The organism is Ochrobactrum sp. SFR4, from assembly GCF_019730395.1.
Classification (GTDB): Bacteria; Pseudomonadota; Alphaproteobacteria; order Rhizobiales; family Rhizobiaceae; genus Pseudochrobactrum.
Genome location: NZ_JAAPBB010000001.1, coordinates 230,685 through 461,370, shown reverse-complemented (window position 1 = coordinate 461,370; position 230,686 = coordinate 230,685). Strand labels below are relative to the sequence as shown.

General features: G+C 52.1%; 191 protein-coding genes, 2 tRNA genes, 2 pseudogenes and 1 riboswitch (2 of these 196 only partly in view). Of the genes and pseudogenes, 111 read left to right on the top strand and 84 right to left on the bottom strand.

Annotated elements, in window-relative coordinates:
• Positions 1-679, bottom strand: partial view of a carbohydrate kinase family protein gene (locus HBA93_RS01945; protein WP_221722195.1) — the 5' portion only. It extends 257 nt beyond the left edge of the window; only the first 679 of its 936 coding nucleotides appear in the window; it begins with the start codon at positions 677-679; the stop codon falls past the left edge of the window.
• Positions 680-689: 10 nt separating this feature from the next.
• Positions 690-1,436 carry an SDR family NAD(P)-dependent oxidoreductase gene (locus HBA93_RS01940; RefSeq protein WP_121992001.1) on the bottom strand — a complete coding sequence of 249 codons (747 nt, stop codon included), beginning with the start codon at positions 1,434-1,436 and terminating at the stop codon, positions 690-692.
• 238 nt (positions 1,437-1,674) lie between these two features.
• Between HBA93_RS01940 and glpK the strand changes: the two genes are divergently transcribed.
• Positions 1,675-3,171, top strand: a complete 1,497-nt coding sequence (gene glpK, locus HBA93_RS01935) for a glycerol kinase GlpK (protein WP_221722137.1) — start codon at positions 1,675-1,677, stop codon at positions 3,169-3,171.
• Positions 3,158-3,637 carry a GNAT family N-acetyltransferase gene (locus tag HBA93_RS01930; RefSeq protein ID WP_221722136.1) on the top strand — a complete coding sequence of 160 codons (480 nt, stop codon included), beginning with the start codon at positions 3,158-3,160 and terminating at the stop codon, positions 3,635-3,637. The genes glpK and HBA93_RS01930 overlap by 14 nt, the downstream gene beginning before the upstream one ends.
• Here HBA93_RS01930 and HBA93_RS01925 read toward each other — a convergent pair whose 3' ends face one another.
• Positions 3,638-6,067 carry a PBP1A family penicillin-binding protein gene (locus tag HBA93_RS01925; protein ID WP_221722135.1) on the bottom strand — a complete coding sequence of 810 codons (2,430 nt, stop codon included), beginning with the start codon at positions 6,065-6,067 and terminating at the stop codon, positions 3,638-3,640.
• Between the two features lie 342 nt (positions 6,068-6,409).
• On the opposite strand from HBA93_RS01925, the gene HBA93_RS01920 reads away from it, so the two are divergent.
• Positions 6,410-7,498, top strand: a complete 1,089-nt coding sequence (locus HBA93_RS01920; RefSeq protein WP_353619304.1) for an acyltransferase family protein — start codon at positions 6,410-6,412, stop codon at positions 7,496-7,498.
• Between the two features lie 42 nt (positions 7,499-7,540).
• Here the strand turns inward: HBA93_RS01920 and HBA93_RS01915 are convergent, their stop codons facing one another.
• The gene (locus tag HBA93_RS01915; protein WP_121991997.1) at positions 7,541-8,161 is read right to left on the bottom strand and encodes a ribonuclease D; all 621 of its coding nucleotides are present in this window, start codon (positions 8,159-8,161) and stop codon (positions 7,541-7,543) included.
• A gap of 16 nt (positions 8,162-8,177) precedes the next feature.
• Positions 8,178-9,569, bottom strand: coding sequence for a dipeptidase (locus HBA93_RS01910; RefSeq protein ID WP_121991996.1), 1,392 nt, complete (start codon positions 9,567-9,569; stop codon positions 8,178-8,180).
• Between the two features lie 497 nt (positions 9,570-10,066).
• Here HBA93_RS01910 and polA point away from each other — a divergent pair, with 497 nt between their 5' ends.
• From polA to HBA93_RS01875, 7 genes are all read left to right on the top strand, one after another.
• Positions 10,067-13,009: a DNA polymerase I gene (gene polA / locus HBA93_RS01905; RefSeq protein WP_221722134.1), complete on the top strand. Its 2,943-nt coding sequence runs from the start codon at positions 10,067-10,069 to the stop codon at positions 13,007-13,009.
• Between the two features lie 349 nt (positions 13,010-13,358).
• A complete protein-coding gene (locus HBA93_RS01900; RefSeq protein WP_221722133.1) occupies positions 13,359-15,197 on the top strand; it encodes a DEAD/DEAH box helicase in 1,839 nt (612 codons plus the stop codon).
• 147 nt (positions 15,198-15,344) lie between these two features.
• Positions 15,345-16,355, top strand: a complete 1,011-nt coding sequence (locus HBA93_RS01895; protein ID WP_221722132.1) for an Ldh family oxidoreductase — start codon at positions 15,345-15,347, stop codon at positions 16,353-16,355.
• 105 nt (positions 16,356-16,460) lie between these two features.
• A riboswitch (cobalamin riboswitch) is annotated at positions 16,461-16,659 on the top strand.
• A gap of 126 nt (positions 16,660-16,785) precedes the next feature.
• On the top strand, positions 16,786-18,789 hold the full coding sequence (locus tag HBA93_RS01890) for a TonB-dependent receptor (RefSeq protein WP_221722131.1): 2,004 nt from the start codon (positions 16,786-16,788) through the stop codon (positions 18,787-18,789).
• 101 nt (positions 18,790-18,890) lie between these two features.
• Entirely contained in the window at positions 18,891-19,742 is an 852-nt protein-coding gene (locus tag HBA93_RS01885) for an ABC transporter substrate-binding protein (RefSeq protein WP_221722130.1), read from the top strand.
• A 25-nt stretch (positions 19,743-19,767) separates the two neighbouring features.
• Positions 19,768-20,772, top strand: a complete 1,005-nt coding sequence (locus tag HBA93_RS01880; protein WP_122093452.1) for a FecCD family ABC transporter permease — start codon at positions 19,768-19,770, stop codon at positions 20,770-20,772.
• Complete coding sequence (locus tag HBA93_RS01875; RefSeq protein ID WP_221722129.1) at positions 20,769-21,542, top strand: ABC transporter ATP-binding protein; 774 nt, start codon at positions 20,769-20,771, stop codon at positions 21,540-21,542. The genes HBA93_RS01880 and HBA93_RS01875 overlap by 4 nt, the downstream gene beginning before the upstream one ends.
• Before the next feature lie 49 nt (positions 21,543-21,591).
• Here HBA93_RS01875 and gyrB read toward each other — a convergent pair whose 3' ends face one another.
• Together gyrB and HBA93_RS01865 are read right to left on the bottom strand one after the other, a co-directional pair.
• On the bottom strand, positions 21,592-24,063 hold the full coding sequence (gene gyrB / locus HBA93_RS01870) for a DNA topoisomerase (ATP-hydrolyzing) subunit B (RefSeq protein WP_221722128.1): 2,472 nt from the start codon (positions 24,061-24,063) through the stop codon (positions 21,592-21,594).
• A gap of 240 nt (positions 24,064-24,303) precedes the next feature.
• Positions 24,304-25,173, bottom strand: a complete 870-nt coding sequence (locus HBA93_RS01865; protein WP_221722127.1) for an AraC family transcriptional regulator — start codon at positions 25,171-25,173, stop codon at positions 24,304-24,306.
• A 228-nt stretch (positions 25,174-25,401) separates the two neighbouring features.
• Between HBA93_RS01865 and HBA93_RS01860 the strand changes: the two genes are divergently transcribed.
• Positions 25,402-26,922, top strand: a complete 1,521-nt coding sequence (locus tag HBA93_RS01860) for an amidohydrolase family protein (protein ID WP_221722126.1) — start codon at positions 25,402-25,404, stop codon at positions 26,920-26,922.
• Between the two features lie 118 nt (positions 26,923-27,040).
• A complete protein-coding gene (locus HBA93_RS01855) occupies positions 27,041-28,543 on the top strand; it encodes an amidohydrolase family protein (protein WP_221722125.1) in 1,503 nt (500 codons plus the stop codon).
• 63 nt (positions 28,544-28,606) lie between these two features.
• Here HBA93_RS01855 and cueO read toward each other — a convergent pair whose 3' ends face one another.
• Both cueO and HBA93_RS01845 read right to left on the bottom strand, forming a co-directional pair.
• On the bottom strand, positions 28,607-30,301 hold the full coding sequence (gene cueO / locus HBA93_RS01850; protein ID WP_221722124.1) for a multicopper oxidase CueO: 1,695 nt from the start codon (positions 30,299-30,301) through the stop codon (positions 28,607-28,609).
• Positions 30,302-30,373: 72 nt separating this feature from the next.
• Positions 30,374-30,670, bottom strand: coding sequence for a hypothetical protein (locus tag HBA93_RS01845; RefSeq protein ID WP_221722123.1), 297 nt, complete (start codon positions 30,668-30,670; stop codon positions 30,374-30,376).
• Positions 30,671-31,091: 421 nt separating this feature from the next.
• On the opposite strand from HBA93_RS01845, the gene HBA93_RS01840 reads away from it, so the two are divergent.
• Entirely contained in the window at positions 31,092-32,519 is a 1,428-nt protein-coding gene (locus HBA93_RS01840) for a cytochrome P450 (RefSeq protein WP_221722122.1), read from the top strand.
• A 154-nt stretch (positions 32,520-32,673) separates the two neighbouring features.
• On the opposite strand, the gene fghA is transcribed toward HBA93_RS01840, so the two are convergent.
• From fghA to HBA93_RS01815, 5 genes are read right to left on the bottom strand one after another with little or no spacing between them, the layout of a single operon-like run.
• Positions 32,674-33,504, bottom strand: a complete 831-nt coding sequence (gene fghA, locus HBA93_RS01835) for an S-formylglutathione hydrolase (RefSeq protein WP_221722121.1) — start codon at positions 33,502-33,504, stop codon at positions 32,674-32,676.
• A gap of 3 nt (positions 33,505-33,507) precedes the next feature.
• On the bottom strand, positions 33,508-34,170 hold the full coding sequence (locus HBA93_RS01830) for a DUF1345 domain-containing protein (RefSeq protein ID WP_221722120.1): 663 nt from the start codon (positions 34,168-34,170) through the stop codon (positions 33,508-33,510).
• Positions 34,167-34,634: a GNAT family N-acetyltransferase gene (locus HBA93_RS01825; protein ID WP_221722119.1), complete on the bottom strand. Its 468-nt coding sequence runs from the start codon at positions 34,632-34,634 to the stop codon at positions 34,167-34,169. Before HBA93_RS01825 ends, HBA93_RS01830 begins: the two co-directional genes overlap by 4 nt.
• On the bottom strand, positions 34,634-35,746 hold the full coding sequence (locus HBA93_RS01820; protein WP_221722118.1) for an S-(hydroxymethyl)glutathione dehydrogenase/class III alcohol dehydrogenase: 1,113 nt from the start codon (positions 35,744-35,746) through the stop codon (positions 34,634-34,636). The genes HBA93_RS01825 and HBA93_RS01820 overlap by 1 nt, the downstream gene beginning before the upstream one ends.
• Before the next feature lie 29 nt (positions 35,747-35,775).
• Complete coding sequence (locus HBA93_RS01815; protein ID WP_121991978.1) at positions 35,776-36,057, bottom strand: metal/formaldehyde-sensitive transcriptional repressor; 282 nt, start codon at positions 36,055-36,057, stop codon at positions 35,776-35,778.
• Positions 36,058-36,207: 150 nt separating this feature from the next.
• Here HBA93_RS01815 and hrpB point away from each other — a divergent pair, with 150 nt between their 5' ends.
• The 3 genes from hrpB (at position 36,208) to HBA93_RS01800 (ending at position 41,008) form a co-directional block, all read left to right on the top strand.
• Entirely contained in the window at positions 36,208-38,685 is a 2,478-nt protein-coding gene (gene hrpB / locus HBA93_RS01810; RefSeq protein ID WP_221722117.1) for an ATP-dependent helicase HrpB, read from the top strand.
• A 239-nt stretch (positions 38,686-38,924) separates the two neighbouring features.
• Positions 38,925-40,229, top strand: coding sequence for an ActS/PrrB/RegB family redox-sensitive histidine kinase (locus tag HBA93_RS01805; protein ID WP_221722116.1), 1,305 nt, complete (start codon positions 38,925-38,927; stop codon positions 40,227-40,229).
• A 215-nt stretch (positions 40,230-40,444) separates the two neighbouring features.
• On the top strand, positions 40,445-41,008 hold the full coding sequence (locus HBA93_RS01800) for an ActR/PrrA/RegA family redox response regulator transcription factor (RefSeq protein ID WP_162994448.1): 564 nt from the start codon (positions 40,445-40,447) through the stop codon (positions 41,006-41,008).
• 4 nt (positions 41,009-41,012) lie between these two features.
• Here HBA93_RS01800 and HBA93_RS01795 read toward each other — a convergent pair whose 3' ends face one another.
• Complete coding sequence (locus tag HBA93_RS01795; RefSeq protein ID WP_122094065.1) at positions 41,013-41,519, bottom strand: MmcB family DNA repair protein; 507 nt, start codon at positions 41,517-41,519, stop codon at positions 41,013-41,015.
• 142 nt (positions 41,520-41,661) lie between these two features.
• On the opposite strand from HBA93_RS01795, the gene HBA93_RS01790 reads away from it, so the two are divergent.
• Complete coding sequence (locus HBA93_RS01790) at positions 41,662-42,282, top strand: L,D-transpeptidase (protein ID WP_221722115.1); 621 nt, start codon at positions 41,662-41,664, stop codon at positions 42,280-42,282.
• 75 nt (positions 42,283-42,357) lie between these two features.
• Here the strand turns inward: HBA93_RS01790 and HBA93_RS01785 are convergent, their stop codons facing one another.
• Together HBA93_RS01785 and HBA93_RS01780 are read right to left on the bottom strand one after the other, a co-directional pair.
• On the bottom strand, positions 42,358-42,924 hold the full coding sequence (locus tag HBA93_RS01785) for a NifU family protein (RefSeq protein ID WP_121991973.1): 567 nt from the start codon (positions 42,922-42,924) through the stop codon (positions 42,358-42,360).
• A gap of 88 nt (positions 42,925-43,012) precedes the next feature.
• Complete coding sequence (locus HBA93_RS01780) at positions 43,013-43,504, bottom strand: universal stress protein (protein WP_121992271.1); 492 nt, start codon at positions 43,502-43,504, stop codon at positions 43,013-43,015.
• 298 nt (positions 43,505-43,802) lie between these two features.
• On the opposite strand from HBA93_RS01780, the gene HBA93_RS01775 reads away from it, so the two are divergent.
• The gene (locus HBA93_RS01775; RefSeq protein WP_221722113.1) at positions 43,803-44,549 is read left to right on the top strand and encodes a class I SAM-dependent methyltransferase; all 747 of its coding nucleotides are present in this window, start codon (positions 43,803-43,805) and stop codon (positions 44,547-44,549) included.
• Positions 44,550-44,610: 61 nt separating this feature from the next.
• On the opposite strand, the gene trpS is transcribed toward HBA93_RS01775, so the two are convergent.
• The 4 genes from trpS to HBA93_RS01755 all read right to left on the bottom strand — a co-directional run bounded on the left by trpS (position 44,611) and on the right by HBA93_RS01755 (position 52,872).
• A complete protein-coding gene (gene trpS, locus HBA93_RS01770; RefSeq protein ID WP_221722112.1) occupies positions 44,611-45,678 on the bottom strand; it encodes a tryptophan--tRNA ligase in 1,068 nt (355 codons plus the stop codon).
• 234 nt (positions 45,679-45,912) lie between these two features.
• The gene (gene murJ, locus HBA93_RS01765; protein ID WP_221722111.1) at positions 45,913-47,502 is read right to left on the bottom strand and encodes a murein biosynthesis integral membrane protein MurJ; all 1,590 of its coding nucleotides are present in this window, start codon (positions 47,500-47,502) and stop codon (positions 45,913-45,915) included.
• Positions 47,503-47,611: 109 nt separating this feature from the next.
• Positions 47,612-50,431 carry a [protein-PII] uridylyltransferase gene (locus HBA93_RS01760; protein ID WP_221722110.1) on the bottom strand — a complete coding sequence of 940 codons (2,820 nt, stop codon included), beginning with the start codon at positions 50,429-50,431 and terminating at the stop codon, positions 47,612-47,614.
• A 143-nt stretch (positions 50,432-50,574) separates the two neighbouring features.
• Positions 50,575-52,872: an NADP-dependent malic enzyme gene (locus HBA93_RS01755; protein WP_121991969.1), complete on the bottom strand. Its 2,298-nt coding sequence runs from the start codon at positions 52,870-52,872 to the stop codon at positions 50,575-50,577.
• Positions 52,873-53,347: 475 nt separating this feature from the next.
• Between HBA93_RS01755 and mutS the strand changes: the two are divergent.
• Positions 53,348-56,014 (top strand): annotated as a pseudogene (mutS, locus tag HBA93_RS01750) (DNA mismatch repair protein MutS); the annotation flags it as partial.
• A 20-nt stretch (positions 56,015-56,034) separates the two neighbouring features.
• Entirely contained in the window at positions 56,035-56,400 is a 366-nt protein-coding gene (locus HBA93_RS01745; protein WP_221722108.1) for a VOC family protein, read from the top strand.
• Between the two features lie 38 nt (positions 56,401-56,438).
• On the opposite strand, the gene olsB is transcribed toward HBA93_RS01745, so the two are convergent.
• From olsB to sppA, 8 genes are all read right to left on the bottom strand, one after another.
• Positions 56,439-57,308, bottom strand: a complete 870-nt coding sequence (gene olsB, locus HBA93_RS01740) for a l-ornithine N(alpha)-acyltransferase (protein ID WP_121992269.1) — start codon at positions 57,306-57,308, stop codon at positions 56,439-56,441.
• Positions 57,309-57,649: 341 nt separating this feature from the next.
• Positions 57,650-58,132: a signal peptidase II gene (gene lspA, locus HBA93_RS01735; protein ID WP_022710695.1), complete on the bottom strand. Its 483-nt coding sequence runs from the start codon at positions 58,130-58,132 to the stop codon at positions 57,650-57,652.
• 131 nt (positions 58,133-58,263) lie between these two features.
• On the bottom strand, positions 58,264-59,127 hold the full coding sequence (locus HBA93_RS01730; RefSeq protein ID WP_221722107.1) for a TrmH family RNA methyltransferase: 864 nt from the start codon (positions 59,125-59,127) through the stop codon (positions 58,264-58,266).
• Positions 59,124-60,299 (bottom strand): RsmD family RNA methyltransferase, encoded by a 1,176-nt coding sequence (locus HBA93_RS01725; protein ID WP_221722106.1) that lies wholly within the window; start codon positions 60,297-60,299, stop codon positions 59,124-59,126. Before HBA93_RS01725 ends, HBA93_RS01730 begins: the two co-directional genes overlap by 4 nt.
• A gap of 184 nt (positions 60,300-60,483) precedes the next feature.
• Positions 60,484-61,458 carry a bifunctional Delta(1)-pyrroline-2-carboxylate/Delta(1)-piperideine-2-carboxylate reductase gene (lhpI, locus tag HBA93_RS01720; RefSeq protein WP_122094057.1) on the bottom strand — a complete coding sequence of 325 codons (975 nt, stop codon included), beginning with the start codon at positions 61,456-61,458 and terminating at the stop codon, positions 60,484-60,486.
• A gap of 318 nt (positions 61,459-61,776) precedes the next feature.
• Entirely contained in the window at positions 61,777-62,103 is a 327-nt protein-coding gene (locus HBA93_RS01715) for a lipopolysaccharide assembly protein LapA domain-containing protein (protein ID WP_121991961.1), read from the bottom strand.
• Positions 62,104-62,426: 323 nt separating this feature from the next.
• Positions 62,427-62,714: an integration host factor subunit beta gene (locus HBA93_RS01710; protein WP_033315997.1), complete on the bottom strand. Its 288-nt coding sequence runs from the start codon at positions 62,712-62,714 to the stop codon at positions 62,427-62,429.
• Between the two features lie 377 nt (positions 62,715-63,091).
• Positions 63,092-64,069, bottom strand: coding sequence for a signal peptide peptidase SppA (gene sppA, locus HBA93_RS01705; RefSeq protein WP_122094056.1), 978 nt, complete (start codon positions 64,067-64,069; stop codon positions 63,092-63,094).
• Positions 64,070-64,473: 404 nt separating this feature from the next.
• On the opposite strand from sppA, the gene lptC reads away from it, so the two are divergent.
• The 6 genes from lptC to HBA93_RS01675 all read left to right on the top strand — a co-directional run bounded on the left by lptC (position 64,474) and on the right by HBA93_RS01675 (position 69,424).
• Complete coding sequence (lptC, locus tag HBA93_RS01700; protein WP_286201693.1) at positions 64,474-65,064, top strand: LPS export ABC transporter periplasmic protein LptC; 591 nt, start codon at positions 64,474-64,476, stop codon at positions 65,062-65,064.
• A gap of 324 nt (positions 65,065-65,388) precedes the next feature.
• Entirely contained in the window at positions 65,389-65,973 is a 585-nt protein-coding gene (locus HBA93_RS01695) for an LptA/OstA family protein (RefSeq protein WP_502910011.1), read from the top strand.
• A 167-nt stretch (positions 65,974-66,140) separates the two neighbouring features.
• Positions 66,141-66,923: an LPS export ABC transporter ATP-binding protein gene (lptB, locus tag HBA93_RS01690; protein ID WP_121992267.1), complete on the top strand. Its 783-nt coding sequence runs from the start codon at positions 66,141-66,143 to the stop codon at positions 66,921-66,923.
• Positions 66,924-67,205: 282 nt separating this feature from the next.
• The gene (hpf, locus tag HBA93_RS01685; protein WP_022710703.1) at positions 67,206-67,796 is read left to right on the top strand and encodes a ribosome hibernation-promoting factor, HPF/YfiA family; all 591 of its coding nucleotides are present in this window, start codon (positions 67,206-67,208) and stop codon (positions 67,794-67,796) included.
• A 592-nt stretch (positions 67,797-68,388) separates the two neighbouring features.
• Positions 68,389-68,853 (top strand): PTS IIA-like nitrogen regulatory protein PtsN, encoded by a 465-nt coding sequence (ptsN, locus tag HBA93_RS01680; RefSeq protein WP_028233579.1) that lies wholly within the window; start codon positions 68,389-68,391, stop codon positions 68,851-68,853.
• A gap of 130 nt (positions 68,854-68,983) precedes the next feature.
• The gene (locus HBA93_RS01675) at positions 68,984-69,424 is read left to right on the top strand and encodes an NUDIX hydrolase (RefSeq protein WP_221722105.1); all 441 of its coding nucleotides are present in this window, start codon (positions 68,984-68,986) and stop codon (positions 69,422-69,424) included.
• 76 nt (positions 69,425-69,500) lie between these two features.
• Here the strand turns inward: HBA93_RS01675 and HBA93_RS01670 are convergent, their stop codons facing one another.
• Both HBA93_RS01670 and HBA93_RS01665 read right to left on the bottom strand, forming a co-directional pair.
• Entirely contained in the window at positions 69,501-69,752 is a 252-nt protein-coding gene (locus tag HBA93_RS01670; RefSeq protein ID WP_075654091.1) for a BQ00720 family protein, read from the bottom strand.
• Positions 69,753-69,896: 144 nt separating this feature from the next.
• Complete coding sequence (locus HBA93_RS01665) at positions 69,897-70,337, bottom strand: Hsp20 family protein (RefSeq protein WP_022710706.1); 441 nt, start codon at positions 70,335-70,337, stop codon at positions 69,897-69,899.
• A 222-nt stretch (positions 70,338-70,559) separates the two neighbouring features.
• On the opposite strand from HBA93_RS01665, the gene HBA93_RS01660 reads away from it, so the two are divergent.
• Positions 70,560-71,495, top strand: a complete 936-nt coding sequence (locus HBA93_RS01660; RefSeq protein ID WP_121992266.1) for a nucleoside hydrolase — start codon at positions 70,560-70,562, stop codon at positions 71,493-71,495.
• Between the two features lie 46 nt (positions 71,496-71,541).
• Here the strand turns inward: HBA93_RS01660 and HBA93_RS01655 are convergent, their stop codons facing one another.
• Positions 71,542-72,423 carry a ribokinase gene (locus HBA93_RS01655; RefSeq protein WP_221722104.1) on the bottom strand — a complete coding sequence of 294 codons (882 nt, stop codon included), beginning with the start codon at positions 72,421-72,423 and terminating at the stop codon, positions 71,542-71,544.
• Positions 72,424-72,449: 26 nt separating this feature from the next.
• Complete coding sequence (locus HBA93_RS01650; protein ID WP_221722103.1) at positions 72,450-72,956, bottom strand: DUF2244 domain-containing protein; 507 nt, start codon at positions 72,954-72,956, stop codon at positions 72,450-72,452.
• 152 nt (positions 72,957-73,108) lie between these two features.
• Between HBA93_RS01650 and nth the strand changes: the two genes are divergently transcribed.
• Positions 73,109-73,834, top strand: coding sequence for an endonuclease III (gene nth, locus HBA93_RS01645; protein WP_221722192.1), 726 nt, complete (start codon positions 73,109-73,111; stop codon positions 73,832-73,834).
• Here the strand turns inward: nth and HBA93_RS01640 are convergent.
• Positions 73,831-74,469 (bottom strand): aspartate/glutamate racemase family protein, encoded by a 639-nt coding sequence (locus tag HBA93_RS01640; RefSeq protein ID WP_221722102.1) that lies wholly within the window; start codon positions 74,467-74,469, stop codon positions 73,831-73,833. The genes nth and HBA93_RS01640 overlap by 4 nt on opposite strands.
• An 11-nt stretch (positions 74,470-74,480) precedes the next feature.
• The gene (locus HBA93_RS01635; protein WP_221722101.1) at positions 74,481-75,200 is read right to left on the bottom strand and encodes a sulfate transporter family protein; all 720 of its coding nucleotides are present in this window, start codon (positions 75,198-75,200) and stop codon (positions 74,481-74,483) included.
• 99 nt (positions 75,201-75,299) lie between these two features.
• Between HBA93_RS01635 and HBA93_RS01630 the strand changes: the two genes are divergently transcribed.
• Positions 75,300-75,458 (top strand): hypothetical protein, encoded by a 159-nt coding sequence (locus tag HBA93_RS01630; RefSeq protein WP_156831414.1) that lies wholly within the window; start codon positions 75,300-75,302, stop codon positions 75,456-75,458.
• Entirely contained in the window at positions 75,449-76,471 is a 1,023-nt protein-coding gene (locus tag HBA93_RS01625; RefSeq protein WP_022710714.1) for an adenosine kinase, read from the top strand. The genes HBA93_RS01630 and HBA93_RS01625 overlap by 10 nt, the downstream gene beginning before the upstream one ends.
• A gap of 42 nt (positions 76,472-76,513) precedes the next feature.
• Here the strand turns inward: HBA93_RS01625 and HBA93_RS01620 are convergent, their stop codons facing one another.
• The 3 genes from HBA93_RS01620 to hrcA form a co-directional block, all read right to left on the bottom strand.
• Positions 76,514-77,173, bottom strand: a complete 660-nt coding sequence (locus tag HBA93_RS01620; RefSeq protein WP_122094049.1) for a trimeric intracellular cation channel family protein — start codon at positions 77,171-77,173, stop codon at positions 76,514-76,516.
• Between the two features lie 170 nt (positions 77,174-77,343).
• Entirely contained in the window at positions 77,344-77,991 is a 648-nt protein-coding gene (gene grpE, locus HBA93_RS01615; RefSeq protein WP_122094048.1) for a nucleotide exchange factor GrpE, read from the bottom strand.
• 106 nt (positions 77,992-78,097) lie between these two features.
• Positions 78,098-79,183: a heat-inducible transcriptional repressor HrcA gene (gene hrcA, locus HBA93_RS01610; protein WP_221722100.1), complete on the bottom strand. Its 1,086-nt coding sequence runs from the start codon at positions 79,181-79,183 to the stop codon at positions 78,098-78,100.
• A 345-nt stretch (positions 79,184-79,528) separates the two neighbouring features.
• On the opposite strand from hrcA, the gene rph reads away from it, so the two are divergent.
• The 14 genes from rph to HBA93_RS01540 all read left to right on the top strand — a co-directional run bounded on the left by rph (position 79,529) and on the right by HBA93_RS01540 (position 90,334).
• A complete protein-coding gene (gene rph, locus HBA93_RS01605; protein ID WP_221722099.1) occupies positions 79,529-80,245 on the top strand; it encodes a ribonuclease PH in 717 nt (238 codons plus the stop codon).
• A 163-nt stretch (positions 80,246-80,408) separates the two neighbouring features.
• On the top strand, positions 80,409-80,819 hold the full coding sequence (locus HBA93_RS01600) for a VOC family protein (protein ID WP_221722191.1): 411 nt from the start codon (positions 80,409-80,411) through the stop codon (positions 80,817-80,819).
• A 4-nt stretch (positions 80,820-80,823) separates the two neighbouring features.
• Entirely contained in the window at positions 80,824-81,477 is a 654-nt protein-coding gene (rdgB, locus tag HBA93_RS01595; protein ID WP_221722098.1) for an RdgB/HAM1 family non-canonical purine NTP pyrophosphatase, read from the top strand.
• A complete protein-coding gene (hemW, locus tag HBA93_RS01590; protein WP_221722097.1) occupies positions 81,477-82,688 on the top strand; it encodes a radical SAM family heme chaperone HemW in 1,212 nt (403 codons plus the stop codon). The genes rdgB and hemW overlap by 1 nt, the downstream gene beginning before the upstream one ends.
• A 20-nt stretch (positions 82,689-82,708) precedes the next feature.
• Positions 82,709-83,614, top strand: coding sequence for a 16S rRNA (cytidine(1402)-2'-O)-methyltransferase (gene rsmI, locus HBA93_RS01585; RefSeq protein ID WP_221722096.1), 906 nt, complete (start codon positions 82,709-82,711; stop codon positions 83,612-83,614).
• Between the two features lie 58 nt (positions 83,615-83,672).
• Positions 83,673-84,044: a YraN family protein gene (locus tag HBA93_RS01580; RefSeq protein ID WP_221722095.1), complete on the top strand. Its 372-nt coding sequence runs from the start codon at positions 83,673-83,675 to the stop codon at positions 84,042-84,044.
• A gap of 125 nt (positions 84,045-84,169) precedes the next feature.
• Entirely contained in the window at positions 84,170-85,648 is a 1,479-nt protein-coding gene (gene cysG / locus HBA93_RS01575) for a siroheme synthase CysG (RefSeq protein WP_221722094.1), read from the top strand.
• On the top strand, positions 85,648-85,947 hold the full coding sequence (locus tag HBA93_RS01570) for a DUF2849 domain-containing protein (RefSeq protein ID WP_221722093.1): 300 nt from the start codon (positions 85,648-85,650) through the stop codon (positions 85,945-85,947). Before cysG ends, HBA93_RS01570 begins: the two co-directional genes overlap by 1 nt.
• A gap of 28 nt (positions 85,948-85,975) precedes the next feature.
• Positions 85,976-87,646, top strand: a complete 1,671-nt coding sequence (locus HBA93_RS01565; protein WP_221722092.1) for a nitrite/sulfite reductase — start codon at positions 85,976-85,978, stop codon at positions 87,644-87,646.
• The gene (locus HBA93_RS01560) at positions 87,636-88,385 is read left to right on the top strand and encodes a phosphoadenylyl-sulfate reductase (RefSeq protein ID WP_221722091.1); all 750 of its coding nucleotides are present in this window, start codon (positions 87,636-87,638) and stop codon (positions 88,383-88,385) included. The genes HBA93_RS01565 and HBA93_RS01560 overlap by 11 nt, the downstream gene beginning before the upstream one ends.
• On the top strand, positions 88,382-88,924 hold the full coding sequence (locus HBA93_RS01555) for a DUF934 domain-containing protein (protein WP_221722090.1): 543 nt from the start codon (positions 88,382-88,384) through the stop codon (positions 88,922-88,924). The genes HBA93_RS01560 and HBA93_RS01555 overlap by 4 nt, the downstream gene beginning before the upstream one ends.
• Before the next feature lie 254 nt (positions 88,925-89,178).
• Complete coding sequence (locus tag HBA93_RS01550) at positions 89,179-89,526, top strand: 2Fe-2S iron-sulfur cluster-binding protein (protein ID WP_121991944.1); 348 nt, start codon at positions 89,179-89,181, stop codon at positions 89,524-89,526.
• A 94-nt stretch (positions 89,527-89,620) separates the two neighbouring features.
• Positions 89,621-89,914 (top strand): Dabb family protein, encoded by a 294-nt coding sequence (locus HBA93_RS01545; protein WP_121991943.1) that lies wholly within the window; start codon positions 89,621-89,623, stop codon positions 89,912-89,914.
• A gap of 174 nt (positions 89,915-90,088) precedes the next feature.
• Entirely contained in the window at positions 90,089-90,334 is a 246-nt protein-coding gene (locus HBA93_RS01540; protein ID WP_022710731.1) for a hypothetical protein, read from the top strand.
• Positions 90,335-90,461: 127 nt separating this feature from the next.
• On the opposite strand, the gene HBA93_RS01535 is transcribed toward HBA93_RS01540, so the two are convergent.
• Positions 90,462-90,944, bottom strand: coding sequence for a BA14K family protein (locus HBA93_RS01535; RefSeq protein ID WP_121991942.1), 483 nt, complete (start codon positions 90,942-90,944; stop codon positions 90,462-90,464).
• Between the two features lie 334 nt (positions 90,945-91,278).
• Between HBA93_RS01535 and metH the strand changes: the two genes are divergently transcribed.
• Both metH and HBA93_RS01525 read left to right on the top strand, forming a co-directional pair.
• Entirely contained in the window at positions 91,279-95,031 is a 3,753-nt protein-coding gene (metH, locus tag HBA93_RS01530; RefSeq protein ID WP_221722089.1) for a methionine synthase, read from the top strand.
• A gap of 169 nt (positions 95,032-95,200) precedes the next feature.
• Positions 95,201-95,413 (top strand): hypothetical protein, encoded by a 213-nt coding sequence (locus HBA93_RS01525; RefSeq protein ID WP_221722088.1) that lies wholly within the window; start codon positions 95,201-95,203, stop codon positions 95,411-95,413.
• A gap of 91 nt (positions 95,414-95,504) precedes the next feature.
• On the opposite strand, the gene HBA93_RS01520 is transcribed toward HBA93_RS01525, so the two are convergent.
• Positions 95,505-96,632 (bottom strand): NAD(P)/FAD-dependent oxidoreductase, encoded by a 1,128-nt coding sequence (locus HBA93_RS01520; RefSeq protein ID WP_221722087.1) that lies wholly within the window; start codon positions 96,630-96,632, stop codon positions 95,505-95,507.
• Between the two features lie 361 nt (positions 96,633-96,993).
• On the opposite strand from HBA93_RS01520, the gene cysD reads away from it, so the two are divergent.
• The 3 genes from cysD to cysQ all read left to right on the top strand — a co-directional run bounded on the left by cysD (position 96,994) and on the right by cysQ (position 100,840).
• Positions 96,994-97,896 (top strand): sulfate adenylyltransferase subunit CysD, encoded by a 903-nt coding sequence (gene cysD / locus HBA93_RS01515; protein ID WP_353619308.1) that lies wholly within the window; start codon positions 96,994-96,996, stop codon positions 97,894-97,896.
• Positions 97,896-99,845 (top strand): sulfate adenylyltransferase subunit CysN, encoded by a 1,950-nt coding sequence (gene cysN, locus HBA93_RS01510; protein WP_221722085.1) that lies wholly within the window; start codon positions 97,896-97,898, stop codon positions 99,843-99,845. The genes cysD and cysN overlap by 1 nt, the downstream gene beginning before the upstream one ends.
• Positions 99,846-100,021: 176 nt before the next feature.
• Entirely contained in the window at positions 100,022-100,840 is an 819-nt protein-coding gene (gene cysQ, locus HBA93_RS01505) for a 3'(2'),5'-bisphosphate nucleotidase CysQ (protein WP_221722084.1), read from the top strand.
• A 192-nt stretch (positions 100,841-101,032) separates the two neighbouring features.
• Here the strand turns inward: cysQ and HBA93_RS01500 are convergent, their stop codons facing one another.
• Together HBA93_RS01500 and HBA93_RS01495 are read right to left on the bottom strand one after the other, a co-directional pair.
• Positions 101,033-101,611, bottom strand: coding sequence for a transglycosylase SLT domain-containing protein (locus HBA93_RS01500; protein ID WP_122094032.1), 579 nt, complete (start codon positions 101,609-101,611; stop codon positions 101,033-101,035).
• 299 nt (positions 101,612-101,910) lie between these two features.
• Positions 101,911-101,987 (bottom strand) — tRNA-Pro (locus HBA93_RS01495).
• A gap of 409 nt (positions 101,988-102,396) precedes the next feature.
• Here HBA93_RS01495 and HBA93_RS01490 point away from each other — a divergent pair.
• The 8 genes from HBA93_RS01490 (at position 102,397) to HBA93_RS01455 (ending at position 113,827) form a co-directional block, all read left to right on the top strand.
• Entirely contained in the window at positions 102,397-103,938 is a 1,542-nt protein-coding gene (locus HBA93_RS01490) for a phosphomannomutase/phosphoglucomutase (protein ID WP_221722083.1), read from the top strand.
• A gap of 34 nt (positions 103,939-103,972) precedes the next feature.
• A complete protein-coding gene (locus HBA93_RS01485) occupies positions 103,973-106,318 on the top strand; it encodes an AGE family epimerase/isomerase (RefSeq protein WP_221722082.1) in 2,346 nt (781 codons plus the stop codon).
• A 228-nt stretch (positions 106,319-106,546) separates the two neighbouring features.
• On the top strand, positions 106,547-107,314 hold the full coding sequence (locus HBA93_RS01480) for a DeoR/GlpR family DNA-binding transcription regulator (RefSeq protein WP_121992262.1): 768 nt from the start codon (positions 106,547-106,549) through the stop codon (positions 107,312-107,314).
• Between the two features lie 238 nt (positions 107,315-107,552).
• Positions 107,553-109,079, top strand: coding sequence for a glycerol-3-phosphate dehydrogenase (gene glpD, locus HBA93_RS01475; RefSeq protein WP_353619303.1), 1,527 nt, complete (start codon positions 107,553-107,555; stop codon positions 109,077-109,079).
• Between the two features lie 333 nt (positions 109,080-109,412).
• Positions 109,413-110,414 (top strand): GAF domain-containing protein, encoded by a 1,002-nt coding sequence (locus tag HBA93_RS01470; RefSeq protein WP_221722080.1) that lies wholly within the window; start codon positions 109,413-109,415, stop codon positions 110,412-110,414.
• 269 nt (positions 110,415-110,683) lie between these two features.
• Positions 110,684-112,201 (top strand): aldehyde dehydrogenase, encoded by a 1,518-nt coding sequence (gene adh / locus HBA93_RS01465; protein WP_121991931.1) that lies wholly within the window; start codon positions 110,684-110,686, stop codon positions 112,199-112,201.
• 106 nt (positions 112,202-112,307) lie between these two features.
• Entirely contained in the window at positions 112,308-113,342 is a 1,035-nt protein-coding gene (locus tag HBA93_RS01460) for a zinc-dependent alcohol dehydrogenase (RefSeq protein ID WP_221722079.1), read from the top strand.
• Between the two features lie 119 nt (positions 113,343-113,461).
• On the top strand, positions 113,462-113,827 hold the full coding sequence (locus HBA93_RS01455; protein ID WP_221722078.1) for a DUF779 domain-containing protein: 366 nt from the start codon (positions 113,462-113,464) through the stop codon (positions 113,825-113,827).
• 83 nt (positions 113,828-113,910) lie between these two features.
• Here the strand turns inward: HBA93_RS01455 and HBA93_RS01450 are convergent, their stop codons facing one another.
• The 3 genes from HBA93_RS01450 to HBA93_RS01440 form a co-directional block, all read right to left on the bottom strand.
• Positions 113,911-116,268: a glucose/quinate/shikimate family membrane-bound PQQ-dependent dehydrogenase gene (locus HBA93_RS01450; RefSeq protein WP_221722077.1), complete on the bottom strand. Its 2,358-nt coding sequence runs from the start codon at positions 116,266-116,268 to the stop codon at positions 113,911-113,913.
• Between the two features lie 244 nt (positions 116,269-116,512).
• Entirely contained in the window at positions 116,513-116,665 is a 153-nt protein-coding gene (locus tag HBA93_RS01445) for a hypothetical protein (RefSeq protein WP_221722076.1), read from the bottom strand.
• 174 nt (positions 116,666-116,839) lie between these two features.
• Positions 116,840-118,939, bottom strand: a complete 2,100-nt coding sequence (locus tag HBA93_RS01440) for a putative bifunctional diguanylate cyclase/phosphodiesterase (RefSeq protein WP_121991928.1) — start codon at positions 118,937-118,939, stop codon at positions 116,840-116,842.
• 489 nt (positions 118,940-119,428) lie between these two features.
• Between HBA93_RS01440 and HBA93_RS01435 the strand changes: the two genes are divergently transcribed.
• Together HBA93_RS01435 and HBA93_RS01430 are read left to right on the top strand one after the other, a co-directional pair.
• Entirely contained in the window at positions 119,429-121,522 is a 2,094-nt protein-coding gene (locus HBA93_RS01435) for an LTA synthase family protein (protein ID WP_286201692.1), read from the top strand.
• A gap of 265 nt (positions 121,523-121,787) precedes the next feature.
• Entirely contained in the window at positions 121,788-123,815 is a 2,028-nt protein-coding gene (locus HBA93_RS01430; protein WP_221722075.1) for a sensor histidine kinase, read from the top strand.
• 39 nt (positions 123,816-123,854) lie between these two features.
• On the opposite strand, the gene cueR is transcribed toward HBA93_RS01430, so the two are convergent.
• Entirely contained in the window at positions 123,855-124,310 is a 456-nt protein-coding gene (gene cueR, locus HBA93_RS01425) for a Cu(I)-responsive transcriptional regulator (RefSeq protein WP_121991926.1), read from the bottom strand.
• A gap of 377 nt (positions 124,311-124,687) precedes the next feature.
• Between cueR and HBA93_RS01420 the strand changes: the two genes are divergently transcribed.
• The gene (locus HBA93_RS01420) at positions 124,688-126,124 is read left to right on the top strand and encodes an aldehyde dehydrogenase family protein (protein ID WP_121991925.1); all 1,437 of its coding nucleotides are present in this window, start codon (positions 124,688-124,690) and stop codon (positions 126,122-126,124) included.
• A 258-nt stretch (positions 126,125-126,382) separates the two neighbouring features.
• On the opposite strand, the gene HBA93_RS01415 is transcribed toward HBA93_RS01420, so the two are convergent.
• Positions 126,383-127,336: a VOC family protein gene (locus HBA93_RS01415; RefSeq protein ID WP_221722188.1), complete on the bottom strand. Its 954-nt coding sequence runs from the start codon at positions 127,334-127,336 to the stop codon at positions 126,383-126,385.
• A gap of 223 nt (positions 127,337-127,559) precedes the next feature.
• Between HBA93_RS01415 and HBA93_RS01410 the strand changes: the two genes are divergently transcribed.
• Positions 127,560-128,279, top strand: a complete 720-nt coding sequence (locus HBA93_RS01410; protein WP_121991923.1) for an MgtC/SapB family protein — start codon at positions 127,560-127,562, stop codon at positions 128,277-128,279.
• Between the two features lie 66 nt (positions 128,280-128,345).
• On the opposite strand, the gene HBA93_RS01405 is transcribed toward HBA93_RS01410, so the two are convergent.
• The 3 genes from HBA93_RS01405 to HBA93_RS01395 all read right to left on the bottom strand — a co-directional run bounded on the left by HBA93_RS01405 (position 128,346) and on the right by HBA93_RS01395 (position 132,546).
• Entirely contained in the window at positions 128,346-130,145 is a 1,800-nt protein-coding gene (locus HBA93_RS01405; protein WP_221722074.1) for a right-handed parallel beta-helix repeat-containing protein, read from the bottom strand.
• A gap of 438 nt (positions 130,146-130,583) precedes the next feature.
• Positions 130,584-130,660: transfer RNA gene (locus HBA93_RS01400), tRNA-Arg, on the bottom strand.
• A 188-nt stretch (positions 130,661-130,848) separates the two neighbouring features.
• Positions 130,849-132,546 (bottom strand): sensor histidine kinase, encoded by a 1,698-nt coding sequence (locus tag HBA93_RS01395; RefSeq protein WP_221722073.1) that lies wholly within the window; start codon positions 132,544-132,546, stop codon positions 130,849-130,851.
• 347 nt (positions 132,547-132,893) lie between these two features.
• On the opposite strand from HBA93_RS01395, the gene HBA93_RS01390 reads away from it, so the two are divergent.
• The 4 genes from HBA93_RS01390 to HBA93_RS01375 all read left to right on the top strand — a co-directional run bounded on the left by HBA93_RS01390 (position 132,894) and on the right by HBA93_RS01375 (position 139,671).
• Entirely contained in the window at positions 132,894-134,057 is a 1,164-nt protein-coding gene (locus HBA93_RS01390) for a PfkB family carbohydrate kinase (RefSeq protein ID WP_286201691.1), read from the top strand.
• 40 nt (positions 134,058-134,097) lie between these two features.
• Entirely contained in the window at positions 134,098-135,015 is a 918-nt protein-coding gene (locus HBA93_RS01385; RefSeq protein ID WP_121991920.1) for a pseudouridine-5'-phosphate glycosidase, read from the top strand.
• A 292-nt stretch (positions 135,016-135,307) separates the two neighbouring features.
• Entirely contained in the window at positions 135,308-136,447 is a 1,140-nt protein-coding gene (locus HBA93_RS01380; protein ID WP_221722072.1) for an efflux RND transporter periplasmic adaptor subunit, read from the top strand.
• Positions 136,444-139,671, top strand: coding sequence for an efflux RND transporter permease subunit (locus tag HBA93_RS01375; protein WP_502910002.1), 3,228 nt, complete (start codon positions 136,444-136,446; stop codon positions 139,669-139,671). The genes HBA93_RS01380 and HBA93_RS01375 overlap by 4 nt, the downstream gene beginning before the upstream one ends.
• A 59-nt stretch (positions 139,672-139,730) precedes the next feature.
• Here the strand turns inward: HBA93_RS01375 and hydA are convergent, their stop codons facing one another.
• The gene (gene hydA / locus HBA93_RS01370) at positions 139,731-141,227 is read right to left on the bottom strand and encodes a dihydropyrimidinase (protein WP_221722071.1); all 1,497 of its coding nucleotides are present in this window, start codon (positions 141,225-141,227) and stop codon (positions 139,731-139,733) included.
• A 95-nt stretch (positions 141,228-141,322) separates the two neighbouring features.
• A complete protein-coding gene (locus HBA93_RS01365) occupies positions 141,323-142,573 on the bottom strand; it encodes a Zn-dependent hydrolase (RefSeq protein WP_221722070.1) in 1,251 nt (416 codons plus the stop codon).
• A 330-nt stretch (positions 142,574-142,903) separates the two neighbouring features.
• On the opposite strand from HBA93_RS01365, the gene HBA93_RS01360 reads away from it, so the two are divergent.
• On the top strand, positions 142,904-143,572 hold the full coding sequence (locus HBA93_RS01360) for a TetR family transcriptional regulator C-terminal domain-containing protein (protein ID WP_502910001.1): 669 nt from the start codon (positions 142,904-142,906) through the stop codon (positions 143,570-143,572).
• A gap of 102 nt (positions 143,573-143,674) precedes the next feature.
• On the opposite strand, the gene preA is transcribed toward HBA93_RS01360, so the two are convergent.
• The 3 genes from preA to HBA93_RS01345 form a co-directional block, all read right to left on the bottom strand.
• Positions 143,675-144,988, bottom strand: a complete 1,314-nt coding sequence (gene preA / locus HBA93_RS01355; RefSeq protein WP_121991916.1) for an NAD-dependent dihydropyrimidine dehydrogenase subunit PreA — start codon at positions 144,986-144,988, stop codon at positions 143,675-143,677.
• A 1-nt stretch (position 144,989) separates the two neighbouring features.
• Complete coding sequence (locus tag HBA93_RS01350) at positions 144,990-146,474, bottom strand: NAD(P)-dependent oxidoreductase (protein WP_221722069.1); 1,485 nt, start codon at positions 146,472-146,474, stop codon at positions 144,990-144,992.
• A gap of 401 nt (positions 146,475-146,875) precedes the next feature.
• On the bottom strand, positions 146,876-147,340 hold the full coding sequence (locus HBA93_RS01345) for an SRPBCC family protein (RefSeq protein ID WP_121991914.1): 465 nt from the start codon (positions 147,338-147,340) through the stop codon (positions 146,876-146,878).
• A gap of 287 nt (positions 147,341-147,627) precedes the next feature.
• On the opposite strand from HBA93_RS01345, the gene pgi reads away from it, so the two are divergent.
• The 3 genes from pgi to HBA93_RS01330 all read left to right on the top strand — a co-directional run bounded on the left by pgi (position 147,628) and on the right by HBA93_RS01330 (position 151,228).
• Entirely contained in the window at positions 147,628-149,280 is a 1,653-nt protein-coding gene (pgi, locus tag HBA93_RS01340) for a glucose-6-phosphate isomerase (RefSeq protein WP_221722068.1), read from the top strand.
• Between the two features lie 146 nt (positions 149,281-149,426).
• On the top strand, positions 149,427-150,488 hold the full coding sequence (locus HBA93_RS01335; RefSeq protein ID WP_121991912.1) for a succinylglutamate desuccinylase/aspartoacylase family protein: 1,062 nt from the start codon (positions 149,427-149,429) through the stop codon (positions 150,486-150,488).
• Entirely contained in the window at positions 150,488-151,228 is a 741-nt protein-coding gene (locus HBA93_RS01330) for an HAD family hydrolase (RefSeq protein ID WP_221722067.1), read from the top strand. The genes HBA93_RS01335 and HBA93_RS01330 overlap by 1 nt, the downstream gene beginning before the upstream one ends.
• A gap of 41 nt (positions 151,229-151,269) precedes the next feature.
• Here HBA93_RS01330 and HBA93_RS01325 read toward each other — a convergent pair whose 3' ends face one another.
• The 3 genes from HBA93_RS01325 to HBA93_RS01315 form a co-directional block, all read right to left on the bottom strand.
• Positions 151,270-151,731: a hypothetical protein gene (locus HBA93_RS01325; RefSeq protein WP_122094008.1), complete on the bottom strand. Its 462-nt coding sequence runs from the start codon at positions 151,729-151,731 to the stop codon at positions 151,270-151,272.
• Entirely contained in the window at positions 151,728-153,800 is a 2,073-nt protein-coding gene (locus HBA93_RS01320) for a DUF4344 domain-containing metallopeptidase (RefSeq protein ID WP_221722066.1), read from the bottom strand. Before HBA93_RS01320 ends, HBA93_RS01325 begins: the two co-directional genes overlap by 4 nt.
• A 229-nt stretch (positions 153,801-154,029) precedes the next feature.
• Positions 154,030-155,994 (bottom strand): long-chain-fatty-acid--CoA ligase, encoded by a 1,965-nt coding sequence (locus tag HBA93_RS01315; protein WP_502910010.1) that lies wholly within the window; start codon positions 155,992-155,994, stop codon positions 154,030-154,032.
• Between the two features lie 786 nt (positions 155,995-156,780).
• On the opposite strand from HBA93_RS01315, the gene HBA93_RS01310 reads away from it, so the two are divergent.
• The gene (locus tag HBA93_RS01310) at positions 156,781-158,184 is read left to right on the top strand and encodes a pyridoxal-phosphate dependent enzyme (RefSeq protein WP_221722064.1); all 1,404 of its coding nucleotides are present in this window, start codon (positions 156,781-156,783) and stop codon (positions 158,182-158,184) included.
• 197 nt (positions 158,185-158,381) lie between these two features.
• Here HBA93_RS01310 and HBA93_RS01305 read toward each other — a convergent pair whose 3' ends face one another.
• Positions 158,382-158,549 carry a hypothetical protein gene (locus tag HBA93_RS01305; protein ID WP_163026221.1) on the bottom strand — a complete coding sequence of 56 codons (168 nt, stop codon included), beginning with the start codon at positions 158,547-158,549 and terminating at the stop codon, positions 158,382-158,384.
• Between the two features lie 853 nt (positions 158,550-159,402).
• On the opposite strand from HBA93_RS01305, the gene HBA93_RS01300 reads away from it, so the two are divergent.
• Complete coding sequence (locus HBA93_RS01300) at positions 159,403-160,074, top strand: HAD-IA family hydrolase (protein ID WP_353619302.1); 672 nt, start codon at positions 159,403-159,405, stop codon at positions 160,072-160,074.
• 10 nt (positions 160,075-160,084) lie between these two features.
• Here HBA93_RS01300 and HBA93_RS01295 read toward each other — a convergent pair whose 3' ends face one another.
• Together HBA93_RS01295 and HBA93_RS01290 are read right to left on the bottom strand one after the other, a co-directional pair.
• Positions 160,085-161,032 (bottom strand): XdhC family protein, encoded by a 948-nt coding sequence (locus HBA93_RS01295; protein ID WP_221722063.1) that lies wholly within the window; start codon positions 161,030-161,032, stop codon positions 160,085-160,087.
• A gap of 40 nt (positions 161,033-161,072) precedes the next feature.
• The gene (locus tag HBA93_RS01290; protein ID WP_113943942.1) at positions 161,073-161,510 is read right to left on the bottom strand and encodes an Lrp/AsnC family transcriptional regulator; all 438 of its coding nucleotides are present in this window, start codon (positions 161,508-161,510) and stop codon (positions 161,073-161,075) included.
• Between the two features lie 195 nt (positions 161,511-161,705).
• On the opposite strand from HBA93_RS01290, the gene HBA93_RS01285 reads away from it, so the two are divergent.
• Positions 161,706-164,747 (top strand): aminotransferase class III-fold pyridoxal phosphate-dependent enzyme, encoded by a 3,042-nt coding sequence (locus HBA93_RS01285; protein ID WP_221722062.1) that lies wholly within the window; start codon positions 161,706-161,708, stop codon positions 164,745-164,747.
• Between the two features lie 139 nt (positions 164,748-164,886).
• Here the strand turns inward: HBA93_RS01285 and HBA93_RS01280 are convergent, their stop codons facing one another.
• Together HBA93_RS01280 and HBA93_RS01275 are read right to left on the bottom strand one after the other, a co-directional pair.
• Positions 164,887-165,270 (bottom strand): c-type cytochrome, encoded by a 384-nt coding sequence (locus tag HBA93_RS01280; RefSeq protein ID WP_221722185.1) that lies wholly within the window; start codon positions 165,268-165,270, stop codon positions 164,887-164,889.
• A 146-nt stretch (positions 165,271-165,416) separates the two neighbouring features.
• Entirely contained in the window at positions 165,417-165,812 is a 396-nt protein-coding gene (locus tag HBA93_RS01275; protein ID WP_121993999.1) for a VOC family protein, read from the bottom strand.
• A gap of 348 nt (positions 165,813-166,160) precedes the next feature.
• On the opposite strand from HBA93_RS01275, the gene ydiJ reads away from it, so the two are divergent.
• From ydiJ to HBA93_RS01255, 4 genes are all read left to right on the top strand, one after another.
• Positions 166,161-169,208 (top strand): D-2-hydroxyglutarate dehydrogenase YdiJ, encoded by a 3,048-nt coding sequence (gene ydiJ / locus HBA93_RS01270; RefSeq protein WP_221722061.1) that lies wholly within the window; start codon positions 166,161-166,163, stop codon positions 169,206-169,208.
• A 22-nt stretch (positions 169,209-169,230) separates the two neighbouring features.
• Complete coding sequence (locus HBA93_RS01265; RefSeq protein ID WP_221722060.1) at positions 169,231-169,791, top strand: L,D-transpeptidase family protein; 561 nt, start codon at positions 169,231-169,233, stop codon at positions 169,789-169,791.
• Positions 169,792-170,209: 418 nt separating this feature from the next.
• On the top strand, positions 170,210-171,298 hold the full coding sequence (locus HBA93_RS01260; RefSeq protein WP_022710316.1) for a DUF475 domain-containing protein: 1,089 nt from the start codon (positions 170,210-170,212) through the stop codon (positions 171,296-171,298).
• A 136-nt stretch (positions 171,299-171,434) separates the two neighbouring features.
• Positions 171,435-172,850 carry an MATE family efflux transporter gene (locus HBA93_RS01255; RefSeq protein WP_286201690.1) on the top strand — a complete coding sequence of 472 codons (1,416 nt, stop codon included), beginning with the start codon at positions 171,435-171,437 and terminating at the stop codon, positions 172,848-172,850.
• A 133-nt stretch (positions 172,851-172,983) separates the two neighbouring features.
• On the opposite strand, the gene HBA93_RS01250 is transcribed toward HBA93_RS01255, so the two are convergent.
• The 6 genes from HBA93_RS01250 to HBA93_RS01225 all read right to left on the bottom strand — a co-directional run bounded on the left by HBA93_RS01250 (position 172,984) and on the right by HBA93_RS01225 (position 178,847).
• Positions 172,984-173,805, bottom strand: a complete 822-nt coding sequence (locus HBA93_RS01250; RefSeq protein WP_221722059.1) for a M55 family metallopeptidase — start codon at positions 173,803-173,805, stop codon at positions 172,984-172,986.
• A gap of 220 nt (positions 173,806-174,025) precedes the next feature.
• A complete protein-coding gene (locus HBA93_RS01245) occupies positions 174,026-174,181 on the bottom strand; it encodes a hypothetical protein (RefSeq protein WP_162994568.1) in 156 nt (51 codons plus the stop codon).
• 204 nt (positions 174,182-174,385) lie between these two features.
• Positions 174,386-175,903 (bottom strand): tripartite tricarboxylate transporter permease, encoded by a 1,518-nt coding sequence (locus HBA93_RS01240; RefSeq protein WP_122092435.1) that lies wholly within the window; start codon positions 175,901-175,903, stop codon positions 174,386-174,388.
• Positions 175,904-175,980: 77 nt separating this feature from the next.
• The gene (locus HBA93_RS01235; RefSeq protein WP_121993802.1) at positions 175,981-176,466 is read right to left on the bottom strand and encodes a tripartite tricarboxylate transporter TctB family protein; all 486 of its coding nucleotides are present in this window, start codon (positions 176,464-176,466) and stop codon (positions 175,981-175,983) included.
• Complete coding sequence (locus HBA93_RS01230) at positions 176,463-177,407, bottom strand: Bug family tripartite tricarboxylate transporter substrate binding protein (protein WP_221722058.1); 945 nt, start codon at positions 177,405-177,407, stop codon at positions 176,463-176,465. Before HBA93_RS01230 ends, HBA93_RS01235 begins: the two co-directional genes overlap by 4 nt.
• A 387-nt stretch (positions 177,408-177,794) precedes the next feature.
• Positions 177,795-178,847: an ABC transporter substrate-binding protein gene (locus HBA93_RS01225; RefSeq protein WP_502910009.1), complete on the bottom strand. Its 1,053-nt coding sequence runs from the start codon at positions 178,845-178,847 to the stop codon at positions 177,795-177,797.
• A gap of 187 nt (positions 178,848-179,034) precedes the next feature.
• Here HBA93_RS01225 and HBA93_RS01220 point away from each other — a divergent pair, with 187 nt between their 5' ends.
• The 3 genes from HBA93_RS01220 to HBA93_RS01210 all read left to right on the top strand — a co-directional run bounded on the left by HBA93_RS01220 (position 179,035) and on the right by HBA93_RS01210 (position 183,059).
• Positions 179,035-179,760, top strand: coding sequence for a response regulator transcription factor (locus HBA93_RS01220; protein ID WP_122092434.1), 726 nt, complete (start codon positions 179,035-179,037; stop codon positions 179,758-179,760).
• Positions 179,757-181,157, top strand: coding sequence for a sensor histidine kinase (locus HBA93_RS01215; protein WP_221722057.1), 1,401 nt, complete (start codon positions 179,757-179,759; stop codon positions 181,155-181,157). Before HBA93_RS01220 ends, HBA93_RS01215 begins: the two co-directional genes overlap by 4 nt.
• Before the next feature lie 168 nt (positions 181,158-181,325).
• Positions 181,326-183,059 (top strand): ABC transporter ATP-binding protein, encoded by a 1,734-nt coding sequence (locus tag HBA93_RS01210; RefSeq protein WP_221722056.1) that lies wholly within the window; start codon positions 181,326-181,328, stop codon positions 183,057-183,059.
• Between the two features lie 59 nt (positions 183,060-183,118).
• Here the strand turns inward: HBA93_RS01210 and HBA93_RS01205 are convergent, their stop codons facing one another.
• Positions 183,119-184,228, bottom strand: coding sequence for a porin (locus HBA93_RS01205; protein ID WP_221722055.1), 1,110 nt, complete (start codon positions 184,226-184,228; stop codon positions 183,119-183,121).
• 190 nt (positions 184,229-184,418) lie between these two features.
• Here HBA93_RS01205 and HBA93_RS01200 point away from each other — a divergent pair, with 190 nt between their 5' ends.
• The 3 genes from HBA93_RS01200 to HBA93_RS01190 are packed head-to-tail and all read left to right on the top strand — an operon-like array spanning position 184,419 to position 186,396.
• Complete coding sequence (locus HBA93_RS01200) at positions 184,419-185,333, top strand: DMT family transporter (protein WP_221722054.1); 915 nt, start codon at positions 184,419-184,421, stop codon at positions 185,331-185,333.
• Entirely contained in the window at positions 185,330-185,977 is a 648-nt protein-coding gene (locus tag HBA93_RS01195; protein WP_221722053.1) for a TetR/AcrR family transcriptional regulator, read from the top strand. Before HBA93_RS01200 ends, HBA93_RS01195 begins: the two co-directional genes overlap by 4 nt.
• Positions 185,974-186,396 carry a DoxX family protein gene (locus tag HBA93_RS01190; RefSeq protein ID WP_221722052.1) on the top strand — a complete coding sequence of 141 codons (423 nt, stop codon included), beginning with the start codon at positions 185,974-185,976 and terminating at the stop codon, positions 186,394-186,396. The genes HBA93_RS01195 and HBA93_RS01190 overlap by 4 nt, the downstream gene beginning before the upstream one ends.
• A 3-nt stretch (positions 186,397-186,399) precedes the next feature.
• On the opposite strand, the gene HBA93_RS01185 is transcribed toward HBA93_RS01190, so the two are convergent.
• Positions 186,400-186,759: a winged helix-turn-helix domain-containing protein gene (locus tag HBA93_RS01185; protein ID WP_121993811.1), complete on the bottom strand. Its 360-nt coding sequence runs from the start codon at positions 186,757-186,759 to the stop codon at positions 186,400-186,402.
• 36 nt (positions 186,760-186,795) lie between these two features.
• On the bottom strand, positions 186,796-187,350 hold the full coding sequence (locus HBA93_RS01180) for a cupin domain-containing protein (protein WP_121993812.1): 555 nt from the start codon (positions 187,348-187,350) through the stop codon (positions 186,796-186,798).
• A 191-nt stretch (positions 187,351-187,541) separates the two neighbouring features.
• Here HBA93_RS01180 and aptA point away from each other — a divergent pair, with 191 nt between their 5' ends.
• Complete coding sequence (gene aptA, locus HBA93_RS01175) at positions 187,542-188,873, top strand: omega-aminotransferase AptA (RefSeq protein WP_221722051.1); 1,332 nt, start codon at positions 187,542-187,544, stop codon at positions 188,871-188,873.
• Between the two features lie 64 nt (positions 188,874-188,937).
• Here the strand turns inward: aptA and HBA93_RS01170 are convergent.
• Positions 188,938-190,007, bottom strand: a pseudogene (locus HBA93_RS01170) (purine-nucleoside phosphorylase).
• A gap of 346 nt (positions 190,008-190,353) precedes the next feature.
• Between HBA93_RS01170 and ppaT the strand changes: the two are divergent.
• Genes ppaT through HBA93_RS01140 form a run of 6 tightly spaced genes read left to right on the top strand, consistent with a single transcriptional unit; the run spans position 190,354 to position 196,499 of the window.
• The gene (ppaT, locus tag HBA93_RS01165; protein WP_286201689.1) at positions 190,354-191,463 is read left to right on the top strand and encodes a pyridoxamine--pyruvate transaminase; all 1,110 of its coding nucleotides are present in this window, start codon (positions 190,354-190,356) and stop codon (positions 191,461-191,463) included.
• Between the two features lie 24 nt (positions 191,464-191,487).
• A complete protein-coding gene (locus HBA93_RS01160) occupies positions 191,488-193,137 on the top strand; it encodes an ABC transporter substrate-binding protein (protein ID WP_221722050.1) in 1,650 nt (549 codons plus the stop codon).
• Between the two features lie 6 nt (positions 193,138-193,143).
• Entirely contained in the window at positions 193,144-194,115 is a 972-nt protein-coding gene (locus HBA93_RS01155) for an ABC transporter permease (protein WP_221722049.1), read from the top strand.
• A complete protein-coding gene (locus HBA93_RS01150; RefSeq protein ID WP_221722048.1) occupies positions 194,112-194,942 on the top strand; it encodes an ABC transporter permease in 831 nt (276 codons plus the stop codon). Before HBA93_RS01155 ends, HBA93_RS01150 begins: the two co-directional genes overlap by 4 nt.
• Complete coding sequence (locus HBA93_RS01145; RefSeq protein ID WP_221722047.1) at positions 194,935-195,729, top strand: ABC transporter ATP-binding protein; 795 nt, start codon at positions 194,935-194,937, stop codon at positions 195,727-195,729. Before HBA93_RS01150 ends, HBA93_RS01145 begins: the two co-directional genes overlap by 8 nt.
• A complete protein-coding gene (locus HBA93_RS01140) occupies positions 195,726-196,499 on the top strand; it encodes an ABC transporter ATP-binding protein (protein ID WP_221722046.1) in 774 nt (257 codons plus the stop codon). The genes HBA93_RS01145 and HBA93_RS01140 overlap by 4 nt, the downstream gene beginning before the upstream one ends.
• Here the strand turns inward: HBA93_RS01140 and HBA93_RS01135 are convergent.
• Positions 196,474-197,373: a LysR family transcriptional regulator gene (locus tag HBA93_RS01135; RefSeq protein WP_221722045.1), complete on the bottom strand. Its 900-nt coding sequence runs from the start codon at positions 197,371-197,373 to the stop codon at positions 196,474-196,476. The genes HBA93_RS01140 and HBA93_RS01135 overlap by 26 nt on opposite strands.
• A 107-nt stretch (positions 197,374-197,480) precedes the next feature.
• Between HBA93_RS01135 and HBA93_RS01130 the strand changes: the two genes are divergently transcribed.
• On the top strand, positions 197,481-198,701 hold the full coding sequence (locus HBA93_RS01130; protein ID WP_221722044.1) for a multidrug effflux MFS transporter: 1,221 nt from the start codon (positions 197,481-197,483) through the stop codon (positions 198,699-198,701).
• Here the strand turns inward: HBA93_RS01130 and xylB are convergent.
• Complete coding sequence (gene xylB / locus HBA93_RS01125; protein ID WP_221722043.1) at positions 198,668-200,134, bottom strand: xylulokinase; 1,467 nt, start codon at positions 200,132-200,134, stop codon at positions 198,668-198,670. The two genes, HBA93_RS01130 and xylB, sit on opposite strands and share 34 nt — an antisense overlap.
• 72 nt (positions 200,135-200,206) lie before the next feature.
• Positions 200,207-200,965, bottom strand: a complete 759-nt coding sequence (gene phnF, locus HBA93_RS01120) for a phosphonate metabolism transcriptional regulator PhnF (protein ID WP_221722042.1) — start codon at positions 200,963-200,965, stop codon at positions 200,207-200,209.
• Between the two features lie 111 nt (positions 200,966-201,076).
• Here phnF and phnG point away from each other — a divergent pair, with 111 nt between their 5' ends.
• The 14 genes from phnG to phnN all read left to right on the top strand — a co-directional run bounded on the left by phnG (position 201,077) and on the right by phnN (position 213,092).
• Complete coding sequence (phnG, locus tag HBA93_RS01115) at positions 201,077-201,577, top strand: phosphonate C-P lyase system protein PhnG (RefSeq protein WP_221722041.1); 501 nt, start codon at positions 201,077-201,079, stop codon at positions 201,575-201,577.
• Positions 201,577-202,188 carry a phosphonate C-P lyase system protein PhnH gene (phnH, locus tag HBA93_RS01110; protein WP_221722040.1) on the top strand — a complete coding sequence of 204 codons (612 nt, stop codon included), beginning with the start codon at positions 201,577-201,579 and terminating at the stop codon, positions 202,186-202,188. The genes phnG and phnH overlap by 1 nt, the downstream gene beginning before the upstream one ends.
• A gap of 3 nt (positions 202,189-202,191) precedes the next feature.
• Complete coding sequence (locus tag HBA93_RS01105) at positions 202,192-203,307, top strand: carbon-phosphorus lyase complex subunit (RefSeq protein ID WP_221722039.1); 1,116 nt, start codon at positions 202,192-202,194, stop codon at positions 203,305-203,307.
• Complete coding sequence (gene fosX / locus HBA93_RS01100; protein ID WP_221722038.1) at positions 203,304-203,717, top strand: FosX/FosE/FosI family fosfomycin resistance hydrolase; 414 nt, start codon at positions 203,304-203,306, stop codon at positions 203,715-203,717. Before HBA93_RS01105 ends, fosX begins: the two co-directional genes overlap by 4 nt.
• 3 nt (positions 203,718-203,720) lie before the next feature.
• Positions 203,721-204,629, top strand: coding sequence for an alpha-D-ribose 1-methylphosphonate 5-phosphate C-P-lyase PhnJ (locus tag HBA93_RS01095; protein ID WP_221722037.1), 909 nt, complete (start codon positions 203,721-203,723; stop codon positions 204,627-204,629).
• Complete coding sequence (gene phnK / locus HBA93_RS01090; RefSeq protein ID WP_022710285.1) at positions 204,626-205,414, top strand: phosphonate C-P lyase system protein PhnK; 789 nt, start codon at positions 204,626-204,628, stop codon at positions 205,412-205,414. Before HBA93_RS01095 ends, phnK begins: the two co-directional genes overlap by 4 nt.
• A 2-nt stretch (positions 205,415-205,416) precedes the next feature.
• A complete protein-coding gene (gene phnL / locus HBA93_RS01085; RefSeq protein ID WP_122005204.1) occupies positions 205,417-206,136 on the top strand; it encodes a phosphonate C-P lyase system protein PhnL in 720 nt (239 codons plus the stop codon).
• A complete protein-coding gene (locus tag HBA93_RS01080; protein WP_221722036.1) occupies positions 206,133-206,747 on the top strand; it encodes an LbetaH domain-containing protein in 615 nt (204 codons plus the stop codon). The genes phnL and HBA93_RS01080 overlap by 4 nt, the downstream gene beginning before the upstream one ends.
• Positions 206,748-206,910: 163 nt before the next feature.
• Entirely contained in the window at positions 206,911-207,765 is an 855-nt protein-coding gene (phnC, locus tag HBA93_RS01075) for a phosphonate ABC transporter ATP-binding protein (RefSeq protein WP_121993827.1), read from the top strand.
• A 49-nt stretch (positions 207,766-207,814) separates the two neighbouring features.
• Entirely contained in the window at positions 207,815-208,732 is a 918-nt protein-coding gene (gene phnD, locus HBA93_RS01070; RefSeq protein WP_221722035.1) for a phosphonate ABC transporter substrate-binding protein, read from the top strand.
• A 172-nt stretch (positions 208,733-208,904) separates the two neighbouring features.
• The gene (gene phnE / locus HBA93_RS01065) at positions 208,905-209,870 is read left to right on the top strand and encodes a phosphonate ABC transporter, permease protein PhnE (protein WP_221719267.1); all 966 of its coding nucleotides are present in this window, start codon (positions 208,905-208,907) and stop codon (positions 209,868-209,870) included.
• Between the two features lie 3 nt (positions 209,871-209,873).
• Positions 209,874-211,241, top strand: coding sequence for a phosphonate ABC transporter, permease protein PhnE (phnE, locus tag HBA93_RS01060; RefSeq protein ID WP_221722034.1), 1,368 nt, complete (start codon positions 209,874-209,876; stop codon positions 211,239-211,241).
• Positions 211,242-211,355: 114 nt separating this feature from the next.
• Positions 211,356-212,510, top strand: coding sequence for an alpha-D-ribose 1-methylphosphonate 5-triphosphate diphosphatase (locus tag HBA93_RS01055; protein ID WP_221722033.1), 1,155 nt, complete (start codon positions 211,356-211,358; stop codon positions 212,508-212,510).
• A gap of 30 nt (positions 212,511-212,540) precedes the next feature.
• Positions 212,541-213,092, top strand: a complete 552-nt coding sequence (gene phnN / locus HBA93_RS01050) for a phosphonate metabolism protein/1,5-bisphosphokinase (PRPP-forming) PhnN (RefSeq protein ID WP_286201688.1) — start codon at positions 212,541-212,543, stop codon at positions 213,090-213,092.
• Between the two features lie 59 nt (positions 213,093-213,151).
• On the opposite strand, the gene ccoS is transcribed toward phnN, so the two are convergent.
• The 8 genes from ccoS to ccoN all read right to left on the bottom strand — a co-directional run bounded on the left by ccoS (position 213,152) and on the right by ccoN (position 221,441).
• Positions 213,152-213,319, bottom strand: a complete 168-nt coding sequence (gene ccoS / locus HBA93_RS01045) for a cbb3-type cytochrome oxidase assembly protein CcoS (RefSeq protein ID WP_113943452.1) — start codon at positions 213,317-213,319, stop codon at positions 213,152-213,154.
• Between the two features lie 4 nt (positions 213,320-213,323).
• Positions 213,324-215,570 carry a cation-translocating P-type ATPase gene (locus HBA93_RS01040; RefSeq protein ID WP_221722031.1) on the bottom strand — a complete coding sequence of 749 codons (2,247 nt, stop codon included), beginning with the start codon at positions 215,568-215,570 and terminating at the stop codon, positions 213,324-213,326.
• The gene (locus HBA93_RS01035; RefSeq protein WP_221722030.1) at positions 215,567-216,118 is read right to left on the bottom strand and encodes a FixH family protein; all 552 of its coding nucleotides are present in this window, start codon (positions 216,116-216,118) and stop codon (positions 215,567-215,569) included. The genes HBA93_RS01040 and HBA93_RS01035 overlap by 4 nt, the downstream gene beginning before the upstream one ends.
• Positions 216,119-216,133: 15 nt before the next feature.
• On the bottom strand, positions 216,134-217,690 hold the full coding sequence (gene ccoG, locus HBA93_RS01030; RefSeq protein WP_221722029.1) for a cytochrome c oxidase accessory protein CcoG: 1,557 nt from the start codon (positions 217,688-217,690) through the stop codon (positions 216,134-216,136).
• A gap of 341 nt (positions 217,691-218,031) precedes the next feature.
• Positions 218,032-218,895 (bottom strand): cytochrome-c oxidase, cbb3-type subunit III, encoded by an 864-nt coding sequence (gene ccoP, locus HBA93_RS01025; protein ID WP_022710273.1) that lies wholly within the window; start codon positions 218,893-218,895, stop codon positions 218,032-218,034.
• Positions 218,888-219,046: a CcoQ/FixQ family Cbb3-type cytochrome c oxidase assembly chaperone gene (locus tag HBA93_RS01020; protein ID WP_022710272.1), complete on the bottom strand. Its 159-nt coding sequence runs from the start codon at positions 219,044-219,046 to the stop codon at positions 218,888-218,890. Before HBA93_RS01020 ends, ccoP begins: the two co-directional genes overlap by 8 nt.
• Before the next feature lie 11 nt (positions 219,047-219,057).
• Entirely contained in the window at positions 219,058-219,789 is a 732-nt protein-coding gene (ccoO, locus tag HBA93_RS01015; protein ID WP_221722028.1) for a cytochrome-c oxidase, cbb3-type subunit II, read from the bottom strand.
• Between the two features lie 14 nt (positions 219,790-219,803).
• Positions 219,804-221,441, bottom strand: coding sequence for a cytochrome-c oxidase, cbb3-type subunit I (gene ccoN / locus HBA93_RS01010; RefSeq protein WP_121993835.1), 1,638 nt, complete (start codon positions 221,439-221,441; stop codon positions 219,804-219,806).
• A 945-nt stretch (positions 221,442-222,386) separates the two neighbouring features.
• On the opposite strand from ccoN, the gene HBA93_RS01005 reads away from it, so the two are divergent.
• The 7 genes from HBA93_RS01005 to HBA93_RS00975 form a co-directional block, all read left to right on the top strand.
• Positions 222,387-224,012, top strand: a complete 1,626-nt coding sequence (locus tag HBA93_RS01005) for an amidohydrolase (RefSeq protein WP_221722027.1) — start codon at positions 222,387-222,389, stop codon at positions 224,010-224,012.
• A gap of 59 nt (positions 224,013-224,071) precedes the next feature.
• Positions 224,072-225,013, top strand: a complete 942-nt coding sequence (locus HBA93_RS01000) for an ABC transporter permease (protein ID WP_121993838.1) — start codon at positions 224,072-224,074, stop codon at positions 225,011-225,013.
• Complete coding sequence (locus HBA93_RS00995; RefSeq protein ID WP_221722026.1) at positions 225,010-225,912, top strand: ABC transporter permease; 903 nt, start codon at positions 225,010-225,012, stop codon at positions 225,910-225,912. The genes HBA93_RS01000 and HBA93_RS00995 overlap by 4 nt, the downstream gene beginning before the upstream one ends.
• A gap of 58 nt (positions 225,913-225,970) precedes the next feature.
• Entirely contained in the window at positions 225,971-227,563 is a 1,593-nt protein-coding gene (locus HBA93_RS00990) for an ABC transporter substrate-binding protein (RefSeq protein WP_221722025.1), read from the top strand.
• Positions 227,564-227,639: 76 nt separating this feature from the next.
• Positions 227,640-229,076, top strand: a complete 1,437-nt coding sequence (locus HBA93_RS00985; RefSeq protein ID WP_353619301.1) for an amidohydrolase family protein — start codon at positions 227,640-227,642, stop codon at positions 229,074-229,076.
• A 57-nt stretch (positions 229,077-229,133) separates the two neighbouring features.
• The gene (locus HBA93_RS00980) at positions 229,134-230,114 is read left to right on the top strand and encodes an ABC transporter ATP-binding protein (RefSeq protein WP_221722024.1); all 981 of its coding nucleotides are present in this window, start codon (positions 229,134-229,136) and stop codon (positions 230,112-230,114) included.
• A protein-coding gene (locus HBA93_RS00975) for an ABC transporter ATP-binding protein (RefSeq protein ID WP_221722023.1) crosses the window boundary here: on the top strand, positions 230,111-230,686 show its 5' portion. 504 nt of this gene lie beyond the right edge of the window; only the first 576 of its 1,080 coding nucleotides appear in the window; the start codon lies at positions 230,111-230,113; its stop codon lies beyond the right edge, outside the window. The genes HBA93_RS00980 and HBA93_RS00975 overlap by 4 nt, the downstream gene beginning before the upstream one ends.

Below are 230,686 nucleotides of genomic sequence, written 5' to 3'. Positions count from 1 at the left end.
CACCATCTGCACCTTTGGTGACGATGATGATTTTAGGTCCGCCCTGCCCGTTTGCGGCCAGCCAGCTGCGGATAATCATATCGTGATCCGTGCCTTCATCAAACCATTGCAGGTCTTCATCTGACACTTTGACAATATCAGCCAATGCAATCATCCGCTTGATCCGTGCCAGATGGGCGGCTTTGTCAGGAATGAAATTCGGGCGGATATTCGGGTCGAGCATTGTCACGCGGTTTGGCGCTTCCCGCCGCATCAACGCTTCATAAGTACTGCCGCAAGGTTCCGGAATGAGGCTGATACCGCCAAACATCAGAGCGCTGATATTATCACCCAGTTCCGGCAGCTGAACTTCACCGAGCAGACGACCGGCAGTATTTTCATCATAGAAATTATAGCTCGCCTGACCATTCTTCAGCCGCACAAAGGCAAGCGTTGTCGGTTGATCCGAGATCGCACAAAACCGCGTATCAACGCGGGATTTTTCCAGTGTATCACGCAGGATTTGCCCGAGAAAATCTGATGAAAGGCCGGAGAAAAATCCGGCCTTTGCACCCAACCGGCCAATGGCAATGGCGGTGTTGAAGACTGAACCACCGGCATGGGGCACAAATCCGGTTTCGCCGCTTGTCGTTTCACGCGGCAGCATATCAATCAGCGCTTCTCCGCAGGAGAGGATCATGCTTTCACCCTTAAACGTGTTGACCGCCATTGATATGGATTTCCGAGCCGGTCACATAGGATGAGGCTTCAGTGCACAGATAATAGATGGTCTCTGCCACTTCCGAAGTTTGGCCAAGACGACGCAGTGGCAATTGCTCTACCAGCTTTTCAGTGCCCGGAGACAGGATCGATGTTTCAATCTCACCCGGAGCGATTGCATTCACGCGGATACCATGCGGGCCGAAATCCGAGGCCATTTCACGGGTCAGACCTGCAAGTGCTGCTTTTGAGGTCGCATAAGCGGTACCTGCAAAAGGATGCACACGGCTACCGGCAATAGACGTGACATTCACCACGGAACCTTGCGCCGCTTCCAGTTCTTTGAACAATCCGCGCGCTAGCATGATCGGTGCAAAGAAGTTCACTTGAAACACATCGCGCCAAGTGGCCATTTGCGTTTCAATGGAGTTCAGGCGGCTTCCGCCTGTGCCTTTTGGTGAGATGCCGGCATTGTTGACCAGTGCATTAAGCTGACCGCCATTGTCTTCCAGACGACGGCGGATTTCTGAAATTGCACGGCCGATATCTTCGGGATCGGCCAAATCAACCTTGATATGATCTTCAGGTCCTGCAGGCCACGGGCAGTTGTCGGAAAAATCCTGCCGTGAACAGGTGATGACACGCCAGCCCGCCCGTGAAAAACGCTTCACGGTTGCATGGCCGATACCGCGGCTTGCGCCGGTCAGTACGATGGTTTTTTTAGGCGTATCAGTCATTTTAATCGGCCTTTGTCACTAATTTTAAGTGGACACTATCACTATAGATTTTACAATTTGCAAGGCGTGTTTAAATTTGGCACTGAAACATTTAGCGTATCCTGAAAAGTGTGCAGCGCCTCCGCGGGGAAATCATTTCACTGGATTGATTTCCTATCCCACTCCGGTCGGAATAAGATACGCGGACAAGCAAATACACATAATTTCAGAAATTTGTTTTTGGGAATCGGAGATATTTATGTCGAAACTGATTTTGGCAATTGATCAGGGTACAACATCCAGCAGAGCCATCTGTTTCGATCAAAATCATAAGATCACCGGTCTCGGACAAAAGGAATTTACGCAGCATTATCCTAAATCCGGCTGGGTCGAACATGATCCGGAGGAAATCTGGCAAAGCGTTGTTACGACCTGCAAACAGGCAGTTGAAAATGCTAAGGCCAATATGGAAGATGTGGCCGCAATCGGCATCACCAATCAGCGTGAAACGGTGGTGGTCTGGGATAAGACAACCGGCAAGCCGGTTTATAATGCGATTGTCTGGCAGGATCGTCGCACGCAAAAAGACTGCATGAAACTGAAGAAGCAGGGTATTGAGCCGCGTATCCGCCGCAAGACCGGACTGCTGCTTGATCCGTACTTCTCTGCGACCAAACTGGCATGGATTTTGAACAAAGTGTCCGGTGCGCGTAAAAAAGCGGAGAAGGGCGAGTTGCTGTTTGGCACAATTGACAGCTTTCTGATCTGGCGGCTGACCGGCGGACAGGTTCACGCCACCGATGCCACCAATGCTTCCCGCACATTGCTGTTCAATATTGCCAGGAATGAGTGGGATGAAGAACTGCTGAAACTGTTCAACATTCCGCGTAGCATGTTGCCGGAAGTGAAAGACTGCGCCGATGATTTCGGCGTGACGAAAGCTGATGTGCTGGGCGCGGAAATTCCGATCCTCGGTGTGGCGGGCGACCAGCATGCGGCAATGATCGGTCAGGCCTGTTTTGCCAAAGGCATGTTGAAGGCGACTTTCGGTACCGGTTGTTTCGCTCTGCTCAATACCGGCAAGGATAAAGTTCTGTCGCGCAATCGTTTGTTGACAACTATTGCCTATCGCCTGAATGGTGAAGTGACTTATGCGCTGGAAGGTTCGATTTTTGTTGCCGGAGCCGCGGTGCAATGGCTGCGCGACGGTTTGAAAATCATCAAAAATGCAGCGGAGTCCGGTGAACTGGCGCTCAAAGCCGATGAGACACAGGATGTTTATCTGGTGCCGGCTTTTGTGGGCTTGGGCGCACCGCATTGGGATGCAGAAGCGCGTGGCGCGATTTACGGGCTGACCCGCAATTCGGGGCCAGCCGAAATCTCCAAAGCCGCATTGGAATCTGTTGCCTATCAGGCGCATGATCTGCTTGAAGCGATGCATAAAGACTGGAAAACGGATACCAGCGATATTGTTCTGCGGGTTGATGGCGGCATGGTTGCCTCCGACTGGACGATGCAAAATCTGTCGGACATTCTCAATGCGCCGGTGGATCGTCCGGTTATTCTGGAAACCACTGCATTGGGAGCAGCGTGGCTTGCAGGTATGAAGGCTGGTCTCTGGGGCGATATGCAGGCTTTTGCCAAAGACTGGCAGCAACAGCAGCGTTTTGAGCCGCTGATGGAGCCAGCTTTGCGCAAACGTAAAATCAATGGCTGGCATAAGTCTGTACGCAGCACACTCCGTGCGAAACAATAAAATGCTGATAAGGGCGGCGACAGCGGAAGATGCTGCAGAGATTTGCACGGTTCTGCACCGCTCAATCACGGAGCTTTGTGTTGCGGATCATCAGAATAACCCGCAGATTTTGAATCCATGGCTTGCCAATAAAACGCCGGATAATTTGTGGGAATGGATTGCACGCGAGGGGCAGGTCTATCTTGTCGCCGAGATTGACGGGCAAATTACTGGTATTGCTGCTGTCTCGGCAACGGACGGTATTTTGCTCAATTATGTTTCACCGGATTATCAGCGTCGCGGTGTCAGCAAGGCTTTGATGGCAGCTCTGGAGAGCTGGTTAAAGGAGCAGGGGCGGGTTGTGTGTCACCTTATCAGCACGGCGACCGCCAGACAGTTTTACGAGACGCTTGGTTATTCGCCGGATGGAGAGCCGGTCATGAGAAGGTCTGGCATGTTGACCTTCCCGATGAAGAAATTGCTATAATTATTCCCCGTTGCCCATAATCACGTCCAGCAATGTGGTGTTTTTGCGCACGGGCTGTCCGCCGACATCACCTTGCGGGCGCGGGCCGTCATAGGCCGGATCTCCGGCCACCGGCGGCGGTGCATTATTGCCCTGCGGTGTCTGTACCGGATAGCCGGAATTGTCAGGCAGAGGTGTCGGATAGCCCGAATTATCCTGAACCGGTGGCACTGTATTTCCAACCGGTGCAGGGTTTTCCTGCACGGAGATCGGCGGTTGTGCAGGCTGATTTTGCTGAGACGGCAATTGTGCACCGTCAGGCTGGCGCGGCGCACCGGGAGCCGGTGGCCAGTAAGTCTCATCATTTTCCGGCAAGGCAGGGTAGCCGCTATTGTCTGATGCTGGCGGCTGCTGGCCGATACTGGCCGTTGCATCCGGCAGCTCGTCGCTACCGCCCGGCAGCACATTCTGAATTTCATAGGTGCTCGGCAGGTCGGCAACAGGTACGCCTTTATGAGCGGCAGTCATGAAGGTTTTCCACGCCATCGCAGGCAGACCGCCACCGGTGACTTTCTTGGTCGGCTTGCCGTCATCATTACCGAACCATACGCCGGTCGTCAGATTGGCCGTATAGCCGATGAACCACGCATCGCGGGAGCTTTGGCTGGTACCGGTTTTGCCCGCAGCAGGCCAGTTGCCGAATTTGGCACGTTTTGCCGTGCCGTCTTCAACGGTACGGCGCAGCATGGCATTCATCATGCCAAGTACCTGCTCGGTGATGATGCGCTGCTGCTGTTCAGCCGGATAGTCATAGAGCACCTTGTCATCATTACCGGTGATTTTGGTAATCATATGCACCGGTGCACGATAACCGCCATTGGCAAAAGGCACGAATGCATCCGTCAGTTCCATCAGGGTAACTTCCGATGTGCCAAGCGCCAGTGAGGCATTGGAGGTGAGAGCGGACTGAATACCGAAACGATGGGCGGTATCGACCACGGCCTGCGGACCGACTTCCATTACCAGCTGCGCGGCAACCGAATTGAGCGAGTGGGACAGAGCTGTTGCCAGTGTCACTTCGCCGAAATATTTGCCGTTATAATTGCTTGGCGTCCATTTGCCGATGCGTACCGGCGCATCATTACGCACGGAATCCGGTGTGCGCCCCTGTTCAAGAGCAGTCAGATATACGAACGGCTTGAAAGTGGAGCCGGGCTGGCGGCGGGCTTCCGTTGCGCGGTCAAACTGACTATTGGCATAATCATAGCCGCCGATCATCGCCCGCACCGCACCGGTACCATCAATCGAGACGAGGGCACCCTGACTGACATCCATTTTCTTACCGTTTTGCGAAATCAGATCGCGGATGGCCTCTTCACCAACTTTCTGCAAATCCAGATCAACAGTGGTGTGAATGGTTACGTCGCTTTTGGTCTCGCCGATCAGCTTTGGCAGTTCCGACAATACAGCATCTGCAACATAATTTTCCGACCCTGACCAGTAAGCAGCTGCACGTGTCGGCGGTTCGCTTTCGGCAATGGCTTGTTCTTTGAGACCGATCATGCCCTGATCCCGCATTGCTGCCAGCACCAGTTTGGCACGATCATTGGCAGCTTTCGGGTCGCGGGCAGGCGAGAGGCGTGACGGTGCTTTCAACAGACCTGCCAGTGTGGCGGCTTCGGTGAGGTTCACATCCTTGGCGGATTTATCAAAATAGCGCCGTGAGGCGGCATCCACACCATAGGCGCCGGAGCCGAGATAAACACGGTTGAGATACATCTCTAAAATCTGGTCTTTGGTGTAAGTATGCTCCAGCCACAAAGCGAGCATGACTTCCTGCACCTTACGTTCCAGTGTTCTGTCCGGTGACAGAAACAGGTTCTTGGCCAGCTGCTGGGTGATTGTAGAGCCGCCCTGTACCGCACGGCCTTTAGTAATATTGGTAAAGACTGCACGGCCGAGACCAATCGGATCAACACCGTAATGGGAATAGAAACGCCGGTCCTCAATGGCTATAACCGCTTGCGGAATGAAAGGCGACATTTCCCGCAAACCGATGGCCTCGCCACCGGTCGTGCCGCGATTGGCGATCAGCTTGCCGTTCACATCAAGGATTTTGACATTCGGCGGACGATCCGGAATGGCCCAGTCGCTGGTCGGCGGCATTTTGGCAGCGATATAGATCACCACACCGGCAACGGCGATGCCGCCCCATAGCATCAGGACAAATGACCAGTAGAACAGGCGGCGCAGCCAGCGGAAAGAACCGGAGGCTTGCTCGTGCTTTTTTGATTTTCGGGAGGCGCGTTCAGCGCGTGATGCACGTTTTTTGGACGCGCTGCCATTTACGCGATCACCCTCATCAATGCGCATTTCATCTTTATTGGCAGGCGTCTCTGGCTTTCCGAAGGACGGTTCTATGCGTCGGTCTTTTGAATCTCTGGAAGCCATATGCGTTGGTAAACCTGCTTAAAAAATTGAATAGCTGTGCTTTGCACCGTAATTGAGGCAGTTTAAAGAGCAGTAAAGTTTTGCTAACAGTATAATGCTGTCATCAGGGTTTTGAAATTATGCTTTGTATTCAAGAATGTACTTAAGAGCGCATTCCGAAAAACGTGCAGCGGATTTCGGTGAAAGATGCGCGTAATAGCAAATGGATAGAGCATTTCTAATATTCAAATGAAATTGAAGATGCTCCAACTCATTTGATGCAGGCTGTACACGAAAATACTATTCAGCTTTTGTGATATTTTATTATAGAAAACAGGTTAAACTGGTTCAGATAGGTATAGCGTGACACAACGGATTGACTGGGTCGATATCGCCAAAGGGATATGCATCATTTTTGTTGTGATGATGCATTCAACGCTGGGCGTGGAAGAGGCCGCCGGTCAGACCGGCTGGATGCATTATGTTGTCGCCTTTGCCAAACCATTCCGTATGCCTGACTTTTTTCTGATTTCCGGCCTGTTTCTGAGTGCTGTGATTGACCGGCCGTGGCTGCGCTATCTTGACCGCAAAGTCGTGCATTTCCTGTATTTCTATGTGCTGTGGCTGACTATTCAGTTTGTTTTTAAAGCGCCGGGTATCATGGCTGAGGGCGGTGCTTCCGGTGTTGTCAGTGCTTATCTGATGGCTTTTATCGAGCCTTTCGGCACGTTGTGGTTTATTTATATTCTGCCGTTTTTCTTTCTGGCAACGCGTTTTATGCGTGACGTGCCACATTGGCTGGTATTGACCATGCTGGCCATTCTGGAAATCCTGCCGATCCATACCGGCTGGATTATGATTGATGAATTCTGCTCACGCTTTGTCTATTTCTATGCCGGTTATGCACTGGCACCCCAGATTTTCCGTATGGCCGAATGGGTAGCGCGCAACAAAATGATTGCCGTAACCGGTCTGTTGCTCTGGGCTTTTGTTGAATATCAGATGGTGTTCACACCTGTGCCGGAATTCGGCAAATCGCTGCTGAGCGGACAGGCATGGCAGGCCGGTGGTCTGGGCGGTTATAGTGAGTTGCCACTGGTCTCGCTGTTCCTCGGCTTCCTCGGCGCTTTGGCGATTATCAGCATATCATCGCTGCTCGCCTGTTTAAGCTCAGCGAATATTGCGCATCGGGTGCTAGGTTATCTCGGCGCACATTCCATTGTTGTGTATCTGGCATTCTTCCTGCCAATGGCTGTCACCCGCACGGTACTGCTGAAGACGGGCATCGTCACCGATATAGGTACGATTTCGCTGCTGACCATGCTGATGGGCGTGATCCTGCCGGTTATTCTCTATGTGCTGATTGAGAAAACCGGTTACGGACGTTTCCTGTTTGTGCGCCCGCAATGGGCTATCATTGATCGCAGCGGGACTGTTCCGGTGCGTGTATAAAACAGATCATAAAAAAGCCCGCTTAAAGCGGGCTTTAAATTTTTAAGCGTGGGCAAAGATGTCCTGCTCGTCCCAACCCATCAGATCAAGCTCTGCGCGGGTTGGCAGGAATTTAAAGCAGGCTTCAGCCTGTTTCTCACGACCATCGCGCTCCAGACGATATTCCAGAACCTTTTTCAGGCGGTGCAGATAAAGAACATCTGAAGCAGCATATTCAAGCTGCGCCTGAGACAGAGTTTCCGCTGCCCAGTCGGATGATTGCTGCTGTTTGGAAATCGAAACTTCCAGAAGCTCCGAGCAGATTTCTTTCAGACCGTGGCGATCCGTATAGGTACGGGTCAGTTTTGAAGCGATCTTGGTGCAGAAAACCGGCTGCGGCATCACGCCGAATGTATGTGCCAGAACGGCCAGATCAAAGCGGCCGAAATGGAAGATTTTGGTGATTGAGCGGTCTTTGAGCAGTTTGACCAGATTAGGGGCTTTTTTCAGCCCCTTCTCGATCTGAATAATATCCGCGGTGCCATCGCCCGGTGAAATCTGCACAACACACAGACGGTCACGCAGAGGATTGAGCCCCAGCGTTTCCGTATCAATAGCGACGGAATCTACCTGATAATTATCAAGATCAGGCAGATCGTTTTTATGAACGCGGATAGTAGTCATTGAAGGTTCCGTTATCTTATTTCTGAGAAAGAGCCGCAATAATGCGAGCCCAAGAGCGCTGGCCTTTATGGAAGGAGGACAGCTCGTATTTTTCATTCGGAGAATGGATGCGGTCATCCTCAAGGCCGAAACCGACCAGCAGGGAATCCATGCCGAGGAATTTGTCGAAGTCACCGACAATCGGAATAGAACCGCCCATGGCAATCAGTACAGCAGGGTTCGGCCATTCATCAGACAAAGCCTGCTTAGCCTGTGTGACCAGTGGTGAATCATAGGAAAGCTGGATAGCCGGTGAACCGCCATGCGGGTGGAATTCTACGCGGCAATCAGCAGGCAGACGGGCTTCAACGAATTTGCGGAAATTGGCGCGGACTTTATCCGGATCCTGCTTATGTACGAGGCGGAAGGAAACTTTGGCCGAGGCTTCCGCAGCAATCACGGTCTTGAAACCTTCACCGGTATAGCCGCCAATCATGCCGTTGACTTCGGCAGTCGGGCGCGCCCATGTCTGTTCCAGCACGCTGCGACCCTGTTCGCCCGATGGTACAGACAGGCCGATAGGGCCGAGGAAGTTTTCAGGGGTACGGCCAAGACCTTCCCAGGACTTCAAAATCTGGCTTGGGGTTTCTTCCACGCCTTCATAGAAATCTTCTACAGTTACACGGCCGGTTTCATCATGCAGGTCAGCGAGAATTTTTGACAGCACATGCAGCGGATTGGCGGCGGCACCACCAAAGAAGCCGGAATGCAGGTCGCGGTCAGCGGCTTTAATGGTTATCTGTTCGCCTACCAGACCACGCAGACCAACGCAGATCGCCGGTGTATCACGGTTCCACATCGAGGTGTCGCAAACCAAAGCAACGTCGGCTTTGAGTTCTTCTTTGTGACTGTCGAGGAATGGTTTGAGCGATGGTGAACCGGATTCTTCTTCACCTTCAAACAAGATGGTTACTTTGACCGGCAGCTGACCATGTACGGCTTTATAAGCGCGGCAGGCTTCGACAAAAGTCATCAGCTGACCTTTGTCATCGGATGTGCCACGACCGGTCAGGATTTTACGACCGGCTTCAATTTCTTTAACGGCAGGATCAAACGGGTCATTTTCCCAGAGATTCAGCGGGTCAACCGGTTGTACGTCGTAATGACCGTAGAACAGCACATGCGGTGCATCTGCCGTTGCGCCTTCATGATGGGCAACAACCATCGGGTGACCCGGTGTGTCGCGCACACTTGCATCAAAACCAATGCTCTTCAGATCTTCTACCAGCCATTCCGCAGCTTTGCGGCAGTCGGCTTTAAAAGCCGGATCTGTGGAAATGGATTTAATGCGCAGAAGATCAAACAGATGATCGACACTGTGGTCGAGGTTCTGATCGAGGTGCTGAAGAACAGGTTCAAGTGCTGACATGTTACCCTCATGAAAAAGCATACTTCGACTCGCAAAGCATGAATGTGTTTTTAAAGTCCGGATGGTTTTAGCGTAAATGGCCGGAGACTGTACAGGGAAGATGTCGGGCATTTCCTGCAAAAGTAGAAACAGGTTTTACCTTGGCACAATGCGTAGCAGTAAATGGTCGCGCTTGTCTTTATCCGGAAAAGCAAAAGCCGTTACGGTGAGGGGAACCGTAACGGCTTGTAATAAATGGTGGCAGCCAGAGGGGGGGGAGGCTACCACCCCGGTTTTCCGGCGGGGGACATGCCGAAAAACGGAAACCGACAATGTTGTCGATAGGGCTAATGTGGCCAGAAAAAGTGGCAATACAAGGGCTGAAACGGGGCGTGTCAGTCACAAAAAAGTTATTGCTTATAGAGCGCCGGACAGGGTGAAAGATAAGCGAGGATTATTTCGTGACGAGCGGTATGGCGTGATTTCTTTTTTCGCGCTTATGCTTTACATCTTTTACCATGAAAAAAGGTGATCATCTCTTCCTCGTCGACGGCTCCGGCTATATTTTTCGCGCATATCATGCTTTGCCGCCGCTCACCCGCAAATCAGACGGTTTGCCGGTTGGTGCGGTGTCCGGTTTCTGCAACATGCTGTGGAAGCTTTTGAAAGATGCGCGCAATACGGATGTCGGCGTGGTGCCGACCCATTTTGCGGTTATCTTTGATTATTCTTCGCAGACTTTCCGTAAGGAAATCTATCCGGAATATAAGGCTAACCGTACCGCGCCGCCGGAAGATCTGATCCCGCAATTCGGCCTGATCCGTCAGGCAACACATGCTTTCAACCTGCCTTGCATTGAAAAGGAAGGGTATGAGGCCGATGATATTATCGCCACCTATGCGCGCCTTGCGGAAGAAGCCGGTGCGACTGTCACCATCGTCTCATCAGACAAAGACCTTATGCAGCTGGTGACAAATCAGGTCTCTATGTATGACGGCATGAAGGACAAACAGATTTCAATCCCTGAAGTGATTGAAAAATGGGGTGTGCCACCGGAGAAAATGATCGACCTGCAATCGCTGACCGGCGATTCAACCGATAATGTGCCTGGCATTCCGGGTATCGGGCCAAAGACGGCTGCACAATTGCTGGAAGAGTTCGGCGATCTGGATACGCTGCTTGCCCGCGCTTCCGAGATTAAACAGAATAAACGCCGCGAGAATATTATCGCTTTTGCGGATCAGACCCGCATTTCGCGTCAGCTTGTGACATTGAAGAATGATGTACCTCTGGAGATTGATCTTGACGGGCTGATGCTGGAGCCGCAGGACGGGCCGAAGCTGATCGGCTTCCTGAAGGCGATGGAACTGACCACGCTGACCCGCCGTGTGGCAGAGGCCACAGATACGGTTGCTGCCGAGATTGAGCCGGTCACTGTTGAAACAGAATGGGGTGCGGAAGCACGCGGTCCTGATCTTGATCGCGGCACGGATATTGCTGAAGCTTCGGCACCGGAAAAAGCAGTTGCGACTGTAACTGCAGAACACAGCGGCCAGCTGATGCGGCCGCAGGCTCTGGTGGAAGCCCGCAAAGCGCAAGGCATATCAGCTAAAATCGATCATTCTGCTTATGTTGGTATTGCCGATATTGCGGTGCTGAAAGACTGGGTCGATCAGGCGATTGATCAGGGTTTTGTCGCTTTTGACACCGAGACAACCTCGCTTGATCCGATGCAGGCGGAACTGGTTGGTTTCTCACTGGCCTTGGCAGCAGGCAAGGCCTGTTATGTCCCGCTGATACATAAATCCGGTCAGGGCGATCTGCTCGGCGGCGGACTGATCGAAGGGCAGATTCCGCTGGATACAGCTCTTGCAGAACTGAAGCGGCTGCTGGAAGACCCGTCAGTGCTGATCATTGCCCAGAATATGAAATATGACTGGCTGGTCATGCATCGTCTCGGCATTAATATTGCGCGTTTTGACGACACGATGTTGCTGTCCTATGCGCTGGATGCCGGTACCGGCACCCATGGTATGGATGTGCTTGCAGAACGCTGGCTTGGTCACACAACCATTCCTTATAAGGAGGTGGCTGGCAGCGGGAAGTCGGCAGTGACTTTTGACATGGTGCCGATTGATCGCGCCATCGCCTATGGTGCGGAAGATGCCGATGTCACATTGCGCCTGTGGCAGGTGCTGAAACCGCGTTTGGCGGCAGATGGTATGGCCTCAGTTTATGAGCGGCTGGAACGCCCGCTGGTTGAAGTGCTGGCGCGGATGGAAGAGCGCGGTGTCAGCGTTGATCGCCAAATTCTCTCCCGTCTTTCCGGTGATCTGGCGCAATCGGCTGCGGCTATTGAAGATGAGATTTATACGCTTGCCGGTGAAAAGATGAATATCGGCTCACCGAAGCAGCTTGGCGATATTCTGTTTGGCAAACTCGGCTTGCCGGGTGGTTCAAAAACCAAAACCGGCCAGTGGTCGACCTCTGCGCAGGTGCTGGAAGATCTGGCGGCGGAAGGCCATGAGCTGCCGCGCAAGATCGTTGACTGGCGCCAGCTCACCAAGCTTAAATCCACCTATACGGATGCACTGCCCGGCTATATTCATCCTGAAACAAAGCGGGTGCATACCTCTTATTCTATGGCGGTAACGACCACAGGACGTCTGTCTTCGTCAGAACCGAACCTGCAGAATATTCCGGTGCGCACCGCAGAAGGCCGTAAAATCCGCACAGCCTTTGTGGCGCCGCAGGGTAAAAAGCTGATCTCTGCCGACTATAGCCAGATTGAACTGCGTGTACTCGCGCATGTGGCGGATATTGCCCAGCTGAAAAAAGCCTTTGATGACGGTATCGACATTCACGCGATGACAGCATCTGAAATGTTCGGCGTACCGGTAGAAGGCATGCCGTCCGAAGTGCGCCGCCGCGCCAAGGCAATCAATTTCGGTATTATTTACGGTATTTCGGCCTTTGGCCTTGCCAATCAGCTGTCCATTCCGCGTGAAGAGGCAAGCTCATATATCCGTACTTATTTTGAGCGCTTCCCCGGCATCAAGGATTATATGGAAACGACCAAGGCTGCCGCGCGTGAACAAGGCTATGTCGAAACTATTTTCGGCCGCCGTATTCATTATCCGGAGATCAAAGCCAGTAATCCGCAGGTGCGGGCGTTTAATGAACGGGCTGCGATTAATGCGCCTATTCAGGGTTCGGCAGCGGATATTATTCGTCGCGCGATGATCCGCATGGAACCGGCACTGGCAGACGCGAAGCTCGATGCGCAAATGCTGTTGCAGGTGCATGACGAACTGATCTTCGAGGTTGAAGATGCGCAGGTTGAGCATACTATTGAGGTGGTGCGTGAGGTTATGATCAATGCGGCAATGCCTGCAGTTTCAATGACAGTACCGTTACAGGTTGATGCTCGGGCTGCACAAAACTGGGATGAGGCGCATTGATCTTATACAGTTAATGCAGTAAGAGGCACCAGAACATGTTGCAAAACTCCGGTTTTGCAACATAAGCGCCTTAAAAGGTGAAAGACTGGTCTGCTGCGCGGAATAGATTGTAACAATCGCCCGTTGCAGGTTGACCTCAATGTCATTCGCCTTTACGTAGCGCAGCATCATCACTTATTGTTGTTTGCTTATTTACGTTACCGGTCACGGATGTGTGAAAGCATGGTATACGGCTTTTTGCCGTTTCATCATGAATGAAGCCAGGGATGGGACATTTGCTTCTGAAACTTCAGAGCAAATAATGTCGGGGCCAGTTGATGCGTGGGTGAGCCATTGCTGAAAGTCATTCATGACCTTGCCTTCTACTATTGCACCTGCCCTTGCCGGTGCGCTCAAAGCTCGTGGCTATGAGGAACTGACCTCCGTTCAGGAGGCTATGCTGACGCCTGACAATGACGGTCGCGATCTGCTGGTTTCCGCTCAGACCGGCTCCGGTAAAACTGTTGCTTTTGGTATTGCCATGGCAGCTGATCTGCTCGAACAGGGCGATCGTCTGGAAGCCCCGCGTGCACCATTGGCTCTGATTATTGCGCCGACACGCGAACTGGCTTTGCAGGTTGCCCGCGAGCTGGAATGGCTCTACGCACCAACCGGTGCCCGTATCACCACTTGTGTTGGTGGTATGGATATCCGTACCGAACGCCGCAATCTGGAGCGCGGTGCACATATTATCGTGGGTACACCGGGTCGTCTGCGCGATCATATCACACGCCGTGCGCTGAATATGTCTGATCTGCGCGCTGTTGTGCTTGATGAAGCTGATGAGATGCTTGATCTCGGCTTCCGCGAAGATCTGGAATTCATTCTCGGTGAAGCACCGGAAGATCGTCGTACACTGATGTTCTCGGCAACGGTTTCCAAATCCATTGCGTTGCTTGCCAAGCGTTTCCAGAAAGATGCATTGCGCATTACTGCAACCGCCAGCCATGAAAAACACGCTGATATTACCTATCAGGCAATGATTGTGCCGCCGCATGAGCGCGAAAACGCGATCATCAACACGCTGCTTTATTATGATAATGTCAACACCATTATCTTTGCTTCCACCCGTGAAGGTGTGAAACATCTGGCAAGCCGTCTGAGCAATCGTGGTTTCTCGGTTGTGGCGCTGTCCGGTGAATTGTCACAGGCTGAGCGTACCAATGCGCTGCAATCCATGCGCGATGGCCGTGCCCGTGTTTGCGTAGCAACAGACGTTGCTGCACGCGGTATTGATCTGCCAAATCTTGATCTGGTTATTCATGCCGATCTGCCGAATAACGGTGAAACACTGCTGCACCGCTCCGGTCGTACCGGTCGCGCTGGTCGTAAAGGCACCTGTATTCTGGTGGTTCCTTTCTCCCGCCGTCGTTCGGCTGAGCGTCTGCTGCAAATGACACGTCTGGATGCCAAGAGCATTGCAGCGCCGACTATTAATGCGGTTCAGGAAAAGGTTCGTGAGGTTATCCTTAGCAACGAACGTCTCAGCGATGAGATTCCTGAAGACATGCAGGAGCTGATGCGCGAATTGCAGGCGCGTTATACGCCTGAACAGATCGCAGCTGCTTATTTACGCCGTGAAATTGAAAGCCGTCCGGCACCGGAAGATGTTTCTGAAGGTCCTGTACGCGCTTTGGGCGCACCGGCACGCGAGCGCGGTGAACGTGGTGAGCGCTCGGAGCGCGCTCCGCGTGAAGATCGTTCCTCCTTCAATGGCGGTGCATGGTTTACACTGTCTGCCGGTCGTAAACATCGTGCTGATCCGAAATGGATTCTGCCTTTGATCTGTAAAGCCGGTCAGGTTTCCAAGGGCGATGTTGGTGCAATCCGTATTCTTGAAAACGAAACCCGTTTCGAGATTAACAGCGAAAAAGCCAAGGAATATTTCGCGACTGTTGAAGAACAGGGTACAGGCGAAAAAGGTCTGGTGATCCGCACTTCAACTGCGCCTGAGCAGGAAGGCCGTGGCCCGCGTTCTGATCGCGGTGGCGAACGCCGCTTTGACAAGCGCGGTGGTGATGACAAGCCGGGCTGGGGCGCGCCGAAAGGCAAGTCCCGCTTTAAAGGCGGTGAAGGCAAGCCTTACGGCGATAAGCCAAAAGGCCCGCGCAAGCCGCGTGAAGGCGGCGACCGCAAATTCTCCCGCTGATATCTAAGCTTTGAAGAACCCGCTCTCTGAGCGGGTTTTTTATTTTAATAAGGTAATAACTTGCTGTTTTGTAATGGCTGGGTTAGGTATCTGATATATTAGACTGTTTTTAAAGCAGGCTTTATACGCAGGGAGGATACCGCAGCCATGACCGCCACCATTACCATCACACTGGATGAAGCTTACAATCTTGCGGAAAAGACCTTTATCAAGCTTGGTCTTTCTCAGGAACATGCGCAGGCCAATGCGCGTTTGCTGCAAAGCTGCCAGCGTGATGAATGCGATTCACACGGGCTTTATCGGGTGCTGAGTTGTGCTCAGACCATTAAAACCGGTGCTGTTGTGCTGGATGCTGAGCCGGAGGTGGAAGACCGTGCAGGCGGTATTGTTGCGGTGGATGCCAGAGGTGGTTATTCTCTGCTGGCACTGGAAAAAGGCCTGCCGATGCTGGTGGAGAAAACCCGCAAGCTTGGTATTGCCGCGATGGCCATCAATCATTGTGTGCATTTCTCGGCTCTGTGGCCGGAAGTGGAAATGCTGGCAGAGCATGGTCTGGTATCGCTGACAATGGTGCCAAGCCATTCATGGGTTGCGCCTGCCGGTGGCAAGACCGGTGTGTTCGGCACCAATCCGATTGCTTTCGGCTGGCCGCGTGCCGGTAAATATCCGTTTGTTTTTGATTTTGCCACCAGTGCTGCGGCGCGTGGTGAGATCGAATTGCATCGCCGTGCAGGCAAACCGATACCGGAAGGCTGGGCGGTTGATAAAAACGGTGAGCCGACGACTGATGCAAAGACTGCATTGGAAGGCGCAATGCTGACCTTTGGCGGTTATAAAGGATCAGCGCTTTCTGCCATGGTAGAGTTGCTTGCGGGGCCATTGATCGGCGATATGCTGAGCCTTGAATCTCAGCAATGGGATAATGGCCGTGGGGCAACGCCGAAACACGGGGAAATCGTGATTGCCTTGAATCCGGAGAGTTTCCTCGGCGCAGCAATGGCTGAACATATGGCGCGGGCGGAGAAAATGTTCTCGGCGATTACAGATCAGGGCGCACGGCTGCCGTCGCAGCGCCGCTATGAAGCTCGTGAACGCAGTCTGGCCAATGGTACGGTGACAATTCCGCAAAAACTCTTTGATGATATCCGTGCGCTGTAACGGATAAAGCGGCTATCTTTTTGAAACTGCGGCACAAGTATCACGCCCCGTTGAAAAACGCAGTTCATAATTGCTTAAGAATTGACCGTGAAGCGGTGCATTGTTATCGCTTTACACGGAAAAGGTTTTGTCTGAGCATTATTGCTTCAGACAAATGAAAAGGGAACACGGTGTCCAATCCGTGACTGCCCCCGCAACTGTAACGGTGAGCGGCCTCCGGTAAGCCACTGTCCCCGAGGACGGGAAGGCGGAGCGTTCGTGATGACCCGCAAGTCAGGAGACCTGCCTTTTCCGGTCACCAGCCGGTGCACGAGGGGTGCGCAGGCGCGGACGTCCGTGACGGTGACATTGTTAAAATGTTGCCGCATGCGGATATGCCTGTTGTTTTCAGCCTGTCTCAAATGCGGTTTGTATCATTCAGGACAATGCAATGCTGAAGAAGCGTGCATTGTCTGATCTATGGCGGGACAGCATGACACGCAATTTGTTGCAGCATAAAAAATCAGTTTTGGTACTCGGAACGGTTTTGACAGTTTTCAGCCTTGGCAATGCGCTGGCGCAAGAGAAAAAGCAGGAACCGGTACAGCTTAAAGAAATCCTCGTAACAGCCGGTCGCACGCCGATTGAAGAAGGCAAGACCGGCCGTGCTGTAACTGTGATTACCGGCAAGCAGCTTGAGCAAAATCAGGTGCGTTATGTGGCCGATGCGCTGCGTATGGTGCCGGGTTTTGCCGTATCACGTTCAGGCTCCAAAGGCGGTATGACCAATATTCGTGTGCGCGGTGCTGAAGCAAACCATCTTCTTGTAATGGTTGACGGCGTTGAAATGAATGCTGCTTCCGGCGATGCCTATGATTTCGGCGCTTTGCAGGCGGAAGATATTGACCGGATTGAAATTCTGCGCGGCCCTCAGAGCGCATTCTGGGGCTCAAATGCACTGGCTGGCGTTGTGAATATTATCACAAAAGGCGGCAAGCGCGATGGTTTCAAAATCAGCGGTACAACGGAAGCCGGCAGCCAGAATTCATGGCTCGGTGGCGTGCTGTTGCAGGGCGGTGCTGAAAATTATGATATGGCGCTGGCCGCCTCCTACCGCCGCACTAAAGGTTTCAATATTTCCAATGTCGGCGATGAAAAAGACGGCGATGAAAATCTGACGCTGAATGGTAAGGTCAATATTGATCTGTCGGATACAGCCAAACTCGACGCGACTTTGCGTTATGTGAAGAACCGCACTGATCTTGATAATATGACATCCCTTAACCCGCTGGATTCAATCGGTCTGGAAGGTAAGACGAATGAGCTTCTGGGAAGTGTTGGTCTGACATGGACAGCATTGGATGATGCGCTGACGCAGAAATTGCGTTTCACCGGCAGTGACCGCAAATATGAATATATTGCACCGGACTATCCTGCTGAAAATAAAGGTAGCCGCTATACGGCCTCCTATCAGGCAACCTATGCTTTTGATACGCCGAGTTTTGCGGATGCACATCACAAAATTACCGGCGGTATAGAGTGGCAGCAGGAGCGTTTCCGTCAGGTGGCGACGGAGAATGATTTGTCCAATCCGTGGATGGATCCGACCCAGTTTGAGCATCACAAGCGTTCAATGTATTCCTTTGTCGGCGAATATAATGGTGAGTTTGCGGATCAGTTCTTCGTCAATCTTGGTTTGCGCCATGATGTGAATAAAGATTTTGACGACGCCACAACTTTCTCTCTGAGCGGTGCATGGGCAATTCCTGATACAAATGCCCGTCTGCACAGTTCCGTTGGTACCGGTGTGACCAATCCGACTTTCTTCGAGCAGTTTGGTTATACGCCGAGCACTTTTGTCGGCAATCCGAATTTGAAGCCTGAGAAAAGCCTTGGCTGGGATATCGGGCTGGAATATGCTTTCTTTGATGGTCTTTTGGTTACGGATGTAACCTATTTCAATCAGGATCTGCAGGATGAGATCGTGACCGTCTATAATCCGGACTGGACATCAACTGTGAAAAACCTCGACGGAAAAAGCCGTCGTCATGGTGTGGAACTGGCTGCAACGCTGAACCTGTTCCATGGCTTCACAGCAGGCGGCAGCTATACTTACACATCTTCGAAAGGGGCTGATGATTTAGATGCTGTACGTCGTCCGCGGCATTCCGGTTCTGTGAATGTGGCCTATACATTCTATGAAGATCGCGCGCGTCTGTTCGGTGAAGCAGTATTCAATGGCAAGATGGAAGATGTTGCCTTCATAGGTGGTGCATCATCCCGCGTTAATCTGAGCAGCTATACCGTCGTTAACATCGGCGGCAGCTATAAATTCACAGATAAACTTGAAGGTTATGCCCGTATCGAAAACCTGTTCGATAAAAAATATCAGGAAGTCTACGGCTATAATACACCGGGTCGCGGTGCATTTGCCGGTTTGAAAGCCTCTTTCTGAGAATGGTGCGTTTAATCGCCTTTATTCGTCATAGTAAAAGGCAGGCCGTTCTCGCGGCCTGTCTTTTGTGCTTCTGTGCCTTACCGTTGCAGGCGCAGATATTGCCGAAGCGGGTGGTTTCGCTCAATCTTTGTACGGATATTCTGGCACTATCTCTGGCTGAACCGTCTCAGATTGTCTCGGTCAGCCATATTGCGGCAGATCCGGTTTCTTCGCCGGTCGCAAAACAGGCCGGAAATTATCATCTCAACCGTTCCGGTCTTGAGGAAATACTGGCGCTGAAGCCCGGTCTGGTTTTGGCCTCGGTCTACACAGCGCCGGACAAGCTTGCAGTTCTGGAGCGGGAAGGTGTCAGGATTGAGCGTTTCGGCTATGCGCAGAGCTTTGCTGATATCCGCCAACAGATCGCGCAAATGGGGCAGGTTCTCGGACAGCAGGAAAAAGCACAGGCACAAATTGCTGAAATTGACCGGACATTTGGCACTTTGCAGAAGAATGCACAGCCGGTAACTGCACTGCTTTATGAACCCAATGGCTATACATCGGGTGCGGGAACGCTGTCTGATGAAATCATGAGAATGCTGGATATTACTAATCTTGGTGCCAGTGACAGCAGACTGGCAGCAGGGCGCGTATCGCTGGAAGATCTCATTCGTCTGAAGCCGGATATGATCATTGAGCCTGAATTTTATGAGAAACCGGCACTGGCCTATCAGAATTACCGGCATCCGGTTATGAAAGCTTTGGTAAGTGATCAGGGGCGTAAAACACAGCATGTGGCTGTGCCTGCGCGCAGCTGGTCGTGCGGTTCAGTCTATACGCTGGAAGCAGTGAGAATTTTGCAGCGTGCCAGACAGGCAAACGGAGAGCGATACAGCATGTCTCCCAAAAGTGGATACCGGTTTTGGGACAAAGACATGCGTAAAACAAAAAAGATAGAGCATTTTGAATGAGAAAACTTAAGTGGGAAATGCTCTAATGGATCAGAACCGGCGCTATTATGGTCTGTTGCTTGTGCTTGGCGTGGTGCTGATCGCCCTGTTTGCTATCTCGCTGCTGACCGGCCCGTCTTCCATCAGTCTTATGCAAGGGCTGTCCGGTCTGTTCGGAGCGGGGGATAGCGATACAGTGCTGATCATGCAGCAATTGCGGCTTCCCCGTGCCTTGTTGGGGCTAATGATCGGGTTGACATTAGGTTTGTCCGGTGCGGCTTTGCAAGGTTATTTGCGCAATCCCTTAGCCGAGCCCGGGTTGTTGGGGGTGAGTTCTTCCGCCTCACTTGGCGCGGTTCTGGCGCTTTATAGCGGTTTGTCTTTGCTGTTTCCTTTAAGCCTCCCGCTGATGGCACTGGGTTTTGCATTTATAGCTGTAATCTTGGTGCAGTTTCTGGCAGGCGGCAGCGGCTCTACTATTACGGTTATTCTGGCCGGTGTTGCAGTCTCGGCCTTTGCCGGTGCGCTGACGTCACTGGCACTGAGCCTTGCGCCCAATCCTTTTGCCCTGATGGAAATTGTCTTCTGGATGCTCGGTTCCTTAAATGATCGTTCCATGAGCCATGTCTGGCTGGTGTTGCCGTTTATGAGCCTTGGCTGGATCATGCTGATCCTGTCCGGCCGTTCACTGGATGCGCTGACTTTGGGGCAGGAGACAGCAGCGAGCATGGGTGTCGATCTGCGTAAAGTGCAATTTCTGGTGGTTGCAGGCACGGCGATGAGTGTCGGCGCGGCAACGGCTGTGGCAGGAGCAATTGGCTTTATCGGGCTGGTGGTGCCGCATGTCTTGCGCCCGCTAGTTGGTTCCCGCCCGTCGCGCCTGCTACCGGCTTCGGCAATAGGCGGGGCAGTCATGCTGCTGGCAGCTGATATTTTTGTACGTCTTATTCTGCCGGAGAAGGACCTGAAGCTCGGTGTACTAACAGCCTTGATTGGTGCCCCATTCTTCCTGCATCTGGTGTGGAGATTGCGCAAAGGAGCAGAAATTTGAGCCTGTTACGCGTTGAAAATCTCTCGGTTTCCCGCCAGAAACGTATCATAATCGGCGGAGTTTCTTTCACCATAGGTGAAGGCGAGTTTGTCGGTCTGATCGGCCCGAATGGTGCAGGAAAGTCCACGTTGTTGCGTGCTCTGCTGGCGCAACTGCCTTATCAGGGTTTAGTCACCTTAAACGGGCAGGAAACTGCGCAGCTTAAAAGCGTAAAGCGTGCGCAGCTTCTGTCTTATATTGCGCAGGATCGGGAGATCAGCTGGAATATGCGCGTTGAGACTGTAGTGCAGCTCGGCCGTCTTGCCCGTCTGCCGCAATTCTCCGGCCTGAGCAGAGAAGATCAGTACCAGATTACATCTGCCATAGAAGCGCTGGAGATTACTCATCTGCGCGATAAACCGGCGCGGGAATTATCCGGTGGTGAACAGGCACGGGTACTGATTGCCCGCGCCATTGCGCAGGATACGCCTTTGATGCTGGCCGATGAGCCGGTGGCAGGGCTTGATCCGGCACATCAGCTTGGCCTGATGCAGATTTTTCGTGAGCTTTCCGCGAGCGGTCGCGGCATTATCTGCACATTGCATGATCTGGGGCTGGCTGCACGCTGGTGTACCCGCCTGCTTTTGCTGAAAGACGGTTGTCTGGTGGCTGATGGCGCACCAGCGGATATTCTGAGGGAAGACGTGATCCGCGATCTCTATGGTGTAGGAGTGTATCGTGCGCAAACACCGGACGGTCTCATTATCCAGCCGACACATATTGTAAGATAAATAAAAAACGCCGGAATTTCCGGCGTTTTTTGTGATTATGCAAAATGGATTAAACGTCCAGATTGGCAACGCTAAGCGCATTGTCCTGAATGAACTCGCGGCGTGGTTCCACTTCGTCACCCATCAGGCGCGAGAACAGAGCATCGGCGCTGGTTGCATCGGTCACTTTTACCTGCAGCAGCGAGCGTGCATTCGGATCCAGTGTCGTTTCCCAAAGCTGCTCGGCATTCATTTCGCCAAGACCTTTATAGCGCTGCAGCGACAGGCCTTTGCGACCGGTTGCGAAAACTGCTTCCAGAAGCTGAAGCGCACCGGAAATGGTTTCGCTCTTATCTTTGCGGCGCAGAGCCGGCGGCGTGGAATAAACCTCATGCAGACGTTCGCTGAAACGATCCAGCTGACGGGCATCGGCAGAACCAAGCAGCGCCATGTCGATAATCGCGGTATCTTTTACGCCGCGCAACATGCGTTCAAAGCGGAAACCTTCTTCCGGTGAATAGGTGCCGCTCCAGCCGCGTTCCATATCCTCGGCGATCATGTCGAGGCGTTTGGCGACAGCATCGGCCAGAGCCTGTGCTTTCGCCGGATCGTTGGACGCTTCCACATTCATCGCACCGGCAATCACAGCCTGTTCGATCACTGCACGGTCATAGCGTGTATGCAGACCGTTCAGCACTGTACGCAGATTGCGGGCATCATTGATGATCGACAGCAGATCGGCACTGGCACGGACTTCACCATTGCCGAGTTCCAGAGTTGCTTCTTCGAGGCCGGTTTCAATGAGGAAGTCCTCAAAGGCAGCTTCGTTCTTGATATATTGCGAAGACTTACCGCGTGTCACTTTGTAGAGCGGCGGCTGCGCAATATAGATGTGGCCGCGCTCAATCAGCTCCGGCATCTGACGGAAGAAGAATGTGAGCAGCAATGTGCGAATGTGAGCGCCGTCGACGTCAGCATCCGTCATGATAATGATTTTGTGGTAGCGCAGCTTTTCCGGATTGAAACCGCTGGTCTCGTCCTTGCCGATCGAGGTGCCGAGCGCAGTGATCAGCGTACCGATCTGGTCGGAGGAGAGCATACGGTCAAAACGGGCGCGCTCCACATTGAGGATCTTACCGCGCAACGGCAGAATAGCCTGATTTTGACGCGAACGTCCGCCCTTGGCAGAGCCGCCAGCGGAGTCACCCTCAACGATGAAGATTTCAGATTTGGCCGGATCACGTTCCTGACAGTCTGCCAGCTTGCCCGGCAGGGAGGTGATGTCGAGCGCACCTTTACGACGGGTCAGATCGCGGGCTTTACGCGCTGCTTCACGCGCAGCCGCCGCTTCCACAACTTTGGACATCAGCACCTTGGCTTCACTTGGATGTTCTTCCAGCCATGTTGCCAGCGCTTCATTGACGAGGCTTTCCACAACAGGACGAACTTCCGAAGACACCAGCTTGTCTTTGGTCTGGGATGAGAATTTCGGATCCGGTACTTTAACGGAAAGCACCGCTGTCAGACCTTCACGGCAATCATCGCCTGTCAGATTGACTTTCTCTTTTTTGGTCGTACCCGAGCTTTCCGCATAACCGGTCATCTGACGTGTCAGTGCCCCGCGGAAACCGGCAAGATGCGTGCCGCCGTCGCGCTGCGGAATATTGTTGGTAAAGCACAGCACGCGCTCATGATAGGTGTCGTTCCACCACATGGCGACTTCCACAGTCATGCCGTCTTTTTCGCTGATAATATAGATCGGGTCTTCCAGCAGTGCTTTTTTAGACTGGTCGAGATATTTGACAAATTCCTGCAGACCACCGTCATAATGCAGAACCTGCTCAATCACATCCGCATGGCGTTTATCGGCCAGCTTGATGCGCACGCCGGAATTCAGGAAAGCCAGTTCGCGCAGACGACGTTCCAGTGTTTCATAGCTGAATTCAACCATGGTGAAAGTGTCCGGCGATGGCAGGAAGCTCACTTCCGTACCGGTTTCATCGCCCGCATTACCGGTTTCCACCAGCGGTGCATCAGCCACACCATGGGTAAAGCTCATTTCATGAATTTTACCGGCGCGACGGATTTTAAGCTTCAGCCAGATGGAAAGCGCGTTCACCACGGAGACGCCCACACCGTGCAGACCACCGGAAACCTTATAGGAGTTCTGGTCGAATTTACCGCCTGCGTGCAGCTGGGTCATGATAACCTCAGCGGCAGAAACGCCTTCCTCTTTATGGATATCAGTCGGAATACCGCGGCCGTTATCGGTTACGGTGCAGGAACCGTCGGCATTCAATGTTACGGTAACCAGTGTCGCATGACCGGCCAGCGCTTCGTCAATCGCGTTATCCACCACCTCGTAAACCATGTGGTGCAGGCCGGAGCCGTCATCCGTATCGCCGATATACATGCCCGGGCGCTTGCGCACCGCATCAAGCCCTTTCAGAACGCGGATGGAATCCGCGCCATATTCAGGATTAGTCGCATTGATATCTGCGGAAAGGTTCTCGCCGTGAGGATTTTCAGTGGTCTCGCTCATGAAAGACTTTCGTTAGCGTTGCCGTAGGGCTTATGCCGTCCGGTAAAAAATTTGGCTGATTATATATTTCGGCTTACCGGAACAGGCCGGAAAGTGCTGAAACGAATCAGGCTAAAATGGTATCTTTAATATAGTCGCTGAGAGCCGATTTACCAAATTTTACCGCGAAAAATCGGCATAATTACCAGCTTTTGTGATGAAAACCTGCTTTTAGGGGCGGGAGAAAATAAGAGTAAAAAATTAAACGCCCGCGGTCTTTTTCTGCCAGCGTTTGTCGTTACCGGTTTGCGGCTCGGCCACGGGTCTTGTAATCCACTCAAATGGCGGCAGATCAGCAAAAATCGTATCATTGGGGTTCTTGATACGCTCTTGTTTTAAGCGCTGCTGAAAGCGTTTCATCATATTCGAGAAAGCACTGGGCGTATAACCAAGATCAGCGGCCACGATTTTTGCCGCAGTGCCGCGCTCCAGTTGTGCGCAGGCATAATTAAACCGTACTGTTTCCAGCCAGTGACGATAACTCATGCCGAGTTCGCTCTGAAACTGGCGGGCGATGGTACGTGGTGTACTGGCAGCTTTGTCTGCAAGCTGGGCGAGAGAAAGAGTTTGTGACAAATCATGCATGATTTCTTTGCACAGCAGGGTCAGTTTATCACCGGAAGGCATAGGCACAGTACAGGAGACGCGTTGTGCTGCGGCAATTTCCCCGCGCAACAATTGCAGGATTGCCTGCTCGCGTTTGATGTTGCGCTGTGCCTGATTAAAGCCCAGCGTTTCTACCAGCAAAGCACGCATGAGAGCCGGCATTTCAATGACGCGGCAATCCAGAGTTTCGAGTTCGGCATCACTTTGCAAAAGCAGGGATGTAATATTGACGTCGGTCAGCATTCTGACCTCATGGGCGCAATAGGGAGGCAGCCACATGGCGCGATGGGACGGAATAATGAAATTGCCGTGTCTGGTGATAACGCTGACTATGCCGGAATTTGCATAGAGCAATTGCCCGAACGGATGCATATGATCTTCAATCACCAAACCGCGGCTGAAATTACGCACAAGCGGCGCAAAACATATAGCATCGCCCGCCGCAACATTATCCGTTGTCTGCAAGGCCCTTCTCCCGTTTTATTCGCTGTTCCCGATAGGGTGAGTGTTTTTTATGTGTCCTGTTAGCGCAATCGAATGTCCGTTTCGCAATAGCAGAACAACTCGCTTCATTCCCTCATATCGTCAGATAGTACACCGCGATGACCGCGGACAACAATAAACTCCGTCAGGATTTTTACATATATGCGTTGTGCTGCGGTCTTTTCTGAATGATCGGGAGGACTATAAGGGATGACGATAACCCGTAAAGAGCTGTTCCGGCTCGGTATAGCCGGTCTGGCAACAGCTGCTGCCACCGGTGGCAGCGCTGCTGCATCACCGGCAAAACCTGCTGAAGCAAAAAAGACGCATAATCCGCAACCGTCACGCGCCACATTAATCCGCAATGCGGATATTCTGACAATGGACACGAAGCTTGGTGAATTGACCGGCATGGATGTTCTTATCAAAGACGGTAAAATCGCCGCCATTGCCAAAGGCATGAAAGTTGATGATGCCGAAGTCATTGATGCGACCGGAAAAATTCTGATGCCTGGCATGATCGACGGACATCGTCATGTCTGGCAAATCATGAATGCGGGCATGCTGGTGAAAACCCATGCGGCTAAATATGATCATTATCAGACATGGAAAGAGCGTACGGTTGTTTGCATGACGCCGGAAGATTTCCATCTGGCGGGTTATGTAGGTGGCCTGCTGGCGATTGATTCCGGTGTGACCAGTGTGGTGGATTATGCGCATGGACAGCATAATCGTGAAAAAGCATTTGCCGGTGCACGCGGGCTGATCGAATCCGGTGTCGGTGGTGTTTTTTGTTACCAGATCGCCCATTCTACGACCTATGGGCCCGGTGATACAATCTCGCTTGCGGAAGCGTCTGCACAGCGCCTCGCACCGCCGACGGAAGAGCATTATGAAACGGCCAGAATGCTGCGCGATGAGCTATTTTCTTCCAGCGATAGTCTGATCCGTTTCGGTATTGCATCCAGCAACGGGCTGGGGCGCCATACAATGCGGCAGACGAAAACGGAATTTGACCGTGCCCGTGCGCTGGAACCTTTCCTGATTGCTTTGCATATTCACAAGCAAAATCCGGTGCCGCCGGAGGGGATTTATCGCAATATTTCGGATTTGTATAAAGCCGGTTTGCTCGGGCCCGAGATTCATGTGTCCCACGGTGTGCAGATGACGGATGAAGAGATCATCATGCTGCGCGATACAGGCGGTATGTTATGCGCCACGGTGATGGGGGAGTTCCCCTATGTGGAGCCGGCCATACATGGGAAAGCCCGTAAAATGGGGCTGCCGTCCGGTATTGGCATCGATGTCAATCTGGCACTGACACAGGATTATTTCGAGCATGTGCGCGCTGCTTTGTGGAATATGCAGCGTTCAGAGGAATATGCCCGCATTGCCCGTGAATATGAACCAACAGACTTGCTGGATTTTGCCACCAATTCCGGTGCTAAAGCTATTCGTATGGGCGATACGACCGGCACAATCAGTGTTGGAAAACAGGCTGATCTCGTTTTGCTGAGCACCAGCCGTTACGGTTTAGCCCTTGCCGGAACTCTGGCAGATCGTGTGTTCAGTTTTGCCAATTTGTCGGATGTCGACAGTGTGTGGGTACGCGGCACATTGCGTAAGCAAAACGGCAAAATGCTGAATGTGGACTGGGACAAGCTGAAGAAAGACATGCGTGAGGCACAGGCGCGGATCGTGCGCGATGCCGCCACTATTAATTTTACCTGAAATCTTCGGAATTGAATGCAATCCGTCATTTTCGGCCGGTCGCGCTCATGCCTGCATCAGATGTTTCATCATTGCGCAGATGCGGTGTCAGGCTTACCGGAACAAGGGGAACCCGTTTATGGAACTAACACGCAAAGAGTTTCTCAAACTCAGTGCAGCCGGTGCAGCAGTTGCTGCCAGCGGTCTGCCTTTGCAGGCGGCGCAAAGTGTTGCTGCCAGTGCAAAATCTGTCACGCCGACATTGATTAAAGGTGCAGATATTCTGACAATGGACGCAAAACTTGGCGAATTAACAGCCACGGATGTGTTGATTGCCGACGGAAAAATCATCGCCATTGATAAGGATATCAAGCACGATAATGCCGAGGTTGTTGATGCCGCCGGTATGATCCTGATGCCGGGTATGGTCGACGGGCATCGCCATGTCTGGCAAACGGCTGAAGCCGGTCAGATTGTCAAAGGCTCAAAGCTTTACCGCCATTATGACCGCGAGAATAACCTGAAATACGGTTTGTGTTTTACGCCGGAGGATATGTATTTCTCCTGCTATATCGGCGGGCTTGTCTGTCTGGATTCCGGCGTTACCACGGTGCTGGATCATATGCATGCCACCAATGGCAATGAGATTGAGGATGCGGCAGCGCGTGGGCTGAAAGATTCCGGTGTCGGTGGCTATTTCTGTTATCAGATGCGGCAGTCACCGCATTACGGCCCCGGCGATACCTATCCGCTGGCACAGGCACGCGCTGATCGTGACGGGCCGCCGGACGAGCGTCATTATAAACAAGCGGAGCTGCTGCGTGACCGGTATTTCTCCGATCCAGACGGAGTATTGCGGTTTGGTATCGGCCTGACCGGATCTGTCGGTACGCAGAGTGTTGCGCAGGCGGCTGAGGAGTTTAAACGCTGCCGCGAATTGCAGGCTGCCATTCTGACACAACATATGAACCAGACTTTTCCGGAGCCTAAACCACCGGTTTTGCGCGGTATACGCGATCTTCATGAGGCGGGCTTGCTGGGGCCGGATTATCATATTTCACATGGTAATGATGTGACAGATGAAGAACTGCTGATGATGAAGGCAGCCGGTTCAAAACTCTGCTCAACGACACTGGGTGAATTTACCTATGATACGCCAAGCCTGCATGGTCGTGCGCGTGCGCACGGGGTGGATACCGGTATCGGGCTGGATGCAGCGATTGCCATGTTGCAGGATTATTTTGAACATGCCCGATCAGCCTTCTGGATTCTATATAAGACAGAAGACGGCTCAGCCATTGCGAATAATTACACGTCAACCGATGTGCTGGAATTTGCAACAATTAGTGGCGCAAGGTCGCTTGGATTGGGAGATGTGACCGGCTCTGTCACTGTGGGTAAGCGGGCAGATCTGGTATTGTTGCGCACAGACCGGATGGGCTTTGCCAATCTTGGCACACTGGCGGATCGCGTGCTCAATTTTGCAGCTATGCAGGATATCGATAGTGTGTGGGCAGCAGGTCGTGCAGTGAAGCGCAATGGTATTATGGCGGGTGTGGACTGGGTGGCAGCACAGAGACAAACCGCTGAAGTTCAGCAGCGCGTTTTCTCATTGGCACAGACGATTAATCTGACTGAATAAAATAAAACCTCCCCGCAAGAGTAATGTTTTGCGGGGAGGCCATATTGATCAGGTCATCACAGGTCAGACAGTCACAAACTGTCCCATCATGCCGACATCTTCATGTTCCAGCACATGGCAGTGGAACATGAACGGATGTGAGCGTTTACCTTCTGCTTTGAAGTGAACCAGCAGTTCGGCTTCTCCGTCGACCAGCACAGTATCTTTCCAGCCTTGCTGATAATCCGGTGCTGCCTGACCGTTCTTGGAGAGCACACGGAAATTCGCACCGTGAATATGGAACGGATGCCCCATTTCAACGGCCTTCAGTTTCCAGATTTCCATAGAGCCGAGTTTGGCTTCCACATCCACGCGGCTCATGTCAAAAGGCTTGTCGGCAATCGACATGGTAATGCCGGAGGTGGCGGCTGTCAGGGATGGTCCCATCTGGTCAGCCGAACGTGCAGAATGTTCGCCATGATCCATCGCACCGGACATCATTTCCTGCATTTTAGATGGTTGAGGCATTTGCATCTGCCCCATCTGGCTGTGATCCATTTTACTATGGTCCATCTGTCCCATTGGGGAACTTTCGCCGCCCATCATTTTCTTGCGCATCATGGCCATATTGCCGGCCATGTTTTCATCAAAGACGAAAGAACGGGTTTTGACAGACTTGGCCGGATCGGCGGCAGCCGGTTCTTCCAATGCGGAAACAAGTTTCATCACATCGGCCTTCAGACCATCACTCACTTCAAAGCGCATCAGATGTTCAAGGCTTTGTGCATCACTCAGTTTCGGTGTTCTGCCGGAGCCGTCATCAGGCAGGCTGGTAAAGTCCGCCGTCAGACCATTGGAGAAATCGACCAGCACTTCATAACGTTCCCCCGGTGCAATGGTCAGAATATCCACGGCTACAGGTTTGGCGAGGAAGCCGCCATCGGAAGCGATCGCGTGCATCATCCGGCCATCGCTGAAACGGAAGTGATAATTGCGCGAATTGGAAGCATTGAGCAGACGCAGACGCACAATGCTCTGCGGCACAGTTGCGATTGGTGCAATGGCACCGTTCACAGTCAGATATTGGCCGCGGAAACCATGCATCAAATCCATAAAGTCCGGCGCATAGACATTGTCACCGTCAATGACGCGGCGATCCTGAAATACCAGAAACAGATCGTCAGTGCCGAATGTATCCGGCAGGCCGCGTTCACGGTCACCACCATCGCTGACATGCAATAGACCGGCTGCCCCCATATGTGCCTGACGGGCAGTTTCCATATGCGTATGCGGATGAAACCAGTTGAATGATGCCGGTTGATTGATGTCAAATTCCGGCTGCCATACAGCGCCCGCATTAATCACATTATGCGGGCCACCATCCATATCAGACGGGATCATCAGCCCGTGCCAATGCAGGGTTGTCACTTCATCCATGGCATTTTCAACGGCAAAGCGCACATGCGATTTATTCTGCAGGCGTACAACCGGCCCGAAATAATTGCCGTTAATACCGGCGGAAGCGGCACTGCTGCCTGCCTGAAAACTATGACGGCCTTTAGCGATCTTCAGCTTAACCAGACCGTTATTATCCGGCTGTAAAAGGGCAGGATGGGGCAGTTTTACACCTGTAGCCTTATTGGCTGAGACAGGTGCCATGTTGTGCATGTCATGTGCGCCTTGTGCACTGGCGCGATTGAGGTGCAAAGCTGGCAGCGCAACAGCAGACATACCGCCGAGGCCGAACATTAAAGCTTGACGACGATTGATGATTTTCATCGGAATACTCCATTTATGTCAGAAAATAGCTGTCCTCCGCACGAATGATTTGTGCGTCAGGAAATTTGATTTTCAGGCAAAAACAGAGATCGGAGGGCGATCGGAAAGAGCAGGTGGCAGTCCATGCAGAGCCTGCATATAGGGCGCACTGAGTGTGCGCGGAAAGGCATCAATTTGTGCCATAACCGGTGCCACCGGAACAGGCACAACACAGCCGCTGACCGCGCAGGCCATGCCTTTGGTGCTGTGATGCTGACCGGATTCCGACGCTTTATTGTGCTGCCCGTGATCCGTTGTTTCATGCGTCGGCGCAACATGCGTAATATCGGCTGCAAGCGGCATAACAGGTGTGTAAGCCTGTGCAGACATCTGAAAGGCACAGAACTGCAGCATCATAAATGCAAGCAAAAACAGCATAAGCCGGTAAGGCAGCCTGATGATGTTAATTGCGGATGACACGGAAGCGGGCTTTCATATTTCTCTGGAGTTAACAGCACATATAGGCAGGCGGAACAGCCTTGACCAGTGCGCCTTTTAAATTTCATGTCAGATAATTACGGCAAAATTTAACAAGTCGCTGTTTTGCCTTATTGTCTTTCCTATATCTGTTTGGGGTAGTCGCTGTTTCCGGTGCCACCAGAGCCTTTGTATTCTATTTGCTATGTCCGCTCTGGATTCTTGAGTGACGCATGTTCTCGGACGTTAAATAAAAATATTTAACTGTGACATGCGTTTGGGGGCACAAGACTGATACCAGAACAGCATGATGAAACATTTTCAGGATGGCATCATGACTGAATTACTACAATCTTCATTTTCAAATACCGGTGCAATTCCGGCAAAGCATCCCTTTGTGCCACCGGCACCGGTTCCGCGTAAAGATCCGGTCGGGCGGCTGGAGCTGATGCGGATTGTCTATCGCAATCCTTTAGAGCTTTGGGGCGAGCCGTCCTATAATGAACCGTGGGTTGAGGTAAACTGGCTTGGTATGCATACGATTATCGCCAATGATCCGGCGCTGATCCGTCATGTTTTGGTGGAAAATCCGCAAAATTATCCGATGGGCACCATCCGTCAGCGCGTGTTGCGCCCTATCCTGCGTGACGGATTGCTGACCGCCGAAGGCTCCACATGGCGGCGTTCACGCAAGGCTATGGCGCCGGTTTTCACGCCGCGCCATATTCATGGTTTTGCCAATGCCATGCTGAAAAGCGTACAGGACTTTACCACGCGCTATCAGATTGCCGGAACTGTAACGGATGTATCACGGGATATGACCCTGCTGACCTATGATATTCTGGCAGAGACATTGTTTTCCGGCGAGATTGCCGGTGATCCGAAGGAGTTCGCCCGACAGACAGACCGCCTGTTTGAAACGATGGGGCGGGTTGATCCGTTTGACCTGCTTGGTGCGCCGGACTGGCTGCCCCGCCTGACACAATTGCGTGGCCGCCGTTCCCTCGGCTTTTTCCGCTCGATAGTTGCGCAGACCATTCAGCTGCGCAAAGAGCGGATGGATCGCGGTGAAGCCGTGCCAAGTGATTTCCTGACGCTGTTATTGCAGGCAGAAACCTCACCCGACAAACCTGATGGTCTGTCGCGGGATGAGATTGAGGATAATCTGATTACCTTTATCGGTGCAGGGCATGAAACAACCGCACGGGCACTGGGCTGGACGCTTTATTTGCTGGCGCAGGATGCGCAGGAACGGGCTGTTGTTGAGGCAGAAATTGATGCATTCATGAATGATAGAGGCAAGGATTTGCCGCCGCATCAATGGCTGGAAAAACTGCCGCTGACACGCGCCGCTTTCGAGGAAGCGATGCGGCTTTATCCGCCTGCACCTTCAATCAATCGGGAGGCACTTGCGGATGATCAGTTTGGTGATCTGAAAATTCCGTCCGGTACAGCAGTCATTGTGATGCCGTGGACAATCCACCGGCACCGGAAATACTGGGACAATCCGGAGGCTTTTATTTCGGCGCGGTTCCATCCGCAAAACCGCGATAAAATCGACCGTTTTCAGTATCTGCCATTCGGTGCGGGGCCGCGTGTCTGTATCGGCGGCAGTTTTGCCATGCAGGAGGCGGTGATTGCTCTCGCGGTTCTGTTGTCCCAACATCGTTTTGACATGGTGGGCGATGCAAAACCATGGCCGGTACAGAAACTGACCACTCAGCCTAAAAACGGCCTGCTGATGAAGGTGACGCCGCGCTGAGTTTCAGCGCCGCATACATTATAGCATTTCCAGCAAAAGTGGGAACCGATTTTGCGTCGGATAATGCGTAAAAACAAATAGTTACAGCGGTTCCAACGATTCAGTCTTAACTGGGACCGCTGTAAGGCTTTTGCAGCCCGTCAAACCCGAAACATCACAGGCGGGCGGCGTGCCAGCGCAGGTGCTCATCTATAAAGGTTGAGATGAAATAATAGGAATGGTCATAGCCTTCCCGCATATTCAGCGTCAGTGGGATGGCGGCCTTGGCGCAGGCCTCTTCCAGCAACCACGGGCGCAGACCATCATCAAGAAAACTGTCCGAAGTCCCCTGATCAATCAGCAGGCTCTCAATCCGGTGGCCGTCTTCAATCAGCGCAGTTGTATCATAAGCGCGCCATGCGCTCTGATTGTTTCCGAGATATTTCTCAAAGGCTGGCTTTGACCATCCGGCAGTGGAGGGCTGGGCAATCGGTGCAAAGGCCGAAACAGATTTGAAGCGTTCAGGATTTTTCAGCGCAATGGTGATCGCGCCATGACCGCCCATGGAGTGACCGGTGATCGCCTGACGGGACATATCCAGCGGAAATTCTTTAGCCACCAGTTCGGTCAGTTCTTCCGTAATATAACTGTACATCTGATAGTTTTTGGCAAAGGGTGCTTCTGTGGCATCGAGATAGAAACCGGCACCTTTACCAAACTGCCAGTTATCCGGTTCGTCCGGCACATCATCACCGCGCGGGCTGGTATCAGGGCAGAGAATAGCAATGCCAAGCTCGGCAGCAAGGCGGCGATATTCGCCTTTATCCATCACATTCTGATGCGTGCAGGTCAGGCCGGAGAGATACCAGAGAACAGGTACGGGCGCGTGTTCTGCCTGCGGCGGCAGAAACAAAGCAAAAGTCATATCGCACTGGCAGGCCTCACTTTTATGACGATAGACGCCCTGAGTGCCGCCGAAGACTTTTGCTTTTGAAATGATTTCCATGAACTAACTCCCCAGAGCCACAGCGACATTGACCGCCGCAGCCACAAGTACGGTATTGAAGAAAAAGGAGACGATACTGTGCAGCAGAACGACCTTGCGCATGGCCGGTGTCGTGACGCTGGTATCGGAGGTTTGTGCGGTCATGCCTATTACGTAAGCGAAATAGGCAAAGTCATAACCGGAGGGCTCCGGCGTGTTCGGAAATTCAAATCCGCCTTTATGGGGTCGCCCTGAGTTCCCGCTATTGGATTTATCCTGATCCGGCTCCCAGTACAGATGGGCATAATGCAGCGCTGTCATCATATGAATGGTAAACCAGCCAAGCGGCACCGCGGCCAGTGTCGCAGCAAATGTGAACAGATCATGCTGTTGCTGCTGCTGATTTATCAGGATGAACAGCGAGGTGATGGAGGAAACCACAGTCGCAAAAGTGACCAGAAAAATAATCCAGACCGGCTCGTCAGTGCTTGCAGCATGTTTCTTCAAATAAGCTGCACTTAAATGCGGCAATGCCCTGAAAGTCATCAGCAGATAGAGAATGAAGAAACAATTGACCGCAATTACCGGTGCCGGTGAAAGGGAGAAAGTCCGGCAGATCAGAAAGACTGCTGCGCCGCATACTGCTGCAATATAAAAGGACATATGACGGCGCAGCAGAAAATTCATGTGCCAGCTCCGTTTGCCGGTTCCAGACGCATATCAATATGCGGAATACCGTCTTCCAGATATTCTTCGGAAATGGCTATAAAACCAAAAGAACCGTAGAATTTCTGCAAATGGCTTTGTCCGCCAAGCTCAATCGGCTGGTCAGGAAAACGTGCTTGCGCAAAATCAACAGCTTCCTGCATCAGACGCTGACCGAGTTTGTAGCCCCGATAGTTTGGCGCCACCACAACGCGGCCGATCTTCACTGCTTCATTCTCTTCCGGTGGAAGAACCCGCAGCGTCGCCGCGAGCTCCTCACCATCAAGAATGCTTAAGTGAAATGCGCCGATATCCTTGCCGTCAATTTCTGCAAAAGCGCAATTCTGCTCGACGATGAACACATCCATGCGCAGTTTCAGCATCGCATAGAGTGCGCGCGGTGTCAGATCGTCGATTTCGTTCCAGCGGGAAGCAAATTGTGTCATCAGAATGTAATCACCGAGCGGATCGACTTGCCTTCATGCATCAGATCAAAAGCGGTGTTGATCTCATCAAGCGGCATTTTATGGGTGATCAGATCATCAATATTGATCTTGCCGTCCATGTACCAGTCAACGATTTTTGGCACATCGGTGCGGCCGCGTGCGCCGCCGAATGCTGTACCTTTCCAGACGCGGCCGGTGACCAGCTGGAACGGACGGGTGGCGATTTCTTTGCCAGCTTCGGCCACGCCGATAATGATGCTTTCGCCCCAGCCACGATGGGTGCATTCCAGTGCCTGACGCATCACATCCGTATTGCCGGTAGCATCAAAGGAATAGTCGGCACCGCCGTCAGTCAGGTCCTGAATGGCTTGCACCACTTTGTCATTGCCGATTTCACGCGGATTGATGAAGTCGGTCATACCGAATTTTTTCGCCATTTCCGCTTTGGCCGGATTGATATCAACGCCGATAATCTTATCTGCGCCAACCATGCGGGCACCCTGAATAACATTGAGACCAATACCGCCGAGGCCGAACACCACAACATTGGAGCCTGGACGCACTTTTGCGGTATAGATCACAGCGCCGATGCCGGTGGTGACACCGCAGCCGATGTAGCAGATCTTGTCGAAAGGAGCATCTTCACGCACTTTGGCCAGCGCGATTTCCGGCAGAACGGTGAAGTTTGAGAAGGTCGAGCAGCCCATATAATGAAAGATTTCTCCACCGTCACAGGAGAAGCGCGAGGTACGGTCCGGCATCAAACCCTGACCCTGCGTTGCGCGGATCGAGGTGCAGAGATTGGAGCGCTGCGACAGACAGGTTTTGCACGAACGGCATTCCGGTGTGTAAAGCGGGATCACATGGTCGCCCGGACGCAGCGTGGTGACGCCTGCGCCGACTTCGCGCACAATGCCTGCGCCTTCATGGCCGAGAATGGCCGGAAACTTGCCTTCGGAATCAAGGCCGGACAGCGTATAGGCGTCGGTGTGGCATACACCCGTTGCCATGATTTCCACCAGCACTTCACCTGGCTTCGGACCACCGATTTCGATTGTTTCAATAGTGAGGGGCTTATTGGCCTCCCAGGCAACGGCTGCGCGCGATTTCATGGCTTTGTTCCTCTTAAGTCAGTAGTCTTTTATTTCAGATAAGAGCGGATGATCCGCATAAGCTGGTCGATTTCTGTATCCATTTCAGCCGGTGTCAGAGCTTTCTGCGGCTGTTGGAAGGTCTCTTTTAAATGGCTTTCCAGCACTTCAGCCATCAGGCCGGTAGCGGCGCCGCGCATGGCGGCAAGCTGCTGTAAAAGCGCACCGCATTCCGTACCTTCCTCAACGGCGCGTTCAAGTGCCTCCGCCTGACCTTTGATGCGGCGCAGGCGTGTCATGACGCGTTTCTTGGCTTCCGGTGAGTGGGGCATGGTTTTCTACCGATGAATATGGTGGTGAAAATATATACTATGGGGGAGTATGTCAATTGATGTGCCATCTCTGCTCCTCAAGAATAGTAAAGCAGATTGCGGCTGTTTATAGTTCGCAGCAATCAGAATCATTTATCAGGTGCGTTGTCTTTGCCTCAGCAGTCCGTTTCATCCCTTCCGCTTTTGCCTGTCCGTGAGGCGCTGCCGCAACTGGATCATGCCTTGCAGGCTGGTGGCTCTGCCGTTCTGGTTGCGCCGCCCGGTGCGGGTAAGACGACTTTAGTGCCGTTGCATTTGTTGCATGCAGACTGGCGGAAGGACGGGCGGATTATTGTGCTGGAACCGCGCAGACTGGCAGCACGTGCCGCAGCCACACAAATGGCACGTCTGTTGAGCGAAGAGGTTGGTAAAACGGTCGGTTACCGGATGCGCCTCGACAGTCGCTATAATGCACAGACGCAAATTCTGGTGGTGACAGAAGGCGTGTTCGCCCGCATGATCCTCGATGATCCGGAATTGTCCGGTATCAGTGCGGTGCTGTTTGACGAATTTCATGAGCGCAGTCTGGATGCTGATTTTGGATTGGCACTGGCGCTGGATGTGCAGGGAGCCTTGCGTCCCGATCTCAAAATTCTGGTGATGTCGGCAACACTTGACGGTGCGCGGGTAGCGGAACTGCTCGATAATGCGCCGGTTGTGGAGAGTGAAGGCCGCAGTTTTCCGGTTGAAATCCGTTATCAGGAGCGCAAAACCGATGAGCGGATTGAAGATGCTATGGCGCGGACAATCCGCGCCGTTCTGGCGGATGAACAGGGCAGTTTGCTGTGTTTTTTGCCCGGTCAGGGCGAGATTGAGCGCACAGTCCGCGCTCTTGAGGGGCGTGTCGGCGAGCATGTGATGCTCTGCCCGTTATATGGCGCAATGGACGGGCGCGATCAGGATGCGGCGATCAAACCTGCTCGGCAAGGCACGCGCAAAGTGGTGCTGGCGACTTCGATTGCCGAAACCTCGATTACTATTGATGGTGTGCGGGTGGTGATCGACAGCGGTCTGTCGCGTCAGCCGCGTTTTGAACCGGCAACCGGTCTGACGCGGCTGGAAACCGTGCGCGTATCACAGGCGGCGATTACCCAGCGAGCAGGTCGTGCGGGACGAACTCAATCGGGTATAGCGATCCGGCTCTGGCATGAGGGGCAAACTTCCTCGCTGCCGCGCTTTACCGGGCCGGAAATTCTGGAAGCTGATTTGTCGTCGCTGCTGCTCGATTGTGCGGCATGGGGCGTGCAAAATGTCAGCGATTTGCGGCTGCTGGATCAGCCCTCAGCAGCCAGTCTGAAAGAAGCGGCTACCTTGCTGAAACGGCTGGGCGCACTGGATGATGACGGACGGCTGACGGCTTCCGGTGAGCAGATTAGGAAGCTGGCTTTGCCGGTGCGGCTTGCGCATATGGTGGCAGAGGCGGCTAATCGTGGCGAGGCTTTGCAGGCGGCAGAGCTTGCCGTGCTGATGACCGAGCGGGGGCTTGGCGGCAATGAGGTTGATCTCGATGCGCGGCTTTCCCGCTTTCGCCGTGATCGCGGTGACCGTGCACAAAAGGCACGGGGACTGGCACGCTCACTGATTAAAGATTTACCGGCAGCCAATGCGCAAAGCAAAGAAGATGCCCATGCTGGCCGCCTGCTGCTGGATGCCTATCCGGACCGCGTGGCCAAAGCGCGTGGCAATGGCGGTCAGTTTATTCTGGCCAATGGGCGTGGTGGTGAGCTGGATGCCAGCCAGCATTTGTCGCGTGTATCGTGGCTGGTGGTGGCTGATCTGACCGGACGGGCAGGGGCGCAGCGTATTCTCTCTGCCGCTGAGGTCAGTGAGGAGGATATCCGCGAAAGTCTGGCAAGCCAGATCGAAAGGGGACAGCAGGTTATTTACGACCCTGAACGCAAAGCTTTGCGTGCCCGTGAGGCGGTGCGACTGGGGGCAATAACCCTGTCGGAGAAAAATCTGGCGGCACCATCAGGAGAGGCCGCCGATCTGGGCGTTGTTCAGGCGGTGGGCCAATATGGTTTGGATACTCTGCCTTGGGACAAGTCAGCTTTGACGCTGCGCCGCCGTCTTGGCTGGCTTTATCGCGGGCTTGGTGAGCCATGGCCGTCTATGGATGACGAGCACCTGCTGGTAACATTGGAAGACTGGTTACTGCCGTTCCTGACCGGTGAGGCACGGCTCGATAAGATCAGCCAGTCTGCCCTGATGAATGGCCTGCGCTCTCTCGTGCCGTTTGATCTGCAACGGCAGATTGATACTTTGGCACCAACACATTTTACGGTGCCGACCGGCTCCAATATCGCGATTAATTATGAGGGTGATGAACCGGTAATCGCCGTGAGGGTGCAGGAATTGTTCGGTTTAACGACGCATCCTTCTATTGCCCGCGATACGGTGCCGCTGCTGCTGGAATTGTTGTCTCCGGCACACAGGCCAATCCAGATCACCCGCGACCTGCCGAATTTCTGGAAAGGTTCATGGGCAGATGTGCGCACTGATATGCGCGGCCGTTATCCGCGCCATGTCTGGCCGGAAAATCCCGCCGAGGCTGATCCAACTCGGCGTGCCAAACCACGGGGCACGTGAGATATTTCGGCTTTGGCGGGCTGCAAATGGCACTCTTCTCCGCTTCCGGTGCTCATGTACCTAAATGTACATTCCGCTCCGGTTCTCGCAGAGCACCATTTTCGACTCGCCATAACCAAAATATGACGTAGGCGATATGCTGATTTAACCTGCGGCAGGATGGCGCAGATTAACTTGCGTGTGCTGTGATTTTGCCGCATAAGGCATTTTATGCGCGATAATTTACGGGGAAAGACTGAATGGCAAATGGTGATCTGATTAACCGGGCCTCGTCGCTTTCCCGTCGCCTGCGTCTGACAACATTGGTGCGTGTGCGCTGGTTTGCCATTACCGGCCAGACCGCAGCCGTTTTGTTCGTTTCTCTGTCTCTGAAATTTGTTTTTCCGCTCGGAATCAGTTTTGCGCTGATTGCCGTATCAGCATGGCTCAATCTGTTTCTGTCTTTCCGTTATCAGCTCAATCATCGTCTGGATTTGCGTACGGTTTTGCTGGTCTTGGCCTTTGATATTCTGCAGCTCACCGGCCTGCTATATCTGACCGGTGGTTTGCAAAATCCGTTTGCCGTGCTCTTGGTCGTGCCGGTGATTATTGCTGCAACTGCATTGTCGGTGCGTAGCATCTTGTTACTTGGTTTGATGACCATTGCTTGCGCCAGTGTTCTGGTGGTGTGGCACTTGCCTCTGCCTTGGTATAGTGGTGTGACCCTGGAATTACCGCTGATGTTTGTCATCGGCGTCTGGTGTGCCATCGCGTCTACACTGATTTTCAGTGGTATCTATGTCTATCGTATCGCTGAAGAAGCGCGTCAGCTGGGTGATGCTTTGAGCGCTACCGAACTGGTGTTGCAGCGCGAACAGCATTTGTCAGCGCTGGATGGTCTTGCCGCCGCTGCCGCCCATGAGCTGGGTACGCCGCTGGCGACCATCACACTGGTGGTGAAAGAGATGCAGCGCGCTCTGAAAAATGATGACCGTTATGCAGAAGATATCCAGCTGTTGTCTTCGCAGGCACAGCGTTGCCGCGAAATTTTGCAACGCCTCACCAGCCTGTCTTCAGAAGGCGAAGAGCATATGTCAAAGCTGGCATTGTCTTCACTGATTGAAGAGGTGATCGCGCCACACCGCAATTTTGGTATTCAGATTGATGTTGAGAAAAAGCCTGACCCTAAAGCACTGGTTACCGAGCCGGTTGTCCGACGCAATCCGGGGGTAATTTATGGTCTGGGCAATCTGATCGAGAATGCCGTGGATTTTGCCAAAACCGAGACACAGGTGATCTGGGGTTGGGACGAGAATTCAGTGCGCATCACGATCCGTGATGACGGCAAAGGCTTTTCAGTGGATATGCTGGACAGGATCGGTGAACCTTATATGTCGCGCCGCAGCGATGAGCGCAATGGTGGCGGATTGGGGTTGGGGCTGTTCATTGCCAAAACATTGCTGGAGCGTTCCGGTGCGCATATCTCCTTTGCCAACCGTCCTGAACCCGGTCAAAGCGGTGCAGAAATTACGATTGTCTGGTCGCGGCAGGCACTGACAGCATAAATCCGATTCTTCTTAGAACGAAGCAGAGTGTCTGAGACTGAAAGATTCGTTTTTCAGTATTTGAAACTGTGGTCTTCACAGCCATATTTTGAATAAAATCTTTGTGAAATGCTATGAATTTGGTCGTTTTACATGAATAGTTACATTGCATATTTGACTTTTTGACGCAGGCGCAGCAATAAGTAAAAAGACAAAAGACGAGTAAGGAATACCTGATGGATGATATGAATCAGGATGATCACCTTGCCATCGGCAGTGATCCTTCGCTTCTTCTGGTTGATGACGACAAACCGTTTTTGCAACGGCTTGCGCGTGCTATGGAAAGCCGTGGTTTTACAGTAACAACAGCAGACTCCGTTGAGGAGGGCATTGCTGCGGTGAGGCTGGCAGCTCCGGCCTATGCCGTTGTTGATATGCGCCTCGGAGACGGTAACGGTCTGGACATTATTGAGGCGATCCGTGCCAAGCGTGAAGATACCCGCGCCATTGTGCTGACCGGTTACGGAAATATTGCCACGGCTGTGAATGCCGTTAAAATCGGTGCGATTGATTATCTTTCCAAGCCTGCGGATGCGGATGAAGTCTTTGCAGCGCTTACACGTCGTGACGGTGAGAAGATTGCACCGCCGGAAAATCCGATGTCGGCAGATCGTGTGCGCTGGGAACATATTCAGCGTGTTTATGAAATGTGCGAGCGCAATGTTTCTGAAACCGCACGTCGTTTGAATATGCATCGCCGTACTTTGCAGCGCATTCTGGCCAAGCGCGCTCCGCGCTAATTTGTTATGATACCGTGCCGGCTGGTTCATCAGTCGGCATCGAGACGCCTGCCATTTCCGCGAGCGTCAGCCGGTTAGCGCCAATCCGTGCCAGCTGTAATGTCAGAGCCTTTCGTGTGGCCGGTGCCAGTTTGTGCTCCGGTGCATCGCGCAGAATTTCCCCGCCATAGCCGTCCGAGAGTATAAAACCGCAATCTTCCGGAAAGATTTCGCGCGGCACCTGTGCATGGGTAGCAAAAAATAACCGGTCGCAATAATTGCGGTAATCCGGCCATTTCTGATCGGCTTTCCAGTCCTCGACGGAAGATTTGATTTCAATAATCCAGATTTCACCTTTGCGTGTCAGTCCGATCAGGTCGGCCCGTCTGCCGGAACGTAAGGAGACTTCCGGCAAAACATGAATATTCAGATCAAGGCACAGGCGCTGTACACCGCGCCGCACCAGTAATGCCAGTTCAGACTGACGGCCGTCACTGAGTGGATGTTGTTGAAAAGGTGAGATGATTGGCATGTTTCTCTGTCAGTATAAGTTCCGGTTTATCTTGGCTAACGTATTTTATAAAAGATAATCATGGTTAATGGTTGATTAAGAATCAGCGGTTAACTTATTCCCAACAAATGTTGACTGTCATTACGGTTTTCTGAGGGGAAAAATGGTATACAGAAATGCACTCTCTGCCACGGGTTTTGTTTTGACAATGGCGCTGGCCGGTTGTTCGACAACCTCACCTTTTCAGACCAGTACGGCATCCTATTCCAGTGTTGCAGATGCAGCCTATGTGCTGCCGACTGTCCCTGTTCAGAAAATCGCACCGGAATATCGCCGCCAGCAGGTTAAATATGAAACGACAGAAGCGCCCGGTACAATTGTCGTCGATACGCAAAACAAGTTTTTATACCATGTCGAGCCGGATGGTAAAGCGATGCGTTATGGTATCGGTGTTGGCCGTGAGGGCTTTCAGTGGAAGGGCAATGCCAAGGTTGCCATGAAGCGTGAATGGCCGACATGGACACCGCCGGCGCCAATGATTAAGCGCCAGCCGGAACTGGCAAAATATGCCGGTGGTATGCAGCCTGGTTTGAATAATCCGCTGGGCGCCCGTGCGCTGTATTTGTATAAAGGCGGACGCGACAGCGGCTATCGTCTCCATGGTACGCCGGAATGGTGGTCCATCGGCAAGAACGTGTCTTCCGGCTGCATCCGTCTGATTAATCAGGATATTATGGATTTGTATGACCGTGCCGGCGTTGGTGCCAAGGTTGTTGTGCTGTAATCTGGCATGGCAGAGATAATAAAAAAACGCGGCTTTTAAGCCGCGTTTTTTTATTTGATGAAGACATTTAAAATATCAAATTGCTTCGACCTGCAGGACTTCCGGAACGAAATGTTTCAGCAGATTCTGAATACCGTGTTTCAATGTTGCTGTTGAAGACGGGCAGCCGGAGCATGCGCCCTTCATATGCAAATAAACAACACCGTGTTCAAAACCACGGAATGTGATGTCGCCGCCGTCTTGTGCCACAGCTGGGCGCACGCGGGTTTCAATCAGTTCTTTGATGGTTTCAACGATTTCCGCATCAGCGTCAGCGAAGAATTCACCTTCTGTATGATCGTGACCTTTGGACTGTTCTGATGCCATGACCGGTGCACCGGACATCATATGTTCCATGATCGTACCGAGGATGGCCGGTTTGAGATGCTGCCATTCCGCACCGTCTTTGCTGACAGTGATGAAATCATAACCGAAGAATACGCCATTCACGCCCGGAACTGCAAAGAGTTTAGCGGCGAGAGGCGAGGTACTGGCGGCGCTGTCCGCATCGCGGAAATCAGCAGTGCCTTCCGGCATAACCACTTTACCCGGCAGGAATTTCAGGGTCGCCGGATTAGGTGTGGCTTCAGTCTGGATGAACATTGAAGTTCTCCCGTGTTAAATGAGGGCTGTAAAGAAAATACGGCAACCATGACCACAGAGTTGCGTGATTGCTCTTAATATAGTTGTTTCAGGCGACCGCATCAATGTCATCATCAGAAAGATCTGACGGAATGACCGTAACCGGAACAGGGAAGGATGCGCCGCGTCCTGCAATGGACTGTACCAGCGGTCCCGGACCTTCTTTGCCCGAACCGGCAGCCAGTACCAGAATGGCAATATCCTGATCCTCTTCAATCAGACCGTGAATTTCTTCTGCAGTCTGCCCTTCACGCACAATCAGCTCAGGCTCAATGCCGTATTGTTCACGTAATTGCGTCGCATATTTATTCAGTGCTGTCTGTGCCCGTTCCAGTGCCTCGGCGCGCATAATATTACCAACACCTAGAAATTGCTGGAAATCTGACGGGTCGATGACGAACAGCAGCACCAATGCGCCGCCGGTATTGCGTACACGGCGTGAGGCATAGGCAACCGCACGCCCGCATTCGGGCGTTTCATCGATTGAAACAAGAAATTTACGGCGGTGGCCGGCTTCCCGGCTAAGACGTTTTGAAACCATGCGCGGGAATTTGCCACTCAATGCACGAGACTGCAAGATGACAATTTTGTGGCGACGGGAAAAATTAGCACATTGGCCGGAGTTAAATATCCGTTCTGATCCGGAGAAATAAGAAGGGAAAGATATAGAAACTGCTTTTGCCTTGTTTTTAAAGGTGTTTCGTGTTTGAAAAGAAAAGCTATCGTCCTGCATTTTTTGCCGTTTCACATTGCTGTGTAACGGAATGATTTTTTATGTGCGGCAGAGTTTGCGGCTTCAAAGCCGGTCTATGCTCGCTACGGACAAGGCAAAATTCAAAATGACGAAGACTTATGGCAAGCTGGCCTCGCGTGTTTACGAGCTGGACAAACCGGTCGGGCGCTCTTTCGGTGACGTGGAATTCTATCTCGAACGCCTGAAAACCGTCACAGGGCCGGTGCTGGAACCGGCAACCGGCAATGGCCGTATACTGGTGCCGCTGGCACAGGCAGGGCACAACGTCAGCGGTTTTGATCTGTCTCCTGAAATGCTTGCTTTATGCAAAGCGAATTGCACGCAACATGGTGTGGAAGCTGAACTGAGTGAGCAGGGTTTTACGACATTCCGTTATGCGGAGAAATTCGCGGCTATTGTGCTGCCAGCCGGTTCTTTTCAGCTGTTGACCGATGTTGTTGATGCAATGAGTTTCCTGCGACGCAGCAAAGAGGCGCTGGCACCAAACGGCAAATTGCTACTGGATATTTCTGTTACAGGTGGTTTTATGGACCATGCACCGCGTGCGCGTCACTGGCAGGATGGCGAGGATTTGCTGACCTTGCAGGAAATGCGCACCGCAACGGACTACGTCAAACAGGTTGTAACATCGCAGCTGCGCTATGAACTGTGGCGCGATACGCAACAGGTGACAACAGAGATGGAATTATTCAGCTTGCGCTGGTGGGGGATGTTCGAGCTGGAACTGGCACTGCGTGAAGCAGGCTTTACGCAAATCAAAATCTTTGGTGACTATCAATCGGGCGCAGCTGTCACCGCTTCTGCCGATACGCTGACTTTTGAAGCACAATAGATAGAAGACAACAAAAAAGGCAGGAAATTCCCTGCCTTTTTAATTTTCGGTTTAGGCTCTGTTACTTCTGCAGAAAGCCGACAATATCACGCACATTGTGCATGGTTTCTTCCGCGATCACGGCAGCGCGTTCGCCGCCATCACGCAGAACACTGTCAATATAAGCCGGATCGGCTACTAAGCGACGCATTTCATGTGTGATTGGTGAAAGCTGCGAGACTGCGAGTTCTGCAAGCGATGCTTTGAACTCAGAGAACTGCTTGCCGCCGAAATCACGCAATACGGCTGCTTTATCCGTGTTGGTCAGAGCCGCGAAGATACCGATCAGATTATCTGCTTCCGGACGACCTTCCAGCCCTTCAACTTCTGAAGGAATGGCATCGGCATCCGTTTTAGCTTTGCGGATCTTCTTGGTGATGGTTTCTTCATCATCAATCAGATTGATACGTGACAGATCCGACGGATCGGATTTCGACATTTTCTTGGTGCCGTCACGCAGCGACATGATGCGCATTGCAGGGCCGGAAATCAGCGGCTCTGTGATCGGGAAAAAGCCCGATACAGTTTCATCACCAACGGCCATTTCCACGCCGATGCCGAGCGAGGCAATGCGGTCGGAATAGTCATTGTTGAATTTCTGCGCAATGTCGCGTGTCAGTTCGAGATGCTGTTTCTGGTCATCGCCAACCGGCACGGCGGTGGCACGGTAGAGCAGAATGTCAGCAGCCATCAGGCTCGGATAGGCCAGCAGACCGAGCGAGGCATTTTCGCGATCCTTACCGGCTTTGTCCTTGAACTGCGTCATACGGTTCATCCAGCCGATACGTGCAATACAGTTGAACACCCATGCAAGTTCCGCATGCTGCATCACACGGCTCTGATTAAAGACAATGCTCTTTTTCGGATCAAGACCGGCAGCCAGATAGGCGGCGGTGATTTCACGCGTGGAATTTAAAAGTTCCACAGGATCCGGATTGATTGTCAGCGCATGCATATCAACGACGCAATAGATGCAATCCTTATTGTCCTGCAAGGCGACCCAGCGCTTCAATGCGCCAAGATAATTGCCGAGGTGAAGATTGCCGGTTGGTTGTGCGCCGGAGAAAATGCGTTCTTTGAAGGTGTTCATTCTTGGTAAATCCTGAAGCTGGTGGAGAGCCGGTCGAGCGTGATTATCGTCAGATCGTAAGGTTTGATAATCAGAGTGCTCTGGGGTTGCTTTTAAGGCTGGCATATGTGGTTTGGACGCATGCTGCCAGTCTTGGCTAAAAGTCTCATAAAAAATATCCGGAAGGCAGGCGTGTAATCCTGTCTTCCGGACGTGTCATTACTGCCAGAGTGCTGAAAAGCAATCAAGTGCAATTTATTGATCTGTTTTAGCCGTAACGGCTTTTTTACGGCGGCGCATATTACCTTTCAGGGCGGAGAGGCTGGCACCGCCAATGGCAAAAACCGTAGCAAAATAAACCAGCATACTGCCGGTTACGAGCAGGCCGAGCGTTGTTGCCTGCACCAGTAATCCGGCCTGTCTGCTCAAATAGGTTTCAAAATACTGGGAAGCAAAATATAAGGCTGCAGCCATGATGCTTGCTGCGATAATCAGGCGCGGAATACGGCGGATGAGACCGGCATCATAATCCCAATGTTTGCGCCAGATCAGCACGGACAGCAGCAGAATGGCATTGACCCAGCCCGCTGTTATTTCCGCCGTGGCAATGCCTGTGGGACCGAGACGCGGGAACAATGTCAGTGCCAGTGTCACATTCACCACCACCGAAATACCGGCGAAAATCATCGGCGTGCGGGTATCTTCGCGGGCAAAAAAGCCCGGAATAAAGGCTTTAATCAGCACAAAGGCTGGCAGGCCGAGACCATACACTGCGAGAATTTGCGAAACAATCAATGTGGATTCAGGGCCGAATTTTCCACGCTCAAAGAGCAGGCGCACAAGCGGTTCGGAGAAAACCAGCAGAGCGGCAGCTGCAGGCAGGGTCAGAAATAATGTGAATTCAACTGAGCGGTTTTGCAGATTTCCGGCTTCCTGCATATTACCGCCGCGTAAGGCACGCGACAATTCCGGCAGCAGAACGGTTGCAACAGCAATGCCGACCACACCGAGCGGTAACTGATAGAAGCGGTCAGCATAGACGAGGGAAGACACCGCACCGTCCGAGCTGGACGCAATGTTGGTATTGATCAGCAGATTGATCTGGGTGATGCCGCCGGTAATTGCGGCGGGAAGCGCCAGCACGAGCAGGCGGCGGACGTTGGGCGTCAATTTGGGGCGGCGGAAGCCGATTTTAATACCGGCACGGCGCACGGCAAACCAGACAATGCCCAGTTGCACTATACCCGCCGCCATCACACCCCAGGACAAGGCATAGCCGATCTGCAGCGGGTCGTAATTTTGTACCCATGCCAGCAACAGCGCACCGATCAGAATGAAATTCAGGAAAACCGGTGCGATGGCTGCTGCAAAATATTTATGCAGACTGTTGAGCATACCGCCCATCATTGCCGCCAGCGACATACAGGCGAGATAGGGAAACATGATCATCGCTAGGTTGACCGTATTCTCAAACTTGACCGGATCACTGGTGAAGCCCGGTGCAATCACGGTGCTGACCAGAAACGGCATGGAAAGCTCCATAGCAATGGTCAGGCCGAGAAGAATAGTGAACAACACGCCGAAAACTTCTTCAGAAAAGCGCTTGGCACCATCCATACCATTTTGCTCGATCTCTTTGGCAAAGAGCGGCACGAAGGCAGCATTGAATGCACCTTCAGCAAACAATCGGCGGAAGGTATTCGGGAAGCGGAAGGCGGTGTTGAAAGCATCCGCAACAGGGCCGGTACCGAGAAAAGCTGCCATCAGCATTTCACGGGTAAAGCCGAAGATTCTGCTCATCAGCGTGCCGGAAGCAACAGTTGCGAATTTTTTCAGCAGGCTCATGAATTCATCTCGTTGATAGGGAGTGACAGACAGATATAGCGGAAAATCTTAAAAAAGACGCAAGCCGGACTAGAGCGCCGTGTGCCAGACTTGGCACACAAAGGTCGCTCTAACCTGCCGTTTCGCGCAATTTTTTCAGATCGCCGTTTTTATTATCTGACGCTCTGCTATCACTCCCGCTCTTGTCAAACAAGCTGAGGAGGCGTTTCTGGATATTTGCCTGTTTGGTCGTACTCGTGATTTTTTGTCCGTCGAGACCGGTAACATAGAAAGTATCAATCACCTTCTCCCCGAATGTCGTAATATGAGCCGAAGCAATATTGAGCGAAAGATCGGAAATTGCATTGGTAATTTCTGACAGCAGGCCGGTACGATCGAGACCTTTGACCTCAATCACAGTGAATTTTTCCGAAAGTGTATTATTGATATGCACGCGTGGCGTGACATGGAAGGCACGGGCGGAGCGGCGTGCTTTTGCCCGTCTTGCCAGCACCTCAGGCAAGTGGGTTTTGCCGGTCAGCACATCTTCAATCAACTGGCCGACACGTGCAGCGCGGCGCATTTCATCATCATTGGTATCAAATTCGCGGCTGATCAGGATGATGTCCAGTGCCCGCCCGTCGGTGGTGGTGAAAATTTGCGCATCAACAATATTGGCACCGGCGGCCGCACAGGCACCGGCAATAATTGACAGCAGGCGCGGATGGTCGGGCGACAGAATTGTCAGTTCGGTTACAGCTTCAAATTCATGTGGTCGTGCCAGAACATTGAGGATTTTACCTGCTTCATCGCTGGCACGGATGAAATCGGCATGGCGCTTCTGATCTTCCTGCGGCACGGTCAGCATGTAATTATCATAATGCAGGGACAGCACGGATCTCCGCTTGTCTTCCGGCCAGTCACCGAGCTGTTCAGCCAGTTGGGCGCGCGCCTGATTGCTGCGCTCGGTCTGGCTCACTTCCGAGAAACCGCCGGTCAGCAGTAATTCTGTTTCATGATAAAGTGTGCGCAGCAACTGGCCTTTCCAGCCGTTCCAGACACCGGGGCCGACCGCTTTAATATCGCAGATAGTGATCAGCAACAACAGCTTCAGCCGCTCGGTCGTCTGCACAATAGCGGCAAAATCGGCAATAGTTTTGCGGTCATTGAGATCGCGCGATTGCGCAACCTTGCTCATGGTCAGATGTTCCTGCACCAGCCATGCCACCAGTTCTGTCTCTGACGGATTAAGCCCGAAACGCGGGCATAATTTACGGGCGATTTTGGCTCCGGCGATGGAGTGATCCTCCGGCCTGCCTTTGGCGATATCGTGCAACAGCAAGGTCACATAGAGCAGATGCCGGTCATTTTTCAGTGTCGGCAACAGGCTGTGAGCAAGCGGATGCTCGTTCTTCAGCGTCTCATGTTCAATCTCAGACATGATGGCAATGCAGCGCAGCAAATGTTCATCAACCGTATAATGATGATACATATTGAACTGCATCATCGCGACGATCTTGCCAAAATCAGGAATGAACTGCCCGAGCACACCGGATTCATTCATTCGGCGTAATGTGCGTTCGGGTGTGCGGGGCGACGCAACAATTTCCAGAAACAGCCTGTTGGCCTCCTTGTCATTGCGCACATCGCTTTTGATCAGTTTCAGTGAGCGGCTGACACGCTGAATGACATGCGGGTGATATTGCAGCCCGTGTTTATCTGCCAGATAAAACAGCCGGATCAGATTAACCGGATCGCGCTGAAACACCTCATCATCGGCAATATTGATGCGGTTATGGTCGAGAATAAAATCTGTGCTGCCGGTAATTTTGCGCTTTTTCCGCGTCAGCGTGGAATAGATCTGGCCGGTGCCCGGTGTTTCTTTGAATTGCTCTTCTTCCAGTGCGGCACTGATAATGCGGGTCAGATCACCTACATCCTTGGCCACCAGAAAATAATGCTTCATGAAGCGTTCAACACCGGTCTGTCCCGGATGATCCGTGTAGCCGAGGCGGGTGGCGATCTCGCGCTGAATATCGAAGGACAGGCGCTCTTCCGCCTTGCCATAGAGAAAATGCATATGGCAGCGCACCGCCCAGAGAAAATCATCGGCTTTGCTGAACAGTTTTGCTTCGCTGCGGGAGAAAACGCCACGCTTGATCAGCTCTTCCGTAGAATGAACACGGTAGATATATTTGGCAATCCAGAACAGGGTTTGCAGGTCGCGCTGACCACCTTTGCTCTCTTTAACATTCGGTTCGACCAGATAGCGCGTTGAACCCGCTTTTTTGTGGCGGATATCGCGCTCAATCAGCTTGGCCTGCACAAACTCCGCACCACTGTCGGCGACGATCTCCTGATCAAAACGGGCGGTAAGTTCGTTGAAAAGCGCATGGCTGCCGGTTAGAAACCGCGCCTCCAGTAATGAGGTGCGGATGGTCATATCCTCGCGCGACAGGCGGATAGCATCATCAATATTGCGCGTGGAGTGCCCGACTTTCAGCCCCATATCCCAGAGCATATAGAGCACATATTCCACGACCTGCTCGCCCCATGGCGTCTGCTTATAGGGCAGCAGAAACAGCAAATCGATATCAGAACCCGGTGCCAGACCGCCGCGTCCGTATCCGCCAACCGCTATAATGGCAAGGTTTTCCGCTTTTGACGGGTTAATTGCCGGATAGATATGCTCAACAGTGAAGTCATGGAGCGCGATAATCAGCTGATCCATCAGACCGCTGAGCCGTCGGGCGCAGGCAATGCCGCCGCCGTCTTCCAGTAGCATGATTTCGGCGCGGGCTTTACCGTCTTTCCATGCGTTTTTAAGCGTTTTCAGAACCTGATTGCGTGTCTGATCTTTGCTTGCATCTGCATTGACGATCTCTGTGAGAGCGGCGGCAAGCGCCTGCCTGTCAATGATGCGGTCAAGATGAAGATCGGACAAGCGCATGGATCATGGTTCCGTAATGGCAAAGTTACAATGCAGAAAATTGAGCATGGTTTACAGGTGAGCGCAACCGTAACCACAGATTATGCCGGAAACAAGAAAGGCCGGAGATTGCTCCGGCCTTTTGAGTTCGGGTGCTGAAATAATCAGTTGGTTGCTCCATAGGCGGCAAAGGCTGCCATATTGGCAATATCAGAATCCTTGGCGCTTAGCGGCACGATCTGTACGGCTTTGTCCAGACCGGTCAGAAGCGGGCCGATCAGTGTGGCTCCGCCCAGTTCCTGCAACATATCAGCGGCAATGGAAGCCGCATGATAATCCGGCATCACCAGCACATTGGCAGGGCCTGTCAGGCGGGTGAACGGATAGGATTCCATCAGCTTGCCGTTAAGAGCAACATCGGCACTCATCTCACCGTCAAATTCAAAGTCAACATGGCGTTTTTCGAGAATACGCACGGCTTCCTGAATATTCTCCGAGCGTGCGCCGGACATATGGCCGAAGGTGGAATAAGCCAGCATGGCAACGCGCGGCACATAGCCCATGCGGCGTGCTACATTGGCGGCTTCCACGGCAATATCCGCCAGCTCTTCCGCTGTCGGCTGCTCATGCACCGCGGTATCGGCGATGAAAACGGTACGGCCGCGGCACAGTGCGAGCGACACACCGATCATACGGTGACCCGGTTTCACATCAATCACACGACGCACATCTTCAATGCTGGTGGCATAATTGCGGGTTACGCCGGTAACCATGCCATCCGCATCGCCCATTGCGACCATGCAGGCGGCAAAATGATTGCGGTCATTGTTGATCATGCGCTGGCAGTCGCGGAACAAATAGCCTTTACGCTGCAGCTTCTCATAAAGATAATCGGCATATTCCGAGGTACGCTTTGACAGGCGGGCATTGGTGATTTCGATGCCCAGTTTGCCAAGGTCGATACCGGCCTGTTCAGCTGTCTCACGAATGCGGTCTTCGCGGCCGAGCAGAATGGCTTTGCCCAAACCCTGAGATGTGAAGGAAACGGCTGCACGGATGATTTGCGGCTCTTCACCTTCGGCAAAAATCACACGTTTGGTATGACGGCGGATACGGTCATAAATGCCGGTCATGGCCGAGGCGATCGGATCGCGGCGGGCAGCCAGCGAGCGTGCATAGGCATCCAGATCTTCAATCGGCTTACCGGCAACACCGCTGTCCATTGCGGCTTTGGCAACGGCTACCGGAATTGTGGAGAGCAGACGCGGATCAAACGGCACCGGAATGATGTAATTCGGACCGAAGCGCGGACGGTTGCCCTGATAGGCGGCAGCCACATCATCCGGTACATCGGTACGTGCCAGTTCTGCCAGCGCATTGGCCGCAGCAACTTTCATCGCATCATTGATGGTTGTGGCGCGAACATCGAGCGCACCGCGGAAAATATACGGGAAACCGAGGACGTTGTTGACCTGGTTCGGATAGTCAGAGCGACCGGTGGCAACAATCGCATCGGAGCGGATGGCTGCCACTTCTTCCGGTGTAATTTCCGGATCAGGATTAGCCATAGCAAAGATAATCGGGTTATCTGCCATGGAGCGAACCATATCTTCTGTCAGTGCGCCTTTGGCAGAAACACCGAAGAAAATATCCGCGCCTTCCATGGCTTCCGCCAGTGTGCGCTTGTCAGTCTTGACCGCATGGGCGGATTTCCACTGGTTCATACCCTCAGTACGACCCTGCCAGACCACGCCTTTCGTGTCGCACAGCGTTACATTTTCTGACGCAAAGCCCATGGCTTTGACCAGTTCGATACAGGCAATACCCGCAGCACCAGCACCGTTGCAAACCATTTTCGTGGCCTTCAGGTCGCGGCCGGTAAGGTGCAGGGCATTGAGCATACCGGCAGCGGCAATGATTGCAGTGCCGTGCTGATCATCGTGGAAAACCGGAATATTCATCAGTTCGCGCAGGCGGCTTTCGATGACAAAGCACTCAGGCGCCTTGATGTCTTCCAGATTGATGCCGCCGAAGCTCGGGCCGAGATAACGGACGGAATTGATGAATTCTTCCACATCTGTGGTATCGACTTCCAGATCAATGGAATCCACGTCGGCAAAGCGCTTGAACAGCACGGATTTGCCTTCCATCACCGGCTTGGAGGCCAGTGCACCGAGATTGCCGAGACCCAGAATGGCGGTGCCGTTGGAGATCACCGCAACCATATTACCCTTCGATGTATAGTCATAGGCTTTGGCCGGATCTTCCGCGATTGCTTTCACCGGTACAGCCACACCCGGAGAATAAGCCAGCGACAGATCGCGTTGTGTTGCCATTGGTTTGGTCGGGGTAATTTCCAGTTTGCCCGGACGTCCGCGGGAATGGAAATCCAGCGCTTCCTGTTCAGTCAGGGACGGGCCCTTTCCTGTATGCGGCTTCTGGGCGGTCTTATCGCTGGTCATTGACCTCTCCGATCTTACTGCGGGGCGGTTATCAGCTTCTGCAAGCGTAAACGGCCATAATATATTGAAACATCCTTTCGGATGGTTGGGCAGTGTGTTTATCTCAAGTCACTCTGTTTGGGTAGCGCAATATTTGAAAAGATTCCGATGTTTAAAGACAATATTCGTATAATCTCTGCATTCCGGTGAAAATCACGGGGATATAAGCAACTGGCTGCTTCACAGGGCTTTGCACAAGGTTCTAAACTGAAGCGTACGCGTAAAAGTGCGAAGCGGTTTTCGGAACAAGATATGCGGAAAACAAAATGGCAGAGCATTTCCTATTGGTTTAATCAAAACCGGAAATGCTCGCGCAGAATATTGAAAAATTATTTCAGGAACGTGTGTATTCCCTATGACGCAGCATGAAAAAGCCCCGACGACATCTGAACTCGCTGATGAGCCACAGAGCACCTATGATGCAGGGCTAAATGCGCGTCCGACACCGATGATGGAACAATATATCGAGATCAAGGCTGCCTATCCCGACAGCCTGTTGTTCTATCGTATGGGCGATTTTTACGAGCTGTTTTTCAATGATGCGATTGAGGCATCAGAGGCTCTGGGGATCACGCTGACAAAACGCGGCAAACATCTGGGTGAAGATATTCCGATGTGTGGTGTTCCGGTGCATACTGCCGATGATTATCTGCAGCGTCTGATCGGTAAGGGCTTTCGTGTTGCGGTTTGTGAACAGGTGGAAGATCCGGCGGAAGCGAAAAAGCGTGGCTCCAAATCGGTGGTCAAACGTGATGTGATCCGTCTGGTCACACCCGGCACGATTACGGAAGAAAAGCTGCTCGATCCGGCACGAGCTAACTTCCTGATGATCCTCGGCCGTGTGCGTGGTGCGGAAGAGGGCAGGCTGGCACTGGCATGGATTGATATTTCCACCGGTCAGTTCCGTATGACGGAAACCGCACCGGAAAAACTCTATGCCGATATTATGCGCGTTGATCCGAGCGAACTGATTGTGCCGGAGACAGCTTTTCAGGACCCGCACATCCGTCCGGTGCTGGATCTGCTCGGGCGTGTGGTGATGCCGCAGCATCCGAGCCTGTTTGAAAGTTCGACCGCAGAAGAACGCATCAAGCGCTATTATGGTGTGGCAACTTTGGATGGTTTCGGCGAATTCAACCGCACTGAACTTTCAGCCATTTCCGGTGCTATTGCCTATCTTGAGAAAACCCAGATTGCTGAACGCCCGCCGCTGATGCGTCCTGAACGTGAGACGGATGGTTCGTCGCTGTTTATTGATCCGGCAACCCGCGCCAATCTGGAACTGATGCGCACACTTTCCGGCAATCGTGAAGGCTCGCTGCTCAAGGCCGTTGACCGCACAGTCACCGGTGCCGGTGCACGTTTGCTGGCCGAGCGACTGACAGCCCCGCTGACCGATCCGGAACAGATTGCTGCAAGGCAGGATTCCGTTGCGTTTTTCCTAAGTGAAACATCGCTGGCACAGGGGCTGCGTGCCGCTTTGCGCGGAGTGCCGGATATGCCGCGTGCTTTGTCTCGCCTTGCCGTGGGGCGCGGTGGCCCGCGTGATCTTGGTGCATTGCATGCCGGTTTTCAGGCGGCACATCTGGTGCGTCAGCTGTTTCAAGGCAAAGATTTGCCGGCGGAACTGGCGCAGGCCTGCCACGCTATTCTCACTTTGCCGGAAGATTATGCGCAATTGTTGGATCAGACTTTGGCGGAAGAACTGCCATTGCTGAAACGTGACGGCGGTTTTATCCGCACGGGCTATCATGCAGAGCTGGATGAAATGCGTAGTCTGCGCGATCAGTCGCGCCGCGTTATCGCCGGACTTCAGGCTGATTACATGGAGGAGACGGGCGTTAAATCGCTTAAGATCAAGCATAATAATGTGCTTGGTTATTTCATCGAAGTGACTGCCAATAATGCCGGTGCACTGACGGATACAGATGAAGCCAAAGCACGGTTTATCCATCGTCAGACTATGGCAAGCGCCATGCGCTTTACCACCACGGAACTGGCGGAACTTGAAACCAAAATTGCCAATGCCGCTGATCGTGCGCTGTCGATTGAACTGGCGATTTTCGAAGAACTGATCCGTCACACAGTGGAAAATGCTGATGCTATCCGCGCCGGTGCTGCAGCTCTTGGTGTTATGGACGTGTCGGCAGCACTGAGTGTGTTGGCGGATGACCAGGGCTATTGCCGCCCGAAAGTCGATAATAGTCTGAATTTTGCCATTGATGGCGGCCGTCATCCTGTGGTTGAGCAGGCATTGAAAAAGCAGGCCGCTAATCCGTTTGTGGCCAATGATTGCGATTTGTCACCAGAAGGCGATCAGAAATTTGGCGCGATCTGGCTTTTGACCGGTCCGAATATGGGCGGTAAATCGACCTTCCTGCGCCAGAATGCATTGATTGCCATTCTCGCTCAGATGGGCTCCTATGTTCCGGCGACATCTGCGCATATCGGGATTGTTGATCGTCTGTTCAGCCGTGTCGGTGCATCGGATGATCTGGCGCGCGGCCGTTCCACTTTCATGGTGGAAATGGTTGAAACCGCCGCTATTCTCAATCTCGCCGGTGAGCGCTCATTGGTTATTCTCGATGAGATTGGCCGTGGTACTGCAACCTTTGACGGCCTGTCGATTGCCTGGGCGAGTGTGGAATATCTGCATGAGAAAAACCGCTGTCGCGCATTATTCGCCACGCATTTCCATGAAATGACCGCTTTGTCAGAGAAACTGGCACGGTTGGGTAATGTCACTATGCGGGTGAAAGAATGGGAAGGCGATGTCGTGTTCCTGCATGAGGTGGCCAAAGGCGCTGCTGATCGCTCCTATGGTGTGCAGGTTGCCCGTCTTGCCGGTCTGCCGGATGCGGTGGTTGAGCGGGCGCGTGATGTGCTGCATCGCTTAGAGGAGGGGGAAACCTCAGGTAAAGCTGAAAAGATCATTGATGATCTGCCGCTTTTCGCTGTTGTAGCCAAACCGCGCGAGGTAGCAAAGCCCGTACAGGACAATGCATTGCTGAATGCAGTACAGGACATTAACCCTGATGATCTGACGCCGCGTGAGGCACTGGAAGCGTTGTATCGCCTGAAACAATTGTCGGTTAAAAGTTAAACTTTGGCAGGAGAGTTTATATGGCAGTTCTGAGGATCGTGGCTAATCTGGCAGGCTCTGATCTTCAGGCTGCGCGGATCTTTTATGAGGAATTGCTGGGGCTGGATGTGATTATGGATCACGGCTGGATAGTGACGCTGGCTGCCGGAGCAACCGCAGAAAACAGGCCTGTTCAGCAACTCAGTTTAGCGACAGAGGGCGGCGGCGGAACGGACGTGCCCCGTCTGTCCATTGAGGTCGATAATCTGGATGAAGTTTATCATCGTGCACAGGCAGCAGGATATGAGATTACCTATCCGCTTACAGAAGAACCGTGGGGCGTGCAGCGTTTTTATGTTCGCGACCCGCTCGGATATGTCATAAATATCTTATCGCATCAGGCATAAAAAAGACCGGTATTACCGGTCTTTTTGTTTTTATCTGATCACACGAAACGGTCCGCTTCAGCACCGTAATAATTGATGTAGCGACTGGAAATGCGCTCGACCGGCAGAATAATCAGCACATCGGTTGTGCCAAACTGATGGTCAACTACGGCACCATCACCGATCATTGCACCAAGGCGCAAATAGCCTTTGATCAGTGGCGGCATGGAAAACAGCGCCACTTTCGGATTAATGGCTTCCTGCGGAACAATGTCCATTGAGCGGTAATGCTGCTCAAGCGCACGCACATCCCATTCCGCATCGGCGCGGCAATTGTGCTGCAGGAAGGACAGCGGCACAGCATGCGCTTCCGGCACTGTGCCGTGGAAAGAGGCGCAGCCGAACATCACTTCAATTCTGTGCTGACGGCAATAGGACCAGATGCCTTGCCACAAGAGTTCAACCGTACGTTTGGAGCGGTATTCCGGCTTGACGCAGGAGCGGCCGAGCTCAAGAAATTGCAAATGCGGTTTACGTGCGGTCAGCCTGGTGATTTCATATTCACCGGCAGAATAGAATGAGCGGCCTTCTGTGATCATATCACTGCGCATCAGGCGGTATGTACCGACAAGCTGCTCTGCCTCACCACCGGAAATTGATGTATCATAAACTACCAGATGATCACAGATCGCATCATAATGGTCGCTGTCGCGCTCTTCGAGGATGGTATTCTGAGATTTTTGCGCACCGAGTTCGGTGTAAAAAACGTCGTAGCGTAATTTTTGCGCAATGCGGATCGTGTCCGGATTGTCTGCAATCCGCACAATAAGACTGCCCATACGCCCCAGTATTTGGCCGGTCAGTGAAGAAAAACCGGCATCAGCTAAAATGGCGCCTATTTCAAGCGTATCTGGTGGTGTCTGCTTCATACCTGCATCATGCGCGGTTTGTGAAAAAATTCCAAGAGCCTGTGGCAAGATATATCCTCCGCCGGATTCGACTGTCTCAGTACTGTTCGCGAATGTTTTGTCTGCTTAGCCACGTTTCTGAGTTGCGGTATTTATAGAGGATGTCTGCGTCAGGCATGTGACATATGCCTTTTAGATTGTCTTGTCAGGCCGGTGAAACTGACAGGTATAAGAATAGCAGCATGTGAAAAAGCCGCCGGCAAATCCGTTTAAATTGATTTGCCGGAGATTTTGTCAGGGAAATGACCGGATTTGATGAGAATTTTGAGCTGTTTCAGCCCGCAGAGCGGGGCATTTTCCTCTCAACCCGCAGAGCGGGACTTTCTCCATTGCACAAGTTCATCGAGAATAATCAGTCCGGCACCGGTAGAGATGTAAACATCGGCCATATTGAAGACAGCGAATGACCAGCTTGGCAGATGGAACAGGATGTAATCTACCACATAGCCGAGCAGACTGCGGTCGATGAGATTGCCCAATGCGCCGCCGATAATCAGCGCAAAGCCGATACGACTGATGACCCGTTCCGGCGCAGTAGTCCACCACAGATAGGAGACAAAGCCGATGACAGCAACGGTCATGGCTATCAGGCCGCCGTCATGCAGCCACGACAGCATGGAGAAAGCGATGCCCTCATTATGGGTGCGGTAAAGCGCCAGAAACGGCAGCAGATCAATCTGCTGATTATAGTCCATGCCGCTCTCTACCAGAAACTTGATATACTGGTCTGAGGTGACAGCAAAAACGATAATCAGAACAGACCAGAGAGTGGCACGTTGGGACATAGGGGCTTAAACTCCTGCAGCCATTATTTAGAGCGTGTCTCGCTAAAGTGTATGCGTAGCGCTCGCTCTAAACTCTTTTTATTGTCGCATGTTCGCTAACGCTAAATGAATCCATTTAGCTGCGACATGCTTTAGCGATCATCCAGAACCAGAGCGTCACGGCGGATTTCGTAAAGCATGACGCCTGTGGCAATGGCAAGATTAAGCGAATCCGCACGGCCAGCCTGAGGAATACGTGCCAAATGTGTGCAAATTTGAGCAAGATCATCAGGCAATCCCTGCTGCTCATTGCCCATCATCAGTACAACCGGCTGTTTGTTGTAAGGAATTGTACGATAATCAACTGCGCCTTTGAGATGTGTACCGACCAGCACGCCTTTATAGGATTTACGCCAGTTGATAAATTCCTCGTGGCGGGCACGGTAGAGCGGCACGGCAAAAACCGACCCCATGGTCGCGCGTACGGTTTCCATCGAATAAGGGTCGGTGCAGTCACCGATCAGAATAATACCTTTGGCACCAACCGCATCAGCGGTACGGATGATGGTGCCGAGATTGCCGGGATCGCGCACACGATCAAGAGCAATATAGGTGTCGTTACCCTGCGGGCGCAGATGATCCAGTGTTTCAAAACGCTGATCAAAAACACCGGCAACCATTTGCGGATTGTCTTTGCGGGTGATCGCCGCAATCACTTTTTCTGAAGCTTCAAGAACCAGACCGCCACCGGCTTTGGTGCGGGCTGCCACTTTTTCTACCAGCGGGTTGCCTTTACCGGCTTTGGAAAACACCAGAGTGCGGATGCGCCAGCCCTGATCAATCGCATCAATAACCAGTTTCAGACCTTCAGCCAGAAACACGCCCTGCTGATCGCGGAACTTCTTCATCGACAAAGCACGCAGGTCTTTGACGATCGGATTGGTCAGGCTGGTAACTTCTTTGACGCTACCGGTGCGCGGAGTATCTTTGCGGGAAAAATCATTATTCTGGGTCATGAATTGGCAATCCAGCGGGAGAACATGGAAGTGGAAAGTGCGCGTTCGGCAGAGCGTTCACGCAGGATCAGCTCGCCTGATTCAATCACGCCGCCGCGACCGGTAAAGCGGTCGCGCATCAGTTCGTGAATGGCAAAGAACGAAGCACGGATCGAATAGGCGGTCAGCACAACGCTGAGAGCATCCGGTGAGAGAATGGCGCGGCACATATCAACCATCTGCGGCAGATTATCAAAAAGCTGCCAGACTTCGCCATTCGGACCGCGGCCATAGGCGGGCGGGTCGAGCAGAATGATGTCATAAGTATTGCCACGACGCTCTTCACGCGCCACAAATTTGGTTGCGTCTTCACAGATCCAGCGGATCGGCTTGTCTTCCAGACCGGCCAGCGCCTGATTTTCACGCGCCCAGTTGATGGCTTTTTTGGAAGCATCGACATGGGTCACTTCAGCACCGGCATGGGCGGCAATCAGCGAGGCAACGCCGGTATAGCCGAACAGGTTGAGGACGCGCACGGAACGGTTGATCTGTTTTTTACGGGCATCGCGCACCTGTTGCGCCATGAAAGCCCAATGGGCTGCCTGCTCCGGAAACACGCCGACATGACGGAATGAGGTGAAGCGGCCGAAAAAGCGCACATCCTGTAGTGACATCGGCCAGGTTTCACCCAGCTGCTGTTTCGGAAAATGCCAGCGTCCCATACCTTCTTCATCGGTATTGCCGGTGAAGATCGCATCGGCTTTATCCCAATCGCTCTGCGGCCATGCAGGCTGCCAGATTGCCTGCGCCTCAGGGCGGATGATGCGGTAAGGGCCGTATTGTTCAAGTTTGAGACTGTTGCCGCTATCGAGCAGAGCGTAATCTTCACTCGGGCTGGTCTCAAGAATAACCGGCAGGTTCTGCCGTGGTCGTTCGCCTGTCAGTTTCAACAGCGGGCGCTGGGCAACAGCCGGTTCAGCCGTTACTTTTTTCGGTGCAGCCGGTGCGGGATTTTCAAAAACCGCAGCATTCTGTTCGGTTTTAGCAAATTTCGGGCGCGGTTTTTTAAAACCCTGCGAAGGTGCAGCCGATACCGCTTTACGGTTGTCGCGTGACTGTGCGGCCGGTTTGCCCGCAGATCGCGCTGATGAACCATTATGAGATTTGGCGGCTTTTCCTTTTGGAGGTTTCACCCTGTTTGCTCCGAAACTGTTAAACTCAAAATACTATACCATCAGATGGTGCAATATTTTCTGTTTCGTAGAGCATGGCAGCCTTTTGGGAAAGCTGAATTTAAGCGTAAATATCTTATAAATGCATCTTTGCCCCGAAAAGCCGCCATATCCGAGGTTCTTCAGGGCAAAATAACGGGCAGGATCAGCCTTGTTGTTTCTGGCTCTTTTCATAGACCATAATGCCGGCGGCAAGGTCTTCCATGGCTGCGCCAACGGATTTAAACAATGTAATATCCTGATCGCTTACGCGGCCTTTGACTGTTCCGCGTGCCAGATCAAACAGATCACCGAGAATATGATCCGGTTTGATAATGCCGTCACGCAAAGGCTGGGTAATGTCGCCGCCTTCTTTCAGAGCGCCGTCTTTGGTGTCGACAAAAACACGGGAGCGCAACACGGCTTCGTCATCACTTTCACGCATATCCGGCGTGAAAGCTCCAACCAGATCCACATGGGTGCCGGGACGCAAATGTTTCCCGTGAATCAGTGGCTCGGTTGCCAGAGTACCGGCGGCAACAATATCCGCCTGCTGAATGGCTGCGATATGATCTTCAGCAATATAGGCATTATAGCCTTCATCACGCAGTTCTTTGATTGTTGCTTCGGCCCGTTTCGGATTGCGCACGCAGAATGCAATATCGGTAATCGGACGCACAGAACTATGGGCACGGACGAGATTGGAAGAAACCGCTCCGGCCCCCATAATGACAAGACGCGATGCATCTTCCCGTGCCAGATAGCGGGCGGCAAGGGCGGAGGCTGCGGCCGTGCGCCAGCGGGTCAGGCTCTGGCCGTCAATCAGGGCTTTCGGTTCGCCGGTAATGCCGTCAAGCAGCAGGTACACACCCATAACCGCAGGCTTGTCGATCAGACCGTTGTCCGGTGACACGGTGACAATTTTGACGCCCATATAGCCTTGCGACTGATGCTCAAGTTTATGGAAATCTGACCATGCAGGCATCAGCAGCAACATGGACGGGCTGCCCTCAGGGCGTTCAACCGGATGGTGATGGCGCACAGGTTGGATCATGCCGTTACGGAAGGCGTTGTCCAGTGCATCGACCAGTTCCGGCCAGGTCATCAGATCATCAACGGCAGCAGCGGAAATATGAAGCATTATTTGTCAGGCCTTTTATGATGCCGCCCATTGTCTCCTGCAATGCGCGGACATTTATTTCCATTAGAGTGTAGCGCATTTAATTCTATCCACGACGCCCGCTCTATCTCCTTGTTTTTACGCATGTCGTAAGCGGAAAACCGGTGCCCGTTTTTCCGCGACATGCTTTAGAGCGCCTTGCGCCAGATCGGGCGCAAAAACTCGCTCTTACAACAACAGATTGTTCCCATGCCTGAGGGTGGGAGACAAGCGTCGATCTGTATGAAGTTGATGAAAAAACCTGATAATATAGGTCTGTCTTTAAGGGCGTGTATGCAATCAGGACAGGGAGGATGCGGATGGCAGGTTTTTGGCTTCTGCCTGTTTGGCACGGGTCAGGAGTGCGTCGGCTTCTGCTTTGCGCTTGCGTGCCAGCTTGCGGTGCCGTCCCTGTGTGAACCAGATCAGCAGGCCGCCGGTAACAATACCAACAAGAAAAGCCCCCAGCACCCAGAGAAACAATGGCGCTGTATAGGTCAGAGCAGGATTGCCGGGATTGAACGGATCAAGCGTCAAGCTGACTGCACTGCGATTGGCGACCGACAGTACAATTAAAATCACTGCAAGCGGCAAGGCAATGACAAGTGTCAGAAAACGGTTGGTCATGTTTAATATCCGTAATTCTCGGGCTGCACTGCACAAAATATAAGCGCTATCAGGCATAAATATGCCCGATAGCAAAAGTGCTGATTTTGGCGCTGCATCCGGAAAATTTCCACTTTTGGAATCCGTTTCAGGTACCTGTGGCCGATGCAGCTTTTAAGGATCAGAGTGCCGCGCACCCATCGGGCGCACAAACGCGCTCTGACACTTTAAACTATGCTCTAGAGCGGTTTACGTCCATATTGGATCATAGCGCTCGCTCTGGAGTCTTTATTTGGTCGCATTATCACGGGCGTCAAGTTGATCCAACTTGACTGTGAAATGCTCTAGTCGTGGCCGTTATTGAGGCGATCACGCAGTTCTTTGCCGGTTTTGAAGAACGGAACCCATTTTTCCTCAACATCGACCGATTCGCCCGTGCGCGGGTTGCGTCCGTTACGGGCAGGGCGGTTTTTCACGGAAAAAGCGCCGAAGCCACGGAGCTCTACGCGGTTTCCTTCCGCCAGAGCTTCAGTAATTTCATCGAAAACTGCACCGACAATATTTTCCACGTCGCGCTGGAAAAGATGCGGATTGCGGCTGGCGATGATCTGCACGAGTTCAGATTTAATCACTGCGTTCGACCTCTCTGCAATATTAGCGCTTCATCCGGCCGTTAGTAACTGGCCGCTGCGCTTCCGGTTTTGATATACTGCGCATCTGACCCGCACCTTAAATAAGGATCGGGGAATGCGCCCTAAAGGAATACTTTCAGAACCTGTATGCGGGCTGCCCCCGTCGGAACAGAGGCAGCTTAGTATGAATAATATGTCTATGCTATTAATATTTCATAGCATAACTATCTGAAAACACGCATTATCTTTAACGTTAAGCGCATTTTGCGGGTCTTGGAGCGGTTCCGGTTCTGACTGAAACGTTGAAACAGCTCTCATTATTTGTTTTTACGCATTATCCTTATGCAAAACCGGTTTCGACTTTTGCCGGAAATGCTTTATTGCGGTTTTTCTCCGTTGCTACCGTGCCAAACTGAAAGCATGCCGTCAAGGAAGATACGCTGACCGATCTGTTCGTCAAATAGTGCACCGGCTTGATCGGACAAGCCCATGTTCCGCAACAATAATTTCATAGCAGCAGAGGAAAGCAGGTCATTATAGGATGAGCTTTCAGCTTTCCATTCGATAACCGGCAGTTCTTTGTCGACGCCTTTGGTCTCAAGCCACGCAACAGAGGTTTCCTCATCGCCGATCGCGTCAATCAGCTTGTGCTGCAATGCCTGACGGCCGGTATAGACAGAGCCGTTGGTCAAAGCAGGGAGTTTGTCGGCTGTTATCATCGGGCGGCGTTCTTTAACCAGACCGACAAACCAGTCATAAGTGTCTTTGACGGTGTTATCGATCATGGCCTTGGCTTCTTCGCTGGCCGGAGAGAAGAAATTCGGCTCGGCCTTCAGCGGACTGGATTTGATTGTTTCAAATTTTACACCGACTTTGTCCAGCAAACCGCTGATATCAGGATACTGAAACAGCACGCCAATTGAGCCGATCATTGAAGTCTTGTGGGCAATCACATGATCAGAGGCGATAGCAATCATATATCCTGCTGATGCTGCCAGTGTGCCGACCTGTGAGACGACTGGTTTCTTATCTGCGATTTTGCGCACGGCATCATAAATCACTTCGCCGCCGGTCGTGGTACCACCGGGGGAGCTGATATCCAGAATGACGCCTTTCACCATATCGCTCTCTGCGACATCTTTGAGACGTTTCAAAAGCTCTTCATTGTTATAAATGGTGCCGGTGATGGAAATTTTTGCAATGTGAGGCACATTGCGGGAAGACTTGCTGCCGTTGATGTAAAGCGCGGCGAAGAGTATCATGGCCGCGACAAGCAGCAAAGTGACGGCGCGCCAGAAAGTCAGCTTACGGCGAATTCGACGACGTTCAAGCACTGCATCGGCAGTATAAGTCATGAGATATGTCCGTTCTTGGGCTTATATGAAGTCTCTATATGTCGCATAAACAGAGTGTACTTTGGAAGCGGGGATAATATCCGGGAAAGACCTGAGCATGGTATTATCAGGTTTTTTAACGTCATTTCATTTAAAAGTGATCTGAATTAAACCTCCGGAACGAACAACTGCAGCAATGCAGCTTGTTTTGGACGCGGTATCATCCCATTTATACCACAATAAAAAGCGATTTGAGCGCACTGTACAGAATAGTCGTGCATTTCACTGATAAATATTAATACCTTACGTGTAGGCAGCTGGCAAATTGCCGGTTTCAGGAGTTTTGGACTGTGTCAGACCATAAGATGGTTTTCGGAGCGTCACATAAAAGTACCGCTGTGTTTCACGCTGCGAAGAGACACAGCATGCGCGTGCGCGTTTTGAAAACCGCCTTACCGGTTGTTGCTCTCGCCGTCGCGGCTGTTTTCTCATGGTACACATTTCTGGCAGCACCTGCTTCAACTGTGAAAGTTGAGCTTGATCCGTCTGAAAGCGGCAAGCTGGTGATGACCGGCCCGCAGCTTAAAGGATATACCAAGGATAACCGTGCTTTTTCCATGGTTGCTGTGCGTGCCGTGCAGGATGCCAAACAGAGTGGTGTGGTGGCGCTGGAGGGAATCAAAGCGCAATTACCCATGGGTGATAAAGACAGTGCCGAGATTGATGCTTCGTCGGGTGTTTATGACAGCAATAACGGCCATTTGCAGTTTGATAATGCTTTCACAGTGAAGACAACCGATGGCATGGAAGCCAAGCTGGGGTCTGCTAATGTGAATGTATCAAATGGTGAGATGTCGACGGACAAGCCGGTTGATATCCGCACAAAAAATGCACATATCCGCGCGAATAAAATGCTGGTTCAGGAAAGCGGCAAGGTTATGGTTTTTGAGGATCGGGTGCAGCTGACAATCGAGCCTGTTAAGGAAACCGCTTCCTCAGCGAAAAAGGGCAGCTGATTGCAGCATCGCTTAGTTGCTCTTATTCGCATAAAGCAGTCTTTGTTTCGCTGTTGAACAGAGTGTGGTAGTGATTTACACCAATAAGTAATACGCCTGTTATAAATATGATGGCAACCTGCGTATATTCCGGCCGGACATATGATCCTGCGACAAGAATATATTCAGAAGTTTGTTGTTTAATTCTCAAACTTGCGATTTATAACAAGGGTGATTTTCGAGGGAATGAATATGATGCGGCAACAGGCAGGCAGCGAGCTGAAAACAAGCTCACAGAATACAGTTTCGGGCAAGTCTGCGCTGCGCCTGACAGGCGTGAAGCAAATGGCCGCTCTTCTCATGTCCGGCTTGCTGATATTGCCTTTGAGTCTTTCAGTTGCTCAGGCTCAGCAAGGCGTTCCTCTTGACGGATTAAAATTATCTGACAGCAAAGATCCTGTGTCGATTGATGCCGGTAAAATGGAAGTGCGCGATAAAGAGGGCATTATCATTCTCACCGGCAATGTGTCGGTCAAGCAGGGCGACATTCTTCTGCGCGCCGGTCGTATGCAGGTTTATACCGGTAAGACAAAAGACGGCGGCGATAAAGCCGGTGCTGATAAAGCTAAAGGCGGTATTGGCGGTCTGAGCGGTGCTGGTCTGGATGCCGGCGGCATTGAGAAGATTGAAGTGGACGGAAAAGTCTATCTGAAATCCGGAACACAGGTCGCAACCGGTGATGCAGGTACTTATGATGCTAAAGCACAAACAATGGTACTGACCGGACAGAAAGTTGTATTGTCTGACGGTGATAATATTGCCTCCGGTTGCAAGCTGACTGCCAATACCCAGACAGGCAAAGCCTATCTGGAAAGCTGTAAAGGACAGTCCGGCCGCGTCTCTATTATCCTGTCTCCAAAAGCTGAATAAAAGTTCGCAGGTCGGGCCTGACCTGCATCTGAGCTGATAAATTTAATTTTGCTTGTGCTTTAAATGCAGGCACCGGCATTGATAACTGGTCTGGATTCCTATTGTCCTCTTTAAACGCCAACACTGATCATGCTCCCGATAATGCCGTTGCCGATGCTGCGGGCAATTTGCAGGCGCAGTCTGCAGGTGCGGAAGGACAACGTCCGCCTCAGGAATTATCACGGCTTAAAGGAACGCTGGTTGCCAGAGGCATCAGCAAGAGTTATCGCGGCCGTCAGGTTGTGAATGGTGTGTCCTTTGGTGTGCGTGCCGGCGAGGCTGTCGGCATTCTTGGCCCGAACGGTGCCGGTAAAACCACCTGTTTCTATATGGTGACCGGTCTGGTGCCGGTCGACAGCGGTACGATTGAGATTGACGGTTTTGATGTGACATCCATGCCGATGTATCGCCGTTCACGCCTTGGTATCGGTTATCTGCCGCAGGAAGCTTCGATTTTTCGCGGTCTTTCCGTAGAGGATAATATCAAGGCTGTGCTGGAAGTGGTCGAAAAAGACCGCAAAAAGCGCGCTGTTGAGCTGGATGCACTGCTGGAAGAATTCCATATCACGCATCTGCGCAAGGCACAGGCGATTTCACTGTCGGGTGGTGAGCGCCGTCGTCTCGAAATTGCCCGTGCGCTGGCATCCCGCCCGAATTTTATGCTGCTGGATGAACCTTTTGCCGGTGTGGATCCGATTGCGGTTGCGGATATTCAGCAGCTTGTGCGCCACCTGACTAGTCGCGGCATCGGTGTTTTGATTACCGACCACAATGTACGTGAAACACTCGGCCTGATTGACCGCGCTTATATTATTCACGCGGGACAGGTGCTCACCCATGGCCGCCCGAAAGAAATTGTCGCCAATCCTGACGTACGCAGATTGTATCTGGGTGATCAGTTTACTCTGTAAGTTCAGAATTTTACGCTAAGAGCTACAGGTCAGCGAATCCAGGGAGCAGTTTCTGCTCCCGAATTTATTTGAAAACATTGATGATTTTGATTGCGGGCATCTATTTCGCCTGAATTTTCGGCAGACGCTTATATAGTGACTGATTGTGTCAATCAAAGAGCTGTCCGCATATTCTTTTGGTACATGCAAAGTTTATTTTATTTTATGTCAGTTCGCTTTGCGCAATGCCTTCGCTTGTGGTTAGATTGAGGTGTTCGAATATAGACAGCGAGGTACTGCCACATGAGTCTCCGCGTTTCGGGTAAACATATGGACATCGGTGATGCTTTCCGCATCAGAATTGAAGACCGTGTCCGTGATGCTGTTAGCAAATATTACGAAGGTGGCTTTTCCGGTACAATTACAGTCGTTAAATCAGGTTCCCGTTTTACTACGGATTGCACTTTGCATTTGGATACCGGAGCGACTCTGCAGTCTTCTGCAGAAGCGCAGGATCCGCAATTTTCTTTTGACGCAGCGGCTGAAAAGCTGGAGACACGGATGCGCCGCTATATGCGCCGCCTCAAGTCCCGTTCTCTGGTTCAGTCAGCGCGCAATAATCATCAGAATATCGCCTATAGCGTGATGGAACCGGCTCCCGACGAAGATCATGATCTTCCTGAGGATTATGCGCCGACGATCGTCGCGGAATCATCCGTTTCCCTGCGCACGCTGAGTGTTGCATCTGCTGTTGTTGAGCTTGATCTGACAGAGCATCCTGTATTGGTCTTCCGTAATGCAGGAAGTGAAGAAGTCAACATTGTCTACCGTCGTCCGGATGGCAATATTGGCTGGATTGATCCGTCCAGAGTCGCACAGGCAGCCCGGATATAAGGCTGAACTGAACAAGCCCCGCTATTTGCGAATCTGCAGATGGCGGGGTTTTACTTTTCCGGAACAGGTTATTGAAGTGGCGATTTGGTTGCCTCTTTTCATTTTCAGGCAGGTTTATGCGCTGACCAGAGCATTTCGCAATCAAACTGATTCAATTGGGCTGCTTTGAGAATGCGACCAGTAAAGAATCTGAGGCGAGCGCTGAGATTCAATCTGAATGTAAGCCGCTCCAGAAAAACTTGAAATTTTTCTCATATTTTAACTCACTGAAATAACATATAAAAAAGCAATTAATATTTTCTGCTCTGACTTCTGCGAGTTTGCAGCTGTTATTCACGATATCTAGAGATAGGAATTTTTGTGTTACTGGTGTACCTTGAGCGGAATGCCGCAAAGCAGGCGTCAGTGAATGCGTATTGTAATCTTTTTTTAATTTTTATTTATGATTGAAATCAATGCGTTACGGAGTTGATGCGTGAAAAGTGTGAGTAGAATCGCGAATTTGACTTGAGTATCTGTTGAATGGGCAGTAGATCACTGCACCTCCCGGTTACGGAGATGATTACTCCGCATGAGAGAAGGAATGGAGAAAATGGATCTTAGCGATCTGATTCAGCCAGGGGCGATTATCCCTTCGCTGAAGGCAAGCTCCAAGAAGCAATTATTGCAGATCTTGGCTGAGAAGGCTGCTGAACTCACAGGTCTTTCTGAGCGAGAAGTTTTTGAAACTGTGACTCAGCGTGAGCGTCTGGGGTCTACCGGTGTTGGCAACGGCATCGCGATACCGCATGGCAAACTGCCGAATATCAGTAAAATTACCGGTGTTTTTGCGCGTCTTGAGCAGCCGGTGGATTTTGAAGCATTGGATGATCAGCCGGTTGATCTGGTATTTCTGTTGCTTGCACCGGAAAATGCAGGTGCAGATCATCTGAAGGCGCTGTCCCGTATTGCGCGTTTGCTGCGCGATCCGGATATGGTTGCTAAATTGCGCGGCACCGTTGATGCGCAGGCACTGCATTCATTTTTGATTGCGCCACCTGCATCCAATGCTGCCTGAAAAGCTGACAGTCCTGTTGATTAAGCAGGGTTGAGTTGAATTTAAAATGCCGTGTTTGCCCTGTGCAGCACGGTATTTTTCATTTTAAAGCATATTCATTTTTGTTTGTTTTTTAAAAAGGCATGTTGCTATGGCTGTTTTTTCAAAACCTGTTCTGAAAGCAATGATTTATGTGACCAGTCCTCAAGGTGTACTGGTTTTTGAAGAGCCTGCTTCCTTGCATATCGGGCTGCAGGTGCCGGGCGGGACAATTGAGCTGGGTGAGGATCCGCTGATTGCTGCCGGCCGCGAACTCCATGAAGAAACTGGTTTGACGGCGGATAAACCATTAGCGTTTCTGGGAACAATTGATTTTCGTCTGAAGGAGGGCGATGAAGAATATACTATGCGTCGCTATTATTATCATGCGGCTTTTCAGGGAACCTATCCGGAAAGCTGGGAACATCATGAGCTACATGCTTGCGATGGCAGTGGACCAATTCTGTTTCGGTTGTTTTGGTTGCCGTATGAATCGGCACGACAGCGTCTCGGCCATGGTATGGCGGAACTGCTGCACCATATACGGCTCTGATCATCATAAACAAAACCCGCCTGTAAGACAGGCGGGTTGTAATGTGTTTAACCGGTTTCATTTGTCAGGATGTGCTTTAATGCAGCATCACAGTGTGGAGTTCATGTTCCTGTGCTCCGGCCAATGCTGTGGCGCGCATATCGGAAAGCATGATCGGGGTTCCGCTGGCGCCGAAGAGAGCCCAGAGTTCCATGCCCGGCGCCATTGGTGGTAATGCAGGGAAGCGCCGTGACAAATCTTCGGAGCGAACTTTGCGCAAATAGGCGATTTCACCTTCGCCGAGATGGGCAAATTCGAATTCTGTAAAAATGTGTTTGTCAGCAGTCATTTTAGGCCTCCTGTCCTGGCAGCTCAAAATTGACGCTGCCTTTCGAGAGCATTTGCAGTTGCATTTATCAGCCGATAAAACTGCAACCACGGAGCTGATTATAACAATGAACCCTTTACAGTTCTTTTATAATCCTGAGAACGGTCACTCTTTCACGTTTATACTAATACGCTTGACGAGGCGTTCTGGTTCCGGTCTGTCGAGATCAATCGACAATAATCCGTTTTTTAGTTCCGCGTTGACCACGCGCATACCGTCTGCCAGCACAAAAACACGCTGAAACTGACGTGCAGCAATGCCGCGATGCAGATATTCCCGCTCAGATTCATCAGTCTGCCGTCCGCGGATAACCAGTTGGTTATCTTCAGTCGTAACTTCCAGATCGTCGTCAGAAAAACCGGCAACAGCAAGCGTGATGCGCAATTTCTCAGGAACCGGTTGTTCCTGATCCTGCGCAGAGCTGCGCAGTCTTTCGATATTATATGGCGGATAGCCGTCACCGGATTTAGCAATCCGTTCCAGCGTTTTTTCCATCGTATCGAAACCCAGCAGCAGCGGGCTGGAGAAAGGTGTAAGTCTGGTCATTGTTCAGTCCTTAAGAGCGACCGTTTGGGGAAAACCCGTAGCGGCGTTTTCCTGTTCTTTATATGGCTTGAGAAAAGCTCCACTTCAAGAGCAACAGCTGATATGTGCGTTATCGTTCAAGATTCGTGCTGAAAATAATTTCACTGCATTTATAGTGCGCCTGAAAGTTCATGGGTTCACATGACACCATGCGCAGATTTTTTGATGAAAGGGATGGCTTTGATGGCCCGCAAAATTATTATCGACACAGATCCGGGGCAGGATGATGCATTGGCAATTCTGCTGGCACTGGCAAGTCCGGAGCTGGATGTGCTGGGTATTGTTGCTGTGGCCGGTAATGTGCCTTTGCCGCTGACGCAGAATAATTCTCTGAAAATTGCCGAGCTGGCAGGCAAGCCGCAGACAAAGGTTTTTGCAGGCGCGTCCAAGCCGCTGGTTCGCCCGCTGGTCACTGCAGAGGAAGTCCATGGCCGCACCGGTCTCGATGGTCCTGATCTGCCTGAGCCGGTCATGAAACTGCACAAGCAACATGGTGTGGATTTCATCATTGAAACTTTGTTGCATGAAGCTGCGGGCACAGTCACGCTTTGTGTTCTCGGACCTTTGACCAATATTGCACTGGCGCTGAATAAGGCTCCTGAAATTGCCTCGCGCATTCAGGAAATCGTGCTGATGGGCGGCGGTTTCTTTGAAGGCGGCAATATTACGCCGACCGCTGAGTTCAACTTCTATGTGGATCCGGAAGCGGCGAAAGTCGTCTATGCCTCCGGTGTGCCGATTGTAATGATGCCGCTGGATGTAACCCATAAGGCGCTGACAACCGCAAAACGTATTGAGGCTTTCCGCTCGCTTGGTAACAAGGTGGGTGATGCCTGCGTGGCAATGCTGGAGTTTTTCGAACGCTTTGATGAGGAAAAATACGGCACAGACGGCGGACCGTTGCATGATCCGAATGTGATTGCCTATTTGCTGAAGCCGGAACTCTATTCAGGCCGTCATTGCAATGTTGAGATCGAAACGGCGTCCGAACTTTGCCTCGGTATGTCGGTAATCGATTGGTGGGGTGTTACCAAACGCCCGAAAAATGCAATTGTGATGCGTGATGTTGACCATGAAGGTTTCTTCACATTGCTGACCGAGCGTATCGCAACGCTTTAAATATAGAGACGATAAAAAAGGCCGGAGAAATCTCCGGCCTTTTATTTTATTGGACTTCTGCCACGTAAGGAATGGAAGGCTGAGCGCCGGCTTTCAGGCAGGCGAGCGATGCGGCTTTTGCAGCGCGCTGGCAGGCATCACGCAAAGACAGGCCACTGTCGAGACCGGCTGCGAGATAGCCGCAGAATGTATCACCGGCACCAACTGTATCCACCGGTTTGATTTCCAGTGCAGGCAGGCTGTAATGCTCGTCCGGCGTTGCAACCATAATGCCCTGCGCGCCCAGCGTCACAATGATGGTGCGGCCATAATGTTCGGCAAAATCGATCATTCTGGCTTGACGGTCGTCACCGGACAATTCGAGCTGGACACTGGCCAGATCAAATTCCGTTTCATTGGCAACAATAATATCGGCGCGCGGCAGCAGGCTTGCGGCATCATCGCGCCAGGGTGCGGTATTGAGAATGCAGGTTGTGTCACTGGTTTCGGATGCGGCGATGGCTTTTTCCAGCGTCGGCAGCGGAATTTCCATTTGCAGCAGCAGATAGCCGCCATCCAGATCGGCAGTGTTCACATCGTCTTGCGTAACCAGACCATTGGCGCCCGGAATAACGATAATGGTATTTTCACCGCTGTCTTCAACAGTGATGAGCGCAATACCGGTGGCATCGCCGCGTGTAGCGACACGGGACAGATCAACACCATCAGCGCGCAGCAGAGCAACAGCCTGTGAAGCAAAGGCATCATCGCCAACAGCACCGACCATGCGTACGGATGCGCCGGCACGTGCAGCAGCGAGTGCCTGATTGGCACCTTTGCCGCCGGCGGCTGTTGAGAAGTTTCTGCCTGTGAGCGTTTCACCGGGCTCCGGCAGTTTCGGACTGCGGGCAATGAGGTCAAAATTAATCGAGCCGATAATCGTAATCATAAAACATCCGGTATTTAACCCGATCGTCAGCGGCGGCTGCGTGTCAGGGCGTTGGAAAAAGCACTTGCAAAGCTCTCGCGGTCATCGGGCGGCAAAAACCTGCCGATATCCAACGTTCTGCCGTCACTATGCAGCTGCATCTGGATAATGCCGATATCATCTTTGCGGGTAATGTGAAACCGTGTGCGGAAAGGATTAAACTGATATGCGCGAATACGGCCTGAAGCGGAGACTTGTCTGATGAGCAGCTGTTCGCGTGACACCGTAATTTCTTCCCGTTGTCTGGCGGCATAATAATTAAGCCGGAAAGCCAGATAGATCAGGGCAATGTCCAATCCGAACAGTCCGACCACCGGCCATGCGCCGATCTGCATGAAGACCATGCCGATACAGGCCCAGAGCAGCAGCAAGCTTAGAATCATAATCTGAAAACCGCGCGGTGAAAGCGAGCGGTAGGGAAGCAGGGTCGCGTTGAAAAACTGTGCGCCATAGGCGTCCGGATCAGCACCGTCCGGATGGTAGGGGGCATTCATGGCAATAACTCTCGGGGTCGCATATCGTTGATAAAAGCTCGTCGGCATAAAATGCTAGAGCAACCTTTGTACGCCCGAAAAAGAGCGCGGCACTCCAGCCTGCGGCAAGCTTGCAGATAGGCTTCTTGCTTATAGCTTACTATATAAATGCCATGCAGAACAACCAGACCCAGATTCCCGCAAAATCTCAGCGTCGTGTCAGCGGCACGCTTTACACACCGGCAGAAATCCATGAGATTTTCCGGCGTTTCTCTGTGCAACGTCCGGAGCCGAAAGGTGAGCTTGAGCACGTCAACACTTTCACGCTGCTGGTGGCGGTGATGCTGTCGGCGCAGGCAACCGATGCGGGCGTGAATAAAGCAACACGGGCATTGTTTGCCATTGCCGACACACCGCAAAAAATGGTCGATCTGGGTGAAGAGGTCGTTGGTGAGTATATCCGCACGATTGGCCTGTGGCGTAATAAGGCGAAGAACGCAATTTTACTGTCTCAGGCGCTGATTGATAATTTCGGCGGTGAAGTGCCGGGTGACCGTGATGCGCTGGTGACTTTGCCGGGAGTGGGGCGCAAAACCGCGAATGTGGTGCTCAATATGGCTTTTGGCCAGCCGACAATGGCGGTGGATACGCACATTCTGCGAATAGGCAACCGGATCGGCCTTGCGCCTTATAAAACACCGGATGAGATCGAAGCCAAGCTGGTGAAGATCATTCCGGCAGAATTTATGATGCATGCCCATCACTGGCTGATCCTGCATGGCCGCTATGTCTGCAAGGCCCGTACACCGGATTGCGCCAATTGCGTGATCGCCGATATTTGTAAATCGGCACAGAAAACCAATACTATTCCTGCGCCGCTGAAACGGATCGACGATTAAACACGGTGCAGAAGCTGGCGCAGGGCGGCAGTTGGTGCATCAAGCACGTGTGTCTTGTGACGGATAAGTGCAGCGGCATTTGCCATAGAGGTTTGCGCCAGAACCACCAGCTGGCTGCCCGCATCATGAGCGGCGTTCGCAGCATCTGCGATTGCTCTTTCATAGGCTTTGATCTCACCGGCACGGAATAAATCCCATGCGCCGTCAATCAGCCTGATATCGGGTGTGACCTGCGCATTGGCAAAGACCTGACGGAATAATTCTGTCGTCGGCTCCAGTGTTGTCGGGGCAGTGCACAGAACACTCACAGATAAACCGCTCTCCAGAGCCTGCTCTGCCAGAGCACGATCTGTGCGCAGAACCGGTTTGGCAAAACCGGCGCGGGCATTGTCAGCTATCGCGCCAAGGGTTGAACAGGTCACAAGAATTGCATCGGTTTCGGTCATGAGGCTTTGAATGATATGTAGCGTTGCCGTTTCAATGGCTGGCGTAATGCCTCCCTGCTGTTCTGTCGCTTCCAGCAACTCACTGTGAACCGCATGGCTGATATCTCCGGCATCAAGCTGCAAGGCTGCGGCAGTTTTCCCGAAAATTTCAATATTACTGGCGGCCGTATGCAGGCAGGCAATGCGCATCTGTTTCTCTGTCAGTTTCGGTTGTTTGTGACCGGTTTCTTACCGCTCAGGGCTTTATGCAGATGCACCATCATAGCGGCGGCAAAGAGCGGTGTCAGCAAATTGAGAAGCGGTATCGCCATAAATCCGGCAATCACCAGACCACCGAGAAAAACTGTAATCCGGTTTTCTTCACGGAAGGCTTTGGCACCATCCTTACCGCGATAGCGCATGGCTGCAAATTCAAAAAACTCACGACCGAGAAGATAGCCGTTGACGATGAAAAAGGCGATCAGATTAACGCCCGGTATCAGCAACATCAGCAGTGCGAATAAGTTGCCGAGGATGACCACTACCAGAAATTTGAGCGAATAGACGAGGGAACGGCCAACCGGCATCGGTGTGCCGGCCGGTTCATTGCTGTAATCTTCGCGCTCGATAATCTCTGCCACATCATCAAGAAACATACCTGCAATCAATGCAGTAACCGGTGCGATCAAAAAGGCGAGCAACAGCGCCAACACAAAACCGGCGGCAATCGCGGCCAACAGGCCGAGCCAGCTTGTCCAGTCCGGCATGGCAGGCAGCATATTTTCAAACCACGGCCACGCTAGCCAGAAAAAGAATTGCCGTGCCAGTGCCCATAATGCGATCAGCGCCAGCAGGGTCAGGCCGAGCGATTTCCACAGGACTGAGCGGAACTCCGGTGAGGGCAGGCGGTAGAGGGCATTAAGCGCGGCGGTGAGGATCATCGGGGCTCCGTCTTTTTTGTCTGGCGCGCATCTTATCCGAAAACCGCTTTACACTTTTCGGGATGCGCTCTTTTTCCGATAGATAGGGAGCCTGTACAGGTGCAACAAGATGAGCTTTTACAGATCGCCCGCTGTATTGATGAAAACGAAAACGCTTTTCTGCACTGGCAAAAAACACATTCCATAGATAGAACTGGTGCCGCAATGGATGCGAGGGCTGAGTTCCGGCCATCCGCAGCGAAGTTTTTATGGGAGTAAAAGCCATTTCTGCCGCCAAATATGACGTGTTATGCATCGGGAATGCAATTGTTGATATTATTTCCCGCACCGAAGATGATTTTCTGGTCAATAACGGCATTATCAAAGGTGCTATGAATTTGATCGACAGCGAAAGAGCCGAGCTGCTTTACAGCCGCAAAGGCCCTGCGATTGAAGCATCGGGCGGCAGCGCAGGCAATACTGCGGCAGGTGTGGCCAGTCTGGGCGGTCGCTCTGCCTATTTTGGCAAAGTTGCGATGGATCAGCTCGGCACGATTTTTACACATGATATTCGTAGTCAGGGTGTGGCGTTTGATACGGCACCATTGCAGGAAGGGGTACCAACCGCCCGTTCCATGATTTTTGTGACGCCCGATGGCGAGCGTTCCATGAATACTTATCTCGGTGCCTGCGTGGAGCTTGGTATTGAAGATATTGAAAGCTCTAAAGTCAGCACATCCAAACTGGTTTATTTTGAAGGTTATTTGTGGGATCCGCCACGCGCCAAAGAAGCAATTTTGCTGGCGGCGAAAATCGCCCATGAGCATGGCCGCGAAGTGGCTATGACCCTATCCGATCCGTTCTGTGTGGATCGTTACCGTGATGAGTTTCTGGATCTGATGCGCTCCGGTACTGTCGATATTGTTTTCGCCAATGAGGCGGAGGTTAAATCGCTCTATCAGACCTCATCTTTTGAGAGTGCGCTCGAAGCCTTGCGTGCCGATTGCAAACTGGCTGCAGTGACCCGCTCCGAACAGGGCTCGATCATTCTGCGTGGTGATGAAACAGTGGAAGTGCAGGCGATCGAAATTGACGCACTGGTCGATACAACCGGTGCAGGCGATCTTTATGCCGCCGGTTTCCTCTATGGCTATACCAATGATTATCAGCTGAAAGAATGCGGTGCGTTCGGCTCATTGGCTGCCGGTATTGTTATCCAGCAAATCGGCCCGCGTCCGCAGAATAATCTGAAAGATATTGCTGCGCAGGCGGGTCTTATAAAAGCCAGCTAAAGACATAAAACGAAACGGGGAGGGAGATATTACTTCCCGTTTTCATTCGTCGCGCACAATGCCGTCGCGTTTGAGTTCTTCTTCTGTGCGTCCGCGCCGCGCTTTGTGTGCAGGCAGTACCCAGCCGTAATACAAGGCACCGCCGCGGATCAGAAAGGCGATGCCGGTACCGGCCAGCACAGAGAATGTAATCGGTGCATTGAGCGCGCTCAGCGCCACGAACGTACAGGCACCGGCAAGCGCTGCGGAAATATAGATTTCACGACGCATCAATACGGACGGTTGTCCTGCCACCACATCGCGTAAGACGCCGCCCATTGTTGCGGTGAAAATACCGGCAACGATGGCCACCCATGCATTGAAACCGAGATGCAGTGCCTTTTCTGCGCCCATCACGCTGAACATCGCCATACCTATGGCATCAAGCCAGAGCAAAATACGATAACGCGATTCAACACGATGCGCGGTGAAATAGACCAGAATCGCAGCACTGGTGCCGATCAGCAGATAGAGCGGCTCGCGCACCCAGTTAACCGGTGTATTGCCCAGCATCAGATCACGCAGAGCGCCACCGCCGACGGCGGTCATATTGGCAAGAAAGATGAAGCCGATAATATCAAGACGGCAGCGCGAGGCAGCTAGCGCACCGGTTGCGGCAAAGACAAAGACACCGGCATAGTCGATAAAATCGATAAATGTCATGTCTTGTCCTCCTTTTATTAAGCAAATCGTACCGGGTTGCTTATGCTTGTGTAGCGCAATTTTATGAAAATTCAGTCCAATAAAAAGCGGACGCAAGGAAAGCCCTGCGCCCGTTTTTGTCTTTACACTGAGCGACTGAAACAGATGTTAAGCCGCAATGTCAGAATATTTTATTCTTTAGGACCGCCGCGTGAAACGCCGACCATGGCCGGACGCAGAACGCGGTCTCCAATGGCATAGCCGGTTTGCATAACCTGAACGACCGTATTATTCGGCACATCGGTATTAGGCACTTCAAAAATCGCCTGATGGAAATTCGGATCGAATTTTTGACCTTCCGGCGACAGCTGGGTCACGCCATGACGTTCCAGCGCATTGATCATTGCGCGTTCAGTCATTTCCACGCCTTCAGCCAATGCTTTCAGACCTGTGTCTTCAGCAAGTGCATCTGTCGGAATAGCATCCAGCGCGCGGCGCAGATTGTCGGAAACCGAAAGCATATCGCGGGCAAAATTGGTCACCGCATAGGCTTTCGCGTCCTGCATTTCGCGGGCAGTGCGTTTACGCAGATTTTCCATATCGGCAGCCAGACGCATCATCTGGTCTTTCAGCGCATTATTTTCCACCTGCAATTCGGCAAGCGGGTTGATGGCATCTTCCGCGGCAGCATCATCTTCTGCGGCTTCAGCAACTGCTTCATCCTTGCGCGCTTTCAGAAAATCATCAGCGGCACGCTTCAGAGCATCGCGGTCACGCGGATTATTCAGGTCGCGTTGTCCAAGATCTGGGGTTTCGCCGTTTTTCTTTTCGTCAGCCATTATTCTCTTCCGTCTTGAATCATATTGTCTGGGATATCGATGTTTGTGTGCTGAAAATCAAGGCCATCGCTCTGTGGCGCGGCAAATTAACAGGGTGAAACCGGTTTTAACCCCGCAACAGACGGGAAACCAGCGAGGCCGTATAATCCACCATCGGTACGATACGGGCATAATTGAGTCTTGTGGGGCCGATCACACCAAGCGCGCCGATGACCCGTTGTTCGGAGTCGCGATAGGGGGCAACCACCAATGAGGAACCAGACAGAGAGAATAGTTTATTCTCCGAACCAATGAAAATCCGCACACCGGAACCGGATTCGGCCAGATCCAGCAGCTGGATCATTCCCTCTTTGGTTTCCAGATCGTCAAATAGCAGGCGCAACCGCTCCAGATTATCCTGTGCGGAGATGTTTTCCAAAAGATTGGAACGTCCGCGCACGATCAGTCTGGTTTGCTGATCGCTGGCCGCGCCGCTCCACACTGCCAGCCCCTGTTCCACCAGATGCTGAGACAGGCTGTCGAGTGCCTGACGGGTTTCTTCCCGTAAGATTGCAATCTGTGCACGGGCTTCGGCAAGGGTTTTGCCGTGAATATGGGCATTAAGGAAATTAGAGGCCTCGATCAGCTGCGAAGAGGTGACACCTGCAGGCAGATCAATAACACGGTTTTCCACATCACCGCTCTGGGTAACCATCACAGCTAAAGCGCGGGTTGGTTCAAGGCGTACAAATTCAATATGTTTGAGTGCGCCTTCGGCCTTGGTGGCCAGCACCAGACCGGCGCCGCGTGACAGGCCGGAGAGAATCTGGCTGGCTTCAGTCAGGACATGTTCAACAGAATTATTATGTCCGGCAGCACGCACCTGATGTTCGATACTGCTGCGCTCATCGGCAGGCAGGTCGCTGACCTCCATAAAGGCATCGACAAAAAACCGTAAGCCCAACTGGGTCGGCATGCGTCCAGCAGAAATATGCGGCGAATATACCAGTCCCAGATGTTCCAGATCGCTCATTACATTGCGGATGGTAGCAGGAGATAAAGACAGGGGCAGCAGACGTGACAAATTACGTGACCCGACCGGCTCACCGTCATTCAGATAGCTCTCAACAATGCGCTGGAAAATATCGCGCGACCGCTGATCCAGCACTTGTAAAGGGGCATGCAGATTATCGGCACGCTCTGATCTGATCATTCGTCAATTTGCTCCGTTTATGAGCAATATATAGGCTATTGTCATGCGCGGGCAAAGGGCAGGATCAGTTGTTTGCATGATTAGTCGCCGATTTTCCTTTAAATTTGGTCACTTCGGTACAGAGCGGTTCATTTTGAAACCACTTCGCCTCTTTACCTGACGCAGTTTCGGACGGGTCGTAGCGGGGTAGGGAAATAGTCCGGCGAACTATTTTCCCCGCGAAGGCGGTTCCACTTTTCCTGAAACTGCTCTAGAAGCAAAACAAATGCCTTTCAAAGGTGTTATCAGATTATAATCAGGCTGCTGTCTTATTTTTATGCAGCATTGTTTTTAAAAGGAAAATCCATGCGTCCATCCAAACGCACTCCGGACGAAATGCGTGCAATCTCTTTTGAACGCGGTATTTCCAAACATGCGGAAGGCTCCTGCCTCGTCAAATTCGGCGACACTCATGTGCTATGCACCGCAAGCCTTGAAGAAAAGGTTCCGGGCTGGATGCGCAACAGCGGTAAAGGCTGGGTCACGGCGGAATATGGCATGCTGCCGCGCTCAACCGGCGATCGTATGCGTCGTGAAGCCGCCAGCGGTAAACAGGGTGGTCGCACACAGGAGATTCAGCGTCTGATCGGCCGTTCATTGCGCGCTGTTGTGGATATGCAGGCTCTGGGTGAATATCAGATCACTGTTGACTGCGATGTTATTCAGGCTGATGGCGGCACCCGTACTGCGGCGATTACCGGCGGCTGGGTTGCGTTGCATGATTGCCTGCGCTGGATGGAAGCCCGCCAGATGGTGAAGGTCGACAAGGTTCTCAAAGACCATGTTGCTGCTATTTCCTGCGGTATTTATGAAGGTGTGCCGGTGATCGATCTGGATTATCCGGAAGATTCATCCGCACAAGCTGATGCGAATTTCGTAATGACCGGTCGCGGCGGTATTGTTGAAGTGCAGGGTACTGCCGAAGGTGAGCCATTCACGGATGATGAGTTTGCGGCGCTGATGGTGCTGGCACGCAACGGTATCAAGCGTCTGGTTGACCTGCAGAAAATGGCTGTTTCTTAATTCGGAAACAGGCTGCTCTGAATGCATTCTGAATTATCCAATAATTTAATTGGATAATTCACCCGATCGTGAGCGGAGGTCAAACCGGAACCTGTTATAAACAGGCCGGAGTATTTCCGTAACAATGATGACCGGCAGGAGATTCATAATGCAAAACGAGCAGCTGAAACCGAAACATATTCTTGAAACTGCGCTCTATGTGCGTGATATCGAAGAGGCGGTGCAGTTCTACCGCGATATTCTGGGGCTGGAACTGGCATTGCCCTATAATCATCGCAATGCATTTTTTCGCTGCGGTACAGGAGTTTTGCTGATTTTTGATGCAAAAGAGACTGTAAAACCGGCGCCGGAAGGTGCGCTACCGATCCCGACCCACGGTACGACCGGCGCAGGTCATATGTGTTTTGCCGCCAGCCGCGAGGACATCGCGGATTGGAGGCAGCATTTTGAGAAGCATGGCATAGAGATTGAGCGTGAATTTGATTGGCCGAATGGCGCGCGCTCCCTTTACATCCGCGACCCTTCAGGTAATTCACTGGAATTCGCTGAACCCAAATTATGGAATAATGGATAAACTGATGAGAGAGCTGAGCAAAGGCAAACTGGTTGTTGCAAGTCACAATGCAGGCAAGCTGAAAGAGTTTGCGGATCTGATCGGGCCATTCGGTTTTGATACCCAGTCCGCCGGTCAGCTTGGTCTGCCTGAGCCGGATGAAAACGGTACAACCTTTGAACAGAATGCTTACATTAAAGCTTTTGCTGCGGCTGAAGCTACCGGTCTGCCGGCTCTCTCGGATGATTCCGGTATGATGGTTGATGCGCTGGGCGGTGAGCCTGGTGTTTACACAGCCAATTGGGCAGAACTACCGGATGGCAGCCGCGATTTCAATATGGCGATGGGCAAAGTCATCGATAAGCTTGAAGCCGCAGGCTCATTGCAGCCGGAACAGCGTAAAGGCCGCTTTGTTTCCGTGATCTGCCTGTGCTGGCCGGATGGTCATGCAGAATATTACCGCGGTGAAGTGGAAGGCCAGATTGTTACGCCACGCGGCAATGACGGCTTTGGTTTCGATCCGTTGTTCCTGCCGGATGGTTATGACAAGACATTCGGTGAAATGACCGCGACGGAAAAACATGGCTGGAAACCGGGTGATGCGCATGCCTTGTCGCATCGTGCACGCGCATTCAAATTGTTTGCCGAAGCAAAATTTGCCATGGCGGATGTTAAATAATGCAGTCCCTGTCTGCTGTCGCTAATGCAAATAGTGTGAACCCGCTGCCCATCTTGCAGGCAGACGGGGATCATGCTTTCGGCATTTATCTGCATTGGCCGTTCTGCATGGCCAAATGTCCTTATTGCGATTTTAACTCGCATGTGCGGCATCAGCCGGTGGATCAGCCGCGTTTTGCGCAGAGCTTTCTGCGTGAAATGGCGACTTTGCGCGAGCGGACAGGACCACGCACTGTTACCAGTATCTTTCTTGGTGGCGGCACACCATCGCTGATGCAGCCGCAAACCGTCGGCGCTTTGCTGGACGGTATCGCCAAATACTGGTCCGTTGCCGAGAATATTGAAGTATCGCTGGAGGCCAATCCGACCAGTGTGGAGGCCGACCGTTTTCGTGGCTACCGCGCTGCCGGTGTCAATCGTGTATCGCTCGGTGTACAGGCGCTGAATGACCGCGATCTCAAGCGTCTCGGGCGGTTGCATTCTGTTGCCGAGGCAAAAGTGGCGATTGGTCTGGCACGTGAGATTTTCCCGCGCTTGTCTTTTGATCTGATTTATGCCCGTCCTGACCAGACAATTGCTGACTGGAATGCGGAATTGCGCGAGGCTGTAGCCCTCGCAGCCGATCATTTGTCGCTCTATCAGTTGACAATTGAAGAAGGCACGCAGTTCTATAATCTTTGGAAGGCTGGCAAGCTGACCACGCCGGAGCCGGATCATGCCGCCGCACTTTATGAAGAAACCCAGCGCGTGACGGCAGAACTGGGGCTTCCGGCCTATGAGATTTCCAACCATGCGGTTGCAGGGCGCGAGTCCCAGCATAATCTGGTCTATTGGCGCTATGGCGAATATGTCGGCGTCGGCCCTGGTGCGCATGGACGTTTCCGTGAGAACGGCACACGCACGGTGACCATTACCGAGAAACATCCGGAAACATGGGTGGATAAGGTTGAAGCCTCCGGTCACGGTATTATTGAAGAAGAATATCTGACAGCAGAACAGGAAGGCGATGAGTTTCTGATGATGGGGCTGCGTCTGAAAGAGGGCGTTGATCTTAACCGCTATCAGAAACTGACCGGCCATGGTCTGAAACCGCAGCGGCTTGCTCAGTTGCAGGAACAGAATTTTCTGGAGCTGCTGGATGGTAGTTACCTGCGCGCCACGCCGGATGGTGCTTTGCTGCTCAATACGCTGGTCGCTGAACTGACTGCGTAAATCTTAGACAAGGATATGTTGTGGAAGACAATTTACAGGAAACGCGCAGCTATGTGGTCGGGGAGCAGACTTTCCGCGCCCGCCCGATTGAGCCTGCGCTCTATATTGTCGCCACGCCGATCGGTAATCTCGGTGATATAACCTTGCGGGCGCTGGAAGTGTTGGCTTCCGCCAATGTGCTGGCCTGCGAGGATACACGCGTCACCCGTGTTTTGCTCAACCGTTTTGCGATTGCCCGTCGTCCTATTGCCTATCACGAGCATAATGCTGCTGAAGCCGGTCCGAAAATTCTGGAGGCACTGGCATCCGGTAAAAGCGTGGCACTGGTTTCCGATGCCGGTACACCGTTGGTGTCTGATCCGGGCTATCGTCTGGTCGAGGAAGCCCGCAATGCCGGTTATAAAGTGGTGCCGGTGCCTGGTGCTTCTGCGGTGATGGCGGCTTTGATGGCCTCCGGTCTGCCGACTGACAGTTTCATGTTTTGCGGATTTTTGCCTTCTAAACAGGGGCAGCGCCGCAACAAGCTTGAAACCTACAAGATCATTGATACGACGTTGATCTTTTTTGAATCACCCAACCGTGCTTCGGATACTTTGCAGGATATGGCAGCCGTTTTCGGCGCGGATCGCCCTGCCGCTTTGTGCCGTGAACTGACCAAAGCCTATGAGACTTTCTCAACCTCGACTTTGGGTGAGCTGTGCGAGCAATATGACGGTGAAGACCGTATTCGCGGTGAAGTGGTTTTGCTGGTCGGTGCGCCATTGCAAAACTCCGTACCGGTGACCGAGCAGGATATTGATGCTCTGTTGCTCTCGCTTGCACAGGAGCTTTCACCGTCTAAAGCTGCGGGTGAAGCCTCCCGTATGACCGGTAAACAAAAAGGCGAGCTGTATCAGCGTTTGATGATATTGAAGGCGAATAACTGATGCGTCAAACCCGCCGCGCATGTCTCCCAAAAGTGTGAAGCGGTTTTGGGGAGAAGACATGCGCAAAAACAAAGCGAAGCAGCAGGCATTTTCTCGCGGAATACGGGCGGAGCGGCTGGCCGCTTTTGCTCTGATGCTTAAAGGTTTTCGTATTGTCGAGCGGCGCTATAAAACCCGCTTTGGCGAGATTGATCTGATTGCCAGACGTGGCACTCTTGTACTGATCGTTGAGGTTAAAGCGCGTACTTCCGTTGAAGCGGCAATGGAAGCTGTCAGTACTATGAATCTGTACCGGATTGAATCCGCTGCCGATCATTGGCTTGCCCGTCAGCCGGATTATGACAGGCTTTCTCTGCGCTTTGATCTTATCGCGGTGCTGCCGCGCCGCTGGCCGGTGCATATTCCGGCGGCTGTCAGTTTCCGGAACTAAATTTCACGAAATTTGCAAAACGCGAAAAAGCGATGCGGCGCAGCGGGCAAGCGCACAAGCCTGTTGCTTATAAGTGGTCGCAGAATACGCGATACTCGGCACAATCTTTAACCACCCTTTGAAAGGTGCTGATTGTGACGGCTCACCCAACCAGATTAACGGCTTTTCCGGCTTTCTTCCGTGTGGACAGCGCGGCAGTGCTGATTGTCGGCGGTGGGGAAGAAGCGCTGAACAAGGCACGCCTGATTGCTGAAACCACAGCTCAAATCCGCATTGTTGTGCCGGAAGGTGAGACGCCGGAGCCTGATCTGGTGCAGTTCGTGCTGGATGGTGGCTATCATTTACGTACCGGTATTTTGCAGGACAATGATTTCTCTCAGGTGAAACTGGCTTTTGTGGCGACGGGTGATGCCGCACAGGACGCAAAAATCGCTGATGAGATAAGAGCGCGGCATATTCCGGTCAATGTGGTCGACAGGCCGCATCTCTGCGATTTTTTCACACCGGCACTGGTGGCACATGCGCCGGTGGCCGTAGCAATCGGCACGGAAGGCGCAGGACCGGTATTGGCGCAGAAACTGCGTCGCGAAATCGGTGCCGCTTTATCTCCGCAAACCGGAGCGCTGGCACAACTGGCAGCTGACTATCGCCACAAGGTGGAAAGCACGCTGCCTAAAGGCGTCACGCGACGCCAGTTTTGGGATGTGTTCTTCAATGGTGCAGTGGCACGAGCAGTTGAGCGCGGTGATCTGAACCTTGCGCGGGAACTGGCTGATCAGGCTCTGACTGAGGTGAATATCCCTTCCGGTTATGTCTGGCTGGTCGGGGCAGGGCCAGGGGCTGAAGACCTATTGACCTTGCGTGCCCAGCGTGTGCTGATGCAGGCAGATGTGATCCTCTACGATGCGCTGGTGCCGGAGAGCGTGGTTGCCATGGGCAGGCGCGATGCGGTGCGTGTTCCGGTGGGAAAACGCAAAGGCTGCCACAGCAAAAGTCAGGATGAAATCAACCAGTTGCTTGTTGAGCTTGCTCAAGACGGGCAGCGCGTGGTGCGGCTCAAATCCGGTGATCCGCTGGTTTTTGGCCGTGCCGGTGAAGAAATGGCGGCGTTGCGTGCAGCCGGTGTCAGTTTCGAGATTGTGCCCGGTATTACCTCAGCTATTGCAGCTGCCGCTGATATGCAGTTGCCTTTGACATTGCGTGGTGTTGCATCCTCCCTGATTTTCACCACCGGTCACGATATGACGGGGGACATCCTGCCGGATTGGGCGCGGCTTGCGCTCAGCGGCGCGACCATTGCCGTTTATATGGGCGCAAGCGTTGCTGCATCGGTTGCAAGTCGCCTGATCGCTGCCGGTCTGCATGAGGATACGGCGGTCGCCGTGGTGGAAAATGCCGGACGCATAGAGCGCGTAATGCTGCATGGCCTCTTAAAAGATCTGGCTCAACTGGAAAATCATAATGAGCTGCAAGGACCGGTGATGGTGATCATCGGTGATGCGGTCGCCGGTGCCTCGCTTGAAGGTGCCCGCCCGTTTGCGCAGCAACTGATAAGCACATCGGAGCTGCATATCTTGCAGGCCGGTGAAAAGGAGAAAGCATAATGACAGTCAAAGTCCTGAGTGCCAATCGTCTGAGCGACGGTGTTTCGGTCTGGCTTGCTGCGGACGGCCACTGGGCCAGCTCCATACGCGGTGCATTGCTGGCACGTCATCCCGAGGCGGTTGCGGCACTGGAAGCTGCCGGTCAGCTGGCCAGCCGTTTTGATGAGGTGGTGGATATCAATCTGATTGAGGTCGAGGAGCGTGGTGTCGAACTGTTTCCGGTTCGTCTGCGCGAGCGCATCCGCCTGTCAGGCCCCACGATCACCCCTGTGGTACGGCTGCATTCGGTCGCCGGTTGAGTTTTAATGCGCGTTGGGAGAGGGTTAAATGTACCGGTATGATGAGTTTGACCGCGAATTTGTTTTCGCCCGTGTGGAGCAGTTTCGCGATCAGGTGGCACGTCGTTTAAGCGGCGAGCTGAGCGAAGATCACTTCAAGCCGCTGCGGCTGATGAACGGCGTCTATCTGCAACTCCATGCCTATATGCTGCGTATTGCTATTCCTTACGGCACTTTATCCTCGCGTCAGATGCGTAAGCTGGCGCATATTGCCCGTGTCTATGACCGTGGTTACGGGCATTTCACAACGCGGCAGAACTTGCAGTTCAACTGGCCGAAGCTCACCGATATTCCTGCCATTCTGGAAGAACTGGCCGAGGTGGAGATGCATGCCATCCAGACCTCCGGCAATTGCATCCGCAATGTGACAGCCGATCATTTTGCCGGAGCGGCACGGGATGAAGTGGCCGATCCGCGCCCTTATGCCGAGATTTTGCGGCAATGGTCGTCACTGCATCCGGAATTTTCCTATCTGCCGCGCAAATTCAAAATCGCGGTAACTGGTGCAGAGGCAGATCGTGCAGCCATTCAGGTGCATGATATCGGGTTGCATTTGAAAGAGAGCGAACAAGGGCAGCGTGGCTTTGCGGTCTATATCGGCGGCGGGCAGGGGCGCACGCCGATGATCGCCAAGAAGGTGCGGGATTTTCTGCCGGAAGCGGATTTGCTAACCTATATTACCGCTATTGTGCGGGTTTATAATCTCCATGGCCGCCGTGATAATAAATATAAGGCCCGTATCAAAATCCTCGTTCATGAAACCGGACTGGAGGATTTGCAGGCACAGATTGAAGCCGAATGGCAGGTGATTAAAGACAGTGATCTGAAACTGCCGGAAACGGATATTGCAGCCATCAATACCTATTTTGCAGCCCCCTTATTGCCGGAACGGGCAGAGGGACACGGGCTTGTGGCTGCCACACGTAAAAATGATGCGGCTTTTGCTTCGTGGTTTTCCCGCAATGTGACATCACATAAACACCCTGATTATGGTGTGGTGACAATCTCGCTCAAAGCCATCGGGGAAATTCCGGGGGATGCGTCAGCCGATCAGATGGATATTGTGGCCGATCTGGCTGAGCGCTTTTCGCAAAGTGAAATCCGTGTCAGTCATGAGCAAAATCTGGTGCTGCCGCATGTGGCGCTGGCCGATTTGCCTGTGCTTTATGCGCAATTGCAGCAGGCCGGTCTTGCCACAGCCAATGCAGGGCTGATTACCGATATTATTGCCTGCCCGGGGCTCGATTATTGCGCGCTGGCCAATGCCCGTTCCATCCCTGTGGCGCAACGTATTTCCGAGCGTTTCGGTTCGCAGGCGCGGCAGGAAGAAATCGGTGATCTGAAGATCAAAATTTCCGGCTGCATCAATGCCTGTGGCCATCACCATGTCGGGCATATCGGGATTCTCGGTGTGGAGAAAAAGGGCGAGGAACTGTACCAGATCACGCTCGGCGGTTCCGGCGATGAACAGACATCTATCGGTGACATTACTGGTCGTGGTTTTTCTTCTGAAGACGTGGTGGATGCTATTGAGACGGTGGTCAATACCTATCTGAATATCCGCAGTGCACCTCAGGAAAGTTTTCTCGAAACCTATCGACGCTTAGGGGCGCAGCCGTTTAAAACCGCACTTTACGGGGAGGCTGCCCATGCAGCCTGATACGCATCAACGGGTTGCGGACAGGGTTCAGCATCTCAATCATCTTTATGGTGAGGCTCCGGCTGAGGATATTATTGCTGCCAGTGTGCAGGAATTTGGCGCAGGGCTGGCTGCGGTATCCTCTTTCGGTGCGGATTCTGCAATTTTGCTGCATCTGATTGCGCAGGTGCAGCCGTCTCTGCCGATTTTGTTTTTGCAAACCAATAAGCATTTTCCGGCAACATTGCGCTATCAGGCGCAACTGGTGCAGGAACTGGGGCTGACAGATGTCCGCGATCTTCTGCCGGACGCGAGTGCTTTGAAAACCCATGATCCGCTGAGCGCTCTGTGCCTGACAGACAAAGACCGTTGTTGCGATTTACGCAAAGTCCAGCCGCTTGCACAGGGCATCGCACCATTTCAGGCATGGTTCACGGGGCGCAAGCAATTTCAGGCGGCTACGCGTAACAGTCTGCCCGCTTTCGAGGTTGTGGGGCAGCATATCCGCATCAATCCTCTCAAAGACTGGAATGCAGAACAGCTGAAAACCTATCGCGAGGCGCATCATCTGCCGTCGCATCCGCTGGTGGAGCAGGGTTACCGCTCTATTGGTTGTATGCCATGCACGCGGCCGGTCAGTGATGATGAAGATCAGCGGGCAGGACGTTGGTCCGGTTCGGGTAAAACCGAATGCGGTATTCATCTGGGTGGTCTCGAACAGCATTTGCATAAGGATAAAACAAAGGGAGCAGATGCATGACGGATGTTGCATTGCCTGTCGTCTGGTCACGCAACGGCCTGACCGGGGATGAATTTGTCGCGATTGAGACGCTTGAGGAAATTACGGATCATACAGCTGTGCTTTTATCGCTCGCCCTTTGGTCAGAGCTGAACACACAGCCAAACCGTCTGCGCAAAAGTATCCGTATCGGTGTGCGGGTTGAAGCCGGTGAGGCGCTCGACACTTTGCTGGATGATCTGGCACATATTGATATTCTGGTGCTGGATTTTCCGGCTTTCAACGACGGACGGTCTTTTTCCAAGGCTGCACGGCTTCGCACCCATTACGGATTTTCCGGTGAGATCAGGGCATCAGGTGCCGTTCATATTGATCAGATCGGCGCTATGCTGCGCGCTGGTTTTGATACTTTGCAGATTAGTGATGCGCGGACTTTGCGGCGTCTGCTGGCTGGCGAATTGCATGATGCCGGTCTGTATTATCAGCCTGTTGCCGGTGGTATTCATGGTGCGGAGCAGGGACTGGCAGGCTATAGCTGGCGGCGACGACAGGGGTTCTAAACGGCTGGTTGGTCTTCCGGCCTGAATGGTGGGAGATTGTGCCAAATCACGGCATCGGCATCGGGAAACAGGAATAAAGCTTGTTTTATGTGCCGAAAACATTATCTACCATAAAGCGCATCCCGAAAAGTGCGAAGCGGTTTTCGGAACAAGATGCGCGTAAAAACAAAGAGATAGAGCATTTCTAATGATTCAGTATTAGCTGGAAACGCTCTAATATCACCCCACGTCTGCGCTACTCAAAAGGCATTGTTGTGAGTTCTGATACGCTTCTCATTCATGTTACCGACCAAAAAGGCGAGCGCCATACGCTTGAGGCTCTCGAGGGCTTTCGCGTTATGGAGGTTATCCGTGACTGGGGGCTGAATATTAAAGCGGAATGCGGTGGTGCCTGTGCCTGCGGCACCTGTCATGTCTATGTGACACCGGAATGGGCGGGTAAGCTCTATGATCCGCAGGATGAAGAACTGGATCAGCTCGACCAGACCTTCCATGTCGAGGATAATTCGCGGCTTTCCTGCCAGATTATTATGACGCAGGATCTGAACGGGCTTGAAGTCCGGCTTGCTCCGGGTACTGAAGCAGACCGTGAAGCGGCTTAATGCCCAATTTTCACATTGAATTGAAGATGACTTTTCCGGCGCCCATATGATAGATAACCATTCTTCATATCAACCGGCTGGTTAGGAAACACTCGTGATACGGCATATTGTATTTTTCAGCGTCAAAGAAGATCAGGACGTGGAGGATGTATGTCGCCGTTTACGGGCTCTGGCGACGATTCCCCATTCCGAATGTTTTGAAGTTGTGGCGAACAGCAAAGTTGATCCGATGTGTGACCGGATTGATCTGGTTGTTTATGGCGAGTTCCGTGACGAAGCTGCACTGGCCGCCTTTAAAGCGCATCCGACCTATGATGCGACGACACAGGCCGTGCGCCCGTTGCGCGAAATGCGCTATTCAGCTGATTTCACATCAACCATTGCCTGAAATAATCCCCTGAAAAGCAGTGCGATTGCTGATATTCATGGCGATCTGCGGTTGAAGATTCACGTTAAAAGTGATTGTCTGGCTTTGAAATGATAACAAGCTGGCGGTTATTGCACTGCAGGCTGTGTTTAAATCTGCTTTAAGCCCGCACGGGCTGGTACATAGGAAATGCATATGGACGATTATGAAAAATATGCCATGGGCATGATGATCGTTTTCGGCGCGCTGATTATTGGTGCCCTGATAACCGTAAATCTTGTAGTTTATGACAAGCCCGGCTTCTTGTTTGCACTCGGTGCGGCAATCGTCGCATGGTTTTCAGCATTCGCTGTTTTGCTGGATAAGCCGCGTGTTTATGGCGCATTGATTGCTGTGGCGATCGGTCTCGTTGCGGCTTCAATCGGCTCTTATGTTACCTGATCAGCTGATTATTCTGCTCTGATTTTAAAATGTCAGAGCGGGTTTTGTGCGCACAATAGGGCGTACGGTATCTAATAAAACGCCGCCTGAAACAGGCGGCGTTTTTGTTTCTGTCAGCAGGGCTTGCTCAGATATAAGGGGAGTAGCACTGTCGGCGCGGACCGTAATTCGGCTGGAACGTATTGTCCGATGCGCGGTAAGACCGGTAACGGTTGTAGCACCAGTTGATGTGGGCATTACGGCCGGAGCGGTAAACCGGTGCCGGACGGTAATAACGCGGCGGTGCCGGACGATAATAGCGGAACTGCGGCTGATAATAAGGTCTGTAATACGGCCGGTAGTGCGGACGGTTCCAGTGGCGCGGCCGGTCATAACGCCGATCATAGCGACGGTCGTAACGGCGATCATAATGCCGTCTTTCGCGATATTCGCGGCGCTCCGGATAATATTGAACATTCCGGCTCAGGCCTTGTTTTGCTGCGGTCATATCCTGCAACACAGCACTATGAGCGGCTGCAACCGGCTGCGCTTGCGCTACAGTGCCGAAAGACAAAATGCTCATGGTCAGCGCTGTCAGCGCCGCAGTAAAATAAGAAAGCAGTCTTCTCATTTCTGTTTCTCCTCAATGAAGGCGCACTCAATAAACTTCTGTCAGCGTTTCATGGCATATGCTTATCCGGCGCATCGGGCATGGTACTCTCTGAGAGATGAACGCTGCATGACTGTAATTATTCCTGCGATACAAACCGGAATTTGCTTTTTCCAATATACGCTGAAGCCACGGAAAAACTGCGGCGAATTTATGCCGGTGATTTCACAAATCATAACGACAATGGCGCGTTCGGTGAGCAGTTGAAAGCAGGAATAGAGGGATTGTGTATTTGACATAAAGATATGTTTATGTCATCAACTCAAAACTATTTGAGTAACAGGCAGGAAATATAATGAGCACTTCACTGGATGATCTGTTTGGCCCCGTCGCTGCAAAGCCGGATGGTTCGGAAGTGCTTGCCGCTTTGCAGAAAGCTGCCCGTGAACGCATCCTAATTCTTGACGGCGCGATGGGCACACAGATTCAGGGGCTGGGTTTCCATGAAGAGCATTTCCGTGGTGAGCGCTTCGCCGCTTGTGAGTGCCATTTGCAGGGCAATAATGACCTTCTGACCCTGACCCAGCCACAGGCAATTGAAGAAATTCATTATGCCTATGCGATGGCCGGAGCGGATATTCTCGAAACCAATACATTCTCTTCCACCTCTATCGCGCAGGCCGATTACAGCATGGAAGAGGCGGTTTATGATCTGAACCGCGATGGTGCACGACTTGCCCGCCGTGCCGCTCTGCGTGCACAACAAAAGGATGGCCGTCGCCGTTTTGTTGCCGGAGCTTTGGGGCCAACAAACCGTACGGCTTCCCTGTCGCCGGATGTGAATAATCCGGGTTTCCGCGCCGTGACATTTGATGATCTGCGCATTGCCTATGCCGAGCAGATCAATGGTCTGGTTGATGGTGGTTCGGATATTATTCTGATCGAAACCATCTTCGATACGCTCAATGCCAAGGCTGCGGTCTTTGCCTGCGAACAGGTTTTTGCGGAAAAAGGCATCCGTTTGCCGCTGATGATTTCTGGTACGATTACTGATCTCTCCGGCCGCACACTTTCCGGTCAGACGCCAACAGCTTTCTGGTATTCGCTGCGCCATGCGCGCCCGTTCACAATCGGTCTCAATTGTGCGCTGGGTGCCAATGCCATGCGCGCGCATCTGGCGGAAATTTCAGGTGTTGCCGATACTTTTGTCTGCGCCTATCCGAATGCCGGCCTGCCGAATGAATTCGGTCGTTATGATGAGACGCCGGAGGTGATGGCCGCGCAGATGGAAGATTTTGCGCGTGAAGGCCTGGTCAATGTGGTAGGCGGCTGCTGCGGTTCTACGCCGGAACATATTACCGCTATTGCTGAAGCCACAGGCAAATACGAACCGCGCAAGCCGGTGAAACTGGCACCACTGATGCGTTTGAGTGGTCTTGAGCCGTTTACGCTGACCAAGGATATTCCGTTTGTGAATGTCGGCGAGCGTACCAATGTCACGGGTTCTGCGCGTTTCAAAAAGCTGATTACCGCCGGTGATTACACTACGGCGCTCGATGTTGCCCGCGATCAGGTGAATAATGGCGCACAGATCATCGACATCAATATGGATGAAGGTCTGATCGACAGCCAGAAGGTGATGGTGGATTATCTCAATCTGGTTGCTGCCGAGCCGGATATTGCCCGTGTGCCGGTGATGATTGACAGTTCCAAATGGGATGTGATTGAGGCCGGTCTGAAATGCGTGCAGGGCAAGCCGCTGGTCAATTCCATCTCAATGAAAGAGGGCGAAGAAGCCTTTATTCATCATGCCAAGCTGGTGCGTGCCTATGGTGCTGCCGTGGTGGTGATGGCTTTTGACGAGGTGGGACAGGCGGATACTAAAGAACGCAAAGTTGAGATTTGTACCCGCGCCTATAAAATTCTGACCGAGCAGGTCGGTTTCCCGCCGGAAGATATCATCTTCGATCCGAACGTGTTTGCCGTGGCGACAGGGATCGAAGAGCATAATAATTACGGTAATGATTTCATTGATGCGACCAAGGATATCATTGAAACCCTGCCGCATGTGCATATTTCCGGCGGTGTTTCCAACCTGTCCTTCTCGTTCCGCGGTAATGAGCCGGTACGCGAGGCGATGCATGCGGTGTTTCTTTATCATGCCATTCAGGTTGGTATGGATATGGGGATCGTCAATGCAGGGCAGCTGGCGGTTTATGAATCCATTGATCCGGAATTGCGTGAAGCCTGCGAAGATGTGGTGCTGAACCGTCGTGAGGATGCGACCGAACGCCTATTGGAAATTGCCGAGCGTTTTCGCGGCACTGCCGGTAAAGAAGCCAAAGAGAAAGATCTCAGCTGGCGTGAGTGGAGCGTTGAGAAGCGTATTGAACATGCGCTGGTCAACGGTATCACCGAATATATTGAGGCCGATACGGAAGAAGCACGCCAGAGCGCCGAGCGTCCGCTGCATGTGATTGAAGGCCCGTTGATGGCCGGTATGAATGTGGTGGGTGATCTGTTCGGTTCAGGCAAAATGTTCCTGCCGCAGGTGGTGAAATCTGCCCGCGTGATGAAACAGGCTGTGGCGGTTCTGCTGCCTTATATGGAAGAAGAAAAGGCGCAGAATGGCGGGGAAGAGCGCCAGAGTGCCGGTAAAATTCTGATGGCGACCGTGAAGGGCGACGTGCATGATATCGGCAAGAATATTGTCGGTGTTGTGCTGGCCTGCAACAATTATGAAATCATCGATCTCGGTGTGATGGTGCCAGCCGCGAAAATCCTGCAGGTGGCAAAAGACGAGAAGGTGGACATTATCGGTCTGTCCGGTCTTATCACACCGTCGCTGGATGAGATGGTGCATGTGGCCGCAGAGATGGAGCGCGAGGGCTTTGACCTGCCATTGCTGATTGGCGGCGCTACGACCAGCCGTGTGCATACTGCGGTGAAAATCCATCCGAAATATCAGCGTGGCCAGACCGTCTATGTGCTGGATGCCAGCCGCGCCGTTGGTGTTGTGTCACAGCTGCTATCGCCGGAGCAGAAAGACGGCTATGTTGCCGATATTCGCGCGGAATACGCCAAGGTCACGGCTGCCCATGAACGGAGCGAGGCGGAGAAAAAACGCCTGCCGCTAGCGCGCGCCCGTGAAAATAGCGAAAAACTGGATTGGGAAAACTATACTCCGCCGAAGCCGTCTTTCCTCGGTACCAAAGTCTTTGAAACCTATGATCTGCAAGAACTGGCGCGCTATATTGACTGGACGCCGTTCTTCCAGACATGGGAACTGAAAGGCCGGTTCCCAGCCATTCTCGATGATGAAAAACAAGGTCCTGCCGCGCGTCAGCTTTATGAAGATGCGCAAGCCATGCTGAAGAAGATCATTGACGAGAAATGGTTTGCACCGCGTGCGGTCATCGGCTTCTGGCCGGCCAATGTGACGGGCGATGATATTCATCTTTATAAGGATGAAACCCGTCTCGAGCATACGGATACGTTCTACACCCTGCGTCAGCAGCTATCGAAACGCGACGGCCGTCCGAATGTGGCGCTATCGGATTTCGTGGCGCCTAAGGATAGCGGCAAGGCGGATTATATCGGTGGTTTTGTTGTCACTGCCGGTATTGAGGAAGTGGCGATTGCCGAGCGCTTTGAACGCGCCAATGACGATTACTCCTCCATTCTGGTTAAAGCGCTGGCCGACCGTTTTGCTGAAGCTTTTGCTGAGGCGATGCATGAGCGGGTGCGTAAAGAATTCTGGGGCTATGCGAAGGATGAGACCTTTACGCCCGATCAGCTTGTCGGTGAACCTTATGCGGGTATCCGTCCGGCACCAGGCTATCCGGCACAACCTGATCATACGGAAAAGACGACTTTGTTCCGCCTGCTGGATGCCACGGCAACCACAGGTGTGGAACTGACGGAAAGCTATGCGATGTGGCCGGGTTCTTCGGTTTCCGGCCTCTATCTCTCGCATCCGGACAGTTATTATTTCGGTGTGGCCAAGGTTGAGCGTGATCAGGTGGAGGATTATGCAGGTCGTAAGACTATGCCGGTTGCAGATGTCGAGCGCTGGCTTGGTCCTATATTGAATTATATTCCGGAATAATATTTAACGCCTTGAATAAAGTAATTTATTCAAGGCGTTAAATAAAAATATAAGAATATTTTGTTCATTTTCCATTCATGTATTCGGATATATTTTTTCAAAGCATTTCATTGCTTTTTTACAGAGAATGAATTGTGGTGGAATTTAATATTTATAAAAGGTGATTTTTATGAAACGTTTCATTATTGCAATTGCGGCCCTTGGTATGATTGCTCCGGTTGTTGCACAGGCTGCACCTGTTGCCAGTGCCTCTGTGTCAGCGCATGTGCAGAAGTCTGTTGCTCAGAAAACGGCTGCTGGAAAAATTGTCAAAGGCAAAAAAGCTGTTTCAGCAACCCAGTCTGCTAAAAAGAAAACAGCATCTAAGCAGGTAAAAAAATAATATTGGAATTGTGAATTTACCGGCTGTTTGTCCGGTAAATTCCGCGACTTGCATATTCAGGTACAAGTATCGCTGCGATATTTGTAGCGTTTTATTGCATCGATCTGCTGACATGAGCGGCAATAGCAAGGCTGGAGGTCAGCCCGGGACTTTCAATGCCGAACAGGTTGATAAGCCCTGTTATACCGTGATCAGTACTGCCGGAAATCCGGAAGTCCGCTGCGAATTCACCTTTACCACTTAGTTTCGGGCGGATGCCGCTATAGGTCGCCTGTAAAACACCGTCCGGCAGTTCCGGCCAGTATTGGCGTATTGCGGCATAGAAACGGTCACCCCGCTGCGGATCAACGGAATAATCGAGATTGGCGGGCGATATCTCTTTGCCGAGCCATTCGACATCAGGTCCGAAACGCATTTGCCCGTTAAGATCAAGCGTCAGATGAACGCCCAAGCCGCCATCTTCCGGTACCGGATAGATCAGATGCGAGAACGGATTTTTGCCGGATGCTGAGAAATAATTACCCTTGGCAAGATGTAGTGCCGGAATATGCTCTGATGCCAGCCCGTTAATGGTTGCTGCAATAGTTTGCGCTCCTAGACCGGCAGCATTGATAAAGCGTTCGGCTTCCAAAGTGAATTCTTCGCCGCTTTCACGGTCGCGGGTGGTAATGGAAAAGCCCCCGTCAATTTGCTCAATACGCAGAATTTCGGTGTTGAAGGCAATGGCCGCACCATGATTTTCCGCATCGCCTTGCAGGTTCAGCATTAGCGCGTGACTGTCGATAATACCGGTAGAGGGGGAGAACAAAGCGGCAGTGCAGCGGATGGCGGGTTCCAGCGCCTGCGCTTCTGCCGCACTCAGCCGTTGCAGATCATGTACACCACAGGCTGTTGCACGCGCCACAATTTTATCCAGTGCCGCATGTTGAGCTTCGGAGGTCGCAACAATCAGCTTGCCGCAGCGTTTATGCGGAATGCCCTGTGCCGCGGCATAAGCATAAAGACGCTCTTTGCCTTCAACGCAGAAACGGGCTTTCAGACTATCGGGTTCGTAATAGATACCGGCATGGATGACTTCGGAATTACGGGACGATGTATGCGTACCGATCATATGCTCGGCTTCAAGCACCAGTGTTTCAAAACCGCGCATGGCCATTTCACGGGCAATTGCCAGACCAACCACACCGGCTCCGGCAATCACACAAGCTGTTTTTTCCATAAATCATCCCCGTCCTGATCTCCGGTCGGCAGGTTATGCTGAGCGGCAGACAGTGTGCAAGATAAAAGCACAGCGCATATCAGTGAAAATCAGGATTTCCCGTGCCGGAGAACGGCATTCCATTTGCGGTCGGTCCGGCGCAATGAAAATGACATTCACCGGTAAACTTAAAGATATCATCCTTTCTCACTTGTGCGGTCTTTCGGCATGATGATGCGCATGTTTCCTCTCCGGATAGTATTTTTCAGCGTGAAATTTAGTGCCGGATAAAAATACGGAATTGAGTATGAGCCTTGCACTGCATGTGGCGGATCTTGTGCCGCTTCCCTCTGATTATCCGGCAACCGGTGTCGATCACAACATTCGGCCTTTGACCCATCTGCAAAGGCTGGAAGCCGAGGCCATCCATATCTTTCGTGAGGTGGCAGCCAGTTTTACAAAGCCGGTGATGCTCTATTCGGTCGGCAAAGATTCATCTGTAATGTTGCATCTGGCACGCAAGGCTTTTTATCCGGCACCACCGCCATTTCCGTTTCTTCATGTTGATACAACATGGAAATTCAAGGAAATGATCGCCTTCCGTGATGCGCAGGCCAAAGCCTATAAGCTTGATCTGCGTGTGCATATTAACAAGCAGGGTGTTGAGGCCGGTATTAATCCGTTTGTTCACGGATCAAGCGTGCATACGGATGTGATGAAAACGCAAGCCCTGCGTCAGGCATTGGATAAATACGGTTTTGATGCTGCCTTTGGTGGCGCACGGCGCGATGAGGAGAAATCCCGCGCCAAGGAACGGGTTTTTTCCTTCCGCAATGCGACCCATAGCTGGGATCCGAAAAACCAACGTCCTGAAATGTGGAATATCTACAATACACGTATTCAGACGGGCGAGTCGATCCGGGTCTTTCCGCTGTCCAACTGGACGGAGGCCGATATCTGGCATTACATCCATCAGGAAAATATCCCGATTGTACCGCTCTATTTTGCGGCACCCCGTCCGGTGGTTGAGCGTGATAATATGCTTATTCTGGCTGATGATGACCGGCTGCAATTGCGCGCGGGTGAAAAGATTGAAACCCGCATGGTGCGGTTTCGCACATTGGGGTGCTATCCGCTGACGGCCGCAATTGAATCACAGGCACAAACACTGCCGCAAATATTGGAAGAAATGTTGCTGACGCGTACATCGGAGCGGCAGGGGCGGCTCATTGATCGTGATGAAGCCGGTTCCATGGAGAAGAAAAAGCGGGAAGGATATTTCTGATGACGGAGACACTGACCCGTGAGCAGCCGGATACAATAATCAAGGATTATCTGGAGGCGCAGGAGCACAAATCGCATTTGCGGTTTCTGACTTGCGGTTCTGTGGATGATGGTAAATCCACGCTGATCGGGCGGCTGCTCTATGATGCCAAAACCCTGTTTGAAGATCAGATATCACAACTGCATCAGGACAGCCGTAATCATGGCACGGCAGGCGATGATATTGATTTTGCATTGCTGGTGGACGGGCTGGAAGCTGAGCGTGAGCAGGGTATCACCATTGATGTGGCTTACCGGTTTTTCGCCACACCAAAGCGGCGTTTTATCGTCGCCGATACACCGGGGCATTTGCAATATACGCGCAATATGGTGACCGGTGCCTCTACCGCAGACCTTGCTATAGTGCTGGTCGATGCCCGCAAAGGGCTGCTGGAGCAGACGCGCCGTCATAGTTTTATCGCTTCGCTGTTAGGCATCCGCCATATTGTGCTGGCAGTGAATAAGATTGACCTGATTGGTTATGATGAGGCGGTATTTAATCAGATTGTGCAGGATTATCAGTCCTTTGCGCAGGAGCTTGGTTTCAGCACCATTCAGGCTATTCCGGTATCGGCACGCTTTGGCGATAATATCCGCACGGCTTCAGAGAATATGCCTTGGTATCAGGGGGCTTCGCTGCTGGAGTGGCTGGAGACTGTGGCCGCCGATAATGCATCTGACGAAGAGTTGGATTTTCGTTTTCCGGTGCAGTATGTCAGTCGCCCCCATGCGGATTTTCGCGGATTTGCAGGCACGGTTGCATCGGGGCAGATTAGAGTCGGTGATGAAATTACGGTCGCCCGTTCCGGTGTAAGTTCTGCGATCCGCTATATTGTGACCGCTGACGGCGAACTGGAAACAGCTCATGCCGGTCAGGCAGTAACGCTGGTACTGGAAGACGAACGCGATATTTCCCGTGGCGATATGCTGACGCATCCGCAATCGCGACCGCAGGTGAGTGATCGCTTGGCGGCTAAGCTGGTCTGGTTCGCCCAGGAGCCGTTACGGGCAGGGCGGCAATATTGGCTGCGCAGTCAGACTGATCAGGTCAGTGTGACCGTCAATACGCTCAATTACCGGATTGATATTGAAAATACGGAAAAAAAATTCGCGCAGGAACCGGCTGACCAGTTGCAGATGAATGAAATCGGGCAGGTAGCGTTGCAGCTTTCCGCGCCGCTGGCCTTTGATTCTTACGGGAAAAATCGTGCGACCGGTTCTTTCATTCTGATCGACAGGCTGACCAATGCTACCGTTGCTGCCGGACTGATTGATCATTCTCTGCGCAAGGCCTCGCATATCCATGTACAGGCGGCAAAGGTTACGCCGGCAGAGCGGGCTGAGCAGAAATATCAAAAACCGGCGCTGTTATGGTTCACCGGTCTGTCCGGTTCCGGTAAGTCGGCCTTGGCCACAGTGCTGGAACAGCGTCTGCATCTGGCGGGGAAACATACATTCATTCTCGACGGTGATAATCTGCGTCATGGTCTCAACAGCGATCTGGGCTTTTCAGCTGAGGAGCGCAGCGAGAATATCCGTCGCGTGGCTGAAACATCACGCCTGATGCTGGATGCGGGATTGATCGTGCTGGTATCAGTGATTTCACCCTTGGCGCAAGATCGTGCTTTGGGGCGGCACCTTGCCGGAGAGCATGATTTTGTTGAGATTTTTGTCGATACGCCGCTGGATATCTGCGAAGCCAGAGATGTGAAAGGGCTTTATGCCAAAGCCCGCGCCGGTGAAATTCGTGATTTCACCGGTATTGATGCCCCTTATGAGCGACCGGAAGCGCCGGAACTGCATTTGCACGGGCAGACAGGCAGTGTGGATGATCTGGCCGATGAGATAGAAAAATATCTCAATCAACGTGGCCTGATGAACAGTCTGGTCGATGAGGGCTGGTCGATTTAGAGAGGCTCCAGTTAAGAGTGAATCGTTGGAACCGCTCTATCTCTTTGTTTTTATCGCATTATCCGACGCAAAACCGCTTCGCACTTTTGCTGGAAATGCTCTAACGCCCAGATATCCATGTTCCTTCGACGGGGAAAATGTTATATGTCGCCCTGATCGGGTGTGAGGAACTTAGCATGAGCATTGAAAAGACGTCACTGGCCAATGATGATCTCATGGCGGTGATGCAACAGGCAGCGCTTGAGGCCGGTCGCGAGATTATGCGATTTTACGAGACGGGTTGTGAGATCAGTCTGAAGCCGGATGCGTCTCCTGTGAGCGAAGCTGATCACGTTGCCGAAGAGGTTATTCTCAAAGCTTTACGTGCTTTTCTGCCTGATGTGCCTGTGGTTGCGGAAGAGGAGATGGCGGCCGGTAACGGCCCCGTTGAAATCCGCGAGCGTTTTTTCCTTGTCGATCCTCTGGACGGCACTAAAGAATTTGTGCTGCGCAACGGTGACTTCACCGTCAATATTGCTTTGATTGAAAATGGTGTACCGGTCAGTGGCGTGGTTTATGCGCCGGTCAGCGGCAGGCTGTATTGCGGATCACCGGCCGGTGCATGGCAATATGATGTGCAGCCGGATGTTCTGGCAGGTAAAATACGTTTGCATGTGCGTGAATGCGGTGAGCAAAAAACCGCTGTAGCCAGTCGCTCTCATAATACACCGGAAACAAATGCTTATTTACAAGAACAGGCCATTGCTTCCTGTGTGACTGTCGGCTCGTCTTTAAAATTTTGTTTGCTTGCTGCAGGTCAGGCCGATGTCTATCCGCGTTTCAGCCGGACAATGGAGTGGGATACAGCAGCAGGTGATGCGGTGCTACGGGCAGCGGGCGGTAAAACACTGACGCTGGATGACCTGCCGCTGACCTATGGTAAGCGCAACCAGCCGTCTGACTGCGACTATGCCAATCCGTTTTTTATCGCTTATGGCGGTGCCGAGCCGGTTTGAACCGGCTCAAATGTCAGAGCATTTCCAGTTTATCTTGGATCATAGGAAATGCTCTGTTTTTTTGTTTTTACGCATGTCGTTATCGGAAAACCGGTGCCCGCTTTTCCGCGACACGCTCTGGGGCAGTTATAATGCGATCAAATAGAATCCAGAGCGAGCGCTATGATCCAATCTGAACGTAAACCGCTCTAGTTACATACGTCCGCAGTTACGAAGCTGTGCTGCATAACGCTGCGAAATATTCGTGGCTTTTTTGGCTGCGCGCTGCACCATGGCATTGCCGCGCCAGCTGCCTTTTGCATAGCCGCCATGGCCGGAATAATAAGCCAGATACAGATTATACGGATCATTCAGAGAGATGCCGTTACTGACATTGCTCTGTTTGTGATACCAGCCGACAAAATGGATTGCATCACCGAAATTGGTACGGCTTGCGCCATAACGACCGGTTTCACGCGTATAACGCTCCCATGTGCCGTCCAGTGCCTGAGAATAGCCATAGGCAGAAGACTGACGCTTCCATGGGATGAAACCAAGCAATTTGGTGCGCGGTGGTCGTGCATAGGGCTGGAAACTTGATTCTGTATAAATCGTCGCCATCATGATCGGGATCGGTACGCCAAAATCGCGCTCGGCTTTTTTGGCATCTTTATGCCAGTTATTTACCCAGCCGTCGCGCTGATCGAAAATCGCACAGGCATTATTGACTGATTTGGGTGCAGAGGCGCAGCCAGCCAGAAAAACAGCAAAAATAAGAAGAAGTTTTTTCATTTAGGCGATCTTTCAGGCAGGCAATCTCTGGGGCGAAATGAAACATTCTGTCTTGCGGAAAAGACGATCCGCAAAACAGCAAAGTGGTAATGCTGAAAATCATAACGTGAAAAACTTCGGCAAAATGTGGTGCAAACAGGTTTTGAATGACTATGTTTGCTGGCGTAGTTAATCTTGTGTTAAAAACGCAGTCGCCGGTACCGGTGCTCAAATATAAAAATAACGTGCGATGATTATCTCATCCACGTTCAAAATACTGAATTCTATATGGAAATTTATAAACACCTCTTAAGGTGTGATGGTCGGAGCGAGAGGATTCGAACCTCCGACCCCCTGATCCCAAATCAGGTGCGCTACCAGGCTGCGCTACGCTCCGTTGACCGTGAGGCGGCTTATAGCGCCGCATTTTGCTCCCTGCAAGCGAATTATGCAAAAAAATCAAAACAACTGTTTATTATTGAAATTTATAGACTTTTCGCACCTGATTTTTGCTGTGGCAAGAATAGGTTTTTGTTCGGGAAGGCCTTCGTTTTTAAAGCAATATACGCATTGATCTTGATTATGAATTTATAAATAAATCAATATAATCAATTATTTAATGACTAAATTTTCAAATTAAAATTTATTGGATTTCTCCGTTTTTTACAAAATATCGCTTGGCAAAAATGATTTCCCGATCCTATGGTCAAATGAGGAATACAAAACAGCTTTGAATGAGTTTTAGCCGTCCGGAATGACATCCGTTCAGGTCATGCATGTTCTTTGATTCTTTTCAGGGGCAGATAATGCAATCCACTGCGATCAATACAGGGCAGTCCGTTCAATATTTTACAAGTGAGTCTCCGGCGGATGAGGCAATATTGATCCGTCAGGTAGGGTTTCGGGAATATGACGCGCGCTGGTGGTATGGTTGTTCCGGTTCGCAACGGACGCCGGAGATTAATCTCGCAGGCATAACGGCTGTCGGAGCAGGTCTGGCATATATGATACGGCAACGTGGTGTCGAGCCGGCAATAATCGTCGGTCATGATCTGCGCAGCTATTCGTTCGAGATTAAAACAGCGCTCATCAAAGGCCTGATATCCGGCGGAATGCAGGTCTTTGACATTGGACTTGCCCTGTCACCCATGGCTTATTATGCGCAATTTGCACTGAATGTACCGTCCGTTGCGATGGTAACTGCATCGCATAATGAAAATGGCTGGACAGGGGTGAAAATGGGCTGTGAACGCCCTTATACATTCGGGCCGGCGGATATGGCTGAGCTGAAATCAATTGTTTCGGAACAGCGGGCTGAGCCGGCTAAAGGCGGGCGCTATAATTTCATCAATAATATCGAAAAGCTTTATTCCGCAGCCTTAACAAAAGGTCGCTTTTTAAAGCGTCATCTGAAAGTTGCAGTCGTCTGCGGAAACGGCACAGCTGGTCTGTTCGCGCCGCAAATTCTGCGCCGGATTGGTTGCGATGTTGTGGAAGTTGATTGCGCGCCCGACTGGAATTTTCCGCATTATAATCCTGATCCGGAAGCCGCTCTCATGCAAAAAGCAATGGCGGAGGCTGTCAGAGTCTATGGGGCGGATCTGGCTTTCGGCTTTGATGGTGACGGCGATCGCTGCGGTGTGGCGGATCATGAGGGTAATATTATCTATGCTGATCGTGTTGGTTTGCTATTGGCGCGAGAGTTATCCCAAAAGCATTACGGGTCGCATTTTATTGTTGATGTGAAATCGAGCGGGCTATTCCGCAACGATGCGGTTTTGCAGGCCAATCAGGCGACGGTTGAATATTGGAAAACTGGCCATTCTTACATGAAGCGGCGTATGGGAGAGACCCATGCTCTGGCAGGGTTTGAAAAATCCGGTCATGTATTTCTGAACCAGCCATTGGGGCTGGGTTATGATGATGGTCTGGCCACTGCGATTGCGGTTTGTGAAATGCTGGCTGCGCATGCGGATCAGACACTCGCCGCGCTCCACCGGCAATTGCCGCAAAGCTTTGCAACACCGACACTGAATATTCCTTGTTGTGATGTTGAGAAATATGGGTTGGCCAGCCGGATACAGGACTATTTTACAAATCTGTTCAAGGTTGGTGGCTCATTTGCAGGACAGACGGTGACAGAGCTTCTGACCGTCAATGGTGCGCGTGTCACTGTGGCTGACGGTACATGGGGATTGATCCGTGCATCGTCAAACAAGCCGGATCTGGTGGTGGTGGCTGAAAGTCCGGTTTCGCTTGAGAGGCGCAATGACATGCTGAGTGCTATCAATGATGTTTTGAGACAATTCGGGGCAGAGGAATTGTCCGGTTTTGAGAGTAATTTATAAATTTTGTGAATAGCTTAGGCGGGGGGCATTAGCTATGGCATTTGATCGGGAAAATGAAAATTTTAACGGTATTCATAGTACGAATTTGCCGTTCCTCAGTTTTGTGATGAGTGGTGGCCGTGGCTCACGTTTATGGCCGCTCTCCAGAAGTGATAAGCCGAAACAATTTCATCATTTGTCCGGCGATGAGAGTCTCTTGCTTGCGACTTTAAAGCGCCTGCAATTTGCTCCCGAGAATAGAATCTCTGTGATCGGTGCACAGGCTCATTCCGAGCAAATTGCACAAACAATTTCCGCTATGTCTGATGTAGGAGATATCAGGACAATCTTAGAGCCTGTGGCGCGTAACACCGCTGCTGTTGCAGCACTGGCCTCACTGTCTGCATTATCGGACTGTGGTGATGCTTTAATCCTGCTTTGTCCCGCCGATCATGCAATCTCGACCACAGAGCAGTTTTGGCAAAGCGTAGCGCAGGGTATTTCCGCAGCAGCGCAAGGAGCGATTGTTACATTCGGGCTTTTGCCGGAACGGCCGGAAACCGGTTATGGCTATATTCAGACCGGTGAACCGCACGGGACTGGTTATGTTATCAGTTGTTTTATCGAGAAGCCGGATTATGCTGCCGCTTCGCTATTTATCCGGCAGAGAAATTACTTTTGGAATTCCGGCATATTCCTGTTTCGGGCAAGCATTATGCGCGACATCTTTCTGGAACATGCACCGGATATCTGGCTGGCTGTGCAGGCTGCACTTGATGAGGCAGAGTGCAATCATAATACGATAAAATTACCGGAACATCTGTATCAGTTTGTACCTGCGATTTCCTTCGATCATGCGATTATGGAAAAAGCAGACAGACGGGTACTTATACCGGCTTCATTTCGCTGGAGTGATCTCGGCTCATGGCAATCTCTGTGCAAACTTGAGCAGCATCGTGACAATCAGGACGAGCTTGGCAATGTTCTGATCGGTGATGTTATCGCGCATGATTGCAGCAATAGCTATATCCGCAGCGACAGTGGGTTGCTCGCGGTGTCCGGTTTGAAGGATATGGCTGTTATTGCCACTCATGATGCAACCTTTGTAGCTCCGCTGGAACAGAGCCAGCATGTGCAGGCGATCGTCAAAGAGCTGACACAACGGAAGCGTGCAGAATTATATTATGCGCAGTCGGTATATGTGCCGGATATGCATCGTCAGCATGTTAAAGACTGGTTGTTTGAAAAGGCGCTGCCCTATTGGGCACTCAAGGGCACAGATCATCGGCATGGCGGTTTTTATGAGAGCCTTTCATTGCAGGGACTGCCGATTGCAGGGCCACGCCGGACACGAACGATGGCACGGCAGATTTATAGTTTTGCTAAAAGTTATCAGTCGGGATGGAGCGGAGAGGCTGCTGGCCTGATCGCGCATGGTTTACTCTTCATGCAGGCAAAAGGGCGCAGTCGTAATGGCGGCTGGGTGCAGTCCTTTCATATTGATGGGCGTGTGGCGGAAAGTCAGGAAAGTTTCTACGACCAGACCTGTATGTTGCTGGCATTAAGCTGTGCTTATCAGGCCGGACATAATCAGGCTCTGCAATTAGCGCAGGAAACTTTTGCATTTCTGGATGCCAGATTGGCTCATCCAAAAGGCGGTTTCTACGAAACATCTGCTGACCGTAGTAATCAGCAGGCTGTTCTCAGCAGCAATGCGCATATGCATTACCTTGAAGCTTGTCTGGCATGGTACGAAGTGAGCGGAGATATTGTGTTTCTCCATCGTGCAGCCGAGATTGTAGCTCTGTGTGAATGTTACTTTTTTGATCGTGATTATTGGTGTCTGGGAGAATATTTCACTGCAAACTGGCAGCGACTGCAGGGTGAGCGGGGCGACCATACAGAGCCTGGTCATGCTTTTGAATGGGCTGCCCTGCTTAGTGATTATGCCAATCGCACCGGTTGCCCGAATACACGCCGGATGGCACACCGTTTTTATACGAATGCGATTTCCAGCGGGATTAACCGGACAACAGGTCTGACCTATAATGTTGTTTCGCGCGAGGGTAGGCCGGTGGATAGTGGCAGCCGCAGCTGGCAGCAATGTGAGGCGATCAAAGCCGCGATCATGCTTGATGGCTATAATGGTCAGAATATGAAGCCGGAAATTGAAGCAAGGATTGCTACTTTATTTCGCTGGCATTTACATCCGGCAAAACGCGGCTTGTGGATTGACCGTGTTGATAAGAACGGAAGTCATTGCTCCGGCCATGTACCGGCTTCAATCCTCTATCACCTGGTCAGTGCTTTGACATTATATTTGCAAGTCACGGCAAGAGCAGCAGACACGTCTGTGGCGGGCAAGTCAGGCAGATATAAGAGAGCAGCTCTGTCTGTCTGAAAGGAATTGTCTGTGGAATTATGCTGATACAAAACAAACTTATTTGAATATGAGGTTGATCTGCTTGTGTTCAGCCACTGATTAGTTATCCTGATATGCAAAGCTGTTTCAGGAGGAGCGCAAGCCGGTTTCCTGAAGCTGCCTTCAAAAAAATCAGAGCGGGCGCGGAGGATAAATCCGTATGCGGCACGTTTTGTCCGTTTAATGGGTAAAATCAGGCAGATCTTTATGCAGCACTCTCCGCGTCATCGTGCCATTCTGGAACAGGCCAAGCTGAAAGGTCAGGTGCTGGTTGATGATCTGGCTGAACAATTTCAGGTCAGCCCGCAGACAATCCGTAAAGATCTCAATGATTTGTGTCGGGCGCAATTGCTGACACGCACCCATGGCGGTGCGTTGTTTCCCTCCGGTGTGGAAAATCTGGAATATGAAGCGCGCAGGCAGATTGCAGCCTCGGAAAAACAGGCGATCGGGCAGGCCGCGGCTGAACTGATACCCGAAGGCGCTTCGCTTTTCATTAATATTGGCACCACCACTGAAGCTGTAAGCCAGCATTTGCTGTCGCATAACCAGTTGATGGTGATTACCAATAATATCAATGTGGCCAGCCGGTTGCGCGTCTATTCAGGTCTTGAAGTCATCATTGCCGGTGGCGTTGTACGCGCCAGTGATGGCGGTATTGTCGGTGAAGCTGCTGTCGACTTTATCCGCCAGTTCAAAGTGGATTATGCAATTATCGGCGTTTCAGCGATTGATGCCGATGGCGCTTTACTCGACTTTGATTATCGTGAGGTAAAAGTTGCACAGGCGATTATTGCCAATGCCCGCCATGTTATTCTGGTTGCGGACTCCACCAAAATGGAGCGCAGCGCGCCGGTGCGGATGGGGCATCTATCGCAGATTGATACTTTCATCACCGATCAGTGCATTGAACCGTCATTGCGTCAGATTTGCGCCGATCATGATGTACAACTGATTGAGGCTTTGAAGCTTTGAGACCCTGCGGGCTTTCTGTTGCCACGGCATGTGTTTCTCACACATTCTTATTTTTGTGAAGTTTCGTTTTTTCGCTCGATTTAGTTTCGTTTTTTACTATATTGCTTTCATATTTCGGATGTGGCCGGATTGCAGACGATTCCGGTGCACCGTTTTTCATGTGTCACAGCCGTGTCAATTTACCGTGCTTCAAGCAGTTACGTATTGAATTGACATGATTTTCGGCGGAGCTTGCGACGTGGTTGCAAATACGGACTACGATATTTTCATTATTGGCGGCGGTATTAATGGTTGTGGTATTGCACGCGACGCGGTCGGTCGTGGTTTTCGTACCGGTCTGGCTGAAATGAAAGATCTGGCCAGCGGCACATCCTCCCGCGCCACCAAGCTGATTCACGGTGGTTTGCGCTATCTTGAGCATTATGAGTTTCGTCTGGTGCGCGAAGCCCTGATGGAGCGCGAAGTGATCTGGGCCAATGCCCCGCATGTGGTTAAGCCAATGCGCTTTATTCTGCCTTATCATCGCGGCGGTGTGCGTCCGGCATGGCTTCTGCGGTTGGGGCTGTTCCTTTATGATCATATTGGCGGGCGCAAATTGCTGCCTGCAACCCGCACACTGAATATGAAAACGGACAAGGCCGCGGCACCGCTCAAAGACCTGTTCACCAAGGCTTTTGAATATTCAGACGCTTGGGTTGATGATGCCCGTTTTGTGGCACTCAATGCGATGGATGCCAAAGAACGCGGTGCGGAAATCCGTACCCGTACTAAAGTAACCGCTGCACGCCGCGCCGGAGATGTCTGGCATATTACATTGCAGGATTTGCGTACCGGCAAAACCAATGAAGTGACCTCACGTTTGCTGGTCAATGCGGCAGGCCCGTGGGTGGATCGTGTGCTCGCTGGTGTGGAAGGATTGGCTGAGGTGCATAATGTGCGTCTTGTGCAGGGCAGCCATATTATTGTACGCAAGAAATTTGATGGTGACCGTTCTTACTTCTTCCAGAATAATGACGGCCGTATCATTTTCGCTATTCCTTACGAGAATGATTTCACACTGATTGGCACCACGGATCAGGACTATCACGGCGATCCGGCGAAAGTGGAAATCACTGAGGCCGAGAGCGATTATCTGTGTTCGGCTGCCAGCGAATATTTCCGTGAGCCGGTTAAGCGTGAGGATATCGTCTGGGCTTATTCCGGCGTTCGTCCGCTCTATGATGACGGTGCGGATAAAGCACAGGAAGCAACACGCGATTATGTGCTGAAAGACGATGCCGGTGAGGGCAAAGCACCGCTGATTAATATTTTCGGCGGCAAAATCACAACCTATCGCCGTTTGTCCGAGCACATGATGCAAAAGATCGAGCATTTTCTCGGCAAAAAAGGCGCACCCTGGACACATAAAGCACCGCTGCCTGGCGGTGATTTTCCGGTGCAGGATTTTAGCCGGATGAGTGCGAAATTTGCTGCACATTATCCTTTTCTGACGCCGTCCCATGCGGCACGTCTGTTCCGTATGTATGGAACGCGCGCGCAATGGATTTTGGGTAATGCAACGGATTATAAAGACCTTGGCCAGCACTTCGGCGCCGATCTTTATGAAGTTGAACTGCGTTATATGATGGTGCAGGAATGGGCGCTGACCGCAGAAGATATTGTCTGGCGCCGCAGCAAGCGCGGCTTGGTGCTGACTGCAAGTGAGATCGCTGTGCTGGATCAGTTCATGAAAACCGAAACCGGTTATGATGAAAAAGCAGCATAAAACCGGCTCTCTTACTGTGGATTAAATTTACACCGCAGCCTGATTTATCAGGCTGCGGTGTTTGCTTTTACGGTCATAGTTTCTCCTCCTTTCAGTCTCATCCTCATGCTCTTCACAGCAGCATAAATCTGGACTACCATTCTCTGTGCAGACTCTGAGTGAAGCATAAGAGCAGTTTTCATTTTGACGGATATTGGGACGCAGAAAACCGCTCTTTCTCTTTGTATTACGCAGTTTCGAACGGATCGGAGCGGGACTAGAAAATAGTCCGGTGAACTATTTTCCCCGCGTAGGCGGCGCACTTTTCCTGAAACTGCTCCTGAGGAGCAGCCGATGAGCATTCAGTCAGGCGAAATATCCGCCGCGGGAGGACAGTCAGTCTTTAGCGCTCATGCGGAGCGGGTTCACTCTGCTATTCGTGGCAGTGGTGCGGCGCGTTCTGCGCTTGTCGCCTCATGGCAGCGCTCTGCCCGTCTGCATGGGCTGAAGCCGCAGGATTCCGGCAAACCGCAAACCATAACTGCGCAAAAACTGCGTGAAGTGCAGGAGCATGTTGAGCCGCTGACCCATCTGGCTCAGCCGGTGCTGGATCGTTTGTTTCAGTCTGTCGGCGGTATTGGTTGCTGTGTTTTGCTGGCTGACGGTAATGGTGTGCCGGTGGAGCGGCGCGGTGCTGTTGCCGATGATGATGTGTTTCATCAATGGGGTTTGTGGACGGGTGCAGTCTGGAGTGAGGCTTGTGAAGGTACCAATGGCATAGGCACCTGTATTGTTGAGCAGCGCGCGGTGACAATACACCGTGATCAGCACTTTCATGCCAGAAATGCCGGGCTTTCCTGCTCGGTCGCACCGATTCACGATCATACGGGACGGCTGGTTGCCGTGCTTGATGTATCATCCTGCCGGTCAGATCTGACAGAGGCCTATGCAGGATTAATTTTTGCTGCGGTGAATGACGCGGCACGCAAGATTGAGACAGATTATTTCCGTTATCATTTCCAGAAAGCACGCATTGTTCTGGCACCTGTTGCCGAGCATAATAGCGGTGCATTACTGGCAATTGACCGCGATGATATGGTGATCGGTGCCAGCCGCTCCGCGCGTCTGGCATTGGGGCTTGGCGAAGACGGGTTGAAAGATCCGGTGCCCGCAGCCGATTTCTTTGGTGTTTTAGCCGAGAAAACAACCGATATGGCCGAGGCCGAACGCGGTGTGATTATTCGTGCTCTTGCCCGCTCTGAGGGGAAAATTTCCCTCGCGGCTAAAATTTTGGGCATGAGCCGTGCAACTTTGCACCGCAAGCTCAACCGTTTGCAGATCAGACGCAACGACTGAACCTGTAAGCAAACGCGTAAAAAATGATGTGGTCTCGGCCATCATGCGCGGCATTTAAAACTGTCTCTTAAACTGTCTCTTAAACTGTCTCTTAAACTGTCTCTTAAACTGTCTCATTCTTGCGACATTACCGGCAAGAGTTTGTTGTGCAGGCACTGCTGGCCTCATGACAAGCGGGGTGTTTCCCGCAACACTATCTTCGAGTTCAGGCGTTCGCATCTGAGGAGAGATGCGAAAGCTATGACCGAAGGAAAACAGGGAGAGAGACAATGAATAAGGTTGAAGTAAGCCGTACTGTTCACCCGAAATTTGCCAAACGCTATGGTAATTTTATCGGCGGCAAATGGGTTGAACCAAAATCCGGACGTTATTTTGAGAATATTTCACCGGTCAACGGGCAGGTTCTCTGCGAGGTTGCCCGCTCTGATGCTGCGGATGTGGAGCTGGCACTGGATGCCGCTCACGCCGCTAAAGATGCATGGGGACGCACCAGTGCCGCAGAACGTGCGCTGATCCTCAATAAAATCGCTGACCGCATGCAGGACAATCTGGCATTGCTGGCCGAGGCTGAAACCTGGGATAACGGCAAACCGATCCGCGAAACCACCAATGCCGATATGCCGCTGGCAATTGACCATTTCCGTTATTTTGCCGGTGCTATCCGTGCGCAGGAAGGCGGCATTTCCGAGATTGATCATGATACGGTTGCCTATCATTTCCATGAGCCGTTGGGAGTTGTCGGGCAGATTATTCCGTGGAATTTCCCGATCCTGATGGCGGTGTGGAAACTGGCACCGGCACTGGCTGCCGGTAACTGCGTGGTGCTGAAACCAGCTGAACAGACACCGGCCTCTATTCTGGTGCTGGCAGAACTGATCGGTGATCTTTTGCCTGCCGGTGTGCTGAATATTGTCAACGGTTTTGGCCTTGAAGCCGGTAAGCCACTGGCTTCCAGCCCGCGCATTGCCAAAATCGCCTTTACCGGTGAAACCACCACCGGCCGTCTGATTATGCAATATGCCAGCCAGAATCTCATTCCGGTGACACTGGAACTGGGCGGTAAATCGCCGAATATCTTCTTTGAAGATGTGACAGCGGAAGATGATGATTATCTCGACAAAGCCATCGAAGGCTTTGTGATGTTTGCGCTCAATCAGGGTGAGGTTTGTACCTGTCCGAGCCGAGCGCTGATCCATGAGAAAATCTACGATAAATTCATGGAAAAAGCTCTGAAACGTGTAGAAGCCATTGTGCAGGGTGATCCGCTCAATCCGGCAACCATGATCGGTGCACAGGCCTCGCAGGAACAGCTGGAAAAAATCCTCAGCTATATGGATATCGGTCGTCAGGAAGGTGCGGAAGTACTGACCGGCGGTGAGCGTAACCAGCTTGGCGGTGATCTGGCTGGTGGTTTTTATGTGAAGCCGACGGTCTTCAAAGGCCACAATAAGATGCGGATTTTTCAGGAAGAAATCTTCGGCCCTGTGGTTTCGGTCACGACCTTTAAGACTGATGAAGAAGCACTATCCATCGCCAATGATACGCTTTACGGTCTGGGTTCTGGTGTCTGGACACGGAATGGCAACCGCGCTTACCGCTTTGGACGCGGTATTCAGGCAGGCCGCGTCTGGACAAACTGCTATCATGCCTATCCGGCACATGCGGCTTTCGGTGGTTACAAACAATCCGGTATCGGGCGTGAAAACCACCTGAAAATGCTCGATCATTATCAGCAGACCAAAAATATGCTGGTGAGCTACAGCCCTAAAAAACTGGGCTTCTTCTGACAATATCTACAGGGTGATCCGAGGCATTCGGATCACCCTCCTTTCGCAATGCTGACTTCATAAATGGAGCAGAAAGAGTGCCCTCTTTCTGCAATAGGAGAATGTTATGGCAAAGACGATGAAAGCCGCTGTGGTGCGGGAATTCGGAAAACCACTGACAATTGATGAAGTGCCGGTACCGGTGCCGGGCCCGGGGCAAATTCAGGTCGCCATTCAGGCTTCCGGTGTTTGCCACACGGATTTACATGCCGCAGAAGGCGACTGGCCGGTAAAACCAAATCCGCCATTTATTCCGGGTCATGAAGGTGTGGGCTTTGTTTCCGCTGTCGGTGCCGGTGTTAAAAATGTCAAGGAAGGTGACCGTGTTGGTATTCCGTGGCTCTACACTGCTTGCGGCTATTGTCGTCATTGTCTCGGCGGCTGGGAAACCTTGTGTGAATCTCAGGAAAATACCGGCTATTCGGTGAATGGCGGTTTTGCCGATTATGTGGTGGCCGATCCGAATTTTGTCGGACATTTGCCTAAAAATATTGAATTTAACGAAATCGCGCCGGTACTCTGCGCCGGTGTGACTGTCTATAAAGGGCTGAAAGTTACCGATACGAAGCCTGGTGACTGGATGGTGATTTCCGGTATTGGCGGGCTTGGCCATATGGCGGTGCAATATGCCAATGCCATGGGACTGAATGTTGTGGCTGTCGATATTGATGATGCCAAACTTGATCTGGCGCGACGGCTTGGGGCGGTTGCAACCGTTAATGCCAAAACCAGTAATGATCCGGCAGCAGAAGTGAAAAAACTGACCGATGGCGGTGCGCAGGGCGCATTGGTGACAGCGGTTTCACCAAAAGCTTTCCAGCAGGCGCTGGGGATGATGTCGCGCGGCGGCACAATTGCTTTTAACGGTCTGCCTGCAGGTGAGTTTCCGGTGTCGATTTTCAACATGGTGCTGAACGGCGTGACTTTGCGCGGTTCTATTGTCGGCACAAGGCTGGATTTACAGGAGTCGCTTGATTTTGCCGCTGATGGTAAAGTGAAGGCGACGATCAGCACTGACCGGCTGGAGAATATCAACGCGATTTTCGACAAGATGCGTAAAGGTGAAATCGAAGGCCGTATCGTAATGGATATGACTAAATGAGCATTTCCAGCAAAAGTGTGTAGCGTCTTCGCGGGGAAATCAGTTCGCTGGACTGATTTCTCATCCCGCTTCGATACGTAGGATAATGCGACCAGCAAAAAACTAGACAGGAGGGTGTCATGACTGAAGCAGATCATAATGCAGATACTGCATCTTTGAACAAGGTGACTGCGACACCTGACGCCCTCAAACTGATTGCCGAATTACAGAGCGAATACGGGCCGGTGATGTTTCATCAGTCCGGCGGTTGCTGTGATGGTTCATCGCCGATGTGTTATGCGCAGGGGGACTTTCTGATCGGTGATCAGGATGTACAGCTGGGTGAGATTGGCGGTGCGCCGTTTTATATCAGCCACTCGCAATATGAAGCATGGAAACATACCGATCTGATTATTGATGTTGTGCCGGGGCGGGGCGGTATGTTTTCGCTGGATAATGGCCGTGAAGTGCGTTTTTTGACCCGCTCAACAATTTGTAAAATTTAAATTGTCTCTCCCAAGACACTTTGTAAAACCGTGTGACGTAAAAAAGGGCGGAAATTTCCGCCCTTTTTCTTTTTCGGTTTTGCTTATGGCAATTTATAGGACATCACATAATCACCGGCTTTGGTGCCGACTGAACCATGACCACCGGCAACAATCAGCACATATTGTTTGCCGTCTTTGCCGGTATAGCTCATCGGTGTGGACTGACCGCCTGCGGGCAGGCGGGTCTGCCAGAGTTGCTTGCCGGTGGTGAGATCATAAGCGCGCAGATAATCATCCACAGCCGCACCGAGGAAGGCAACGCCGCCTGCGGTGATCATCGGGCCACCAATACCCGGTACGCCAAGTTTCAGCGGAATTGGCACCGGTGCCATATCTTCAACCGTACCGTTTTTATGCTTATAGGCGATTTTGCCGGTGCGCAGATCGACACCCGCGACATAGCCCCATGGTGGCGACTGGCATGGAATACCGAGCGGCGAGAGGAATGGCCCCATAAATACGCCGTAAGGTGCGCCGTCATTGCGGTTCAGCCCTTGTTCGCTGGCTTTTTCATCTTCACCTTTCGGCGGAATTTGATCCGCAGGCACAAGGCGCGAGGTGAAGGCCAGATAGGTCGGCATGCCGAACATCACCTGGCGTTTCGGATCAACCGCCACACTGCCCCAGTTGAACACCCCGAAATTGCCGGGATAAACAATTGTGCCTTGCAGGGAAGGCGGGGTGTAGCGGCCCTCATAGCGCAACGAGCGGAACTGGATGCGGCAGGCGAGCTGATCGAACATCGTCGCTCCCCACATATTAGCTTCCGTCAATGGTGGCGGGTTGAATGTCAGGCCGGAAAGCGGCTGTGTCGGTGCCGAGAAATCTTCCGGTATTGCACCTTTCGGCGCTGCAACTTCTGTCACCGGAATGATTGGCTCACCGGTGCGCCGGTCGAGTACATAAATATCGCCCTGTTTGGTTGGCCCAACCAGTGCAGGCACGGCCTGTCCGTCTTTGGTGATATCGAGCAGTACCGGCTGTGCAGGCACATCCATATCCCACAGGTCATGATGCACAGTCTGGCGCACCCAGCGTACCTGACCGGTATTCACATCAAGAGCGGTGATGGATGAGGAATATTTCTCCACCGCTTCGCTGCGCCCCATGCCGAGCTGATCCGGCACCTGATTGCCGAGCGGTATATAAATCAGACCGAGCTTTTCATCGGCGCTGAAAACTGACCAGCTGTTTGGTGAGTTGGTTGTGTAATGTTCGCCCTCGGCAATCGGTGTGGTGACATCGGGATTGCCGGAATCCCAGTTCCACAACAACTGACCGGTCAGAATATCAAACGCGCGGATAACGCCCGACTGTTCCTCAGTCGAGAAATTATCATTCACCGCGCCGCCGACAATAATCTTGCCGTCAATCGCGGTTGGCGGAGAGGTGGAATAATAATAGCCGGACGGATTATATTTCATGCCACGGGTCAGATCGAGCACGCCCTTGTCAGCAAAGCTCTCGCAGATCTGGCCGGTTTTGGCATCCAGTGCGATCAGATGCGCATCCGATGTCGGCAGATAAACCCGCTCATAGCAGGCCTGATTTGCGGCAACTGTCTGGTCCTTCCAATAGGTTACGCCACGACAGGTCTGGTGCTGGCGCTGTGTATTGGCGCTGACCTCCGGATTATAACGCCATTTTTCCTTGCCCGTATCCGCATCCAGCGCAATGGCAATATTATGCGGGGTACAGAGATAGAGCGTGTCTTCAATCTTGAGCGGTGTGACCTGATAGGTTGTTTCTGTCACATCCTGCGGTTGGCGCACATCGCCGGTGCGATATTGCCAGGCCAGTTCAAGCTTGGCCACATTTTCAGGTGTGATTTGCGTGAGCGGAGAATAACGCTGGCCATATTGTGTGCGGCCATATTGATGCCATTCACCATCCGGCACAGCATTGCCGGTATCGGGCGCAGCCGCCACTTCTTCTGTCGGCAGGGAACCATCAAGATTATGCGGGTCTTTTGAGATTGCAACACCGGCAACAATCAGTGCAGCAGCTATTGCTGCCAGCAAGGGTAAAGGGCTGGCATTGCCAGCGCGCGCCTGCTCAACAGTCGGTGCAATTTCTCTGCTGGCAGGGCTCAGTGCTTTGCGGATAGGCGGCAGCAGCAACCACAGACCGAGCAGCACAATAATGCCGCCGCGTGAACCGAGCGGCCACCAGTCAAAGCCGACCTCATAGATCGCCCAGCCGAGTGTACCGAGAATGATCAGGGCATAAACCCATAGTGCCGCAGCGCGGCGGGTAAAAAGCAGAATGGCGGTCAGTAAGAAACCGGCCGCGGTAATAATGTAATAAAGGCTGCCGCCCAGCAGGGCGAGTTTTATGCCACCATAGCCAAGTGCGATGCCTATGAACGCAAAGAGGATGGCTGTTAATGAAACTAACACAATGCTACCCCTTATTTATTGAATGGGGAAGAATATAGATCAGTAAAGCACAGCGGGAAGTGCTTCGAAACATTTATTTGAAAATAGAACAAATGAATCGACACAGATACAGTTAATTCTGACAGGAAAAAACGCGGGAAATTCTGTAAAACAATAAGTAAATCAATTCTCTGATCAATGAAAACGCCGCCCTGTTACGGACGGCGTTTTGTTTAAAAGCATCAGCCTTGAGAGGATGGAGCTTTTATAGGCGTGTACTGGTGAAACTGTGCAGACGCAGCGCATTGATCAGTACGAAGATGCCGGACAGTGCTATGGCTGCCGCTGCCAGAACCGGTGAAAGCGCGATACCGTAGAACGGATAGAGCAAAACAGTGGAGGAAACGGATTGTGTCATGATGATCTTCAGGCATGTTCACACGGAAAATCGCATCGGAGGGGCTCTGCCTTTCTTGTCAGCTTCAGGCGCATGTCGGCGCTTTTGTTGATGGTAACAAGAAGATAGGTCTTCCCATGATGGGAAGGTAAAGGGATTTTCCGAAAGAGATGCACTTAATTTAAATATATGATTTTATCCGTCATATTCCGCGATGAAGTCACAAACATCACGCTGTGACATTGGTTTTCCGGTGAAAAACCCCTGTACCTCACCGAATTGTTCATCTTTAAGACGGGTGAGCTGTTCCTGTGTTTCCACGCCTTCTGCTGTCGTCACAATATTGAATGCACTGCCCAGCGAAACCACAGCCTGAATGATCGCCAGATTGCGTTTGTCGTCATCAATATTAGACACAAAACTGCGATCAATCTTGATCTTATCGAAAGGGAAGGTTCGCAAATAATTGAGGGATGAATAGCCGGTGCCAAAATCATCCATAGCAATGCTCACGCCAAGATTGCGTAGCTCGAATAACAGCTCGGTATTATGCTCGGTATTGGAGAGCAACACGGTTTCAGTAATCTCCAGTTCCAGACGGCTGGCCTGTAATCCACTTTCTTCAAGGGCAGATTTCACCATATCCAGCATGTTGCGGCTGTTAAACTGTACCGGCGACAGATTGACCGAAACCTTAATCTTTTCCGGCCATGAAATGGCATCCTGACAGGCCTGCCGCAAAACCCAGGCGCCGATCGCAGAAATGATGCCGGTATCTTCGGCAATCGGTATGAAATCATCCGGGGTGACCAGTCCGCGTGTCGGGTGTTGCCAGCGCAGCAGGGCTTCACAACCGGTAATAAGATCTGTCGTCAGTGAGAAGATCGGCTGATAAAACAGTACAAATTCATTGTTTTGCAGAGCTGTGTGCAGTTCCAGCGCGGTACGGTGGCGTTTTTCGACCGCCTCGCGCATGGATCTTTCATAGAAGCGGTAGACGCCGCGCCGGTCTGCCTTGGCAGCATAAAGCGCCAGATCAGCATTGCGTAACAGCGTATCAATATCCTCGCCATCATCCGGCGCAATGACAACACCAATGGTGCAGCCGACATATTCAGGACTGCCGTCCAGATGAAACGGCTTGCTGAACAGGTTGGTAATTTCTTCGGCAAAATGGCCTATTTCCTGCCGGTGATCGGGATTATCCGGATCAAAAGGATGGATGATCGCAAATTCATCGCCGCCAAGGCGGGCGATAAAATCCTGCGGTTTCAGAAAGGCGCTGAGACGGCGGGCAACCTGACAGAGCAGGGCATCGCCTGCCGCATGGCCGATACTGTCATTGATATGTTTGAAGTGATCGACATCAAGAAACAGCAGAGCATGGCTCTGGGCTGTTTCCTTTTGAGAAAATAAACCCGTTGTGTGACGCGAAAAATAGACACGGTTCGGCAGATTGGTCAGCGAGTCATGCATGGCCGTATAGGTCAGATGTGCCTGCAAAGCCTGTTCTTCCGTAATATCCTCCATCAGTCCTATCAGATAACGTGGTTTTTCTCCGTTTTGCGCCGGAATTGTACGTTTCATCACCCGTACATGACGGCTGTGGCTCTGCAACGGGATTTCACTTTCAACAGTAAAGACACTGTCACTTTCCATGACATACTGATCCTGAGTGACAAAGTTGCGGGCATCTTCTTCACTGAAAACCTGATGATCGGCTCTGCCGATAACATGTGCAGATTCTTTGCCGGTAATCGCACTGGCCGTTTCATTAAACAGGACATAGCGCCCGCTATCCTGCATATCTTTAATGAAAACCCCGATCGGCAGGTTTTTGATCAGGCTGTCGAGCAATGAGCGGGTTTGGCTGATTTCATTACGTGCTTTGCGGATTTCTGTCTGATCCTGAATAACCGCGAGAATAGCAGGCTGACCGTTGAAACTGGTGCGTCGCCCATAGGTGATGACTTCAATCGTCTCGCCATTGGCTTTCAGATGTTTCCAGACTTGCGGCTTTCCGAAATCACTTTCCGTATGGATGGCAGCAATCATGCGTTCGTGCTCGGATTCAGGGCGGATATCCAGCACGGTCATCCGGCTCATCTGCTCCGGCGTATAACCGTAAAATTCAAAAGCAGCGTCATTCAGCAATAAAAACTTGAGAGAAATGGGATCATACAGCCACATCGGAATAGGGTGTTGTGTGAAGAGCAGACGAAAATCATTCTCTGATAAAGCAGGCTGAAAATACAGCGGGGAGTCAATCTGACTATTCAGCGGGGCAGTTGTCATAAAGGCTCCGTGTCTTTTAGTTGGCAAACAAAATGCCCGGCAGTGCCGTGCGGTTGTTTGGGCCGCGTGATAAGCCTACACGACACATCACAAATCTTAAAACTACATTACAAGTCTGCGATAATTTTTTTCCGGATATTTCTGAGGGGAAATATCGGATGAATTTGCATCTGTTTGAAAAATATAGAGAATTATCGTGCCGGCTATATTCCGTTACTTGGTGCAGGTTTTTACGATTTTGCTGTTTTGGCTGCAAAACACTACCGAAGCATATCCGGTAACAGAATTTGTTGTCTTTGGTCTTTGTCATCTCTTGCTTCGGACTGCCTGTTTACCTAAAAGCTAACGCCTGTGTGAAGTTTTTGTGACGTCTTTGTGACTGCTTTTTATCCGTTATGACCGGGCAAATAGCCGGCAGAGGCAGACAAGCAGACACATGATGTAACGCTGCAGGAACCGGAAAGTTCCTGTTATTTTGGAAGCTGCCCATTGAGCAATCTTGCGACGCCGGTCCCTCATCATGCACCGCATGCTGTCCCTTATTCTGACAGCACGCTGAATCACGGGGATAAGCGGAAGGCGGCGCGCCGCACTGGCCGGTTTTGTGCATATTTTGCCAGCAGGCACTGGTTCTGGCGCGCATTGATTGCCACAGCCGGCACACTGTTCCTCACTGTGTCTGTAGTCATGCTGACCGAGTGGCTGATGCGCGGTTCTGCAGCATCGTGGAAACAGTATTTTACGCTGACACATCGTCCGCTCTGGACAACATTAGCTCTTGTTTTCCTCACACTGTTTTTGCTGGACAGCCTGCTGGGGCGTTTGTGGCAAGGTATTTTGATTGTTGCGCCGGTTTTGCTCGGACTTGCCTGGTTCAGCCGGCAAAAGGGCATGTATCTTGGTGATCCGCTCTACCCGAGTGACCTGCTTTATACCCGCCAGGTCGTTGATCTGATGCCGTTGCTGGTGCGCGACAGACCGCTGGATGCGGTGCTGATCGTGCTCGCTTCGATGGCAGCACTTGCGGCTTTGTATTTTTGCTGGCGCTTTTTCCGGCGTTCTGTGCCACGTCTCAGCTGGGCGGCGCGCGGAGTGCGTCTTGCTGCGGCTTTGCCGGCTTTGATCTGGTTCGGCAGTATTTCTGATTATTCCAGCTTCTCCTATATCCGTGACCGCATGGGTATTGTGCCGATGATGTGGGATCAGAAAGAAAATTACGCTCATAACGGTTTGGTTGTGGCGTTTATTTTCAATATTCCTATGGCCAATGTCTCAGCGCCGAACGGCTATTCGCAGGAGCGGATTGCGAGTATTGCGGAATATTTATTCCCTGCTGATGCTGACAGCAGCCTGCTGGGCGGATCATCATCCGTTCATGGCAATACCATTGTTCCGGTTGTTGCACGTAATGACGAAAAGCCGGATGTTATTGTGATCATGAGTGAATCTTTCTGGGATCCATCCCGTCTTCCGGGTGTGGCCTTTGATGAAGATCCGATCAAAAATGTGCGTGCCAACCAGTCCGGCCATGTGTTTTCTCCGGAATTCGGCGGTATGACCGCGAATGTTGAATTTGAAGCGCTGACCGGATTTTCGAATGCCTTTTTGCCTTATGGCAGCATTCCTTATCAGCAATATGTGCGCAGACCAGTGCCTTCTCTGGCCTCATTTTTCAGTGAGCAGGGTTATGAAACCCGTGCGCTGCATCCCTATCGCCAGTGGTTCTGGAACCGTGGCTCTGTCTATGAAAATTTCGGCTTTGATAAGTTCCTGTCCGAAGAAAATCTGCCGGAGCTGATGAAAAAAGGCCATCTGGCGTCAGATGAGGAATTTACCAGCGAGATTATCCGCTCGGCTGAAGAGGCGGAAAAACCGCTGTTCCTGTTCGGTGTATCCCTGCAGGGGCATGGCCCTTATGCGCCAAGCCGTTATCCGGACAGCCAGATCAAGGTTGTCACCAATGCAGACAGTGCTGTGAGTGAGGCATCCAAAGGGTCTGTGCGGGCTTTTGCACAGGGTGCACAGGATGCGGATATCAATCTCGGACGGTTGATGGCGTGGGCAAAGAAACGCGAGCGGGAGACAATTATTGTTTTCTTCGGTGATCATCTGCCACCGCTTGGTGATGTCTATGTTGAGAGCGGTTATATGAAGAACCGTACGGCCAGTCGCGTTGATACGGCAGATCATATGCTGGCGCAGCATGAAACGCCGCTGGTATTGTGGTCCAGCCGTACAGACAGCCTGCGTGGTGTCGGCACAATCAGCCCGTCTTTTCTGCCACTTTATGTTCTGGAAATGGCTGGCCTCCAGCACCCTTATTACACCGGTTTTCTGGGCAAAGTGCATCAGGAATACAGCGTGATTGACGGCCATTTGCTGCTGGATAAAGATTATACGCCGCATGCCGGATGGATGCAGCAACCGGTGATGCCGCAGATTTTGCAGGATTACCGTCAGGTGCAGTATGATATGATGTTCGGAAACAGCTATTCTAAAGAAAAGATCTTTCCGTTTCTGAGTGCCGGTATCTATGCGACAACCGGTCAGGACAACAAAAAACAGGTTACATCGCAGTATTAGAAAATATCCCGAAAAATGTGAGGCAGTTTCCGGATAGGATACGCGTAAAAACAAAAGATCAGAGCGATTTTAACGTTTTAGTTTTTAACCGGAAACACTCTGACCGGATTGAGAGTCCGTATTTTTACTGACTTGCTATGATGGTATAATTTTTTTATGTTCGGTCAAAGATTGCGACTATCGTTCTTTGTCTGACTGCCATCAGAACGGGTTTATCCCGCAAAATGACCGGCATCTGCACTGAACCGATCAGGGAGGGGCAGATTTGAAGCGACATCTTACGCTGTTTGCGCTCGCCCTGTTGCTTCCTCTGATTATATTGGTCGGCTTTTTCTTATGGCTGCTGGTTTTGCAGGAAAGAAGCCATATTGAAAATCAGGCTTTTGATGTCACCCAGTCACTCGCCATTACAATTGACCGGGAAGTCTACGGTCTTCAGCGTGCTGCTGAAATTATCAGCTATTCCAATATTCTGAAGAATGGCCGTTTTGATATTCTTCAGACAACCCTGCATGATATGGCGCAGGAATTAAACATCAATATTACGGTCTATGATCCTGAGGCGAAATTGCTGGTTGCCTCGGATCCTGCGCGGGTCAGTGATTTACCGCTGCTGACAAAAACAGATCTGGCGGCCGCCAAAGCGGCAGGAAAACCCTATGTCACTGGTGTCCGGCGTGTTCATGAGAATACGCCCTATTGTTTTACAGTGGTAAGGCCGGTCTTTGTTGACGGGAAAATTCATTATTTTCTGGCGCTGAGTATGGAAGCACAGCGCATTACCGATCTTTTGAATTTGAGCGGTATTTCCAAAAACTGGATTGCGGTTGTGGTGGATCAGAACGATCAGGTTCTGGCACGCAATAATAACAGCGATGATTATACGGGACGTCAGATACCGGATAAGTTACGTGCGGAAACCAAGGATGTGCAGGGGCGCTGGCGCGGGCAGATTCTGGATGGCAAGCAGGTAGTCGGTTATTATGTCCGTTCTCCGTTGAGTGACTGGCGGATTGCGATCGGTGTCAATCGCTCGGAGCTGAACTGGCCGGTTTGGGTGGCTTTTGCATATTTTATCATTCTGCTGCTGGGCACATTATTGCTGAGCGCTTTGCTGGCGGGCTTTTTCGGACGCCGGATTTCGAAGCCGGTCAGAAAACTGGCAGCGCAGGCTATGACTGTGGGGGATGTGCAGGCGATAAAGCCGCTGGGCTCGGGCATTAGTGAGCTGGATGTTGTCAGTGAGGCGCTGATACAGGCCGATAAGCGCAACCGTGCAAAAGAGCTGAAACTTCTGGAAGCGCAATTGCGCCTGCAAATGGCGCTGGATGCCGGTAATATTGGTGTCTGGGAGTATAATCCTGAAGATGCCGAAGTCAGTCTGGATGGTCGCGCCAGTCATATGCTGGCATTTAAAGACAGACGTAAAATCAATTTTGTGACTGATTTTATGCCTCTTGTGCACGAGGAAGATAAGCTGCGTGTGGAAACGGCTCTGAGCAATGCACTGACGTCAGGTGATATTGTCCGAGAGACTTTCCGTATCCGTGATACGGAACAACCGCATCCGGTATGGGTCACAGGTATTGGCAGGCGTATCTATACGGATATAGGAAAACCTTCGGTTCTCGGACTGATTGTGAATGTGACCGCTGAACAGCTGGCGCTGGAGCAGCGGGAAGTGGTAGCGCAGGAACTGAACCACCGGCTGAAAAATATGTTCGCGGTGATTATCAGCCTGATGAGCTTGTCCGCACGGGGCAAAACGGATGTGCAGGATTATGTCGGCCAGATGCGGGAACGCATGACAGCACTGGCGGGTGCATTTGAGCTGACCTATCAGAAAACATCAGCTGCAACCGGACAACATATCAATATCTCGCTGAATGATTTGCTGACCCGTCTTACACAGCCTTATGTATTTTCGGATCAGGAGCGCATTTCCATAGAAGGGGATGCACTTTTATGCCCGGTTGAGCATGTAACGCCGATGAGTTTGGTTTTCCATGAACTGATGACAAATTCTGTTAAGCACGGAGCATTGTCCGTGCCGCAGGGGCATGTCCGTATCAAGCTGTCCGGACATGAGGATTTTATGCGGATTGAGTGGCGGGAGACCGGCGGTCCCCAAATTATTCAGGAGCCGTCACAACGCGGTTTTGGCTCCCGTCTCAAACAGCTCAGTATTGATGTGCAGATGCGCGGATCGTTTGAGGAAATATGGGACAAAAACGGCCTTGTTTTTGTTATTGAACTGCCATTGCCTGATATGCCTGCAGAAAGCCCCGTGTAAAGCAGGGGCGGATTGCTCAAGGCAAACACTTTTGCAAGATTAGTGCGGTTGCTGTTTTTTAGCGCTGCTTTTTGAGCCGTTGGTTTTCTTATTGAGTGTCATCTGATTTTGCAGCGACAAAGCATTGATAATTGCGCAATCCGGATCATTATCGCCATGGCAGCGGTCTGCCAGTTTTTGCAATGTATCCGCCATGGAGCGCATATCTGCGATTTTGGTTTCCAGTTCAGCCACATGCGCCAGCGCAATCTGTTTTACTTCAGATGATGCACGCTGATCATTACGCCAGAGATTGAGCAAAAGTTTAATTCGCTCCAGTGACAGGCCGAGATCGCGGCACTGGCGTATGAAACGCAGATTTTGCACGTCACGGTCGGAATAGACACGATAGCCGGAGGCTGTGCGGTCAGCTGCATCAATCAGGCCGATGGATTCATAGTAGCGGATCATCTTGGCTGAAATGCCGGATGCTTTTTCTGCTTCGCCGATAATCATGACTGCTCCGCTCTGTTTCTTGTCTTGCTATTTATATAGGGTACGCAGGACTTTATCAAAGATGCTGTGCTGAGATTAGAGTATCGTGCGCCTGACTGACGCATAAAACTCGCTCTAACATTTTAAAATGAGAGCATAATCGTACCTTGAGCTGATCCCAACCTAAGGAATTATGCTCAAAAAAATATATTGGGTGATGACAGCCGCACGTTTTTCCTGTAGATACTGATATATCAGGATCATTCCGAATGAGCATCGCTTTATGAGGCCTGAACCATAGTCACAATGCTTTAAATGATATTAGTTTGATGCATCATATATGACATGATACTGGCGGAACAAGTGACCGGCTATTCGCAAAGGGGAGTTTGCAGAATATGACATTGCATAAGAATCTGATTGACGGCGAATGGGTTGGCGGCGAGGCGATCCCGAATATCAGCCCGTCTGATACCAATGATGTGGTGGGTGAATATGCCCGCGCCTCTCAGGCTGATGCATTGAGCGCGATTGCAGCCGCCAAGGCAGCATTTCCGTCATGGTCACGCTCCGGCATCATGGAGCGTCATGCAATTCTGCGCAAAACCTCGGATGAGATTCTGGCACGTAAGGAAGAGCTCGGTCGTTTGCTGGCACGCGAGGAGGGTAAAACCCTGCCGGAAGCCATAGGCGAAACCATGCGCGCTGCGCAGATTTTTGACTTCTTTGCCAATGAAGCTCTGCGCCTTGCCGGTGAAGTTCTGCCATCTGTACGTCCGAATATCGGTGTGGAAATCACCCGCGAACCGGTTGGGGTGGTCGGCATTATCACGCCGTGGAATTTCCCGATTGCTATTCCGGCATGGAAGATTGCACCGGCACTGTGCTACGGGAACACGGTGGTGTTCAAACCTGCCGATCTGGTGCCGGGCTGCGCCCATGCGATTGTTGATATTCTGCACCGCGCAGGCCTGCCAAAAGGCGTGCTCAATCTGGTGATGGGCAAAGGGTCGGTTGTCGGTCAGGCTATTCTGGATAGCGCGGATGTGCATGCCCTGACATTCACAGGCTCCACCGGCACCGGCCAGCGTGTTGCTGCGGCTTCTATCGTGCATAACCGCAAATTTCAGCTGGAAATGGGTGGTAAAAATCCTTTTGTTATTCTGGATGATGCCGATCTCGATGTGGCCGTTGAAGCCGCGCTCAATTCGTCTTTCTTTTCAACCGGTCAGCGCTGCACTGCATCTTCCCGTCTGATTGTGCAGGACGGTATCCATGACCGTTTTGTTGATGCACTGGTTGCCCGCATGAAAACGCTGGTGATTGATGATGCGCTGAAATCCGGCACGCATATCGGCCCTGTGGTAGACGACAGTCAGCTGAAGCAGGACCTGGATTATATTGCACTTGGTACACAGGAAGGCGCGAAACTGGCCTTTGGTGGTGAGCAACTGGAACGCGGCACACCGGGCTTCTATCTGCGCCCTGCCTTGTTCACAGAGGCGACAAACCAGATGCGTATTTCCCGCGAGGAAATCTTCGGCCCTGTGGCCAGCGTCATCCGTGTTAAATCCTATGAAGAAGCGCTGGCAACGGCCAATGACACGGCTTTCGGCCTTTCCTCCGGCATTGCAACAACCAGCCTGAAATATGCCACGCATTTCAAACGCAATTCCGATGCAGGCATGGTGATGGTCAATTTGCCAACCGCAGGTGTGGATTTCCACGTGCCTTTCGGTGGTCGCAAAGGCTCCAGTTACGGTTCGCGTGAGCAGGGTCGCTATGCAGCAGAATTCTATACCACCGTCAAAACCGCCTATACGCTGGCAGGCTGATATCACGGACTGGAGCGGATTACGTCCAGATTGGATCATAGCGCTCGCTCTAGATTCTATTTGGTCGCATTATCACGGGCGTCAAGTTGATCCAACTTGACAGTGAAATGCTCTAGAGCGCTGTGTGCCGGACTGGGCACATAAAACTCGCTCTAACACTTTAAAAATTAGAGCATAATGTTACTTTAAACTGATCCAAGTTTAAGGAATTATGCTCTGGAAATAAAAAGCGGAGAGGGAAGCCTCTCCGCTTTTTATTTAGTCTAAGGCTTTAAGATTACGCTCAATGGCAGCGCGGCGACCTTCAAGAAACGGTGGCAGAGAGAGGCTCTCTCCCAGACTTTCCATTGGCTCATCGCTTGCAAAGCCCGGTCCGTCCGTGGCGATTTCAAACAGCACGCCATTGCCTTCGCGGAAATAAAGCGAGCGGAAATAAAACCGGTCGATCTCGCCGGAAGAGCGGATCTTATGGTCATTAAGCACGCGCAGCCACTCCTGCATGCCAGCCTCATCCGGTGTACGGAACGCGACATGGTGGGCAGCTCCTGCACCCTGTTGTGCGGCAGGCAGATCAGGCTGCACGGCCACATGCAGCTCAGCAGCAGGCCCGCCTTCACCCATTTCATAAACATGGACATGACCATGACCATCTGGTGAGGCATAGTCACGGGTCTTACGCATATTCATAAGCTTGATGAGAAAAGGCTCCGTATATTTCAGATCCGGTACGCTGATCATGATCGGCCCGAGACCGCGGATTTGATGATCTGCAGGAACAGGACTTTTCTGCCAAGGATGCGATTCACCGGTTTTACCGTCATCCAGCAAGCGAAAACGCTGGCCTTCGAAATCCTCAAAATCCAGAGAGGCGCGTCCGTCGATGAGCTGAATATCGCCGGCCTGCACATGCGCATCACTCAGTCGCTTACGCCAATATTCAAGCGAGTCCTGACCGGAGACACGCAAACCAGTGCGGCTGATGGAATGAGTACCGCGTTTTTCCGGCGCAGTCGGCCAGTCGAAGAAGGTGAGATCAGAACCGGGGGAGGCCTGACCATCGGCATAGAACAGGTGATAGGCACTGGTATCATCCTGATTGACGGTTTTCTTGACCAGTCGCATCCCGAGAAGTTCGGTGTAGAATTTTTTGTTTTCTTTCGCCTGTGCAGTGATTGCAGTCAGGTGATGAATACCTGTCAGATTGGGTGACATCATATCCTCCTGTGCCGGTTTACAGATTGGAATGATCCGGCTTGTTGATCTTCCATATAGGGTGCAACCTTGCAGAAAACAGGGACAAAGTCAGGACACTGCGTCTTGCAGGTGAAGAGGGCTCTGCTGCCGGTGCTGCATTCACACAGCATTGGTGTGTGGAGCATTTTCTTCATAAAGCTGAGATGCGCCGCTGCTATCAGAAGGAAAAACGGAAGAGATTATGGCCACTGTTGAAAGCCTTTTGAATACATTTTCCAGCCTCGCAGCCGCTTTTATTCTCGGCGGGATTATTGGTTTTGAGCGGCAATGGCGACAAAGGCTTGCAGGGTTGCGTACGAATACACTTGTAGCGGTTGGTGCCGCTACTTTCGTACTTTTTGCCTCGCTGGTTGATGGTGATACCAGCCCGACGCGGGTGGCAGCGCAAATCGTTTCCGGCATTGGTTTTCTGGGCGCAGGTATTATTTTCAAGGAAGGCTTTAATGTTCGCGGGCTGAATACCGCCGCGACTTTATGGTGTTCGGCGGCAGTCGGCGTTATGTGCGGCGCGGGTTTTTATCTCCATGCAGCGATTGCCACCTTATTTATTATCAGCGTTAATTTGTTTCTGCGCCCGCTGGTGCATCTGATAGACCGGCAACCCGCCAGCGGTGGGGAGTTTGGTACCCGCTATGCTGTCAGTATTGTCTGTATGGGGGATGCCGAAGCGCATGTGCGGGCTTTGTTGCTGCGTGATCTCGGCACTGTCCTGCATATTCAGGATCTGGAAAGCACCAATATTGAAGACAGCAATCGTGTTGAGGTCAATGCATTGTTTCGTGCCGATAATAATCAGGATCCGCTTCTGGAGCAGATTATCGGGCGGCTGAGTCTTGAGCCACTGGTGACATCTGTACGCTGGCGCTATGTTGCAGCCGATGACGGGGATAAAGACTATTAAAGACCGCTTGGTGCCGTTGCGGAAGGGCAGGGCTCCGGCACCGGATTATACTCTTATCGCCGTGTGCTATTCAACGTGTTCATAGGCACCCCTGTCGATCATAGTGCCAATAATGCGCGGGTTCATCGCAAAATCCTTGATGCCCGTGGCAGGAAATCCTGTTGTTGCAGTAAATCTGCCATTATTTCTGCCCGGGGAACCCGCAGCAAGACGAAAGTCCGATGCGCTGGCATTGATGAAGGCAGGGTTATCTATGATGCTGCCTGTATCACCGCTAACGGCTGTGAATGCGCTGAAATTATGCGAAGATGTGCCGTCATTGTAGTAGTTTGTATTGTTCCAGAACCAGCGTGTATAACTGCTGCCGGACGTTGTGTAATATAAATTATTGGCCAGTTTTACTGTATCCGGTACTGAGGGAATAAAGCTGGTAATGACATATCCTTTCGTTTCGGCAAAAAGAATATTATTGATGAAGCTTATATTGCTGACATTGTATCCGATTTGAAGTTCGCCGGAATTTATACCTGCGCTGTCACGGTGATTATTCTGATATAAAGTATTGTTGGTAATTGAGATGTGGGCGGCACCACCTGACTGGATCGCATCGTAACCACCGGTAAGAATACCGGCATTCCGGTTAAAGCGGATAAGATTATTGCGTACCGTTACATAGTCAGTCAGTTTGCCAGGATTTTCGCTGAGTAACCATATCCCTCCGTCATTCGCATCAGAGATATTGCGCTCAACGGTAATATTCTGCCCGCCATCAACATAAATGCCAATCGCGGCGGCTGCAAATGTCAGAGCCTGATTACCTTCTGTTGACAGGTTGTAAACTTTGTTTTGTGCAATCCAGCCGTTCTTGGCACGATTATAGTCCGCAGGATTGTTGCTGTAATATCCGGTTGCATCAATGCCGATGAAATTATTGTCATGCACCAGATTATTGGTAACCTGCCAGCCATCGACATTGCCCCCAATGGTCAGGGATTCACTGGTTCCGGTTTTCAGATTATATAACTCATTACCATCAACGATGACATTCTGTATTGGTATTGGCTGTTGTCCGTAAACGGCTATTCCCAGAGCATTTGCATTGCCGTTTGCTGGCAGGTTATTCGCTTCAATTCCGTGAATAATATTGTTTCTGATCTCAATATATTTTCCGGTACCCTGAGCAAGAACGCCAATGGCAATGAATTCGGTGTCAGATTTGTAGTTGCGGATTTCAAACCCTTTAATACGTATATAGCTTGCACTGTTGAGGCTGATGAGCCCCCTCATGCCATAGGGTTCTGTAATCAATCCGCTGCCGTCGATGATTGGTTTTTCATTGGCATACTGAGTGAGAGTAATAAAACCGTTCTCCGCAGAGCCTGACTTGTTGAATGTTATGGTCTCATTATAGATGCCGCCACGCACAGCAATTGTATCGCCGGCCTGTACCTGATCGACGGCATGCTGAATGCTGCGCCATGGTGCAGAATAGCTGCCTGTATTGCTGTCTGCGCCTGTGGTCGCGACATAGTAAACTGTTCCGGGGCGGCTATAGGCAGCATTACAAATCCGAACATTGGCAATTTCCGTTTCATCTTCTGCGGAGACTGCGGAAATAGTGACATTGACAGATTCGTCCATATTGGCAGGAGCTGTATACAGGCCGGAATTCGTTATGGTTCCTATTGCAGGCGCACCGCCTTTTACTCCGTCAACCATCCAGATAACGTTACTATTCGATGCAGGAGTGACCGTTGCCTGAAATTGCTGCACTTGCAGCGCCTGCATCGGTCTGCAATCCGGTGATATGGTGACTGTCGCTGCGGTTGCATATTGCGGCATGATTGTCGCAGAGGCCGCGAACAATAAAGACGTAACCGAAAAAATATGATTTGAATTTTCTGATTTGATTTTTTTGAAAGTAAACAAAGAGCATATCTCCAGCAAATCACAATGACATGAACATTAAGTGTTGTGGTTGCATATGCAAAATAAATTTTAATTATTTTATATTTGAAAGTGAATTTTCTTTTCCAAAAATAATCATCTTGTTTCTAATTTAGGTTGCGATAATATTTATTTAAATCTGTATGTATAGTTATGAAAAGCACGGGGAGTTTTGATCTTCAGCAGAGAAAACACAACGTATCAAGGCAATTCGAACATTGTTGTCCGGCCATGCCTGTCAGAATAAAGCATAAACGGTCTGTGCCTAAAGAAAGCACATTGTATGTGTAAAATCATGAAAAATGATAGGTAGTTTTCTGATCTTCAGAAAGTCAACTTCTCAATTTTGAGAAGGAGTGGCGCACCCGAAAGGATTCGAACCTCTGACCCCCAGATTCGTAGTCTGGTGCTCTATCCAGCTGAGCTACGGGTGCTTGCCCTAGAACCGCTCCGTTTCGGTGCGGTAAGCGCTCTCTAAAGGGTTCTGTTTGGCATTGCAAGGGCTTATGGTGAAAAACTTTCAGAAATTTGTATTTTTTTTGAAGGTTGGGGATAAATATAAGAAAATCACGCGATTGCGTGGTTTTCCTGAAAGCGTTTTTCGCGCAGAGCGTTGAAATAATTACACCATATTGCGTTGTGAGCGCTGAAACGGTGACGGATAGACGGGCATATCAGGGACGCGAATCTCAAATAATGCACCGTCTTTGTAATCATCACGCAATTCTATGGTTCCGCCATGGGCGCGCACCAGTTCCTGAGCAATAACCAGCCCCAGTCCGGTGCCGTCGCTGCGTGTTGATCCGCGAAATGCGGTAAAAAGATTGTCCCGTGCTTTCTTAGGCAGGCCGGGGCCGGTATCCGCCACAGCAATATAACAGGTGCTGCCTATACGCCATGCGCTGATTGTCAGACATTTTTCGGTTTCCGGCTGCCGGTGATATGCGCTCATTGCCTGTACTGCATTGCGACAAAGATTATTCAGCACCCGCAGCATCTGTTCTTTATCGATATAAGCTTCAAAATCGACAGGAACCATATTGCGGAAGGCAATCTGCACATCCGGCGGAAGCACGAGCATATCTTCCACTTCATGAATCAGCGGACGCAGCAGACGTTGCTGGCGAACAGGCACGGCTTCCTGTGTCCGTCCGTAAGCGATCACAGTCTCGGAATAGGTGATGGCGCGGTTTAGCGTCCGGATAAGCTTTGGCGAGAAGCGTTGCACAACCGGATCATCCGTATCAGCGAGGCTGTCAGACATCAGCTGTGCTGAGGCCAGAATATTGCGCATATCGTGATTGATCTTGGATACAGCCAGACCAAGATCCGCCAGATGTTTACGCTCCTGAAACAAATGCTGCAGATGTGTCTGCATCTGTGCCAGCCTGTTCTGGGCATAACCAAGCTCATCTTTGCGGCAGGAGCCGTCAATAATCAGCGTCGGATCATCCGGTTTTTGCCCGAAGGCGAACATATTTTCATACATATGGCCGACAGGGCGCAGCAGCAGGCGGTGAATGATGAAATAAATCAGCGCGGCCGCAATCAGCGAAATCAGCAGCGATATGGCTGCAATAATACGGGAATTTTTAACCAGCCTGTTATGCAGGGCGTCATCACTCATCACAAATTCAACCGCGGTGCCGCTATAATCAGGCGGGCCTGAAACCTGCATTGTCTTATTGCCGCCACTGGTCAGAGTGCGCAAAGCGCCCCAGAAATCACTCAGCGGCGTTGCTGTTGTCAGGTCAATATATTCGTCGATCTGTACAGCTTCCGGTGAAGCGGCCAAAACACGGCTGCTACCGTTGCGGGTGATCGTGATGGATTGTGCGCCGGTGGAACGCAACAGCTGATCCTGAATCTGCAATTCCAGCGTCGTGTCAGGATTCGCATCGAGCAATAACAGGCTGGAGGTGGCAATCATGGTATGTTTGGCATTCAGCCATTGATTGCGCATATTCGCCAGTGAAGGAGCAAGAATGATAACCTCGGCGATCAGAACAGCCAGAATTGTCATCAAAAGCAATTTGCTGGAGAGCCGGTGGCGCAGCGGAATATGCAGATCATCGGGATCATCCGCTGCAAATTCCGATCCGTTATTGGTGAAGACCGGCGGAATGCCTGTACTTAAAGGCGCATTGGCGGCAATCGCGGAGAGGGATGTTTTGGAACCGGAGGTCGCGCCGGTGCCTTCTGCTGTCAGATCGGTCTGTTCACGGCTGCGCACCTGTAATTCCTCGGCGCGCTTCTTTTCTGATTCTGCAGAGGCTTTGTCAGCAGGCCTTTGAAAATCCTTGCTTTTCATAAAGGTCATTTCACCCATCCGTCAGGCTGACAGGTTGTGCCTGTCCCCCGTCTCCACCCACGGACCAAAACAGGTCACGGCTTAGGTCGCGGCCCGGGTCACGGATTGTCCAGTTGCATAAATATGCCTGACCGCAAGCCTGTCCCCACAAAGGCTAAAATCCTGCAAGTCTGTAATATAAGTGCTTTAATGCGAAATTTCAAATTTTCGTGTGGAGTTTATTTATTATGCGATGATGATGAAGTTCCCTTTGGAAAAAACTTAAAACAAAAGTTTTTATCGTAACTTTTGTTTGATTGTCTGAAATTGCTCTGCTATATGGCTCTTACTCAGGATGCTTGAAACGGAGAACGGCAATGGTGCAGGGCGATCAGGATGTGAACCAATCAGCGAAAGCCGGTGCGCAAAATCTGCAGGATCTCTCCGCGCAGGAGCGTGCTGTTCTGGAGATGATTGTCGCCAATCCGTTTGTCGGCCAGCAGCAGATTGCCGATGTGCTGAAACTGGCGCGTTCTACCGTTGCCGCGCATATTGTGCAGCTGACCCAGAAGGGCTTTGTTCTGGGGCGCGGTTATTATCTGCCGGAGAACAAGCGTATTGTCTGCATTGGCGGTGCGGTCTTTGACCGTAAATATCATGCCCATGCCCCGCTTATCAGCGAGACTTCCAATCCGGTGAGCGGCTATCGCAGCCATGGCGGTGTTGCCCGCAATGTCACGGAAAATCTGGCGCGGCTCGGTGTGAATATTGGTTTTGTTTCCATTCTTGGCGACGATGAAACCGGACGCGCTATTCTCGATCATCTGCGTCTGCTTGGTGTTGATGTCAGCCGTGCAATCGTCACGAATGAGGCACCAACAGCTGAATATGCTGCCATTCTTGGGCCGGATAATGAGCTGGCACTCGGTATTGCCGATATGGGCATTTTTGATCTGTTCAAGTCTGAAACACTGGAAGCGGTCTGGCCGCATCTGGCTTCGGCTGACTGGGTTTTTGCCGATTGCAATCTGCCGCAGGCAACACTGGAAACCTTGCTGGCGAAGAAAACAGGCAGTCGTTTCCGTTTGGCCGTTGATACGGTTTCCGCACCGAAAGCACTGCGCCTCCCGCAGGACCTCAGTGGTGTGGATTTATTGTTCCTCAATCTGGATGAGGCGCATAGCCTGTTGCGCCACCCTGCGGGCACCCCGCGCCTGACAGCCGAGCAGGCGATCAATGCCTTACATGCACGCGGCGTTGCCAAAATCGTTATGACTATGGGTGCCGCAGGTGTTCATATCGGCGATGAAAGCGGTATCCGTCATATTGCCAGTGTGCCTGCGCAGCCGGTGGATATTACCGGCGCGGGTGATGCTCTGATTTCCGGTACGCTTTATTGTCTGCTTGACCGGAAGGAACTGCCCGATGCAGTGCGCACCGGTACTTTGCTGGCCACGCTGACAACCGAAAGCGACGCAAGTGTCCATCCGGACTTGTCTGCACATTTTCTCGAAGCGAACCTTCATCGTATTCGCGACTGATTTATCTCCATTAAACTCCCTCAGAAAGGCTGCTCCAGCTATGACCCGTTTGACTATGCATTTCAGCGATGAAGTCCGCGCCGCTCTTGATAAAGGTGCGCCTGTTGTTGCTCTTGAATCCACGATCATCACCCATGGCATGCCTTTTCCGCAAAATCTGGAAATGGCGCGTAAGGTTGAAGCTGTTATCCGTGAAAACGGTGCAACACCGGCAACTATCGCTGTGCTCAAAGGTGAAATCCATGTCGGCCTCGGCGATACTCAGCTGGAACAGCTTGCACAGACCACCGATGCGGTAAAAACATCGAGCCGTGATCTGGCGGCAGACATGGTGCAGGGACTGACTGCCGGCACCACTGTTTCTGCAACCATGCGTATTGCTGCGCTGGCCGGTATTGAAATTTTCGCTACCGGCGGCGTTGGCGGTGTGCATCGCGGTGCGGAAGACAGCTTTGATATTTCCGCCGACCTGAACGAACTGGGCATGACCAACACCACTGTAGTTTGCGCCGGTGTGAAATCCATTCTCGATATTCCGAAAACCCTTGAATATCTTGAAACCCAGCGCGTGCCTATTATTGCGCATGGCAGCGATGATTTTCCGGCATTCTTTACCCGTTCGAGCGGTTGTAAAGCCGATCATCGTCTGAACAGTGCAGAAGAAATCGCGAAAGCGATGGCGCTGCATCATGCGCTTGGTTCAGGCACCGGCATTCTGATTGCCAATCCGATCCCTGAAGAAGATGCACTGACACCGGAATTCATTAACGGCACGATTGAAGCTGCTGTTAAGGAAGCTGCAGATCAGGGTGTTGGCGGTAAAGATGTTACGCCGTTTCTGCTGGCACGTATCAATGAACTGTCGGAAGGCCGCAGCCTGAAAGCCAATATTGCGCTGGTACTGAACAATGCCAAACTGGCAGCCCGTATGGCCGTTGCCTATAAGGCCATCGTATAAAAACAGTGTCATACTGAGTGCAGCGGGCGGAAACATCATGTTTCCGCCCGTTTTGTTTTGTCAGACCTATGTCATGGTAGGGTCTTATTAACCATATCGGCTCATCTCAGGGCATGAGATGTGGTTTAAACAGGGCCGGATACCGGCTTTTCGGACTTTCCGGCACTTTGCCGCAACAGGATTACAGAAATTTAATTAGACCTGAGACCGCAGATTACGCATTTTAAGGGCAGAATGCAGCGAGCCTGTCTGTGCAGGCATTTAACTCAGGTTGCGGCAAGATCGGAAGATAATGAAAAACTGGAAACAAATCACGGTTTGTTTGGTCGTGGCTGCCGCCGCCTTCGGGGGCTGGAGCTGGTATAATACTGAACGTTCCGCAACACCGGTCACCGGCAGCACACCGGCAGCAGGACAAAGCGGCGCGCGCAACGCGCCTTTGGTGGTTGTAAAGCCAGCTCAGAAACAGGTCGTCAATGACAAGCTGAGCGCCATCGGCAGCGGTGTTGCGCTCAATACGGTTGCAGTGTCTCCTTATTCAAGCGGAACTATACGCCGGTTTCTGGTGAGTGCAGGCACTACTGTCCAAAAAGATCAGGTCATTGCTGAACTGGATGCGGAAACAGAACAGATTGCCGTTGAAAAAGCACAGGTGCTTTTGAAAGACGCGGAAATTACACAACAGCGTATGGCAACTTTGCGGGCATCGAACACGGCAACACAGGTACAGGTTGTTGCGGCAGAACTTGCTCTGGCCAATGCCAAGCTGGCTGTGAAGGATGCAGAGCTGGCGCTGAACCGCCGTTCGGTTACAGCACCGATTGCCGGTATTGTCGGTATTCTGCCGGTGGATGCGGGGAATTATGTAACATCCTCCACCACGATTGCTACGATTGATGATCGTTCAAAACTGCTGATTGATATCTGGGTGCCGGAGCGCTTTGCACCGCAATTGCGATTGGGGCAGGCCGTGACAGCAATGCCGACGGCTCTGCCTGGCAAAAGCTTTCAGGGGCAGGTCAGCGCTATGGATAATATGATTGACGCAGCCAGCCGTACTTTGCGGGTTCGTGCGGAAATTACCAATCCGAGCGATGTGCTGCGTGCCGGTATGTCTTTTACTGTGACTATTCTTTTCCCCGGCGACGAGTATCTGGCGGTTGACCCGCTTTCTGTGCAGTGGGATGGCGACGGCTCCTATGTCTGGCGCATTGCCAGGGACGGCAAGGCCGAACGTGTGGCTGCGCGGATTATCCAGCGCAATGCCAATGCCGTGCTGGTTGATGGTGCACTGGCTGAAGGTGATACGATCGTCACCGAAGGTGTGCAGAATGTGCGCGAAGGCGGCGGCGTGACGATTAAGGGCGCGGGCAACACCGCCAGCCCGAAAGAACCGGCTACAGCTCAGGCAAACAGTAAACAGGCAGGATGATGATGAATTCTGACAAATCATCCGCTGAAACAAACACAATTACTGAAGATGTAACCAGTGCTGAGGATGTGACCACAGCTGAACAAAAAGGCAGCGGGCATAATCCGCAGACCGGCGGCTTTACAGCACTGTTTATCCGTCGTCCGGTTTTTGCTTTCGTGCTCAATGTGCTGATCGTTGTGGCAGGTCTTGCCGCTCTGAGCGGTGTGGATATTCGCGAATTACCGGATGTTGACCGTCCGGTTATTTCGATCAGTACTACTTTTGACGGTGCATCTGCAGAAACTGTTGACCGTGAGGTCACGCAGGTTCTGGAAAATGAAGTTGCCCGTGTTTCCGGTGTGAAGAATATTTCATCAACTTCATCATTTGGCCGCAGCCGCGTGACGGTTGAGTTCAATGATGGTGTGGACATCAATGTTGCCGCCGCCGATATGCGTGACTCGATCTCGCGCGTGGCCAACCAGATGCCGGAAGAGGCTGATGCGTCGCGTATTATCAAGGCGGATTCCAATGCCGATGCGGTAATGCGTCTGGCGATTGCGTCTGAAACACTTAGCGTTGATGATATGACGGTGATTGTGGAAGATCAGATTGTCGATGTGCTTTCCGCAGTGCCCGGTGTGGCCGATGTGGAAACCTATGGCGATCGTGACAAGATTTTCCGTATTGATATCGATCATAAACGTCTGGCCAGCTATGGCCTGACCTTTGCCGATGTCAGCTCCGCACTTGCTTCTATGGCGCTGGATCAGCCCGCCGGATCATTGCGCAGCGCTTCTCAGGCGATTGTGGTACGCGCCACAGCGTCGGTTTCCTCGCCACAGGATTTTGAGAATATTATCATCAAAGGGCAGACCCGCATTCGTGATGTCGCCAATGTCACATTGGGGCCGGATATCGAAAGTTCGGCAGTGCTCAATAATGGCCGTAACAGTATCGGTCTTGGCATTATCCGTCAGGCACAGTCCAACACCTTGGATATTTCGGACGGTATTCGTGCGGAAGTTGAGCGCCTGAATAAGACATTGCCCGAAGGCATGACAATGCGGGTGACCAGTGATGATGCGAACTTCATCCGTGGTGCTATGCATGAGGTGGAAATCGCGCTGATAGCGGCGATCCTCATTGTTATCGCTGTCATCTATATGTTCCTGCGCGATATCCGTGCGACATTGATCCCTACGGTTTCCATTCCTGTGGCGCTGGTCGGTACTGTTGCGGCGATTTATCTGGCAGGTTTTTCGATCAATATTCTGACCCTACTGGCGCTGGTTTTGGCAACCGGTCTGGTGGTGGATGATGCGATTGTGGTGCTGGAGAATATTGTTCGCCGTCGCTCGATGGGGCTGGGGCCGCGTGCGGCTGCGGTGCTCGGCACACAAGAAGTGTTCTTCGCGGTTATCGCCACAACACTGACACTGGTTGCGGTGTTCGTGCCGATCTCCTTCTTGCCCGGACAGGCTGGCGGCTTGTTCCGTGAGTTCGGTTTTGTGCTGGCTATTGCCGTGCTGCTGTCATCGGTTGTGGCGCTAACGCTTTGTCCGATGCTGGCCTCGCGGTTTCTGACGGCGGAAAGTATCGCTCATGAAACCGGAACAGATAAACCGCGCGGACTTGTCTACCGTGTCAGTACCGGTCTGGCACAATTTTATCGCCGTAGTCTGCATTGGTGTCTTAATGCACCGTGGATTGTGGTTGCGGCTGCTCTGGTCTTCGCCTTCTTCTCGTTAAGTGCCTATACGACTTTGCGTCAGGAACTGACCCCGAATGAGGATCGTTCTGCTGTTATGCTGCGTATTTCAGGTCCGCAGGGCATCAGTATTGATTTTCTGCGCTCGCAACTTGAACAGATTGACACGGTGCTCAAACCGTTGCGCGATAATGGCGAAATCGTAAATTCCTATGCTATTGCCGGTTCCGGCGGGGCATCCAATAACGGCTTTATGGTGCTGACGCTGGCAGACTGGTCGGAGCGCGACCGTAAACAACAGGAGATTGTTGCCGATATTAATCAGCGTCTGCGTCCGATCACCGGCGTGCGTGCGTTTACTCTGCAACCAAACAGTCTGGGTATTCGCGGTGCCGGTAATGGTTTGCAGTTCACGCTGGTCGGCAATGATTATGCAACGATCCAGCCGGTAACCCGCGCTTTGCTGGCGGAGATGGAGAAAGATCCGCGCTTTCAGCAGCCGCGCCTGTCGGTGGACGCAACGCAGCCGCAGCTTTCGGTACAGATTGACCGCGAGCGGGCATCGGATCTCGGTATTGATATTACCGGTCTCGCCAATGCGGTGCAGTCGGTGCTCGATGGCCGCAGGATCGGCGCGGTCTATATCGGTGACCGTTCCTATGATGTGAAGATGATGGCGACGTCCAATCCGATCAATGATCCGACGGATCTGGAAAATGTCTTTATGCGTACCGGTGACGGCCGTTATGTCTCGATGGCAACGATTGCATCGGTAAGGGAAATTGCAGTGCCGCCGCAGCTGGCGCGTGAACAGCGCCTGCGTTCCATTGCGATTACCTCAGGTCTGAGCAGTGATTTTGCTCTGGGCGATGCCTATAAAACCGTGCAGGAACTGGCAGCGCCATTGCTGCCTGCCGGTGTGCAGATGGTGCCGCTGGCTGAAGCCGCAACGCTGGGCGAAACCTCGACCGGTCTGTTTCTGGTGTTCGGTTTTGCGGTGGTGATCATTCTGCTGGTACTGGCCGCGCAGTTTGAAAGTTTTATCAGCGCGCTGATCGTAATGGCGACTGTACCGCTGGGATTGGGCTGTGCCATTGTGGCGCTGATCCTCACCGGCACCAGTCTTAATGTTTATAGCCAGATCGGGTTGGTACTGCTGGTCGGCATCATGGCGAAAAACGGTATTCTGATCGTGGAGTTTGCCGATCAGCTGCGTGATCGTGGTCTGTCTTTGCGGGAGGCCGTGGAAGAAGCGTCGAATATCCGCCTGCGTCCGGTCTGTATGACGATGATCTGTGCGGTGCTTGGCGGTATTCCGCTGGTCATTGCTTCCGGCGCCGGTGCAGAAGCCCGTATCGCGCTGGGCTGGATTATTGTTGGCGGTCTCGGTCTGGCAACCATTGCCACACTTTATGTGACACCGGTTGCCTATCTGCTGCTTGGTCGTTTCACCAAGCCGAAAAGCGATGAAGAAAAACGTCTGGATCGTGAGCTGACTCATGCGGCCACGCTGGAAATGAAACCAGAATAAATAAAAATGACGGGATTCTTATTGAAGAATCCCGCCATTTTCATAAGTTTTATAAGTGGTCACACACCAATCGGCATCAGCGCCGGATCGCGTTCCACTTTGCGTGTTGCTACTACCTCTTTCCAGACCGACAAAGCCTGCTGCTGTGGTGTGTTCGGTGCGCGCTCAATGAAGCGCCCGTCACCAGGCTCGGCCAGAATTTTTCCCTGCGCATAGGCAACGCGCCCGCCGCTGATGGTCATACGTGGCAGGCCGGTCACTTTCATGCCTTCAAACACATTGTAATCAATCGCCGAATGCTGATGCTTCGCCGAGATTGTCTTGGTTGCATTCGGATCCCAGATGATGAGGTCGGCATCCGAACCCTCCAGCACTGCCCCTTTGCGCGGATAAATGTTGAGAATTTTCGCCGCATTGGTGGAGGTGACAGCGACAAATTCATTCTCGGTCAGACGACCGGTGCGCACACCTGTTGTCCAGAGTACCGGCAGACGTTCTTCCAGTCCTGCGGTACCGTTGGGGATTTTGGTGAAATTGCCAACACCGTGTCGCTTTTGTTCGGTGGTGAAGGCACAATGGTCGGTGGCCACACATTGCAGGCTACCGGCACTTAAACCCGCCCAGAGACTGTCCTGATTAATCTTGTCGCGAAACGGTGGTGACATCACGCGCCGTGCCGCATAGTCCCAGTTCTTATTCTGATATTCGCTCTCATCCAGTGTCAGATGTTGTATCAGCGGTTCGCCGTAAACACGCATACCTTTCTGGCGCGCACGGCGGATGGCTTCATGCGCCTGTTCGCAGGAAACATGCACCACATAAAGCGGTACGCCTGCCTGATCGGCAATCATGATAGCGCGGTTAGTGGCTTCGCCTTCCACTTCCGGCGGACGGGAATAGCTATGCGCTTCAGGTCCTGTATTGCCTGCTGCCAGCAGATTTTGCTGTAATTGGGCGACAATATCGCCATTCTCTGCGTGCACCAGCGGCATGGCACCGATTTCCGCACAGCGGCGGAAAGAGGCAAACATCTCGTCATCATTGACCATCAATGCGCTTTTATAGGCCATGAAATGTTTGAATGTATTGACGCCGCGTGCCACCACTTCAGGCATTTCATTGTAGCAGCGCTCGCTCCAGCCGGTGACAGCCATGTGGAAGGAATAGTCAGTACGTGCTTTGCCTGCTTTCTGAAACCAGTCCTGCAAAGCTTCCAGCAAATTGCCCTCCGGTGAGGGTAGCACAAAATCCACCACCATTGTGGTTCCGCCTGCCAGTGCCGCAGCGGTGCCGCTGTCAAAATCATCGGAACTGTGGGTGCCCATAAACGGCATTTCCAGATGGGTGTGGGGATCAATGCCCCCCGGCATAATCAGGCAGCCATAGGCGTCAATTGTGGTGTCGCCCTGCAAGTCATGGCCGATAGCGGCAATTTTGCCGTCTGCAATCAGAATATCCGCATCGTAAGAGCGGTCTGCGGTAACGATTTTACCGCCTTTAATCAGTGTGGTTTTGTTATCTGCCTGTGACTTGGTATGCGATCCGGAATATGACATTGTTCGTTTCCCCTTATGGTTTTTTGCGAACAGATGCGGATTAATCGGGATAGGTGAAGGCTCCGGCACAAATGTCTCATGCCAGAGCAGATATTTTATACGATTTCAGCGGTCTCCAATGCCGCATGCAACAGCACATCAGCGCCGTTGCCAGCCCATTCTTTGGTGATGTCTTCCGCCTCATTATGGCTCAGGCCATCCACGCAAGGGCACATAATCATGGCCGATGGTGCAACCTGATTGATCCAGCAGGCATCATGACCGGCACCGGAAATAATATTGCGGTGCGACAGACCGAGACGCTCGGTTGCCTGACGAATGGTCGAGAGGCAGGTCTCATCAAAGGAAACCGGATCAAATGCGCCGACTTCTTCAATCTGATAGGTCAGGCCGATTTTCTCACAGATTTCCGCTACGGATTTCTCCAGCTTCTGCACCATTTTGGCGAGTTCTGATTTATCCGGATGGCGGAAGTCGGCCACAAAAACAGCAGTGCCCGGAATGATATTGCGGGAATTTGGGCTGATATGGGCATAGCCCACGGCACCCACGCCATTCGGTGCGTGCTCCCATGCAATCTCATCCACACGCTCCGTGATGCGTGCCATACCAAGCCCTGCATTCACACGTTTGCGCATCGGTGTTGATCCGGTATGGGCTTCTTTACCGGTCAGCGTAATTTGCAACCATTTCAGTCCCTGACCGTGGGTGACAATACCGATATCCAGACCTTCATCTTCCAGAATAGGCCCTTGCTCAATATGCAGTTCGTAATAGGCTTTGATCGGGCGCTTGGTGGTCGGGATTGAACCTTCAAAGCCGATACGCTTCAGTTCTTCGCCAACGGTTTTACCGTCCGTATCGGTGCGGGATTTTGCCCAAGCCTCATCAAACAGACCGGCAAAAACACCGGAGGCCAGCATGGCGGGGGCAAAACGGGCACCTTCTTCATTTGTCCAGTTCACCACCTCAATTGGATGACGGGTTTTAATGCCGAGATCATTGAGGGTGCGCACGACTTCCAGCCCGCCGAGCACGCCAAGCACACCGTCGAATTTACCGCCGGTTGGTTGTGTGTCGAGATGGCTGCCGAGCATCACCGGTGGCAGGGACGGATCGCTGCCCTCGCGGCGGGCAAACATATTACCCATTGTGTCGATGCCCATGGTCATTCCGGCATCTTCACACCATTTCTGAAAAAGCAACCGGCCTTCGCGGTCTTCATCGGTCAGTGTCTGGCGATTATTACCTGTTGAGATGCCGGGGCCGATTTTGGCCATATCCATCAGGCTGTCCCAGAGGCGGTCAGCATTGGTTTTGAGATTGCTGTTCAGATGCGTGTTCATGTCTGTTTCCGTATGCGGTCTGTATTAATCATAATAGTTCATAAAGGCGCGGGGAGACGGCATGTGGATTTCCTCCTCATTCAGCGCATTGTGAAAGATGATGCGCTTTGGCGTAATATGTGCGGCCTTGTCAGAAGCCGGACAAAAAGAGCCTTGATTATTGCTCCGTTCTGTTGCGGAGTGTTTTTTGAAACCGGCTTGTTTCCGTTGCCGGAAACCGGTTTCTGTATCATCCACTAAAATCTGTTCAGAACAAGATAATATCGGCGACAGAATTTGCCTGTAATACGCTATATTGGCAGGTAGTATGAAAATGCGGGGAAGAGCAGCATGGTACGGAAATCTAAACCGGCTAAAGACATTTCCGTGATGCAGCAGGAACCGGTTGAAAACCTGTCGCGTATTCAGGAGATGAACCGCAAACTCATTCTTGAAGCGGCGCTGGATGTATTTTCGACTTATGGTTTTCGTGGTTCCACAATCGATCAGATCGCGCTGAAATCCGGCATGTCGAAACCCAATCTTTTGTATTATTTCCGGCGTAAGGAAGATATTTACAACACCGTTTTGCAGCAGACGATGGAAGAATGGCTGGCCTCGCTGCAGTCTATTGATCCGCAGGGCGAACCGCTGGAAGAGCTTGGCGCTTATATCCGTAACAAGATTGAAATGGCGTTCCGCAACCCCGCTGCTTCGCGCCTGTTCGCGAATGAGATTATGCATGGCGCACCGGCAATCGGTGCGTTCCTGAAAGAGGATATGCGCGAACTGGTGGACGAGAAAGCGGCCATGATCGGGCAATGGATGGAAGAGGGCAGGCTGGCAAAGACTGATCCGCATCATCTGATTTTTACGATCTGGGCAACAACCCAGCATTATTCCGATTTTGAAACGCAGTTGCGCGCAGTGCTTGGTGAAAAATTTGATGCGCCGGATTGCTGTGAGAACACGGTGCAGGCGGTCAGTGCCATTCTGCTTAACGGTATCCGGCCCCGCTAAGCAGGGAGGGGCTGAGCAGGGAAAGACAGCGGCAGGATAATTTCTGCCGCTCTCTGTTTTACGGGTTGTGATGACTGCCTGTCCTGTCACCGTTTACCGCTCCTATTCTGCCGCTTGTTTGTGTTTGGCCATCGGATTGTTCGGATGGGTCGTCCAGTTGGCATAATCAGGGCTGATCGGTTCTTTAGTGCGCGGATCAATGCCTGAAACCTGCTCCATGGTGATACAATCCTGCACAGGACAGACGCTCACGCAGAGATTGCAGCCGACACATTCTTCATCAATCACCTCAAAATGGCGCACGCCATCCACCATGGAAGTAATTGCCTGATGGGAGGTATCCTCGCAGGCAATGTGACAGCGGCCGCATTTGATGCAGGCATCCTGATCAATCCGCGCTTTGGTAGTGTAATTGAGGTTGAGATATTGCCAGTCGGTGACCTGCGGGGCAGCACGGCCACGGAAGTCATCCAGTGAGTGGTAGCCTTTGCTGTCCATCCAGTCGGAGAGGCCGTCGATCATTTCCTGCACAACTTTGAAACCATAGGTCATGGCCGCCGTGCAGACCTGAACCGTGCCGCAGCCAAGCGAAATATATTCCGCTGCATCGCGCCATGTGGTGATGCCGCCAATGCCGGAAATCGGCAATCCGCGTGTTTCCGGATCACGGGCAATTTCCGCCACCATATTGAGCGCAATCGGTTTGACCGCAGGGCCGCAATAGCCGCCATGAGAACCACGCCCGTCAATGCTTGGTTGCGGAGCAAAATTGTCGAGGTCAATGGAAACAATGGAATTGATGGTATTAATGAGCGATACCGCATCGGTTCCTGCATTTTTAGCAGCCCGCGCAGGCATACGGATATCGCTGATATTCGGGGTGAGTTTGGTGATCACCGGCATACGGCTATATTGCTTGCACCATTTCACCACCATCGCCACATATTCCGGCACCTGACCGACAGCGGCACCCATGCCGCGCTCGCTCATACCATGCGGACAACCGAAATTCAGTTCAATACCATCGGCACCGGTTTCTTCCACCCGTGGCAGAATAGCTTTCCAGGCCTCTTCTTCACAAGGTACCATGATGGAAGCAATCAGCGCGCGGTCAGGCCAGCGGCTTTTTACCTCTTTCATCTCACGCAGGTTTATTTCCAGAGAGCGGTCAGTGATCAGCTCAATATTGTTGAAACCGAGCAATCTGCGATCAGCGCCCCAGATGGCACCATAGCGCGGGCCGTTGACATTGACGACCGGCGGGCCTTCAGCCCCCAGTGTTTTCCAGACAACACCACCCCAACCGGCCTTGAAAGCACGCTCCACATTGTAGGCTTTGTCAGTTGGAGGGGCAGAGGCCAGCCAGAACGGATTAGGGGAACGGATACCGAGAAAATTCGTGGTCAGATCAGCCATGTCAGTGATCCTTTGCCGGGGAGGTCGCGTGGGTGTGAACGGACGGAGTTTGCGGCCAGAGGCTTGGCAAATCCTTGCGATTGGCTGCCAGTACAGCCTCGGCAAAACCGCTCACGGCTTCCGGCAATTGCATGAGATGCTGATGGATGGATTGCGCTGCGATTTTGCCATCCTGCACGGAGGCAACAGTCAGATCCTGACCGCCTGCAACACAGTCTCCGCCAGCCCAGATGCCTTTCACACTGGTGCGGTTTTCTGTGTCGATTTTGATGCGTCCGCCGGACATTTCCATGCCGCTGGCACCAAGACCTTGGCCGTCAAGCTTTTGGCCGATGGCTTTGTAAATCTGATCGGCGGCTAAGGTGAGTGTGGAACCGGTAGCAACCAGTTTGCCTTCGCGCTGCTCGGTCTGCGCAAAACGGATGGCAACAGCCTGCCCCTGATCATTGAGCAGAATTTCTTCCGGTTGCAGGCAATCACGGATCACCACACCTTCCATCTGCGCCAGTTGTTGTTCATAGAGGCTGGCATTCATATGTTCGCGGTCACGGCGATAGGCGAGCGTTACATTCTCCGCACCCAGCCGTTTGATCTGGATAGCAATATCAATGGCAGTCATTCCCCCGCCGATGACGACGATATTCTTACCGATATTCAGGCGGGAAAGGTCAGAGCTTTGACGTAACTCTGCAATGGTGCGCACGGCATCCAGCACATTCTCGGCATCTTCACCGGCAATATGCAGTCGGTTTGTGCCGCCAAGGCCGAGCCCCAGAAACACTGCATCATAACCGGAGCGTAACGCATCGAGCTGAATGTCTTTGCCCAGCGCTTTGCCGGTTTCAATAGTAATGCCGCCGATTTTCAGAATGAATTCCAACTCGCGGGCAGCAAAATTATCAACACTTTTATAGGAGGCGATACCATATTCATTGAGGCCGCCGCCTTTCGGACGGGCTTCAAAAATCGTTACCGTATGGCCTTCACGTGCCAGCGCATGGGCGCAGGCAAGACCGGCAGGTCCTGCACCAACAACCGCCACGCTTTTACCGGTAACCGGCGCACGGGTGAAAGGATGAACACCGCTGTCCATCAGATGATCGGTGGCATGACGTTGCAAGAGCCCGATACGTACCGGCTTGCCTTCAGCGGCCTCACGCACGCAGGCTTCTTCGCACAGGGTTTCAGTCGGACAGACACGGGCGCACATGCCGCCGAGGATATTCTCGCTCAGAATGGTGCGGGCAGCGCCCTGCGGATTGCCGCCTGCGATCTGGCGGATGAATTGCGGAATATCAATATGGGTCGGGCAGGCCGTCATACATGGTGCGTCATAGCAGAAATAGCAGCGATCTGCTTCTACCAGTGCTTCATGTTTGTCGAGCGGCGGATGCAGATCGGCAAACACATCCTGATAATTATCGAGACGGTTCGGCCGGATATCCGCTGCATTATTCTGTTTGTCATGCGAATGCTGGTCACTCATGCTCCTGTCACTCCTCCCGGCACAGTCGCAGTTAAGACAAGCGATCTGGTGCTTAAAATCAATGTCAGAGGTGCCGGACGGCTGTTCGCGCAAGTGCGCCAAGCAAAATCCGGTTATGCAAATGCTGTCTCAGAACGCATGTTGATGCGCGTCCCGCATTGATTCATTGCTGCATGGTGGGGAAACGGCGTGGTTCCCTTATTATACGCCGGTTCCGCAATCTGTCAGAACTGAGCATTCTTTGCGCGCATCTTATCCGAAAACCGCTACACACTTTTCGGGATGCACTGCTTTGTGTGCTTTTTGCTTCTGTAGTCTCAGCATGACAGATTTTTGCGGAAGGTCAAATTTTTTATCAGATGGTCAAAATATGATAATTATACTCATAAAATAGTGCTGATTTAAACACTGCCTTGGCGTACATTCTGTGTTGCGGCTTCGCCGATATTGGCGAAAAACCGGTCAGCAATTTTGCGTGCCGTATTGCCAAGCAGCTTGGTGCCAAGCTGGGCAATTTTGCCGCCTGCATCCCCATTGATCGTATAGCGCAGAATGGTGACATCAGGGCTTTCTTCGATAAGTTCCACATCAGCACTGCCTGCCGCAAAACCGGCGATCGAACCCTGGCCCTCGCCACTGATCGTATAGGAAAATGGCGGATTGAGATTGGAGAGGATCAGCAAGCCGTGAAAGCGGATTTTAATGAGGCTGAGATTAACCAGTATGGCTGCCTGAATGTCGGTTTCCGATAGTCGTTCCAGGGTCTCGCAACCCGGAATACAGGGCTTGAGAACGTCCACATCATTCATTGCATCCCAAACAGCCTGTCTTGGGGCATGAATACGCTCTTCACCGGTCAGATCCATATTTATCCCTTAAAACTTATGTCTTGCGGTTCACTCAGGTTTAAGTGCAGAATATTTTTAAATTCTGTTTTTGGAGCATGTGCTGTGTCACGGGTGTTAAACCTGATCATTGAACTGTGACATGCTCCACCTGATATTTCGTCTATGATATCGGTTTCAATCACAAGAAAACAACGTCTGAATTTTGTTTTTATTTATCATGCCCTTAAAACACTTCAATCGGTTCATATCTAATGTGTTATAGGTTGTATTGAGAAGCAGTTATTCTTTACCCGGGAGTGGTTGGCATGGCATTGAATGAAGCGGCAATTGCGGCAGGTGTGACAGCCTTGAAAGCACATTGGCAGACAGTTGCGCAAAAGCAGAATATGCGTGAAGCCTTTGCCGCAGATCCGCAGCGTTTTGAGCGCTACTCCCTCAAACTGAATGACTTGCTGCTCGACTGGTCAAAATGCCGTGTCAATGATGAGACAATGGCATTGCTCAAAGATCTGGCCATGGCCTGCAATGTGGAAGGGCAGCGCAATGCTATGTTTGCCGGTGAGCCGATCAACACCACCGAGAACCGTGCCGTTCTCCATGTGGCACTGCGGGCAAAGCCGGATGATGTTATTGTAACAGATGGTGAGGATGTCGTGCCGCAGGTGCAGGATGTGCTGCACCGTATGAGCCTGTTCAGTGAGGCAATCCGCGCCGGTGATCTGGCGGGTGCCACAGGCCGCACCATCACTGATGTGGTGAATATCGGTATCGGCGGTTCAGACCTCGGGCCGGTGATGGCAACACTCGCGCTGACACCGTATCATGACGGGCCGAATACGCATTTCGTTTCCAATATTGATCCGGCGCATATTGCCGATACGTTGCGTGATCTTGATCCGGAAACCACGCTGATCATTATCGCGTCTAAAACTTTCACCACCATTGAAACTATGACCAATGCGAAAACCGCCCGTAAATGGGTGGCCGATGCTCTGGGTGAAGAGGCTGTCGGTGCGCATTTTGTGGCTGTTTCTACCGCACTCGATAAAGTAGCAGCCTTCGGTATCCAGCCGGAGCGGGTCTTCGGTTTCTGGGATTGGGTTGGCGGTCGCTATTCCGTGTGGTCGTCTATCGGTTTGCCGGTCATGCTGGCCATTGGTCCGGAACGGTTCCGCGAATTTCTCGCCGGTGCCCATGTTATGGACGAGCATTTCCGTACCGCGCCATTCGAGCAGAACCTGCCGATGATATTAGGTGTGATCGGTTACTGGCATCGTGAAATCTGCGGCTTCGGCAGCCGCGCGATTATTCCTTACGATCAGCATCTGGCGCGTTTACCTGCCTATTTGCAACAGCTTGATATGGAATCCAACGGCAAGAGCGTTAAGCGTGACGGCACACCGGTTTCCGGCGTCACCGGCCCTGTGGTCTGGGGCGAACCCGGCACCAACGGGCAGCATGCTTTTTTCCAGCTTTTGCATCAGGGAACTGATACAATTCCGCTGGAATTCATGATCGCAGTGCATACGCATGAGCCGGAACTGCTGGAGCAACATCAGATGTTGCTGGCCAACTGTTTTGCCCAGAGCGAGGCTTTGATGAAAGGCCGTACGCTTGAAGAGGCACAGGCACAGTTGCGTGCGCGTAAATTGCCGGAAGCGGAAGTGGAGCGCATTGCTCCGCATCGTGTTTTCTCCGGCAACCGCCCGTCGGTCACTATTCTCTATGACAAGCTGACGCCTTTTGCCCTCGGACGTCTGATCGCGCTTTATGAACACCGTGTTTTTGTGGAGGCGCAGCTCTTCGGGATCAATGCGTTTGACCAGTGGGGCGTGGAGCTTGGCAAAGAACTGGCAACAGAATTGCTGGATGTCGTTACCGGAAAACAAAATGCCGGTGGCCGCGATGCCTCAACACAGGGGCTGATTGCACATCTGCATCAGGCATCTCAGGCGTAAAAAACCTGATCCTCATACACTGAAAACTGCTTGTCGATACGTGACAATCATTCGTTTTTCGTGTTTGTTGATAATGGTTTATGGAGTAACTGCCGGAATGAGGTGATTGAAATTCCTGTCCGGCGGTCAATGGGTGGAAGACATTTATGAAAACGGATCATATACAGTTTGCCGGTGATGTACCGGGCATTCAGGTGGAAATGCGTGTGCTGCGTTTTGAAGGCGCAGATACAAACGCGCCGACGGCTTATTTGCAGTCCTCATTGCATGGTGCTGAATTGCCGGGGCAGGCTGCGTTGCATTTTCTGATTCCGATGTTGCGTAAAGCGGAAGAGGAAGGCCGGATTAAAGGCGATATCACCATTGTGCCGCAGGCCAATCCGGTGGCTTCCAATCAGTGGCAGAGCCATCAGCATCTTGGTCGGTTTGATTTCTTTTCCGGTGTGAATTTCAATCGCAATTTTCCGTTGCTGGAAAATTTTGATACCTCTGCGCTGCCGCAGATTGATGCGCCGGTATCCTTAGATAAGCGCATTAAAGCGATGCTGGTTCGCATGGCTTTGAAACATGAGATTGTGCTCGATCTGCATTGTGATGATGAGAGCGAAAACTATCTCTATGTACATGAAAATTATGCGGAAGATCTGCGTGATCTGGCAACGGCATTGCGCTCGACCGCGATTCTCGCCGGTGATTCAACGGTGAGTGCGGCTTTTGAAGAGGCTTGCGTTAATCCGCTTTTGCATATGAAACAGAGCGAGCGCGATATGCGCCGCCGTGCGGTAACAACTGTTGAATTCCGTGGCCTCAATGATGTTGATCCGGCAACCGGTCTGGCCGATGCGGAAGGGCTCTATCGCTTCCTTGTGCATCGCGGCGTGGTGGAAGATGCATCCAGCCAGCTCGGCGAGGCATTTAGCGGCCCGATTGCGCCTTTCTCCCGTGTGGAAATGATCCGTGCGCCGCAGGGCGGTATGGTGCTGTATCATGTGGCGCTGGGTGATATCGTCAAAAAAGGTGATCTGCTGGCAACGATTGTAACCGTACCGGGTGAACCTGAGCACGATATCAAGCTCTGTGCACCGCAGGCCGGTCGCGTTTTAACCTACCGCAGCCTGCGCTATCTGCGCCGCGGCGATGATGTAATGAAGCTGATCGGCGATGAACCATCAGCACAAAGCAAACCTGCCGGTTCACTGGAGGCATAATGTCAGCAACAGTAGCAGTGCCTTCCGGCTCTGAAAAAACGATCCGTGCCATTCTTTTCGATAAGGATGGTACGCTGGTTGATTTTAACAGGACATGGTTTTCCATTTCCTGCGAACTGGCCAGACGCTCTGCTGCCGGTGATGATGTTTTGGCGAAATCACTGCTGGATGCCGGTGGCTATGACTGGCAGGCGGAAAAATTCCGCGCCAATTCTGCAATCGCCGCTGGTACAGTTGAGGATATTGTTGCGCTCTGGCATCCACAGGATACGGATGAGCAGCGCCGTGCACGCGTCGCTGAATATGATGTTTACGGGGTTGAGGAAGGTGCCAAACAGGCTGTGGCTGTTGAAGCATTGAGCCAGACCCTGCAAACCTTGAAAGCTGCCGGTTTTATTTTGGGCATTGCGACCAATGATTCTGAGGCCGGTGCACGGGCAACAGCTGCCGCACTCGGTATCAGTGATCTGTTTTCCGGCTTTATCGGCTATGATACGGCAGCGCGTGCCAAGCCTTATGCTGATCCGCTGCTGCATTTTGCGGCAGAAGTCGGCGTGGCACCGGAGCAGGTGGCAATGGTTGGCGATAATCCGCATGATATGGAATGTGCCAGAGCAGCTAAAGCCGGTCTGGCGGTTGGTGTACTGACCGGCAACAGCCCGCGTGAAGTACTGGAGCCTCTGGCCGATATTGTTCTGCCGTCTATCGCAGATCTGCCGGATTATCTGGCCGGAAAGTAATTTCGGGAATGATAAAGGCCGGTGATTTCACCGGCCTTTTTTTATTCAGGCATGACTTTGATTTTGACATAGCCATTATAGATTTGCACAAAAACCAACGGTGTGCCGTTAATAATTGCGGCACTTGTTTCATCGCTGATCTGGCTGTTGGCAATAAGCTTACCGATTAAGGCACGGTTTTCTTTTATATCAAAAAAGAAATCCAGATTGTCTTCGGGGTCACGATATCCCAGAGCGTAAACATTGGCGCGATCCTGCTGGATGATGCCTTCAACTTTGGTCAGGAGATTGCCTGATGAGTTGTAATGATCTTTTTTGCTCAGCCGTGCATAATATGAATCAATGGATTTTTCCTGCGCAAAACCGGTATTGCTGATCAGAATTGTACTGAGGGCAGCGGCAGCAAATGCCAGTTTGCCCGAGATACTTGGTTTGTTTCTGTTCATATTGTGCTGTTCCTGAATATCCGCATCATCCGGTTCTGACCTGTAGTGATTGGTCATTTCAGCGTCACTGTTGGCAGGCCGTTGGAGACCCACGCTTCCAGTCCGCCGCGATACCAATAGGTCGGCCAACCCAATGTTCCTGCCCGTAATGCAGCATTAAATGAAGTGCGCTCCCGCATATTCTGTCCGAAAAAGACCAGTTTTACGTCCCGTTGCCCTTTGGTTTTATCCATCAACCATTCATTCAGGGCGGACTGAAAACGATCTGTGGTACTGCCGTCAGTACCGGCATCAGCCAGAGAATAGGCATCGGGTAATGTTTCCCGTAAGCCGCCGGTATCAATCAGGAGGATGTTTTTCTCAGTTTTCAGCAGATCAACAAGATCAACGGTTTTAATAATTTTGGCTTTTTTGATATAGTTCGGTGTCGGTCCTTTGTAAGGTGCCGGAAACAGCATGTATGTCTGCGGAACGCCCAGATCTTCCAGTTCATCAAAACGTTGGGTCGTTGCGGTGGTTTTTGGAGCAGATGTGGTGTCTCTGCCAGAGCTTCCGCTGCCGCCGCCTGTGGCGGAAACAGGTGTTGTACCGCTTTCCGGTGCTGAGACGTGGCCGCCGACAGTTTTCATCTCGATATCCGATATCATCACGGCCAGATGCTCAATCAGGTCATAGCACATGGTTACAGTGCCTTCACGCGGGCTGTACCACGCATTCAGCTGGCCACAATCCTTGAAGGTGATCTGTACCGGACGTGGCATGACATAGGTCTCACCGAGGCGTTGAATATAGCCTTTCAATCCGCCGGAAAGATGGTTGGCAAGCAGATTGCCGACACGTCGCTGGGATGGCTCAAAAACAGCCGAAATCGGTGCCCCCGGTGCATCAGCCGGTACTTCACCATCAGGATTCCATGTGCCGACACGGGTATGTGGTGCGAGAATACGACGCCATGCGCGGTTTTGTTTGTTGAATTCATCACCGCATCGGGCTTTGGTGCGTTCTTCCAATCCCACACTTTGCGCGACAGGCTCAAATACCCCCGGATTACCGCCATACATGATACAGAACATATTGCGGAAGCGCTTAAGGTCAGCGGTATGTTCATCCTGCCATGGCGAAGTATCCGCGCCCTTCATTTCCGACAATTTACCGCTGTAATACCATTGCAGCGCGGCATAAGTTGCTGCGCCATTGGCGATCTCATTCACTTCTTTATTCGGATCCGGATACATTGTCGGCTGCACAACCTGTAAGGCTGCATAAACATCAACCGCATCTTCTTCAGGTCCGGTAGACGGCAATTGTAATTCACCGATCAGCGCATGACCGAATTCATGCATCAGAATACTTTGCACCAAGCCCATATAAACGGAAATCAGGCGCACCGTATCATTGCCGAATTCTGGCAGCGGGCCTGTGCCCGGCGTGGATGCATCCACGCCGGAACCGGAAGATGTTGTGGAAGCGTCTGCGCCAGAACCGGAAGCCGGTGCCGTGCCGCCTGCCTCAGGGCGGGGTGGTAATTGTGTACTCAGGTTGGAATCAATGTTGAAACCGGTAATAGCAAAAGTACCGATATCATAAGCCATGATACCAACCTCAGCGCCGAGAGCAGGCATGTCGCTGATCTCACCGATTTTCTGATCGTTGACAAGGAAGCGGGCAGCCCCCGGCACTTCGATAATTTTTACAATATCAGAACCGTCAAGTTTGGCGAGGTTCGGAACGGATGCAATATTGTGTCGCTTCTCACCCTCAGTGCAAAACAGATTCACTGTTTTATTGGCTGAAATTTCCAGAAGGCAGACACTTTTCCGGGCGCGATTGCCGAGTGTAACACCAACGGAGGCATTGGGTTTTTCCGAATAAACCCCAAGAGCTGCACTGATGATACGGCCGGTTTCCGGTGGTTGTCCGGCGTGAACCGAAAGCGATTGTTCACTTTCGCTGGCTGTGAAATTTTGCAGTAAAACCCAGCCGTCCTGTTGCTTTACATTCCAGCCTTTGAGTAGCTGACTGCTGACTGTATTTGCGAGAGGGCCAAGTTCTTTTTCATATGCGGCCTGTGCCTGAGCGCCGAAAAGCACCAGAGAGACAAAGACAGCAGCGCCGCGTAACACCATTTCTATTTTCCCGTTTATCAGATTTCAGAACACTTCCCGATTTCTGAAATTATTTTCGTTATATAGAAATATAGCAATATTGGGATAGCTATTAATTTATCACCGGAAAAATCCACCTGCCGTATTTTGTTTTCTTGTTGTTGACGTTGCTCTCTGGCGGGACAGATAAAAACCGGATGCTTTGATCCGGTTTTTTGTTGTTAAGACAAATCGTTTCGGTGAATTGGCATCAGCGCAATTCGCGGCGCAGAATTTTACCGACATTGCTTTTCGGCAGACTGTCGCGGAATTCAATCATACGCGGACGCTTATAATTGGTCAGCCGCTCGGCACAGAAAGCTTTCAGCACCTCTTCGGTCAGCTCGGGATCGCGGCGTACCACAAACAGCTTTACCACTTCGCCGGAATGTTCATTGGCAATACCGATAGCGGCAGCCTCGACAACGCCGGGATGTTCCGCCGCGACTTCTTCAATCTCATTCGGATAGACGTTGAAGCCGGAGACAAGGATCATATCCTTTTTGCGATCCACAATTTTGGTGAAACCGCCTTCATTCATGAAGCCCATATCGCCGGTGCGGAAGAAACCGTCAGGGAAAATAGCCTTGGTAGTTTCCTCAGGCCGGTTCCAATAGCCTTTCATGACCTGCGGACCGCGTACACAAACTTCGCCCACTTCACCAAGCGGCACATCATTGCCGTCATCGTCGCGGATCGCTACATCAGAACCTGGTACCGGCAGACCGATAGTGCCCGAAAACTCCGTTGCATTGAGCACATTGGCGGTGGCAACCGGTGAGGTTTCAGAAAGGCCGTAACCTTCGGTAATCAGGCAGCCTGTCATTTTTTCCCAGCGTTCGGCGACAGGACGCTGAACCGCCATGCCGCCGCCGAGGGTCAGGATCAGCGGTTTGAAATCCAGTTTGCGGAAGTCTGCATTTTCCATCAGGGCATTGAACAAAGTGTTGAGCCCCGGGAAAATATGAAACGGTGCTTTTTGCAGCTCTTTCACAAAAGCCGGAATATCCCGCGGATTTGGGATAAGCAGATTACGGGCACCTTGCTGAATACCCATCATTGCATTCACGGTCAGAGCAAAAATATGATAGAGCGGCAATGCGCAGATATAATTGATATGTTCCGGCCGGCCTTTATGCTGGAAAGCCACATCCAGCCACAGACGCATCTGCTCAACATTGGCAAGAATATTGCTGTGCATGAGCATGGCACCTTTGGAAATGCCGGTCGTGCCACCTGTATATTGCAGAAAGGCCAGATCATCCGGTGCAATCGTCACCGGTTTGAATGTCAGTTTTGCACCGCTGGCCAAAACAGATTTAAAGCTGTTATGTGCCGGAATATTCCATGCGGGCACCATTTTCTTAACACGGCGCACGACGAAATTGATGATTGCACCTTTGAGCCCGTGCATATCGCCCATAGAGGCGACAACCACATGCTTGACCGATGAATTCGGCAGGACTTTTTCCAGAGTATGGGCAAAGTTTTCAAGAATAATAATTGCTTTGGCACCGGCATCATTGAGCTGATGTTCCAGCTCGCGTGGTGTATAGAGCGGATTGACATTCACAACCACCAGCCCTGCGCGCAAAATTGCGGTAATCGCAACCGGATATTGCAACACATTCGGCATCATTACAGCTACGCGGTCGCCTTTGACCAGCCCGCGTGATTGCAGCCATGCTGCCAGTGCAGCCGATTTTTCATCCAGCTCTTTATAGGACAGAGATTTGTCCATGCAGGTGAAAGCAGGGCGGTCACCATATTTTTTGCAGGATGTGAGGATCAGATCGGTGATCGACTGATAAGGGGACGGGTCAAGCGCGTGCGCCACTCCTTGCGGATAATTGCTGAGCCATGGTTTGGCATCATAGGGACTGGCTGTTTTTACAGGCTTGGCAACAGGTGCCGCGGCTGGTTTTGGTGACTTGTCAGAAGTTTTTACTTCAGGTTCGGATTTTGCAACTTTGGCTGCGGCTTTAGCGACAGGCTTCACGCTGCCGGCTTTCGGAGCAGATTTGGTTTCAGCTGCTTTATCTGCAGACTTTACAGTAGCAGTTTTTATTTTGCCGGCAGGCTTTGCTGCCGTGGTATTGGTTGCAGGCTTTGCTGCCGTGGTATTGGTTGCAGGCTTTGCTGCCGTGGTGTTGGTTGCAGGTTTTACTGCTGTGATTTTGTCCGCAGGCTTTGCGGTGGTGGTTTTAGCCGGTTTTTTAACCGCAGCAACTGCAGGAGCAGCATTATCAGCAACCTGTGGTTTGGCAGTTTTTTTTGCCGGAGATTTTTTCGGTGCTGCAGATGTTTTTACTGCAGTCTTTGCCGGTTCAGCCTTTGTAGCTGCCGCGGTTTTTGCTTTTGTTGCTGTGCTTTTCGGAGCGGATTCTTTGACCGGCTTTGTTACGGCTGTTTTGGCAGCCGTTGTTCCGGTTTTCTTTGCGGCGCTTTTTGTTGCACCGGCCTTGGCATTCCCATCACTCGAACGTGTCATTCTGCCTCCCAGAATTCCTGTTGTGCCGGCATATGCTTCCGGAAAGTTTCCGGTATTCCGGCTTTCCTCGCTGAAGCCGGTCTGCCAACAACTTAACCAAGATTATGCCGATATCAATATCTGACATTATCTTTCCATTGACGTAAACGTAAATTCTTCGTCAGGCAATATGTCTGATTGTTTTGCCTGTCTGAAATACAAGGCCGGTTATGGGATGACCGGCGATGCGGATATTGTCTTCTTTATGCAATAATTTTTCTGTCCTTGGCATTGTGTGAAATAACAAACCTGCAAGCCTCTTATATAAGTAAAAAATCTTAGCTTAATGACGGTAAGATAAAATAATATGTCTTCTGATGTGCTTATGAAGCACTATGCTCTTTGAAGATTCAATGACATAGGCCGACTTGATAAATCCGCAGATATATCGGGTCTTACACAGCATTATGAGCTGTAAAGGAGCCCACCGCAATGCGATTTGCAAGTGTATTCCCGTCAGTTTTACAATTGATCGGCCGGACACCGCTTGTCGAGCTCAATGGATTTGACACAGGGCCGTGCCGTTTATTCGCAAAACTGGAGAGCCAGAATCCCTCCGGCTCCATTAAAGACAGGGTCGCTCTGAGCATTATTTCTGCGGCGGAAGCATCGGGTCAGTTGCGCGCAGGCGGTACAATTGTCGAGGCCACAGCCGGTAATACGGGGCTTGGCCTTGCACAGGTTGCAGCATTGCGCGGCTACCGGTTGATTCTGGCTATACCGGATAAAATGTCCAAAGAGAAAATCCGGCATTTACGGGCTTTAGGGGCAGATGTCCGGCTGACACGTTCTGATGTGGATAAGGATCATCCTGAGCATTATCAAAATCTGGCACGGCGTATCGCCGAGGAAACTCCGGATGCATTTTTTGCTGATCAGTTTTCTAATCCTGCTAATCCGCGGACACATGAGATCGCAACAGGGCCGGAAATCTGGGAACAGACAGATCATAAAGTTGATGCGGTCGTTGTCGGGGTGGGTTCTGGCGGTACGCTGACGGGACTGGGGCGTTATTTCCGATCAGTTTCGCCGCTGACGCAAATTATACTTGCCGATCCTGAAGGTTCTGTTCTTGCACCATTCATCGCGACCGGTCAGCTGACGCAAGCCGGTCAATGGTCAGTGGAGGGGATAGGACAGGATTACATCCCTGCGAATGCTGATCTCTCTCTTGTCAGTCGTGCTTATACAATGTCCGACCGTCAATCTGTTCAGGCTGCCCGCGATTTGCTTTTGCGTGAGGGCATTCTGGCGGGAGCATCGTCCGGTACTTTGCTGGCAGCGGCTCTGCAATATTGCCGTGAGCAGACAGAGCCCAAAAATGTGGTGACGCTGATTTGTGACAGCGGCTCCAAATACTTGTCAAAAATGTTTGATGATAACTGGCTGCGTGAGCGGCATCTGAGTGAGCGTGTAGTGCAGGGCAATCTGGAGGATCTGATCTCGCGGCGTCATCAGGACGGCGCGGTGGAGGTAACCACACCGGATGAGAATTTGCTTGAGGCCTACGGGCGGATGCGGCGCAATGCTGTCTCACAATTACCTGTGCTGGATGGCGGCAGACTTGTCGGAATTATTGACGAAAGCGATATTCTGAAAGCAGTGGAGGGGCCGCCGGAAGGGCGCTGGTCACGTTTTGCTGCGCAGGTTTCATCGGCGATGACCCCGCAACCGCGGGTCTTGCAGGTGGATGCGCCATTAAGTGATTTGCAGACCTTCTTTGACCGCGATGAAGTGGCGCTGATTGTTAATGGCGTGGATTTCATCGGGCTTATCACCCGTATCGATCTGATTAATCATCTGCGCTATGCCGGTAAAAACACGCGTGATGCATAAAAAAACGGCCATATGCTGCAAGGTGCATATGGCCGTTTCAGTCTTTTCCGGTCAGTTTCGGCTTTCAATGCCGCACATTTGCATCTGTTGATACAAGGGACATAAAGCGCATCTTTTTTCGCTGTTCTTATACAGATATGACTGCCGGAAAATGCAGAATTATATCTCAGATGCCGGAGGGCTCCTTTTCTGCTGTTTCAGCTGAAGAGTGTTGTCAGGCTTGACGCAATTGCCCAGATGAGAAATGCAGCAGGGACAGCCAGACCGGCCAGAAAAATTCCCAGAAAAACATAGGCCGCATCATCGGTGCGGTTTCTCATCTGATCGGCAGGCTTTTGCCATTGAGCGGGTACACCATCATACATTGCGGGTCTCCTCCGATATCTTCTTAATGGATTTATTATGATCTGAATGAGAAATACTGCAATACTGAATATAAAAAGATTTGAATTGCACGAAAATGATGGTATTAGCTGTTTTGTGTTACAGATGAATTTTATAATTTGATATTTTTCGATATGTAATTTTATAGATATTGATTTTAACTCTATGATTTTTATAAATTTTACTTTTATACTGTATTTTATGAAGTATCTGTAATTTCAATAATTGCTGAATGTTTTGATAAATATGAGATTTCTGTATGGTTTGTAGTCTCAATAATCCCATGAAGCCGGACAAAATCACTGCAAATTGAGTCGGGCTAACCGGTGCTGGTTTTCATCACGCTGTCGCAGCCTGTTGTCGCTGCTACGGTTCTTTCGTGCATATTGCGCATAGCGGTTTCACTCTGCCTTGCAATGCTGCATGACTGTTATGCATTATTGTTTATTGTCGGTTTTTTCTCCTGCAGTTATAAGTCTGTCCATCGGGTTCGTTCTCCTCCTCCCAATTGGACCCGATGACGGAATGCGGTACTCCTCCTCCCAACCGCATCCATAATCAGGCCGCGCATCTCCTCCCCCGCGCGGCCTTTTTCTTTTTCCAAATCGATTAAATTCATTTCCGTATTCAGCGTTCGGGCTATATCCTCGGCGCGAAAATCACTATTCATTATTTTGTTGCGATCAAAACATTATAAATGTTTGTTTCGTAACAATATGGTGTAATAGTGCGCTATCTGCTCCTGCAAAGCACGATGTTTGTAGAGGGCAGGAGCTCTATGAGCTTTGTCTGTTTGTTTGCCCCGTTTATCCCTTGGCTAAAAAGGACCTGAAAGTGAAGCAGCGCGATAATTCTGTATTTCTGAATTCTTATTCCGGTTTCCTGTTTGATATGGACGGAACATTGGTCAATTCCATTCCTGTCGTAGAGCGGATCTGGCTGGAATGGGCTGCGGAACACGGGGTCGACGGGCCGGAACTGCTCAAAAAAGTACATGGCATCCGCGTTGTTGACGTTATCAAAATGCTGAATATGCCTCATCTTGATCCGGCAGCGATTGCAGCCGCTTTTCTGGCTGAAGAAATGCAGGACTTTACCGGTATTCGCGCTATTTCCGGTGCAAAAGATTTTATCTCCAGTCTGCCTGCTGACCGCTGGACGATTGTCACCTCCGCACCGCGTGAACTGGCGGAAGCGCGTCTGGCAGCCGCCGGTCTGCCGGTACCGGAAACCATTGTTGTGGCGGAAGATGTGAGCGCGGGCAAGCCTGATCCGTCGGGTTATCGTCTGGGTGCGCAGCGTCTTGGTTTTGATGCAGCCGATTGTCTGGTTTTTGAAGATGCACCGGCAGGTATTGCTGCGGGTAAAGCTGCGGATTCTGACGTTGTGGTTATCAGTGAAACGCACAGCCATGTGGTGACAGGCGGCAATGTTGAATTCCGCGACTTTATCAATTTGGGCATCATGCAGGACGGCGACGGACGTTTGCGCCTCAGCGTTGGCTAAAAATATTATATCAGGCCTGACGGTAGGCCTGAATAATCTCTGCCAGAATGGCCACGGCAATCTCGAGAGGTTCTTGTGCGCTGATCGCAAGCCCGATCGGCGCATGGATGCGCTCTAAAGTCCCTGCCTCAAAACCGGCTGCAGTTAAACGCTCCAGCCGTTTGGTATGGGTTTTTCTGCTGCCGAGAGCGCCGATATAGAAGCAATCGCTTTTTAGAGCGGCAGTGAGTGCTGGATCATCAAGATGCGGAATATGGCTGAGCGCGACAAGCGCCGTAAAACTATCGGGCTTATTGGCTTTGAAAAATTCTTCCGGCCATGTTTCATATAATTTTACAGACGGGAAACGTTCCGCTGTGGCAAAACCACTGCGCGGATCAATGATACTCAGATCATAACCGGTTATACGTGCCATTTGTGCCAGCGCTTGCGCGATATGTACGGCACCGGTCACTACAATATGCGGTTGCGGGCGGTAAGTCTGAATAAAGCCGGTTTCATCGAGTTGTGTGATCCTGGCATTATCCGGTGCAGGGATCAGTGTGATCTGTCCGGTTGTCAGATCCGTCCGGCTGGTGATGCGCTGACGTTTAATGTGCGCCTGTACGATTTGTGTCACCACATCATGCATGGCTGCATCATAGGACGCAATCAGCAACCGGATTGTGCCGCCGCAGGATAATCCCGCAGACCATGCCGTTTCATCACTGATACCAAAGGACAGATCACAGACTTGTCCGGTTTCCAGTACTTCGGCGGCTTGTGCAATCACTTCTGCTTCAATGCAGCCGCCGGAGACCGAGCCTTCAAAATTACCCTGATTATCACAAATCAGATGGCTACCCGCAGGGCGTGGCGCAGAACCCCAGACGGAAAGAACGGTAACCAGAGCCAGTTTGCGCCCCTGTTCAAACCAGTTTTGCGCAAGATGCAGCGGATTGGCGGTATGTTTTTCCATGGAGAGTATCCTCCTGTCAGGATCATTCTGGGTAGAAAGGTTATTTATCGCGCAGGATTTCGCGGCGCAGCACGATACTGGTTGTCAGATCTTCCACATTCTCGATTTCTGCAATTTTATTGCGGATTTCGTTCAGAGCATTGATGGAAGGTACTTCTACTTCCACCACCAGATCAAGCTGGCCGCTCACAGAAGAGACTTTGCGCACCGCAGGTAATCCGGCAAGAATGTCGAGAATGGAGATGCTCGGCGTGCGTTTCAGGGTAATCATCAGAAAAGCCTGCAAAGCTGCATCATCGAGCAGGCCGATATCGGCACGGTAGCCACGGATGACGCCGTTCTTTTCAAGGCGGGCTACGCGCTCGCTGGTGGCGCTGCGGGACAGACCAACACGCCCTGCAAGGGTTTTCATCGGAATGCGGGCTTCCTGAGACAGAATGGTCAGGATTTTCTGATCCGTTGCGTCAATATCCTGCATTATTTCCCCTTTTGCCCCTCTGAAACGGCACGATCCTGATGGTGAAAATAGTGACCGGCAAAGTGACGGTTACTTGAAACAAAGTGCCGGTGCAACCGGCACTTTGTCTGATGCGCATCTTTTTATGCTGTGCAAATCTGTGAAAATACAGATGCAACGCCTGTCTCAAAAACAGGCAGACAAAACGGAACAACCATGCTTGATACCGCGCCGCAGTTTTCACTTACCGATGCCGCTTCTCTGCTCAAGACTCATTATGGTCTGAGCGGTGATCTGTCGCCGCTCAATAGCGAGCGCGATCAGAATTTCAAAGTGACCACAGCAGACGGTAAAATCTTTATCCTGAAGATTATCAATGCATCTGAGCCGGTGGTGGAAAGCCGCTTCCAGACCGCTTTACTGGGGCATATCCGTGATCATGCCGGTCATTTACCGGTGCCGCATATTGTACCGACGCTCAAAGGCGACAGCCTTGCGGACACGCTTTCCGTCAATGGCGACGTACATAACATCCGTCTGGTCGGCTGGGTTGACGGCCTGCCATTGGCAGAATCCTCCCGCTCATTGCAGGCGCTGGAAGGCTTGGGCGAATTGCTCGGCCAGTTCGATGCGGCCTTGCAGGGCTTCATGCATGGCGGTGCTTTGCGTGATCTTGACTGGGATATTACCAAGGCCGGCCGTTCCAAAGACCGTTTGCATTTTGTCAAAAATGCCGATGACCGTGCCTTGCTGGAGCGTTTCATTGCCCGTTTTGAAACACAGGTTGCACCAAAGCTCGGTACCTTACGTTCTGGCGTAATTCATAATGATGCCAATGACTGGAATGTGCTGGTTGGCAATGACAATTATGATGTGATTGCTGGTCTGATTGATTTCGGCGATGCACTTTATACACCGGTGATTGCGGAAGTGGCGATTACTGCTGCCTATGCCGGTCTGGATCATGATGCGCCAATCAGTGCTGCCGCTGCGATCGCTAAAGGCTTCCACAAACATTACCCGCTGCGTGAAGAAGAGCTGAACCTGCTCTATGATCTGATCGCGATGCGTTTGGTAACCTCGGTTACGATTTCCGCTTCGCGTCATGCGGAGACGGAAGATAACCCGTATCTGGCAATCAGTGAAAAACCGGCATGGGATTTCTTGCGTAAGCTCGACCGGATGGAGCCGCTGTTTGCAACGGCTATCCTGCGTAAGGCCTGCGGCTTTGATGCGGTTTCCGGTGCCTCGGCAACGGTCAGCTGGCTGAAAAACAACCGCTCAAAACTCTTGCCATTGCTGGATAAACCGGTGGCTGCTTATCCGGCAGAGCTGGTGCCTTACGGCGATCCGACCCATCCGATGACCATCAAATCGGCGGAAGAACAGCCGGTCATTGCACAGGCAATGTGGGAAGAACATTGCGCTGTTACCGGCACGGAAGTCGGTATCGGCCCGTGGGGTGAGGAGCGCACCGTCTATGCGGGCGCGATGTTTGAATCCAAGCTGGTCAAGGGCAAGCGCCGCACCTATCACTTAGGTCTTGACCTGTTCATGGCTTCCGGCACACCGCTTTATACGCCGCTTGATGCGATTGTCCGCAGTGTGGATATCGAGCCGGATCCGTTGGGCTATGGTTGCCTGATTACTCTGGAACATCGTCCTGAAGGTTGTGCACCATTCATCTCGCTCTGGGGGCATCTGGCGCATGAGGCAGGTAACCGCCTCAAAGCAGGCGATATTCTGAAGGCTGGTGATCTCGTTGCCTATATGGGTGATGAAACTGAAAACGGTCATTGGGCGCCGCATCTGCATCTGCAGATTTGCACCGATACCCGCCTGACAGCGACGGATATTATCGGTGTGGGTGAAGAAGCCTATCTCGATGTCTGGGCGGAGCTGTTCCCTGATGCCCGCAATTTTGCCGGTATGGCTGAAGAGTTCTATCAGCAATCCGGTCGCAGCAAAGAAGAAATCGTGGCCATGCGTCGCGAGATGCTGTTGCCGAACCTGTCGATCTCTTATGAAGATCCGATCAAATTTGTGCGCGGCGACGGCGTCTGGCTGATTGACCATAAAGGCCGTGCCTATCTCGATTGCTTCAACAATGTCTGCCATATCGGTCATGCCCATCCGGCTGTCGTGGAAGCAATGGCAAAACAGGCTTCAACGCTCAACACCAATACCCGCTATCTGCATGATAATATCGTTGCCTATGCAGAGCGTCTGACTGCGACTTTGCCGGATAATCTCACTGTTGCCGGTTTCACCAATAGCGGTTCGGAAGCCAATAGTCTGGCTCTGCGCATGATGCGTGTGCATACAGGACGTGAAAATGCGGTTGTGCTCGACTGGTCCTATCATGGCACGACGCAGGAGCTGATTGATATCAGCCCGTATAAATTCAACCGCAAGGGCGGTAAGGGTGCCAAACCGCATGTTTATGTGGCGAAAGTGCCGGACAGCTATCGTGCGCCAAAAGACTGGTCACCGGAAGACCACGCCAAACTCTATGCGGAAAGTGTGGCCGAACAGGTCGCGCTCATGCAGGCAAAAGGTGAAGGCCCGGGCTTCTTCATCGCGGAATCCATTCCGAGTGTGGCCGGTCAAGTCTTCATGCCGGATGGTTATCTCAAGCACGTCTATAAGATGATCCGCGATGCCGGTGGTATCTGTATCGCCGATGAAGTGCAGGTCGGTTTCGGCCGTGTCGGCAGCCATTGGTGGGCGTTTGAAACGCAGGGTGTGACACCGGATATTGTGACAATGGGCAAGCCGATCGGTGACGGTCATCCGATGGCAGCGATGGTCACTACCCGTGAAATCGCTGACAGCTTCAACAATGGCATGGAATATTTCAACACATTCGGCGGTAATCCGGTGTCCTGTGCCGTTGGTCTTGCTGTTCTGGATGTGATTGAGAGCCAGAACCTGCGCGGTAATGCGCTGACAATCGGCAATTATCTGATGGATTCTTTCCGTGAGATGCAGAACCGTTATGAAGTGATCGGCGATGTGCGTGGTCTCGGCCTGTTCCTAGGCATTGAACTGGTCAATGACCGTTACACCAAAGAACCGGCAACCAATATTGCGCGCGCCGTGTGTAATGTCGCCCGCCGTCGCGGGATTTTGATGGGGACAGAAGGCCCGTTTGATAATGTGCTGAAAATGCGCCCGCCAATGATCTTTAGCAAGGCCAATGCCGATCATCTGCTGAATGTGCTGGACGAAGCTTTTGCCGAAGTGACGAAGAAGTAAACCAAGCGTATCCCGAAAAGTGTGAAGTGATTTTAGGATAAGATACGCGTCAAGCAAATATATAGAGCATTTCCTTTGATATAAAATAGGCTGGAAATGCTCTATATAAAAGGCCGGTGAGTTTCACCGGTCTTTTGTTTTATTGCGCTGATTTTGAGCGGATATAGGCAAATAAATCGCTGATATCTTCCGGCTTTTTCAGACCAGCAAAGGCCATTTTGTTACCAGGCATGAACTGCTTCGGCGCAGTCAGATAAGCGGTTAGAGTGGCTTCATCCCAGACCATTCCTTCTTCACCGGCTTTGGTCATGGCAGGGGAATATTTAAAGCCTTCAGCTGTTGCTGTTTTGCGGCCGATAATATTGACGAGATGCGGGCCTACGCGGTTTTTTGCGTCCTCAACAGTGTGACAGGCTGCGCATTTTGCAAAGACTTTTTTGCCTTTATCAGCATCACCTTCCGAATATGCAGGTTGAATAAAAGCAAAGCCGGAGAGGATAACAAGACCGATAAAATTCTTCATTGCATTATGCATAGTCACACCTTGTTTAAGCCACTAAATGTGTCCCGACCTTAAAAGGAATTTGTCGCAGCAAAGCAGGATTTAACGTCGCTGCGACAAAGCGATCCAGAGAAACAGATGCAGATTATGCGGAGCTTATCCGATGTTTATTTAAAACGGCCGCCACGCTGCAAAACTTCGATTTTGTAACCGTCCGGATCGGTAATGAAGAAGAAACGGCCGACTGGCACACCATCCGGTTTGAATTCAATCAGTTTACCCGGATTGAGACCGGCTTGTTCAAGGCGGGCATGTTCCGCATCAAGGTCAGACACTGAAACAGCGAGATGGCCGTAACCGTCACCCAGATTGTAAGGCTCAGTACGGTCTTTGTTGATCGTGAGTTCTAGTTCAAACTCGCTTTCCGCATTGCTCAGGTAAACAAGCGTGAAAGCCTGAAAATCAAGCCGCTCAGCAATGTCGAGATCGAAAGCAGCTTTGTAGAATGCCAGAGAGCGGGCTTCATCAAGCACGCGGATCATGGAGTGAATGTTTTTTGCCATCGGAACACCATTCATGAGAGGTTAGAATGGGCTTTCTTGCAGATTCTGCCCTGTTTGTCCTGTCTGGCGACCATCTTTATTCCTGTGGCGAGGAATATATAAGCCAATTCGCATGACTTCATACCAATGCGTGACAAAGTAGACGGTTGCGCATGATTGGAAAGAGCGGCTGAAAACGCTAAAGCATGTCGCAGTTAAATGGATTCATTTAACGTTCGCGAACATGCGACAATTAAAAGAATCTAGAGCGAGCGCCATGAGTGCGATTAAGCGCGACACGCTCTATAACATCTGTGAAAGACGGGTTGCTTGCGGCGAGAAGCAACCGGCAAATGCGGAGAGAGTTGCGTGATACCATTCCTGCAGGCAGACGTTCTGGCAAAACCGGAGCCTTTGGATTTTTACGATGCGTTGCGGCTGAGCAGCTTTGGCGGTGATATTGAATTCAGCGCGGCGACAACCACCGTTTATGCAACTGACAACTCCGTTTATCAGGTACGACCGCAGGGCGTGATCTTTCCGCGTGGCATTGAAGATTTGCAGCAGATTGCGCAGCTTCTCCATAAGCCTGACTTCCGTCATCTGAAAATGGCGATGCGCGGTGGCGGCACCGGCACCAACGGCCAGTCGCTGACCGACGGGATTGTGGTTGATACGTCGCGCTATATGAACCGTATTCTCTCGATTGATCCGGGAAAACGCATTGCCCGTGTGCAGAGTGGTGTGGTCAAAGATCAGCTCAACAAAGCGCTGAAACCCTATGGCCTGTTCTTCGCGCCGGAGCTTTCAACATCGAACCGTGCCACCATCGGCGGTATGATCAATACCGATGCTTGCGGACAGGGCTCTTGTCTCTATGGCAAAACCTCCAATCATGTTCTGGGCTTACGTGCCGTTCTGATGGATGGCAGTGAACTGAACACCAGACCGGTTTCAAAAGCCGAGCTGCAAGACTTACAGAAACCGGATAGTTGCAGCGGTGCAATCTATCGGCTGATTGATGAGGTCGAGCACGATAATCGCGAGCTGATTGATAAGACTTTCCCGAAGCTCAACCGCTTTCTGACGGGTTACGATCTGGCGCATTTACGCGAGGATGACGGTGGGCTTAATCTCAATTCTCTGCTGTGCGGTGCGGAAGGAACATTGGCGCTGATCGCTGAGGCCGATCTCAATTTGCTGCCGATCCCGCGCTTCGCTGCACTGATCAATATCCGTTATGATGATTTCAACACTGCGCTACGCGATGCCCGTTTTCTCACCGGATTGCAGGTAGCATCGGTTGAGACAGTAGATGCCAAGGTACTGTCACTGGCGCGTGGCGATATTATCTGGAACCGGATTGCGGATTATTTTCCGTCAGAGGAAGGCAAGCGCACAGACGGTATTAATATTGCCGAAGTGCTGGCCGACAGCGCTGAAGAACTGGCTGAGAAAATCCGTTTTGTCAGCCAGTCTTTAGCGCATTCTCCGCAAAGCGGCCGTCATGGTTTTACGACCACAGAAAAGCCGGATGATATTGAAGCGATCTGGACAATGCGCAAACGCGCCGTTGGTCTGCTCGGCAATGTTGAAGGTGCACGCCGTCCTGTCGCATTTGTGGAAGATACGGCTGTACCACCGGAAAATCTGGCCGATTATATTCTCGAATTTCGTGCGCTTCTCGATGGCGAAGGGCTGGATTACGGTATGTTCGGCCATGTCGATGCGGGCGTGCTGCATGTTCGTCCCGCACTTGATCTGTCTGATCCCGCACAGGAAGTGATGATCCGCCGTATTTCTGATGCGGTGGTGGCATTGACGCTGAAATATGGCGGCGTTTTGTGGGGCGAACACGGTAAGGGTGTGCGTTCGGAATATGTGCCGGAATTTTTCGGCCCGCTTTATCCGCAATTGCAGCGCATCAAAGCAGCTTTTGATCCTTATAATCAGCTCAATGCCGGTAAGATTGCCACGCCGGATGATCAGCCGCTGACAAAGATCGACGAGCTGGCCTTCCGCGGTCAGAAAGACCGGGTCATCCCTGCAGATGTGCGTAATGCTTATGACAATGCGCCTTATTGTAACGGTAACGGCGCTTGTTTTGATTTCAATACCGATTCTGCGATGTGCCCGTCTTTCAAAGGCAGCGGCGACCGGCGTTATTCTCCGAAAGGCCGCGCTTCACTGATCCGCGAATGGCTGCGCCTGCTGAGCGAAAAGGGTATTGATCCGCGCCGCTCGGCACAGGCTTTGCGTGATAAACCGCTATGGAGTGGTTTGTTCAACCGCATCAGCAACAGTCTCGGCTCGAAAAACCGTGATGATTTTTCCCATCAGGTGCGTGATGCAATGGATACCTGCCTTGCCTGTAAGGCTTGCGCAGGGCAGTGTCCGGTCAAGGTCAATGTTCCGGCCTTCCGCTCCAAATTCCTTGAGCTTTATTACAGCCGCTATTTGCGCCCGCTGAAAGACCCGCTGATTGCCTCGATTGAACACATGATGCCGCTGGTTGCCAAAACCGGCAGGCTTTATAATGGTCTGATGGGCAGTGGTCTTGGTCGCTGGGGCATGAAACAGGTTGGTCTTACAGCTCTGCCGTCACTGAGTGATGTGAGCCTGACAAAAGAACTGCGCGCCCGCAATATTCAGATGGCGGATGCAAATGTGCTGAACAATCTGCGCACAGAGCAGAAGGCCAAAGCGGTTATTTTGGTGCAGGACAGCTTCACGAGTTTCTTCGATACACAATTGCTGCTGGATGTGCTGGACCTGCTGAAAGCGCTCGGTTTCACGCCTTATCTGGCCGAGTTGAAACCGAACGGCAAAGCGCAGCATGTGCATGGTTATCTGAAGTCTTTCACCCGTACGGCACGCAATACCAGTCTTTATCTCAATAGTCTGGCCCGAAGTGGTGTGCCGCTGGTCGGGCTTGATCCGTCGATGACGCTGACCTATCGCAGTGAATATCGTTCGGCGTTGCCAAATGAAACCGTGCCGGATGTGAAGCTGCCGCAGGAGTGGCTGGCGCAGCATCTGGGGCAGATCTCATCGCATATTCAGCCGTCAACAGAGCGCGCCGCACAGAATTATATGCTGCTGCCGCATTGTACCGAAAAGACCAATGCCACGCCGACAATTGCGGCTTGGGCAGCGATTTTTAAACATTTCGGTATCAATATGGTGATTGGCGAAAGCGGTTGTTGCGGTATGGCCGGTACTTTTGGTCATGAATTACGCAACCGTGCGCTGTCAGAAAATATTTATGATCTGAGCTGGCGGCAGAAAATGCAGACCCATGGGCGCGAACAAATTGTTATGGCCACAGGTTTTTCCTGCCGTTCACAGGTTGAGATCATGGAAAAGACGCAAATTCAGCATCCTTTGCAGGTTCTGAAGCAGCTGATTGCTTCCTGATCTCTCCTTTGCAGCGGGTGTTATGATTTCAAAGCGCAGAAAAACGATAGCCGTCTTGGTGGTTCTTGCTCTGGTTGTGCCGGTTGCGGGCTTTGCTTATACGAAAGTGTTGGGACGTGTCGGCTCCGGCACTGCACCTGCAATGGCAGTTGTTGGGCAGCAGGCGGATAAAATCGTCGTGCGCAAAGGTGATCGTGAATTGCAATTGCTGCGCGGTGATGAAGTGTTACGTACCTATCGCATTGCGCTGGGAGGCGCACCGGAAGGGCATAAATTACAGGAAGGTGATCAGAAAACACCGGTTGGTAATTATGTGATTGACTGGCGCAATCCGCGTTCCATGGCACATCTCAGCCTGCATATTTCCTATCCCAATGAGCAGGATGCAGCCAAAGCCAAAGAGGCGAATGTGTCTCCGGGCGGCAATATTATGATCCATGGTTTGCCGAATGGCTGGGGTGCTCTCGGAGCGATCCATCATCTCTGGGACTGGACGGATGGCTGTGTGGCGGTGACCAATAGTGAAATGCGGGAGATCTGGTCGCTGGTGTCGAATGGTACACCGATCACTGTTTATGAGTAACTGACGCTGAAATCCGCTTTTGAAAAAGCAATCATGTTCAAAATATGCCTTTTTTCAGCTGAAAATCGGATTCCCCCCTTGAAGCAATCATAACAATGATTAATTAGAATGCATCTGTAGTATGAAGGCTGCGGGAAATTCGGCTGGTGAGAGGCACCGGCATCCGCCTTGCAACTGTTTTATACAGCTGGGTCAATCATTACGGAGCTAACACGGTACCGGGCCCCTCTGGCGAGAGTTTACGGCGCTCTCGTGATGTCGGTACTGCCGCAAATATAGCCGGCGGACATGTGATCATGAAAAATTCTTTCATGTTTTCTGCGGAAGGTCATCAGGCCGATTCCGCTTTTAACTTTTGTTCTTATATTGATAATGCGTATCGTACAGACCGGTCTCCGGCCACTAAGGAGATCGTGAAATGAGCACGCCTGCATCTCAGAAAACTGTTCTCAGTTATTTTACCTGGGCATTTATTGTCACCGTAGTCGGTCTGGCGCTTGGTGCATGGCTCGGATGGCAGTCTACCGGCACGATCGGTGGTATGGCCTCGATCTTTTTTATCTGTACAGTTCTGGCCGTGCTGGAAATCTCGCTGTCCTTTGATAATGCGGTGGTGAATGCCAATAAGCTGAAAGACATGACGCCGGAATGGCAGCATCGCTTTCTGACCTGGGGTATCATCATTGCCGTTTTCGGTATGCGTATTGTATTCCCGCTGCTGGTTGTGGTGATTGCTGCCGGTATCGGTCCGATTGAAGCGATCGTTCTGGCTGCTGCGAAACCTGAAGAATATGCGCGTATTATGACTGATGCGCATCTGCCGATTGCCGCTTTCGGCGGTACCTTCCTGTTGATGGTAGGACTGACCTATTTCTTCAACTCCGACAAGGATGTGCATTGGTTCGGCCCGCTGGAACGTCCGATGGCGCGCCTGGCTGAAATCAAAGGGGTTGAAGTTGCAATCGTTCTGATCCTGCTTCTGACCTTCTCGTCAATTCTGGGTGAAGTTGAAGGTACAACTTTCCTCTATTCCGGCATTTACGGTCTTCTGACCTTCCTTGCTGTGGAAGTGGTTGGCGGTATTCTTGATGCTTCGCAGAAAACGCTGAATGCTGCGGCACAGGGCGGTTTTGGTGCCTTCCTTTATCTTGAAGTGCTGGATGCCAGCTTCTCCTTCGATGGTGTGATCGGCGCTTTCGCTCTGTCGCAGAACCTGTTCGTGATTGCGATCGGTCTGGGTATCGGTGCCATGTATGTGCGTTCCATGACCATTATGCTGGTGGAAAAAGGCACATTGAGCGAATACCGCTATCTGGAGCATGGTGCATTCTATGCGATCCTGATCCTGTCGGTGGTGATGTATTTCCAGACACTCGTGCATATTCCGGAAGTGATTACCGGTCTTGGCGGTGCGGTACTGATCGGTATCGCGTTCTGGGCGTCGGTTCGTCATAACCGTCGTGAAGAACATGCCGAAGCAAAAGCTGAAGCTGTAGCAGCTGAATAAGCTGCTCTATCACTTTCACGTAATTATGAGCCGCCGGATCACTCCGGCGGCTTTATTATTTTGCAGGATTGCAAAGCTGCGATTATTGCTCATTGATGAGAAGCAGCATGTACGGACAGCAAGAACGGAAGAGGCAATGGAAACAAGCGGACAGAATATGAGTGACAAACAAGCTGTTTCTGTGAGCATTGATGCTGTTAAGCCGCCGGTACAGCATGGTCTGTGGCGTTCTTATATGCTGATTTTTCTGCCTATGCTGCTGTCCAATATTTTGCAGGCCGCCTCCGGCACTCTGAATGGTATTTTTGTCGGCCGGATGATGGGCGTCGATGCGCTGGCAGCAATGTCTGCCTTTGCTCCGGTGTTCTTTTTGTTTCTCGGGCTAATTATTGGTCTCGGCGCTGGTGCAACCGTGCTGATCGGTCAGGCATGGGGCGCGCGGGATATGGTTAAGCTACATGGCATTGCGGGCAGTGCGGTGGCAATGGTGATGACTGTGTCTGTTACCGTTGCAATAATGGGCGGATTATTTGCCACGCAACTGATGTCATTTCTTGGCACGCCGCAGGCCGTGCTGAACGAATCTGCTCATTATGCCCGTATCATGATGATGGGAATGCCGGTGATTTTCCTGCTTTGGCTGATGAGTAATATGAGCCGCGGTGTCGGCGATGCGGTTAGCCCGCTCTGGGCGCTTGTGGTTGCAACATCTGTTGCCATGGTGCTGACGCCACTCTTCATTGAAGGCTGGCTGGGTTTTCCGCAGCTTGGGGTGATGAGTGCGGCCGTTTCCACGGTGATTGCTTCCGCTGTGGCACTGGTCTGGCTGGTCTGGCACTGGAACCGTCGCAATCATCCGATGGCATTCACGCGTAGTTTTTTGGCTCTGATCCGCTTTAACAGCACCTATTGTAAAACTATTTTGCGTGTCGGATTGCCGACAGCTTTGCAGATGCTGACCATCGCGTTCGCCGAAATTGTGCTGCTGGGGCTGGTTAATGGCCATGGTACACAGGCGACAGCTGCCTATGGCGCCATTGTGCAGACATTGGGCTGGGTGCAGTTTCCGGCGATTTCTATCGGCATTACCGCCTCAATTCTGGCTGCGCAGGCTGTCGGGGCAGGGCGTAATGAGCAGGTGCATAAGATTGTAATTGCTGGTCTGCAGCTGAACTTGCTGGTCACCGGTTCCTGCGTGACATTGGCTTATTTATTGTCCGGTTACATTACCAGTGCGTTTCTGACCGAGCAGGCTGTGGCCGATCTGGCAGCGCATTTGCTGCATATCGTGCTCTGGACGATTGTATTATTTGGCATGAGCAGTGTGTTTATGAGCTCTATGCGGGCAAGCGGGGCGATTTATGCACCGACTGTTCTGACCATGAGCGCTATTTTGCTGGTGGAAATTCCGGCAGCCTATTTGTTCAATCGGTGGATTGGAATTGACGGGATTTGGTGGGCTTATTCGCTGACTTTCGCCACGATGTTGTGCCTGCAATCGGGCTATTATTATTTCATCTTCAGTAAGCGGAAAATTGTGAAGCTGATTTAGAGCATGTCTCCCAAAAGTGGGAACCGGTTTTGGGATAAAGACATGCATGAAAACAAAGAAATAGAGTATTTCCGATGATTCAATCAAAACAGGAAATACTCTGGAAAAGCCGGCAGTGCCGGCTTTTTTGTTGTTATTTCACATTGGCAGCAAGGCCGGAAAGAACGCCCATCCAGCCGACAGCTTCCGCTACATTTGCACAATCAAAGCTGATGGTGGTGGCATCCGTGCGCTTGGCACAAGGGATAATTGCCATCTGATCGGCCAGTAGCGGCGAATTCATGATGAATTCTGCATGGATGCGGCCGGTAAACGGCTTCCAGACTTTCAGTTCGTTTTTACGTTCAACTGCTTTTTTCGCCAGCTCACGGATCATAGCGCGGGCATTCTGCACGGAAATTTGTCGCGCTGCACGGGTGCCGAGGGCTGTTTTGACGGTGGCAAATTCAGCTTCAGGGAAGAACGGGCGGTTTTCCTGTTCAGTCTGATCATCACCGCTGATCAAGGCTACCGGCACACCGAGTTCACCGGCATAGGCGCCATAAAAGCCGGGCTCACCGACAATCTGCCCATTGAGTTTGATGGTGCGGAAGGCAAAGCCGTTGGTGGTATGGGCGAGCACACCATATTGCGCGGCACTGGCATGGTGGCCGGTGAAGAACAGCAGGTCAAAGCTTTCATCCAGACCGGCAGCCATATTGAATTTTTTCGGACGACCAAGGATCAATTCTGCCGCCGGATGCAGCATTTCCGGAATAATATTGACCATCGGGCCGTGGGAGTCATTGACCAGAATATAGTCTGCTCCGCCTGCCAATGCACCTTCAATGGCGGCATTGACTTCTTCTGTCATCAAGCGGCGCGCGCGCTCATATTCAGGATTGCCGGGTTGCCCCTGCTGGGATGTCACAACGCCTGCAACACCTTCAATATCCGCACAAATATAGACTCTCATATTTCCCCTCCGGTAATCATGATTGATTCCGTTGTTTCGAGCGTATCCCGAAAAGTGTGAAGCGCCTAGGCAGGGAAATCAGTCCACCGGACTGATTTCTTATTCCGCTCCGATCGGATAAGATACGCGTAAAACAAATCAATAGAGTCGTACTTTGACAAAAAAGCCCCGCAGCTTCAACCGAAGCGCGGGGCTTAAATGTACTGAAATATAAGATAAATCAGCTGAAATCGGCAGGATTAATGCCGAGTGTGCGCAGGTCTCTTTCATGCGGACGACGGCGGCCTTCAACAGCAGCGGCTGCAGAAGCTGCTGCACCGAAAACAGCCAGTGCGCGGCTGATGAAATTACGGGAATGCTTTGTACGTTCTGTCATCTTGCTTCTCCGTGTTTGGGGCTTTGTCTATTGCAAAGCCGTAATCTGATACTCCAAAGATGGGATCATGAAGCCGTTTTCACAACTGACAGAATGACAGAGCTGCCATGCGCGCAATGCATGGCCGGTTAAATAATGATAACAAGCAAAGAAAAAGCCCGCCGGTTATGCCGGCGGGCTCGGTACTTTTCGAGGTATAAAGATTTAGTCTTCATTCGCGGCAAGCTGTGACAGAACCTGACCGCGGCCACGCGCACGCATGATCAGCGGTACGATCAGTGCCAGCGCTGCAATCGTCAAGAGAACGGCTGCAATCGGAGATGTGAACAGAACAGTCACATCACCCTGACTGATCGACAAAGCGCGGCGTAATTGCTGTTCTGCCAACGGACCAAGGATCAAACCAACGACTGCCGGTGCAATCGGATAACCGAATACACGCATACCATAACCCATCAGACCGAAGGCCAGCAGCATACCAAGTTCAAAGACCGACGGATTGGCACCGATTGTACCAAGTGTGGCGAACATCAGAATACCGGCATAGAGCCAAGGTTTAGGGATGGTCAGCAATTTGACCCACAGACCGATCAGCGGCAGGTTCAACACCAGCAGCATGAAATTGGCGATGAGCAAGCTGGCAATCAGACCCCAGACCAGCTGCGGATTGGTTGCAAACAGCAGCGGGCCCGGTTGCAGACCATATTGCTGGAAACCGGCCAGCATGATTGCAGCGGTTGCTGTTGTCGGCAGACCGAGTGTCAGCAATGGCACGAGCGTACCGGCAGCAGACGCATTATTGGCAGCTTCAGGACCTGCAACGCCTTCAATCGCACCATTGCCGAATTCTTCCGGATGTTTGGTGAGTTTGCGTTCGGTTGCATAGGAGAGGAATGTACCGATTTCCGCACCGCCGGCAGGCATGGCACCAATCGGAAAACCGATAAATGTACCGCGCAGCCATGGTTTCCACGAGCGCGCCCAGTCTGAGGCAGACATCCACAGCGAGCCTTTAACGGCTTCCACTTTATCCGGTGCACGTGCGCCCTGAGCGGCGATAAAGAGCGTTTCACCAATCGCGAACATAGCAACGGCCAGTGTCGTGACCTCAATACCGTCCAGCAAATCCGGCACGCCAAAGGACAGGCGCGCCTGACCGGTCAGCTGGTCAATACCGATAGTGGCAAGCGCAAGGCCGATAAAGAGGGATGTCAGGCCGCGCAATGCGCTGTCACCGAAAGCTGATGACACGGTGACAAAAGCCAGCACCATCAGCGCAAAATATTCGCGGGGGCCGAAAACCAGTGCAAGCTTAACAATATAAGGCGCGATGAAAGCCAGCCCGATGGTGGCAATCAGACCGGCAACAAAAGAGCCGATGGCTGCTGTGGCCAAAGCAGGGCCGCCGCGTCCTTTACGCGCCATTTTGTTACCTTCCAGAGCGGTAACAATCGAGGCGCTTTCACCCGGTGTATTCAGCAGAATAGATGTGGTGGAGCCGCCATACATGCCGCCGTAATAAATACCGGCAAACATAATCAGGGAGCCCGCAGCATCGAGCTGATAGGTAACAGGCAGCAACAGGGCGACAGTCAGTGCAGGGCCGATGCCCGGAAGCACGCCGACAGCGGTGCCGAGTGTTACGCCGATCAGCGCATAGAGCAGGTTCATCGGCTGCATCGCAACCACAATCCCCTGCATGAGAAAATCAAATGTAGACATTAATCATTGTTCCCGTGTTGAGCCGCTTTGCGCAGAGGGTAAGGCGCTGCGGCAACGAGGAGACAGCCGGTGGCTTTTTAGAAGAACAACCGCTCTAACGGACCCGCAGGCAGTGACAATTGCAGCAATTTGGCAAAAACCAGCCAGATCACATAACAGGCGGCAATTCCGACAGGGATGGAGAACCATAATTTGCGCTTGCCGAAACCATAGGCTGTCAGGGCGAACATGATGCCCGTGGCAATGGAAAAGCCTGCCGTGTTGAGCAGCAGCATCTGCGCGGTCAGACCGCCGACAATCCAGAGTACCGGTTTGACTTCCTGTGGTTCACGCTCAGGAAAATCATGGCGGAAAGCAGCAATAATTGTCCAGATCGCCAATCCTGCAAGGCAGAAGGCAATGGCTTTAGGCACAGTGGCAGGGCCGACCTGTGAATAACCGGCAGCCTCGGAAAGGCGAGCCATATCCCAGAACATCACGCCGGAAATAACAAGCAGGATGGCCGCGATACAAAGCGCCGCCCGATCGGGGCGACGCGCTGTTACAGGTTTCAGTTCACTCATTGAACCAGACCGATGTCTTTCAGAACACCTTCGGTTGCCTGAATATCCTTATCGAGCTGTGCGTCAAAAGCGTCGCCTGCCAGATAGGTGTCAGCCCAGCCTTTGGTCTTCAGAGTTTCCTGCCAGGATTTGGATTTTGCCAGCTTTTCAATATCCGCATTGATTGTGGCTTTCTGCTCGGCGGAAATGCCGGGTGCTGCAGCCAGCATGCGCCAGTTTTCTACAACAACATCAAGGCCGGATTCTTTGAGGGTCGGTGCATCAATGCCTTCGATCCGTTCGGCACTGGAGACGGCCAGCAGACGCAATGTGCCGGATTTGACCTGTGATTCAAATTCGCCGTAACCAGAAATACCGGCAGAAACCTGACTGCCGAGAATTGCGGCCAGTGCTTCACCGCCACCGGAATAGGCAATATAGTTGATCTTCTTAGGATCAACGCCTGCAGCCTTGGCAATCAGACCAACAGCGATATGGTCAGTACCACCGGCAGAACCACCGCCCCATGATACTGCGCCCGGATCTTTTTTCAGCGCTTCAATCAGGTCGCCCATTGTCTGGAAAGGAGAAGCAGCAGGTACAACGATTGCTTCATATTCGCCGGTCAGACGCGCGATTGGTGTAACATCCTTCAGGGTTACCGGTGATTTATTTGTCAGAATGGCGCCAACCATGACATAACCGCCGACGATCAGAGCATCGCCTTTACCTTTTTGCTGGCTGGCGAATTGTGCAAGGCCGATTGTGCCGCCGGCGCCCGGTACATTCTGTACCTGTACTTTACCGGAAATACCTTCCTGCTGCAGAACAGTCTGCAGGGAACGGGCTGTCTGATCCCAGCCGCCGCCCGGATTGGCCGGTGCAATGATGGTGTAGTCTGCTGCATAGGCAGGCAGCGCCAATGCGCCTGCAAAAAGGGAAGCGAGTAGAAGCTTTTTCAAGTCTGATCCTCCTGATGCTGCGTTTCAACGCAGGCTGTGGTTTTTTAGAAAACGCACGGGAAGGATCAGGCATGCGGTGCCCCCGACCATATACAGTGTTCCTCCCCGGTACTGTTTAACCGCCTCCACGGACAACAGTCCTGCTAATCGATCATATGAAGCTGACGCGAACCTGACACACCGTGCGCTTTACGCACAATTATTAAAACCGTGTGCTTTGCACACAATTGTTAAGCTTCGTGCTTTGCACACAACTGATAAGCTTCGTGCTTTGCACACAAATATTAAACGACGTGCTTTGCGCTCAATTATTGAGACTTGTGCTGTTTTCGGGAACGGCTCTTGTTCATATGTCTTTTGAAGATTGTGAGCCTGTTCCTGTGAAAATCAATAATATTTTTTCTGCTGGCGCAGGACATCATTCCATTTGGCAATCAGACGGCTGCGTTTCACCTGATCGAGATAGACCATCAGACCCGGGCTCACAGGTACGGGTTTCAGTTTGTTGCCGTAAATTTCCTGCATGGTCAGAGCGGTATTGTCTCCGGCCACTTCAGGGCTGACAGCAGGGATTTGTAACTGGCGGGCGAGGATGGTTTGGCCTTCTTTCGACATGAAAAACTCAAGATAGCGCCGCCCCAGTTCCGGCGAAGCGGCGGCTTCCGGTACCAGTCCGATACGCGACATCACCACAGTATAATCTTTAGGCAGAATAATCCCGACATCGGGATTACGCGATGCCCAGTCTGCGGCATAGGAGCCGAGAATATTATAACCGAGTACAAAACGCCCGTCAGCAACGCGTTCCACAATCGCCTGACTGGTGGAATAGAGTTTGACCCCCGCTGATCCCATGGCCTGAATGACCGTCCAGATATCGTCAAACTGCTCCTGATCGCGTGCCATGAACAGAAAGCCGACGCCGGAGCGTTCAATATCATAAGTACCAATGCGGCCGAAAACGCTTTCACCTTGTTCTTTGAGATAGGTAATCAACTCCGCGCGGGTTGACGGCGGTTTGCGATCTTTAAATTCCGGCTTGTGATAGACAAAAACTGCCGGTTCAAAAGTCAGGGCATAGGCTGTGTTGCGCCAGTTCGCCCAGGATGGCCAGCGCTCGCTCATCGGCAAAATACTGGCTTGCGCATAACCGTCATTGGTAAGTTTGACCTGCAAATCCATGGCTGAGGAAAAAGCAAAATCGGCAGTTTTCAAGCCGTCATCAGTTTCCCGCACAATGCGCTCATAAATTTCCGTGGTGAGCATATCCTCATAGCGCACGGTAATGTCAGGGTTGTTTTTCTGAAACCCTTCAATCATCGGTCGTGCAAGCGGTTCGTCCAGAGAAGAATAGACAACCAGCACCGGCGCATTCTTGTCGCCGCTGAGTGCCGGAAACATCATGGGCGTTGCCGCCGCAGCACTATTCCATACCGGCAATAAAGTTAAAACCGCACTCAGCCAGAAACGGCGCACGTCCTGTCCTCCCCAAACTCGCTGGCCCAAACTTTGCTGACAATGCAGGATTATTTCTTTGTATCCGCTGACATTGTCCTTGTAATCATTATATGCTGTGTCGGGGAGAAACAATACGGGCTGCAACAGGCAGCAGGGAGATGTTGTCAGCGTGCGGATTTTGCTGGTGGAAGATAATAAGGCGCTGTCGGAAGGGCTGGGCGCTTTGTTGCGCGGTAGCGGCTATGCAGTTGATATTGTTGAAGACGGTGCATCTGCTCATGCCGCCGCGGCAGCTGAGAATTTTGATCTGGTGATTCTTGATCTCAACCTGCCGGAGATGGACGGGCTGGATGTGCTGCGTGCCATGCGTGCGCGGCATAATCAGGCGGCTGTGCTCATTTTGACCGCGCGCGGTACACCGGAAGAGCGCGTGCGCGGGCTGGATCTCGGTGCGGATGATTATATGATTAAGCCGTTCGATATCAGCGAGTTTGAGGCGCGTGTGCGCGTGCTGTTGCGGCGTCAGGCAGGATTGCGTCATGCATTGGTGCATTTTGGTGCTGTCACGCTGGATCTGAATACACGCACCTTTAGCGCAGCCGGACAATCGATTGATATTCCGGCGCGGGAACTTGGCTTGCTTGAATTGCTTTTTGTGCGCGGCGGTAAGGTCGTTGCCAAAGAAGCGATTGTACAGTCCCTCAGCGGTTTTGACCATGATCTGAGTTCCAACGCTATCGAACAATATGTCAGCCGCTTGCGCAAAAGGCTTGCGCCTTACGGGCTGACGGTCAGGACGGCGCGGGGTCTGGGATATTATCTGGATCGTCTGTCCGGTACTCAGCCGGTCATCACAACGGATGAACCTGTGGATTTGCCCGCGGATTCACAATGAGGAAAAACAGCTATTCCCTGCGCAGACGTTTGCTTGGCTGGTTGCTGGTTTCAACCATGCTGATCGGGCTGATTGCGCTGGCGGATACGTATCAGGAAGCTGTCAGCACGGCTAATAAAGTAGCTGACCGTGTGTTGAGCGGTTCGGCACTGGCGATTGCCGAGCGTGTTGTGGTGTCTGAGCATGGTGATCTGGAAGTGGATATTCCCTATGTCGCCTTGGAAATGCTCACCTCTGCTGCGCAGGATCGGGTGTTTTATCGGGTGGACGGCCCGCCCGGCCAGTTTATTACCGGTTATGAAACACTGCCGCTGCTGAAAAATCCGGAAAATAAGGATGTTGAATTTGGCGATGGAACCTATCGCGGTGAGCCGATCCGGCTGGCTTTGCTGCGCCGCTCCGCTTCGACCGGTGTCAATTCCGTGCCTTTCACGGTGACCGTTGCCGAGACAACGATGGCGCGTCGGCAGCTCACACATACGCTTTTGCTGCGTTCAGCCTTGCGGTTGCTGTTTATGATTGTGGGAACCGCATTGGTGGTCTGGATTGCCGTGACCTATGCTTTGCGACCACTTTACCGCCTCAGTGATGCGATTGCCGAGCGCAATCCGCAGGATTTGCACCCGATCGGCGAGCATGTGCCCAATGAGGTGCAGGGGCTGGTGGAAACAGTCAATTCTTTCATGGTGCGGTTGCAATCGGCGCTGGATGCACTGCGCCATTTTACCGGCAATGCCAGCCATCAGCTGCGCACACCTTTGGCGGTGGTACGTACACAACTTGCTCTTGCGCAGCGTAGTCAGAACCGGCAATCCATGCTGGAGGCGGTCACGCAGGCTGACCAGGCTGTGGCCCATGCGGAACGTATTCTGGCGCAGTTGCTGTTGCTGGCTAAAATTGATGCATCCGGCGACCAGACTGTGCAAATGCTCGGATCTGTTGATCTTGCTGAGATGGCGCGGCAGATAACCGGTGATTATGTGCGCGAGGCGGTGCGGGGAGATATTGATCTGGGGTATGAAGGGGAAGCCAGTCTGACCGTGCAGGGCGACCGGCTGCTGCTGGAAGAGGCTTTGAAAAATTTGATCAGCAATGCGTTGCTTTATGCCGGTACAGAAGCTGTTGTGACTGTCCGGGTGCGCAGGCAGGGTGAACTTGTTTTTCTGGAGGTTGAGGATAATGGCAAAGGCGTGCCTGAAGAGCAGCTTTCCCTGATCCGTAACCGCTTTGACCGCGGCTCTGTTGCAAAAAACACAGGGCATTCACCGCAGGGCAGTGGCCTTGGTCTGTCCATTGTCGAGGAAATTGCTGCTTTGCATGGAGGGCATCTGATCCTGCAAAAAGCAGTGCAGAGTAATGGTCTGCTTGCGGCCATCCGGTTTTCTGCCATTTCGTAAAATACTCTGGCCGGTTATCGTCATTGCCGGTTTTTGATAGATCATTCCGGCCGATTTACTGGCACACAGACACTTATCTTGTTGCAAGCTGAAGGTTTTTGGCTACAACCGCCAGTAACTTGAATGATAATGTCAGATTTTGCAGGCGGGACGACGGGAGAGATTGTAATGCCGGATATCGTAAAACGGTTTTTTGCCTATTATCGTCCGCATAAGCTTCTGTTTGCTGTCGATTTTTGCAGTGCAGTATTGTCGGGTTTGCTGGAGTTGGCTTTTCCGGTGGCTGTTACATTATTCATTGACCGGTTGCTGCCGACCAATGAATGGGGGCTGATTGCCCTCGCTGCAGTCGGCTTGCTCTGCATTTATGTTTTCAATGCCGGCCTGCAGGTGGTTGTGACCTATTGGGGGCATATGCTCGGGATCAATATTGAAACCGAGATGCGCCGCAAAGCTTTTGACCATTTGCAGAAACTCTCTTTTGGTTATTTTGACAATCAGAAGACCGGCCATCTTGTGGCGCGAATGACCAAAGATCTTGAAGAGATCGGCGAGGTTGCCCATCACGGCCCCGAAGATCTGTTCATCGCGATCATGACACTGATCGGTGCTTTCATCCTGATGTTTTGGGAACATTCGACACTGGCTGTTATTACAGCGCTGATCGTGCCGGTCACTGCATGGGTGACATTGCGCTATGGTGGTCGCATGACCACGACATGGCGCGCGCTTTATGGCCGCGTGGCGGCTTTTAATGCGCGCATTGAGGAAAATGTCGGCGGCATCCGCGTGGTGCAGGCATTCACCAATGAAGATCATGAGCGCACATTATTTGCCGAGGATAATCAGAATTACCGTAACACCAAGCTTGAAGCCTATAAGGTTATGGCGGCTTCCACATCCCTGAGCTATCTGTCGATGCGCTTCATTCAGGTGGTTGTGATGTTGTGCGGGGCATATTTTGTCATTCGCGGCGACCTGACTGCCGGTGGTTTTGTCGGCTTCCTGTTGCTGGTCGGGGTGTTTTTCCGGCCGATTGATAAGATCAATTCGGTGATTGAGAGCTATCCGAAAGGCATTGCCGGGTTTCAGCGCTATCTGGAGTTTCTGAGTACGCGCCCGGACATTGCTGACCGCGCCAATGCCCGCGATGCAGGTAAATTACAGGGCAATATTCGCTATGATCAGGTTTCTTTTGGCTATCAGGATAATCGCGCAATTGTGCAGGGTTTGAACCTCGATATTCAGGCAGGTGAAACCATTGCTTTTGTCGGCCCTTCCGGTGCCGGTAAAACAACAATCTGTTCCTTGCTGCCGCGCTTCTACGAGGTTACTGAGGGAGCGGTCAGTATTGATGGTATCGATATCCGCGATATGACACTGAAATCCTTGCGCAGTAATATTGGTATTGTCAGTCAGGATGTATTTTTGTTTGCCGGTACTATGCGTGAGAATATCGCCTATGGCCGTCTTGATGCAACGGATGCCGAGATCATGGATGCCGTGCAACGGGCACGTCTGGGAGATGTGGTTGCCGGTCTGCCGGCGGGGCTGGATACGATTATCGGTGAGCGCGGTGTCAAGCTTTCGGGCGGGCAGAAACAGCGTCTGGCGATTGCGCGTATCTTCCTGAAAAATCCACCGATCCTTATTCTGGATGAGGCAACGTCCGCTTTGGATACGGAAACAGAGCGTGCTATTCAACAATCCCTGTCTGAATTGTCAGTCGGACGTACGACTCTGGTGATTGCGCATCGCCTGGCAACAATCACCAATGCTGATCGTATTGTTGTGGTGCAGAACGGCAGTGTGGCGGAAGAGGGCAGCCATCAGCAATTGCTGGCAGCAAAATCCGGCCTCTACCGTCAGTTGCTTGAAGCGCAAAACCATCCTGCTGCCTGATACACGACCTGAAGGCGATGAGAGCATTTCCGTTTTATCCGGAAATGCTCTTTTACTGTTTAAAAGGAACGCTGGATAAGCAATGTTCCGCCGACAGAATGTTGCCCGTACAGTGCCGTGGCCTTTTCATCATTCCACTTTGTATAAGTGAGCTCCGGCTGGATAATCAGACCGGGCACCATTTGATATTCAAGATTGATTGCGGCCGCCAGCGTCTTGCTTGCATCATAGCCAAGCTGGGTGCTCAGACTGGTTTTTGGGTTGAATTTATAAGCAACTCCGCCCCATGCTGCCCAGTCTCCGCCCCATTGTCCGTAGAAACTGGTTTTCTGGCGTTGCCCGTCAAAGTAAATATCCCTGTTGTTTTTATAGGCAGTCTGCATCCAGAAAGACAGGGCATCGCTGGCTTTCAGGTCGATCTTGGTTTTGCCGGCCCATGATTCATTAACGCTGTCATAGGCGGCAACGGCAGCGATGGTGCCCCATCCCTGTTCATATTTCACACCGGCAACAACATGCGGCACATAATCTTTAATTGTGCCGCCATAAATGAGGCTGGCATCGTTGTCTTTTTTAGTTTGATAGCCGCTGTCTTTATCATTACCCTGTTCAAGAGCCAGGATGGCCGAGAAACCGTTGCTGTTTTTATAGGTGTAGCTGATTTGTGCTGTACGGGTGCCGCCATAAGCAATCACATCATCATTGATGATATTGCCGAGATAATTACTGAAGCTGATAAAGGCCGAGAAATCCATCCCGATCTGTAAACCGCCCAACTGGATAACTGCTTTGCGTAGAGTTCCGGAGCTTTTACTGTCTTTGCCATCACCCCACTGAAAACGTAACGAGGCTTCGGTTTTCATGGTGCCAAGTTCTGTTTCGGAGGCTGTTTTGGGATTAAATGTGAAAAGCATTGAATTTGTAGCGCTGTGATAACTGGTATTATCATAAGGGTCGTGACCTGCTTGTATTGTGGTACGCACATATCCGCCAAATGACATGCAGGTTTGTGTTCCGGGCAGGGTGAAATATGTCTTCCCGTAAGTATCACAGATTTTTACATAATTAATTTCATCCGGTTCCGGAGTAATTAAATTATCTTCAGCGTAAGAACTATTATTGATTGATACAAAAATGATAAATGTTAAATAAATTTTTTTAAATTTCATTGCCGTCCCCAATATTGAATTTAAAATATTGATTATGACGGGTAATTTTCTTGGTGAATATTACAGTTCTGTGCGATGAAAATTATGGGTACTATCTCTTTTTTGTGAACGCAGTGTTTATGAGAACAGATAATTGATACGATACCGTATGGTATGATATTGATGTGGCAAATTGAAAACAGGTCATATCATGAATCCTAAACTTGCAGCCGCACTGGCTACTATTCTATGGGGCTTCACCTATATTGTTTCGTCTAATATGCTGCCGCATAATCCGGTTTTTATCGGTGCAATCCGCGCTTTGGGTGGTGGTATTCCGCTATTGCTATTTGCCCGCACAATGCTGCCGCGTGAATGGTGGTGGAAAATTATTGTGCTTGGTACGCTTAATGCCGGTCTGTTCTTTGGCTTGATTTTCATGGCAGCACTGCGCTTGCCGGGCGGTGTGGCGGCAACCATTCAGGCTTTGGGACCGCTCTTCACCATTCTGCTGGCATGGCCGCTGATGCAGATCATTCCGACCGGTCATAAGATTTTCAGCGTCTTGCTGGGTGCAGTCGGTGTCAGCCTTGTCGTGCTGCGCGGTGGTGTGCAGATGGATATGATCGGCGTGCTTGCGGGTTTAGGCGCTGCATTATCCGTGGCACTGGGCGGGATTTATGTTCATAAATGGGGTCGCCCGTGTTCTTTACTTGCATTCACTGGCTGGCAGCTGGTTGTCGGTGGTGTTGAACTGGCAATCCTTGCCGTGATTTTTCAGGACATCCCGTCTTCCGTTACGCTTGTCAATTTTACCGGTTTTGTCATTCTCGCACTCTTCCTGACAGCTCTGGCTTTTGCTTTGTGGTTCCGTGGCATTGAAGGAGCAGGGCCTTCTGCAGTTGCACCATTTTTCCTGCTCGCTCCGGTAACAGCTTTTATTATGGATGCTGTTTTTAATAATATGGTGCCAAGCTGGCTGCAGCTTGGTGGCATTGCTCTGGTGCTGGGAAGTTTGCTCTATGGCCAGCTGGTTGATCGCAGATCATTCAGACCTGCACGTCACCACCATAAGATTACAGATGCTGGTAAACAGACAGAGAAACAACCGGAGGCGGCTGAATGAGCACAGAGAAACCTGTCCGGATTACCCGCCGCGGCATCGAGCGGCGGGAGCAGATCAGAACCATCGCCGGTGCCCTGTTTCTGGAACATGGCTATGAGGGCGTGTCGGTTGATGAGATCATGCGTCAGGCCGGTGGTTCAAAGACCAATCTCTATAATCATTTCGGAGATAAAGAAGGCCTGTTCATGGCTGTTATCTCGCAAATGAGTGAGACCTTTACTCACGGTATCAAAGATCTGGATGTTTCAATGCTGCCGTTGAAGGACGGGCTGGAGCGATTGGGTCGCCAATTGCTGTCTGTCCTGATGGAAGAGCACCACGTGGCGTTTCAACGGCTGGTTATCGCAGAATCCGGACGGTTTCCGGCAATCGCACGGACATGGTTTGAAAAAGGTCCGCAAATGGCGCGGCATTATTTTGCCAAAGCCATTGCCCCGCATGTCGGGAACGGCAGTCTGCGACAAGGCGATCCTTATATTATGGCTACCCATTTCCACGATATGATTGTTGAGAACCTGCTCAGCCTGGCCTTGCTTGGGCAAGATGTGAGTGTGGAAATGCAGCACCAGATCATAGAACATGCTTTGCAGACTTTGCTTTATGGCTGGGCTGCACACAATGGCCGGACAGGAGGAACATTATGAGCCCGAACTGGATTTATCAGCTATTATCCATGCCCGTTATTCAGCTGTTGGCGCGTATTTTGCTGACCATGACATTCTGGCTGAGCGGGATTGCCAAGCTCTTTGATTTTCCGGCTGCGGTGGCCGAAATGACAGCCAATAATCTGCCGGCGCCGGCCTTGTTTGCAGCGCTGACAATTGCTGTGCAACTGATAGGTTCTGCTCTGATTATCCGGGGCGGCTCACTGGTCTGGCTGGGTGCCGGTGCGCTCGGCGTGTTCACCGCCATAACAATTCCGGTCTCACATGCTTTCTGGCGGGCAGAAGGGGTAGAAGCGGTTGCTAAAATGCATGTGGCTGTTGAACATATGTCGGTTATCGGCGGGTTGATTATCGTGGCTGTATTGCATGCGATTGTGCCGCGCATGCGCAGAAAATAACCCTTATACAGAGCGGTTATTGTTCAGCCATTCAATATCGTCACCCAAAGCTCGGGCGAGGGTGGCTTCCATATGACGAAAGCGACGAACCAGTTCTTCTCCGAAAGGTGTAAGGACTGCACCGCCGCCTTGTTTGCCGCCGCGCTGGGAGGTGACGCAAGGTTCACCGAACATCGAATTCAGTGCATCGACCAGCTGCCATGCACGGCGATAGGACATATCCATGGCGCGTCCTGCAGCTGAAATTGAGCCGGTGTCGTGAATATGCTCAAGCAGCTGAATCTTGCCGCGTCCCAGTCGTGCATTTTCCGGAAAATCAATCCGTAATACCGGCTTCAGTAAAGCGATATCCTGTTGCGTCATGATTGGTCCTCCGCTTTATCTTAAGAAATCAATTGCTTAAAAGGTTGGTGGTGTACAGGCGCTGATAACGTCGCAGGCCACCGGCCCGACACAACGAAACCGGTGCGGACGACGACTTTCGAAATAATAACCGTCACCCGGCCCCAATATACGCCGCTCACTGTCAACCGTCACTTCCAGACGACCGGCAATAATAATGCCGCCTTCCTCACCTTCATGCACCAGCGGCACCTTGCCGGTATCTGCACCCGGTTCATAGCGTTCTTTGAGAATTTGCAGCGCCCGCCCGAAAAGATTGTCGCCCAGCTGCCGGTACGAGATTTTACCTTTACCGATCTCGACAAATTCCTCAGACTGATAGAATGCCCTTTGCGGCATATCCGGCTGCAGGGCGAAAAACTCCGACATACCGATTGGCAGGCCGTCGAGAATGCGTTTTAGCGCCCCGACAGATGGATTGGTCTGATTGGCCTCAATCAGCGAAATTGTGGCATTGGTTACACCGCTGCGTTTTGCCAGTTCGCGCTGTGAAAGCCCCGATTTTTCACGGATGAAGCGTAAACGGCCGCCAATATCGATCTCACCGGTCATGAGTATCTGTTTCCGCTGTTGAGGTTGTTAAATATTTTAAACATTTTATATTTTTTATCAAATAGATCAATATGATAATTAGCGCAAGAAATAGACTTGTTTCGCTCTCCGAAGCATGGCCAACTCTCAGTCACATATAAGGGAGAGGACGGTTTTCCGTGTGGAAAATTGCGCCGGCGAGGAGAGAGATAATGACTGATCTAACCAATAGTCCCAAGCTTGACAGTTTCTGGATGCCGTTTACTGCGAACCGCCAGTTCAAATCTGCGCCGCGTATGCTGGCTACAGCTGAAGGCATGTATTACACGGATGTGGACGGTAATTCTGTGCTGGACGGCACCGCCGGTCTGTGGTGTGTGAATGCCGGTCATGGCCGTAAACAGATTGCCAGTGCCGTTGAAAAACAGCTTTCGACTATGGATTTCGCGCCGACATTCCAGATGGGGCATAATATTGCGTTTGATTTTGCCACCCGTCTTGGTGAAATTGCACCACGCGGTGATGGCAAAATTCTCGACCGCGTTTTCTTCACCGGTTCCGGTTCAGAATCCGTTGATACTGCACTGAAAATTGCGATTGCCTATCAGCGCGCCATTGGGCAGGGCACCCGTACCCGTGTGATCGGCCGTGAGCGCGGCTATCATGGTGTGGGTTTTGGCGGTATTTCCGTTGGCGGTCTGGTTAATAACCGCCGCGTGTTTCCGTTGCTACCGGGTGCTGACCATCTGCGCCATACGCATGATCTTGAGAAAAACGCTTTCAGCAAAGGTCAGCCGGAACACGGTGCCGAACTGGCGGATGATCTGGAACGTATGGTCGCGCTGCATGGTGCGGAAACCATTGCTGCAGTGATTGTGGAACCTCTGGCCGGTTCAACCGGTGTGTTGGTGCCGCCAAAAGGTTATCTGGAACGCCTTGCAGCCATTGCCAAAAAACACGGTATTCTGCTGATTTTTGATGAAGTGATCACCGGTTTCGGCCGTCTTGGCTCGCCATTCGCATCAGATTATTTTGGTGTCACGCCGGACCTGATCACCACAGCAAAAGGTCTGACTAATGGTGCCATTCCGATGGGGGCCGTTTTTGCCAGCCGTCATATTTATGATGGTCTGATGCATGGGCCGGAAGGCGCTATTGAGCTGTTCCACGGTTATACTTATTCGGGTCATCCGGCAGCTTGTGCGGCAGGGATTGCAACGCTGGATATTTATGCTGAAGAGGGGCTGCTGACCCGCGCTGCCGAACTGGCGGATGACTGGCAGGAAGCGATCCATTCGCTGAAATCCGCGAAGAATGTCATCGATATCCGCACACTCGGACTGGTGGCCGGTATTGAATTATCCTCCCGTGACGGTGCAGTCGGTGCGCGCGCCTATGATGTGTTCACCGATTGCTTCAAGAAAGGCCTGCTGATCCGCGTGACCGGTGATGTGATTGCTTTGTCTCCGCCGCTGATCGTCAGCAAAGAAGAGATCGGCAAGATTGTTTCGATCCTTGGTGATGCAATCAACCGCGCATCGTGATTTTATAAGACATGAAAAAGCCCCGCACAGAAAGTTCTGCGCGGGGCTTTTTTATATGCTTAAATTATTTCGCGCTGTCAGTCTGAGGCGCTTCCTGCCACTTGTCCCAGCCGGTCAGAATGGTTTGCGCATAGGTTCTGCCGACACGATAGGCATTGGTGGTTGCCAGTTTAAAGCCGCCGGATTCTGATTTCAGCGATTCCAGAGCATCCTGATCTTCACCCTGACGGTCAAAATTTGATGCAGTGCGCAGCAGGGCAATACGGTCGAAATTCAGTTTACCAGCTTCGGATGCACGTTTCAGCGCAGTCAGAGTGGCATTATCTTCCATTTGCGAGGTGCAATAGGTGGCCTTGCCGTCGGTCAGCAGTTCGACCCATTTTTCCATGAACAAAGCCATTTTAACGCCATGCCAATAGGTGTCGCTGGAAAGTGTATCGCACATGCTGACGATCGGTGCGCCGGTTGCGATATCGCCCTTGTAATGTTTGCGATAGGCTTTCGCACCGTCACCATCCAGCAATTCCACATCTTTAGTTACGCTGAAAGCATAATCGGTCAGCTTGGCATTGAGAGCATAGACTTCTGTACCTGCTGACCATTTGGCTTTTTCGGTCGGATTCTGGCACCAAGTGCAAAAGAGCCGGTTTCCCATGTATCAGGCACTTCACTCTGATCAATGCGATGGTTCAGGTCGGCATCAACGGCAAATTTTGCCCAGTGCGCGGAGCCAAGTGTACCGTGCTTCGGATCAACACCGGCAATACCGGCAATCAGAAAATAGGTTTTGGAGAGGTCGAATTTTTCGCTGAGCGCCATGGCCGAGACCGAGCTTGCCGCATTGGCAAAACCCATGGCGGTTGTCATGTGACACAGACCTTCGTCGGTGCAGTCAACATTCGGATATTCAGGATTAAGACCAGCCAGTTTGATCTGCTGGGTGAATTTTTCGCCTTCAATCCAAGGCTTGGCTTCCTGACCGAACATAGTGATGACCATGACTTTCGGTGCGATTTTAGCAGTATCCTGCGCCAGAGCCGGAGCGGCCAGTGCAGCAGAAAAAGTAATAGCGGTGAGGGCAGAAGCGGAAAGAAGAAGCGAGCGCAATTCTGAATACCTTCGATGATATGACATTGGTAAGTTTCATTCGTGGTGACAGGTGCGTTGCGATCATGAGCTGATCAGGCTTTACCTGCCGGCCGGAAAGAAACTGATCTTGCGTCTTGTACGCGATCTGCTTTGAGAGTGAAACCGGAATCTCTGCCGGAAGCTTGCCGGAAGCTGGTTTGTCACAGGCAGAAGAGAGCTTTTGTGTTTGGTGTGATCTTCTTTATCTGCTGCAAAGAACACAGAGAGATATTTCATCTCTGTCAATAAAAAGAAATCATATTTCAATAATTGCTGATCGTGGAAAATTATCCCTCTTGGAGAAGCGTAAAACCACTCCTATGATGCTGTTTTTAAACTGGTCCATGATCTCATGCTGCAAGTGCCTGCCTATATGCTCACAACCGGTCCGGTGCCTGCCTATCCGGAGGTACTCCGTGCATTGGGGCAGCCGGTTTCCTATGATTATACGGATGCATTTCAGGCATTTTATCAAAGCGTGATTGAGAAGCTGGCGCAGGTCATGCGCACGACCAATAAGCCGGTGATTATGCAGGGTGAGGCTATTCTGGGCATTGAGGCAGCAGCTGCGGGGTTGATCGCCCGACAGGATGTGGTGCTTAATCTTGTATCGGGTGTTTATGGCAAAGGCTTCGGGCCTTGGGCTGCGCGCTATGGCCGTGAAGTCATTGAACTGGCAGTAGAATATGATGATGTGATTGATCCGCAGGCTGTAGAGGCTGCTCTTAAACAGCGCCCTGACATTAGCATTATCGCCGTTTGCCATCACGATACGCCTTCGGGAACGCTCAATCCTTTGGCGGAGATCGGTGCCATTGCCGCGCGTCACGGTGCTTATCTGATTGTCGATGCAGTGTCGTCTTTTGGCGGCATGGATGTGCATCCTGAAGCCGTGCATGCGGATATTTTCATTACATCGCCGTCCAAATGTCTGGGCAGTACACCAGGGCTGACGCTCGCAGCAGTGAGTGATCGCGCATGGCAGAAAATGGAAGAGAATCCGGATGCGCCAAGGGCATCATTCCTGAGCCTTTTGGACTGGAAAGAGGCATGGCGGGCAGGCAATGCTTTTCCGGTAACGCCGTCAGTTGCGGAAATTTATGCTCTCAATGCTGCGCTTGATCTTTATTTGGCGGAAGGTGCTTCAAACGTCTGGGCGCGCCATGCGCAAACGGCGCAAATTGCCCGTGAAGGTGTCAAAGCATTGGGGCTGGACTTATGGCCGCGTCAGGAAGCCACTGCGGCACCGACTGCGACAGTGTTCAAAGTGCCGGATGGCATCAGCGATGTGGCTTTGCGCGATCTGATGCTGCGCGACCATGATGTGCTGGTGTCGCTGGGTCGCAAGGATACGGCTGGCAAGGTTTTGCGTATCGGTCATATGGGGGCGTCAGCGCAACCGGAATTTGCGACAAAGGCTGTTGAGGCTTTGGCCGCTGCATTGAAAAAACTTAAGATTTAAGCGGTTACAGAGGGACAGGGTATTATGACAAGATTGACGCTTAACCGACGCGCACTGCTGGCAGGAACTGCCGGTCTTGCAGCATTGTCCGTTCTGCCGAGTTTTGCTTTGGCGCAAAGTTCAACATCGCCACGCCGCGAAGCGGTTGTGCCCAATCGCGGTGGTCGTCTGGTTGTGGCGGCGGACAGCGAGCCAGCCAATCTTAATCCGGCGATTGTGGCCTCAAACGGCGTTTTCTATGTGGCGAGTAAGGTTATCGAGACTTTGGCCGAGCAGGCTTATGTCGATGCTCAGCATCCGGATGGTTTGAAGCCGCTGCTGGCTACCGGCTGGGAAGGCTCAGCAGATGGCCTGTCTGCCACGTTCAAACTGCGGGAAGGCGTGACATGGCATGACGGCAAACCGTTCACGTCTGCTGATGTGGCTTTTTCGGCGCTGGAGGTTTGGAAGAAACTGCAAAATCTCGGCCGCTCGGTTTTCAAAAATCTGGAAAGCGTTGAGACTCCGGATGAGCATACAGCTATCTTCCGTTTCTCCGAACCGACACCGTTTCAGCTGATCCGCAATGCCTTGCCGGTAGTGACTTCAGTACTGCCGAAACATCTTTATGAAGGCACGGATATTGCCAAAAATCCGGCCAATGAAAAACTGGTGGGCACAGGGCCGTTCATCTATGGGGATCATAAGCCGGGTGAATATTATCTGCTGAAACGCAATGAGAATTACTGGGACAAACAAGCACCTGCACTGGATGAGATTGTCTATCAGGTGCTGCCGGATCGTGCTTCTGCTGGTAATGCGCTGGAAGCAGATCAGATACAGCTGGCCGCGTTCTCTGCCGTACCGCTGGCCGATCTTGAGCGGATTGCCAAAGTGCCGGGGCTGAAAGTCTATGCCAATGGCTATGAGGCGCTGACTTATCAGCTCAGTGTCGAACTTAATCATCGTCGCAAAGAACTGGCTGATCTGAAAGTGCGCCAGGCTATCGCCCATGCGATTGATAAGGACTTTGTGGTTAAGACGATTTTCCTTGGTTATGCAAAACCGGCGACAGGACCGGTACCGGCTTTTGACAAGGTCTTCTATGCGCCGGATACGCAGCAATATGTCTTTGATATTGCCAAGGCTGAAAGCCTGCTGGACGAAGCCGGTTATAAGAAGGGCGCTGACGGTATTCGCTTTAAGCTGAAGCTGCTGCCTGCTCCATTCTTCAATGAAACCAAGCAATTCGGCGATTATTTGCGGCAGGCTTTGGTGAAAATCGGCATTGATGCGGTGATTGTCGCCAATGACTCTCCGGCGCATCTCAAAGCGGTCTACACCGATCATGATTTTGATATCGCGGTGGCAACGCCGGTTTACCGTTCTGATCCGGCGATCTCGACGACAGTGCTGTTCCAGAGCGGATTACCGGTCGGTGCGCCATTCACCAATCAATATGGCTATAAGAATGAGGCGGTCGATGCACTGATCGCTAAAGGTGCGGTGACGCTTGATGATAAGGCGCGTGCAGGCATCTATCAGGATTTGCAGCGTCTGGTGGCAGAAGATCTGCCGCTGATCAATGTCGCGGATTTCTCGTTCATTACGGTTGCCAGCGAACGCGTGCAGAATGTCTCGGATAATCCGCGCTGGGCGGTGTCCGGCTGGGCGAATACCGGTTTGCAAGAGTAAGCCGCAGTGCCGTTTCTCCTCCGCCGTCTTGCCAGTATCTTTCCGGTTCTGGGTATTGTTCTGGTGGGCAGCTTCCTTATTCTGGAAGCTGCTCCCGGCGATGCCGTGGATGCTTATGTGGCGCAGATGGGCGGGGCGGATGCGCAGCAGCTTGAAGCTTTGCGCCAGTCATGGGGGCTGGATCAGGGGCCGTTGCAGCGGTTCTTTGCCTATGTCACGGCGCTGTTCTCCGGTGATTTCGGCTGGTCTTCGGCTTTTCAGCGTCCGGTGCTGGATGTTATTCTGGAGCGGCTTCCGACAACGCTGCTATTGATGGGCGTATCGACATTTCTGGCATTCTTTGTCGGTTCTCTGCTTGGCATTGTGGCCGGTGCCAAACCGCATTCCAAACGTGACCGGTTGTTATCGCTGACCTCGCTGGCGCTTTATGCCGTGCCGGGTTTCTGGTTGGGTTTGGTACTGATCGTGATCTTCGGCGTAACATTGCGCTGGTTGCCAATCGGCGGGCTGGAAACCATTGCATCCGGCAAAACAGGGCTGGCCAGAGCGGCGGATATCAGCCGACATCTGATCCTGCCGGTTGCAGCGCTTTCCAGTGTCTATCTCACGCTCTATCTGCGGCTGATGCGTGACCGCATGGCCGATCTGCATCAGGAAATGTTTGTGCAGGCGCTTAAAGCACGCGGTATTTCTTCGCGCCGGATTATCTGGCGGCACATTGCCCGCAATGCTGTGTTGCCGGTGGTGACAATGTTAGGCCTGCAAGCGGGTGTGATGCTCGGCGGCAGTGTGGTGATTGAGAGCGTCTTTGCCATTCCGGGTTTCGGACGTCTCGCGGCAGAGGCCGTTGCCAAACGCGATACGGCATTACTTTTGGGCGTTATTCTGTTCGGTGCTTTTGCGGTGATCATTGCCAATCTGCTGGTTGATCTGGCCTATGCGCGGCTTGATCCGCGGGTGCGGAGCCAGCGCCAATGAAGTTTTTTCAGACTTTGGACAGACAGGGCAAGGCCGGTATTGGCCTTCTGATACTTTTAGGGCTGATGGCGCTGTCTGCACCATTGCTGTTTGCCGGTGATCCGCTGGCGATTGCCGGAGAACCGCTGATACGGCCATTCACAGATCACGCTCATTGGCTCGGGACAGATCGGCTGGGGCGCGATGTGCTGGCGGGACTGTTTCATGGCGCACGTACGACTTTGCTGGTGGCGCTGAGTTCCGCAGCCGCTGCGCTGATTGCCGGTAGTCTGATCGGCACATTGGCCGGATTTCTCGGTGGTTTTGCCGACAATGTTCTGATGCGGATCACTGAGGCGTTTCAGACTGTGCCGGGCTTTTTGCTGGCACTGGCGATGATTAATGTGCTGGGGCCGAGCATTCCGACACTGATTATTGCAATCAGCATCGGCAGCTGGACGCAGGCTGCGCGGGTGACACGGGCGGAGGTGCTGTCGCTGCGTGAACGCGATTTCGTCGCAGCTGCCCGTATGCTGGGGCAGGGGCCGTTCTCCATTGCTTTTCGGGAAATCCTGCCCAATGCCTTCGGCCCTGCAGCATCGCTGGCAGCCGTTTCGGTCGCGGCGGCTATTTTGATTGAAGCCTCACTGGCCTTTTTGGGCTTTGGCGATCCGAACAGCGTGACATGGGGCACGATGATTGCGGAAGGGCGCAGCGTGTTGCGTTCAGCACCTTATCTATCCATCATTCCGGGGTTGGCCTTGGTGGTCACCGTTCTGGCTGTTCATCTGACCGGTCAGGCGCTGACCCGCCGCCCATCTTCAGCGAGGGAGCGCAGCAATGTCTGAGGTCTTTCTTGCTGTACAGGATTTGACGGTTCACTATGGTGCGCAGCAGGTGCTGCAACCGGTCAGCTTTGAACTGGCACAGGGCGAGCGACTGGCACTGATTGGTGAAAGCGGTTCCGGTAAAACTACATTGGCTATGGCAATTGCAGGTCTCTTGCCTGCCAGTGCTAAAATTGCCGGTTCAATCCGCTTTCCGGCTTTGGCGCATGAGCCGCGTGCGGGGCGCGATATCGGCGTGGTGTTTCAGGATCCCGATGGGTCACTCGATCCGATGATGCGGGTGGGCGATCAAATTGCGGAAGTGATCGTCACGCATCTTAAAACTTCCTGGACTGAAGCTCGCCAAAGAGCGGCAGAACTGATGCAGCAAGTGCAGATTGCGGACAGTCAGCAGCGCTTACGCAGCTATCCGCATGAATTCTCCGGCGGGCAGAAACAGCGTATTGCTATTGCCGCAGCTTTGGCTGCACAGCCGCAATTGCTGATCGCAGACGAGCCGACCAGTGCGCTGGATACGGTTGTACAAAATCATGTGGCACAATTGCTGGATGGTCTGGTGCGCGCGCAAGGGCTGACAATGCTGTTTGTGACCCATGATATTGCGCTGGCTTCACAACTGGCCGATCGGATTGCAGTACTTTATCGCGGGCAAATGGTGGAACTTGGCACTGCTGAACAGGTGATCACCGCACCGCAGCATGATTATACCAAAGCTTTGCTGGCAACCCATATCGGGCTGGACTGGCAGAAACAGTCGCGTCTGCCTGAGATTGACGGTGTGTTATGAAAGAGGTTTTGCAGATTGCCGCTCTCAACAAAGCCTTTGGCAAAGACCCTTCAAAAGGTTTGAAGAATATCAATCTCACACTTCATGCCGGTGAGACACTGGCGCTGGTCGGGCGCTCCGGCTCCGGCAAAAGCACTTTGGCGCGGCTGATTATGCGATTGAACGAACCGGATAGCGGTAAGATTATTCTCAACGGCACGGATATTACCGCCCTTCAGGGCAGTGCGCTGCGGGAGAAACGGGCTCAGTTCCAGATGGTGTTTCAGGACCCTTTGGCGGCTTTCAATCCGCGCCATACGCTTCGTCAGATTTTGCAGGTGCCGCTGATTCTGCATGGCAGTCAGCAGCATACGAACCAGCAAATTGCTGAAGTCCTGCAACGGGTTGGTCTGACAGCGGATATGGCTGACCGCTACCCGCGTGAACTCTCCGGAGGTCAGCGCCAGCGTGTGGCGATTGCCCGTGCGCTGTTGTGCAAACCTGACCTGATTGTACTGGATGAACCCGTATCAGCGCTGGATGTATCAGTGCGTGCGAAAATCCTTAATCTTCTGGCCGATTTACAGCGCGATAATGGCATTGCCTATCTGTTTATATCGCATGATCTGGCACTGGTACGGGCTTTTTGTGACCGGATGCTGGTGTTGCATGAGGGCGAGATTGTCGAACAGGGTGTGCCGGATATAGTGCTGCAAAACCCGCAGACCGAGCCGACGCGGCAACTGGTTGATGCCGTTCCAAAACTTATAAAGGAATACGGCAAATCTTAACGGCGAAATCAATGAAGTGTCGCAGAGCTGGCAGAATGCGCCCGCTTTTCCGGTAGAACAGATGCACCGGCACCGCTGGTAATTCATAATCCGGCAGCAGGCGGATCAACTCGCCGGAGCGGATCATATCCTCAACCATATAATGATGCAGAGAAACAATGCCTGTGCCTTGGCAGGCAGCCTGCCGCATGGCCGAGGTGTCATTGAGGCGCAGAACTGTGCGCATTGCCACTTCCTGATGAACTCTGAATATCAGCCTGTTCGGATGGCGGCGCATCGTATGGGCAATCAGATAATGTTCGCTCAGATCATCCGGTTGTCGCGGGTGACCATGGCGCTCCAAGTAAGACGGTGCGGCACAGAGCCAATAGGCCGTCTTGCCGATGGAGCGCTGGATCAGGCCGGAAGTGCCTTGCATGGTCATGCCGAAAATCAGATCGATATTCTCCTGTTCAATATCCGGAAAGCGCTCAGCCAGCTCCAGATCAAGGGTGATATGCGGAAAGCGGCTGGTAAATTCGTGTAAATGCGGCAGCAGGAATTGTGTGGCCAGCGGACGTGCCACAACAACGCGTAAAGTACCGGATGGCTCGCCACGCATTTCTGAAAGATAACGGCTTTCCCGTTCGCTCAGGAGGCGCAATGTCTCGGCCGCATAATCTTTGAAAATCCGGCCTGCCGGTGTCAGTTGCATACGTCGTGTGGTGCGTTCAATCAGTCCCAGTTCCAGCTGGTTCTCCAGCATTGTCAGTTGTTTGCTGACGGCAGGAGCGGAAATGCCGAGCTTTTTGGCGGCAGCAGCAATGCTGCCAGCCTCGGCAATATCCAGAAAAATTTGCATCTGCTGCGGTGAAACGCGAAAATTCGGTGACATATATTCGTAACTTTAAGTTATGAAATCGTAATTTTAATAGGACTTATGTTACTTATTAGATTGTTTTAAGGACTGGCGCAAATTCTGAATAAAGAAAGGAATGCGCCATGACCACATTGGCTGCGCAAACGGAGACATTCCGTAAAACACCGGCTTTGCTGCTTCTGGCGCTGCTGGTTACACTGCCGCAAATCGGCGAAACAATTTACACCCCCTCTCTGGCCGATATGGCGCGGGGGCTGAATATTTCCGCATCGGCGGCGCAAACAACACTGAGCATCTTTTTTGCCGGTTTCGCGCTTGGCGTTTTATGCTGGGGGCAGGTGTCCGATCATATCGGGCGACGTAAAACCATGATCATCACACTGACACTGTATCTGCTGGGGTGCCTGATCTGTCTTTCCGCATCCTCGTTGTGGGTGCTCAATAGCGGACGTTTCATTCAGGCTTTTGGTGCGGCCAGCTGTTCGGTGGTAATTCAGTCTGTCTGTCGTGAGGCATTCATCGGTGAGCGCCGCGTGGTTGTTTTCACAACAATTGGTATGCTCATTCCTGTTTCCGCGGCAGCAGGGCCGTTTATCGGCGGTCTGAGTGTTACTCTCGGGGACTGGCGGACCGCTTTCATGGTGCTGCTGATGCTCGGCGCTGTCTCTCTGGTGCTGGTCTGTGCGGCTTTTCCTGAAACTCTGGTGAAGCAGAACCATAAATCATCACTGATGCAGATTTTGGCACGGATGCTGCGCGATCCGCAGGTGATTGGCACTGGGCTGCTGATCGGTATCGGTAACGGGATTATTTTCAGCTTCTATGCGGAAGCACCGTTTCTGCTGATCAATATGCAGGGCTTGTCGCCCGTTATTTATGGCACGCTTTGTATGCTGGTGGTGTCCGGCAGTATCTGGGGTGGTATGGCTATGCGCCGTTTGAATGCGGCGGGTTATACAGGTCAGACGGTAATGCTTGCAGGCATTCTGCTGCTGGCTTGTGCCGCTGCCGGTTTGCTGGTCGTGAGCCTGCTGACGAGAGGACAGCTTTATCTTGTGTTGTTTACCGGTTTTTCCGTGCTGTTGTTTGCCGGATTTACTTTGCTGACAACCGCCTGTCTGCATAGTGCATTACAGCATTATCACGATGCTTTGGGTACGGCAGGCGCTTTGCTCGGCTTGTTCTACTATGCGGTGATCACAGCGCTTACAGAGGGCATGGCATTGCTACACAGTGGCTCAGCGCTGGTTTTCCCGACCTATGCGCTGGGGCTGAGTGTGGCTGCGGCGCTGATATTCTTCGTTTGTGTTTACAAGACACGGATAACCGGTTTTAAAGCCTGATACAGCGCGGTATAGCGTTGATAGGCTGTTTCATAAGCCGCATGGAGTTTTTTATCCGGCTCAATGGTTTTGATAATCTGCGGGCTGGTGCAAATAGCCAGAGCATCAGCATTTTCAGCAGCAATCAGTCCAAGACGTGCAGCCCCGAAAGCCGCGCCGAAATCACCGTCGGCAGGCAGATGAACCGGCATATTCAGAGCGGTGGCCAGTGCTTTCAGCCAATAGGCCGAGCGTGAGCCGCCGCCGATGGCTATGACGCTTTCAAGTTGTGTGCCAGCCCTTGTCAGAGCTTCCAGATTGTCACGGAAGGCAAAAGCTACCCCTTCAAGCACGGCCTGGGTGAGTGCCACACGATTGTCGCTATGGCTGAGCCCTGTGAAACTGCCGCGGATCAGACTGTCATTATGCGGGGTGCGCTCACCGGAAAGATAAGGCAGGAAGGTCACTCCTGATGGGGTTTGCAGATCATCGCCGAGCTCTTGCGTCAGCGCCGCAGCTTCATGACCGGTGATGGTGCTGTACCAGTTCAGGGCATCCGTTGCGGAGAGGATAACCCCCATCTGATGCCATGTCTGTGGCAGAGCATGGCAGAAGGCATGAACGGCACTGTCAGGACGCGGCAGAAAACTGTCATTGGCGGCAAATAACACGCCGGATGTGCCGAGCGAGGCAAAGGCCTGTCCGGCTTTCACCGTGCCGATACCACAGGCGGATGCCGCATTATCTCCGGCACCACCGGCTACCACCACGCCTGATGCCATTCCCCATTGCTGACACAGCTCTGCGCGCAATGTGCCGGAGACATCTGTGCCTTCGACAAGGCGCGGCATCCGGCTTTCATCGAGTTCTGTTGCGGCCAGCAGGCTTGGGGACCATTTGCGTTGTGCCACATCCAGCCAGGACGTGCCGGAGGCATCAGACATTTCGCTGACATGTTCGCCGGTCAGCCACAGACGCAGATAATCTTTTGGCAGCAGGATCTTTTTAATGCGGGCAAAAATCTCCGGTTCGTTTTCCTTCACCCAAAGCAATTTCGGTGCGGTAAAACCCGGAAAGACAATATTGCCGGTGAGGGTACGGAATTGCGGATCAGCATCCAGTTGCGCGGCTTGGGCGTGGCTGCGTGTATCATTCCAGAGAATGGCGGGGCGCAGTACCTGATCCTGCGCATCCAGCAGAACCGCACCATGCATCTGGCCGGAAAGTCCGACACCATGCGCATTTTTGAGTGCAGTGCCATGTTCCGCTTTTAGCCGGGTGATTGCTGCTTCTGCGGCTTTTATCCAGTCTTGCGGCTGTTGCTCAGACCAGCTTTGATGCGGACGGGAGACATGGAGCTCTGCATGGGCAGAAGCGATAATTTTCTGCTCTTCATCAATCAGCAGTGCTTTGAGGCCGGACGTGCCGAGGTCAAGACCGAGATAAAATGCCATGCTGCTGATCCTGTAGCTGAAATTATGAACAGGCCGCAGCTAACGACAGAAATTTAATGCAGGCAATAGTTTTTATTCTTCATTCAGCGACATGCTCTCAATGGAGAATTCCATGCGGTCAGCAGGAAAGCGTGTCGCTGAATATTCTACCGGAACGCCATTGGTATCGACATTGAGGGCTTGAGCCGTGAGCACAATCGCACCCGGTGTGAGCTTCAGATGCAGCAGATCCTGTCCGTTGGCATGCTGGGCGGAAATCAGTGTGGATTTGCGAAAATAATCGGCAACGCCCGATTGCTTCAGTGCCTGTGTAACTGAGCCGCTGCTCTTATAAAATTCATCAAATTGCGGAAAGCGCTGTTGATCAAACCAGCTGTCAGACATGGAAACCGGCTGGCCATCGGCAATGGATAATGTCTCGAAATGATGTACCTGTGCAGTCTCATCATTGAGTTGCAAGGCACGGGCAACCTCAGCGGATGGCTTTTCAATCCTGTGGGCGAGAATAACCCGCTCCTGCTGTGTAATCTGTTCAGCCAGACTGGTCGACATGCGCGTGCGTTTGCTGATGGGGTAGGTCAGCCGCTTGGCATTGGCGATAAAAGTGCCACGCCCTTGCTCCGCCCGTAACACGCCTTCCTGTGTCAAAGCCGCAATAGCGCTGCGCACCGTATGACGGTTGACACCAAAGCGCCCAGCCAGTGTCATTTCCGGCGGCAGTTTTTCGCCGCGCTTAAAATGGCCGTGTTTAATTTCCCTGCGAATTTCATCTGCAATCTGCCGCCAGACAGCCACGCCGCTGTTTCGGGCGATTTTTGTTGTTTCTGCCATTTATTTTGTCGCAGCCCCGCTGATTGTCATGCGCTTGTCACCAAGAGCGTTTAAGACAATAATTAATGTCTAGTTGTATAGATGAATAGACAATTTAGAGCGGTGTGTCAAATGAAGAATGAAACCGAAAATCTACCGGATAACTTGCAGGGCGAGCGACGCAAAGTTGCCGCTTTGCTGGCAAAGGCGGAGTTGCAGGAGCTGGCTTCCTTCTGGAGCAATCAATCAGAGCAGCCGCAGGTCGATGTACTGCGCGGCCCTGAAACCGGACTGGTGATGGTGCGTGGCCGCATTGGTGGCGGCGGTGCGCCGTTTAATCTGGGTGAAACAACTGTGACCCGTGCGACTGTACGCGTGTCGTCAGGGGCTTCGGGCGGCACTTCTTCGGAGGGTTCTGTTGGTCATTCCTATACGCTCGGTCGCGATCATGAAAAAGCGCGTCTGGCAGCTATTGCGGATGCTTTGTGGCAGGCGCCGCAGAGCCGCGAGATTGTTGAGCGTGATCTGTTGCAGAAAATTGCACAGCGTCTTGATGCGCGTGCCACACAGCGCCGCCGTGAAGCGGCAGCAACGAAAGTGGACTTCTTCACCATGGTTCGGGGAGACGACTAATGGCTTTTGATAATCAGGCTTTTGAAGGTGGTTTCACCGATGCCGTTTATGATGCGCAGACCTGTTTCCGCGCATTGATGGATGCTTTGGCTAATCCGGGTACCATCCAGCCACTGACAGCAGAAACGCAGCCGCCATTGCCACTGACACCGGAGCTTGGTGCTATTGCGCAGGCATTATTCGACCATGACACCAAGGTCTGGCTCGACAGCCGTTTGGCTGCAAGCAGCGCGGTGCGTGAATGGCTCTCGTTCCAGACCGGTCTGGAGCTGGTGTCTGAAATTGGTGAGGCGCATTTCGCGCTGGTCAGCGATATTGCTCAGATGCCGCCGCTGGATGTTTTTGCCAAAGGTACATCGGAATATCCTGATCGCTCAGCCACTATCATCATGGCGCTGGACGGTTTTTCGGGTGTGCAGGCCTTGCAGCTGCAGGGGCCGGGTATCGAGCATGTCCGTGAATTTGCACCAAATGCTTTACCGGTACGTTTCAATGAACAATGGGCAGCGAATGCGGCCTTGTTCCCGCGTGGTGTGGATTTGATTTTTGCAGCACCAAAAACTGTTGCCGCACTGCCACGCAGTACGAAACTCATTAAAAACGGAAATTGAACCATGTATGTTGCAGTTAAAGGCGGTGAAGCCGCTATTCAGAATGCACATCAGTTGCTGGGTGACCGCCGCCGTGGTGACCGTTCAGTACCGGCCTTGCAGCTGGAACAGATTGTGGAGCAGCTGGGTCTGGCCGTTGACCGCGCTATGGCCGAGGGTGCGCTTTATGACCGTGAGCTGGCAGCGCTGGCAATCCGTCAGTCGCGCGGCGATCTGATCGAGGCGATTTTTCTGGTGCGTGCCTATCGCACAACCTTGCCGCGCTTCGGCTATTCCGAGCCGCTGGACACAGCGCAGATGCTGGCGGAGCGCCGCATTTCCGCAACCTTTAAAGATCTGCCGGGTGGTCAGCTTCTGGGGCCGACTTTTGATTACACCCATCGTCTGCTGGATCCGGAAATGTCCGGCGATCATCCGGTGGCGCAGGGCGTGCAGCGTGATGATGAGACAGTCGGCGAAGACATGCCGCGTGTGACCGATATTCTCGGTGCCAATGGCATGATCGAACCGGATGGCGAGATGCCGGAAGGCCATGTGCCAGGTGATCTGACCCGCGAACCGTGGACATTCCCGATGGAACGCGATCTGCGTTTGCAGGCTTTGGCGCGTGGCGATGAAGGCTTCCTGTTGGCACTGGGTTACTCCACACAGCGCGGTTATGGCCGCACGCATCCTTTCGTGGGTGAAATCCGCATCGGCGAAGTTGAAGTTGAACTGGATGTGCCGGAACTTGGCGGTCTGGTATCGCTGGGCAGCATACAGGTGACTGAGTGTCAGATGGTCAACCAGTTTGCCGGTTCTGCAACCCGCCCGCCGCAATTCACCCGTGGCTATGGTCTGGTTTTCGGTCAGAGCGAGCGCAAGGCTATGTCGATGTCGCTCTGTGACCGCGCATTGCGCACGGCAGAATTTGAAGAAGACATTACCGCACCGGCACAGGATGAGGAATTTGTGATTTCCCATTCCGACAATGTGCAGTCGACCGGTTTTGTTGAACATCTCAAACTGCCGCATTATGTGGATTTTCAGGCTGAGCTTGATCTTATCCGCCGCATGCGTGCCGAATATGCGCAGGCGCATGGCAGTGCGGAAGCCAATCTTGCCGAGGCCGCAGAATGATCGAAGGTCTTTCTCATATCACCTTCATCACCAAGGATCTGGCGCGGATGACGCAAATCCTTAACCAAGTGTTTGATGCCCGTGAAATCTATGCGAGCGGCGATCAGCAATTTTCACTCTCGGAGGAAAAGTTCTTTCTGATCGGTGATCTCTGGATTGCGGTGATGCAAGGCGAGGCGCTGCCTGCCCGCAGCTATAATCATATCGCGTTCAAAATCGCGGAAGATGATTTCGACGATTATGCCGCCCGTATCACGGCATTGGGACTGGAGATGCATCCGCCGCGTCCGCGCATCGAGGGCGAAGGGCGCTCCCTCTATTTCTATGATGACGATAACCATTTGTTTGAGTTGCATACCGGCACTCTTGAACAGCGGCTGCAGCATTATGCACAGGGTGCAAAGGGTTGAACCATGACTGTTATAGCGAATTATAATTTTGCTTATCTTGATGAGCAGACCAAACGGATGATCCGCCGTGCATTGCTTAAAGCGATTGCGGTGCCGGGTTATCAGGTGCCTTTTGCAAGCCGCGAAATGCCGATGCCTTATGGCTGGGGTACCGGTGGTGTGCAGGTGACCGCTGCGGTGTTGGGCGCTGATGACACGCTGAAAGTGATCGATCAGGGGGCGGATGATACCACCAATGCCGTGTCGATCCGTGCATTCTTTGAAAAGACGGCACAGGTTAAAGTGACGACCCGTACGGAAGATGCAACCATCATCCAAACCCGTCACCGTATTCCGGAAGCGCCGCTCAAGGAGGGTCAGATCCTCGTCTATCAGGTGCCGATCCCTGAACCGCTGCGCTTTCTGGAACCCCGTGAGACTGAAACCCGCAAGATGCATGCGCTGGAAGAATACGGCCTGATGCATGTTAAGCTCTATGAGGATATTGCCCGTCACGGCCATATCGCCACGACCTATGCCTATCCGGTGAAAGTCGAAGACCGTTATGTGATGGACCCTTCACCGACACCGAAATTCGACAATCCGAAAATGCATATGTCACCGGCTTTGCAGCTGTTTGGTGCAGGACGTGAGAAGCGCATTTACGCTCTGCCGCCTTACACCAAAGTGGTGAGCCTCGATTTCGAAGATCACCCGTTTGAGGTGCAGAAATTCGCCCAGCCTTGCGCCATGTGCGGTGCCAAGGGCGTCTATCTCGATGAGGTGGTGCTGGATGACAAGGGCGGCAGCATGTTTGTCTGCTCCGACACCGATTATTGCGAAACACGACAGGCCGACGGCCATGTTGGTCATCTCTCTGCAAATAACAAAGATATCGGACAAGTGTCCTCAGGTCTGGAGGCAGCCCAATGAGCGATATAAATCATGATACGCCTTTGCTGCGTGTAAACGGACTGTCGAAATTCTATGGCAACCGCCTTGGTTGCAGCAATGTGTCCTTTGAACTGTATCCGGGTGAAGTGCTGGCGATTGTCGGCGAGAGCGGCTCCGGTAAGACGACACTGCTCAACTGTCTTGCCACACGCTTGCAGCCTTCTGTCGGCGCTGTGGAATACCGGATGCGTGACGGCCAGTTCCGCGATCTGTACCGGATGAGTGAGGCCGAGCGCCGTTTTCTGATGCGCACCGACTGGGGCTTTGTGCATCAGAACCCTTCTGACGGTTTGCGTATGACTGTCTCCGCCGGTGCCAATGTCGGCGAGCGTCTGATGGCTGTCGGTGATCGTCATTATGGTAAAATCCGTGAAACCGCGACCGACTGGCTTGGTCGTGTGGAAATCTCTGCAGACCGCATTGATGATCAGCCGCGTGCATTCTCCGGCGGTATGCGTCAGCGTTTGCAGATCGCCCGCAATCTGGTGACTGCACCGCGTTTGATTTTCATGGATGAGCCGACCGGTGGTCTGGACGTATCCGTGCAGGCGCGTTTGCTTGATTTGTTGCGCGGTCTGGTGGCCGATCTCGGACTGGCAGCGATTGTTGTGACCCATGATCTGGCTGTGGCGCGTCTGCTATCGCATCGTATGATGGTGATGAAAGACGGTCATATTATTGAAGCCGGTCTGACCGACCGCGTGCTGGATGATCCGCAGGCACCTTATACGCAATTGCTCGTTTCCTCGATTTTGCAGGTTTAATCATGACTATGCCCCTTATTGTTTCGGAAGTGGCAAAGAGCTTCACCATGCATTTGCAGGGCGGCGTTAAATTGCCGGTGGTGAATAATGTTTTCTTTGCGCTGAAAGCCGGTGAATGTGCTGTGCTTGGCGGCCCGTCCGGTGCCGGTAAAAGCTCTATCCTGAAAATGGTCTATGGCAATTACGCCGTGGACGAAGGCCAGATCATTCTGCGCCATCACGGCAAGCAGATTGATATTGCCTCGGCAGATCCGCGCACTGTTATGGCTGTACGTCGCGATACGATTGGTTATGTCAGTCAGTTTTTGCGCACTGTGCCGCGTGTCAGTGCTCTGAATGTGGTGGCTGATCCGTTATTTGCCCGTGGGGTTGATCGGGAACAGGCGCAGGATAAAGCCCGTGAATTGCTGGCTATGCTCAACCTGCCGCAGCGTCTGTGGGATCTGCCGCCAGCCACGTTCTCCGGTGGTGAGCAGCAGCGTGTGAATATTGCCCGTGGTTTCATCACGGATCATCCGGTGCTGTTGCTCGATGAACCAACTGCCTCACTCGATGCCAAAAACCGTGAAGTTGTTATGGAATTGATCCGCCGCAAAAAAACAGAAGGCGTGGCGATGCTTGGCATTTTCCATGATGAAGATGTGCGTGAAGCCGTGGCTGACCGTATCATTGACGTAACCGAGTTTGCTCCGGGTTATGTGCGTCAGGGAGCAGATGCATGACCAGATTGTCAGAACAGCCGTTTATCCATCCGGATACGGAAATTTCCGACAGCACATTCGGTTGCTATACGGAAATTGGTACCCGTTGTCGTATTTCTGAAACGGAAATGGGCGACTATTCCTATATTGAGCGCGACGGCATGGTCTGGTGCGCCAAGATCGGTAAATTTGCGAATATTGCAGCCTCTGTGCGTATCAATGCCACCAATCATCCGATGTGGCGCGCAACACTGCATCACTTCACCTATCGCGCCAATGATTACTGGCCGGATGCTGAACAGGAAGCGGATTTTTTTGAATGGCGCCGCGCCCATGAAGTGACCATTGGTCATGATACATGGCTGGGACATGGCGTAACCGTTCTGCCTGGTGTTAAAATCGGCAATGGTGCGGTCATCGGTTCCGGTGCGGTCGTTTCCAAAGATGTCGCGCCTTATACGATTGTTGGCGGCGTGCCTGCCAAACTCATTCGTCAGCGTTTTTCAGATGCGATTGTTGAGCGTCTGGAAGCTCTGGCATGGTGGGACTGGGATCATCAGCGCCTGCGGGATGCACTGGATGATTTCCGTAAACTTGAGATTGAAGCTTTTCTTGAAAAGCATGGCGGCTGATAAGCCAAGCTGCTGAATCCAATAACAGAAAAAAGCCGCCGGAGCTTCCGGCGGCTTTTTTGTCAAAAATCTGATTCAGAATTTTCATACAGATGTAATATAAGTTACATTTTCGTTTCATATCACGCGCCTAATTTCGCATGGAAATTGATAGAGGGCGCTGATGCTTAAACTTCAAAATGTAACCCGTCGTTTTGGCGGTAATACTGCGGTTGCAGATGTAAATCTGGAAATTCCGCAGGGCCAGATGGTGGGTATCATTGGGGCATCGGGCGCGGGAAAATCCACGCTTCTGCGTATGATCAATCGTCTGATTGATACATCTGACGGTTCGATTGTTTTCAAGGATCAGGACGTGTCGCGCCTGCGTGGCTCTGAATTGCGCCGCTGGCGCAGTGATTGTGCAATGATCTTCCAGCAGTTCAATCTGGTGCCACGTCTTGATGTGCTGACCAATGTGCTGCTTGGCCGTCTTAATCAGCGTTCTACTGTGAAAAGTCTGATGGGCATTTTCTCCCGCGAGGAGCGTGCGCAGGCTATCGCCAATATTGAGCGTCTGGATATTGTCAAAACCGCCTTGCAGCCGGCGGGTACGCTTTCCGGTGGTCAGCAGCAACGCGTGGCGATTGCCCGTGCGCTGATGCAGAGCCCGAAAGTTATCCTCGCCGATGAGCCGATTGCCTCGCTGGACCCGCGCAATGCGCAGGTCGTGATGAGCGCCCTGCGCGATATTAATCAGCGCGAAGGCCTGACAGTTATCACTAATCTTCATACGCTGGATACAGCACGCACCTATTGCGACCGGATCATTGGTATGCAGGGCGGGCGCGTTGTGTTCGACGGAACGCCTGCTGATCTGACACAGGCCGCAGCCCGCCGCATTTATGGTGCCGAAGCTGACGATGAAAGCTTCTCGGAAGCCGTGACTTCAACAGCTCTGGAACAGCCTGCACCGGAAGCTCCGGTCAGCCCGCAAGTGGCACGACAGGTCGCAAAACTTGTTGCAGACGCACAATAACATTTAATCCCAACCAAAAAACGATCATCGTTTAACAGGAGAATGGTTCATGACCTTCAAGAAGCTTTTGCTCGGCGCCGTTGCGCTGTCCGCAGTGGCAACCGCAACCGCAGCGCAGGCAGATAAGCCTGAAGTGTTCCGCGTTGGTATTATCGGCGGCGAAAACGAAGCCGACCGTCTGCGTAATTACCAGTGCATTATTGACCAGCTGCCAAAGGCCATCGGTGTTAAGGAAGTTAAACTGTTTCCTGCTGCTGACTATGATGGTGTTATTCAGGGTCTGCTCGGCGGCACACTGGATTATGCAGAGCTTGGCGCTTCCGGCTATGCCAAAATCTATCTGACCAAAGAAGATGCTGTTGAACCGATCCTGACCACTGAACAGACTGACGGTTCGACCGGTTATTATTCGATCATGGTTGCCCGTAAGGACAGCGGCATCAAGACTATTGCCGATATGAAAGGCAAGAAGCTTGGTTTTGCTGATCCGGATTCCACTTCCGGCTACCTCATTCCGGTAACTTCGCTGCCAAAAGATCTGAGCGGCGCGACGGTTAAAGATTACTTCAGCGAAACCGGTTTCGGCGGCGGCCATGAAAATCTGGTTCTGGCTGTAAAAGACGGCAAGTTTGATGCCGGTACAACTTTCGGTTCCGGTGTTGGCAGTTTCGATGAAGGTTACACATCCGGTAACCTGCGCAAGATGGTCGACAAAGGCCTGATCGACATGAAAGACTTCACAGAAGTCTGGAAATCCCCGCTGATCCCGAACGGCCCGATCGTTATCCGCACAGCCATTGATGCTGATCTGAAAGCCAAGTTCAAAACCTATATGATGGATCTGCCAAAGACCGATCCGGAGTGCTTTGCTTCCACAATGGGCGGCGATTTCAAGTCCTATATCGAAGTGAACAAAGATTTCTACCAGCCGGTTATCGACGCACGTAAGTCGCAGATCGGTCAGTAAGATTAAGTTGCGGCCAGTGTCAAAGAATGATGCTGGCCGCATTTTTTTATTCTTTTTAGAGCGTGTTGCGTCTGGTTTTTACTCATTGCGCTCGCTCTAACTCTTTGTTTTGTCGCATTATCGCGGGTGTCAAATGAAGTCATTTGACTGCGAAATGCTCTAGGCGGGCCCGATGACCCATACTGTTTCTAAGCCATCCCTGTCCGGTGAAGCCGCTTTGGTTGAGCAGCACTGGCGGGAGCTGTCCTCCCGACGTCGTACCTATACGCTGCTGATTATCGGTGGTTTGTTTCTGGCGCTCTCCGCATCTTTGTGGTTCGCCAATGAAAGCAATGCCGGTAAATTCTGGGAGCGTCTGCCGCATTTCTTCGACTTTGTCGGTGATATGGTGCCGCGTGACGGCTGGGAAGTCTGGCGGGCTCTGTTTGATCTGCCGTCACCTTATTTCGACGGTAGTCAGAAATATGATTATGAGGCGGGTCGCGTCTATCTGTTCGGCAGCGGTTTTTATATTCCTGAATATTTCTACAAGATGCTGGAGACGCTCAATATTGCCATGATGGCAACATTGATCGGCTTTTTCTTTGGTTTCATCCTGTGTTTCCTTGCGGCTAAAAACCTGACAACCAGCCGTGCACTGCGTTTCTTCGTGCGCCGCTACATGGAAATTCTGCGTGCTTTCCCTGAAATCGTGATTGCCGGTTTCTTCGCTGCCATTCTTTCGCTGGGGCCAATTCCTGCGATTTTTGCGGTTGGTATTCATACGATCGGCGCACTGGGTAAGCTGTTTTTCGAAGTGGTTGAGAATGCTGATATGAAGGCAGAAGAAGGCCTGCGCGCCGTCGGCGCAAACTGGTTTGAGCGCGTCGGCTTCGGCATTGTGCCGCAAGTCATGCCGAATTTCATGTCCTACGCCTTCCTGCGTTTCGAGATCAATGTCCGTGCATCCACCATTATCGGTGCGGTTGGCGGCGGCGGTATCGGTGAGGCATTACGCCTGTCGATTGGTCATGGCCATCAGGCAAAAACACTGGCGATTGTGTTTCTGCTGCTCGTAACAATCATTGCGGTGGATCAGACCTCTGCATGGCTGCGCGGCCGTCTTGTCGGCGCTCAGGCCTTTCAGTTCGGAGCGTAAAAAATGACAGCTTTGACTTTAAACGCCGCTCAGATTGCTGATTACGAAAACCGCTATCCGCAGGTCTTTCGCCGCCCGTTTTCCAAGCGCTATACATTGCCGCTGATCGGCTTGGGTATTGTGCTCTATATGGCCTATAGCTGGTGGTTCTTTGCCATTGGTACAGTGCTTTCGGAGGGCCAGTGGGATCGTGCTGGTATTACCGCCCGCCAGTGGTACTCCTATGAGGTACGCCCGACTATTCGCCTAAACACTGGTTTGAATGGTGATGAGGCAAAAGTAACCTATCCGCGCTTTTCGGTGCTGGGCAAGAATCCTGATCCGGAATGGGTGCAGCAGGCCAATGGCCGTACCAGTGTGATTTTCGGCAGCTCTGAGGCGCTGCATCTCAGTGGCAATACGGTTGTTGTGGAGCATGACGGCGAAGTGCTGAATGTGCGAATTGATGCTGATGCTGCCCGACCTGTTGATGATAAGCCACTGCCATCATGGGCAGTGCTGAAAAATGATGAAGTACAGGTGGATTTCGGCTTCTCCGGTGAAGCCCGTATCATGCCGGAGCGTATCACCGTTAATCGCCGTTTCTTCGGCTGGCCGAACTTTGTGTTCGATACCAATTCGCCATTCTGGGGTAAGTCAGCAGATGAGGTTACATCACTGATCGTTTCCGGTGAGCGTATCAAACCGGAAATGTCCAATCTGTCGCTGGCTTTTGACAATATCTGGAACAATGCGGAATGGCAGCACGGCGATGTCTGGATCAAGATGTTGCAGACGATTGTCATGGCTTTTGTCGGTACGCTGTTTGCCGGTATGCTCGCGCTGCCGCTGGCCTTCATCGCCGCGCGTAATATTACGCCGAACTTCTTTGCCAATCAGATTACCAAGCGTCTGTTCGACTTCCTGCGCTCAGTCGATATGTTTATCTGGGCATTGTTCTTCACCCGTGCTTTCGGACCGGGACCACTGGCTGGTATTTCGGCGATCTTCTTCACCGATACCGGTACGCTGGGTAAACTCTATTCGGAAACGCTGGAAAATATCGACGATAAACAGCGTGAAGGTGTGAAGTCGGTTGGTGCATCGCCAGCCAATGTGCAGCGCTACGGTGTTATTCCGCAGGTGATGCCGGTATTCCTCAGTCAGATGCTGTATTTCTGGGAGTCCAATACCCGTTCGGCAACAATTATCGGTGCGGTTGGTGCCGGTGGTATCGGTCTGAAACTTTGGGAAGCCATGCGCACCAATTCCAACTGGGCAAATGTCGCCTATATGGTGATCCTCATTCTGATCGTGGTGTTTGTATTCGATGCCATTTCCAATGCGCTGCGTTCACGTTTGACCGGTGATCGCCGCGTCTCACAGAAATGAGACAAAAACTTCAAATCAGCGTTGTCTGATTGTCACAAAACTCCTGTAGGCCACAGCTGTCCTGCATGATCACAGCGATCATGCAGGACAGTTTTGGTTAGCAGGAAAATTCCGATGACACGCGACACGCGACCTTCCGATATCGTTTTTAAAAATGCCCGCATCATCCTTGAGGATGAAGTTATCACCGGTACAATCCAGATCCGTGACGGAAAAATCGCTGATATCAGCGCTGGCAATGGCATTAGCGGTGAAGATTTTGGCGGCGATTATCTGATGCCGGGTGTTGTGGAACTGCATACCGATCATCTTGAACACCATTATGCACCACGCCCGAAAGTACGCTGGAATGCAGATGCCGCATTGATGGCGCATGATGCACAGATTGCTGCTTCCGGCATCACTACAGTATTTGATGCTCTGCGCGTTGGTCTTGATGGTGACACGGATATTAATTCCGACGATATGGTGTTGCTTGCTGATGCCATTGCCGATGGTCAGAACAATGGCCGCCTGCGTGCAGACCACTATCTGCATTTGCGCTGCGAAGTGTCTTCCCCGAATTGCCTCGATGCGTTTGAATTATTTGAGCATAACCCGCAGGTGAAAATTGCCTCGCTGATGGATCACGCTCCGGGACAACGTCAGTTTGCCAGCCTTGAAGCCTATAAGACTTACTATATGGGCAAGCAGAAGATGACGCAGGCCGAGTTTGATGCGTTCTGTGACCGTCGCGTGGCGGAATCTGTGGCTCATGCAGACCGTTTTCGTAAAGAAATTGCTGCCCGTTGTCAGGCCAAGGGCATTTCGCTTGCCAGTCATGATGATGCGACACTTGCCCATGTGGATGAAGCGATTGAGCAGGGTATTCATGTGGCAGAATTCCCGACAACGCTGGAAGCTGCTAAGGCGTCGAAAGAAGCCGGTATGGCTGTTTTGATGGGGGCACCGAATATTGTGCGCGGCTCATCCCACTCCGGCAATGTCTCGGCGCGTGATCTCGCTTCCGCCGGTCATCTCGATATTCTGTCGTCTGATTATATTCCTTTCAGCCTTGTGCAGGCGGTTTATACACTGCCGCAACTGGTTGATGGCTATACGCTGCCGCAGGCGATCAATCTCGTTACCCGCAATCCGGCGAAAGCTGTCGGTTTTACTGATCGCGGAACACTTGCATCGGGCAAGCGGGCTGATATGGTTCGCGTTCATATGCAGAATGCGATACCGGTGGTACGCTCAGTGTGGCGGGAAGGGCAGCGCGTGCTGTAAGCTGCGCTTGTAAATGACGGAATGAGTGAAATGACCGGTATTTTTGTTGCCGTTGTGGGGCCGAGCGGTGCGGGCAAAGACACAATCATCGACTATGCACGCACGCATTTGCCGCAGGATGGCAATTACCACTTTGTACGTCGCGTGGTAACCCGCGATGCGGATAGTAATACGGAAGATCATGATACATTGTCGGAAGCTGATTTTCTGAAAGCGGTTGAGCGGTCAGAATTCTGCATGCACTGGCAGGCACATGGCCTCTATTACGGGCTGCCTGCTTCGGTGGAGCAGGTGATTGAAAATGGCGGCGTGGTTATCGCTAATTTGTCACGCAAAGTCTTGCCGCAACTGGCCGCGCGTTTTCCGCGCGTGGCGATTGCCCATATTACCGCAAGTCCGGCAGTGCTGGCGCAGCGTCTTGCATCACGCGGGCGCGAGACGCCGGAATCGATTGCATCACGTTTGCAGCGCCAGCAGCCGGTGGAAGCCGGTGATCTGCCGCTCTGGGTGATTGATAATTCCGGTGAGGTGTCAGATGCCGGTGATGCATTCACCGCTCGTCTCAAAGCTTGCCAGTCCTGAACGGACACATTCACATGAAATGAAAAAGGCGATGCCGTTTTGCGGTATCGCCTTTTTGTTTACGGTTTTTCCTGTGCTGGTCTGTCATCATCATCCGGCAGAAAAATCCGGTTGGCGGCGCCATCCATATCCTCATATTGCCCGCTTTTCAGTGACCACAGAAAAGCTGCGAGCCACATACCGCCCAAAAACAGGGCGATGGGAATGAGGAAAATCAATATATTCATAATCTCAGGCCTTTTGTCGCTTCAGCAGGCTTAAAGGAGAGGCCGTTTTCTGGCCTTGTTTTTTACCTGCCTTCAGGCGAAGGGCGTTGCTGACCACGAGGATCGAAGACAGCGACATGGAGAGCGCTGCAATCAAAGGCGTGACATAGCCGAACAGCGCAATGGGTACGGCAATAATATTATAGATCAGCGACAATGCAAAGTTCTGTCGGATCAGCTTGCCTGCCTCGCGGGAGATGGCCACTGCCAGCGGTACGGCTGTCAGACTGTCATGGAGAAAGACGAAATCCGCAGCATTACGGCCGATATCCGCAGCCGTTGCCGGAGCCATCGACACATAGGCAGACATCAGCGCAGGCGCATCATTCAGCCCGTCACCAACCATCAGCACTTTATGGCCTTCATTGGTGCGCTTGGTCACCAGTTCTGATTTATGGGCTGGCAGAATTTCCGCACGATATTTCTCAATACCAAGCTGACGGGCGAGGGCACTGACTGTTTTTTCTTTGTCGCCGGAGAGAATTTCCACGCTGAGTTTTTCGTCTTTCAGCTCCTGAACAGAGCGTGCAGCATCATCGCGCGGACTGTCTTCAAAACGGAAAGCTTCAAGCCGGGTGCCATTGCGGCTCAACACGGTTTCTGTGCCGGTGCAGGCATTGTCCTGTGAAGCATCTTCAACTGCCCAGTCACGGCGACCAAGACGATAAATATCCTGCCCCATATGAGCTTCGATACCGGCACCGCTCACTTCTTCGATCAGATCAAAGCGGATGTTTTTTGCCGGATTGGTGAAAGCGGTCAATGCACGCGACAACGGGTGGCGGGAGTAGAGTGCCAGTTCTGCGGCCAGTTCAAGCGCATTCTGATCGAGACTGCCGCGTTCCATAAGCTGTGGCTGGCCGAGTGTCAGTGTGCCGGTCTTGTCAAACATTACACTGTCAATTTCGGCCATACGTTCCATCGCGGAGCCATCCTTGACCATGATGCCGTTTTCAAACAGGCGGCGTGCGGCCACAACCTGCACAATCGGCACAGCCAGAGCTAAGGCGCACGGACAGGTAATAATCAGCGTGGTGATCGCCACATAGGTCGACTTGTACCAGTCGCCGGTCAGGTAGAACCAGACGACAAAAGCCAGAAATGCAGTGGTGTGGACAAGCGGCACATAAAGCGCGGAAGCACGGTCTGCCAATTGACGGTAACGGGCGCGACCACCTTCTGCGGCATCCATCAGGCGCACCATTTCCGCAAGGAAAGAATTGTCAGCGGAGGCGGTGGCTTTAATCGTCAGCGGCGCGGTCAGGTTCATCGTGCCGGCACGGATTTTTGAGCCCTGTGTCACCGGAACCGGCACACTTTCACCGGTTGCAATCGAGCAGTCGAGATCAGAGCGGCCGCTTTCAACAACAGCATCGACCGGCACGCGCTCACCAACAGCCAAAATAATGCGCATAGACGGGCGGATATCCGCAATTGGCATGAAGCTGTGCTGATTATCATCACCGATCACAACCGCACCGCGGGCTGCCAGTTGGCTTAAACCTTTAACAGCAGAGCGTGCGCGTTCACGCATCACATGATCCAGCGTACGGCCGATCAGCAGGAAAAACAGCAATGTCGCTGAAGCATCGAAGTAGGCATGCTGACCGGAATTGAGCGTTTCATACACACTCATACCGAAGGCCAAAGTGATCGCCAGCGAAATCGGCACATCCATATTGCTGCGGCCGTGTTTTAGTGCATTCCATGCGGACATGTAGAAAATACGGCCGGAATAAACCAAAGTCGGCAGAGCAATCAGACCGGACAACCAATGGAACATATCACGCGTTGCAGCATCCGCACCGGACCAGACCGATACGGAAAACAACATGATATTCATGGAGGCAAAACCGGCCACTGCCAGCGCAATCAGCAGGCGGGAAAGTTGCGGATCTTTGTCATCGCCGAGTTCAAAAATATGAGCGGGATATCCGGCTTTCTGCAGTGCATCAATCACATGCGGCGGTTCGATGCCGTCCTGCCAGCGGATGGAAACCCGTTTGGAGGACAGATTGACACGCGCATAGCTGACTTCCGGCAAAGCATTCAGCGCAGTTTCAACAGTCTGAATGCACAAGCCGCAATGAACTGAGGGAACAGACAGGTCAAGCTGGCGCTGACCATCGCCGAGTGTGCGGCTCGCCAGCAGTAATTCTTCCGGACGATAATCCGCAGCGGAAAACTGAATGCCGGAACCACAGCAACTCATTGCGCTGATCCTTGTGCCGGCTGGTTGTCTGCGGTGATGGTGAATTTACCACCGGTAATATTCACACGGTTGACCTGACGGTATGGCAGATCAAGTCCGGCATAGGTATTGATTTCAACAACCCAGTTTCCGTCTTTCAGAGCGGCTTCTGCGGTCAGAACATTATTACCTGCAGGCATCAGATTCAGGATCTGGTCTTCTTTTTCATTCACCGGCCTGCGGAAAACGGCCGTTGCGCCAAGCGCTTTGACGGGTGCGCCATTGGCATCGGTCAGGCTGTAGCTGACAATGCCGTCTTTATAGTCCAGATTTTGTTTCCAGTTGAGCGCGGCATGTTCTTTGCCGAGCTGGGACTTCTCATTAAACTCCTGACTGGCAACATAGGAGTTCTGAACAACAAGGCCGGACCAGCTGCGGATTGCTGATGTGGCCATGATAACATTCACAATAATAATCACCCCGAAGAAAGCGATCATAATCGCAAGCATGTGCCAGCCGGTAAATTCGCGTCCCTGAGGGGCAGGGGAAGACGTATTTTGCTTTATCATCACGTTTCTCCGTTATCAGCGTTTTTCAGGGGCAATGAAAGTGGCTTTATATGTTGCTGACTCGGTTCCGTTAACATCACGGACTGTCATGGTGAATGGTGTGCTACCCGGAGGAACTGCGGTCTTAGGCAGGACAACGAACACTTTCAGGGTTTTCAGACGATCCGGTTCGGCGTTGAAAATATGGCGGCCGGAACCGTCTGTTGCCTGATCGGCCACATGCACTTCTGCCTGTGACAGGCCGTCAATAATCAGTTCAAACTGGCGCGGTTCATTGACCATATTCAGCAGTTTGACCGTATAGCCGTTGCGAATGGAACCATCCGACAGCAACACATATTGCGGGTTACGATCCTGCAGCACATTGATGCCGATCCGTTCGCGCATCAGCAAAGTTGTAATCAGGGCCACACCGATCAGTGCCCAGATTGAGAAATAGAACAGGCTGCGCGGGCGGAAAATCTTGGACATTTTCAGCTGCTGCACCTTGTCATTAAAGGTGTTTTTCGCTTCATAAATCCGTGCCGGCTCAATCGGCGCTGTACCATTATTGGTAGCCAGCGCCATATTGGCATCATAGTCGGACAGCGTGGAATAGGAGATCAGGCCGCGTGGTTTGCCGATTTTGTCCATAACCGAGTTACAGGCATCAATACACAGCGCACAGGTGATACATTCGAGCTGCTGACCGTCGCGGATATCAATCCCCATCGGACAAACGGCCACACAGGCATTACAATCCACACAATCGCCGACACTTTCACCGGCAGCAATGGCTTTTTTGGAATTACGGGTGCGTGGTTCACCGCGCCAGTCATTATAGGTTACTGTGAGCGAGTTTTCATCAAGCATGGCTGCCTGAATACGCGGCCAAGGGCACATATAGGTGCAGACCTGTTCACGCATCAGCCCGCCGAAAACATATGTGGTGGCTGTCAGAATTGCGACAGTGATATAAGCGACCATGGCGGCCTGACCAGTCACAAATTCCATCAGCAGTGTTGGTGCGTCTGCGAAATAGAAAATCCACGCACCGCCGGTCATAACGGCAATCGCCAGCCAGATTGTATGTTTGGTGACACGTTTTGCCAGTTTGTTGGCATTCATCGGGGCATTGTCGAGTTTGATACGGGCATTGCGGTCGCCTTCAACGGCGCGCTCGACAACGAGAAACAAATCAACCCATACGGTCTGCGGGCAGGTATAACCGCACCATGCGCGTCCGGCGACACTGGTAACAAGGAACAGGCCGATACCGGCCATAATCAGCATACCGGCAACGTAGTAGAATTCCTGTGGCCAGATTTCGATAAAGAAGAAGTAGAAGCGACGATGCGCGATATCAATCAGGACAGCCTGATCCGGTGCATAGGGACCGCGATCCCAGCGCAGCCATGGCGTGAGATAATAGATGCCGAGCGTGATGAACATGATAATCCACTTGAAACGGCGGAAATCACCGCTCGCTCTTTTGGGGAAAACCTTGACACGTGCAGCATAAAGAGGACTGCGTTTTCCAGACGAATTGACCGCCTGCGCATCTATACGTTCAAATTCACCAACATCTGACATGGTATACTCCGGGGGCTAGAGCGGTTTGCGTTCAGATCGAAGTATGGCGCTTGCTCTAGATTCTTTATTTCATCGCATTAACACTGCGCTCATTGAGGGCATTTGAGCGCGGAATGCTTAAGGGCAGTCTGAAAACTGAAATGTTTTTATAAAACTGCACTCAAATCACTCAGAGCGGGTTCCGGTTATCGGAACAGAAATCCGCACTGGGTTTCTAAGGTTTCATCAGAGCCCCGTTCTTCAGATCATATCTGCGGGGCTTGCTGATTTTCTGAGCACCGGCCGGAATATTGTGCACCAATATTTTATACCGGCCGGCCATGACTTGAAACAGGTCGTTTTTACTCACCGCCACCCAGAGAGTGGACATAGATTGCGAGCTGTTTAACTGTTGTGTCACCCAGACGGCCTTCCCATGCAGGCATTACGCCATGCTTGGGATTTCTCACCTGTTTGGCAATTTCCGCTTCGCCGGAACCGTAGAACCAGATCGCATCGGTCAGATTTGGCGCACCGAATTCCTTATTGCCTTTGGCATTTTCGCCATGACAGGCAGCACAGTTTTCAGCAAAGACCTGTTTGCCTGCCGGTATCAGGCTTGCATCATGCGGTGTCGATGTCAGGCTGGTGACATAGGCCGCCACATCACGGATCTGCTGTGGCTCAAGAATGTCGCCATAGGCAGGCATTTCGGAGATGCGTGTTTCTTCGTCATCTTTGGAACGCACGCCGTGGCGTACAGTCTGCAGGATTTCATCAATTGATCCACCCCACAGCCAGTCATCATCATTCAGGTTTGGATAGCCTGGGGCACCCTGTGCACCGGAACCGTGACACTGAACACAGTTCACACGGAATGCCGCTGCACCGCCTGCAATTGCAAACTGGTTAAGCTGCGGATCAGCTATAATTTCCTGAACGGATTTTTCTTTAATAGCTGCCAGAATATCCTGACGTTCGCCCTGAATTTTGGTGTTTTCTTTCCAGAAATCACCGCGGCTCGACCATTCCAGAAGACCGGAAGTGGCGCCGTTGATGAGCGGCCATGCCGGATAGGCAACAGTATAGGCAATCGCCCAGACAATGGTGGCATAATAGGCATAGAGCCACCAGCGTGGCATCGGATTATCAAGTTCCTTGATGCCGTCCCATTCGTGGCCGGTTGTTTCAACGCCTGTTACATCGTCAATTTGCTTATCAGTCATTGTTTTCGTCCTTGAACGGAATGGCTTTCGCAGCATCGGCAGCCTGTTTGCTGCCTGGACGGAAGGCGAAGAAGACAACAAAGAGGAAGAAGAGGAACATGCCTAACAGCCCCCAGCTGTCGGCAAAGTGGCGCATGGTCGTATAATCCATGATGAACCTCCTTAACGCGACTTCGGTGACTGGTCGTAAGTTGAGAAATCAACCAGCGTTCCCAGCATCTGCAGATAGGCAACAAGCGCATCCATCTCGCTGATAACCTTCGGATTACCATCGAAATCGCCGGTCTTGGCTTTCGGGTAGCGGGCAAGCAGAGCCTCTGTATCGGCTTCCGGGTCAGCCTGCGCTTTCATATCCGCCAATGCATTATCGACCATTTCCTGATTATAAGGCACACCGACAGCAATATTGGCTTTCAGATTGCCGGTAATGCCGGACATATTCAGCGGCGTGTTCATCAGGAATGCATAGCTCGGCATAACCGATTCAGGCACGACATCGCGCGGTTCAATCAGATGCTGAACATGCCATTCATTCGAGTAGCGGCCGCCGACACGGGCAAGATCAGGCCCTGTACGTTTTGAGCCCCACTGGAACGAATGGTCATACATGCTTTCAGCTGCAAGGCTGTAATGACCATAGCGCTCCACTTCATCGCGGAACGGACGGATCATCTGCGAATGGCAGGTATAGCAGCCTTCGCGGATATAAATGTCACGGCCTGCCAGCTCCAGAGGAGAATAGGGGCGCATACCCTCTACTTTCTCAATGGTATTTTGCAGGTAAAACAGCGGGGCAATTTCCACGATACCGCCGACAGTGACCACAACCAGCGAACCGATCAGCAGTAAAGTAGCGTTTTTTTCAATCAGCGAGTGTTTTTTGAGAATAGACATAACTCACTTGCTCCTTATTCTGCCGGTTTCAGATACGGGCCGGTATTGGTGTCTGAGATTGGTGTCGAGCCCGGAATTGCGGCCTCCTCTCTCAGATCACCCTTGATGGTCTTGTAGACGTTCCAGGCCATCACAAGTCCGCCCGCCAGATACATCGTGCCGCCAAGTGTACGGATGACATAGTAAGGGAACATTGCGAGTACTGTTTCGGCGAAGGAGTAAACCAGGAAGCCCTGATCATCATATTCGCGCCACATCAGACCCTGCTGGATACCGGCAACCCACATGGAAGCGGCATAGAGCACGATACCAAGTGTAGCCAGCCAGAAGTGCCAGTTGACCATACGCACAGAATAGAGACGTTCACGGTTCCACAGACGCGGTACAAGGAAGTACACGGCCGCAAAAGTGATCATACCATTCCAGCCCAGAGCACCCGCATGAACGTGACCGATGGTCCAGTCTGTATAGTGCGACAGCGAGTTAACGGCTTTAACCGACATCAGCGGGCCTTCGAAGGTCGCCATACCGTAGAAGGCAATCGCAGCAACCATCAGGCGGACAACCGGATCAGTACGGATTTTATCCCACGCACCGGAAAGCGTCATCAGACCGTTGATCATACCACCCCAGGACGGCATCCACAGAACAATGGAGAAGACCATGCCGAGTGTTTGCGCCCAGTCAGGCAGCGCTGTGTAATGCAGATGGTGAGGACCGGCCCAGATATAGAGGAAGATGATCGACCAGAAGTGAACAATCGACAGACGGTAGGAATAGACCGGACGATTGACCTGCTTCGGCACGAAATAATACATCATCGCGAGGAACGGTACGGTCAGGAAGAAGGCTACGGCATTATGGCCGTACCACCACTGGGTCACCGCATCCTGCACACCGGAGAAAGCTGAATAGCTTTTCACGCCGAGGAAAGAGACCGGAATTGCCAGATTGTTGATCACATGCAGCATGGCAATGGTGATGATGAAGGAGAGGTAGAACCAGTTGGCCACATAAATGTGCGGTTCTTTACGCTTCATCAGCGTACCCATGAAGATCACGAGATAGACTACCCAGACGATGGTCAGCCAGAGGTCGACATACCATTCCGGCTCAGCATACTCACGCGACTGGGTGATGCCGAGCAGATAGCCGGTGCCGGCCATGACGATGAAAAGGTTGTAGCCCCAGAACACGAACCATGCCAGATCGCCGCCGAAAAGACGCGCACGGCAAGTACGCTGAACCACGTAGAAAGAAGTGGCGATCAGGGCGTTACCGCAGAAGGCAAAAATAACGGCTGATGTATGAAGAGGGCGGACACGGCCAAAATTTAGCCATGGTCCCAGATTCAAATCAGGGAATGCGAGCTGCGCAGCAATGAAAACGCCAACGAGGAAGCCGATTACACCCCAGAACACCGTGGCAATGACACCGTAACGGATCGGACCGTCCATATAAACGGAATGATCTTCTTTTACAGGCTTCAGACTGTAATCTGCATTACGCAGCAGTAAGACTGTAAAGATCACAAGAGTGAAAAACAGAACCCACATATGGCTTCTGAACAGTGGATCATGCGTAAACCCCGCGGCCAGCAGTGCTAAAAAAGCACCGAGCCCGGAGATTACAATTCCCGCAGCGTAATTCATGAAAAATCCCCTCGCGCGCGCAAATTTTCCTGCCCGCAAATTACAGAAATGCCTGCAATTCGAGCAATATAGCGGGTATTATATGCGACGGAAAAATTTAGTCATTGATTTAAATCAAGTACGACCTGAGGCCTGACGTGTATAAATAAAGCCTTTTTTGCACGATTTTTCGCCAACCCGTGTCCTGTTGACAGAGAGAATGACTTCGGCTTTTGCCTGTTGCAAAATTATTTAATTATGAGAATGTGATATGTAAAATTCTTTATAAATATCATGTAGTTGCTTGTTAAATTTTTTATATTTATTGTTGTATTTACAGAAATTTCTGAAATTAATGTAAGTGACTATTTGGATTTTTTTGTTTTTAACCGGATTGGCAAACTACAGTTTAATCTTGAAAAATCCGGCCGGAACAAGAGTTCTGTGTCCTGCTGTGCAGGGTGGGGCTGATTGTCGCTGAGACTGCGTCGGCGGCCGTTCAGGAGCCGGTTTTGACGGTGCTGCAAAGTACCGGAGGGGCTCAGTCGGCTTCAGTCTGGAATGATTCTCAATACTACAGAGCTGTTTGTGCTAGTAAAATCACAAGAAACAGTACCAATTTGGCGCTGATATTTACGCTGCCGATGTTTTTCATTATGCAAAATTGCTATCAATTTATGCAATTTTCGTCTGGTAAATTGTCAACATTTGCGGTGCGGGCTCTTGCTTTGGTACCAGTTTTTTGCAAGCATGTCCTTAACAAATAAAAATAACTGCTGACGGACTGACCGGTCAAAAGCCCGGGAGAAACCGAACAGTACAGGGGAATAAAAAAGCCACCGGATCTCGTATGAGTGAGGCTTTTCCTCAGCTCAATCATTAACCTTCCCGATATTGATATCGGTAGGGTTCGCTGAATTATGTCTTGTCTTCCTTGAAGGCAGGGTGCTGGGAGATAGACAGAGTATGGAATATGCAGATCTCGTCCTTTCGGGCGGGCGGATTTTTTGCGGCCTTAATGAAGGTTTTGTTGAGGCGCTTGCAATTGCTGACGGTAAGGTTCTGGCAACCGGCACCACAGCTGAGATTGAAGCACTGACCGGTGAAAAGACACAACGTGTCGATCTGGGCGGACGTGTTGCGGTGCCGGGGCTCAATGATGCCCATATGCATCTTCTTATGCTTGGCATAGGTATGAACGAGATCAATCTGCGCCCTGAATCAGGCGTGCGCAGTCTCGGTGAAATTTTCAAACGTATTGCTCAGGAGGTGGCTGCAAAACCTGCGGGTGAATGGATCCGTGGCGGCGGCTACGATCACTTCGAGTTGAGTGAACAGCGCCATCCGACCATTGAGGAACTGGATGCGATCGCGCCCGATCATCCGGTTTATATCACCCGTACCTGCGGCCATGTCGGGATCGCCAACAGCGCAGCCATGCGTCTGGCAAATATTACCCATGACACACCAAGCCCGTCCGGTGGACTGATTGAAAAGCGCAACGGCAAATTATCCGGCCTGCTGGCAGAATCCGGTATGCGTGTGGTGACGGATAAAATTCCGCCGCTAAGCCGTGAAGAACTGAAAGCCGCGATTACCCGCGCTGCGGAATTCATGCTTTCGCAGGGTTTTACCTCGGTGATGGATGCCGCTGTGGGCATGGGCTACGGCATGGAAGAACTTCATGCCTATGAAGAACTGGCAGCAAACGGTGATCTGCCGATCCGCACATGGGTTTGCATTTATGGCAATCATGACGGTATCGGCGATCAGGCGCATGCACAGGGTTTCCGCGCTAAACGTCAGACCGGAAACTTACGCTACGGCGCGATGAAAGTCTTCTCGGATGGTAGTGCCGGTGGCCTGACGGCTGCGATGAGCGAGCCTTATGTAGCGGGCGATCCTAATAATTTCGGCATTTTCTGCTATTCGGATGAGGAGATGCATAAATCCCTCAAACATTATCATGAACTGGGCTATCAATTAGCAATTCATGCGATTGGTGATGCCGCGATTGAGCAGGTGCTGTCCGGTATTGAAAATGCGGATAGTGCAGAGCAGCCGATTAAAAACCGCCGTCACCGCATTGAACATTGCGGCTTTTTGAGTGACGGGCAGATCGGGCGTATGGCCAAAGCCGGTATTGATCCGGTGCCGCAGCCGATGTTCATCTATGAATTCGGCGATTTGTATGTTGCTAATCTGGGCGAAAAGCGTGCCCATGAATCCTATCCGATGCGTAAATGGATGGATGCCGGTTTGCATCCGGCAGCGTCTTCCGATGCGCCGGTCACCTCCACCAATCCGTTCCAGAATATCTACACGCTCATTACCCGCAAGACCAAGATCGGCTCGGTGATCGGCGGTGATCAGCGTCTGACACGGGAAGAGGCGATCCACGCTTACACGCATTTCGGTGCCTATACGCAATTTGCTGAGAATGAAACCGGACGTCTGGTTGCAGGCATGGCGGCAGATGTCGCTGTGTTGTCGAAGGATATTTTCACTTGCGATGAGGAAGAAATCCGCAGCGATGTGGTCTGCGATATGACCGTGCTGGACGGCAAAGTCGTCTTTGAGCGGCAGGTATAACTGATCTGGCCTGAGGTGCTGAAAGCGTCTCAGGCAGACAGTCAGAGAAAGGCGAATTTATGCTTCGGCACACGTTACAACGTCTGCTTCTCGCTTTGCCGGTCATGTTCGGTGTGCTGCTGCTCGGCTTTTTGCTGATGCAGGTGGTGCCGACTGATCCGGCGCAGGTGCGCGCAGGACCAACCGCAACACAGGAACTGGTTGAAGCCATCCGTCGCGATCTCGGCCTTGATCAGCCTTTGTGGAAACAGTTTTTCTATTATGTCGGCCGTCTGATGCAGGGCGATCTTGGCGTCTCGATCATTAACAATGTGCCGGTTTCTCAGGAACTCGGCGCCACTATAGGCCCGACACTGGAGCTGATGGTTGCATCCCTGATCTGGGCAATTCCGCTCGGTATTTTGCTCGGCACAGTCGGTGCCTATTACCGCGGCTCGCTGCTGGATCGTTCGATCATGGCTGTGTCGGTTGCCGGTGTGTCGATCCCTGTGTTCTTTCTAGGTCTGGTACTGGTCTGGCTGTTCGGCTTTAAATATCCGATCCTGCCATTTACCGGTCGTCTCGGACCATTGTGGACATGGGAAGGTTTCACCAGCATCATTCTGCCTGCAATTACGCTGGGTGGTGTGTTTGTCGGCCCTGTCGCCCGTATGACCCGTACATCTGTTCTGGATGTACTGGGCGCAGATCATATTCGCACCGCGCGTGCCAAAGGTCTGAAAGAGCGTAAGGTCGTTACCCGTCATGCGCTGCGCAATGCGCTGGTGCCGGTGGTGACGCTGATCGGCTTGCAGATCGGCTTTTTGCTCGGCGGTGCTGTGGTGGTTGAGACGGTGTTTTCTTGGCCGGGGATTGGTCGTCTGGCAGTCGGCGCGATTTTGTCCAGCGATCTGCCAATGGCACAGGGCACGATTATCGTGATGTCTCTCGGCTTTATTCTCGTCAATCTCGGCGTTGATATTCTCTACGCTGTGCTTGATCCGCGTGTGAGAGGTGCATGATGACCAGTGTTGCAAAAACTACTGTGGCCGATGCAACGCAACCGGCGGAGCAGGAAATCGCGTTCAAGCGTGTCAGCGTTTTGCGCATGCTGCTCTCCGATACCGGTTCGGTGATTGCTCTGACCCTTGTGGCACTGACCCTGTTTTGCGGGTTGTTCGCTCCGTGGCTGGCACCGGAAGACCCTTATGGCGGTAATCTTGGTATGATGCTGAAGCCGGTTGGTGAAGCGGGCTATCTGCTCGGCACCGACGGGCAGGGACGCGGCATGGTCACACGTCTGCTCTATGGCATTCGTACCACTCTGTTCATGGGCTTTGTTTCGGTGTTCTTTGGTTGTGTTGTCGGCGGGATTATCGGTTTTGTCGCCGCTTATTACACCCGCTGGAGCGGCTTGCTGATGCGCTTCATGGATGTGTTGCTGTCCTTTCCGGCCATCCTGTTTGGTCTGGCAATTGCAGCCATCTTTGGCCCGGGGCTCACTGCCGTGATCATTGCGCTGTCAATTGCAACCGTGCCGCTGATGGCGCGCGTGGTGCGCGGCGGTGCGATTGTGGTGTTGCAGCAGGATTATATTGAAAGCGCGCATTCGCTCGGCATGTCCGACAGCCGCATCATTTTCAAATATGTGCTGCCGAACTGCCTGTCATCGATCTTCGTGTTTGTAACCTTGCGTTTCGGACAGGTGATCCTGCTCGGCGCAGCACTCTCTTTCATCGGTCTTGGCGCACAGCCGCCGACAGCAGAACTCGGTGCTATGGCATCGGAAGGACGTAATTTCCTGTTCTTCGCACCGCATGTCTCGGTTCTGCCAAGTCTGGTGATCTTCATTATCGTTCTGGCGTTTAACGTATTGGGGGACTCCTTACGTGACGCGCTTGATCCGAAACTGCGTAAATAAATCATTTTGGCGGCGGACCACTGCACAGAACAGCGGACGCCTCATCAGGAGGACTAAAATGAAAAAATATCTGACTTCCGTTTTGACTGCGGGTGTGGCAGCGGCAGCCGTGATGACCGGCGCAGCTTATGCTCAGACCAAAGCGCCTTTGTCGATTCTGCGTGTGATCGATGCGGATAATTACGATCCGATCCGCTCCACCGCAACGGCGATGGTTGAAGTGATGGCCATGCTGGGCGATACGCTGGTCTCGCTTGATTTTGACATGAAAACCGTCAAGCCGGGGCTGGCTGAAAGCTGGACAGTGTCAGAGGATGGCACGACCTATACATTTAATCTGCGCAAGGATGTAAAGTTCTGCGATGGCCGCCCGATGACCGCAGCAGATGTGGTCTATACGATTGAGCGCTGGCAAAACCCGGAAAAACGCTCTCCGACCGCTTTCCGCGGCGGTAAGGTGAAAAGTGTAACCGCTAAAGACGATTATACTGTTATCTATCAGCTGGAAGAGCCTTATTCCGATCTTTTGCCGCAGCTGACCATGCCGTTCTCGTCTGTTGTGGACAAGGCGACTGTAGAGAAGCTCGGCGAGAATTTTGGTGTGCAGGGTTTCAACGGCACCGGTCCTTATTGCTGGGTCAGCTGGCAGCCGCGTCAGGAACTGAAGCTCAAGAAAAACCCGAATTACACATGGGGACCGTCTTTCTATAAAAACCCGAGCCCGCAAGTCGATGAGATTGTCTGGCGCGTGATCCCTGAAGCCAATACGCTGATGGCCGCAATTCAGGCACGTCAGGCGGATATGACCTATTACATGCCGCCGATTGCGCTGACCACGATGGAAAGCATGCCGGGTATCAGCGTTTCCAAACAGGAAAACTATATCTATGACATGTTCATGGGCTTCAAAATTGACAAGCCTGTCGTGTCCGATCCGGTGATCCGTAAAGCCGTGAATATGGCGACCAACAAAGCCGCGATTACACAGGCTGTTTATTTCGGCCATGGTAAGGAAATGAAGTCGCTCGTTAATCCGGCGATCATTGATTTCGATCCGGAATCCGCCAAGCTGACGCCTGCCTTTGATCAGGACGGCGCCAATAAAATGCTGGAAGAAGCCGGCTGGAAAATGGGCGGCGACGGTATCCGTGAAAAAGACGGCCAGAAAGCCACCTTCCTTGTCTATGGTTTGCGCAATGCGACCAATCCGACTGTGAGTGAGGCCATGCAGGCTGATCTGCGCAAAGTCGGTATCGACATGAAAATCCAGCTCTGGGATGCGACTGTCGGCTGGGGCAAGATGGCAACGCAGGAATTTGATGCGTTCTATATGAACTATCCGGCGCTGACCGCTCTTGAAGCGATCGGTCTGTATTTCCCGAGCCGTCAGGCACCGACACCAAACCGCATGAACTGGAAAGATCCGGCAACGGATGAGCTGATCCGTAAGGCGGCAACCACTACCAGCAAGGAAGAGCGTCACGAAGCGCTGGCAACTCTGCAGCGCAACCTGACCGAGGCCAATGTCTGGGTCACACTGTCGTCCGAGCCGATGTGGCTGATTTCCGGTGATCGTGTGGAAGGTGCCAAGGCACACGGTATCTATGGTGCCGGTATTTATAAAGGTCTGGATATTTCTCTGAAACGCTAAAAACAAAGACTGCGGCATTGCGAGGAGGCAGTGCCGCAATCTCAAATCGGGAATTCAGGCGCAGGGGAGTGATGCAGTGAGTGTAACAGTCATCAGAAACGCGGATATTGTCGTTGCATGGGATAAGGACAGCCAAAGCCATATCTACGTAAAAAATGCTGATGTTGCTTTTAAAAACGGCAAACTGACTTTTGTCGGCACGGGCTATGCCGGTGCAGCCGATACAGAACAGGACGGTCGTGGCTTTATGGTCATGCCGGGTCTGGTCAATATCCATTCTCATCCTGCAAGCGAACCGCTGAATAAGAGCATTCTCGATGAACTCGGTTCTCCGGGTTTGTATAATTCCGCGCTTTACGAGTTCATGCCGATTATCCGTCCGGATGCGGAGGGCGCAGAGGCTGCATGGAAAGTCGCCTATGCGGAATTGCTCAAATCCGGCGTCACAACACTGGCCGATCTCTCCGTTGCCCATCCGTCATGGATTGATCTGGCAGGGCAGAGCGGTCTGCGCGTCTGTATCACGCCTATGTTCCGCACGGCGCGCTGGTACACCAAAAACGGCCATGTGGTGGAATATGAGTGGGATGAGGCCGTTGGCGAAAAAGCCATGGCGCAGGCATTGGAAATGGTGGATGCCGCAGAGGCGCATCCGTCCGGCCGTCTGTTCTCAATGCTGTGTCCGGCACAAATCGACACCTGCAGCGAAGGCCTGATCAAAGAGAGTTATGCGGAAGCGCAGCGCCGCAAAATTCCCTGGCAAATTCACGCCGCACAATCGACCGTAGAGTTTCATGAAATTACCCGCCGTCACGGTGTTTCACCAGTGCAATGGCTGGAGCAGCTTGATGTTTTGGGCGAGACCAGCATTGTCAGCCACGGGATTTTCCTCGACGATTATCCGCGCAATGGCTGGCATACGCGCCGCGATCTTGATCTGCTGGTGGAAACCCGCACAGCGGTTGCCCATTGCCCGACCGTTTTCATGCGCCGCGGCATAGCTATGCGTGATTTCGGCCGTTACCTGCGCGCCGGTGTGCGCCTTGGCATCGGCACCGATACCTATCCGCATAATATGCTCGAAGAAATGCGCCATGTCGGTTATGTGGCGCGAATGATGGCTGAAAACCCGCGCACAGTTACATCCGGTGAGATTTTCACCGCAGCGACGGTGGGCGGTGCCGATCTGCTCGGGCGTGATGATATCGGGCGTCTGGAAACAGGCTGTAACGCCGATCTGGTACTGGTCAATCTTGCACATCCGATGATGCGGCCGGGTTATGATCCGATCCGCAGCATGATCTATGCCGCAGCCGAGCGCGCTGTGGATACGGTCTATGTTGGTGGTGAGAAAGTGGTCGAGAAGGGCCAATGCCTGACGATTGATTTTGAGCAGGCCGCCGAAGACCTTCACGCCGCACAGCAACGTACAGTTCAACGGGCACCGCAGGAAGACTGGGCGAAACGCCCTGTTACTGCTTATGCCCCGCATTCATTTTCCGGCCTTGCGTGAGCAAGCCAAAGCAACATTCCGGTCATATGGAAATATGACCGGCTTGGAGAAGACACTATGACAGAACCGGTTCTCGAAATCCGCAATCTCGTCACGGAGTTTAAAACCCCGAACGGTGTTATCCGTGCGGTGGACGGTATTTCGCTGAAAGTCGAGCGCGGTAAGACACTGGGTATTGTGGGGGAGAGCGGCTGCGGTAAATCCATGCTGTCGCTGTCTGTCATGGGGCTGGTGCCGCCACCGGGCAAGAATGCCGGTGGTGAGGTGATTTTCGAAGGACAGGACCTTCTGAAACTGTCGGCGGATGATATGCGCAGGCTGCGCGGCAACCGCATAGCGATGATCTTTCAGGAGCCGATGACTTCGCTCAATCCGGTGCATACAATCGGCTATCAGCTGGTTGAAGCCTTACAGGCGCATCATAAAAAGCCGTATAAGGAAATGCGCGAGGAAGCGATTGAAGCACTGCGCAAAGTGCGTATTCCTGCACCGGAGCGCCGTTTTGATGAATATCCGCACCAGCTCTCCGGTGGTATGCGTCAGCGTGTAATGATTGCTATGGCGCTGGTTTGCAAGCCGGTGCTGCTGATCGCCGATGAGCCGACAACGGCGCTCGATGTGACTATTCAGGCGCAAATTCTCAATCTGCTGCGCGAGTTGCAGCAGGAAACCAATATGGCCATCATCCTTATTACCCATGATCTGGGTGTGGTGGCGCAGGTCGCCGATGATGTGGCGGTGATGTATGCCGGTAAGGTGGCGGAACGCGCTTCCGTCAATGCGATTTTCAAAGACCCGCAGCACCCTTATACTATCGGTCTGATGGGCTCGATGCCGCGTATGGATGAGGATGTTGACCGGCTGGTGGCAATCAGCGGTGTGGTACCGCCGCCGTTCCGTCTGCCCTCCGGTTGCCGGTTTAATCCGCGCTGCCCGTTTTCCGATGAGGAATGCACAGCAACTCTGCCTGCTCTGCATGAACTCCAAGCCAATCACCTTGTTGCCTGCCATAAAGCACCGGTGGAGGATTTCGTATGACACAACCCCTTCTGGAGTTGCAGGGCATTTCCAAACATTTCCCTGTCAAAAAAGGTCTGATCCGTCAAAAAGTGGTCGGCACAGTCCGTGCTGTGGACGAAGTTTCTTTCAAGCTGATGGCCGGAGAAACACTGGCCATTGTGGGCGAAAGCGGTTGCGGTAAGTCTACGACTGCACGTCTGGCGCTGCGTCTACTGGAGCCGACCGCCGGTCGGGTGCTGTTTGAGGGTGAAGATGTCACCAATGCCATCGGCACCAAGCTGCGTGATCTACGTCGCCAGATGCAGGTGGTGTTTCAGGATCCTTATGCCAGTCTCAATCCGCGTATGACCGTGGGTGAACTGATTGCCGAGCCGATGCTGGTCCATGGGGTCGGTACCGATGCTTCGCGCCGCGAGCGGGTGATTGAACTGTTGCGCCGTGTCGATTTGGCACCTTACCATGCCGCGCGCTATCCGCATGAATTTTCCGGCGGGCAACGTCAGCGCATCGGTATTGCCCGAGCGCTTTCACTGTCGCCGAAACTGATTGTCTGCGATGAGCCTGTCTCGGCGCTGGATGTGTCCATTCAG

What these genes read in the sequence shown, in the direction of transcription:
- HBA93_RS01940 (WP_121992001.1), bottom strand. Translation starts at nt 1,436, where the DNA reads ATGACTGATACGCCTAAAAAAACCATCGTACTGACCGGCGCAAGCCGC.
- glpK (WP_221722137.1), top strand. Translation starts at nt 1,675, where the DNA reads ATGTCGAAACTGATTTTGGCAATTGATCAGGGTACAACATCCAGCAGA.
- HBA93_RS01925 (WP_221722135.1), bottom strand. Translation starts at nt 6,067, where the DNA reads ATGGCTTCCAGAGATTCAAAAGACCGACGCATAGAACCGTCCTTCGGA.
- HBA93_RS01915 (WP_121991997.1), bottom strand. Translation starts at nt 8,161, where the DNA reads ATGACTACTATCCGCGTTCATAAAAACGATCTGCCTGATCTTGATAAT.
- HBA93_RS01910 (WP_121991996.1), bottom strand. Translation starts at nt 9,569, where the DNA reads ATGTCAGCACTTGAACCTGTTCTTCAGCACCTCGATCAGAACCTCGAC.
- polA (WP_221722134.1), top strand. Translation starts at nt 10,067, where the DNA reads ATGAAAAAAGGTGATCATCTCTTCCTCGTCGACGGCTCCGGCTATATT.
- HBA93_RS01900 (WP_221722133.1), top strand. Translation starts at nt 13,359, where the DNA reads ATGACCTTGCCTTCTACTATTGCACCTGCCCTTGCCGGTGCGCTCAAA.
- HBA93_RS01895 (WP_221722132.1), top strand. Translation starts at nt 15,345, where the DNA reads ATGACCGCCACCATTACCATCACACTGGATGAAGCTTACAATCTTGCG.
- HBA93_RS01890 (WP_221722131.1), top strand. Translation starts at nt 16,786, where the DNA reads ATGCTGAAGAAGCGTGCATTGTCTGATCTATGGCGGGACAGCATGACA.
- HBA93_RS01880 (WP_122093452.1), top strand. Translation starts at nt 19,768, where the DNA reads ATGGATCAGAACCGGCGCTATTATGGTCTGTTGCTTGTGCTTGGCGTG.
- gyrB (WP_221722128.1), bottom strand. Translation starts at nt 24,063, where the DNA reads ATGAGCGAGACCACTGAAAATCCTCACGGCGAGAACCTTTCCGCAGAT.
- HBA93_RS01860 (WP_221722126.1), top strand. Translation starts at nt 25,402, where the DNA reads ATGACGATAACCCGTAAAGAGCTGTTCCGGCTCGGTATAGCCGGTCTG.
- HBA93_RS01855 (WP_221722125.1), top strand. Translation starts at nt 27,041, where the DNA reads ATGGAACTAACACGCAAAGAGTTTCTCAAACTCAGTGCAGCCGGTGCA.
- cueO (WP_221722124.1), bottom strand. Translation starts at nt 30,301, where the DNA reads ATGAAAATCATCAATCGTCGTCAAGCTTTAATGTTCGGCCTCGGCGGT.
- HBA93_RS01845 (WP_221722123.1), bottom strand. Translation starts at nt 30,670, where the DNA reads ATGTCTGCACAGGCTTACACACCTGTTATGCCGCTTGCAGCCGATATT.
- HBA93_RS01840 (WP_221722122.1), top strand. Translation starts at nt 31,092, where the DNA reads ATGACTGAATTACTACAATCTTCATTTTCAAATACCGGTGCAATTCCG.
- fghA (WP_221722121.1), bottom strand. Translation starts at nt 33,504, where the DNA reads ATGGAAATCATTTCAAAAGCAAAAGTCTTCGGCGGCACTCAGGGCGTC.
- HBA93_RS01830 (WP_221722120.1), bottom strand. Translation starts at nt 34,170, where the DNA reads ATGAATTTTCTGCTGCGCCGTCATATGTCCTTTTATATTGCAGCAGTA.
- HBA93_RS01825 (WP_221722119.1), bottom strand. Translation starts at nt 34,634, where the DNA reads ATGACACAATTTGCTTCCCGCTGGAACGAAATCGACGATCTGACACCG.
- HBA93_RS01820 (WP_221722118.1), bottom strand. Translation starts at nt 35,746, where the DNA reads ATGAAATCGCGCGCAGCCGTTGCCTGGGAGGCCAATAAGCCCCTCACT.
- HBA93_RS01815 (WP_121991978.1), bottom strand. Translation starts at nt 36,057, where the DNA reads ATGCCCCACTCACCGGAAGCCAAGAAACGCGTCATGACACGCCTGCGC.
- HBA93_RS01805 (WP_221722116.1), top strand. Translation starts at nt 38,925, where the DNA reads ATGGCAAATGGTGATCTGATTAACCGGGCCTCGTCGCTTTCCCGTCGC.
- HBA93_RS01800 (WP_162994448.1), top strand. Translation starts at nt 40,445, where the DNA reads ATGGATGATATGAATCAGGATGATCACCTTGCCATCGGCAGTGATCCT.
- HBA93_RS01795 (WP_122094065.1), bottom strand. Translation starts at nt 41,519, where the DNA reads ATGCCAATCATCTCACCTTTTCAACAACATCCACTCAGTGACGGCCGT.
- HBA93_RS01790 (WP_221722115.1), top strand. Translation starts at nt 41,662, where the DNA reads ATGGTATACAGAAATGCACTCTCTGCCACGGGTTTTGTTTTGACAATG.
- HBA93_RS01785 (WP_121991973.1), bottom strand. Translation starts at nt 42,924, where the DNA reads ATGTTCATCCAGACTGAAGCCACACCTAATCCGGCGACCCTGAAATTC.
- HBA93_RS01780 (WP_121992271.1), bottom strand. Translation starts at nt 43,504, where the DNA reads ATGGTTTCAAAACGTCTTAGCCGGGAAGCCGGCCACCGCCGTAAATTT.
- HBA93_RS01775 (WP_221722113.1), top strand. Translation starts at nt 43,803, where the DNA reads ATGACGAAGACTTATGGCAAGCTGGCCTCGCGTGTTTACGAGCTGGAC.
- trpS (WP_221722112.1), bottom strand. Translation starts at nt 45,678, where the DNA reads ATGAACACCTTCAAAGAACGCATTTTCTCCGGCGCACAACCAACCGGC.
- murJ (WP_221722111.1), bottom strand. Translation starts at nt 47,502, where the DNA reads ATGAGCCTGCTGAAAAAATTCGCAACTGTTGCTTCCGGCACGCTGATG.
- HBA93_RS01760 (WP_221722110.1), bottom strand. Translation starts at nt 50,431, where the DNA reads ATGCGCTTGTCCGATCTTCATCTTGACCGCATCATTGACAGGCAGGCG.
- HBA93_RS01755 (WP_121991969.1), bottom strand. Translation starts at nt 52,872, where the DNA reads ATGACCAGCGATAAGACCGCCCAGAAGCCGCATACAGGAAAGGGCCCG.
- HBA93_RS01745 (WP_221722108.1), top strand. Translation starts at nt 56,035, where the DNA reads ATGGCAGTTCTGAGGATCGTGGCTAATCTGGCAGGCTCTGATCTTCAG.
- olsB (WP_121992269.1), bottom strand. Translation starts at nt 57,308, where the DNA reads ATGAAGCAGACACCACCAGATACGCTTGAAATAGGCGCCATTTTAGCT.
- lspA (WP_022710695.1), bottom strand. Translation starts at nt 58,132, where the DNA reads ATGTCCCAACGTGCCACTCTCTGGTCTGTTCTGATTATCGTTTTTGCT.
- HBA93_RS01730 (WP_221722107.1), bottom strand. Translation starts at nt 59,127, where the DNA reads ATGACCCAGAATAATGATTTTTCCCGCAAAGATACTCCGCGCACCGGT.
- lhpI (WP_122094057.1), bottom strand. Translation starts at nt 61,458, where the DNA reads ATGCTTCATATTTCCGCTGCTGCCGTTGATGATCTGATGACCTGGCCG.
- HBA93_RS01715 (WP_121991961.1), bottom strand. Translation starts at nt 62,103, where the DNA reads ATGACCAACCGTTTTCTGACACTTGTCATTGCCTTGCCGCTTGCAGTG.
- sppA (WP_122094056.1), bottom strand. Translation starts at nt 64,069, where the DNA reads ATGACTTATACTGCCGATGCAGTGCTTGAACGTCGTCGAATTCGCCGT.
- lptC (WP_286201693.1), top strand. Translation starts at nt 64,474, where the DNA reads ATGCGCGTGCGCGTTTTGAAAACCGCCTTACCGGTTGTTGCTCTCGCC.
- HBA93_RS01695 (WP_502910011.1), top strand. Translation starts at nt 65,389, where the DNA reads ATGGCCGCTCTTCTCATGTCCGGCTTGCTGATATTGCCTTTGAGTCTT.
- hpf (WP_022710703.1), top strand. Translation starts at nt 67,206, where the DNA reads ATGAGTCTCCGCGTTTCGGGTAAACATATGGACATCGGTGATGCTTTC.
- ptsN (WP_028233579.1), top strand. Translation starts at nt 68,389, where the DNA reads ATGGATCTTAGCGATCTGATTCAGCCAGGGGCGATTATCCCTTCGCTG.
- HBA93_RS01675 (WP_221722105.1), top strand. Translation starts at nt 68,984, where the DNA reads ATGGCTGTTTTTTCAAAACCTGTTCTGAAAGCAATGATTTATGTGACC.
- HBA93_RS01670 (WP_075654091.1), bottom strand. Translation starts at nt 69,752, where the DNA reads ATGACTGCTGACAAACACATTTTTACAGAATTCGAATTTGCCCATCTC.
- HBA93_RS01665 (WP_022710706.1), bottom strand. Translation starts at nt 70,337, where the DNA reads ATGACCAGACTTACACCTTTCTCCAGCCCGCTGCTGCTGGGTTTCGAT.
- HBA93_RS01660 (WP_121992266.1), top strand. Translation starts at nt 70,560, where the DNA reads ATGGCCCGCAAAATTATTATCGACACAGATCCGGGGCAGGATGATGCA.
- HBA93_RS01655 (WP_221722104.1), bottom strand. Translation starts at nt 72,423, where the DNA reads ATGATTACGATTATCGGCTCGATTAATTTTGACCTCATTGCCCGCAGT.
- HBA93_RS01650 (WP_221722103.1), bottom strand. Translation starts at nt 72,956, where the DNA reads ATGAATGCCCCCTACCATCCGGACGGTGCTGATCCGGACGCCTATGGC.
- nth (WP_221722192.1), top strand. Translation starts at nt 73,109, where the DNA reads ATGCAGAACAACCAGACCCAGATTCCCGCAAAATCTCAGCGTCGTGTC.
- HBA93_RS01640 (WP_221722102.1), bottom strand. Translation starts at nt 74,469, where the DNA reads ATGCGCATTGCCTGCCTGCATACGGCCGCCAGTAATATTGAAATTTTC.
- HBA93_RS01635 (WP_221722101.1), bottom strand. Translation starts at nt 75,200, where the DNA reads ATGATCCTCACCGCCGCGCTTAATGCCCTCTACCGCCTGCCCTCACCG.
- HBA93_RS01625 (WP_022710714.1), top strand. Translation starts at nt 75,449, where the DNA reads ATGGGAGTAAAAGCCATTTCTGCCGCCAAATATGACGTGTTATGCATC.
- HBA93_RS01620 (WP_122094049.1), bottom strand. Translation starts at nt 77,173, where the DNA reads ATGACATTTATCGATTTTATCGACTATGCCGGTGTCTTTGTCTTTGCC.
- grpE (WP_122094048.1), bottom strand. Translation starts at nt 77,991, where the DNA reads ATGGCTGACGAAAAGAAAAACGGCGAAACCCCAGATCTTGGACAACGC.
- hrcA (WP_221722100.1), bottom strand. Translation starts at nt 79,183, where the DNA reads ATGATCAGATCAGAGCGTGCCGATAATCTGCATGCCCCTTTACAAGTG.
- rph (WP_221722099.1), top strand. Translation starts at nt 79,529, where the DNA reads ATGCGTCCATCCAAACGCACTCCGGACGAAATGCGTGCAATCTCTTTT.
- rdgB (WP_221722098.1), top strand. Translation starts at nt 80,824, where the DNA reads ATGAGAGAGCTGAGCAAAGGCAAACTGGTTGTTGCAAGTCACAATGCA.
- hemW (WP_221722097.1), top strand. Translation starts at nt 81,477, where the DNA reads ATGCAGTCCCTGTCTGCTGTCGCTAATGCAAATAGTGTGAACCCGCTG.
- HBA93_RS01580 (WP_221722095.1), top strand. Translation starts at nt 83,673, where the DNA reads ATGCGCAAAAACAAAGCGAAGCAGCAGGCATTTTCTCGCGGAATACGG.
- HBA93_RS01570 (WP_221722093.1), top strand. Translation starts at nt 85,648, where the DNA reads ATGACAGTCAAAGTCCTGAGTGCCAATCGTCTGAGCGACGGTGTTTCG.
- HBA93_RS01565 (WP_221722092.1), top strand. Translation starts at nt 85,976, where the DNA reads ATGTACCGGTATGATGAGTTTGACCGCGAATTTGTTTTCGCCCGTGTG.
- HBA93_RS01560 (WP_221722091.1), top strand. Translation starts at nt 87,636, where the DNA reads ATGCAGCCTGATACGCATCAACGGGTTGCGGACAGGGTTCAGCATCTC.
- HBA93_RS01555 (WP_221722090.1), top strand. Translation starts at nt 88,382, where the DNA reads ATGACGGATGTTGCATTGCCTGTCGTCTGGTCACGCAACGGCCTGACC.
- HBA93_RS01540 (WP_022710731.1), top strand. Translation starts at nt 90,089, where the DNA reads ATGGACGATTATGAAAAATATGCCATGGGCATGATGATCGTTTTCGGC.
- HBA93_RS01535 (WP_121991942.1), bottom strand. Translation starts at nt 90,944, where the DNA reads ATGAGAAGACTGCTTTCTTATTTTACTGCGGCGCTGACAGCGCTGACC.
- metH (WP_221722089.1), top strand. Translation starts at nt 91,279, where the DNA reads ATGAGCACTTCACTGGATGATCTGTTTGGCCCCGTCGCTGCAAAGCCG.
- HBA93_RS01525 (WP_221722088.1), top strand. Translation starts at nt 95,201, where the DNA reads ATGAAACGTTTCATTATTGCAATTGCGGCCCTTGGTATGATTGCTCCG.
- HBA93_RS01520 (WP_221722087.1), bottom strand. Translation starts at nt 96,632, where the DNA reads ATGGAAAAAACAGCTTGTGTGATTGCCGGAGCCGGTGTGGTTGGTCTG.
- cysN (WP_221722085.1), top strand. Translation starts at nt 97,896, where the DNA reads ATGACGGAGACACTGACCCGTGAGCAGCCGGATACAATAATCAAGGAT.
- cysQ (WP_221722084.1), top strand. Translation starts at nt 100,022, where the DNA reads ATGAGCATTGAAAAGACGTCACTGGCCAATGATGATCTCATGGCGGTG.
- HBA93_RS01500 (WP_122094032.1), bottom strand. Translation starts at nt 101,611, where the DNA reads ATGAAAAAACTTCTTCTTATTTTTGCTGTTTTTCTGGCTGGCTGCGCC.
- HBA93_RS01490 (WP_221722083.1), top strand. Translation starts at nt 102,397, where the DNA reads ATGCAATCCACTGCGATCAATACAGGGCAGTCCGTTCAATATTTTACA.
- HBA93_RS01485 (WP_221722082.1), top strand. Translation starts at nt 103,973, where the DNA reads ATGGCATTTGATCGGGAAAATGAAAATTTTAACGGTATTCATAGTACG.
- HBA93_RS01480 (WP_121992262.1), top strand. Translation starts at nt 106,547, where the DNA reads ATGCAGCACTCTCCGCGTCATCGTGCCATTCTGGAACAGGCCAAGCTG.
- HBA93_RS01470 (WP_221722080.1), top strand. Translation starts at nt 109,413, where the DNA reads ATGAGCATTCAGTCAGGCGAAATATCCGCCGCGGGAGGACAGTCAGTC.
- adh (WP_121991931.1), top strand. Translation starts at nt 110,684, where the DNA reads ATGAATAAGGTTGAAGTAAGCCGTACTGTTCACCCGAAATTTGCCAAA.
- HBA93_RS01460 (WP_221722079.1), top strand. Translation starts at nt 112,308, where the DNA reads ATGGCAAAGACGATGAAAGCCGCTGTGGTGCGGGAATTCGGAAAACCA.
- HBA93_RS01455 (WP_221722078.1), top strand. Translation starts at nt 113,462, where the DNA reads ATGACTGAAGCAGATCATAATGCAGATACTGCATCTTTGAACAAGGTG.
- HBA93_RS01445 (WP_221722076.1), bottom strand. Translation starts at nt 116,665, where the DNA reads ATGACACAATCCGTTTCCTCCACTGTTTTGCTCTATCCGTTCTACGGT.
- HBA93_RS01440 (WP_121991928.1), bottom strand. Translation starts at nt 118,939, where the DNA reads ATGACAACTGCCCCGCTGAATAGTCAGATTGACTCCCCGCTGTATTTT.
- cueR (WP_121991926.1), bottom strand. Translation starts at nt 124,310, where the DNA reads ATGATTATCGGCGAAGCAGAAAAAGCATCCGGCATTTCAGCCAAGATG.
- HBA93_RS01420 (WP_121991925.1), top strand. Translation starts at nt 124,688, where the DNA reads ATGACATTGCATAAGAATCTGATTGACGGCGAATGGGTTGGCGGCGAG.
- HBA93_RS01415 (WP_221722188.1), bottom strand. Translation starts at nt 127,336, where the DNA reads ATGTCACCCAATCTGACAGGTATTCATCACCTGACTGCAATCACTGCA.
- HBA93_RS01410 (WP_121991923.1), top strand. Translation starts at nt 127,560, where the DNA reads ATGGCCACTGTTGAAAGCCTTTTGAATACATTTTCCAGCCTCGCAGCC.
- HBA93_RS01395 (WP_221722073.1), bottom strand. Translation starts at nt 132,546, where the DNA reads ATGACCTTTATGAAAAGCAAGGATTTTCAAAGGCCTGCTGACAAAGCC.
- HBA93_RS01390 (WP_286201691.1), top strand. Translation starts at nt 132,894, where the DNA reads ATGGTGCAGGGCGATCAGGATGTGAACCAATCAGCGAAAGCCGGTGCG.
- HBA93_RS01385 (WP_121991920.1), top strand. Translation starts at nt 134,098, where the DNA reads ATGACCCGTTTGACTATGCATTTCAGCGATGAAGTCCGCGCCGCTCTT.
- HBA93_RS01380 (WP_221722072.1), top strand. Translation starts at nt 135,308, where the DNA reads ATGAAAAACTGGAAACAAATCACGGTTTGTTTGGTCGTGGCTGCCGCC.
- HBA93_RS01375 (WP_502910002.1), top strand. Translation starts at nt 136,444, where the DNA reads ATGATGATGAATTCTGACAAATCATCCGCTGAAACAAACACAATTACT.
- hydA (WP_221722071.1), bottom strand. Translation starts at nt 141,227, where the DNA reads ATGTCATATTCCGGATCGCATACCAAGTCACAGGCAGATAACAAAACC.
- HBA93_RS01365 (WP_221722070.1), bottom strand. Translation starts at nt 142,573, where the DNA reads ATGAACACGCATCTGAACAGCAATCTCAAAACCAATGCTGACCGCCTC.
- HBA93_RS01360 (WP_502910001.1), top strand. Translation starts at nt 142,904, where the DNA reads ATGGTACGGAAATCTAAACCGGCTAAAGACATTTCCGTGATGCAGCAG.
- preA (WP_121991916.1), bottom strand. Translation starts at nt 144,988, where the DNA reads ATGGCTGATCTGACCACGAATTTTCTCGGTATCCGTTCCCCTAATCCG.
- HBA93_RS01350 (WP_221722069.1), bottom strand. Translation starts at nt 146,474, where the DNA reads ATGAGTGACCAGCATTCGCATGACAAACAGAATAATGCAGCGGATATC.
- HBA93_RS01345 (WP_121991914.1), bottom strand. Translation starts at nt 147,340, where the DNA reads ATGGATCTGACCGGTGAAGAGCGTATTCATGCCCCAAGACAGGCTGTT.
- pgi (WP_221722068.1), top strand. Translation starts at nt 147,628, where the DNA reads ATGGCATTGAATGAAGCGGCAATTGCGGCAGGTGTGACAGCCTTGAAA.
- HBA93_RS01335 (WP_121991912.1), top strand. Translation starts at nt 149,427, where the DNA reads ATGAAAACGGATCATATACAGTTTGCCGGTGATGTACCGGGCATTCAG.
- HBA93_RS01330 (WP_221722067.1), top strand. Translation starts at nt 150,488, where the DNA reads ATGTCAGCAACAGTAGCAGTGCCTTCCGGCTCTGAAAAAACGATCCGT.
- HBA93_RS01325 (WP_122094008.1), bottom strand. Translation starts at nt 151,731, where the DNA reads ATGACCAATCACTACAGGTCAGAACCGGATGATGCGGATATTCAGGAA.
- HBA93_RS01320 (WP_221722066.1), bottom strand. Translation starts at nt 153,800, where the DNA reads ATGGTGTTACGCGGCGCTGCTGTCTTTGTCTCTCTGGTGCTTTTCGGC.
- HBA93_RS01310 (WP_221722064.1), top strand. Translation starts at nt 156,781, where the DNA reads ATGCGATTTGCAAGTGTATTCCCGTCAGTTTTACAATTGATCGGCCGG.
- HBA93_RS01305 (WP_163026221.1), bottom strand. Translation starts at nt 158,549, where the DNA reads ATGTATGATGGTGTACCCGCTCAATGGCAAAAGCCTGCCGATCAGATG.
- HBA93_RS01295 (WP_221722063.1), bottom strand. Translation starts at nt 161,032, where the DNA reads ATGGAAAAACATACCGCCAATCCGCTGCATCTTGCGCAAAACTGGTTT.
- HBA93_RS01290 (WP_113943942.1), bottom strand. Translation starts at nt 161,510, where the DNA reads ATGCAGGATATTGACGCAACGGATCAGAAAATCCTGACCATTCTGTCT.
- HBA93_RS01285 (WP_221722062.1), top strand. Translation starts at nt 161,706, where the DNA reads ATGCTTGATACCGCGCCGCAGTTTTCACTTACCGATGCCGCTTCTCTG.
- HBA93_RS01280 (WP_221722185.1), bottom strand. Translation starts at nt 165,270, where the DNA reads ATGAAGAATTTTATCGGTCTTGTTATCCTCTCCGGCTTTGCTTTTATT.
- HBA93_RS01275 (WP_121993999.1), bottom strand. Translation starts at nt 165,812, where the DNA reads ATGGCAAAAAACATTCACTCCATGATCCGCGTGCTTGATGAAGCCCGC.
- HBA93_RS01265 (WP_221722060.1), top strand. Translation starts at nt 169,231, where the DNA reads ATGATTTCAAAGCGCAGAAAAACGATAGCCGTCTTGGTGGTTCTTGCT.
- HBA93_RS01260 (WP_022710316.1), top strand. Translation starts at nt 170,210, where the DNA reads ATGAGCACGCCTGCATCTCAGAAAACTGTTCTCAGTTATTTTACCTGG.
- HBA93_RS01255 (WP_286201690.1), top strand. Translation starts at nt 171,435, where the DNA reads ATGGAAACAAGCGGACAGAATATGAGTGACAAACAAGCTGTTTCTGTG.
- HBA93_RS01250 (WP_221722059.1), bottom strand. Translation starts at nt 173,805, where the DNA reads ATGAGAGTCTATATTTGTGCGGATATTGAAGGTGTTGCAGGCGTTGTG.
- HBA93_RS01245 (WP_162994568.1), bottom strand. Translation starts at nt 174,181, where the DNA reads ATGACAGAACGTACAAAGCATTCCCGTAATTTCATCAGCCGCGCACTG.
- HBA93_RS01240 (WP_122092435.1), bottom strand. Translation starts at nt 175,903, where the DNA reads ATGTCTACATTTGATTTTCTCATGCAGGGGATTGTGGTTGCGATGCAG.
- HBA93_RS01235 (WP_121993802.1), bottom strand. Translation starts at nt 176,466, where the DNA reads ATGAGTGAACTGAAACCTGTAACAGCGCGTCGCCCCGATCGGGCGGCG.
- HBA93_RS01215 (WP_221722057.1), top strand. Translation starts at nt 179,757, where the DNA reads ATGAGGAAAAACAGCTATTCCCTGCGCAGACGTTTGCTTGGCTGGTTG.
- HBA93_RS01210 (WP_221722056.1), top strand. Translation starts at nt 181,326, where the DNA reads ATGCCGGATATCGTAAAACGGTTTTTTGCCTATTATCGTCCGCATAAG.
- HBA93_RS01205 (WP_221722055.1), bottom strand. Translation starts at nt 184,228, where the DNA reads ATGAAATTTAAAAAAATTTATTTAACATTTATCATTTTTGTATCAATC.
- HBA93_RS01200 (WP_221722054.1), top strand. Translation starts at nt 184,419, where the DNA reads ATGAATCCTAAACTTGCAGCCGCACTGGCTACTATTCTATGGGGCTTC.
- HBA93_RS01195 (WP_221722053.1), top strand. Translation starts at nt 185,330, where the DNA reads ATGAGCACAGAGAAACCTGTCCGGATTACCCGCCGCGGCATCGAGCGG.
- HBA93_RS01190 (WP_221722052.1), top strand. Translation starts at nt 185,974, where the DNA reads ATGAGCCCGAACTGGATTTATCAGCTATTATCCATGCCCGTTATTCAG.
- HBA93_RS01185 (WP_121993811.1), bottom strand. Translation starts at nt 186,759, where the DNA reads ATGACGCAACAGGATATCGCTTTACTGAAGCCGGTATTACGGATTGAT.
- HBA93_RS01180 (WP_121993812.1), bottom strand. Translation starts at nt 187,350, where the DNA reads ATGACCGGTGAGATCGATATTGGCGGCCGTTTACGCTTCATCCGTGAA.
- aptA (WP_221722051.1), top strand. Translation starts at nt 187,542, where the DNA reads ATGACTGATCTAACCAATAGTCCCAAGCTTGACAGTTTCTGGATGCCG.
- ppaT (WP_286201689.1), top strand. Translation starts at nt 190,354, where the DNA reads ATGCTGCAAGTGCCTGCCTATATGCTCACAACCGGTCCGGTGCCTGCC.
- HBA93_RS01160 (WP_221722050.1), top strand. Translation starts at nt 191,488, where the DNA reads ATGACAAGATTGACGCTTAACCGACGCGCACTGCTGGCAGGAACTGCC.
- HBA93_RS01150 (WP_221722048.1), top strand. Translation starts at nt 194,112, where the DNA reads ATGAAGTTTTTTCAGACTTTGGACAGACAGGGCAAGGCCGGTATTGGC.
- HBA93_RS01145 (WP_221722047.1), top strand. Translation starts at nt 194,935, where the DNA reads ATGTCTGAGGTCTTTCTTGCTGTACAGGATTTGACGGTTCACTATGGT.
- HBA93_RS01140 (WP_221722046.1), top strand. Translation starts at nt 195,726, where the DNA reads ATGAAAGAGGTTTTGCAGATTGCCGCTCTCAACAAAGCCTTTGGCAAA.
- HBA93_RS01135 (WP_221722045.1), bottom strand. Translation starts at nt 197,373, where the DNA reads ATGTCACCGAATTTTCGCGTTTCACCGCAGCAGATGCAAATTTTTCTG.
- HBA93_RS01130 (WP_221722044.1), top strand. Translation starts at nt 197,481, where the DNA reads ATGACCACATTGGCTGCGCAAACGGAGACATTCCGTAAAACACCGGCT.
- xylB (WP_221722043.1), bottom strand. Translation starts at nt 200,134, where the DNA reads ATGGCATTTTATCTCGGTCTTGACCTCGGCACGTCCGGCCTCAAAGCA.
- phnF (WP_221722042.1), bottom strand. Translation starts at nt 200,965, where the DNA reads ATGGCAGAAACAACAAAAATCGCCCGAAACAGCGGCGTGGCTGTCTGG.
- phnG (WP_221722041.1), top strand. Translation starts at nt 201,077, where the DNA reads ATGAAGAATGAAACCGAAAATCTACCGGATAACTTGCAGGGCGAGCGA.
- phnH (WP_221722040.1), top strand. Translation starts at nt 201,577, where the DNA reads ATGGCTTTTGATAATCAGGCTTTTGAAGGTGGTTTCACCGATGCCGTT.
- HBA93_RS01105 (WP_221722039.1), top strand. Translation starts at nt 202,192, where the DNA reads ATGTATGTTGCAGTTAAAGGCGGTGAAGCCGCTATTCAGAATGCACAT.
- fosX (WP_221722038.1), top strand. Translation starts at nt 203,304, where the DNA reads ATGATCGAAGGTCTTTCTCATATCACCTTCATCACCAAGGATCTGGCG.
- HBA93_RS01095 (WP_221722037.1), top strand. Translation starts at nt 203,721, where the DNA reads ATGACTGTTATAGCGAATTATAATTTTGCTTATCTTGATGAGCAGACC.
- phnK (WP_022710285.1), top strand. Translation starts at nt 204,626, where the DNA reads ATGAGCGATATAAATCATGATACGCCTTTGCTGCGTGTAAACGGACTG.
- phnL (WP_122005204.1), top strand. Translation starts at nt 205,417, where the DNA reads ATGACTATGCCCCTTATTGTTTCGGAAGTGGCAAAGAGCTTCACCATG.
- HBA93_RS01080 (WP_221722036.1), top strand. Translation starts at nt 206,133, where the DNA reads ATGACCAGATTGTCAGAACAGCCGTTTATCCATCCGGATACGGAAATT.
- phnC (WP_121993827.1), top strand. Translation starts at nt 206,911, where the DNA reads ATGCTTAAACTTCAAAATGTAACCCGTCGTTTTGGCGGTAATACTGCG.
- phnD (WP_221722035.1), top strand. Translation starts at nt 207,815, where the DNA reads ATGACCTTCAAGAAGCTTTTGCTCGGCGCCGTTGCGCTGTCCGCAGTG.
- phnE (WP_221719267.1), top strand. Translation starts at nt 208,905, where the DNA reads ATGACCCATACTGTTTCTAAGCCATCCCTGTCCGGTGAAGCCGCTTTG.
- phnE (WP_221722034.1), top strand. Translation starts at nt 209,874, where the DNA reads ATGACAGCTTTGACTTTAAACGCCGCTCAGATTGCTGATTACGAAAAC.
- HBA93_RS01055 (WP_221722033.1), top strand. Translation starts at nt 211,356, where the DNA reads ATGACACGCGACACGCGACCTTCCGATATCGTTTTTAAAAATGCCCGC.
- phnN (WP_286201688.1), top strand. Translation starts at nt 212,541, where the DNA reads ATGACCGGTATTTTTGTTGCCGTTGTGGGGCCGAGCGGTGCGGGCAAA.
- ccoS (WP_113943452.1), bottom strand. Translation starts at nt 213,319, where the DNA reads ATGAATATATTGATTTTCCTCATTCCCATCGCCCTGTTTTTGGGCGGT.
- HBA93_RS01040 (WP_221722031.1), bottom strand. Translation starts at nt 215,570, where the DNA reads ATGAGTTGCTGTGGTTCCGGCATTCAGTTTTCCGCTGCGGATTATCGT.
- HBA93_RS01035 (WP_221722030.1), bottom strand. Translation starts at nt 216,118, where the DNA reads ATGATAAAGCAAAATACGTCTTCCCCTGCCCCTCAGGGACGCGAATTT.
- ccoG (WP_221722029.1), bottom strand. Translation starts at nt 217,690, where the DNA reads ATGTCAGATGTTGGTGAATTTGAACGTATAGATGCGCAGGCGGTCAAT.
- ccoP (WP_022710273.1), bottom strand. Translation starts at nt 218,895, where the DNA reads ATGACTGATAAGCAAATTGACGATGTAACAGGCGTTGAAACAACCGGC.
- HBA93_RS01020 (WP_022710272.1), bottom strand. Translation starts at nt 219,046, where the DNA reads ATGGATTATACGACCATGCGCCACTTTGCCGACAGCTGGGGGCTGTTA.
- ccoO (WP_221722028.1), bottom strand. Translation starts at nt 219,789, where the DNA reads ATGTCTATTCTCAAAAAACACTCGCTGATTGAAAAAAACGCTACTTTA.
- ccoN (WP_121993835.1), bottom strand. Translation starts at nt 221,441, where the DNA reads ATGAATTACGCTGCGGGAATTGTAATCTCCGGGCTCGGTGCTTTTTTA.
- HBA93_RS01005 (WP_221722027.1), top strand. Translation starts at nt 222,387, where the DNA reads ATGGAATATGCAGATCTCGTCCTTTCGGGCGGGCGGATTTTTTGCGGC.
- HBA93_RS01000 (WP_121993838.1), top strand. Translation starts at nt 224,072, where the DNA reads ATGCTTCGGCACACGTTACAACGTCTGCTTCTCGCTTTGCCGGTCATG.
- HBA93_RS00995 (WP_221722026.1), top strand. Translation starts at nt 225,010, where the DNA reads ATGATGACCAGTGTTGCAAAAACTACTGTGGCCGATGCAACGCAACCG.
- HBA93_RS00990 (WP_221722025.1), top strand. Translation starts at nt 225,971, where the DNA reads ATGAAAAAATATCTGACTTCCGTTTTGACTGCGGGTGTGGCAGCGGCA.
- HBA93_RS00980 (WP_221722024.1), top strand. Translation starts at nt 229,134, where the DNA reads ATGACAGAACCGGTTCTCGAAATCCGCAATCTCGTCACGGAGTTTAAA.